This window comes from Hymenobacter tenuis, from assembly GCF_054780495.1.
Window position 1 is genome coordinate 741,234 of sequence record NZ_BAAGWF010000004.1, and the last position, 229,533, is coordinate 970,766.

The 229,533-nt window shown below is 55.8% G+C and carries 210 protein-coding genes, 5 tRNA genes, 1 other RNA gene, 3 pseudogenes and 1 riboswitch (1 of these 220 cut by a window edge); of the genes and pseudogenes, 156 read left to right on the forward strand and 63 right to left on the reverse strand.

Annotated elements, in window-relative coordinates:
- Positions 1-142: 142 nt before the first annotated feature.
- From ACYVGU_RS16685 to ACYVGU_RS16715, 7 genes are all read left to right on the forward strand, one after another.
- Complete coding sequence (locus ACYVGU_RS16685; protein ID WP_460622995.1) at positions 143-976, forward strand: phosphosulfolactate synthase; 834 nt, start codon at positions 143-145, stop codon at positions 974-976.
- A 52-nt stretch (positions 977-1,028) separates the two neighbouring features.
- Positions 1,029-1,985, forward strand: coding sequence for an alpha/beta hydrolase (locus tag ACYVGU_RS16690; protein ID WP_460622996.1), 957 nt, complete (start codon positions 1,029-1,031; stop codon positions 1,983-1,985).
- A gap of 90 nt (positions 1,986-2,075) precedes the next feature.
- Positions 2,076-3,419 carry a PQQ-dependent sugar dehydrogenase gene (locus ACYVGU_RS16695; protein ID WP_460622997.1) on the forward strand — a complete coding sequence of 448 codons (1,344 nt, stop codon included), beginning with the start codon at positions 2,076-2,078 and terminating at the stop codon, positions 3,417-3,419.
- 161 nt (positions 3,420-3,580) lie between these two features.
- Positions 3,581-4,492, forward strand: a complete 912-nt coding sequence (locus ACYVGU_RS16700) for a TraB/GumN family protein (RefSeq protein ID WP_460622998.1) — start codon at positions 3,581-3,583, stop codon at positions 4,490-4,492.
- Between the two features lie 184 nt (positions 4,493-4,676).
- Positions 4,677-5,336, forward strand: a complete 660-nt coding sequence (locus tag ACYVGU_RS16705; protein ID WP_460613773.1) for a spermidine synthase — start codon at positions 4,677-4,679, stop codon at positions 5,334-5,336.
- 83 nt (positions 5,337-5,419) lie between these two features.
- Entirely contained in the window at positions 5,420-6,076 is a 657-nt protein-coding gene (locus tag ACYVGU_RS16710; RefSeq protein WP_460622999.1) for an SNARE-associated domain-containing protein, read from the forward strand.
- Between the two features lie 92 nt (positions 6,077-6,168).
- A complete protein-coding gene (locus ACYVGU_RS16715) occupies positions 6,169-6,912 on the forward strand; it encodes a shikimate dehydrogenase family protein (protein WP_460623000.1) in 744 nt (247 codons plus the stop codon).
- Positions 6,913-6,994: 82 nt separating this feature from the next.
- Here the strand turns inward: ACYVGU_RS16715 and ACYVGU_RS16720 are convergent, their stop codons facing one another.
- The 4 genes from ACYVGU_RS16720 to ACYVGU_RS16735 all read right to left on the reverse strand — a co-directional run bounded on the left by ACYVGU_RS16720 (position 6,995) and on the right by ACYVGU_RS16735 (position 14,345).
- Positions 6,995-9,484, reverse strand: coding sequence for a TonB-dependent receptor (locus tag ACYVGU_RS16720; RefSeq protein WP_460623001.1), 2,490 nt, complete (start codon positions 9,482-9,484; stop codon positions 6,995-6,997).
- A 230-nt stretch (positions 9,485-9,714) separates the two neighbouring features.
- Positions 9,715-12,273: a TonB-dependent receptor gene (locus tag ACYVGU_RS16725; protein ID WP_460623002.1), complete on the reverse strand. Its 2,559-nt coding sequence runs from the start codon at positions 12,271-12,273 to the stop codon at positions 9,715-9,717.
- A gap of 234 nt (positions 12,274-12,507) precedes the next feature.
- Positions 12,508-13,359: an ABC transporter permease gene (locus ACYVGU_RS16730; RefSeq protein ID WP_460623003.1), complete on the reverse strand. Its 852-nt coding sequence runs from the start codon at positions 13,357-13,359 to the stop codon at positions 12,508-12,510.
- Between the two features lie 47 nt (positions 13,360-13,406).
- Positions 13,407-14,345: an ABC transporter ATP-binding protein gene (locus tag ACYVGU_RS16735; protein ID WP_460623004.1), complete on the reverse strand. Its 939-nt coding sequence runs from the start codon at positions 14,343-14,345 to the stop codon at positions 13,407-13,409.
- Between the two features lie 241 nt (positions 14,346-14,586).
- Here ACYVGU_RS16735 and ACYVGU_RS16740 point away from each other — a divergent pair, with 241 nt between their 5' ends.
- Both ACYVGU_RS16740 and ACYVGU_RS16745 read left to right on the forward strand, forming a co-directional pair.
- Positions 14,587-15,861: a sensor histidine kinase gene (locus tag ACYVGU_RS16740; protein WP_460623005.1), complete on the forward strand. Its 1,275-nt coding sequence runs from the start codon at positions 14,587-14,589 to the stop codon at positions 15,859-15,861.
- A 44-nt stretch (positions 15,862-15,905) separates the two neighbouring features.
- Entirely contained in the window at positions 15,906-16,649 is a 744-nt protein-coding gene (locus tag ACYVGU_RS16745; RefSeq protein WP_460623006.1) for a LytR/AlgR family response regulator transcription factor, read from the forward strand.
- Between the two features lie 87 nt (positions 16,650-16,736).
- Here ACYVGU_RS16745 and wrbA read toward each other — a convergent pair whose 3' ends face one another.
- Positions 16,737-17,348 (reverse strand): NAD(P)H:quinone oxidoreductase, encoded by a 612-nt coding sequence (gene wrbA / locus ACYVGU_RS16750; RefSeq protein ID WP_460623007.1) that lies wholly within the window; start codon positions 17,346-17,348, stop codon positions 16,737-16,739.
- A 500-nt stretch (positions 17,349-17,848) separates the two neighbouring features.
- Here wrbA and ACYVGU_RS16755 point away from each other — a divergent pair, with 500 nt between their 5' ends.
- The 5 genes from ACYVGU_RS16755 to uvrB all read left to right on the forward strand — a co-directional run bounded on the left by ACYVGU_RS16755 (position 17,849) and on the right by uvrB (position 23,103).
- The gene (locus ACYVGU_RS16755; RefSeq protein ID WP_460623008.1) at positions 17,849-18,475 is read left to right on the forward strand and encodes an RNA polymerase sigma factor; all 627 of its coding nucleotides are present in this window, start codon (positions 17,849-17,851) and stop codon (positions 18,473-18,475) included.
- Positions 18,456-20,081 (forward strand): hypothetical protein, encoded by a 1,626-nt coding sequence (locus tag ACYVGU_RS16760; RefSeq protein WP_460623009.1) that lies wholly within the window; start codon positions 18,456-18,458, stop codon positions 20,079-20,081. The genes ACYVGU_RS16755 and ACYVGU_RS16760 overlap by 20 nt, the downstream gene beginning before the upstream one ends.
- 26 nt (positions 20,082-20,107) lie before the next feature.
- Entirely contained in the window at positions 20,108-20,473 is a 366-nt protein-coding gene (locus ACYVGU_RS16765; RefSeq protein WP_460613785.1) for a DUF6970 domain-containing protein, read from the forward strand.
- Positions 20,474-20,522: 49 nt separating this feature from the next.
- Positions 20,523-20,939: a hypothetical protein gene (locus ACYVGU_RS16770; protein WP_460623010.1), complete on the forward strand. Its 417-nt coding sequence runs from the start codon at positions 20,523-20,525 to the stop codon at positions 20,937-20,939.
- 127 nt (positions 20,940-21,066) lie between these two features.
- Positions 21,067-23,103 carry an excinuclease ABC subunit UvrB gene (gene uvrB, locus ACYVGU_RS16775; protein ID WP_460613787.1) on the forward strand — a complete coding sequence of 679 codons (2,037 nt, stop codon included), beginning with the start codon at positions 21,067-21,069 and terminating at the stop codon, positions 23,101-23,103.
- Between the two features lie 119 nt (positions 23,104-23,222).
- Here the strand turns inward: uvrB and ACYVGU_RS16780 are convergent, their stop codons facing one another.
- Entirely contained in the window at positions 23,223-23,933 is a 711-nt protein-coding gene (locus ACYVGU_RS16780) for an HAD family hydrolase (protein ID WP_460623011.1), read from the reverse strand.
- A gap of 50 nt (positions 23,934-23,983) precedes the next feature.
- Between ACYVGU_RS16780 and ACYVGU_RS16785 the strand changes: the two genes are divergently transcribed.
- Positions 23,984-24,616 (forward strand): CatA-like O-acetyltransferase, encoded by a 633-nt coding sequence (locus tag ACYVGU_RS16785; RefSeq protein WP_460623012.1) that lies wholly within the window; start codon positions 23,984-23,986, stop codon positions 24,614-24,616.
- Positions 24,617-24,817: 201 nt separating this feature from the next.
- On the opposite strand, the gene ACYVGU_RS16790 is transcribed toward ACYVGU_RS16785, so the two are convergent.
- A tRNA-Gly gene (locus tag ACYVGU_RS16790) sits at positions 24,818-24,890 on the reverse strand.
- A 173-nt stretch (positions 24,891-25,063) separates the two neighbouring features.
- Here ACYVGU_RS16790 and ACYVGU_RS16795 point away from each other — a divergent pair.
- From ACYVGU_RS16795 to ACYVGU_RS16805, 3 genes are all read left to right on the forward strand, one after another.
- Positions 25,064-25,306 (forward strand): hypothetical protein, encoded by a 243-nt coding sequence (locus tag ACYVGU_RS16795; RefSeq protein WP_460613790.1) that lies wholly within the window; start codon positions 25,064-25,066, stop codon positions 25,304-25,306.
- A 44-nt stretch (positions 25,307-25,350) separates the two neighbouring features.
- Positions 25,351-25,890, forward strand: coding sequence for a GNAT family N-acetyltransferase (locus ACYVGU_RS16800; RefSeq protein WP_460623013.1), 540 nt, complete (start codon positions 25,351-25,353; stop codon positions 25,888-25,890).
- 198 nt (positions 25,891-26,088) lie between these two features.
- Positions 26,089-27,195, forward strand: coding sequence for a dienelactone hydrolase family protein (locus ACYVGU_RS16805; RefSeq protein WP_460623014.1), 1,107 nt, complete (start codon positions 26,089-26,091; stop codon positions 27,193-27,195).
- Positions 27,196-27,202: 7 nt separating this feature from the next.
- Here the strand turns inward: ACYVGU_RS16805 and ACYVGU_RS16810 are convergent, their stop codons facing one another.
- From ACYVGU_RS16810 to ACYVGU_RS16820, 3 genes are all read right to left on the reverse strand, one after another.
- On the reverse strand, positions 27,203-29,503 hold the full coding sequence (locus ACYVGU_RS16810) for a B12-binding domain-containing radical SAM protein (protein ID WP_460623015.1): 2,301 nt from the start codon (positions 29,501-29,503) through the stop codon (positions 27,203-27,205).
- Between the two features lie 185 nt (positions 29,504-29,688).
- Complete coding sequence (locus ACYVGU_RS16815; protein WP_460613794.1) at positions 29,689-30,261, reverse strand: AraC family transcriptional regulator; 573 nt, start codon at positions 30,259-30,261, stop codon at positions 29,689-29,691.
- Positions 30,258-30,611 (reverse strand): hypothetical protein, encoded by a 354-nt coding sequence (locus tag ACYVGU_RS16820; RefSeq protein ID WP_460623016.1) that lies wholly within the window; start codon positions 30,609-30,611, stop codon positions 30,258-30,260. Before ACYVGU_RS16820 ends, ACYVGU_RS16815 begins: the two co-directional genes overlap by 4 nt.
- Before the next feature lie 228 nt (positions 30,612-30,839).
- On the opposite strand from ACYVGU_RS16820, the gene ACYVGU_RS16825 reads away from it, so the two are divergent.
- A complete protein-coding gene (locus ACYVGU_RS16825) occupies positions 30,840-31,118 on the forward strand; it encodes a hypothetical protein (protein WP_460623017.1) in 279 nt (92 codons plus the stop codon).
- 94 nt (positions 31,119-31,212) lie between these two features.
- Here ACYVGU_RS16825 and ACYVGU_RS16830 read toward each other — a convergent pair whose 3' ends face one another.
- Complete coding sequence (locus ACYVGU_RS16830; RefSeq protein ID WP_460623018.1) at positions 31,213-32,295, reverse strand: DUF5074 domain-containing protein; 1,083 nt, start codon at positions 32,293-32,295, stop codon at positions 31,213-31,215.
- A 64-nt stretch (positions 32,296-32,359) separates the two neighbouring features.
- A complete protein-coding gene (locus tag ACYVGU_RS16835) occupies positions 32,360-34,324 on the reverse strand; it encodes a TonB-dependent receptor (RefSeq protein WP_460623019.1) in 1,965 nt (654 codons plus the stop codon).
- A gap of 175 nt (positions 34,325-34,499) precedes the next feature.
- Positions 34,500-34,720: riboswitch (cobalamin riboswitch) on the reverse strand.
- Between the two features lie 118 nt (positions 34,721-34,838).
- Between ACYVGU_RS16835 and ACYVGU_RS16840 the strand changes: the two genes are divergently transcribed.
- Positions 34,839-35,438, forward strand: a complete 600-nt coding sequence (locus ACYVGU_RS16840; protein WP_460623020.1) for a DNA-3-methyladenine glycosylase — start codon at positions 34,839-34,841, stop codon at positions 35,436-35,438.
- A 61-nt stretch (positions 35,439-35,499) separates the two neighbouring features.
- On the opposite strand, the gene ACYVGU_RS16845 is transcribed toward ACYVGU_RS16840, so the two are convergent.
- Positions 35,500-36,687, reverse strand: a complete 1,188-nt coding sequence (locus ACYVGU_RS16845; RefSeq protein ID WP_460623021.1) for a THUMP-like domain-containing protein — start codon at positions 36,685-36,687, stop codon at positions 35,500-35,502.
- Positions 36,688-36,912: 225 nt separating this feature from the next.
- Positions 36,913-37,458 carry a hypothetical protein gene (locus ACYVGU_RS16850; protein WP_460623022.1) on the reverse strand — a complete coding sequence of 182 codons (546 nt, stop codon included), beginning with the start codon at positions 37,456-37,458 and terminating at the stop codon, positions 36,913-36,915.
- A gap of 221 nt (positions 37,459-37,679) precedes the next feature.
- On the opposite strand from ACYVGU_RS16850, the gene ACYVGU_RS16855 reads away from it, so the two are divergent.
- Together ACYVGU_RS16855 and ahcY are read left to right on the forward strand one after the other, a co-directional pair.
- Positions 37,680-38,432 carry a DUF4397 domain-containing protein gene (locus ACYVGU_RS16855; protein WP_460613802.1) on the forward strand — a complete coding sequence of 251 codons (753 nt, stop codon included), beginning with the start codon at positions 37,680-37,682 and terminating at the stop codon, positions 38,430-38,432.
- A 154-nt stretch (positions 38,433-38,586) separates the two neighbouring features.
- Positions 38,587-39,906 carry an adenosylhomocysteinase gene (gene ahcY / locus ACYVGU_RS16860; protein WP_460623023.1) on the forward strand — a complete coding sequence of 440 codons (1,320 nt, stop codon included), beginning with the start codon at positions 38,587-38,589 and terminating at the stop codon, positions 39,904-39,906.
- Positions 39,907-39,978: 72 nt separating this feature from the next.
- On the opposite strand, the gene ACYVGU_RS16865 is transcribed toward ahcY, so the two are convergent.
- Both ACYVGU_RS16865 and ACYVGU_RS16870 read right to left on the reverse strand, forming a co-directional pair.
- Positions 39,979-40,851: an SDR family oxidoreductase gene (locus tag ACYVGU_RS16865; RefSeq protein ID WP_460623024.1), complete on the reverse strand. Its 873-nt coding sequence runs from the start codon at positions 40,849-40,851 to the stop codon at positions 39,979-39,981.
- 72 nt (positions 40,852-40,923) lie between these two features.
- Positions 40,924-41,715, reverse strand: coding sequence for a T9SS type A sorting domain-containing protein (locus ACYVGU_RS16870; protein WP_460623025.1), 792 nt, complete (start codon positions 41,713-41,715; stop codon positions 40,924-40,926).
- Between the two features lie 114 nt (positions 41,716-41,829).
- On the opposite strand from ACYVGU_RS16870, the gene ACYVGU_RS16875 reads away from it, so the two are divergent.
- The 7 genes from ACYVGU_RS16875 to nadD all read left to right on the forward strand — a co-directional run bounded on the left by ACYVGU_RS16875 (position 41,830) and on the right by nadD (position 47,175).
- Complete coding sequence (locus ACYVGU_RS16875) at positions 41,830-42,594, forward strand: glycosyltransferase family 2 protein (RefSeq protein ID WP_460623026.1); 765 nt, start codon at positions 41,830-41,832, stop codon at positions 42,592-42,594.
- On the forward strand, positions 42,591-43,631 hold the full coding sequence (locus ACYVGU_RS16880) for a glycosyltransferase family 9 protein (RefSeq protein ID WP_460623027.1): 1,041 nt from the start codon (positions 42,591-42,593) through the stop codon (positions 43,629-43,631). The genes ACYVGU_RS16875 and ACYVGU_RS16880 overlap by 4 nt, the downstream gene beginning before the upstream one ends.
- Positions 43,632-43,646: 15 nt before the next feature.
- Positions 43,647-44,978, forward strand: coding sequence for an O-antigen ligase family protein (locus tag ACYVGU_RS16885; RefSeq protein ID WP_460623028.1), 1,332 nt, complete (start codon positions 43,647-43,649; stop codon positions 44,976-44,978).
- 42 nt (positions 44,979-45,020) lie between these two features.
- Positions 45,021-45,668, forward strand: coding sequence for a sigma-70 family RNA polymerase sigma factor (locus ACYVGU_RS16890; RefSeq protein WP_460613809.1), 648 nt, complete (start codon positions 45,021-45,023; stop codon positions 45,666-45,668).
- Between the two features lie 92 nt (positions 45,669-45,760).
- Positions 45,761-45,979 carry a hypothetical protein gene (locus tag ACYVGU_RS16895; protein ID WP_460623029.1) on the forward strand — a complete coding sequence of 73 codons (219 nt, stop codon included), beginning with the start codon at positions 45,761-45,763 and terminating at the stop codon, positions 45,977-45,979.
- A 9-nt stretch (positions 45,980-45,988) separates the two neighbouring features.
- A complete protein-coding gene (gene gmk, locus ACYVGU_RS16900; protein ID WP_460613811.1) occupies positions 45,989-46,573 on the forward strand; it encodes a guanylate kinase in 585 nt (194 codons plus the stop codon).
- Positions 46,570-47,175: a nicotinate-nicotinamide nucleotide adenylyltransferase gene (gene nadD, locus ACYVGU_RS16905; protein WP_460623030.1), complete on the forward strand. Its 606-nt coding sequence runs from the start codon at positions 46,570-46,572 to the stop codon at positions 47,173-47,175. The genes gmk and nadD overlap by 4 nt, the downstream gene beginning before the upstream one ends.
- 115 nt (positions 47,176-47,290) lie before the next feature.
- Here nadD and frr read toward each other — a convergent pair whose 3' ends face one another.
- The 3 genes from frr to ACYVGU_RS16920 all read right to left on the reverse strand — a co-directional run bounded on the left by frr (position 47,291) and on the right by ACYVGU_RS16920 (position 49,338).
- On the reverse strand, positions 47,291-47,854 hold the full coding sequence (gene frr / locus ACYVGU_RS16910) for a ribosome-recycling factor (RefSeq protein ID WP_460613813.1): 564 nt from the start codon (positions 47,852-47,854) through the stop codon (positions 47,291-47,293).
- Between the two features lie 94 nt (positions 47,855-47,948).
- A complete protein-coding gene (pyrH, locus tag ACYVGU_RS16915; RefSeq protein WP_460613814.1) occupies positions 47,949-48,716 on the reverse strand; it encodes a uridine monophosphate kinase in 768 nt (255 codons plus the stop codon).
- Between the two features lie 112 nt (positions 48,717-48,828).
- Positions 48,829-49,338, reverse strand: a complete 510-nt coding sequence (locus tag ACYVGU_RS16920; protein WP_460623031.1) for an acyl-CoA carboxylase biotin carboxyl carrier protein subunit — start codon at positions 49,336-49,338, stop codon at positions 48,829-48,831.
- Positions 49,339-49,436: 98 nt separating this feature from the next.
- On the opposite strand from ACYVGU_RS16920, the gene ACYVGU_RS16925 reads away from it, so the two are divergent.
- The 51 genes and pseudogenes from ACYVGU_RS16925 (at position 49,437) to ACYVGU_RS17175 (ending at position 89,065) form a co-directional block, all read left to right on the forward strand.
- A complete protein-coding gene (locus ACYVGU_RS16925) occupies positions 49,437-52,031 on the forward strand; it encodes a M1 family aminopeptidase (RefSeq protein WP_460623032.1) in 2,595 nt (864 codons plus the stop codon).
- Positions 52,032-52,283: 252 nt separating this feature from the next.
- Positions 52,284-52,366: transfer RNA gene (locus ACYVGU_RS16930), tRNA-Tyr, on the forward strand.
- A gap of 72 nt (positions 52,367-52,438) precedes the next feature.
- A tRNA-Gly gene (locus tag ACYVGU_RS16935) sits at positions 52,439-52,511 on the forward strand.
- An 88-nt stretch (positions 52,512-52,599) separates the two neighbouring features.
- Positions 52,600-52,671 (forward strand) — tRNA-Thr (locus ACYVGU_RS16940).
- Positions 52,672-52,837: 166 nt separating this feature from the next.
- Positions 52,838-54,025, forward strand: coding sequence for an elongation factor Tu (tuf, locus tag ACYVGU_RS16945; protein WP_185888775.1), 1,188 nt, complete (start codon positions 52,838-52,840; stop codon positions 54,023-54,025).
- A 128-nt stretch (positions 54,026-54,153) separates the two neighbouring features.
- A tRNA-Trp gene (locus tag ACYVGU_RS16950) sits at positions 54,154-54,227 on the forward strand.
- A gap of 59 nt (positions 54,228-54,286) precedes the next feature.
- On the forward strand, positions 54,287-54,481 hold the full coding sequence (secE, locus tag ACYVGU_RS16955; protein ID WP_460613817.1) for a preprotein translocase subunit SecE: 195 nt from the start codon (positions 54,287-54,289) through the stop codon (positions 54,479-54,481).
- A gap of 21 nt (positions 54,482-54,502) precedes the next feature.
- Positions 54,503-55,069: a transcription termination/antitermination protein NusG gene (gene nusG, locus ACYVGU_RS16960; protein ID WP_460613818.1), complete on the forward strand. Its 567-nt coding sequence runs from the start codon at positions 54,503-54,505 to the stop codon at positions 55,067-55,069.
- 115 nt (positions 55,070-55,184) lie between these two features.
- A complete protein-coding gene (gene rplK / locus ACYVGU_RS16965; RefSeq protein ID WP_460613819.1) occupies positions 55,185-55,628 on the forward strand; it encodes a 50S ribosomal protein L11 in 444 nt (147 codons plus the stop codon).
- 20 nt (positions 55,629-55,648) lie between these two features.
- Positions 55,649-56,344 carry a 50S ribosomal protein L1 gene (rplA, locus tag ACYVGU_RS16970; RefSeq protein WP_460613820.1) on the forward strand — a complete coding sequence of 232 codons (696 nt, stop codon included), beginning with the start codon at positions 55,649-55,651 and terminating at the stop codon, positions 56,342-56,344.
- A 19-nt stretch (positions 56,345-56,363) separates the two neighbouring features.
- Positions 56,364-56,918 (forward strand): 50S ribosomal protein L10, encoded by a 555-nt coding sequence (gene rplJ, locus ACYVGU_RS16975; RefSeq protein WP_460623033.1) that lies wholly within the window; start codon positions 56,364-56,366, stop codon positions 56,916-56,918.
- Positions 56,919-56,981: 63 nt separating this feature from the next.
- The gene (rplL, locus tag ACYVGU_RS16980; protein WP_460613822.1) at positions 56,982-57,359 is read left to right on the forward strand and encodes a ribosomal protein bL12; all 378 of its coding nucleotides are present in this window, start codon (positions 56,982-56,984) and stop codon (positions 57,357-57,359) included.
- 287 nt (positions 57,360-57,646) lie between these two features.
- Positions 57,647-61,522 (forward strand): DNA-directed RNA polymerase subunit beta, encoded by a 3,876-nt coding sequence (rpoB, locus tag ACYVGU_RS16985; protein ID WP_460613823.1) that lies wholly within the window; start codon positions 57,647-57,649, stop codon positions 61,520-61,522.
- 340 nt (positions 61,523-61,862) lie between these two features.
- Positions 61,863-66,215: a DNA-directed RNA polymerase subunit beta' gene (rpoC, locus tag ACYVGU_RS16990; RefSeq protein WP_460623034.1), complete on the forward strand. Its 4,353-nt coding sequence runs from the start codon at positions 61,863-61,865 to the stop codon at positions 66,213-66,215.
- Between the two features lie 379 nt (positions 66,216-66,594).
- Positions 66,595-66,945, forward strand: coding sequence for a DUF3467 domain-containing protein (locus ACYVGU_RS16995; RefSeq protein WP_460623035.1), 351 nt, complete (start codon positions 66,595-66,597; stop codon positions 66,943-66,945).
- 335 nt (positions 66,946-67,280) lie between these two features.
- The gene (gene rpsL, locus ACYVGU_RS17000) at positions 67,281-67,709 is read left to right on the forward strand and encodes a 30S ribosomal protein S12 (RefSeq protein WP_190783495.1); all 429 of its coding nucleotides are present in this window, start codon (positions 67,281-67,283) and stop codon (positions 67,707-67,709) included.
- 85 nt (positions 67,710-67,794) lie between these two features.
- The gene (rpsG, locus tag ACYVGU_RS17005; RefSeq protein ID WP_264679966.1) at positions 67,795-68,262 is read left to right on the forward strand and encodes a 30S ribosomal protein S7; all 468 of its coding nucleotides are present in this window, start codon (positions 67,795-67,797) and stop codon (positions 68,260-68,262) included.
- Positions 68,263-68,368: 106 nt separating this feature from the next.
- Positions 68,369-70,513: an elongation factor G gene (gene fusA, locus ACYVGU_RS17010; protein WP_460623036.1), complete on the forward strand. Its 2,145-nt coding sequence runs from the start codon at positions 68,369-68,371 to the stop codon at positions 70,511-70,513.
- A gap of 21 nt (positions 70,514-70,534) precedes the next feature.
- Positions 70,535-70,840, forward strand: a complete 306-nt coding sequence (rpsJ, locus tag ACYVGU_RS17015; protein WP_022822123.1) for a 30S ribosomal protein S10 — start codon at positions 70,535-70,537, stop codon at positions 70,838-70,840.
- Positions 70,841-71,055: 215 nt separating this feature from the next.
- Positions 71,056-71,676 carry a large ribosomal subunit protein uL3 gene (rplC, locus tag ACYVGU_RS17020; protein ID WP_460613827.1) on the forward strand — a complete coding sequence of 207 codons (621 nt, stop codon included), beginning with the start codon at positions 71,056-71,058 and terminating at the stop codon, positions 71,674-71,676.
- 9 nt (positions 71,677-71,685) lie between these two features.
- On the forward strand, positions 71,686-72,324 hold the full coding sequence (gene rplD / locus ACYVGU_RS17025; RefSeq protein ID WP_460613828.1) for a 50S ribosomal protein L4: 639 nt from the start codon (positions 71,686-71,688) through the stop codon (positions 72,322-72,324).
- Positions 72,324-72,611, forward strand: a complete 288-nt coding sequence (gene rplW / locus ACYVGU_RS17030) for an uL23 family ribosomal protein (RefSeq protein ID WP_460613829.1) — start codon at positions 72,324-72,326, stop codon at positions 72,609-72,611. The genes rplD and rplW overlap by 1 nt, the downstream gene beginning before the upstream one ends.
- A 40-nt stretch (positions 72,612-72,651) precedes the next feature.
- Positions 72,652-73,479, forward strand: coding sequence for a large ribosomal subunit protein uL2 (gene rplB, locus ACYVGU_RS17035; protein ID WP_460613830.1), 828 nt, complete (start codon positions 72,652-72,654; stop codon positions 73,477-73,479).
- 3 nt (positions 73,480-73,482) lie between these two features.
- Positions 73,483-73,761, forward strand: coding sequence for a 30S ribosomal protein S19 (gene rpsS / locus ACYVGU_RS17040; RefSeq protein ID WP_110976712.1), 279 nt, complete (start codon positions 73,483-73,485; stop codon positions 73,759-73,761).
- A 2-nt stretch (positions 73,762-73,763) separates the two neighbouring features.
- Positions 73,764-74,099: pseudogene (gene rplV / locus ACYVGU_RS17045) on the forward strand (50S ribosomal protein L22); the annotation flags it as partial.
- 152 nt (positions 74,100-74,251) lie between these two features.
- Positions 74,252-75,121 (forward strand): small ribosomal subunit protein uS3, encoded by an 870-nt coding sequence (gene rpsC / locus ACYVGU_RS17050; protein ID WP_460623037.1) that lies wholly within the window; start codon positions 74,252-74,254, stop codon positions 75,119-75,121.
- A gap of 37 nt (positions 75,122-75,158) precedes the next feature.
- Positions 75,159-75,584, forward strand: a complete 426-nt coding sequence (gene rplP / locus ACYVGU_RS17055) for a 50S ribosomal protein L16 (RefSeq protein WP_125417668.1) — start codon at positions 75,159-75,161, stop codon at positions 75,582-75,584.
- Position 75,585: 1 nt separating this feature from the next.
- Positions 75,586-75,798: a large ribosomal subunit protein uL29 gene (rpmC, locus tag ACYVGU_RS17060; RefSeq protein ID WP_460613833.1), complete on the forward strand. Its 213-nt coding sequence runs from the start codon at positions 75,586-75,588 to the stop codon at positions 75,796-75,798.
- A gap of 2 nt (positions 75,799-75,800) precedes the next feature.
- A complete protein-coding gene (gene rpsQ / locus ACYVGU_RS17065; protein WP_088844269.1) occupies positions 75,801-76,091 on the forward strand; it encodes a 30S ribosomal protein S17 in 291 nt (96 codons plus the stop codon).
- A 1-nt stretch (position 76,092) separates the two neighbouring features.
- On the forward strand, positions 76,093-76,461 hold the full coding sequence (rplN, locus tag ACYVGU_RS17070) for a 50S ribosomal protein L14 (RefSeq protein ID WP_045688459.1): 369 nt from the start codon (positions 76,093-76,095) through the stop codon (positions 76,459-76,461).
- A 3-nt stretch (positions 76,462-76,464) separates the two neighbouring features.
- Positions 76,465-76,713 (forward strand): annotated as a pseudogene (rplX, locus tag ACYVGU_RS17075) (50S ribosomal protein L24); the annotation flags it as partial.
- Positions 76,714-76,742: 29 nt separating this feature from the next.
- On the forward strand, positions 76,743-77,303 hold the full coding sequence (rplE, locus tag ACYVGU_RS17080) for a large ribosomal subunit protein uL5 (protein ID WP_460613834.1): 561 nt from the start codon (positions 76,743-76,745) through the stop codon (positions 77,301-77,303).
- On the forward strand, positions 77,296-77,565 hold the full coding sequence (gene rpsN / locus ACYVGU_RS17085; protein ID WP_088462455.1) for a 30S ribosomal protein S14: 270 nt from the start codon (positions 77,296-77,298) through the stop codon (positions 77,563-77,565). Before rplE ends, rpsN begins: the two co-directional genes overlap by 8 nt.
- 194 nt (positions 77,566-77,759) lie before the next feature.
- Positions 77,760-78,158: a 30S ribosomal protein S8 gene (gene rpsH, locus ACYVGU_RS17090; protein WP_088844266.1), complete on the forward strand. Its 399-nt coding sequence runs from the start codon at positions 77,760-77,762 to the stop codon at positions 78,156-78,158.
- Between the two features lie 20 nt (positions 78,159-78,178).
- Positions 78,179-78,733, forward strand: coding sequence for a 50S ribosomal protein L6 (gene rplF, locus ACYVGU_RS17095; protein WP_460613835.1), 555 nt, complete (start codon positions 78,179-78,181; stop codon positions 78,731-78,733).
- A 9-nt stretch (positions 78,734-78,742) separates the two neighbouring features.
- Positions 78,743-79,093: a 50S ribosomal protein L18 gene (gene rplR / locus ACYVGU_RS17100; protein ID WP_044003239.1), complete on the forward strand. Its 351-nt coding sequence runs from the start codon at positions 78,743-78,745 to the stop codon at positions 79,091-79,093.
- 6 nt (positions 79,094-79,099) lie between these two features.
- Positions 79,100-79,708, forward strand: a complete 609-nt coding sequence (gene rpsE / locus ACYVGU_RS17105; RefSeq protein WP_460613836.1) for a 30S ribosomal protein S5 — start codon at positions 79,100-79,102, stop codon at positions 79,706-79,708.
- A 6-nt stretch (positions 79,709-79,714) separates the two neighbouring features.
- Positions 79,715-79,894, forward strand: a complete 180-nt coding sequence (gene rpmD / locus ACYVGU_RS17110; protein ID WP_460613837.1) for an uL30 family ribosomal protein — start codon at positions 79,715-79,717, stop codon at positions 79,892-79,894.
- A 13-nt stretch (positions 79,895-79,907) separates the two neighbouring features.
- On the forward strand, positions 79,908-80,351 hold the full coding sequence (rplO, locus tag ACYVGU_RS17115) for a large ribosomal subunit protein uL15 (RefSeq protein ID WP_460613838.1): 444 nt from the start codon (positions 79,908-79,910) through the stop codon (positions 80,349-80,351).
- A 12-nt stretch (positions 80,352-80,363) separates the two neighbouring features.
- Positions 80,364-81,677, forward strand: coding sequence for a preprotein translocase subunit SecY (secY, locus tag ACYVGU_RS17120; RefSeq protein ID WP_460613839.1), 1,314 nt, complete (start codon positions 80,364-80,366; stop codon positions 81,675-81,677).
- Position 81,678: 1 nt separating this feature from the next.
- A complete protein-coding gene (gene map / locus ACYVGU_RS17125; RefSeq protein ID WP_460623038.1) occupies positions 81,679-82,449 on the forward strand; it encodes a type I methionyl aminopeptidase in 771 nt (256 codons plus the stop codon).
- Positions 82,450-82,453: 4 nt separating this feature from the next.
- Positions 82,454-82,672, forward strand: coding sequence for a translation initiation factor IF-1 (gene infA, locus ACYVGU_RS17130; protein ID WP_022822146.1), 219 nt, complete (start codon positions 82,454-82,456; stop codon positions 82,670-82,672).
- A gap of 9 nt (positions 82,673-82,681) precedes the next feature.
- Positions 82,682-82,798 carry a 50S ribosomal protein L36 gene (gene rpmJ / locus ACYVGU_RS17135; protein WP_460613841.1) on the forward strand — a complete coding sequence of 39 codons (117 nt, stop codon included), beginning with the start codon at positions 82,682-82,684 and terminating at the stop codon, positions 82,796-82,798.
- Positions 82,799-82,911: 113 nt separating this feature from the next.
- Positions 82,912-83,289 (forward strand): 30S ribosomal protein S13, encoded by a 378-nt coding sequence (rpsM, locus tag ACYVGU_RS17140; protein ID WP_022822148.1) that lies wholly within the window; start codon positions 82,912-82,914, stop codon positions 83,287-83,289.
- 79 nt (positions 83,290-83,368) lie between these two features.
- Positions 83,369-83,761, forward strand: a complete 393-nt coding sequence (rpsK, locus tag ACYVGU_RS17145; protein WP_022822149.1) for a 30S ribosomal protein S11 — start codon at positions 83,369-83,371, stop codon at positions 83,759-83,761.
- Between the two features lie 128 nt (positions 83,762-83,889).
- On the forward strand, positions 83,890-84,495 hold the full coding sequence (rpsD, locus tag ACYVGU_RS17150) for a 30S ribosomal protein S4 (protein WP_460613842.1): 606 nt from the start codon (positions 83,890-83,892) through the stop codon (positions 84,493-84,495).
- A 148-nt stretch (positions 84,496-84,643) separates the two neighbouring features.
- Positions 84,644-85,633 carry a DNA-directed RNA polymerase subunit alpha gene (locus ACYVGU_RS17155; protein ID WP_460613843.1) on the forward strand — a complete coding sequence of 330 codons (990 nt, stop codon included), beginning with the start codon at positions 84,644-84,646 and terminating at the stop codon, positions 85,631-85,633.
- 213 nt (positions 85,634-85,846) lie between these two features.
- The gene (gene rplQ / locus ACYVGU_RS17160) at positions 85,847-86,422 is read left to right on the forward strand and encodes a bL17 family ribosomal protein (RefSeq protein WP_460623039.1); all 576 of its coding nucleotides are present in this window, start codon (positions 85,847-85,849) and stop codon (positions 86,420-86,422) included.
- 327 nt (positions 86,423-86,749) lie between these two features.
- Complete coding sequence (eno, locus tag ACYVGU_RS17165) at positions 86,750-88,021, forward strand: phosphopyruvate hydratase (RefSeq protein ID WP_460623040.1); 1,272 nt, start codon at positions 86,750-86,752, stop codon at positions 88,019-88,021.
- A 221-nt stretch (positions 88,022-88,242) separates the two neighbouring features.
- Positions 88,243-88,557 carry an FtsB family cell division protein gene (locus ACYVGU_RS17170; RefSeq protein ID WP_460613846.1) on the forward strand — a complete coding sequence of 105 codons (315 nt, stop codon included), beginning with the start codon at positions 88,243-88,245 and terminating at the stop codon, positions 88,555-88,557.
- Between the two features lie 109 nt (positions 88,558-88,666).
- Positions 88,667-89,065 (forward strand): hypothetical protein, encoded by a 399-nt coding sequence (locus ACYVGU_RS17175; protein ID WP_460623041.1) that lies wholly within the window; start codon positions 88,667-88,669, stop codon positions 89,063-89,065.
- A gap of 3 nt (positions 89,066-89,068) precedes the next feature.
- Here the strand turns inward: ACYVGU_RS17175 and ACYVGU_RS17180 are convergent, their stop codons facing one another.
- Positions 89,069-90,277 carry an anhydro-N-acetylmuramic acid kinase gene (locus ACYVGU_RS17180; protein WP_460623042.1) on the reverse strand — a complete coding sequence of 403 codons (1,209 nt, stop codon included), beginning with the start codon at positions 90,275-90,277 and terminating at the stop codon, positions 89,069-89,071.
- A gap of 253 nt (positions 90,278-90,530) precedes the next feature.
- Complete coding sequence (gene hscA, locus ACYVGU_RS17185; protein ID WP_460623043.1) at positions 90,531-92,390, reverse strand: Fe-S protein assembly chaperone HscA; 1,860 nt, start codon at positions 92,388-92,390, stop codon at positions 90,531-90,533.
- Positions 92,391-92,982: 592 nt separating this feature from the next.
- Here hscA and ACYVGU_RS17190 point away from each other — a divergent pair.
- The 6 genes from ACYVGU_RS17190 (at position 92,983) to ACYVGU_RS17215 (ending at position 97,356) form a co-directional block, all read left to right on the forward strand.
- The gene (locus ACYVGU_RS17190) at positions 92,983-93,789 is read left to right on the forward strand and encodes a murein L,D-transpeptidase catalytic domain family protein (RefSeq protein ID WP_460623044.1); all 807 of its coding nucleotides are present in this window, start codon (positions 92,983-92,985) and stop codon (positions 93,787-93,789) included.
- Positions 93,790-94,500: 711 nt separating this feature from the next.
- Entirely contained in the window at positions 94,501-94,872 is a 372-nt protein-coding gene (locus ACYVGU_RS17195) for a hypothetical protein (protein WP_460623045.1), read from the forward strand.
- A gap of 6 nt (positions 94,873-94,878) precedes the next feature.
- Entirely contained in the window at positions 94,879-95,475 is a 597-nt protein-coding gene (locus ACYVGU_RS17200) for a YceI family protein (protein ID WP_460613852.1), read from the forward strand.
- A 59-nt stretch (positions 95,476-95,534) separates the two neighbouring features.
- The gene (locus ACYVGU_RS17205; protein ID WP_460623046.1) at positions 95,535-96,455 is read left to right on the forward strand and encodes a DUF5777 family beta-barrel protein; all 921 of its coding nucleotides are present in this window, start codon (positions 95,535-95,537) and stop codon (positions 96,453-96,455) included.
- A gap of 63 nt (positions 96,456-96,518) precedes the next feature.
- Entirely contained in the window at positions 96,519-96,938 is a 420-nt protein-coding gene (locus ACYVGU_RS17210; protein WP_460623047.1) for a CHRD domain-containing protein, read from the forward strand.
- A 67-nt stretch (positions 96,939-97,005) separates the two neighbouring features.
- On the forward strand, positions 97,006-97,356 hold the full coding sequence (locus tag ACYVGU_RS17215; protein ID WP_460623048.1) for a heavy-metal-associated domain-containing protein: 351 nt from the start codon (positions 97,006-97,008) through the stop codon (positions 97,354-97,356).
- A gap of 67 nt (positions 97,357-97,423) precedes the next feature.
- Here ACYVGU_RS17215 and ACYVGU_RS17220 read toward each other — a convergent pair whose 3' ends face one another.
- Positions 97,424-99,784, reverse strand: coding sequence for an alpha-amylase family glycosyl hydrolase (locus ACYVGU_RS17220; protein ID WP_460623049.1), 2,361 nt, complete (start codon positions 99,782-99,784; stop codon positions 97,424-97,426).
- A 323-nt stretch (positions 99,785-100,107) separates the two neighbouring features.
- Between ACYVGU_RS17220 and ACYVGU_RS17225 the strand changes: the two genes are divergently transcribed.
- A complete protein-coding gene (locus ACYVGU_RS17225; protein WP_460623050.1) occupies positions 100,108-100,938 on the forward strand; it encodes a murein L,D-transpeptidase catalytic domain family protein in 831 nt (276 codons plus the stop codon).
- 135 nt (positions 100,939-101,073) lie between these two features.
- On the opposite strand, the gene ACYVGU_RS17230 is transcribed toward ACYVGU_RS17225, so the two are convergent.
- From ACYVGU_RS17230 to ACYVGU_RS17240, 3 genes are all read right to left on the reverse strand, one after another.
- Entirely contained in the window at positions 101,074-102,141 is a 1,068-nt protein-coding gene (locus ACYVGU_RS17230; protein WP_460623051.1) for an Ldh family oxidoreductase, read from the reverse strand.
- A gap of 54 nt (positions 102,142-102,195) precedes the next feature.
- Positions 102,196-103,155, reverse strand: a complete 960-nt coding sequence (locus tag ACYVGU_RS17235; protein ID WP_460623052.1) for a Ppx/GppA phosphatase family protein — start codon at positions 103,153-103,155, stop codon at positions 102,196-102,198.
- 75 nt (positions 103,156-103,230) lie between these two features.
- Complete coding sequence (locus tag ACYVGU_RS17240) at positions 103,231-104,115, reverse strand: class I SAM-dependent methyltransferase (RefSeq protein ID WP_460623053.1); 885 nt, start codon at positions 104,113-104,115, stop codon at positions 103,231-103,233.
- Between the two features lie 103 nt (positions 104,116-104,218).
- Here ACYVGU_RS17240 and ACYVGU_RS17245 point away from each other — a divergent pair, with 103 nt between their 5' ends.
- Entirely contained in the window at positions 104,219-104,701 is a 483-nt protein-coding gene (locus tag ACYVGU_RS17245; protein WP_460623054.1) for a DinB family protein, read from the forward strand.
- Between the two features lie 18 nt (positions 104,702-104,719).
- Positions 104,720-105,517: a diaminopimelate epimerase gene (gene dapF, locus ACYVGU_RS17250; RefSeq protein ID WP_460623055.1), complete on the forward strand. Its 798-nt coding sequence runs from the start codon at positions 104,720-104,722 to the stop codon at positions 105,515-105,517.
- Between the two features lie 114 nt (positions 105,518-105,631).
- On the opposite strand, the gene ACYVGU_RS17255 is transcribed toward dapF, so the two are convergent.
- Complete coding sequence (locus tag ACYVGU_RS17255) at positions 105,632-106,651, reverse strand: aldo/keto reductase (protein WP_460623056.1); 1,020 nt, start codon at positions 106,649-106,651, stop codon at positions 105,632-105,634.
- A 143-nt stretch (positions 106,652-106,794) separates the two neighbouring features.
- On the opposite strand from ACYVGU_RS17255, the gene ACYVGU_RS17260 reads away from it, so the two are divergent.
- From ACYVGU_RS17260 to amaB, 14 genes are all read left to right on the forward strand, one after another.
- Positions 106,795-107,310 carry a GNAT family N-acetyltransferase gene (locus ACYVGU_RS17260; RefSeq protein ID WP_460623057.1) on the forward strand — a complete coding sequence of 172 codons (516 nt, stop codon included), beginning with the start codon at positions 106,795-106,797 and terminating at the stop codon, positions 107,308-107,310.
- 169 nt (positions 107,311-107,479) lie between these two features.
- Positions 107,480-108,727 carry a glycosyltransferase family 1 protein gene (locus tag ACYVGU_RS17265; protein WP_460623058.1) on the forward strand — a complete coding sequence of 416 codons (1,248 nt, stop codon included), beginning with the start codon at positions 107,480-107,482 and terminating at the stop codon, positions 108,725-108,727.
- 154 nt (positions 108,728-108,881) lie between these two features.
- The gene (glf, locus tag ACYVGU_RS17270) at positions 108,882-110,069 is read left to right on the forward strand and encodes a UDP-galactopyranose/dTDP-fucopyranose mutase family protein (protein ID WP_460613866.1); all 1,188 of its coding nucleotides are present in this window, start codon (positions 108,882-108,884) and stop codon (positions 110,067-110,069) included.
- A 180-nt stretch (positions 110,070-110,249) separates the two neighbouring features.
- Positions 110,250-111,560: a glycoside hydrolase family 1 protein gene (locus ACYVGU_RS17275; protein ID WP_460623059.1), complete on the forward strand. Its 1,311-nt coding sequence runs from the start codon at positions 110,250-110,252 to the stop codon at positions 111,558-111,560.
- A gap of 6 nt (positions 111,561-111,566) precedes the next feature.
- Positions 111,567-112,469 (forward strand): SDR family oxidoreductase, encoded by a 903-nt coding sequence (locus ACYVGU_RS17280; protein WP_460613868.1) that lies wholly within the window; start codon positions 111,567-111,569, stop codon positions 112,467-112,469.
- A 468-nt stretch (positions 112,470-112,937) separates the two neighbouring features.
- A complete protein-coding gene (gene secA, locus ACYVGU_RS17285; RefSeq protein ID WP_460623060.1) occupies positions 112,938-116,345 on the forward strand; it encodes a preprotein translocase subunit SecA in 3,408 nt (1,135 codons plus the stop codon).
- A 113-nt stretch (positions 116,346-116,458) separates the two neighbouring features.
- Positions 116,459-117,136: a 2-deoxyribose-5-phosphate aldolase gene (gene deoC, locus ACYVGU_RS17290; protein WP_460623061.1), complete on the forward strand. Its 678-nt coding sequence runs from the start codon at positions 116,459-116,461 to the stop codon at positions 117,134-117,136.
- Positions 117,117-117,662: a sporulation protein gene (locus ACYVGU_RS17295; RefSeq protein WP_460623062.1), complete on the forward strand. Its 546-nt coding sequence runs from the start codon at positions 117,117-117,119 to the stop codon at positions 117,660-117,662. Before deoC ends, ACYVGU_RS17295 begins: the two co-directional genes overlap by 20 nt.
- Positions 117,663-117,664: 2 nt before the next feature.
- Positions 117,665-118,060: a hypothetical protein gene (locus tag ACYVGU_RS17300; RefSeq protein WP_460613872.1), complete on the forward strand. Its 396-nt coding sequence runs from the start codon at positions 117,665-117,667 to the stop codon at positions 118,058-118,060.
- 21 nt (positions 118,061-118,081) lie between these two features.
- Positions 118,082-119,281 (forward strand): M20 metallopeptidase family protein, encoded by a 1,200-nt coding sequence (locus tag ACYVGU_RS17305; protein WP_460623063.1) that lies wholly within the window; start codon positions 118,082-118,084, stop codon positions 119,279-119,281.
- Positions 119,282-119,317: 36 nt separating this feature from the next.
- Positions 119,318-120,133 (forward strand): hypothetical protein, encoded by an 816-nt coding sequence (locus ACYVGU_RS17310; protein WP_460623064.1) that lies wholly within the window; start codon positions 119,318-119,320, stop codon positions 120,131-120,133.
- Positions 120,134-120,368: 235 nt separating this feature from the next.
- Positions 120,369-120,812 (forward strand): Hsp20/alpha crystallin family protein, encoded by a 444-nt coding sequence (locus ACYVGU_RS17315; RefSeq protein WP_460623065.1) that lies wholly within the window; start codon positions 120,369-120,371, stop codon positions 120,810-120,812.
- 294 nt (positions 120,813-121,106) lie between these two features.
- A complete protein-coding gene (locus ACYVGU_RS17320) occupies positions 121,107-122,609 on the forward strand; it encodes a Do family serine endopeptidase (RefSeq protein ID WP_460623067.1) in 1,503 nt (500 codons plus the stop codon).
- Positions 122,610-122,836: 227 nt separating this feature from the next.
- On the forward strand, positions 122,837-124,435 hold the full coding sequence (amaB, locus tag ACYVGU_RS17325; protein WP_460623068.1) for an aldehyde dehydrogenase family protein: 1,599 nt from the start codon (positions 122,837-122,839) through the stop codon (positions 124,433-124,435).
- Between the two features lie 82 nt (positions 124,436-124,517).
- Here the strand turns inward: amaB and ACYVGU_RS17330 are convergent, their stop codons facing one another.
- Positions 124,518-125,051 carry a hypothetical protein gene (locus tag ACYVGU_RS17330; protein ID WP_460623069.1) on the reverse strand — a complete coding sequence of 178 codons (534 nt, stop codon included), beginning with the start codon at positions 125,049-125,051 and terminating at the stop codon, positions 124,518-124,520.
- Positions 125,052-125,366: 315 nt separating this feature from the next.
- Here ACYVGU_RS17330 and ACYVGU_RS17335 point away from each other — a divergent pair, with 315 nt between their 5' ends.
- The 5 genes from ACYVGU_RS17335 to ACYVGU_RS17355 all read left to right on the forward strand — a co-directional run bounded on the left by ACYVGU_RS17335 (position 125,367) and on the right by ACYVGU_RS17355 (position 129,298).
- Entirely contained in the window at positions 125,367-125,930 is a 564-nt protein-coding gene (locus tag ACYVGU_RS17335) for an RNA polymerase sigma factor (RefSeq protein ID WP_460613879.1), read from the forward strand.
- 133 nt (positions 125,931-126,063) lie between these two features.
- Positions 126,064-126,843 (forward strand): hypothetical protein, encoded by a 780-nt coding sequence (locus tag ACYVGU_RS17340; protein ID WP_460613880.1) that lies wholly within the window; start codon positions 126,064-126,066, stop codon positions 126,841-126,843.
- Positions 126,844-126,845: 2 nt separating this feature from the next.
- Positions 126,846-128,090: a hypothetical protein gene (locus tag ACYVGU_RS17345; RefSeq protein WP_460623070.1), complete on the forward strand. Its 1,245-nt coding sequence runs from the start codon at positions 126,846-126,848 to the stop codon at positions 128,088-128,090.
- 104 nt (positions 128,091-128,194) lie between these two features.
- On the forward strand, positions 128,195-128,734 hold the full coding sequence (locus ACYVGU_RS17350) for a PPC domain-containing DNA-binding protein (RefSeq protein WP_460623072.1): 540 nt from the start codon (positions 128,195-128,197) through the stop codon (positions 128,732-128,734).
- Between the two features lie 48 nt (positions 128,735-128,782).
- Complete coding sequence (locus ACYVGU_RS17355; protein ID WP_460623073.1) at positions 128,783-129,298, forward strand: PaaI family thioesterase; 516 nt, start codon at positions 128,783-128,785, stop codon at positions 129,296-129,298.
- A gap of 235 nt (positions 129,299-129,533) precedes the next feature.
- Here the strand turns inward: ACYVGU_RS17355 and ACYVGU_RS17360 are convergent, their stop codons facing one another.
- The 3 genes from ACYVGU_RS17360 to ACYVGU_RS17370 form a co-directional block, all read right to left on the reverse strand.
- Complete coding sequence (locus ACYVGU_RS17360) at positions 129,534-130,148, reverse strand: hypothetical protein (protein WP_460623074.1); 615 nt, start codon at positions 130,146-130,148, stop codon at positions 129,534-129,536.
- Positions 130,149-130,298: 150 nt separating this feature from the next.
- On the reverse strand, positions 130,299-131,861 hold the full coding sequence (locus ACYVGU_RS17365; protein ID WP_460623076.1) for a DNA integrity scanning protein DisA nucleotide-binding domain protein: 1,563 nt from the start codon (positions 131,859-131,861) through the stop codon (positions 130,299-130,301).
- Positions 131,862-132,145: 284 nt separating this feature from the next.
- Complete coding sequence (locus ACYVGU_RS17370) at positions 132,146-132,934, reverse strand: energy transducer TonB (RefSeq protein ID WP_460623078.1); 789 nt, start codon at positions 132,932-132,934, stop codon at positions 132,146-132,148.
- Positions 132,935-133,141: 207 nt separating this feature from the next.
- On the opposite strand from ACYVGU_RS17370, the gene ACYVGU_RS17375 reads away from it, so the two are divergent.
- The 4 genes from ACYVGU_RS17375 (at position 133,142) to ACYVGU_RS17390 (ending at position 139,990) form a co-directional block, all read left to right on the forward strand.
- The gene (locus tag ACYVGU_RS17375; protein ID WP_460623079.1) at positions 133,142-134,986 is read left to right on the forward strand and encodes a P-loop NTPase family protein; all 1,845 of its coding nucleotides are present in this window, start codon (positions 133,142-133,144) and stop codon (positions 134,984-134,986) included.
- Between the two features lie 156 nt (positions 134,987-135,142).
- On the forward strand, positions 135,143-136,111 hold the full coding sequence (locus tag ACYVGU_RS17380; RefSeq protein ID WP_460613891.1) for a bestrophin family protein: 969 nt from the start codon (positions 135,143-135,145) through the stop codon (positions 136,109-136,111).
- Between the two features lie 120 nt (positions 136,112-136,231).
- The gene (locus ACYVGU_RS17385) at positions 136,232-137,782 is read left to right on the forward strand and encodes an FAD-dependent oxidoreductase (protein ID WP_460623080.1); all 1,551 of its coding nucleotides are present in this window, start codon (positions 136,232-136,234) and stop codon (positions 137,780-137,782) included.
- 75 nt (positions 137,783-137,857) lie between these two features.
- Positions 137,858-139,990, forward strand: a complete 2,133-nt coding sequence (locus ACYVGU_RS17390) for an FUSC family membrane protein (protein WP_460623081.1) — start codon at positions 137,858-137,860, stop codon at positions 139,988-139,990.
- Between the two features lie 135 nt (positions 139,991-140,125).
- Here the strand turns inward: ACYVGU_RS17390 and ACYVGU_RS17395 are convergent, their stop codons facing one another.
- Together ACYVGU_RS17395 and ACYVGU_RS17400 are read right to left on the reverse strand one after the other, a co-directional pair.
- The gene (locus ACYVGU_RS17395; RefSeq protein ID WP_460623082.1) at positions 140,126-142,060 is read right to left on the reverse strand and encodes a sensor histidine kinase; all 1,935 of its coding nucleotides are present in this window, start codon (positions 142,058-142,060) and stop codon (positions 140,126-140,128) included.
- A 132-nt stretch (positions 142,061-142,192) separates the two neighbouring features.
- Entirely contained in the window at positions 142,193-144,247 is a 2,055-nt protein-coding gene (locus ACYVGU_RS17400) for an alpha/beta hydrolase family protein (RefSeq protein ID WP_460623083.1), read from the reverse strand.
- 157 nt (positions 144,248-144,404) lie between these two features.
- Between ACYVGU_RS17400 and ACYVGU_RS17405 the strand changes: the two genes are divergently transcribed.
- Both ACYVGU_RS17405 and ACYVGU_RS17410 read left to right on the forward strand, forming a co-directional pair.
- On the forward strand, positions 144,405-145,307 hold the full coding sequence (locus ACYVGU_RS17405) for a LysR substrate-binding domain-containing protein (RefSeq protein ID WP_460623084.1): 903 nt from the start codon (positions 144,405-144,407) through the stop codon (positions 145,305-145,307).
- 73 nt (positions 145,308-145,380) lie between these two features.
- On the forward strand, positions 145,381-146,430 hold the full coding sequence (locus tag ACYVGU_RS17410; protein WP_460623085.1) for a YeiH family protein: 1,050 nt from the start codon (positions 145,381-145,383) through the stop codon (positions 146,428-146,430).
- 89 nt (positions 146,431-146,519) lie between these two features.
- Here ACYVGU_RS17410 and ACYVGU_RS17415 read toward each other — a convergent pair whose 3' ends face one another.
- Positions 146,520-146,699, reverse strand: coding sequence for a hypothetical protein (locus ACYVGU_RS17415; RefSeq protein WP_460613898.1), 180 nt, complete (start codon positions 146,697-146,699; stop codon positions 146,520-146,522).
- A 147-nt stretch (positions 146,700-146,846) separates the two neighbouring features.
- Here ACYVGU_RS17415 and ACYVGU_RS17420 point away from each other — a divergent pair, with 147 nt between their 5' ends.
- The 5 genes from ACYVGU_RS17420 (at position 146,847) to ACYVGU_RS17440 (ending at position 151,393) form a co-directional block, all read left to right on the forward strand.
- Positions 146,847-147,092: a hypothetical protein gene (locus ACYVGU_RS17420; RefSeq protein ID WP_460613899.1), complete on the forward strand. Its 246-nt coding sequence runs from the start codon at positions 146,847-146,849 to the stop codon at positions 147,090-147,092.
- 44 nt (positions 147,093-147,136) lie between these two features.
- A complete protein-coding gene (locus ACYVGU_RS17425) occupies positions 147,137-147,862 on the forward strand; it encodes a hypothetical protein (protein ID WP_460623086.1) in 726 nt (241 codons plus the stop codon).
- Between the two features lie 33 nt (positions 147,863-147,895).
- Positions 147,896-149,221 (forward strand): SHOCT domain-containing protein, encoded by a 1,326-nt coding sequence (locus ACYVGU_RS17430; RefSeq protein ID WP_460623087.1) that lies wholly within the window; start codon positions 147,896-147,898, stop codon positions 149,219-149,221.
- 145 nt (positions 149,222-149,366) lie between these two features.
- Complete coding sequence (locus ACYVGU_RS17435; RefSeq protein WP_460623403.1) at positions 149,367-150,419, forward strand: DUF3089 domain-containing protein; 1,053 nt, start codon at positions 149,367-149,369, stop codon at positions 150,417-150,419.
- 110 nt (positions 150,420-150,529) lie between these two features.
- Positions 150,530-151,393, forward strand: a complete 864-nt coding sequence (locus tag ACYVGU_RS17440) for a Rossmann-fold NAD(P)-binding domain-containing protein (protein WP_460623089.1) — start codon at positions 150,530-150,532, stop codon at positions 151,391-151,393.
- A gap of 81 nt (positions 151,394-151,474) precedes the next feature.
- Here ACYVGU_RS17440 and ACYVGU_RS17445 read toward each other — a convergent pair whose 3' ends face one another.
- Positions 151,475-152,323 carry a M12 family metallopeptidase gene (locus ACYVGU_RS17445; protein ID WP_460613903.1) on the reverse strand — a complete coding sequence of 283 codons (849 nt, stop codon included), beginning with the start codon at positions 152,321-152,323 and terminating at the stop codon, positions 151,475-151,477.
- A gap of 150 nt (positions 152,324-152,473) precedes the next feature.
- Positions 152,474-152,773: a DUF3817 domain-containing protein gene (locus ACYVGU_RS17450; protein WP_460623090.1), complete on the reverse strand. Its 300-nt coding sequence runs from the start codon at positions 152,771-152,773 to the stop codon at positions 152,474-152,476.
- 247 nt (positions 152,774-153,020) lie between these two features.
- Here ACYVGU_RS17450 and ACYVGU_RS17455 point away from each other — a divergent pair, with 247 nt between their 5' ends.
- Entirely contained in the window at positions 153,021-154,511 is a 1,491-nt protein-coding gene (locus tag ACYVGU_RS17455) for a serine hydrolase (RefSeq protein WP_460623092.1), read from the forward strand.
- A 370-nt stretch (positions 154,512-154,881) separates the two neighbouring features.
- Here ACYVGU_RS17455 and ACYVGU_RS17460 read toward each other — a convergent pair whose 3' ends face one another.
- The 4 genes from ACYVGU_RS17460 to dnaX form a co-directional block, all read right to left on the reverse strand.
- Positions 154,882-155,979 carry an acyltransferase family protein gene (locus ACYVGU_RS17460; RefSeq protein WP_460623093.1) on the reverse strand — a complete coding sequence of 366 codons (1,098 nt, stop codon included), beginning with the start codon at positions 155,977-155,979 and terminating at the stop codon, positions 154,882-154,884.
- A 63-nt stretch (positions 155,980-156,042) separates the two neighbouring features.
- A complete protein-coding gene (gene icd, locus ACYVGU_RS17465) occupies positions 156,043-157,305 on the reverse strand; it encodes an isocitrate/isopropylmalate dehydrogenase family protein (RefSeq protein ID WP_460623094.1) in 1,263 nt (420 codons plus the stop codon).
- 200 nt (positions 157,306-157,505) lie between these two features.
- Positions 157,506-160,487, reverse strand: coding sequence for a M16 family metallopeptidase (locus ACYVGU_RS17470; RefSeq protein ID WP_460623096.1), 2,982 nt, complete (start codon positions 160,485-160,487; stop codon positions 157,506-157,508).
- A 377-nt stretch (positions 160,488-160,864) separates the two neighbouring features.
- Positions 160,865-163,030, reverse strand: a complete 2,166-nt coding sequence (gene dnaX / locus ACYVGU_RS17475) for a DNA polymerase III subunit gamma/tau (RefSeq protein ID WP_460623097.1) — start codon at positions 163,028-163,030, stop codon at positions 160,865-160,867.
- A 233-nt stretch (positions 163,031-163,263) separates the two neighbouring features.
- Here dnaX and ssrA point away from each other — a divergent pair.
- Positions 163,264-163,633, forward strand: a transfer-messenger RNA (tmRNA) gene (ssrA, locus tag ACYVGU_RS17480).
- A gap of 501 nt (positions 163,634-164,134) precedes the next feature.
- Here the strand turns inward: ssrA and ACYVGU_RS17485 are convergent.
- From ACYVGU_RS17485 to ACYVGU_RS17505, 5 genes are all read right to left on the reverse strand, one after another.
- Positions 164,135-164,482 (reverse strand): hypothetical protein, encoded by a 348-nt coding sequence (locus ACYVGU_RS17485; protein ID WP_460623098.1) that lies wholly within the window; start codon positions 164,480-164,482, stop codon positions 164,135-164,137.
- Between the two features lie 20 nt (positions 164,483-164,502).
- Positions 164,503-165,489 carry a UV DNA damage repair endonuclease UvsE gene (gene uvsE, locus ACYVGU_RS17490; protein WP_460623404.1) on the reverse strand — a complete coding sequence of 329 codons (987 nt, stop codon included), beginning with the start codon at positions 165,487-165,489 and terminating at the stop codon, positions 164,503-164,505.
- Between the two features lie 39 nt (positions 165,490-165,528).
- Positions 165,529-166,197, reverse strand: coding sequence for a carboxypeptidase-like regulatory domain-containing protein (locus ACYVGU_RS17495; RefSeq protein ID WP_460623099.1), 669 nt, complete (start codon positions 166,195-166,197; stop codon positions 165,529-165,531).
- Between the two features lie 175 nt (positions 166,198-166,372).
- A complete protein-coding gene (locus ACYVGU_RS17500) occupies positions 166,373-167,047 on the reverse strand; it encodes a hypothetical protein (protein WP_460623100.1) in 675 nt (224 codons plus the stop codon).
- A gap of 163 nt (positions 167,048-167,210) precedes the next feature.
- Positions 167,211-168,461 carry a metallophosphoesterase gene (locus ACYVGU_RS17505; protein WP_460623101.1) on the reverse strand — a complete coding sequence of 417 codons (1,251 nt, stop codon included), beginning with the start codon at positions 168,459-168,461 and terminating at the stop codon, positions 167,211-167,213.
- A 113-nt stretch (positions 168,462-168,574) separates the two neighbouring features.
- Between ACYVGU_RS17505 and radC the strand changes: the two genes are divergently transcribed.
- The 9 genes from radC (at position 168,575) to ACYVGU_RS17550 (ending at position 179,831) form a co-directional block, all read left to right on the forward strand.
- The gene (gene radC, locus ACYVGU_RS17510; RefSeq protein ID WP_460623102.1) at positions 168,575-169,351 is read left to right on the forward strand and encodes a JAB domain-containing protein; all 777 of its coding nucleotides are present in this window, start codon (positions 168,575-168,577) and stop codon (positions 169,349-169,351) included.
- Positions 169,352-169,633: 282 nt separating this feature from the next.
- The gene (locus ACYVGU_RS17515; RefSeq protein WP_460623103.1) at positions 169,634-170,275 is read left to right on the forward strand and encodes a DUF1684 domain-containing protein; all 642 of its coding nucleotides are present in this window, start codon (positions 169,634-169,636) and stop codon (positions 170,273-170,275) included.
- Between the two features lie 136 nt (positions 170,276-170,411).
- The gene (gene pheT, locus ACYVGU_RS17520; protein ID WP_460623104.1) at positions 170,412-172,847 is read left to right on the forward strand and encodes a phenylalanine--tRNA ligase subunit beta; all 2,436 of its coding nucleotides are present in this window, start codon (positions 170,412-170,414) and stop codon (positions 172,845-172,847) included.
- 29 nt (positions 172,848-172,876) lie between these two features.
- Positions 172,877-173,269 (forward strand): hypothetical protein, encoded by a 393-nt coding sequence (locus ACYVGU_RS17525; protein ID WP_460623105.1) that lies wholly within the window; start codon positions 172,877-172,879, stop codon positions 173,267-173,269.
- A gap of 84 nt (positions 173,270-173,353) precedes the next feature.
- Entirely contained in the window at positions 173,354-176,359 is a 3,006-nt protein-coding gene (locus tag ACYVGU_RS17530; protein ID WP_460623106.1) for a M16 family metallopeptidase, read from the forward strand.
- Between the two features lie 122 nt (positions 176,360-176,481).
- Positions 176,482-176,778, forward strand: coding sequence for a hypothetical protein (locus ACYVGU_RS17535; RefSeq protein ID WP_460613917.1), 297 nt, complete (start codon positions 176,482-176,484; stop codon positions 176,776-176,778).
- Positions 176,779-176,811: 33 nt separating this feature from the next.
- Positions 176,812-177,102, forward strand: coding sequence for a cell division protein ZapA (locus ACYVGU_RS17540; RefSeq protein ID WP_135529332.1), 291 nt, complete (start codon positions 176,812-176,814; stop codon positions 177,100-177,102).
- A gap of 135 nt (positions 177,103-177,237) precedes the next feature.
- A complete protein-coding gene (gene rny / locus ACYVGU_RS17545) occupies positions 177,238-178,935 on the forward strand; it encodes a ribonuclease Y (protein WP_460613918.1) in 1,698 nt (565 codons plus the stop codon).
- A gap of 329 nt (positions 178,936-179,264) precedes the next feature.
- Positions 179,265-179,831: a hypothetical protein gene (locus tag ACYVGU_RS17550; protein ID WP_460623107.1), complete on the forward strand. Its 567-nt coding sequence runs from the start codon at positions 179,265-179,267 to the stop codon at positions 179,829-179,831.
- An 8-nt stretch (positions 179,832-179,839) separates the two neighbouring features.
- On the opposite strand, the gene ACYVGU_RS17555 is transcribed toward ACYVGU_RS17550, so the two are convergent.
- Positions 179,840-181,237, reverse strand: coding sequence for a mercuric reductase (locus tag ACYVGU_RS17555; RefSeq protein WP_460623108.1), 1,398 nt, complete (start codon positions 181,235-181,237; stop codon positions 179,840-179,842).
- Positions 181,238-181,400: 163 nt separating this feature from the next.
- Between ACYVGU_RS17555 and ACYVGU_RS17560 the strand changes: the two genes are divergently transcribed.
- The 3 genes from ACYVGU_RS17560 (at position 181,401) to ACYVGU_RS17570 (ending at position 183,906) form a co-directional block, all read left to right on the forward strand.
- Positions 181,401-182,132, forward strand: coding sequence for an outer membrane beta-barrel protein (locus tag ACYVGU_RS17560; RefSeq protein ID WP_460623110.1), 732 nt, complete (start codon positions 181,401-181,403; stop codon positions 182,130-182,132).
- Between the two features lie 261 nt (positions 182,133-182,393).
- Positions 182,394-183,062 carry a hypothetical protein gene (locus ACYVGU_RS17565; protein ID WP_460623111.1) on the forward strand — a complete coding sequence of 223 codons (669 nt, stop codon included), beginning with the start codon at positions 182,394-182,396 and terminating at the stop codon, positions 183,060-183,062.
- A 79-nt stretch (positions 183,063-183,141) separates the two neighbouring features.
- Complete coding sequence (locus ACYVGU_RS17570) at positions 183,142-183,906, forward strand: hypothetical protein (RefSeq protein ID WP_460623112.1); 765 nt, start codon at positions 183,142-183,144, stop codon at positions 183,904-183,906.
- A 69-nt stretch (positions 183,907-183,975) separates the two neighbouring features.
- Here ACYVGU_RS17570 and sucD read toward each other — a convergent pair whose 3' ends face one another.
- The gene (gene sucD, locus ACYVGU_RS17575; RefSeq protein WP_460613924.1) at positions 183,976-184,857 is read right to left on the reverse strand and encodes a succinate--CoA ligase subunit alpha; all 882 of its coding nucleotides are present in this window, start codon (positions 184,855-184,857) and stop codon (positions 183,976-183,978) included.
- Between the two features lie 296 nt (positions 184,858-185,153).
- Between sucD and ACYVGU_RS17580 the strand changes: the two are divergent.
- Both ACYVGU_RS17580 and ACYVGU_RS17585 read left to right on the forward strand, forming a co-directional pair.
- Positions 185,154-186,128: pseudogene (locus ACYVGU_RS17580) on the forward strand (PLP-dependent cysteine synthase family protein); the annotation flags it as partial.
- A gap of 50 nt (positions 186,129-186,178) precedes the next feature.
- The gene (locus ACYVGU_RS17585) at positions 186,179-186,601 is read left to right on the forward strand and encodes a response regulator (RefSeq protein WP_460613925.1); all 423 of its coding nucleotides are present in this window, start codon (positions 186,179-186,181) and stop codon (positions 186,599-186,601) included.
- Positions 186,602-186,682: 81 nt separating this feature from the next.
- Here the strand turns inward: ACYVGU_RS17585 and ade are convergent, their stop codons facing one another.
- Positions 186,683-188,338, reverse strand: coding sequence for an adenine deaminase (ade, locus tag ACYVGU_RS17590; RefSeq protein WP_460623113.1), 1,656 nt, complete (start codon positions 188,336-188,338; stop codon positions 186,683-186,685).
- 84 nt (positions 188,339-188,422) lie between these two features.
- On the opposite strand from ade, the gene ACYVGU_RS17595 reads away from it, so the two are divergent.
- From ACYVGU_RS17595 to ACYVGU_RS17620, 6 genes are all read left to right on the forward strand, one after another.
- Positions 188,423-188,581, forward strand: a complete 159-nt coding sequence (locus ACYVGU_RS17595) for a hypothetical protein (protein WP_460613927.1) — start codon at positions 188,423-188,425, stop codon at positions 188,579-188,581.
- Between the two features lie 71 nt (positions 188,582-188,652).
- Complete coding sequence (locus ACYVGU_RS17600) at positions 188,653-189,045, forward strand: hypothetical protein (protein WP_460623114.1); 393 nt, start codon at positions 188,653-188,655, stop codon at positions 189,043-189,045.
- 41 nt (positions 189,046-189,086) lie between these two features.
- The gene (gene cmk, locus ACYVGU_RS17605; protein ID WP_460613929.1) at positions 189,087-189,803 is read left to right on the forward strand and encodes a (d)CMP kinase; all 717 of its coding nucleotides are present in this window, start codon (positions 189,087-189,089) and stop codon (positions 189,801-189,803) included.
- A 145-nt stretch (positions 189,804-189,948) separates the two neighbouring features.
- Positions 189,949-190,833: a 4-hydroxy-3-methylbut-2-enyl diphosphate reductase gene (locus ACYVGU_RS17610; RefSeq protein WP_460623115.1), complete on the forward strand. Its 885-nt coding sequence runs from the start codon at positions 189,949-189,951 to the stop codon at positions 190,831-190,833.
- 136 nt (positions 190,834-190,969) lie between these two features.
- On the forward strand, positions 190,970-191,524 hold the full coding sequence (locus ACYVGU_RS17615; RefSeq protein ID WP_460623116.1) for a DUF502 domain-containing protein: 555 nt from the start codon (positions 190,970-190,972) through the stop codon (positions 191,522-191,524).
- 88 nt (positions 191,525-191,612) lie between these two features.
- Positions 191,613-192,407, forward strand: a complete 795-nt coding sequence (locus tag ACYVGU_RS17620) for an alpha/beta fold hydrolase (protein ID WP_460623117.1) — start codon at positions 191,613-191,615, stop codon at positions 192,405-192,407.
- Here the strand turns inward: ACYVGU_RS17620 and ACYVGU_RS17625 are convergent.
- A complete protein-coding gene (locus ACYVGU_RS17625; RefSeq protein ID WP_460623118.1) occupies positions 192,393-192,965 on the reverse strand; it encodes an O-acetyl-ADP-ribose deacetylase in 573 nt (190 codons plus the stop codon). The two genes, ACYVGU_RS17620 and ACYVGU_RS17625, sit on opposite strands and share 15 nt — an antisense overlap.
- 243 nt (positions 192,966-193,208) lie before the next feature.
- Between ACYVGU_RS17625 and ACYVGU_RS17630 the strand changes: the two genes are divergently transcribed.
- From ACYVGU_RS17630 to ACYVGU_RS17655, 6 genes are all read left to right on the forward strand, one after another.
- The gene (locus tag ACYVGU_RS17630; protein ID WP_460623119.1) at positions 193,209-193,457 is read left to right on the forward strand and encodes a 2TM domain-containing protein; all 249 of its coding nucleotides are present in this window, start codon (positions 193,209-193,211) and stop codon (positions 193,455-193,457) included.
- A 57-nt stretch (positions 193,458-193,514) separates the two neighbouring features.
- Entirely contained in the window at positions 193,515-194,642 is a 1,128-nt protein-coding gene (locus tag ACYVGU_RS17635; protein ID WP_460623120.1) for a PQQ-dependent sugar dehydrogenase, read from the forward strand.
- Between the two features lie 118 nt (positions 194,643-194,760).
- Entirely contained in the window at positions 194,761-195,225 is a 465-nt protein-coding gene (locus tag ACYVGU_RS17640) for an ATP-dependent zinc protease family protein (protein ID WP_460613936.1), read from the forward strand.
- An 80-nt stretch (positions 195,226-195,305) separates the two neighbouring features.
- A complete protein-coding gene (gene rimK, locus ACYVGU_RS17645; protein ID WP_460623121.1) occupies positions 195,306-196,247 on the forward strand; it encodes a 30S ribosomal protein S6--L-glutamate ligase in 942 nt (313 codons plus the stop codon).
- Between the two features lie 364 nt (positions 196,248-196,611).
- On the forward strand, positions 196,612-197,697 hold the full coding sequence (locus ACYVGU_RS17650; protein WP_460613938.1) for a succinylglutamate desuccinylase/aspartoacylase family protein: 1,086 nt from the start codon (positions 196,612-196,614) through the stop codon (positions 197,695-197,697).
- Positions 197,698-197,820: 123 nt separating this feature from the next.
- A complete protein-coding gene (locus ACYVGU_RS17655; RefSeq protein ID WP_460623122.1) occupies positions 197,821-198,483 on the forward strand; it encodes an OmpH/Skp family outer membrane protein in 663 nt (220 codons plus the stop codon).
- A 677-nt stretch (positions 198,484-199,160) separates the two neighbouring features.
- Here the strand turns inward: ACYVGU_RS17655 and ACYVGU_RS17660 are convergent.
- The 4 genes from ACYVGU_RS17660 to ACYVGU_RS17675 all read right to left on the reverse strand — a co-directional run bounded on the left by ACYVGU_RS17660 (position 199,161) and on the right by ACYVGU_RS17675 (position 203,539).
- On the reverse strand, positions 199,161-199,727 hold the full coding sequence (locus ACYVGU_RS17660) for a hypothetical protein (RefSeq protein ID WP_460623124.1): 567 nt from the start codon (positions 199,725-199,727) through the stop codon (positions 199,161-199,163).
- Positions 199,728-199,787: 60 nt separating this feature from the next.
- Positions 199,788-200,456: a Rossmann-fold NAD(P)-binding domain-containing protein gene (locus ACYVGU_RS17665; protein WP_460623125.1), complete on the reverse strand. Its 669-nt coding sequence runs from the start codon at positions 200,454-200,456 to the stop codon at positions 199,788-199,790.
- 180 nt (positions 200,457-200,636) lie between these two features.
- The gene (locus tag ACYVGU_RS17670) at positions 200,637-201,473 is read right to left on the reverse strand and encodes a CvfB family protein (protein WP_460623126.1); all 837 of its coding nucleotides are present in this window, start codon (positions 201,471-201,473) and stop codon (positions 200,637-200,639) included.
- Positions 201,474-201,643: 170 nt separating this feature from the next.
- Complete coding sequence (locus ACYVGU_RS17675; RefSeq protein WP_460623127.1) at positions 201,644-203,539, reverse strand: BamA/TamA family outer membrane protein; 1,896 nt, start codon at positions 203,537-203,539, stop codon at positions 201,644-201,646.
- A 213-nt stretch (positions 203,540-203,752) separates the two neighbouring features.
- Here ACYVGU_RS17675 and ACYVGU_RS17680 point away from each other — a divergent pair, with 213 nt between their 5' ends.
- From ACYVGU_RS17680 to rfbD, 5 genes are all read left to right on the forward strand, one after another.
- A complete protein-coding gene (locus ACYVGU_RS17680; RefSeq protein WP_460623128.1) occupies positions 203,753-205,018 on the forward strand; it encodes a putative DNA modification/repair radical SAM protein in 1,266 nt (421 codons plus the stop codon).
- Between the two features lie 100 nt (positions 205,019-205,118).
- A complete protein-coding gene (locus ACYVGU_RS17685) occupies positions 205,119-205,304 on the forward strand; it encodes a hypothetical protein (protein WP_460623129.1) in 186 nt (61 codons plus the stop codon).
- A 51-nt stretch (positions 205,305-205,355) separates the two neighbouring features.
- A complete protein-coding gene (locus ACYVGU_RS17690) occupies positions 205,356-206,237 on the forward strand; it encodes an alpha/beta fold hydrolase (RefSeq protein ID WP_460623130.1) in 882 nt (293 codons plus the stop codon).
- A gap of 11 nt (positions 206,238-206,248) precedes the next feature.
- Positions 206,249-207,181, forward strand: a complete 933-nt coding sequence (locus tag ACYVGU_RS17695; protein ID WP_460623131.1) for a TIGR03915 family putative DNA repair protein — start codon at positions 206,249-206,251, stop codon at positions 207,179-207,181.
- Between the two features lie 112 nt (positions 207,182-207,293).
- Positions 207,294-208,151, forward strand: a complete 858-nt coding sequence (rfbD, locus tag ACYVGU_RS17700; RefSeq protein WP_460623132.1) for an SDR family oxidoreductase — start codon at positions 207,294-207,296, stop codon at positions 208,149-208,151.
- 794 nt (positions 208,152-208,945) lie between these two features.
- Here rfbD and ACYVGU_RS17705 read toward each other — a convergent pair.
- Positions 208,946-210,184, reverse strand: coding sequence for an MFS transporter (locus ACYVGU_RS17705; protein ID WP_460623133.1), 1,239 nt, complete (start codon positions 210,182-210,184; stop codon positions 208,946-208,948).
- Positions 210,185-210,365: 181 nt separating this feature from the next.
- A complete protein-coding gene (locus ACYVGU_RS17710) occupies positions 210,366-211,289 on the reverse strand; it encodes a helix-turn-helix transcriptional regulator (protein ID WP_460623134.1) in 924 nt (307 codons plus the stop codon).
- A gap of 273 nt (positions 211,290-211,562) precedes the next feature.
- Here ACYVGU_RS17710 and ACYVGU_RS17715 point away from each other — a divergent pair, with 273 nt between their 5' ends.
- The 3 genes from ACYVGU_RS17715 (at position 211,563) to ACYVGU_RS17725 (ending at position 216,760) form a co-directional block, all read left to right on the forward strand.
- Positions 211,563-213,089, forward strand: a complete 1,527-nt coding sequence (locus ACYVGU_RS17715) for an aldehyde dehydrogenase family protein (protein WP_460623135.1) — start codon at positions 211,563-211,565, stop codon at positions 213,087-213,089.
- 193 nt (positions 213,090-213,282) lie between these two features.
- Positions 213,283-216,108, forward strand: a complete 2,826-nt coding sequence (locus tag ACYVGU_RS17720; RefSeq protein WP_460623136.1) for an aminopeptidase P N-terminal domain-containing protein — start codon at positions 213,283-213,285, stop codon at positions 216,106-216,108.
- 238 nt (positions 216,109-216,346) lie between these two features.
- Entirely contained in the window at positions 216,347-216,760 is a 414-nt protein-coding gene (locus tag ACYVGU_RS17725) for a DUF779 domain-containing protein (RefSeq protein WP_460623138.1), read from the forward strand.
- Positions 216,761-216,858: 98 nt separating this feature from the next.
- Here ACYVGU_RS17725 and ACYVGU_RS17730 read toward each other — a convergent pair whose 3' ends face one another.
- Together ACYVGU_RS17730 and ACYVGU_RS17735 are read right to left on the reverse strand one after the other, a co-directional pair.
- Positions 216,859-217,323 carry a YybH family protein gene (locus tag ACYVGU_RS17730; protein WP_460623139.1) on the reverse strand — a complete coding sequence of 155 codons (465 nt, stop codon included), beginning with the start codon at positions 217,321-217,323 and terminating at the stop codon, positions 216,859-216,861.
- Between the two features lie 97 nt (positions 217,324-217,420).
- On the reverse strand, positions 217,421-217,945 hold the full coding sequence (locus tag ACYVGU_RS17735; protein WP_460613956.1) for a glycine zipper 2TM domain-containing protein: 525 nt from the start codon (positions 217,943-217,945) through the stop codon (positions 217,421-217,423).
- A gap of 199 nt (positions 217,946-218,144) precedes the next feature.
- On the opposite strand from ACYVGU_RS17735, the gene ACYVGU_RS17740 reads away from it, so the two are divergent.
- Positions 218,145-218,450 (forward strand): hypothetical protein, encoded by a 306-nt coding sequence (locus ACYVGU_RS17740; RefSeq protein ID WP_460623140.1) that lies wholly within the window; start codon positions 218,145-218,147, stop codon positions 218,448-218,450.
- Here the strand turns inward: ACYVGU_RS17740 and ACYVGU_RS17745 are convergent.
- The 7 genes from ACYVGU_RS17745 to ACYVGU_RS17775 all read right to left on the reverse strand — a co-directional run.
- A complete protein-coding gene (locus ACYVGU_RS17745) occupies positions 218,447-219,367 on the reverse strand; it encodes an alpha/beta hydrolase (RefSeq protein ID WP_460623141.1) in 921 nt (306 codons plus the stop codon). The genes ACYVGU_RS17740 and ACYVGU_RS17745 overlap by 4 nt on opposite strands.
- 99 nt (positions 219,368-219,466) lie before the next feature.
- Positions 219,467-222,694, reverse strand: a complete 3,228-nt coding sequence (locus ACYVGU_RS17750) for an efflux RND transporter permease subunit (RefSeq protein ID WP_460623142.1) — start codon at positions 222,692-222,694, stop codon at positions 219,467-219,469.
- A gap of 182 nt (positions 222,695-222,876) precedes the next feature.
- Positions 222,877-224,037 (reverse strand): efflux RND transporter periplasmic adaptor subunit, encoded by a 1,161-nt coding sequence (locus tag ACYVGU_RS17755; RefSeq protein WP_460623143.1) that lies wholly within the window; start codon positions 224,035-224,037, stop codon positions 222,877-222,879.
- A gap of 24 nt (positions 224,038-224,061) precedes the next feature.
- A complete protein-coding gene (locus ACYVGU_RS17760) occupies positions 224,062-225,414 on the reverse strand; it encodes a TolC family protein (RefSeq protein WP_460623144.1) in 1,353 nt (450 codons plus the stop codon).
- 348 nt (positions 225,415-225,762) lie between these two features.
- Positions 225,763-228,063 carry a penicillin-binding protein 1C gene (pbpC, locus tag ACYVGU_RS17765; RefSeq protein WP_460623145.1) on the reverse strand — a complete coding sequence of 767 codons (2,301 nt, stop codon included), beginning with the start codon at positions 228,061-228,063 and terminating at the stop codon, positions 225,763-225,765.
- A gap of 81 nt (positions 228,064-228,144) precedes the next feature.
- Positions 228,145-228,894, reverse strand: a complete 750-nt coding sequence (locus ACYVGU_RS17770; protein ID WP_460623146.1) for a protease inhibitor I42 family protein — start codon at positions 228,892-228,894, stop codon at positions 228,145-228,147.
- A gap of 632 nt (positions 228,895-229,526) precedes the next feature.
- A protein-coding gene (locus tag ACYVGU_RS17775; protein ID WP_460623148.1) for a hypothetical protein crosses the window boundary here: on the reverse strand, positions 229,527-229,533 show its 3' end. It continues 476 nt past the right edge of the window; the window shows 7 of its 483 coding nt (coding positions 477-483); its start codon lies beyond the right edge, outside the window — the gene reads right to left on this strand; it ends in the stop codon at positions 229,527-229,529.

Below are 229,533 nucleotides of genomic sequence, written 5' to 3' on the forward strand. Positions count from 1 at the left end.
CCGTAATGGGGCCCAGGCCCCAGTCCTTTTGTGAACGGTTACAGAATTCGGGCGTACTTTTGGCCCTAGTGTCGAGGCTATTTAGTTGTGGCGCCAGATACTAAATTCCTGTTGACCTTTACGTCCTTTAAGACCCTAGAGAATGAATTACAACCTGAATCAACTCCCCGAACGGACCGAAAAACCCCGCGAGCAAGGCTTTACCATGGTAATGGATAAAGGCCTCAGCGTGCGCGAAACAGAAGACTTTCTGGAAGTGGGAGCGGCCTACACGGACATTGTGAAGCTGGGCTGGGCGACGTCCTACGTGAACCCGAACCTGAAGCGCAAGCTGGCCGTGTATAAGGAGGCAGGTATTCCGGTGTACTTCGGCGGAACGTTGTTTGAGGCGTTTATTATTCGCAACCAGTTCGATGACTATCGTCGGTTGCTGGAAGAGTTCGGGATGGAATACGCCGAGGTGTCAGATGGCTCCATTGACCTGAACCACGACAAGAAACTGGAGTTTATTCGTACCCTTTCCAAGGATGTGAAGGTGCTGTCGGAGGTAGGCTCAAAGGATGCCGAGAAAATCATTCCGCCCTACAAGTGGATTTCGCAGATGAAAACGGAGCTGGAAGCCGGCGCCGTTAAAGTTATCGGTGAGGCTCGCGAGGCAGGTAATGTAGGCTTGTTCCGGAGCACCGGTGAGGTGCGCTCGGGCCTCGTAGAAGAGATTCTGACTCAGATTCCATTCGAGAAAATCATTTGGGAAGCGCCCCAGAAAGCGCAGCAAGTGTGGTTTATCAAGCTGCTGGGCGCCAACGTGAACCTGGGCAACATTGCGCCGAACGAAATCATCAGCCTCGAAACCATTCGGTTGGGCCTGCGCGGCGACACGTTCACGGATTTCCTGGACATGGACGCGGTTGACGAGATGTTCAAGCCGGAGCCCAAAGTATCGGGCAAGCCCGGTACCTCCATGCCCCGCGGCTAGAAGCTACTAGGTGCCCCTAACCATAAGACCGTCATGCTTCGACTACCGTAGCATGACGGTCTTTTTTAGTATTAACACTTACCACTTTGTGATGCTGTTACGGCTAGTGATTGTATGGTTTGCGCTGCTGAGCGCCCTAGGAACTCAGGCGCAGAAAACGCCGCGGGTGGAGCATTTGCCGGGCTTTCAGTCGAAGCTAGTGAAGTCGCGCAACGTAGACATCTGGCTGCCACCCGGCTACCCGAAGCCAGGCTACCGCTACCCCGTGCTGTACATGCACGATGGGCAAAACCTGTTTAACCCTAAAACTGCCTACGGCGGCACGGCCTGGGAAGTAGACAGTGCCCTTGTGCAACTGGCCGGGCGCGGAACTGTGCGGGAATGCATTGTGGTGGGTATCTGGAATACGGAGCTGCGGTTTCAGGAATACACGCCGGCCAAACCCTACTACCTCCTTCCCGAAGCGCAACGTGCCAAGCTGGCAACCGAACGAGCCGGCGCGCCGTTGTCGGACGCCTACCTGCAGTTTCTGGTGACGGAGCTCAAGCCCTACCTCGATCAGCACTACGCCACCAGCCGCAAGCGCACCGATACCTTTGTGGCCGGCTCCAGTATGGGTGGCTTGATTTCGCTGTACGCCGCGCTGAAATATCCCAAGGTGTTTGGTGGCGCGGCGTGCGTTTCCACGCATTGGCCCCTGAGCTTAAAGGAAAACTCGTCGGCTTTCACGGAGGCTATGCTGACTTACCTGGATAAAAACTTGCCGCAAGCGAATCGGCGGGCGCCTAAGCTATACTTCGACTATGGCACTACTACCCTTGATGCGTGGTATGAAGTGCACCAGCTGCGGGTAGATAGCTTGTTGCGAGCTAAAGGCTACTCCGCGCGAAACTGGATGACGCGCAAATACGAAGGCGCCGCCCACAACGAAGCTTCCTGGCAACAGCGGCTGCCCGTGCCCCTGGAGTTTTTGCTGGCCCCACCGTCCCGCAGCAAGCGTAAACTCTAGCCCAGAAGCCAACCTGAACAGCAGCAAAGCAGTAAGAGAAAAGCCCAGCCTTAGCCGGTTGTGCTTTTGTGGACTTCTATTCTTACTGTAATGAACCGAATTATTCCAGGCTCTGCATTGGCCCTTCTAGCGGGAGTTGTGGCCTCCTCGTGCAGCGGCCCTTCCAAGCAAGAAAAGGCCGAAGCGGCCGCCACGACTCCCGCCACTACGGTTGCTACGGAGGCTACCCCTGTGAACCTGCCCAAGCCCTATGCTACCGAATCGAAAACGAAACGCAGCAAAGTAATTGGCTGGCCCGCGGGCAAAATGCCTACGGCTCCGGCCGGCTTTGTGGTGACGAAATATGCTGATGGCTTTGAGAGTCCGCGCAATACATACGTGCTGCCCAACGGAGACGTGCTGGTAGCCGAGTCCAACACCATCCCGAACGACGCCAAGAAGAAAGTGGTGGCTGCGCTGGACCTGGATCCTTCCCGCTCCTTGCGGGCAACCAGTGCCAACCGCATTACCCTGCTGCGCGATGCTAACAAGGACGGCAAGCCGGAAACCCGCGAAACGTTTCTGGCTAACTTAAACCAGCCCTTCGGGATGCTGGTGCTGGATAAGTACTTCTACGTAGCCAACACCGACGGTGTGTGGCGCTACCCCTACCAATCAGGGCAAACCAAGATTACCAGTAAGGGCGAGAAAATCATGACTCTGCCCGCGGGCGGCTACAACAATCACTGGACGCGCAACTTGCTGGCTGGTCCCGATGGCAAGAAGATATATGTGTCGGTGGGCTCGGCATCAAACGTGGCGGAGCACGGCATGAAAGAAGAAGAGCGCCGGGCCAATGTGCTGGAAATCAACCCCGATGGTAGCGGTGAGAAAGTGTATGCCGCCGGCCTGCGCAACCCCGTGGGCCTCGATTGGGCGCCCGGCACGCAAACCTTGTGGGCCGCCGTAAATGAGCGCGACGAGCTTGGCGACGAACTCGTGCCGGATTACCTGACCAGTGTGAAGCCCGGTGCGTTCTATGGCTGGCCTTACTCGTATTTCGGGCAGAACGAAGACCCGCGCCGCAAAGGCGAACGGCCCGACTTGGTACAGAAAGCCGTAGTGCCGGAGGTGCCGCTGGGCCCGCACACTGCTTCGCTAGGTTTAGCGTTTTACAAAGGGCAGGCGTTTCCGGCGCAGTACCGTAGTGGCGCGTTCATTGGTCAGCACGGCTCCTGGAACCGCTCAGAGTTTTCGGGCTACAAGGTGGTGTACGTGCCCTTTGAAGGCGGTAAACCCAGCGGCCCGATGCAGGATTTCCTGACCGGCTTCATTGCCAATCCCGAAGAAAAAGAAGTGTACGGTCGGCCCGTAGGCGTTACGGTGCTTCCGGATGGTGCCCTGCTGATAGCCGATGATGCCGCCGATACACTCTGGCGCATAGCTGTGAAGTAGTTTACGGCCAGTTGATGCCTAGTACTCGGCCTCCTGCTGCATCTGCGGCGGGAGGCCGTTTTGGTAGCTGCCGCTTGTGGCTGTGGTTCTAAAATAGCCTGTACGCTACTACTAGCTGCTTTCGGGTGAGCAACCTGCTGGGAAACGGTTACCTTGCCTGTATGAAGATGCTACGCCAAACTGCCCTAGTGGCTGCCCTGCTGCTTGCCTCGCTTGTCAGCCAAGCCCAGAAAGTAAAAGTCAAGACCAAACCAGGCGACAAAACTACCGTGGCGGCTCCGGTGAATGCACTGCTGTGGGAAGTATCGGGGAAAGGCCTGGCGCAGCCTTCGTACCTGTACGGCACCATTCACCTCATTTGCCCCCAGGATTTGCAGCTGACGGAGCCGCTTAAGCAGGCCTTTGCCCGCACCAAGCAGGTAGTGATGGAGCTGGACATGGACAGCCCCACCATGATGCAGGAAATGCAAGCCGGCATGATGATGACCGACGGCCAGACCTTGGAAAAGCTTCTGCCCGCCGCCGACTACGCCCGCGTAGGCGACTATCTGAAAGCCAAAGCCGGTATTCCGATTGCGCAAATCGGGATGCTGAAGCCCTTTATTGTGAGCTCTCTGCTGTATCCGGCTATGCTGGGCTGTACGCCGGCCAGCTACGAAACCACCTTCGTCAAACTGGCTCAGGAGCAGCACAAGGAAGTAACCGGCCTCGAAACAGTGCAGGAGCAGCTCGGCTTCTTTGATAAGATTCCGTACGCGGTGCAAAGCAAAATGCTCACGGATATGGTGCTGAAAGAAGCCGAAGCCCAGCAGGAGTTTCAGCAGTTGCTAGCCCTCTACAAAGCGCAGAACGTGGAAGAGCTGCGCACCATGAGCAGCAAAAGCTCCTTTGGGTTTCAGGAATATGAGCAGATGCTGCTGGACAGCCGCAACCAGCAGTGGATTGCCCGCATGGAAAAGCAGGCTACCGCACAACCTACTTTTTTCGCCGTGGGCGCTGCTCACCTCGGCGGGCCACAAGGCGTACTAAACCTGCTGCGCCGGCAGGGCTACCAGGTGAAGCCGGTGCAATAGCACCCAGCACACGGGCGCCAACAGGCACCAACGCAACACACATACAAGCTAAAGCCGAAACGGTTGGGGCGCTCGAGTAGGGGTAGTACCTCCTTGGTCAGTACGCCAGCTGTTTCGGCTTTGGGCGGTGAGGGGGCCTAGCGAACGGCACGTGCTAAGGTCGTAGGCCGTATGTTTGTCGTTCATGAACAAGCTGCTGACGTCACTTCGGTATTGGTTGAGCTACGCTATGCCCCTGAAGCGGCAGGTGCCGTCGCGCTACAGTAACTCCCTGATGGTGCGCCTGCACCAGGGCCGCAAAACCCTCGATACGGAACTGGCTAACTACAGCTACGGCCCCCTGCAACAAGTGCTGCGCTACGGGCTTCGGTTCACAGATACTAAGCCCCATACACCGGTGCTCGTGCTGGGTATGGGCGGCGGCTCAGTGATTGAAACGCTGCGGCAGGAGCACCGGCATACTGGCCCTATCACGGCCATTGAGCTGGACCCGGCGGTGGTGGAGCTAGCGGCAGCTGAGTTTGGCATCCGGGAAGATGCGCAGCTGCACATCATCTGCACCGATGCCTTTGCGTGGCTACCTACGGCCCCAACAGCCGCTTACGGCCTGATTGTTATTGACCTGTTTATTGACCTTACGCTCCCGAAGGGGCTAGCAACACCTGAGTTCTGGCAGGAAATACGGCGTGTGCTACAGCCTGAAGGGGCCGTGCTCTTCAACACGTTGGTGCAGGCGCCCCTGTATATCAAGGAGCAGGAAGTCAGTCTGTACTTGCTGGAGCAGGGATTTGGGGTGAAAGAAGTGGAGGTGGAGTACAACCGCCTGCTGGTTGTGCGTGACTAGGGCCGAATTATCATCAAACCTACCTGCCAACCTAGAAGCTACAACGCAGAAACCCCTTTCTTTGTAGGCTCAACCCCCGCTCTATGGAAATTCTGAAGCATCTGCTTGACTTTATTCTGCACCTAGATAAGCACCTAGCTGAAATTATTCAGGATTATGGCGCCTGGACCTACGCCATTCTCTTCCTCATCATCTTCGTCGAGACGGGGGTAGTGGTGCTGCCCTTTCTGCCCGGCGACTCCCTTCTGTTCGCGGCGGGTTCCCTGGCGGCGCTGCCCGGCTCGCCACTCAATGTGTGGGTTATGATGGGCCTGCTGATTGTAGCCGCTGTGCTCGGCGATGCGCTCAACTATCACATTGGTGACTATCTGGGGCCGCGCGTATTCCGCGAAAACTCCCGGTTTCTGAAGCGTGAGCACCTAGAGCGCACCCAGGCGTTTTATCAGAAGCACGGCGCCAAAACCATCATTCTGGCCCGCTTCATTCCTATCATCCGTACGTTTGCGCCCTTTGTGGCGGGGGTAGGCACTATGAAGTACACCAAGTTTCTCTCCTATAATATTGTAGGTGCGGTGCTGTGGGTCGTGCTGCTCACGGGCGCCGGCTATTTCTTTGGTCAGATTCCGATTGTACAGAAAAACTTCTCCCTGGTAGTACTGGCCATTATTGTGCTGTCGGTGTTGCCGGCGGTATGGGAGTTTGTAAAAGCGCGCCAGAAGCCACGTCAGCCCGTAGCGTAACGGGTATTGTAACAAATTAAGAAAAGCCGCCTCCGCCCGTTTGGGTTGGGGCGGTTTTTTTCGTTGCTTTCCAGTGTAATTACTCGTGCGTTATGCCTGAATTCGGACTGCTTGGCCGCTCCCTGCGTCATTCCTTTTCTCAAACCTATTTTACCCAGAAATTTCACAATCTGGAGTTGCCTGATCATCGGTACGAACTGTTTGAGCTGACGACGCTTGACGAGCTACCGGCCCTGTTGGCCAGCCATCCGGAGCTACGTGGCCTCAACGTAACCATTCCGTACAAAGAGCAGATCTGGCCTTTTCTGGATGAAGTGGCTTCATCGGCGGCCAGGGTGGGTGCAGTGAATGTAGTGGAGTTTAAGGCCGATGGTCGCCTAGTAGGCCACAACACCGATTATTTGGGCTTCCGCGAATCGGTGCGCACGTTTCTGCCAGCAGGGGAGCTATCCACGGTTCGGGCATTGATACTAGGTAGTGGTGGTGCCTCCAAAGCCGTGGAGGTTGCCCTGCGCGAGCTAGGCGTGGGGTACTGGGTAGTGTCCAGGAATCCGCTTGGCTCAGGGCTCACGTACGAGGAGCTGACGCCACGCCTGTTGCAGGAACACCAGCTTATCATCAATACTACGCCCCTGGGTACCGTCCCGAATGTAGAAGAGTGCCCGCCCATCGATTACACGGCACTTACTGCCCAACATTACCTCTACGACCTCATCTATAACCCCAGCGAAACCGAATTTATGAAGCGCGGCGCGGCGGCCGGGGGCCAAACCAAAAATGGGTTTGAAATGCTCTGCCTTCAGGCTGAAGCCGCTTGGAAGATCTGGCAGGGGTAGAAGCACACAAGTCAAGCAAAGCACAAAGGCCCGGCTGAAGTGTTTCAGTCGGGCCTTTGTGCTTTGTGAGTTCCTAAGTTTGCTAGCCTCCAGTGGTGCTGCTACCCTGTTTGGAGTCGTCGTTGCGGATGGTGCGGCGCTGGCGCTGTCCGCTGCCATCTACCTTCCCGAAGCGGTAGTTGAAGGCTAGGCGCACGGAGCGCTGGTACTGATAGAAGCTGCTGGCACTGCTGAATTGCTCCGTAACGGTAGTGCTGCGGAACTCGCGGCCGGGCGAGAGAAAGTTGTTGGCCCCCAGCGTCAGGTCGGCTTTCTCTTTAAGTAGCATGCGCTTCATACTCAGGCCATAGTATATCCCGCCCGAGTAGCGCGTCTGGAGCTGTACGCCGCCCGTCCAGAAGCCACCGTAGCCTTGCAGCGTGTAGTTTTTAGCAAACTTCAACGACGAGTTCAAGTTCGTGAACATGGAAATGCGGCTGCTGGTACGGTTCAGGGCCACACTGTTCAGGCGCGTGTAGTCGGCGCTGATGTTGCTGCTGATGTTCCAGTCTTTGGTAGGCTTCAGCGAGCCGTAGAGGTTCAGGCCATAAGTTGAGTTAGTAGCCAGGTTGCCGAAGGTGGTTTCGGAGCGGGCCAGTTCCTCATTGTAGCGGTAAAACTGCTCAATAGAGTTGCCCGTGTGGCGAATGTACGTGGACACATTCAGAGAGCTTTTGTCGCCGTAGGTACCATAGCTTAGCTCATATGAGTCTGTTAGCTCGGGGCGCAGCTCCGGGTTGCCGTACTGAATGCTGTTGGGCGTAATCTGGTTGACGTAGGGGTTCAGGTAGTACACGTGCGGGCGCTGAATGCGGCGCGAGTAGCTGAAGCGCAGGGTTTGGCCGTCCTTCTTGAGCGTGCGGGTCGCGCTCAGGTTCGGCAGCACATTCAAGTAGTCGTTTTCAAAGCGGCTTTCCTCGCCCTGAAACTCGCCGGCAATGGCGGTTCGCTCCAGGCGCGTGCCTAGGCTAAACGAGTACTTCTTGCCTAGTGCAAAGTTGTAGGTGCCGTACGCGGCCAGCACGTTCTGACTGTAATCAAAGGCATTCGAGCGGCGTAGGCTGCGCGTGAAGTCGGCTTGCCTGGCCACTAGCATGGTATCCAGGGTATAGTTGCTGAGTACTTGGCGGCGGATGAGCTTGGCGCCCGTTTCCAGGGTGTTCTTTTCGCTGAGCGGGTGCGTGTAGTCGGTTTGAAGCGTGGTTTCCAGGTTGCGGGCCAGGTTGGCGCTTTGCTCGCGGTATTCCAGCGGGCCACCCAAAATATCGGCCGCGCCATATTGGTCGAGGCGGTAGTTCTGGTTATTACGGCTAACCGTATGCTGGGCTAGTACCGCCCATTCGCGGCGCGGCTGGGCTTCGCCAAACGTGCGGGTGTAGCCGGCGTTCAGGTCGTAGTTGCGGCTTTCACCACCCCGGTTAATGTCGCGCGCATACAGCGTATCCAGCTGCGGCTGCCCAAGGTACTGGTTAAACAAGCTTTGCGGTGAGCGGCTGCTATACAGGTTGCCGTTGCCGCTCAGCGTGAAGCCGTGCAACGGCGACGGGTCGTAGGTAAGCTCCATCTGGCCGTAGCCGCCCTCGCCAATGTTCTTGGACTCGGTGCGCTCCGTGAGCTGTCCGCTGGCGCCGCCCGCCAGAAAATCGGTGCGGGTGTTGTTGCTCTTGTACGGGTACACATTGTGGAATGCACTGAGCTTGGTGTTCACGCCAAACTTGCCGCGCCGCGCGTTCAGGCTGCCGTTCAGGCCCTGGTTCCGGTTGCCGGTGTTAGCGCCCAAGCTGCCGTTCACGCCCTGTAGGCTGCTTTTTTTCAGTACAATATTGATAACGCCACCGGAGCCCTCACCATCGTACTTCGCCGAAGGTGCCGTAACTACCTCAATGGCCTTGATCTGGTCGGCCGGAATCTGTTTGAGGGCCTCCGCCAGGTTGCCGGAAAGCAAGGCCGAGGGCTTGTTGTTAATGAGGATACGCACGTTGCTGGTCCCGCGCAGCTGCACATTGCCGTCGCCGTCGAGGTTAACCATGGGCGTTTTGCGCAGGATATCGGCGGCCGTACCGCCGGCGTTGGTCGCATCTTGGTCGGCATTGTATACCAAGCGGTCAGGCTTGGTTTCAATCACAGGCCGCTCGCCAGTTACCGTCACGCCCGCCAGGTTCTGGGCTGAGGCAGCCAGAGAAATCGTGCCCACATCCAGCGCCTGCTCCGTGAGCGTGACGGTCTGCACCTGGCTGGCGTAGCCTACAAAACTTACCTGCAACCGATAGGAGCCACTAGGCAGGTTCTTGAGTTCAAACCGACCTTGCTCATCACAGGTGCCACCCGTAATGGGGGTAGTGCCGGCGGCCGGTAGCAGCGCCACAGTAGCAAACTCTATGGGTTTTTGGGTGGCCGCATCCAGCACCCTTCCGGTAAGGCGGCCAGTGCCCTTTGCGGGGCTAGCAGGGCTAGTAGCAGTAGTGGGGGTTTGCGCCCGAACACCAGGCACGGCTAACACGGCCAGCAATAGCAGGGTAGCGTATTGTTTCATGTATAGAGAAAAAGAAAACGATAAAGCACTGGTAGCACGCAGGCCGAAGAACACCGCATAGAGTCCCGCCCGCAGTAATCGGTGGCAGAACGCATCAAAGCTACTTTGTATTTTCTCTACTGTCGTGATAATTCAACCGAATGCCGTAAAAATGAAAAGAGCCACAACGCACGGGTTATGGCTCTTTTGCGAAAGGGGGTTTTGGCTTGCGGTGGGCTAGTAAGTAGGGGCTATGGCTGGCCTTGGCCCTGACCGCCTTCACCCTGCTTGGCGTCGTCGTTGCGGATGCTGCGCTTGGGGCGCTGGGGCTGGGCCGTTACTTTACCGAAGCGGTAGTTGAAGGCCAAGCGCACGCCGCGCAGGTAGATGTAGTTGTTGCTGATCTGGCGGAACTGGTCGGTGTTCAGTTCGCTGCTCAGGTTGCGGGTGGCGCTCAGGAAGTTGTCGGCGTTCAAGGTCAGGTCGGCCTTATCCTTGAGCAGGTTTTTGCGCAGGCCTACCGAGTAGAACGTCCAGGCGGCTTGCTTGCCCTGCAGCTGCACGCGCGGCGAGTTAAGGCCGCCATAAAACTGCAGGCTCACACCCTTCTCAAATTTGTAGCCCGAGTTCAGGTTCATGCTGTACATCACGCCGTCGTTGCTCAGGCCCAGGGCCGGGCTTTTCAGCGACACGTAGTACACGTTCAGGTTGCCGCTTACATCCCACTTCGGCACTGGCTTTACTGAGCCAAACAGGCTTACGCCGTAAGTAGCGTTGCGCCCGATGTTCTGGAACGTCTGGGTATTTACACCCGTCGTCTCGTTTACTTCCCGCACCGCCTCAATGGCGTTGCCCGTGCGCCGCACATACCCCGACATGTTCAGGACCGAGCCTTTGATGAAGGTAGTGTAGTTCAGCTCGTAGCTGTCCGTCAGTTCAGGCTCTAGCTCCGGATTGCCCTGGCTCACGTTCAGGGAGTCGGAGGTGTTGCGGAAGGGGTTGAGGTAGAAGATCTGGGGGCGCTGAATGCGCTTTGAATACGCCAAGCGCAGCGTTTGGCCCGGTTTCTTGGGGTTCTGCGGCTGGAAGCTCATGCTCAGGTTAGGCAGAAAGTTGAGGTAGTCCTGCTGTACGCCCGATTTTTCATCTTCCTGCTGCTGGAAGTTTCCATTAATGCGGGTGTTTTCTATCCGTGCACCCAGCTTAAAGCTCACTTTCTTCGAGGCCGAAAACCCGTACGTGCTGTAGGCAGATACTACATCCTGGTTGTAGTCGAAGAGGTTGGAGCGGTTGGGGTTGTATACGGGGGGTAGCCCGTCAAACACGTCATAGTCGCTGCTCACGCGGCGCAGAATGGCTTTAGCGCCAGTTTCCAGCAGGGCCGTTTCCGAGAAGGGGTGGGCGTAGTCGGTTTGCAGCGTGGTTTCCAGGTTGCGGGCCAAGTTGTCGCTCTGCTCCTGGTAGGTAATGTCCTGGTCTTGCTCTGAGCGACCCAGGAACTGATCCAGCTCGTATTCCTGCACGTTGCGGTTGCGGGTGTGCTGGGCCAGCACGCTCCACTCGCGGCGCTTCTGCTCAAAGGTGCGGGTGTAGGAGCCGCTCAGGTCATAGCTCTGGGTCCGGAACTTGCGGTCGGTGTCGCGGGAGAACTGGTTGGCCTGCGGAAACAGCACATTGTTGAATTGCTGGTAGTCGCCTTTGTTGCGAAACAGGTTGCCCTGCACACTCAGCGTAAGGTTGTGGTACTGGGCTGGGTCATAATCAAGACCTAGGCGCCCGAAGCCGCCGCCGCCCAGCGTGTTGCCATCACCATCCTGCTCCAATTGCTTTACCTCGGTGCCACTAGGGTCCTTGAGGTAGCGAACCAGGTCGTTGCGGTTGGGACTGTAGAAGGCGAACCCGCTCACGGAGCTGGTCAGGCCTACTTTGCCTTTGCGGTAGTTCACGGAGGCGTTGCCGTTGGAGCTCCGTGTGCCCGCCGCTAGGCCCACCGAGCCGTTCAACCCTTCCAGGTTGTTCTTCTTCAGAATAATGTTGATGATGCCGCCCGTTCCTTCCGCATCGTACTTCGCAGAAGGGGTAGTAATTACCTCCACGCTCTTGATCTGGTCGGCCGGAATCTGCTTCATGGCATCGGCTACCGAGGAAGCCACAATGCCTGAGGGCTTGTTGTTGATGAGCACGCGCACGTTGCTGGTACCGCGCAGCTCCACATTGCCATCGGGGTCCACGTTTACGAGGGGCACTTTGCGCAGTACATCAGCAGCGGTACCGCCCGAGTTGGTCAGGTCCTTATCGGCGTTATACACAATGCGGTCGGGCTTGGTTTCCACCACATCCCGCTCGCCGGTTACCGTTACCTCACCTAGTTTCTGCGCGGTAGAGGCCAGCTGTACTGTAGGCACGGTAGTCAGGCCCGTTCCGATGGTGACGTTGCTGGTTTGGGTAGCGTAGCCAATAAAGCTGATTTGCACGCGGTACTCGCCGGCAGCTAGGCCTTTCAGCACGAAGCGGCCCCGCTCATCGCACACGCCACCATCTAGGGGTGTGTTGCCGCTTAGGGGCAACAGCGCTACGGTAGCGAACTCCACGGGCTTTTTGGTGGTGGCATCCAGTACGGTGCCTTCCAGCCGCCCGGCGCCTTTGGGTGCTTCGGGCAGCACGGGCCGGGCCGGAGCCGCACCAGCTCCGGCTGGCATTCCCGCTGGCCGCTGACCAGCCGCCGGTGCAGTGGCGGGCGGAGCCGTTTGGCCAAAAACCGGAGCCGAAAGCAGGCCCGTTAGCAGCAGAGGAAGGGTAACGTGTTTCATGAGAATAAAAATGGGTATCGATACAAAATGACGCCAGCCAGCCCAAAAAGAGGAATGAAAGTGGCTGAAGCGACAGAAACGAATGCTGAACTGTAGGGGAAAGGCTAGCTGGTTGCGCCTTGTTGGGTTAATGACCACAAAGCTCCGGCCGCGTTGTCAAGCTGAACTATATATTCAACCAACCCGATGATTTGAGCCGCCAACGCCTCCGGGCTCGCGCAGTTTCGGGGGAGGCTAGTTGGTGGCGTTGCGGCGGTAGAGGAGCACATAGCCCAGGAGCAGGACCCCGCCAAACCACGCCAGGCTGTACCATTCGTGCTTGGCTAGCTCATGCGCAACCTCCAGGCCGCCCAGCTTGGCCGCCTTCATGGCCATGGTAGTGGCCAGGGGCGAGGAGTATGGGATTTTATCCACGTGCTCCCAAGAAAGCAGGGCAATAGTAGCCACCACGGCGCCCATGCCTACCCCCACCGGCACCACAAACGAGCGCCAGTATAAGCTCACGATATACTGCACCGCCAGTAGGCCCAGCGTAGCCACAAAGGTCCGGACCAACATCCAGGAAACGGCCTCCAGAGGAAGCGAGTACGACTGGAAACCCAGCTTAGGCCGGAGCAAAATCAGCAAGCCGCCCGCGCCAAATAGTAAGGCCACAAACAGCACCAACGACACCGCATTCAGGGCCAGAATCAGGAGAAGCTTCGAGCCGAACACCGCCCTGCGGCCCACGGGCTGCGCGTACAGGTGTTTCCAGGCAGTAGCTTTCGTTTCAATGTTCACCACCAGGCTCGTGAGCAGCACCACAAATAAGGGCAGCAGTAGCGTACCCGCCGTTTGCCACGCCATCGAAATAAACTGCGGCCAGGGGTCGCCGCCCGCTTTCAGAATAACGTGGCCTTTGAAGAAGAAAATCAAAAACGTAATCAGGACCGGGAAGGCGCCGCTTAGCAGCGCTAGCCGTAGGGCAGCTGTTCGGCGCAGTTTTAGAGTATCGGCGCTGAGGCTACGGCTGAGCTGGGTGAAGGGGCTAGGTGCTGCGGGCAGCGTAGTAAAATCAGGCAGTGTAGTAGTCAGGGTAGGGTTCATAGCAACGGAAGGGCTAGGGATACAGCGGGAGAGAAAAGGATAGGGGGTTACTTCGCCAGTTCGGCTTTGGCCTCGGTGAGGTGCAGGAAAGTGTCTTCCAGGCTAGGTTGCTCTTGGCGCAGGCCATAGAGCGGCTGGCCAGCCGCTACAAGGGCCGCTGCCAACTCGGCCGTTTGCTCCCGCGAAAGCCAGTGCAGCCACAGTGTATGGGCGCTTACTACTGTGGCGTTGCCTAGTAACCGGGGCAGCAGGTTGCGGCAGGTTTCAGCGTTTTCGGTTTCCAGCACCAAGCGGCCCTTGCCGGTTTGCAGCTGCTGCAACTCCGTTAGGCTGCCCTGGAATACCAGCCGGCCCTCCTGAATGACGCCCACGTGGGTAGCTACTTTCTCGATTTCGTTGATGAGGTGGCTGCTGACCACAATGGTTTTGCCGTGCTCCTGCCGCAGGTGGCGCAGCAGCTCCCGCATTTCAATGATGCCATTGGGGTCGAGGCCGTTGGTGGGCTCATCCAGAATCAGCAAATCGGGGTCAGAGAGCAAGGCAATAGCCAGGCCCAGGCGCTGGCGCATACCTAGGGAGTATTCACGGGCCGGGCGGTGGGCATTATCAGTAAGCCCTACTAGGCGCAACACCTCGGCGGTGCGAGAAGCGGCTACTCCGCGCAGGCGGCGGGTGGCTTCCACGTTTTCGCGGCCCGTGAGGTGGTCATAGAGGGAGGGGTTTTCGATTAGCGCGCCTACCCGGTCAAGCAAGGCCACGCGGTGCCGGGCCAAATCATGCCCAAACAAATGCACCGAGCCACTTGCCGGCCTTAGCAGCCCTAGTAACAAGCGCATGGTAGTGCTTTTGCCGGCCCCGTTGGGCCCCAGAAAGCCGTAGATGCTGCCGGCCTCAACCCGCAGGTTTACATCGTGCAGGATAGGCCGGGAGCCAAAGCGGAAATCGAGGCTGCGGGTTTCAAGTAGCGGAGTAGTGTCAGGAAGCATAGTGTAGTGAATCAGTGTGGACGGCAGCAAACATAGCTGGCCTGGTATATCGGCCGGGCGCTATTCAACCAACCTCTACTGCGAACCCTGTAACAGCTTCTTTTCCTGGCTGAACCATGGTTTGGGAGCCGCTAAGGGCTTCATAGCGAGTTAGCCGCCTGCCAGCAGGCGTTGGTGGGGCAGGGGAGCGGGTTGATTGAAAAGAAAGGCCTAGCAGCAGCCGCAGGTTGTAGTTTTAAGCATGGAAGTATCGTCTGTTTCCGCTGCTGCTCCTCTGTCGAAAGAAGCAGCCGTGCCGCGCTCGGCTAGCTGGCGGGCGCGGCTGCGGCCCTTGTTGCGCCCTGCTAATTGGCCGGCCGCGCCAGAAGTCAGCCCCATCCCGCGCTGGGTTCATGCGCTACTGTGGCTGTGGCTGTTGGGGCTTGATGCGCTGAAGCTCAGTACCAACCTTGCCACGCTGGGGCACATGCCGGCCACCTCGGCGGAGTGGCAACCACTGCTTCCGCTGCTGGGCCGCTTGGCGCTGGAAGATATGTGCGGAGCACTGCTCTTTTACCTGACCTGGAGCTGGCTGATACCGCGCACGCTGGGCCGGGCCCGGGTGGCATACTACGTACTATTGGCAGCTATACTGGTGCTTCCGTATGCCGCCCTTATTGGCTGGATTACCACCCAAACGTTCCGCAAAACTCCGCAGATGGTTGCGGCTGCCAATGAGGCGAAGAAGAAAGCCATTGCCGCCGGCGCCGATCCCAAAAAAGCAAACAAGGAAATGCCGGAGCTTTGGATGCGCATTGTTAGCTCTGGTATTGTGGGCGTATTTATTGTAGGGAGCAGCTCGGCCCTGCGCGTTACCGGCGACTATATCCGGGGGCAGCGCAACCGCCGCGAAATGGAGCGCCAACAGCTACTCACGGAGCTGGCCATGCTCAAAACCCAAATCAACCCGCACTTCCTGTTCAACACGCTCAATAACATCTACTCTCTCACCAGCCGGAAGTCAGATAAAGCGCCAGAAGCCGTGCTGCGCCTAGCCGAAATCATGCGCTATCTGCTCTACGAAAGCAGCACCGATACCGTCCCGCTCAGTCGGGAGCTGGCCCACCTGCGCAGCTTCCTCGACCTGCAGCGCCTGCGCCTCTCTGCCTCTGCGCAGGATGCCATCCAATTTGATGTTTCGGGCACTTCCCCCGATTGCGCCCACCCCATTGCGCCGTTGTTATTGCTGCCGCTAGTAGAAAACGCCTTCAAGCACGGCGACCTCACGGCCCGACCGGTAGCGGTACACATCTCACTGGTGCTCTCGGAAGATGGGGAGTTGCGCTTTTCAGTGCTCAACCACGTGGCCCCTGCTGATGCCGAGCGCGAGTTGCCCCGCCAGCCGGGCGGTGTAGGACTCGTAAACCTCTCGCGGCGCCTGGAGCTGCTGTATCCGGGGCGCTACACGCTGCAGGTGCAAACTCCCCCCGGTCAGCACCTCGTGACGCTGGTTCTGGCACAGGAAGTTGTGGCCTGAGCTAAATATCGGCACCTTAGCCTATTCAAAAAGTAGCTATTCGTATGACCTGCGCTATTCTCGACGACGAACCCCTGGCCCTAGATTTACTAGCCGATTACTGCGCCCAAGTGCCTGGCCTAGAGTTGGTAGGCCAGTTTGATGACGCCCTCGTGGGCCTTGCTTTTTTACAGGATAACCCCGTGGACGTGGTCTTTCTTGATATTCATATGCCGCGGCTCACGGGGGTTCAACTCGCTCAATTGTTGCCTCAGCCCGGCCCGCGCGTCATCTTCACTACTGCCTACGACCAGTACGCCGTGCGTAGCTACGAGCTCAACGCCTCCGATTATTTGCTCAAGCCTATTGCCTTCGAGCGGTTTGTGCAGGCCGTTCAGAAAGTGCGTCAGCAGCTAAGCGCCTCGGTTGCTGCTACCCCCGCCGCCGCGCCACACCCCGCTGCCACCCTCGAAACGCACCCCACCGCGCCGGATGCCATGTTTGTGAAAAACGAGCATCGGCTGCAGCGCGTCGCGTTTGATGATATTCTCTACATCGAGGGCATGAAGGAGTACCTGATGATTTATACCACCACCGGCAAGGTGCTCACGTTGCAGTCGTTCCGGAGAGTAGAGGAAGTGCTGCCGCCCGACCGGTTTGCCCGCATTCATAAGTCGTACCTGGTGGCCCTGAGCCGGATTGAGCACGTGGAGCGCGGCAAAGTGCAGGTGGCCGGCCGCCTGCTGCCCATCGGCGACACTTACCGCGACTCATTTAATAGCCTGATTAAAGCTTACAACCTGCTCTAGGCACTGCTGGCTTATAAACCGTAACGGCCGCTCTCCCAGGGTTAACCCCAAGGAAAGCGGCCGTTACGGTTTATCTTCTGGTGCTACCTAGCGCGCCAGTTTGCTGGCAATTTCAGCGGTGTACTTGCCTTGGTGGCGGGCTCCTTCCAGCTCATTGGCGCTCGGCTGTCGCTCGCCCTGGCCGCCGGCCACGGTGCTGGCACCGTAGGGCGTGCCGCCGGTTACTTCCTCGTGGCCCATTTGGCCCTGCCACGCGTATGGCAGGCCCACAATCACGCAGCCGTGGTGCAGCAAGGCCGTGTGCAACGCCCGGATGGTTGTTTCCTGTCCGCCATGTTGCGTAGCCGTGCTCACGAAAGCACCCGCCGCCTTGCCGATCAACTTGCCCTGTGCCCACAATGCTCCCGTCGAGTCGAGGTAGGCCTGAATCTGGCCGCAGGCGTTGCCGTAGCGCGTTGGCGTTCCGATGATGATGGCGTCGTAGTCGGCCAGCTCCTCGGGGGTAGCCACCTGCACGTGCTCAAACGCTTTCTGGGCCTGAGTTGCGCCAATTTTATCGAGCAGGGCAGCAGGCAGCGTTTCCGGTACACGCTTTACCACCACTTCATTGCCAGCAACTTCGCGGGCGCCTTCAGCAATAGCCTCGGCCAATTTCCAGACGTGGCCATACGTGGAGTAAAACAGGACAATCGTTTTCATAAGCAGGAATTGAGTATGGTGAAAATGGGAAGCAAAGCGGGTAAACAGGCCTTAGGCCTCGGTTCAACCTCAACAGTGTATTCTGTTACGAACAATAGTTATGAGAGGGTAACAGAGAGGCGGCTTGTTAATCAATGTTAATACATGGGTTGGCTGGTGAAGGTTGTTGATTTGGTTATTTTTAAAAACTAAAATTCCTGCTTTGGCCCCATTTGTAGCGGTTACGAAAAAACACTAGCCCGTATGCAACCTTCAACCGCTTGGGCGGCCTCTTACCAGCACAACCTTCCTTTCCAGGGTGAAGGATTATTGACTTATTTCTATCCGACTTTGCAGCTTATGCAGCATTCTTACTTGCGCGGAACTCAGCCTCACAGGGGGCAAGCCGCTGGTGAGCACCTTAACGCCGGAACCTGCCAGGGCCGGAACTCTCAATGAGCGCCCTTTCGGCGGCATTGGCAGGAGGCGGGCTGCGCAGCCTGTTGCCAAGCGGTGCCACTATGGCCCGCTCCGAGTCCGTATCCCCGTCGTTAGCCGCTCCTGTGCGTACCCTGACCCCGCCTTCCCAGCTCTCTGATTTCGAGCTGATTGATGGCTGCCTCGCTGGTAGCCGCCTGATGCAGAAGTACCTGTACGAACGATTCGCGAGCCGCATGATGGCCGTGTGTCTGCGTTACGCCCAAACCACCTTTGAGGCCGAAGACGTGTTGCAGGAAGGATTTCTGACGGTATTTAAAAATCTGGCCAGCTTCCGCCGCGAGTGTCCGCTGGAATTCTGGATTCGCCGTATCATGGTCAACGCCGCCCTCCGCCAGCACCGCCGCAACGCGCCGCTGGTAGCCGTAAGCGACGGGGGCGAATACCCCGAAGACCTGGCCGGCGAAGAATTCACGCTTTCCAATTACAATTTCGAGGAGCTGCTGAACATGATTCAGGACCTCGCACCGCGCTACCGCATGGTGTTTAACCTTTTCGCCATTGAAGGCTACGGCCACAAGGAAATCGGCGAGATGTTGAACATTTCGGAGGGTACCAGCAAGTCGCAGTACTCTAGAGCACGGGCCATTTTGAAAAATAAAATCGAGCGTCTCGACGCCCACCGCACACATGGCAGCATCCGCTCCTAATAATACGCCCAACACTCCCGATCAGCGCCCCACCGGCGACCTGGAGCACCTGTTTCGGCAGAAATTTGCCGAGGCTGAGGTAACTCCGCGCGCCAGCTTCTGGGACCAGCTCGACCATGAGCTGGTGGTACAGCAGAACGAACAGGTAGTGCAGGAAAACGTGGTATTCCGCCGCCGCCTGGTGGTGCACCGCTGGGTAGCCGCGGCCTGTTTGCTGCTGGCCCTAGGCTTTGGCGGCTGGGCACTGCTCTGGCAAACCGGTCAAACCTTTGGCCCGGAGCTGGCAACTACCTCTCCAGCTACTTCTGCTGAAGGTGGTGCCAACGGAACTGCCCAACTACCGCAGGCGGGCGCTGTGGCCAGTGCTTCAGGTTCCGAAGGCTCCCGTGGTGCCGGCTCTGATTTCCTGGCTGCATATGACCAAGCCACCTCTGGCGCAACGGGCTCTGGTGCTACTTCCGATGCAGCGCTTGCTGATCGTTTCAATAACGCAGTGGCTAGTTCCGCTTCGCCTGCATCGTCGGGCGGGGTAGCGGGTTTGCTGGGCAGCCTCTACTCGGCTTCGGGTTCTGAGGCAGCTAGTAGCCGGAGCGCCGGTTCGTACTCCAATGGTCTGGCGGCCTTGTTCGCCAGCGGTTCGGGGTCAGGAACTGAAGGGTTCCAAGGCGGTTATGGCAGCGTGGAAACCCGCACCGCCCAGCTACGCCGCCTGCTAGGTAGCCTAGCCCGCCCCGATACGCTGAAACCTTCCTTGCTGGCCGCACCGCAGCTGGCCGCCGCTAGTAAAGAGTTGGCCGCTGTGGAGCCGGAGCGCAAAGAAACCCCAAAGCTGTGGCGTCGGCTGCGCCTGGGTGGTGGCTATGCAGTGGGTAGCTATAACCCGAACATCAATTTCTCGCACACCGATGGCCGCCTGGCCGCTGACCCCGTAACCAACGCCCTGCGTAATTATTACCAAGACGACGCCGAAAACGAATACCGCCGCAACCTGCGGGCCGGTGTCAGCCAGCGCGTCGCCCTGAAAGCTTCCTACGCCCTCAACGACCGGTGGACCTTGCTTTCCGGCGCTGAAGTAGCCGATCAGCGTGCCACTTCGGCCACCACCTATGGCTTTGTTGATGGGAAGCAGGTAGGCCGCGAAGCTGCTGACTTGTTTAGCCGCCCAGCGGTTGCTATGTCTTACTCGCCTCAGCCTCGTACCACTTCCTATCGGTATCGGACGGCTTCGGTGCCTGTAGAAGTGCGCTATGGCTCTACCAAACCGGGCGTAACGCTCTATGCCAAAGTAGGCGCGGCAGTAGGCTTGCTGCTGAACAGCCGCTCGGAGTTAGAAGGCTCACCAGAAGCTACCCGCACCTACACTCTGCGGTCTACTGAGTCGCCGTACCGGCACGTGCTGACCTCGGTGCGCGGTGGTGCCGGTGTGCGCTATCAGCCAGCGGCGGCAGCCTGGAACCTGGTAGTAGGCCCCGTAGCAGAAGCTGGCCTCACAACCCTCAATGCACACCCCAGCCAGCGCCCCATGAACCAGAGTCGGCCTTATAGCCTCAGCCTGGAAGCCAGCGTGGAGTTTGGCTCCGTGAAGCCCCAGCCAGTTGCTCAGTAGTACCGGCCTAGTGCCTTTTACCCTATATGAACCGCTTTTTTACCTACGCGTTGTTGTGGCTTCTGCCGTTGGCTGGGGCTACTTCCTGCTCTACCTCTCTGGAGGATGTAAACTTGGCTTGCCCTAGTAACTTCTCCGATACCCTTATTGAGCAGCTCAAGCAAAAGCCTAAGCAAACTCCGGCGGCGGAGGTAACCCAATACACTTACAAAGGCAAAACGGTATATCTGGTAACGGGGGGCAGCTCCACCAACTACAGCTACCTGTTTGATGCCTGTGGCAACGTGCTGTGCGCCGCCGCCGGTGGGGCCAGCAACTACGGCGACGGCCGCTGCACCGATTTTGCCACCGCGGCTACCAACCCGGTACTCATTTGGCGCGACCCGCGCTAGGCCTCAGGTCGGCACAAACCGTTTTGTTTTACTTTTTGCAGGAAAGACGATGAAAGCGCTTCTCTTTTGGTTGGCCTTAGGCAGCACGCTAGGCCTAGTACAATGCAAACACGAAGCGGCAGCTCCTGCTGATGGTGCCGTGCAGCTTCGGGCCACCGAGAGCAAAGCCGTGCGTGCCAGCGACAAAACCGTTGAGCTTACGCTGCTCAATATTTCTGATTCCCGTTGCCCAGCCAACACCGACTGTATCTGGCAGGGCCAGGCCAACGCTACAGTGGAGGTGCGCGGTTCACTAGGTGGTCGCCAAGCCGCAACCCTGTGTCTGGGCGCCTGCAAAAACGACTCAGCAGCCGTGGAAGTAGATGCCGTGCCGTATTGGGTGCATCTGGAATCTGTAGAGCCCTACCCTTCTGCCGCTAATCAGGCCGAGCCCAAAACTGCCACGTTCCGCCTTACACGCCGATAACCGAAGCATTCATCCAAGCTTACAAAAAACCTGTTCCTTGTCCGGACGGGTTTTTTTGGTTCCAAGAAACCTCCTCATCTGGAAATGAGTTATCATAGGCTACCCTTTCTGGCCTATATTCCCCTGCATGCACTACCAACTGACCTCAGAATTCAAACCAACCGGCGACCAGCCGCGGGCCATTGCCCAACTGGTAGAGGGCGTTAACAACGGCGAGCCGGCGCAGGTACTGCTTGGGGCCACGGGTACGGGCAAAACCTTCACGATGGCCAACGTTATTGCCCAAACTGGCAAGCCTGCCCTCGTACTCTGCCACAACAAAACCCTGGCGGCCCAGCTCTACGGTGAGTTCAAGCAGTTTTTCCCCAATAATGCCGTCGAGTACTACATCAGCTACTACGACTACTATCAGCCCGAAGCTTACATTGCCAGCACCGACGTCTTCATCGAGAAAGACCTGGCCATCAACCAGGAAATCGAGAAACTGCGTCTGCATACTACCTCCACGCTGCTCAGCGGCCGCCGCGATGTAATTGTCATTGCGTCGGTGTCGTGCATCTATGGTATTGGTAACCCCGAGGAGTTTGGTAAAAACGTGATTTACTTGGCCCCCGGCCTGCGGTACTCGCGCAACAACCTGCTCTATTCCTTTGTCCAGATTCTGTATTCGCGCACCGAGACGGAGTTTACGCGAGGCACGTTCCGGGTGAAGGGCGACACCGTGGATCTGTTTCCGGCCTACGCCGACCACGCCTACCGTATTTTCTTCTACGGCGACGAAATCGAGGCCATTCACAAGATTGACCCCGTGAGCGGCAAGAAGCTCGCCGATGAGAAATCCGTGACGCTCTACCCCGCGCAGTTGTTCGTAACCGGCAAGGATACGCTCAACCAAGCCATCAAGGAAATTCAGTTCGACATGGTGCAGCAGCACGCGTACTTCGAGAAAGAAGGGCGCGACTCCGAAGCCAAGCGCATTATGGAGCGCACCGAGTTCGACCTGGAAATGATTCGGGAGCTAGGCTACTGCTCTGGTATTGAGAACTACTCCCGCTATTTTGATGGCCGCCAGCCCGGCTCCCGGCCCTTCTGCCTGCTCGATTACTTCCCCGACGACTACCTCTTGGTAGTAGACGAAAGCCACGCCACCATGCCCCAGATCCGGGCCATGTGGGGCGGCGACCGAAGCCGTAAAACGGCGCTGGTAGAGTATGGCTTCCGGCTTCCCTCGGCCATGGACAACCGCCCGCTCACGTTTAATGAGTTTGAGGGCATGGTACGCCAGGCCGTGTTCGTGTCGGCTACGCCCGCCGATTATGAGTTGACGCAGGCGAATGGGGTAGTGGTGGAGCAGATTATTCGGCCCACGGGCCTCTTGGATCCTGAAATTGATATCCGCCCCAGCACCAACCAGATTGACGACCTGTTGGACGAGGTGGATAACCGCGTGAAAATGGGCGACCGGGTGCTGGTAACTACCCTTACTAAACGCATGGCCGAGGAACTCCAGAAATACATGGAGCGCCTGGGCATCAAGTCTAGCTACGTGCACTCCGATGTGAAAACGCTGGACCGCGTGGAGATTCTGCGCCAGTTGCGCCTCGGCGAAATTGATGTGCTGATTGGCGTAAACCTGCTGCGCGAAGGCCTTGACTTGCCGGAAGTAAGCTTGGTAGCCATTCTGGACGCCGATAAAGAAGGCTTCCTGCGCGACCAGCGCAGCCTGATCCAGACGATGGGCCGCGCCGCCCGAAACGACCGGGGCAAGGTAATTATGTACGCCGACCGCATTACGGGCTCCATGCAACGCGCTATTGACGAAACCAACCGCCGCCGCGCCACCCAGCTCGCCTACAACGAGGAGCACGGCATTACGCCCCGTACGGTTCGGAAGTCGCGGGAGGCCATCATGGAGCAAACGTCCCTGTCCGACTACCGCATTGTGGAAGCGCAGGCCTACATTGGCCCAGACTCGGACACGACGATGGCCATTGCAGCTGAGCCAGTGGTGTCCATGATGAGCAAGGTTGATCTGGAAAAGCTTATTAAGCAGACCGAAAAGCAAATGGAAGCCGCCGCCAAAGACCTCGACTTCCTGACCGCTGCCAAGCTCCGTGACGAACTGGCGGGCCTCAAGCAAGTGCTCAAAACCAAGCGCGACTAGCCCTCTACTAACCCCCAACCTATGCAACCGGCCCGGCTGAAGCTGTAACTAATAGCTTCAGCCGGGCCGGTTTTTGGTTCAAACGTACTAGCCCCCGCGCCAGCCCAAACCGGCTGGTATCAGGCGCCGGCTTGCTCGGCTATGTAAGCGGGCACTTCGGCTAGGGAGGAAAGCTGTTTGAATTCAACGCCTACCAGGTGTTCCGCCGCTACTTCTTCCATAATCCAGGTGGTGTAGTAGGGGATGTGCACCGCCTGGGCACCTAGTCGGGCTACCGGCAGTACATCTGATTTCAGCGAGTTGCCAATCATCAGAAACTCGGCGGGCGATACCTGGTAGCGGGTTAGGATGCGGCTGTACGTCGCCTCGTTCTTCTCGCTTACAATCTCCACATGGTCAAACAAGTCGCCCAGGCCGGAGCGAGCCAGCTTGCTTTCCTGGTCGAACAAGTCGCCTTTCGTAACCAGCATCAGTGGGTAGCCTTGCTGCTTAAGGGCACCTAGTACTTCCGGCGCTGCGGGCAACAACTCAATAGGAAAGTCGAGCAAGCGCTTGCCGTGGTCTAGTATCTGCTGAATCTCAGAACCCGTTACGGCACCATCGGTCAGCTGAATAACCGACTCAATCATCGACAGCATAAACGACTTGGCGCCGTAGCCAAACAGCCGCATATTTTGCTGTTGCACCTCATTAAAGCGGCTTCCTATTACACTAGGCTCGCCATAATGGGTAAGCAGTTCGTAGAGTCGCGCCTCCGCATAATCGAAGTGAGGCTGGTTCGGCCAGAGGGTGTCGTCGGCATCGAAAGCAATAAGGCGGGGAGCAGGCACTGCGCAGTAAGGTGAGGTTAGAAGCACAAAGTTATCGAACTTGCTTGCCTATGAAGCAGCAAATAGATCTGGCTACGTGGAGCCGGCGGGAGCATTTCGCCTTTTTCTCAACGTTTGAAGAGCCCTTATTTGGCATAGTGGCCGACGTAGATGCTACCCACGCGTACGCCCGGGCCAAGGCGTTGGGCGTATCTTTTTTTCAGCTGTACCTGCACTGTACCCTGCAGGCCGTGAATGCGGTAGAGGCATTCCGGTATCGGATCGAAGATGGACAGGTGTACTGCTATGATCAGGTGCACGTGTCCGCCACCCTCATGCGCCCTGATACCACGTTTGGGTTTTCCTTTATCCCCTATACAGCCTCTCTAACCGAATTCGGGGTAGGCCTAGCAGCCGAAATAGAAGCCGTTCGCCAAACGCCCGGCCTGCGCCTGAATGACACTACCGGCCGGCCCGATGTAGTGCATTTTTCAGCAGTGCCGTGGTTTTCCTTCACGGGCCTCACGCACGCCCGCTCGTTCCGGCATACGGACAGCATTCCCAAAATTTCCGTTGGCCGCGCTCAGCAGAAAGAAGGTAAGCTGATGCTCCCCATTGCCATCAATGCCCATCATGGCCTCGCCGATGGGTATCATGTTGGGCTGTTTCTGGAAGCGCTGCAGCAGGCCCTGGATGCGTCGTAGGAGGTTACCAACGTCATAAACATGACTGACTTGCAGATAAGGCAGTGGCCAGGTTTAGCAGTCGGTAGCTGAATCTGGTGCCTCTCACAAACTGGGCTTCCTGGCTTTTACCGGCCTAGGGCCTCTACTTGTATAAAACAGCGTGTATATCGCCCACAAAAAAGCCACTTACCTTTAGAGGCAAGTGGCTGATTTACAATGAGCGGGAAACGAGGCTCGAACTCGCGACCCTCAGCTTGGGAAGCTGATGCTCTACCAACTGAGCTACTCCCGCGTGGTAAAGCAAAAGTACGTGGGTAAAATCAATTTCCAAGAAAGCATTGGTTAAGGCAAGCCTGAGCAACCTGCGCGGTTTATCCTTGGACGATATTTTCACGTACGCCGGAGTACAGACGAATCTTTACAAAACGCGTAGCGTAGCTGCGCCGAACTATAGCACAGTTACGTATGTCGTGGCCTCTCCCACCCAAAACGCGCCGCTTAGTGGCCTGGATGTTTCTCACGGCTGGCTTTTTGCTGTTGCTGGGCCAGTTGCTGCGGTTGTGGGTGGTGTATCAGGAATATCAGCGGTTAGGAACCGAGGCAATAACATCTACTCAACTGGTTCTGAACCTGATGATGCTGGTAGGGGCGATGTTGCTGCTGCGTTACGGCTGGCGCGAACGGCGTGGCAATGACACCATAGACTAGGACCTGTACCTTTGTGGCTTCTTGCCGCCTTGGTTTTTGATTTTATGACTTCACCGCTCCGCATTCTGGTTGCCAAACGCAATAGCGCCACGGCCAACCAACTGGCCGAAATGGGCCGTCGTATGTTTCATGATACGTACGCCGTGCACAACCGTCCCGAGGATATGGCCGCTTATGAAGATGCCACCTTCAGCCCCGAAAAGCAGTTAGCTGAGCTACAAGATCCCAATACGGTCTTTCTGTTGGCGCAAATGGTGCAGGAAGTGGTGGGCTATGCCAAGTTGAAGCTGCACTCCACCCTAGGCCTCGACCCGGGTAAAACCCCCGAGGACCGCCTGGAAATCGAGCGCCTGTACGTGGATGAGGAGTGGATTGGAACCGGTTTGGGAGCCACACTCATGCGTCGCGCCATTGAAGAGGCGCGTCAGCAGGGAAGCCGGGCCATTGTGCTGGGCGTGTGGGAAAAGAATACGCGGGCGCTGGAGTTTTACCAGCGGTTCGGTTTCAAGCGCATTGGAGAGCAAAAATTTATGGTAGGCACCGATGAGCAGAACGATTTTATTCTGCGCAAAGGCCTGCATTAAGCGCAGCCGCTTTTTAGGGCAGTGAGCACGGTTTGAGCAGCAGCGAGGCCTAGCGCAATTGCCCACGCTTAGCTCAACTCCTTGAAGCGTTTGGCTCTTACTTGAAGGGTAGCAGGTTTGGAGCCGAAGCGGTAACGCGTCCTGAATTGCTGCCACTCCTGTACCTTTGGCACACGTATTCCTCTTAGCCTGTTGCGTTTGATACCAGTTCGGTCAGTTTGTGCGTCGTCGCTTAGAGTTGCCTGCGGAGCGTGGTTGCTGCTGGCCGCGGCGTGTTCTGCCGAGTCGGGCTCTGGTAAGCAGCCAACGGCTCCGCTGCCGGTGGGGCATTATGAGGGGCCGATCAGCTACCAAGGAACTGAATTGCGAGTTGCACTTGATTTGCGCACCAGCACTGAGGGCAATTTGCAGGCGGAAGTAAGCTTCCCGCAACTGCCCGGCCTGGAGTTCGACGCTATTCGTCCCCGCTACCGCGAGCCGCAACTGCTGCTGGAGCAGGAGCCTGGCCGCGCGAGTGGAGTTATGGTCCAGGCCGTGCGCGAAGGCGACTTTTTGCGGGGAGTGTTGAGCTGGAACGGGGTGCAGTCTGACTTCGTGTGGGTGCGCCGTGGCGAAGCACCCGCGCGTGGGTTTCGAGAACAGAAGTTTCCGCTTCGATACGCCGGCTATGACCAGACAAGTCGTTTGCTGGTGCCCGACGACACCTTGCTGCAGCATCCGGCCGTGGCATTAATGGCCTTTCGTAGCACCCAGGCTACCGCGCAGGCGCGAGCTACGTATCTAGCGCGGCGCGGCTTTGTTACCCTGCTGGTCATCACTCCTGAACCCCGGAGCGCCACCGACTCAACCATTTTCCAGGCTACTGTCGGGGCGTTGCAGGCCCTGCGGCGCCAGTCCAGCGTCGACTCCACGAAGGTTGGTTGCTGGGGTAGGGGTAGTGCCGCGCCTCAGGTTGCCAAAGCTGCGGCCCAAGCCCAACCGTTGGCGGCTTTTGTGGTACTGGAGGCCGCTCCGGCTGCCACTCGAGAGCAAGCCAGTGCGTATCAGCCGCTAAATAAGCAGCGCATTCCGGTGCTGGCCCTGTATGCTGGGCTCGATACAACGGTGCAGGTAAAAGAAAGTGCCCGCCGGATGCGCACTGCCCTGGGCCGCCGCAACAACAAACAAGTGCGTGAATATGCGCAAGCCACCGCTGACTTCACGCAGCCCGGCCGCACTGGCCCTGATGGGCAGTGGCAATGGCCTAAACCTGTCCCTGGTTACTGGGACGGAGTAATAGAGTGGCTCCAGGCGGTTACCCGATAAGTAAGGCCTAGAGCACCAGCAGGCCTTTTTCGCGCAGCTGCTGCCACCCCGCAGAAAGTAAAAACTGCTCCCACGGTTGGCTAGCCCCGGCGGGGTAAGAAACCGCCGCATCTTTCAGCAGCACTTTGGTGTCGTAGTCGTGGCTGAGGGTAGTGAGCAGTTCGTGCAGCCAGGGGCCTAGCACGCCGGGCACCTGAATTTCGAAATCCTCGGCCTGCTCATAGAAGGTTAGTACGGCCCGCTGCCCTTTCTTGCCCGACTCATACCGCAGCTCAGGGGCATTGCCCAGCCAGAACAGCCGGTTATTGGAGCGGGCGGCATCGGGCTTGGTGGGCTCTTGCAACGCCTGCTGAATCAGGTGGCGCGGCACTGTAGTTTTGGGCGTCCGGAAATCAAACCAGAAACTGAGCGGCTCCGTGAGGGCCACGCCGTGCAGGTAATTGTACAAGGCTTTTGCCAGCCCCGGGCCGAAAGCTTCGTGGTCGGTGCCGGTGGGGTCGTCGTGCCACAGGTCGTTCCAGGCAAACGGGCCAGGCTCCGGACCCACGGCCGCTACCTTGTATTTCGTGGGGTTTTTGCCTACTGGTGAGTGCGCAGTCATCGAGAAACGGTGCCAGTAGCCGCTTTGTACAATGTCGGCGGCAAACAGCTGCCGCACCACTTCCAACGAATCGATGGTTTCTAGGGCCGTTTGGGTGGGGAAGCCATACATGAGGTAAGCGTGCACCATAATACCGGCTTGCGTAAAACCATCCGTCACGCGGGCTACCTGCGCAATGGTTACGCCCTTTTCCATCATGGTCAGGAGTCGGTCGGAGGCCACTTCCAAGCCTCCGCTTACAGCAATACAGCCACTAGCTGCCAACAGGCGGCAAAGGTCGGGCGTGAAGGTCTTCTCAAAGCGGATATTGCCCCACCACGTGATATTCACCTGCCGCTTCAGCAGCTCAATGGCCAGGTCGCGCAGGGCTAGGGGCGGGGCGGCTTCGTCCACAAAGTGAAAGCCAGTCTGCCCAGTTTGCGCTACAATCTGCTCAATGCGGTCAACCAGCAGCGTGCTGGGCGCGGTTTCGTAGCGCGAGATGTAGTCGAGCGTTACGTCGCAGAAGGAGCAGCGCTTCCAGTAGCAGCCGTGTGCCACCGTGAGCTTGTTCCAGCGCCCGTCGCTCCAGAGGCGGTGCATGGGGTTCAGCACCTCAATTACAGAGAGGTACTCGCTCAGTGGCAAATCGGAATAATCGGGGGTGCCAACTTCGTGGTGCGGCACATCTGGATGCGGGTGGTTGATGTATTGTACCTCACCGGCCTCGTTGCGCAAAAAGGTGCGCTGAAATGCTAATTCCTTATATGCTACAAGCTCAGGCTGAGCTGGTCGAAGCATCTCTACCGCTTCGTTCCCACGCCAGGAGTTAGCCAGTGGTAGGGATGCATCGGCAAGCTCAGCATGACGGTCTTTCTCTTCGCTCAAGTGTTCCAGTAACCGCAGCCAAGGCCCTTCCCCATCGTCGAGAGTCAGAAAGTCGATGTAATCGAAGAAGCGCGGCTCTTTCAGCGTGCGCAATTCTGTGTTGGGGTAGCCGCCGCCCATCATCGTCTTGGTGGCGGGGCTGGTTTCCTTGATGCGGCCGGCGAGGCGCAATGCCCCATACAGGTTGCCCGGAAACGGAACCGTAAAGCCGGCTACATCGGGCTGCACGCGGGCTACTAGGTCATCAAGCAGCTCCAAGAGCATGCGGTCCAGCAGGTTGGGCGCAGTTTGCAGGGCCTCGTGTAAGGCATCAAACGTAGTAGCCGACATACCTAGCTTCTCAGCGTAGCGCGAGAAGCCGAACTGCGGGCCCACGGTTTCCTTAATCAGGTCGCCGAGGTCTTCGAGGTAGAGTGTGGCCAGATGGCGAGCCTGATCCGTAAGGCCCATGGTGCCGAAAGCCGTTTCTAGGTCGGCTACGTTGTCAAAGCGGCTGGCCTCAGGCAAAAAGCGCGAGTGGCAGATGCGCGGCGCCAGCGTATTGTCTTTGTTCTGCAGAAAGCGGATAACCGGCTCAATAGTGCTGAGGTAGCTCCGTTGGAGGCGTACCATGCGCCGGGCATTGTCGGAAAGGCTGTACGGGCCGGCTTCGATTTCCGAGAAAACCCGTCCTAGCCCTTCCTTCGAGAACAGCTTCAACACCAGTTCCAGGCCTAGGTCGGCCTGCGTAACGTGGTAGCCGCGCCCGCCCAAAAAGCCCTTCAAATAGGCCGTTGCGGGGTACGGCGTATTCAGCTGCGTAAGCGGCGGGGTAATGAGCAGAATGCGAAGAGTAGACACGGCAGCAACAACCACAGACTAGCGGCAAAGGTGCCGCAAAGATAACTCCGCAAACGGCGCTTTGCCTCAGGCTACTGTCTAGTGGCCAAGATCCGCAACCGGAACGGTGCCTACGTATAACAAAAAACGCCCTGATTCAGCCGTAGCTAAATCAGGGCGCTTGTATGTATGGGGTGTGCGTACGCTTAAGCCAGTTGGTCCATCGACAGACGCTTAGGCATCAGGTCGCGGCGGAATTCACTTACCGAGCGGCCGGTTACTTGGCGGAACTGGTTGCTTAGGTGCTGGCCTGAGCTGTAGCGCATGTGCTCGGCAATTTCGCTGAGCGTCATTTCATTGTAGCTCAGCATCTCCTTCACGCGCTCAATTTTCAGGCGGATCAGGTATTTCTCGATGGTGAGGTTGGCAGTGCGTGAGAATACCTTGCTCAGATGTGAGTAGGTAGCGGCAAACCGGTCGGTGAGGAAAGCCGAGGTAGTAAGCGGCATGCGGGCGGTGCGCAGGTGCTCCAGGTATTCTACCAGGGCGCCTTTGATTTGCTCCGTGAGCTGATCGGCGCGGCCCATGAGCACGTCAAAGCCTGCTTCACGCAGAATAGGAGCCACGGAGGCAGGGTCGACGGGAGTACTTTGGTCGAGCTGTGCTTGGCCCAACGTAACGTCGGTGGGGCGGTAGCCAGCCTGTTCGAGAAGACTGCGCACGGCATCAATGCAGCGTGGGCAAACCATGTTCTTGATGTGGAGGAGCGTCGTTTTCACGGATGTTGAGTTGAGTTCAGCCGCGTTGCGGTTCGCGTGGGTTTACGGGTTGTAGTTGGGGTAGAGGCGGGCTTTGAGCGTCGAACTGGTTTCGACGGCGTTTCGGCCCATTCTTTCCCAAACCAACTGACCGCCGCCCAGTTCACAAAAGGGACAACCCCTAGGAACGTTACGGCCAGTAGCCAGAAAAATACTAAAAAAGCGCCGAACAAACGGCTAAAGAAGTGGTCCTGAACACCAAACAGGTACGCCACCAGCATCAGAGCCAATAGAAAACTGATACCGGCCAGAATACCAGCTCGTCGCAACAGCGCTCGGATGACGTCAGGATGAACAAAGGGTCGGTTCATGGCAGCTGCGAAAAGTAGACAAATATACTTGCCCGATTTATTTCGGCAGCTTCCGTCGGCCGGAGCGAGGCAGGGGTCAGGGGTACCAATGTAACATGAGCGCGTAGTAGGGTTTGGTAGTGAGGTATGCTAGTAGAACGAGAAATCATCCTACGTAAAAACCAGGGGCGCGGTCAGCCGTAAAGCACAAAATAATGTTTCTTTTCACTGCTCTTGCTCCCTAGTAACATGAAAATCTTTGTTCTCCTGCGTGCCGTAGCTGTTGCGGCTGTTTTGGTTGGTTCACTCACGGCCTGCGACACCGGCGAAAAAGCTGGCGCTACCAACGTAGAGCGTGGCGACTATAAGTCAAAAGATCCGGCGGCTAACATGCCCAACAACACAATTGGCGGTGACTCAGCCACCTCCGGCCTGAACCGCAGTACCGACAACAGTCCGACCGGCCGGGAAGTTTATGAAGATGCGGCCAACCGCAAAGACAAAAACAACGATGGCATAGCCGACTAATGCGCGGCCTTACCCTATCTATACACAAAAAGCCGCCCCACATTGGGGCGGCTTTTTGTGTATAGATAGGGTAAGGTTTATTGCTTGCCTAGGCCTAGTAAAAGGCAAAACCGTTCGGGCCGATATTAACGGTAAAGGAATCAATGGCTGTACCGTTGGCGCGGTAGCGGATTACCTTGTCAGCAGCCGTGAAACTACCGATGCCACCGTAAATAGTGTTATCCTGCGGATCAACGCCCAAACCATAAAAGTTGCGCCGAATCAGGGGCTGTGTGGGCAGCGTGGCCTCATCAACGCCCAGCGAGTACACACCGCCCTGATACACGTAATAGAGCCGGTCTTTGGGCCCGTTGATGGCCAGGCGGCCCGGCGAGCTGAGGTTGGAGCTTACCTCGCGGGTAGTAGCCGTGAGTTGGCCGGGCACAATCTTCGAAAGACTGCCTTTGGTAGTGCGCGTGTAATCCACGGTGTAATCGGTGTTGTACACGGTTTGGCCGCCGTTCAGCACCCATACGTTGCCGTTGCGGTCCTGCACCAAGCTATTCGGCGAGTCGCCCACGGGTATCGTGCCTTCTACCTCGTCGGTGGTGGTATTGATGACCGTGACGGTGTTGGCGCCGCTGTTGGTTACGTATAGGCGGTTGCCAGCTACCAATAGCCGCTCGGGTTGCGCGCCTACGGCAATGCTTTTGGTAACGCGGTTAGTTTTGAGGTCGATAACCGATACCTGGCCGGCTGGCACATCGTAGGATACAGTTTCCGTTACATAGCCTTTGTCGGCGGAAGAGGCCTCGAAATAGCGGGGCAGTTTCAGGCCTTCAATGGTGGCGGATTTGAAGTTGGGTAGCGACACCACTTCTAGCTTATTGCTATTGTTAACCACAATATAGGCCGTGCTGCCCTTTATGCTGATGCTCTGGGCCACGTCGCCGAGGTTGCGCTTGTTGGCAGCACTAAAGGCCGACTTATACAGCAGGCTGCCGCTGGTTTTGCCGAACACGCTTACCTCGGCATTGGCTTTCTGAAAGTTGCCTTCGTTTACAATCAGCACGCTATTAGTAGGCACCTCAACTGCTTCCGGATCAGAATCGGAGCCGCAGGAAGCTAGGCTAAGTACCAAAGCCGGAGCCCATAGCAGGTGAAGGGAGCGAGCAGAAAGGGCGGAAAAGGGTGTCATACGAAAAAGAATAAGGAAAAATGGTTGGGGATGTTGCTAAAAATCTGGTTGTTACAAACTGGCCTCAGCGCCACAGTAGCCGCAAACTCAGGGCCCCCGAGCGGGGCGGCATGGCGCGGTTCTGGTAGCTCTGGTAGTCTTGGTTGGTGAGGTTGTAGCCCTGCGCCAGCACGAGCAGCTTCCAGTTGGGCTGTAGCACCAGCGTGCGGCCCACAGCGGCATTCAGCAGCAGATAAGAAGGCATGAACTCCGTGGCCGAGGCATCAGTAAACCGCTTGCCCGTGAAGGTGAGGGTAGTGCTGAGCTGCCACTGGTGCCACTGGTGGTCGGTGCTGAAAGCAGCCGTATGCATCGGTACAAAGGGCAGCTGCCGGCCGGTTGGGTCGGCATCATCAGGAGTGCCTTTGGTTTTGCGCGAGCTGGTGAAGCCGTAGGAAGCGCGGGCCGTGAGATGATAAGTGTTCGGCTGCCATTCCAGCTGGGTGCTGGCTTCCAGACCCTGGGCGCGCACCTGCCGCAGGTTGCGTGGCGACCAATACGAAACGCCCGGCGTCCATTGTACCCAGTTATCTACTAGCTGGTGGTAGCCGGTTAGCTCGGTTTGCAGCCGCAGGTGCGCCGGTGCTAGGGTTAGCACGTGCACCAAGCCGCCTTCGTAGCCCAGCCCTTGTTCAGGTAGCAGGTTGGGGTTGCCGCCGGGGCGCCAGTATCGCTCGTTGAGGGTAGGGGCACGGTAGCTGCGCGAGGCGTTGCCCTTCAGGCTAATGGCGTGGCTAGTGGTTTGCAGCGCCAGCCACTCGGCACCCAGCGTGGGCGTAAGCGGTGGCTGGCGGCCGGGCAGCACGGCCTGCCGCAGGTTCAATGACAGTTGTACCCTAGGCCGCGGGTCGTAGCGCAGCAGCGCGAAGCCGGAAAAGCGGTTTTCAGTGCGCGGGGCAGTACCATAACCATCAACTTGCGCTGCAAAATGTTGGGCCTCGGCTCCGGCCCGCACCGAGGCATTGGGCGCCAGACGCCACGTGTGCTCGGCCTGCGCCTGAGTAGTGCGCACCCTCGATTCGCTGAGGCCGCTCACATCGTCGCGGTAATTGATAATGTCTTCAAACCACGCCACGCGCCCGGCCCACTCATGCGTAGTGCCTACGCGCCGATACCCAGCCAGCAGGCGGCGGCTCTGGTCGCGTTCCTGGGCGTGGGTGTTATTGGTGCCGATGCCGGGCTGAATCTGGCGGTCGGCGTCCGTGAGCCACACGGCTGCTGTCAGTTCGCCGCGTTGCCCCAGCCGCAGGGCTAGGTCTTGGGTGAAGCTAAACTGCCGGAAGGCCGCGTTTTCCTGCCGGCGCCGAACGCGCCCGATGGCTTCAGTAGTGAAGTACGGAAAGTTGTTCTCGGCCTCCCGATACAGCAGGCTGGTACGCAGGGCCAGCTTCTGGTTGCTGAAACCAGCCTCTACGGTGCCAGCGCGCAGTCCAAAGCTGCCCAGGTCGCTTTGCACGCTTCCGTGCCAGCCCGCGCCCCAGCGCACCGGCGCTGAAAGCAGTAGCGTGCCCCCAATGGCGCCGCTGCCGTACGTGGCACTAGCCGGGCCAGGCTGAATATCGACTCGGGTGGTGGCGCTGGCCGGAAAAAGGGCTAGGTCCGCTTCGCCTAAAGAGGGTAAGTTGATGTTGAAGCCATTCCAGAGCACCGCCGTATGGCGCGCCGAGGTGCCGCGCATGGTGATGGAAGCCAGTTGGCCGGGGCCGTAGTTGCGGAGGTAAAGCGCTGTGCGCGCGCTCAGCACATCGGCCAGCGTACCGGTTTGGTAGGTGGCAAGAGCTAGTGAATCGAGGGCGATGCGGCGGCTGCCCACGGCAAACCGCTCGGGCCGGATGCCGGCCACCCGCACCGTGGGCAACTGCTGGATGCGCGCCGAATCTGCCGGTGCCACCGATTGGGCCACGCTGGGCACCGTGCAGGCTACTAGGCCTGCACTTAGCGCTAACCGGCAACTCTGCTTTTTCAGCAGAAGCCACTTGTTGAAATGCATCTTCCGAACCAAATTTTCGCAATCGAAAAATTCAGTTCAAAACTTCAGGGCAGGCTACCACGCATTGCTATGCGGCTAGCCCTTCCTCGAAGCCGAGGCCGAAAACAGATAGGTGCTCTGCGGCGCCGAAACGCCACTACTGTATTCATTCTCCGCCCTTCCTCCGCAGGCGCTGAACATGGGAAATGCAAAGGCAGGTCTCCTGGCTTGCTTCAGATGCGTCGCCTTCCCATTTCTCGGGCCTTCCTAAGAAAGCTTTCACAGAAACAGTGGCTTGGTGTGACGCACCAACTCATGAAGCGTACAGTTGCGGGGACAGCTCCGGATTTAAACCGAATTCCCTTTTCAGCCTCGCCCCACAATTAGGGTCTGGCCACCTTTACAGCCGCAAAGATAGAAAATGTACGGAAGCTTTAGCGCCTGGCTTGCGTAGAAGGTTTGCCCCGCGTGCCGGCCTAGGCGCCGCCAGGCGATGCGCGCTGGGTTAAACTGTACCTTATTTCTACCGCTGCTCTTGAAACTTCCCCTGGCCTTTTACCGGCGTCCTGATCCGGTTGTCATCGCCCAAGAACTGCTGGGCAAGCACCTGTTCACCCGTATCAACGGCGTCCTGACGGGTGGCCGCATCGTCGAGACGGAGGCGTATGCTCACCTCAACGACCAAGCATGCCATTCGCACCTAGGGCGCTACACTGCTCGAACCCGCATCATGTACGAGCCCGGCGGCGTGGCCTATACCTACCTGATTTATGGGCGCTACACGCTGTTCAACCTTATTACGAATGAGGAAGGAAAAGCCGACGCCGTCCTGATTCGGGGGCTGGAACCGCTGGATGGAATTCCGGAAATGCTGCTGCGCCGCGACATGTCCTCCGTAAAGCGCAACCTGACCGGCGGCCCTGGCTTACTCACGCAAGCACTTGGTATCACTACCGCCCATTACGGCACCGATCTGACGGGTGATACTATCTGGCTGGAGGACGTTGGAGAGGAAGTAAACGGAGCGGAAATAGTAGCGTCTCCGCGCGTGGGCATTGACTACGCCGGCGCCGATGCCGCACTGCCCTGGCGTTTCCGCTTGAAAGGCAACCCCTGGACTAGCCCCGCCAAATAGCCAAACCGCCCCCGCCTGAGCAGAACTGTTCAGGCGGGGGCGGTTATATTGGATGCTATGGTTACAGCTTCTCGCAGACCAGCACCATCAGCTTGCCTTCCAGATTGGTGGTAGCAAACAGATACAGGTCGCCGCCTTCTCTAATGCCGGTGCGGTGCCGGAACTCAGCTACGGTATCAGGGAAATTGCGCGTCGTGACGTGGGCCCGTACATCAGGTCCCAGGTAGGTGCGCAACGCCTGGCCATCGTATTTCTCTACCCCTTTGATTCGGAAAATGCGGCCCGGAAACTCGGGGCGCAGGGTATCGGAGGTGTACAGATGACTGTGCTGGTGCAGTTTCAGCAACTCAAAAGCCGTTCCGATGCTTTTAAAGGCCCCGGCTTTCAATACGGCTACATTTGGCTCATAGAGGAACTGTTGCGGCTCGGCGTAGCGCGCAATGGCTCGCGCCTCCCGCGCTCGGTTCAGCCGAAACTCCTGCTGCTTGCCCGTGCGCAGTAAATTCACCGTGAAGCGCTCCGGATCTACGGCTGGTTCCGCGGTAAGCTCATACAACACCTCCTTGCACTCATTATCGACTGACACTACCCACAGACGGCGCACGTGGCGCAACTCCTGAATGGCCAGTTCAATGTCAAGCATAGGCGAAGTTTTCAGTAGTACGCGCTGGCTTTTTTGCAGCAGCAGCGGCATGATGCGCAGCACGTCGGGCTCACAATCCTGCAACCGAAATATTTTCTTGGCGGCTGTGTCCCGGCGTGCGGGGTCGAGGTATAGCCAATCGAAGGTGTCCGGCGTATTGCGCAAAAAGTGCGTAGCATCCTCGTTGTGGCACTGCACGTTTTCAATGCCTAGTTGCGCCAAGTTGTAGCGCACTACATCCGTAAGCGCTGCATTGCGCTCCACATAATGCACCTCGGACACGGTAGCAGCAAAATATGCCGAGTCAACCCCGAAGCCACCGGTCAGGTCTGCTAGCCTTTCTCCCTGCACCAAAGAGGCTTTAAACGCGGCAGTTCGGGCAGAGGAAGCCTGCTCTACGGATAGCGTGGGCGGAAAAACGAGGTCTGGGTTATCGGCCCAGGTAGGGAGTTTGGCGCGAGCTTTTTGGCGGGCCTGGATTTGGCGAACCAAGTCCGGAATGGGCAGGCCGGGGTAGCGGCGGGCTTGCAAAGCAAGTTGGGCTGGGTCGTCGTGCAGGTGCTCGGCAACGTATTGCCGGGCTGCTGTCGGCAGCGGGTATTCCATGTAGGTTTCCTACGAAAGTACGTCGGGGTCGGACGTGAACCAGGCCCCGGGCAAAGCAAAAGGGAGCGCCAAACGTAAGCAGAAACGCGCGAGGTTTCCCTTGCGCCAGCTTACTTGGTAGCCATCAGATAAAAAAAGTATTCCGGACCGAGCCAGAAACCACGCTGCCACAACTGGCAAACGAAGCGTTCTAGGCTCGGCCCGGAATAAAAAAAGCAAGAGGTATTACCGCAGGCTCCAGCTCAAAGCCAGCATTGGCTTGCCGGTGCGGCTAGCAGCCAGCCCCACCGAAGTAGGTCGGAGCTGCAGCGCGCCATGCCGGGCCGCCGGAGCACCTGCGTTGTACGATTCCACCGCCCGCTGAAAATGCGAGTTGGTATTGCGCGAAATAAAGATGTTGCTTAATAGGCTAGCCAGTGCTACGCCAGCCGCCACCTGCTGGGTGTTGTTGAAGTACTGCTGCTTTTCATCCAGCGACAACACCTGCTGGCTGTACAGGCCCACGGCACTCACAAACGTAAGGCGCTCAGCCAGAAACAGCCATTTTTGGCGGCGGTAACGGTTTAGGTTATCCAACGCCTCCTGATTACCGGCCAGATAAGGGCGCAAACGCTGCCCAAAGAAGCCCGCGTTACGGTAATCCGCATCTGTGGTGCCGTATCCTGTCGTGAAAAAGAAGTTTTTCTGCACCCCATTTAGGCCGCGCTCCTTGTCCTCGGGGCTTAGGCGAATAACGGTAGGAGCCAATTGCGCCTTGCTCGTCAGCGACAAGCCAAGAACGCAGGAAGCAACAAGCGCAGAACGACGTAAAACGCCTAAATGAGGGGATGAAAGCAATTGGGGCATGAAGACAAATTTACAGCACAAATACTCAGGTCACTAAGCGCCCCGGCGAGAAAAAAGTGCAATTCGTCGAGGAAAAGTTTTAGTTGTCATCCAACAAAATCAGGAGTGCCTTCGTTCTGACGGGCAATTCACCAATTTTCATGCATATGAAAACCCTGAACTCCTTCCTGCGCCCAGCTGCTTTGCTCACCCTTCTGCCTGCTGCACTCGCTTTTTCCTCCTGCTCCGATGACAACGATAACGAGGCTGCCCCGGATCAGAGCAGTGTATTGATTTCGCATGCGGCGGCCTCTGTCAACACGCAGGTAACAGCCTTGGTTGATGACAAGCAGGTAGGGCAGCTGAACTATGGTCAGAGCAGCCCTTACCTGAAGGTAAACTCTGGTGCCCCCACGCTGAAGATTAATAACGGCACTCAGACAGCCACTCAGCAAGCCCTAACTCTTTCTAAAGACCAGAATTACTCGGTTTTTGTATACTCGCCCACCGCTAGTATTGGTAGTGCAGCGCTGTTGCCCGTGACAGATGACTTGTCAGTGCCCGCTGCTAACCAAGCAAAAATTCGTTTGGTGCACTTAGCTGTAGGTGCTCCCTCCCCTGTCAGACTGAGCGTGCCTTCTCCGGTGCCCGGTGGTGCTTACACCGATCTGACCCCGGATGTAGCATTTGCCGCCGCCTCTGGTTTTGTGGTGGTGAACGCCGGTCCTCTTAACCTGAGTGTAACATCTACTGGCACTCTACGGACCCAGGTATTAGCAGTAGGTGATGGAACTGGCACCGGTACAGGTACAAAAACCTTTGAAGCCGGTAAGATATACACGGTTGTAGTACGTGGCATTGCTGGCGCAGGAGTTCCTGCTGCTCAACAGGCTCAAGCTGTTATCATCCAAAACAACTAGGTAGCACTGTTGCTTTAACCTTCCGGAAAGCCTACCTTCATCAGAGGGTAGGCTTTTCTGCTTAATGCGCTGACTATCAGCGACGGCAGAAAAACAGCAACAAATTGAGTACCTTTGTGGTTGAAAAGCGACAACGCATCCAGCTATCTACATCATGGTTGATACCAAGACTACGGCTTACGCTCCGTACAAAGTAAAAGACATGTCTCTGGCCGAATGGGGCCGGAAAGAAATCCGTCTGGCCGAAGCAGAAATGCCCGGTTTGATGGCTCTTCGTGAGGAATACGGCGCCAGCCAGCCCCTAAAAGGTGCGCGCATTGCCGGTTGCCTGCACATGACCATTCAAACCGCTGTCCTCATCGAAACGCTGATTGCGCTGGGTGCTGACGTTACGTGGTCGTCGTGCAACATCTTCTCTACCCAGGACCATGCGGCGGCTGCTATTGCGGCGGCGGGCATCCCAGTGTATGCTTGGAAGGGCATGAACGAGGAAGAATTCAACTGGTGCATCGAGCAAACTCTGTGGTTTGGCGAGGAGCGTCAGCCTCTGAACATGATTCTCGATGACGGCGGCGACCTGACCAACATGGTGCTTAACCAGTTTCCTGAGCTGGCCAGCGGCATCAAAGGTCTATCGGAAGAAACTACCACGGGCGTACTGCGCCTGCTGGACCGTGTTAAGAACGGCACGCTTCCTATGCCAGCCTTCAACGTAAACGACTCGGTTACCAAATCGAAGTTCGATAACAAGTACGGTTGCAAAGAGTCGGCGGTAGACGCCATTCGCCGCGCTACCGACGTGATGATGGCCGGTAAAATTGCTGTAGTAGCTGGTTACGGCGACGTAGGAAAAGGCACTGCCGCTTCCCTGCGTGGTGCTGGTGCCCGCGTTATCGTAACGGAAATTGACCCCATCTGCGCTCTGCAGGCTGCCATGGACGGCTACGCGGTGAAGAAGATGGAGAATGCCATAAAAGAAGCCGACATCGTGGTAACTGCCACCGGTAACTGCGACATCATTACGGAAGCTTCGTTCCGGGCCCTCAAGGACAAAGCCATTGTCTGCAATATCGGTCACTTCGACGATGAAATTGACATGGCATGGCTCAACAAAAACTACGGCCACACCAAAGACACGGTAAAGCCACAGGTTGATATCTACAACATCGATGGTAAAGAGGTAATTATCCTTGCCGAAGGCCGCTTGGTAAACCTAGGTTGCGCTACCGGTCACCCGTCGTTTGTAATGTCGAACTCGTTCACGAACCAGACGCTGGCGCAGCTGGAACTGTGGCAGAACGCTGATCAGTACGAAAACAAAGTGTACACCCTGCCCAAGCACCTCGATGAGAAGGTAGCCCGCCTGCACCTCGCCAAAATTGGTGTGGAACTGGACGAACTGAAGCCGAAGCAAGCTGAGTACATCAACGTACCAGTAGAAGGCCCCTTCAAGTCGGACCTGTACCGTTACTAAGCCGTTTCTACCTAGCGAATAAAAGAAAACCCGCCCGGCACTACGCCGGGCGGGTTTTTTGTTTGTAGGGGGCTAGTCCTGAAAGAAATTGCGCTGCACCATCCGTTCTGTTTCCAGCCACAGTTGGAGCGTGTTCTGAGGCGTATTGAAAGCATGTTTTACAGGCTCGGCTTTCTTTTTGGCGAAGAAGCCGCCACTGACTTGTCCGGCCGCTGGGTTTGTGGCCAAATACAGGGTAGTCTCGGCTCCTTTCTCGGTTGAAATCATGAATGGGCGCAGCAACTTGGTGCCCTTCGCTAGCCAACCTTTAGCATTGTCGCCGAAGTTGCTGGCGATAACGCCCGGGTGCAAGCTGTTCGTGACGACGTTGGTAATGCCTCGCTCGCGCAGCTGGCGGGCTAGCTCCTGCGTGAACAGGATATTGTAAAGCTTTGTGTTGCCATATTGTTGCAAGGGGCTGTAGCCTTGGTCTTGGTTTAGATTATCGAGCCGCGGTTTGGCTAGCTTATAGCCCATGGACGCTACATTGATGATGCGTGCCGCCGGGCTTTGCTGCAGCCGCTCAAAAAGCAATGCGGTAAGTAAAAATGGTCCGAGGTGGTTGGTGGCCAGCGTCATTTCAAAGCCATCGTTGGATAGCTGCCGGGGCTGGCCAAACAAGAGGCCGGCGTTATTCACCAATACATCGAGGTGCTGATACCGCCGATTAAACTCAGCTCCGGCCCGGCGCACCTGCTCCAAGTCCGATAAATCGCAGAGCAGCACATCTACCCGGTGCCCTAGGCCAACCGCTTCCTGAATCTGCTGCCGGGTACTGGCGGCTTTGTCGGCGTTGCGGGCTAGCAGCACCACATGAAACCCCTGCCGACTAAGTTCCTGGGCCGTTACTTTTCCAATTCCGGAAGTGGCACCCGTAACAAGGGCAATTGGTGGGGCTGAGGTCATGTGCTGTTGAGTTAGATGCTGGGTGACTATACGCAAGGGCTAGAGTTCGGATGCCGCTTTTGTTATGGAAGCTCAGTGCTCTACCACTAACCGTGAGGTATACGCTTGGCGCCTGTTATCACCAGATACACTACGCACTAGGTATGTTCCAGCCTTTAACTCCCGGACTGACAACGAGAGCTGAGGGGCGCTGGTACGCCAAGTATTGAGTTGCTTTCCGTTGCTGTCATACAGAAACACAGTGTAAACAGATCCTTCAGGCAACGTAAGCGTGGTGGTAGTGCTGGCCGGATTAGGGAAAAGGGCGGGCTGAATAGCCGACGCAGCTACCGCTGGCTGGTCTCTTACGGGCAAAATCCTGTAAACCGGTACACTGTCTAACTCGGCCACGTAAAAGCTGTGGAGGACAGCTTTATCAAACCGTAGCCGGATGCTGTCGCCAGCTACATTTTGATACCGAACTAGGTCGTTGAAGTGCTCCTGCTTCACTAGCTGGGTCAAGTCGATCATCTGTTTGTAGCCGGTGTTCAAGCCCCGCACCTGGCCGCGCTTTATCTGCATACCATACACCCAGCAGCCGGTGGTACGGAGGCGCTCCATTACGTAATAAAGCTGCTTGTACCTCCATACGGGCGCGAAAAGGAGCGTATCGCCGAGTGGTTCTGCTGTAATAAGGCTGCGGCCGCTGGTAGGGTCGAAGCGTACGTGCAGCGTCAAAGTGTCGTGCTTCCCGACTAGGGTAGGAACTGAGCCCAAGTGCCGCGCTAGGTTTATGGGATGATGAATCGCAAATTCATCAAAGCGGGCCGCCGGATCTGAGCAGGCAGCCAAAAGCCCGAGCAGTAGCCATAATAGATAGCGCATAGCAGAAAGGATGTCAAGAAAATACTACCCCTAATACTAGCGCAAGGCCAAACGTCACCCTTCACAGCCTGACGAAATGATGGGCCCAACAAAACTCCGATATTTGCCGGCGCTATGCCCGCTATTCTGCTGTCCGTCGTCATCATTACTTTCAACGAAGAAGCCAACATTGCCCGCTGCCTGGAAGCCGTGCGTGAAGTAGCCGATGACGTGGTGGTGGTAGACAGCTTTTCCACCGACCGGACCGTGGAAATCTGCCGCGGGCTGGGTGCTAGGGTGGTGCAACAGGCCTTTGCGGGCTACGTTGAACAGAAGAACTTCGCTACCTCCCAGGCGCGCTTCAACCATGTGTTGCAACTTGACGCCGACGAAGTGCTGACGGATGAGCTGCGCCAGAGCATATTGGCTGCCAAGCAGAACTGGCAGGGCGCGGGCTACACGCTGGCTCGCCTCACCAACTACTGCGGCGCCTGGGTGCGCCACGGCGGCTGGTACCCCGACCGCAAGCTCCGCCTCTACGACCGACGCTTAGGAAGTTGGGAAGGCCTGCTGCTGCATGAGCGCTATGAGCTGCAACCGGGCCAGCCGGCGCCTCTTCCCTTGGGCGGTGATGCCCTGCATTTCTCCTATGACTCCATTGCGCAGCACGTAAGCCAACTCAACCGCTTCACCAGCATTGCGGCCGATGAGCTGTGGCTACGCGGCAAACGCCGGGTTTCGCTGTTTCATTTGCTGCTAAAGCCCTGGTGGAAGTTTGTGCACGGCTACTTTTTTCGATTGGGCTTTCTGGATGGCTTTGCGGGTCTGAGCATCGCGCTGATTTCGGCTTGGGGCGTGTTTTTAAAATTCGCCAAGCTGAAAACCAAAGCCCACGCATGAGAACCTTCCTTATCAGCCGCACTGATGCCATCGGCGACGTAGTCCTGACGTTGCCGGTAGCCGGCCGCCTGAAGCTGCTGTTTCCGGGGTGCCGGGTTGTTTTACTAGGCCGGACGTACACGCAAGCCGTTGCGGAGGCCTGCCCGTGGGTGGATGCTTTCCTGAATTACGATGACCTGCTGAAGTTGCCCGCCCCGGAGCAGCTAGTAACTCTGCGGCAGCAGCAGGCGGAAGCCATTTTGCACGTTTTTCCCAACAAGCATCTGGCCCGGTTGGCGCGGCAGGCCGGTATTCCGCTTCGGATTGGCACGCGCAACCGGTGGTTTCATTGGCTGACCTGCAACCGGCTGGTGGCTTTAAGTCGCAAAAACTCGCCGCTGCACGAAGCTCAGCTGAACGCAGCATTGCTCCAGCCGCTGGGCCAAGCGGAAGTACTAGGCCTAGCGGAAGCCGCAACCCTAGTGAAGCTTCAGCCAACGGTTAAGCTACCAGAACACCTGCAGCGCGTATTGGCTGCCCGGAAGCCTGAGCAACTCAACGTAATCCTGCATCCACGCAGCCGGGGAAGTGCCCGCGAATGGGGGTTGGCACATTTCGGTACCCTAGCCCGCCTGTTACACCAAACTGGCCACCGCGTCTTCGTGACGGGAACAGCCGCGGAAGGAGAGGAGCTGCGCGAGTGGCTCCAGGAACACCAGCCGTTTCTCGCCGCTGACCTTACAGGTCAACTTAGTTTGCCGCAGCTCTTGGCCTTTATTTATGCTTCCGATGGGCTGGTAGCCGGCAGTACCGGGCCATTGCACTTGGCTGCGGCGCTGGGCCGGCATGCGCTGGGCCTGTATCCGCCCATCCGGCCCATGCACCCCGGGCGGTGGGCGCCGCTGGGCAGCCATGCGGAATACCTTGTTTTCGACCGCCCCAATTGCCAGGAGTGTCGTGCTCAGCCTCAGGCGTGTACCTGCATAAAAGCACTGGAGCCAGTAGAGGCGCTGGCTCGCATCCGGCAGTGGCAGCCATTGCCATCTGCGGGTTTCTGACCTACTTGCTCCCGAATGGGCCTTTTTCCTGCTGACATTTCCTTCTTTTCTGCACGCACCTTTCAGGAGCTGTGGCGCTCCGGTCGGCTCTCCCAGTACCTACTGCTGTTGGCTTGTCTAGCGGGGGTAGCGGGCCTGCTGGCTTCGCGTGCCCTAATAGCCTTGAGCCCGGTAGTAGGGGTAGTGGCAGTACTAGCAAACCCCGGTTTGCGCCGTGAGCTACCCCGCTGGATCCGGCTGCGCACCATGTGGGCACCGTTGGCCCTGTACGCGTTGCTACTCATCAGTGGACTGTATACCCAGGAATGGGACGTTTGGCGGCATCAGCTGTTTCGGCAGTTGCCATGGGTGGGTGTGCCACTGGTTTTTGGAATAGCCGTGCCATTGCGCGCCGCTCAGCGCTTTTGGGTAGGGTTTGTGTTTGTAGGAGGGCTAGCGCTAATAGGGCTGGCTACCTTAGGCCAATACCTTCTGAACCCCGCTGCGGCCAACGAAGCCTTTGGCATAGGGCAAAGTATGGGCTCCGTAACCAAAATCTTCCATATCCACTTTGGGCTGATGCTGGCCCTAGGCGCCGTTTTCGGGATGGTACTGCGGCAGGAAAAGCAAGCAAGCCGCTTCTTACGTGTTATGTTGCTGCTCGCGTCCGGCATCTGTGCGCTTACCTTGCACGTGCTGGCGTATCGCACCGGGCTGTTTGTGCTCTATGGTATGCTCCTGCTTGATGCCTTGCTGGCCCTAATAGTGCGGCGGCGGTTTTGGTTGGGGCTGGGCCTGCTGCTTTCCTTGGTGCTGGTTCCTTGGGCGGCGTACCACTCGTTAGAGTCAGTGCGGCAGCGCTTAGAGGCTACCCACTACGATTTAGAGCAGTTTGAGCGAGACCATGATATCAACCAGTTTTCCTTATCCAAGCGCCTAGCTGCGTGGCAAACCGCAACCGTAGTGGCCCAGCAGCACCCATGGCTGGGAGTAGGTCCCGCCGATGCTAGCCGCGCCATGATGGAGCAATATGCTTGGCGGAGCTACGGGCTAGAGCCCAAAAACCGGGTGATGATTCATAACCAGTACCTTCACCAGTGGGTAGCCAGCGGAATAGTAGGGCTGGTGCTTTGGCTCTTAGTACTCTTTGGGCCGCTGGCGCAACCCGCCCAATGGCGAAATGCGTACGTGTATAGGTTCCTGCTAATACAGGCACTGGCCATGACCGTTGATTCGTTGCTGGAATTGCAAACGAGCTTCAACTTATTCGTTTTCCTCTACGGATTCCTGGTTGTGGCTACCGAACGACAGGCGGCGGCTAATAAAACCTTCCTTCCTGCGGATGGTATAACTCCTACATTTGTCTAACGGCAGTATTTTTTCAATATTCAGCCGCAATTCTTACCGTCCATGAGCGACTCTCCCGAACGGGTTCCGAAACTGAGCAAAGAAGAGAAAGATCGGCGTTTTCAGGCCGAACTCATGCCTGTGCTCGATTCCCTGTACAACTTTGCCTTCCGCCTCACGCTTGATGAAGATGATGCAAATGACCTCGTACAGGAAACTTATCTGAAAGCATATCGCTTCTTTGAGTACTTCGAGCAAGGAACAAACGCCAAAGCGTGGCTGTTTCGCATCCTAAAAAATTCGTTCATCAACGATTTTCGCAAAAAAAGTAAGCAACCCGCCAAAGTTGACTACAGCGAAATCGAAGGATACTACAACTCAGAAGACGTGGAGTCCGACGGCGACGCCGGCAGCACTTCTTCTGACATGCGGCAGCAGTCCGTGCGCGACCTCATCGGCGACGAAGTGGCCAGCGCTCTGAACTCGCTACCCGTGGATTTTCGCACGGTCATTATCCTCTGCGACCTGGAAGGGTTCACGTACGAGGAAATGGCAAAAGTGCTGGACATCCCGATCGGAACGGTGCGCTCCCGCTTGCACCGGGCACGCAACTTTCTCAAGGACAAGCTAGATCGATATGCGAAGTCCATGGGCTACGGCTCTGAGAACGACAGTGACGACGAAGACTTTACGACCGACGAAAACGAATAATATCCTCCTGTCAGGCCCCCATTATGGAAACCACTTCTACAAAGCAAACCAACCAGAGCGCGGTGTCTACAACCGGCCCCGACTGTGAACGCGTGAATACTATTCTTGACCAAATTATCGTCGGGCAGGAGCCCACGGCCGAGGATGAGGATTACTTCATCCATCATGCCGAAGACTGCTCTCCTTGCTTTGATAGCATCGATAAGCAGCAAATCTTCATCGACTTTCTGACCCAGCATGTAGGTCGGAAAGGCGCGCCATCTTCTCTGTCAAACGCAATTCTTGCGAAAGTTCAGGCAGAAATGGCCTAATTTTGCCCAATGCAGGGTAAAATCATCGCCTTTTCGGCTCCTTCCGGCGCCGGCAAGACAACTATCGTCCACCGGCTGCTGGAGCGGATTCCGGAGCTAAGCTTTTCTATTTCAGCGTGTACGCGTGATAAACGCGGCCGTACTGAAGCCAACGGTAAGGATTACTACTTTATCTCCGTACAGGAGTTTCAGGAGAAAATCCGCCGCGACGACTTCGTGGAATGGGAAGAGGTGTATGAAGGTGCCTTTTATGGCACGCTGAAATCTGAAGTGGAGCGGATCTGGGACCATGGGCAGCATGCTGTGCTGGACGTGGACGTGAAAGGTGGCCTCAGCATCAAGGAGTTTTACAAAGACCGTGCCCTAGCGGTATTCGTGAAGCCCCCGTCGCTGGAAATCCTGGAGCAGCGTTTGCGCAACCGCGCTACCGACTCTGACGCCAGCATTTCGGCCCGGCTTTACAAAGCCAACTTCGAGCTGACCTTTGAGGACCGCTTCGACGTGACCATCGTGAACGATGATCTGGAGCGAGCCATTGATGAAGCGGAGCGCCTAGTGCGCGCGTTTCTGATAACTGAACCTGCCATTCTGTGAGCAGCTCTGCTTCCGCCTCTGTGGGCCGGAAAGTAGGGCTGCTTTTTGGTTCGTTCAACCCTATTCACACCGGGCACCTGATATTGGCGCACTTCATGGCTACCCACACCGATTTAGATGAGGTGTGGCTGGTAGTGTCGCCCCAGAGCCCGTTTAAAGTGGGGCAGGAGCTGCTGGCCGAAGAGGCCCGCCTGCAGTTGGTGCAGCTGGCTATTGCCGACAACGACCGGCTGCGTGCCCTTGATGTGGAGTTTGCCATGCCCAAGCCCAGTTACACCGTCGATACGTTGGACGAGCTGCGCCGCCGCTACCCTTCCTATCGGTTTGTACTGCTCATGGGTGAAGACAACCTGCCCGGCTTACCGCGTTGGAAACAAGCCGACCGACTACTGGCCGAAAACGAAGTGTATGTGTACCCTCGGCCCGGAGTAGATGCTACGGAGGTGAAAACTCACCCCGGCGTGCGGGTAGTAGATGCGCCGCTGCTAGACATTTCCGCCACATTTGTGCGCGACTGTGTTCGAGCTGGCAAGTCTATCCGCTACCTTGTTCCGGGGCCAGTAGAGAGAAAAATTTTGGAAGCTAACTACTGGCAGGAATAGATGGGCTTGCCTCGTGTAGAGACCTAGCCATAAAAAAAGAAGCCGCGCTCATCATTCTGATGGGCGCGGCTTCTTTTTTTACTAGGGTCTTATAAGCAAGTAACCCTAATCGAAATCAGATGGTCATGATTTCAGCTTCTTTCTTGCTGAGCAGATCATCCACGCGGGTGATGAAGGTATCGGTGAACTTCTGCACCTTGGCTTCCGCGTCTTTAATAGCATCCTCAGCTGCACCTTCTTTCAGGAGCTTCCGCAACGATTCGTTGACATCTTTCCGGATGCCGCGAATGCGCACTTTTCCGTTCTCCGATTCGGATTTGGCTTGCTTTACTAGGTCGCGGCGGCGCTCCTCCGTCATGGGCGGAATGTTCAGGCGCACGCCCTCGGCATCTGACTGTGGGTTCAGGCCTAGGTCGCTGTTCTTAATGGCCTTGGCAATTTCGCTGATCATGTTCTTCTCCCAGGGCTTGATGAACAGCGTCCGGGCATCTGGAGCAGCTACGTTGGCAACCTGCGCCACGGGCGTAGGCGTGCCATAATAATCTACGCGCAAAGAGTCGAGCATGGCAGGGGTAGCCTTGCCGGCGCGGATGCGGGCAAACTCTTGGCCGGTGTGCTGCAGGGCCTTGCCCATAGACTCTTCTGCCTCGTCCAGGTAGAACTTAATTTCCTCGTCCACTTCTGAAAGGTTAAGTGTTGAAAAGTTGAGAATCGAGTAGGGTTGCCAGCTGGCTAGGGCCTAGTAAAGGCGAGCCTCAGCCGCTGACAGCAGGTTAAACTTGTTCGTTGGAGTTTTGCTTTGCCGTCGTATTAAACGCGGCATCACGGGAGCCGTGCATGCTCACGAGGGTTCCGATGCTTTCACCGGCTAGCAAACGGAGCAGGTTGCCTTCCTTGTTCATATCGAACACAATAATAGGAAGGTTATTCTCCTTGCAAAGCGTGAAGGCGGTCATGTCCATCACGTTCAGGTTTTTCGCCATTACCTCATCAAAGGTAATTTCGGGGAAGCGCACCGCACTAGGGTCTTTCTCGGGGTCAGCCGTGTAAATGCCATCTACGCGGGTTCCTTTCAGCACCACATCGGCCTCAATCTCAATAGCCCGCAAAGAAGCCGCTGAGTCGGTGGTGAAATACGGTGAGCCAATGCCCGCCCCGAAAATTACCACGCGGCCTTTTTCCAGGTGACGCACCGCCCGACGGCGGATGTACGGCTCACAAACTCGCTGAATTGTCACACCGGAAAGTAGGCGCGTTGGGATGCCCAGTTTCTCAAGGGCACTCTGCAGCGCCATGGAGTTGATGACCGTGGCCAGCATGCCCATGTAGTCGCCCTGAACCCGGTCAAGGCCAAATGCCTCGGCCTGTACGCCTCGGAAGATATTGCCGCCCCCAATTACAACGGCTACCTGCGTGCCCGTGGCAGCCGCAGCCTTAATTTCTTCAGCATACTGCATGAGCCGTTCGGCGTCGATGCCGTACTGTTGCTGGCCCATCAGGGCCTCGCCGCTCAGCTTCAGCAGGATTCGGTTGTACTTCAAAACGAAAGAGGTTAAGCGTGGAACGCGAGTGTACGTGGTGAGGCCGCAAGCGGCTACCCGACAGGAGGAGGGGGTAGTAACTTACGGCCCAGATAAATAGAAGTAAGGGAGGTTAACTGAAATGAACCAGCACCTGCCCCTTGGTAACGTTGTCGCGCAGATTGACTTTTATAGCCGCTACTGTGCCCTCGCCGGGCGCCTTCAGAATGTTTTCCATTTTCATGGCCTCCAGCACCAGCAGCGGGTCGCCCTTTTGCACGGTCTGGCCCGGTACTACCCTAATGTCAACGATAAGGCCTGGCATAGGTGCCTTCAGCTCATTCACCTTGCTGCTGGCGGCAGTGCTCATGCCCAGCTTGTCCAGCAAAATATCAAAGCGGTCTTTTGCCTGTAACTCCAGCTGTTTTCCGTTCAGCTTCAGAACCAGTGTTTTCGCTGCGTAGTCGGCTGAAATGAGCTCAGCGCTATACGAACGTCCCTGATAGAGAAGATGGTAGCGCCCATTCCCCAGGGAGGTCAGGTCCCATTCAAAGGGCTGCCCATTAAGGGTGATGGGGCCATTGGCGTGGTAGTCAACCTCCCAAAGTTGGTCGGGAGCAGCATCAGTGCGTACCTGTAGCATGCGAATAGAGCGGGGGTGGGGCGGAAAAGGGCTTAAAGATAGGCCAATTCTGAAATAAATTCGGAACTTGACCCTCCAATACCCTAGTGCCTTCCCGCATGAAATACCCCGTCCTCGGTACCCTTGCCGTGGTGCTGATGTGTCAGTTTGCCTCGTTTGCTCAGGTAAGTAAGTCCGGTTCGCCGACTCCTACCGCGAGCCGGCCGGTCCGTAAGAAAGCGCCTGCTACTCCCGCTGAGCCTACAGCTACGGCGGTGCAGCAGCCTGTGCCCAATTGGCTGCCGCCCACCAATCCGGAGCAGCCGAGCGCCACTATGCTGCACGACCTGAAGGATACCAAGCTGGATGTTCGCTTTGATTGGGCGAAGCAATGGCTGCTGGGAACGGCGGTGCTCACGTTGCATCCACACTTCTATCCGCAAAACCAGCTGGTACTGGATGCGAAAGGGTTTGATGTGAAAAGCGTGGAGCTGATGAATGGCTCGCGCAAAGGCAAGGACTTGAAGTACAGCTACGACAAAAAGAAGCTGACTATCACGCTCGACCGTCAGTATACCCGTACCGAGCAGTTTCAGGTGCGGATTCAGTACGTTGCCAAGCCCAATGAGCTGCCCAAAGGAGGCAGTGAGGCTATCGTCAGTGATAAAGGGTTATACTTCATAAACCCCCTAGGCACTGAAAAAGACAAACCCCGCCAGCTCTGGACCCAGGGAGAAACGGAGGGTAGCTCTTGCTGGTTTCCTACCATCGATCGGCCCAACCAGCGGATGACCCAGGAAATCAGCCTCACGGTTGATAGCAACTTCAAAACCTTGTCTAACGGGCTGTTGGTGTCGTCTCGGCGTAACTCTGATGGTACCCGCACTGATGTGTGGAAGCAGACCTTGGCGCATGCACCCTACCTGGCCATGATGGCCGTAGGCGAATTCGCAGTAGTTTCGGATACGTGGCGTGGCAAACCCGTGGAATATTACGTTGATCCGCCTTTCCAATACACCGCCAAGCAAGTATTCGGCAATACCCCGGAAATGCTGGACTTCTTTTCCAAGAAGCTGGGCGTAGAGTATCCATGGGAAAAATACGCGCAGGTAGCCGTACATGACTTTGTGTCGGGGGCCATGGAAAACACCACTGCCTCCACGTTTCAGCAGCAGCTAGTGCAATTCAGTGCCCGCGAGCTGCCCGATATGTCGTACGAGCCGGAGTCGGTAATTGCGCACGAGCTGTTTCACCAGTGGTTCGGCGACTACGTAACCACAGAATCGTGGGCGAATTTGCCCTTGAACGAATCATTTGCCGACTATTCTGAACTGCTGTGGGCCGAGTATAAGTATGGTGCCGATGCCGCTGCTTTAGTGCAGCAAACCAAGCTGCGCAATTACTTGGAAGAAGCGCAAATGAAGCGGGAACCACTTATTCGCTACCGCTATGCTGATCATGAGGACATGTTTGATCGGCATTCTTACGACAAAGGTGGCCGAGTGCTTCACATGTTGCGCAAGCAGGTCGGTGACGAGGCGTTCTTTGCTTCTTTAAATCGGTATCTGACCCAGAATAAGTTTACGGCTTCTGAAATAGCCAAGCTTCGCATGGCATTCGAAGAAACCACTGGCGAGGACCTGATGTGGTTTTTTGACCAGTGGTTTATGCAGCGCGGCCACCCGGAGCTACGCGTAACCCACAGCTACGAAAATAGTCAGGTTGTATTACGGGTCCAGCAAGTACAGGATACCTTGTATCAGCCGGTGTTCCGGTTGCCCGTAACGGTGGCTACTTGGAACTCCAACCAGCCCACCGAGCATCGTATCCTCATCACCAAAGCCGATCAGACCTTCCGGCTTCCAGTAAATCAGCGGCCTAGTCTCGTTAAGTTCGACAACGACGGCGTGCTGCTAGCCCAGATTGATGAAGCGCAAAGTCAGGAAGAGCTGCAATATCAGCTCAGCCATGCTAAAGGCTACCTACAGAAGTACGAAGCTATCCAGGGCCTGCGCACCAAAACAGCCGACTTAATGGTAAGCTCCATGTTTCGCAATGCCTTGAACGATCCTTTTTGGGCCGTGCGCGTAGCCGCGCTAGATGGCTTGCGCCGTTACCGTGGAGCCGAGGGCACTGCCGTCCGCAAAGACCTGCAACGCGTGGCCTTGAACGAGAAAAAAGGGGTAGTGCGCGCTACGGCCATCAGTGCCCTATCGTCTTTCGCCAACGAAGACTTCAGCGACGTGTATAATACGGCTCTTAAAGACAGTTCCTATCTAGTAGTAGGAGCGGCCATTGAGGCATTGGCAAAAGCCCCTACAGCCAGCACTCGTACCCAGGTAGGAGCCCTACAGAATACCAAGAATCCGGCATTGCTAACAGCTTTATCGAATTACTACGGAATCAATGGCACCCTTGATGATTACCAGTGGTTTCTGCGACGGAGCCAAGATGCACCAGCAGATGTATTGTACGTGTTGCTCGAAAACTTCGGAACCCTGATGAAGCGTATTCCGCCGATAGAGCGGGAAAAAGGCATTCAGCAGCTAGAGTCACTAGCCCGAAACCATCCGCAGATGTACGTTCGCCTAGGTGCCTACAAAGGCCTACATGAGCTCATCGCCAGTATGCCTGCTATCAAAACAACCCTGCAGGATATTCGAAATAAGGAAAAGGACGACAACCTGAAGTCCATGTACAGCCTGATCCAATAACTTTTTTAATTTTTTTCGGGTTTTCGCAACTTCGCCAGTTCGGTCGTTTCAAGTAGGTAGTCAGGTGGTTAAGGGATGCTAGAAGGGTAGTAAAGGCTAGAAGCGAAGAAAAAACTTGAAACGTTTTTCGTCGATAGCTTGACTTGCATCTGAAACCCTCTAATTTTGCAGCTCCAATCAACACCGCAGCCGCTTCGGTAAGCGAATTGAGAAGGGAAGATCTTTACATGATCGATGTAGAGAAAAACAACTGGGGGGGTTCCAGAGCGGCCAAATGGGACAGACTGTAACTCTGTTAGCGTAAGCTTTCGAAGGTTCGAATCCTTCTCCCCCCACAGTAGTAAACAAGCAGCTTAGTGAAACAGCATCTGCGCGGGTTGCTTCACTGTCTTGTTGGTTTGCCTTATGCGGGAGTAGCTCAGTTGGTAGAGCGGCAGCCTTCCAAGCTGCAGGTCGCGGGTTCGAACCTCGTCTCCCGCTCGGTGCCTAGGTCGGCAGCGAGAAATAGAATACCGGCCTTTACTGGCATATGTTCTCCGCCTGTTGTACCTTTGCCAAAACAAAATCAGCCGTTTTAGCTCAGTGGTAGAGCACTTCCTTGGTAAGGAAGAGGTCATGGGTTCAAATCCCATAAATGGCTCAGAATTACGAGTACCAACGGGGCAGCGCGACTGCACCGTTTGGCTCTGTCAGCAAGTAAAGCGACGTGCAGTCCCGACTAAGCGGAGCTGTGTTTCGCTTTCTTACTGTATAGACTAGTCGCGTTTCCCCCTCATTACCTCAAAATTCCTCTTAATCTCTTTACAATGGCTAAAGAAAATTTTGACCGGTCCAAGCCGCACGTAAACATCGGCACGATTGGTCACGTGGACCACGGCAAAACCACCCTGACTGCTGCTATCACTATGGTGTTGGCTAACAAGGGTCTGGCTGCCAAGCGCGACTTCTCTTCGATCGACAATGCTCCCGAAGAAAAAGAGCGTGGTATCACGATCAACACGTCGCACGTTGAGTACGCTACCGAAAACCGTCACTATGCTCACGTTGACTGCCCCGGTCACGCTGACTATGTGAAGAACATGGTTACTGGTGCTGCTCAGATGGACGGCGCTATCCTCGTGGTAGCCGCTACCGACGGCCCAATGCCCCAGACTCGTGAGCACATCCTGCTCGCTCGTCAGGTAGGTGTACCTCAGTTGGTAGTGTTCATGAACAAAGTGGACATGGTGGACGATCCCGAGCTGCTCGAGCTTGTAGAGATGGAAATCCGCGAACTGCTGTCGTTTTATGACTTCGACGGCGACAACATTCCAGTTATTCAGGGTTCTGCTCTGGGTGGCCTGAACGGCGACGCTGCTTGGGTTCCCAAGATCGAAGAGCTGATGGCTGCTGTTGATAGCTACATTCCAATTCCTGCTCGTCTGACCGACCTGCCCTTCCTGATGCCAGTAGAGGACGTGTTCTCTATCACGGGTCGTGGAACGGTTGCTACCGGCCGTATCGAGCGTGGTATCATCAACTCGGGTGAGCAAGTAGAAATCCTCGGTATGGGTGCTGAAAACCTCAAGTCGACCGTAACTGGCGTTGAGATGTTCCGCAAGATCCTTGACCGTGGTGAAGCTGGCGACAACGTTGGTCTGCTGCTCCGTGGTATTGAGAAAGAAGCCATCCGTCGTGGTATGGTTATCTGCAAGCCAGGTTCCGTTAAGCCTCACACTAAGTTCAAGGCTGAAGTGTACGTACTGTCGAAAGAGGAAGGTGGTCGTCACACTCCGTTCTTCAACAACTACCGTCCTCAGTTCTATTTCCGCACCACCGACGTTACCGGCATCATCTCGCTGGGCGAGGGTGTAGAAATGGTAATGCCTGGTGACAACGTAACTATCTCGGTTGAGCTGATCAACTCGGTGGCTATGGAAAAAGGCTTGCGTTTCGCTATCCGCGAAGGTGGCCGTACGGTAGGTGCTGGTCAGGTAACTGAAATCACCGAGTAGTTTCCAGCTGGAAATTGATAAAATAAGACAATCCGCCTCTGAAAATTTCGGGGGCGGATTTGTTTTGTTTAAAGAGTTCCATACATTTGCAGTCCCAATCCAGCACCTTGACTGGACAGGACGCATACACGGGCGTAGTTCAAGGGTAGAATAGAGGTCTCCAAAACCTTTGATGGGAGTTCGAATCTCTCCGCCCGTGCCACTAAGTACTACGGCTGCTTCGGCAGCCGTAGTTTTAAACACCAAACTGGTGCCACCATCATGAGCAAGCTAACAAACTACTTCCGGGAGACTTCCGAAGAGATGCGCTACAAAGTGACGTGGCCCTCGTTGGAAGAGCTGCAGAAAAGCGCTGGTCTAGTACTGATCGGCTCGTTATTGTTTGCCGCAGTAGTTGGTTTGATGGACGTGGCTTTCAGTAAAAGCCTAGAAGTATTTTACAACTCGTTCCGTTAATCGGTAGAACACACGACGACAATGGGCGAATTGAAATGGTACGTAGTCCGCTCGGTTAGCGGGCAAGAAAAGAAAGCCAAGACTTACTTGGAAACAGAGATTGGCCGCCATGGTCTTTCCGAGCTGGTGCCTCAGGTGCTGATTCCAGTAGAGAAGGTATTCGAAATGCGTAACGGCAAAAAGCGTGTACGCGAACGGAACCTTTACCCTGGCTATATCATCATTCATGCTGACCTAACCCACGGTGAGGTTGATCATATTATCACTAGCACGCCTGGTGTAATTGGTTTTCTGAGTGATAAAGAAGGCAAAGCGTCCAACCAAAATACCAAACCAGTTCCGTTGCATATTTCGGAGGTTAACCGCATCCTAGGGATTGTGGATGAAGCCGAAGAGCAGACTGCAACACTGGAGACTCCTTTTGTAGTAAATGAGTTGGTGAAAATAGTAGATGGCGGCTTTGCGGGTATGTCGGGTACGGTATCTGAAGTATTCGAAGAGCGCAAAAAACTGAATGTTATTGTGAAGATTTTCGGCCGTAGCACTCCTATGGAGCTAAGCTATACTCAGGTTGAAAAGGAATCATAATAAGCTATAAAACGTCACCGGTTATCCGCTCCGGACCGGTGGTGCTTCCACTAGGAGCAATAAAAAACTGAGGAAGCTGCGTGTTACGACACAGTATCCGAAGCCTTTCAAACCAATGGCCAAAGAAATTAGAGGTTATCTGAAGCTTCAGATAAAGGGAGGCGCCGCGAACCCCGCGCCGCCGGTTGGACCTGCACTTGGTAGCAAAGGCCTTAACATCATGGAGTTTTGCAAGCAGTTTAATGCTCGCACCCAGGATAAGGCCGGCCAAGTTTGTCCTGTACTGATCACCATGTACACTGACAAGTCGTTTGACTTCGTGGTGAAGACCCCTCCGGTACCGGTATTGCTTCTGGATGCTGCAAAGCTCCAGGGCGGTTCGAAAGAGCCAAACCGGAACAAAGTAGGGTCGGTATCATGGGACCAGGTGCGCACCATCGCCGAAACGAAAATGCCTGACCTCAATGCCTTCAAGGTAGAGTCGGCAATGCGTCAGGTGGCTGGTACGGCTCGCAGCATGGGCATCACCATCTCGGGTACTTCTCCCTTTGCTGAATAATCTAACAACGGAGAAGACACATGGCAAAGATTAGCAAAAAGCGCAAGGAAGCCCTTGCCAAGCATGACCTCACCGAAGTTCGGAATCTGGTTGACGCTGCCAAAGTGGTAAAGGATATTACCTATACCAAGTTTGACGCTTCAGTAGACATCGACGTTCGTTTGGGTGTTGACCCCCGTAAAGCTGACCAGATGGTACGTGGCGTAGCCACACTACCCCATGGTACCGGCAAAACCGTTCGTGTTCTGGCTCTAGTTACCGCCGACAAAGAAGCTGAAGCTACTGCAGCTGGTGCTGATTATGTTGGTCTAGACGACTATATCGCCAAAATCGAAAAGGGCTGGACCGACATCGACGTTATCATCACCATGCCATCTGTAATGGCTAAGGTTGGTCGTCTAGGTCGCGTACTAGGTCCCCGCGGTCTGATGCCAAACCCAAAATCGGGTACGGTTACTACCGACGTAGCAAAGGCTGTACAGGAAGTGAAGGCTGGTAAAATCGACTTCAAAGTTGACAAAACCGGTATCATTCACTGCTCGGTTGGCAAAGTGTCGTTCGATGATCAGAAGCTTGCTGAAAATGCCATTGAAGTAATCCAGACGCTGCTGCGTTTGAAGCCTTCTTCGGCCAAAGGCACTTACATCAAGAGCATCACGCTGTCGAGCACGATGTCGCCTGCTGTTCCGGTTGACACCACCGTAACTTCCGCATAATTTAAATCAACACGACGATATGATCCGGGAAGAAAAACAAGCCCTCGTCGACGAGTTGAGCGAGAAGTTTCAATCGCACAACGCGTTCTACATTGCCGATGCTTCGGGAATGTCGGTGGCGAAAATCAACGAATTCCGTCGCCTGTGCTTCAACCGCGGCATGGAGTTCAAGGTGTACAAGAACACGTTCATCCGTAAGGCCCTCGACACTCTAGGTGGCGATACTTCGGAAATGGACGCGGCTCTGGTAGGCCAGTCGGGTATCCTGTTCTCGAAAGAGTCGGGTAATGCTCCTGCTAAGTTGCTGCAAGACTTCTACAAGTCGCAGAACTATGGCAAGAACGTAGAGCCCCGTCCGGCGCTGAAGGGTGCTTATGTAGATGCTGGCATTTACATCGGTGCAAATCAGCTCAGCAGCCTCAGCACTCTGAAAGGCAAAAACGAGCTTATCGGTGACGTTATCGGTCTGCTTCAGTCGCCTGCTAAGAATGTTATCTCTGCTCTGTCGAGCGGCGGCAACAAGCTAGCTGGTATCCTCAAAACGCTTTCCGAAAAAGAAGAGGTTGCAGGCTAACCGCTGCTCATCTTTTTCACCTTCAATTTCCTTTAACAACCCCCTTTTTAACAATCTACAGAAATGGCAGATTTGAAAGCATTCGCCGAGCAGCTCGTTAGCCTGACGGTAAAAGAAGTAAACGAACTGGCTACTATCCTGAAAGACGAGTATGGCATTGAGCCTGCTGCTGCTGCTCCGGTAATGATGGCTGGCGGTGGCGCTGCTGCTGCTGAAGCTCCTGAGGAGAAAACCACGTTCGACGTGATCCTGAAGGCTGCTGGTGGTCAGAAACTGGCTGTTGTGAAACTGGTGAAAGACCTGACCGGTCTTGGCCTGAAAGAAGCCAAAGAACTGGTTGACGGTGCTCCTAAGGCCCTGAAAGAAGGTGTAGCCAAGGATGAAGCTGAGTCGCTGAAGAAGCAACTGGAAGAAGCCGGCGCTGAAGTAGAAGTTAAGTAATTTCTGCTGCTTGCTCTTAAAACCAGCAAATAAGGAGAGGCCTGGCAACTAAGCCAGGTCTTTTCCTGTTTGTAGGCAACAAACTAGTCGGAAGTTCGTTTGCACGCCGCTTTGCGGCTTTTCGTGCCTACGGACGCCAGAGCGCAAGGTTCTGCTTTGCGCTTTCGTGCGCCAAATACTTCCAAAATCTTTCAAGGCAATAGCGCTGCTGCTGCCCTGATGTGGATTCTCTCAGTATCCATTTCCTAACCCCACATACATTGGCTACACCGAAAGCACAGACAGGCTTGCAAAAACTGCAGGCGGCTGACGAGCGGATCAACTTCGCCAAGATTAAAAAGGTTATTGAGTACCCGGATTTCCTGGACGTGCAGGTTCGCTCGTTTATGGATTTCTTCCAGTTGGAAACGGCTGCCGAGAACCGTGCCGATGAGGGGCTCTTCAAAGTATTCGCCGAGAACTTTCCAATTTCGGACTCGCGTGAAAACTTTGTTTTGACCTTTATCGACTACCACGTTGACCCGCCGAAGTATTCAGTTGATGAGTGCATTGACCGTGGTCTAACGTACTCGGTGCCCCTGAAGGCCAAGCTGCGCTTGGTATGTAACGATACGGATAACGAGGATTTCGAGACGATTGAACAGGAAGTTTTCCTTGGAAACATCCCGTACATGACCGAAAAAGGCTCGTTCGTGATTAACGGAGCTGAGCGTGTTATCGTTTCGCAGCTGCACCGTTCGCCCGGCGTGTTCTTTGCTCAGAGCAAGCACACCAACGGTACGAAGCTGTATTCTGCCCGTATTATTCCGTTCAAAGGCTCGTGGATTGAATTTGCCACGGACGTGAACAACGTGATGTATGCGTACATCGACCGTAAGAAGAAATTCCCGGTTACTACGCTGCTTCGCGCTATCGGTTATGGTACCGACAAAGACATTCTCGATCTGTTCGGTTTGTCGGAGGAAGTAAAGGCCGACAAGAAAAACCTTAAGAAAGCAGTAGGTCGTAAATTGGCTGCTCGGGTGCTCCGCACTTGGACGGAGGACTTCGTGGATGAGGATACCGGTGAAGTGGTATCTATTGACCGCAACGAAGTTCTGTTGGAGCGCGACTCTACCATCGAGGAAGAGGATATCGACGTAATCCTGAATGCTGGGGCTAAGTCGGTGATTCTGCACCGCGAAAATGTAAACATTGCGGACTACGCAATTATTTACAATACGCTGCAGAAGGATAATTCTAACTCGGAAAAAGAAGCCGTGGAGCAAATTTATCGTCAGCTCCGTAACACGGAAGCTCCCGATGAAGAAACTGCCCGCGACATCATCCAAAAGCTATTCTTCTCGGACAAGCGCTACGACCTCGGTGACGTAGGCCGCTACCGTATCAATAAGAAGCTGGGTATCGACACGAACTGGGACGCCCGCGTGCTGACCAATGAGGACATTGTTCTCATCGTGAAATACCTGATCGGTCTGATCAACTCGAAGGCTATTGTCGATGACATTGACCACTTGAGCAATCGTCGGGTTCGTACGGTAGGGGAGCAGCTATACGCCCAGTTTGGCGTAGGTCTGGCCCGTATGGCGCGTACAATCAAGGAGCGCATGAACGTGCGCGACAACGAGGACTTCAAGCCAGTTGACCTGATCAATGCCCGTACCCTGTCGAGCGTTATTAACTCGTTCTTCGGTACCAACCAGCTGTCTCAGTTCATGGACCAGACTAACCCACTGGCTGAGGTGACGCACAAGCGTCGCGTATCGGCACTGGGGCCAGGAGGTCTGTCTCGGGAGCGTGCTGGTTTCGAAGTACGTGACGTTCACTACACGCACTATGGCCGTCTATGCACCATCGAAACGCCGGAAGGGCCAAACATTGGTCTGATTTCGTCGCTTTGTGTGCACGCCCGGGTTAACTCAATGGGCTTCATTGAGACTCCTTACCGTACAGTTGAGAACGGCAAGGTAGATACAACGGAACACGTAAAATACCTGACAGCTGAGGAAGAAGATACGCACCACATCGCGCAGGCCAACGCCCGCATCGATGAGGAAGGTAACTTCATCAACGACCTAGTAAAAGGTCGTTTCGAAGGCGACTTCCCGGTAGTAGGACCAACGGAGTACAGCTACATGGACGTAGCCCCGAACCAGATTGTGTCGGTGGCTGCTTCGCTGATTCCGTTCCTAGAGCACGACGATGCTAACCGTGCCTTGATGGGTTCGAACATGCAACGTCAGGCCGTTCCGCTGCTGAAAGCTGAGGCTCCTATTGTAGGCACTGGTCTGGAAGGTCGTGTGGCGTCTGACTCCCGCACTCTTGTAGTAGCAGAAGGCAACGGTGTAATTGACTACGTAGATGCTAACCGCATCGTGGTGAAATACGACTTGACGGAAGATGACATCCTAGTAAGCTTCGATGCTGAAAAGATTTCCTACGACCTCATCAAGTTCCGCCGTACCAACCAGGATACCTGCATTAACCTGACGCCGCTGGTGAAAACTGGTGAGCGGGTATCGAAAGGTCAGGTGTTGTGCGAAGGTTACGGTACGAACAAAGGTGAACTTGCCCTAGGTCGTAACATGCAAGTAGCGTTCATGCCATGGCAGGGCTACAACTTCGAGGATGCTATTGTAATCTCGGAGAAGGTAGTACGCGACGACATCTTCACCTCGATTCACATTGAGGAATTTGAGCTGGAAGTGCGCGAGACCAAGCGTGGTGAAGAAGAGCTGACTTCGGAAATTCCGAACGTGAGCGAAGAAGCAGTGCGTAACCTCGACGACAACGGTATCATCCGCCTAGGTGCTGAAGTTCGCGAAGGCGATATTCTGATTGGTAAGATCACGCCGAAAGGCGAAACTGATCCGACACCGGAAGAGAAACTGCTCCGCGCCATCTTCGGTGACAAAGCCGGCGACGTGAAGGATGCCTCTCTTAAGGCGCCACCTTCTTTGAACGGTGTAGTTATTGGCACCAAGCTGTTCTCCCGTCCTAAGAAAGACAAAAACCTACGGGCCAAGTCGAAGAAGGAAGTAGAAGAGTTGAAGGATGCTTATGCCAAAGAACTTCGCGGTATCAAAGCCGTGATGGTTGACAAGCTGGTGCAACTGCTGGAAGGCAAAACCTCCCAAGGCGTGAAGCACAAGTTCGGCGACGAAATCCTGTCTAAGGGTGTGAAATTCGGGAAGAAGAACATCACGGAAGCGTTGTTCCCCGATAAGAACCCTTACAAGGACGAGAGCAACTACGCCGTGCCGGAAGAGGTGAACATGTTCAAAGACCTTATTCTGGAGAACTGGACTGCTGATGCGAAAGTGAACGGTATGCTCTTGGACCTAGTGAAAAACTACGCCAAGCGCCGCAATACCATCACGGCCCGCTTCAAGCGCGACCGGTTTACGCTGGAGGTAGGTGATGAATTACCTGCTGGTATCGTACAGCTGGCCAAAGTATACATCGCCAAGAAGCGTAAGCTGAAGGTGGGTGATAAAATGGCAGGTCGTCACGGTAACAAAGGGGTAGTAGCCCGCATCGTGCGCGATGAGGACATGCCTTTCCTGCCCGACGGTACGCCTATGGACATCGTGCTGAACCCGCTTGGTGTACCAAGCCGGATGAACATCGGTCAGATCTACGAAACCGTACTCGGCTGGGCCGGCCTCAAGCTGGGCCGTACCTATGCTACCCCAATTTTTGACGGTGCTACCGAAGAGGAAGTATCGAAGGAACTGACGGAAGCTGGTCTGCCTACATTCGGTCGTGCCTATCTGCACGATGGTCTGACTGGTCAGCGTTTCGACCAGCCAGTAACCGTTGGTGTGATTTACATGCTGAAGCTGGGTCACTTAGTTGATGACAAGATGCACGCCCGTTCTATCGGACCGTACTCGCTCATCACCCAGCAGCCGCTTGGTGGTAAAGCCCAATTTGGTGGTCAGCGCTTCGGCGAAATGGAAGTGTGGGCTCTAGAGGCCTTCGGTGCTTCCAACGTCCTCCAGGAGATCCTGACGGTGAAGTCGGATGACGTGGTAGGCCGTGCTAAAGCGTACGAGGCCATTGTGAAAGGCGACGTATTGCCCAAGCCAAATATCCCCGAGTCATTCAACGTACTCATCCACGAGTTGCGCGGTCTGGCCTTGGAAATCACGCTTGACTAACTATTGAAGGGTAGTAGCCTGCGTTCCGGTGCGGTCTACTACCCCTTCAACGTGTTTAAAGCCCGCGGTTCGGGGAACCGATAACAACCGCTGCCGGCGTCGTTCCGAGATATGGTCAGAACGACAATAACCCCAGTAGTAGTTGGCCGCAAAAGGTTCGTGTTTGCCCAAAGACGAACTGTTACCCCATCAGACCTAGTAAAACCTGCTGCACGACGTACCTATCCGATCTGCAGAGCACTTTTGCCAGAGTCGAACTGTTACAACTACTCGTGCTACTCTTAAGAGCAGCCGAGCAACGGTAACAGCCCACAAAGCCAACAGCTAATAGCTTCCACACATGGCGTTTGCAAAAAACAAAAAACTGGTACAGGACTTCTCGAAAGTCACTATCTCGCTGGCCTCGCCCGAATCCATCCTGGAGCGGTCGAACGGTGAAGTAGTAAAGCCCGAGACGATCAACTACCGGACGTACAAGCCCGAAATGGGTGGCTTGTTCTGCGAGCGGATTTTCGGTCCGGTAAAGGACTGGGAATGCCACTGCGGTAAATACAAGCGCATCCGCTACAAAGGCATTATCTGCGACCGTTGCGGCGTAGAGGTGACCGAGAAGAAAGTACGTCGGGAGCGGATGGGCCACATCGAACTGGTGGTGCCCGTAGCGCACATTTGGTACTTTAAGTCCTTGCCCAACAAAATTGGCTATTTGCTAGGCTTGCCTACCAAGAAGCTTGATCAGATTATTTACTACGAGCGCTACGTTGTAGTGCAGCCGGGTGTGCTGGCCGAAGAAGGCGTACAGCAGCTTGACTTCCTCACCGAAGACGAGTACCTCGACATCATCGACAAACTCCCCCGGGAGAACCAGATGTTGCCAAACGAGGACCCCAATAAATTCATTGCTCGCATGGGGGCTGATGCGTTGCAACTCCTATTGGAGCGCACCAACCTTGATGAGCTCTCATATTCGTTGCGTGACTCTGCCGCGCACGAAACCTCGCAGCAGCGTAAGGCCGAAGCCCTGAAGCGTCTGCGCGTAGTGGAAGCTTTCCGCGACGCCGCAACCCGCGTGGAGAACAAGCCTGAGTGGATGGTAATCCGCATGGTGCCGGTTATTCCACCAGAACTGCGTCCTCTCGTTCCGCTGGATGGTGGCCGTTTCGCTACTTCTGACTTGAACGACCTGTATCGTCGTGTTATCATCCGTAACAACCGCCTCAAGCGCCTAATCGAAATCAAGGCTCCTGAAGTGATTCTGCGGAACGAGAAGCGCATGCTGCAGGAAGCAGTCGATTCGCTCTTCGATAACTCACGTAAGGTGAACGCCGTGCGTGCTGAAGGTAACCGTGCCCTGAAGTCGCTGTCTGATATGCTGAAAGGCAAGCAGGGCCGCTTCCGTCAGAACCTGCTCGGTAAGCGTGTCGACTACTCTGGCCGTTCGGTTATTGTGGTTGGCCCCGAGCTGAAGCTGCACGAGTGCGGTCTGCCCAAGAACATGGCAGCTGAGCTGTTCAAACCGTTTATCATCCGTAAGCTCATCGAGCGCGGTATTGTGAAGACGGTTAAATCAGCGAAGAAAATCGTTGACCGTAAGGACGCTGTAGTTTGGGACATCCTGGAGAACGTGCTGAAAGGCCACCCAGTGCTCCTGAACCGTGCTCCTACCTTGCACCGGTTGGGTATCCAGGCGTTCCAGCCGCGCCTCATTGAGGGTAAAGCTATCCAGCTGCACCCACTGGTGTGTACGGCCTTCAACGCTGACTTTGACGGTGACCAAATGGCTGTGCACGTTCCGCTTGGACCTGCTGCTATTCTGGAAGCCTCTATGCTCATGCTGGCGTCCCACAACATCCTGAACCCTGCCAACGGCGCGCCCATCGCGGTACCATCGCAGGACATGGTTCTGGGTCTGTACTACGTAACGAAAGGAAAGCGCAGCACGGAAGACGAGCAGATCCAAGGTGAAGGCCGTATGTTCTACTCCGATGAGGAGGTAGTAATTGCGCTCAACGAAGGTCAGCTGTCGAAGCACGCCTATATTAAGGTGCGCACGCAGGTTCGCGACGAGGACGATAACCTCGTAACGAAGATCATCGAGACAGTTGCTGGCCGCGTACTGTTCAACCAGCTTGTTCCGGTTGAAGTAGGCTTCGTGGATGAGCTGCTGACGAAGAAAAAGCTGCAGCAGATCATTTCGATGGTGTTCAAGCGTACGGGCATGGCTCGTACGGCACAGTTCCTCGACGACATCAAGACGCTGGGTTTCCAGTCGGCTTACAAAGGTGGTCTGTCGATGGGTCTGGGCGACATCCAGATTCCGAAAGAGAAAGACGCTCTCATCGCGCAGGCTCAGGCCGACGTGAAAGCCGTTACTCAGAACTACCAGATGGGTCTGATTACCGACAACGAGCGTTATAACCAGGTTATCGATATCTGGACCCGCATCAACAACCAAATCACTGAAACCCTCATGGGTCGCCTCGAAAAGGAGAACCAGGGCTTCAACTCGATTTACATGATGATGCACTCCGGTGCTCGTGGCTCGCGTGAGCAGATTCGTCAGCTCGGCGGTATGCGGGGTCTGATGGCTAAGCCACAGAAGTCGCTGCAGGGTTCGGTTGGTGAGATTATTGAAAACCCGATTCTGTCTAACTTCAAAGAAGGCCTGGACGTAATCGAGTACTTCATCTCTACCCACGGTGCCCGTAAGGGTCTGGCCGATACCGCTCTGAAGACGGCTGATGCCGGCTACCTGACGCGTCGTCTGGTGGACGTATCGCAGGACGTTATTGTAAACGAAAACGACTGTGGTACTCTACGTGGCATCGAAACCTTCGCGTTGAAAGACAACGAGGACGTAGTAGAGCCGCTGGCTGAGCGTATCCTGGGTCGTGTAGCAGTACACGATATCATCGATCCGCTGACCGACGAAGTGATTCTGACGGCTGGTGACGAAATCACCGAAGAAATTACGCGTCGTATTGACAACACTAGCATCGAGTCGGTAGAAATCCGTTCGGTACTAACCTGTGAGTCGAAGCGTGGTATCTGCGCCCGTTGCTACGGCCGTAACCTGTCGTCGGGCCGCATGGTCCAGAGAGGTGAGGCAGTTGGTGTAATTGCTGCTCAGTCAATTGGTGAACCCGGTACTCAGCTTACCCTGCGTACGTTCCACGTAGGTGGTACGGCTTCTAACATTGCAGTAGAAGCAAGCATCAAGGCGAAGTTTGCTGGTGTAATCGAATTCGAAGATATCCGCACCGTGGAAACCGCTGGCCCTGATGGCGAGCAGGTAAAAGTGGTGATGGGTCGCTCGGGCGAAGTTAGGATCGTGGAGAAAGGCACCGGCAAGGTGTTTATCTCAAACCACGTTCCATACGGCTCGTTCCTGCTGGTTAACGAAGGCCAGGAGGTAGAGAAAGGCGACGAACTGAACAACTGGGACCCTTACAACGCTGTTATTCTGGCCGAGTTCGATGGTACCATTCAATACGACGCCATTACCGAAGGCATCACCTACCGCGAGGAATCGGACGAACAGACCGGTCACCGCGAGAAAGTGATTATAGAATCGAAAGCCAAGGATCAGAACCCGGCTATCATCGTTCGTCCGGGCAAGAAGGGTGATCTGGAAGGCCACAAGGCCTACAGCATCCCGGTAGGCTCGCACTTGAACGTAGAGAACGGCGAGAAAATCAAGGCTGGTCAGATTCTGGCCAAGATTCCGCGTGCCGTGGGCAAAACCCGCGACATTACCGGTGGTCTGCCCCGCGTTACGGAGCTCTTCGAAGCGCGTAACCCATCGAACCCGGCCGTTGTGTCGGAAATCGACGGTGTAGTAACCTATGGTACCGTGAAGCGTGGTAACCGTGAAATCTTCGTGGAGTCGAAAGACGGCATCAAGAAGAAATACATGGTGCCGCTGTCCAAGCACATTCTTGTGCAGGACAACGACTTCATCCGGGCTGGTTCGCCGCTTTCCGATGGTGCCATCACGCCATCCGACATCCTGAGCATTCAGGGTCCGGGTGCTGTGCAGGAGTATCTCGTAAATGAGATTCAGGAAGTGTACCGCTTGCAGGGTGTGAAAATCAACGATAAGCACATTGAGGTGGTAGTTCGCCAGATGATGCAGAAAGTGGTTATCCTTGATGCCGGCGACACTACCTTCCTGGAGCACCAGGTAATCGACAAGATTATCTTCATGGAAGAAAACGATACCATCATCGACATGAAGGTGGTAACGAATGCGGGTGACTCGACGGTTCTGAAGCCCGGCCAGATTGTAACGGCTCGCCGCTTGCGCGACGAGAACAGCAGCCTGCGTCGCCGCGACCTGCAACTAGTAGAAGTGCGTGAAGCTCAGCCCGCCGTATCACGGCCGACGCTGCAAGGCATCACGCAGGCCTCGCTGGGTACGCAGTCGTTCATCTCGGCCGCTTCCTTCCAGGAAACGACCAAGGTGCTGTCGGAAGCTGCCATCCGTGGCAAGGCCGACGAACTGCTAGGTCTGAAGGAGAACGTAATCGTTGGTCACCTGATTCCGGCCGGTACCGGTCTGCGCGAGTACACGCGTCAGATTGTAGGCTCGAAGGAGGAAATGGAAGCGCAACAAGCTGCCAAGGCCGACGACGTAGTAGCTCCCGCCAAACGCCCTGCCCGCGCCTCACGTCGCGAGTCAGTTTCGGAGTAAGCGTAAGCTAGTGTGATTAAGAAAAGCCGACCGGGGAAACCTGGTCGGCTTTTTCGTTTTCAAGAAGTGGGGAAGGCTGCGGTTACTAGGGTTCCTGCCGTCATAAACCCCTTCGCGTCCGCGGATACTGGTGTCTTCAATGGTTAAGGAGGGTTGGACGACTTTCACGACCTAGTAGCTTCGAAGTGCGTTTCGCTCTAGGTGTTCCGTATATATTTGCGCGCTTCGGGAGCCGTTGCCAGTTTACTAGGATAAAAAAATGAGCAAACCGTAGTTGACTAGCTGGCTGCTTTGCCGTATTTGCCTGCAAATGTACCCGCAGGCACTAGCGGCCGGCCGTTGTGTAAGCCACCCTGAAACCACTCCTTAGATTCGTAAAATGAGCCAGCCAATTCAACCAGACACCGACGCTACCCCTCTGCAGCCACAAGACCCGAATGCTATCAACATCGAGCTATCGGAAGAAATTGCCGAGGGCGAATACGCCAACCTCGCTATGATTGCGCACAGCAGCAGCGAGTTTGTAGTCGACTTTATCCGGCTGATGCCAGGCTTGCCCAAAGCCAAGGTAAAGGCTCGGATAATCCTTACGCCTGAGCATGCCAAGCGCCTGCAGGCCGCCTTGGCCGAAAACATTGAGCGGTATGAGCAGGCCAACGGTGCTATCAAGCAGCAGAACGACTCGCCGATGTACCCGATGGGCTTTGGCGGTAAAGTAGGAGAGGCGTAGATCTACAAATAATACTATCACAGGAAAGGCTTTTATCGAGAAGATAGAAGCCTTTCCTGTTTTATGTGCAATTATTACCCGTCACACTTATTACAAACTGGTGTAGGCGCTTGCTACTAGGGTAGGAGAGGAGGCGAACTGCTGTGATGCAAGCTAGCTGAAGCGTAGTGCTAGGGTGAAATATGGCTCAAACCCCTACCAAAAGCAGTTTGAACATGGGTTGCAGCTTCTCTAAAATTAACTATTTCAACCTGTTTGCTATTTCCGGCCAACTTTTATACCTTTGCAAGCCTAATTTTTTGGGAGAGAACCCTCCTTGACAAAACATTCCGTAGATGCCTACCATCAACCAGTTAGTACGAAAAGGCCGCGAGAAGCTGACGACGAAGTCGAAGTCGCCGGCTCTTGACTCGTGCCCGCAGCGCCGTGGCGTTTGCACCCGTGTGTACACCACCACGCCTAAGAAGCCGAACTCGGCTATGCGTAAAGTTGCCCGTGTGCGCCTCACCAACGGCAAAGAAGTTAACGCCTACATCCCTGGTGAAGGCCACAACCTGCAGGAGCACAGCATCGTGCTGATCCGTGGTGGCCGTGTGAAAGACCTTCCCGGTGTACGTTACCACATCATCCGTGGTGCTCTTGACACCGCCGGTGTAAATGGCCGTCTGCAGCGCCGCTCAAAGTATGGCGCTAAGCGTCCGAAGCCGGGTCAAGTTGCCGCAGCAGGCAAAGGTGGCAAACCCGCACCCGGTAAGAAAAAGTAATTGAATACGAGTAAGGTAGCGCCCAGTGCAGGATAGCACATGGTTCTTATCCCGCTGCTCGCTACCGCCACTCATTTCTACACCCATGAGAAAGTCAAAACCAAAAAAGCGCATCCTCCTGCCCGATCCTAAGTACAAGGAGACGCTAGTAACCCGTTTCGTCAACTACATGATGTACGACGGGAAGAAAAACCTAGCCTACACCATTTTCTACGATGCCTGCGAGCTTGTTGAGCAGCGCACCAAGGAAAGCGGCCTGGAGATGTGGCGCAAAGCCCTCAACAACGTAATGCCGACTGTAGAAGTGAAGAGCCGCCGCGTAGGTGGTGCTACCTTCCAGGTGCCTACTGAGGTTCGTCCTGATCGTCGTATTGCTGTTGGCTCGAAATGGCTGATTCAATATGCTCGTCGTCGTGGTGAGAAAACCATGAAGGACAAGCTGGCTGGCGAAATCATTGCTGCCGCCAAAGGTGAAGGTGCTGCCGTTAAGAAAAAGGACGACACGCACCGGATGGCAGAAGCCAACAAGGCCTTCTCGCACTTCCGCTTCTAACAAGACCTAGCAGAGAGTATAGAAGTTGTTCCTCTTGGGAATGAGAAAATAATTTTTCGCGTTCAGAGAGCTCAACTGCAATAATCTCTACGTCATAACAAAAGCAATGGCTGTTAATAAAGACCTGCAATACCTCCGGAACATCGGGATTATGGCGCACATCGACGCCGGTAAGACCACGACTTCGGAGCGCATTCTCTACTACACCGGTAAAACCCATAAAATCGGGGAAGTGCACGAAGGTGCTGCCACGATGGACTGGATGGAGCAGGAGCAGGAGCGTGGTATCACCATCACGTCTGCTGCTACTACTACCTTCTGGAATTACCCTACCGATGCAAACGGTGATCCGACTTCGGAGACCAAGCAATATAAAATCAACCTAATCGATACTCCCGGCCACGTAGACTTCACCGTAGAGGTGGAGCGCTCCTTGCGTGTTCTGGACGGTGCCGTTGCTCTGTTCTGCGCCGTTTCGGGTGTTGAGCCGCAGTCGGAAACCGTATGGCGTCAGGCTGACAAATACAAAGTGCCGCGTATCTGCTTCGTCAACAAGATGGACCGTGCTGGCGCTGACTTCTTCAAGGCCGTAGCCGAGATTAAGGACAAATTGGGTGCAAACCCAGTGCCTCTGCAAATCCCGATCGGGGCTGAAGAAACCTTCAAAGGTGTTGTCGATCTGCTGACCGGCAAGGCTATCGTATGGGATGATGCTACCCAAGGCAAGTCGTACCACGAAATCCCGGTTCCCGAGGATCTGGTGGACACTGTAGCCGAGTGGCGTCAGAAGCTCATCGAGAGCGTTGCTGAGTATGATGACCGTCTGTTGGAGAAGTTCTTCGAAGATCCCGAAAGCATCACCCGCGATGAAATGATGGTTGTTATCCGCCAAGCGGTTATCGACATGAAGTTCTCGCCCGTAATGTGCGGATCGGCCTTCAAAAACAAAGGTGTTCAGTCGATGCTGGATGGCGTAATGGCCTACCTGCCTTCGCCCCTGGACATGCCTGCCATCGTGGGTACTAACCCCGACACGGGCGAGGAACTTGAGCGTCACCCAGACAATGACGAGCCCTTCACGGCTCTGGCATTCAAAATTGCTACTGACCCGTTCGTGGGCCGTCTGTGCTTCTTCCGCTGCTACAGCGGCGTGCTGGACGCTGGTTCGTACGTGTTCAACAACCGCACCGGCAAGAAGGAGCGTATCTCGCGTTTGATGCAGATGCACTCTAACAAGCAGAACCCAATTGATAAGATCCAGGCGGGTGATATTGCTGCAGGTGTTGGTTTCAAAGACATTAAGACCGGTGATACGCTGACCGACGAAAAGTCGCGCATCGTACTCGAGTCTATGTCGTTCCCTGAGCCTGTTATCGGTTACGCTATTGAGCCCAAAACTCAGGCTGACGTTGATAAGATGGGTATGGCTATTGCCAAACTCGTGGAAGAAGATCCTACCCTCGTAGTACAGACTGACCCCGAGACTGGCCAGACCGTACTGAAAGGTATGGGCGAGCTTCACCTTGAAATCATCATCGACCGTATGCGTCGTGAGTTCAAAGTGGAAATCAACCAGGGCGCGCCAATGGTGGCCTATAAGGAGATTCTGACCAAAACCGTTGAGCACCGCGAAACTTATAAGAAGCAGACTGGTGGTCGTGGTAAGTTCGGTGACATCGTGTTCGAACTCGGCCCGAAACTGACCGATCCGGAGAAGCCAGGTCTGGAGTTTGTAAACGATATCACCGGTGGTGTTATCCCACGCGAATTCATCGCACCAGTTCAGAAAGGTTTCGAAGAAGCCATGAAGAACGGTCCGCTGGCAGGCTTCCCAATCGAAGGCATGCGCGTACGTCTGTACTACGGTTCTTATCACGATGTTGACTCGGATGCTCTGTCGTTCGAACTCGCAGCACGTGGTGGTTTCCGGGAAGCAGGAAAGCAGGCTGGTCCGAAACTGCTCGAGCCTATCATGGCGGTAGAAGTAGTTTCTCCTGATGAATACACCGGCTCGGTAACGGGTGACTTGAACCGTCGTCGGGGTATCATGAAAGGCATGGACACGAAAGGTGGCGCAAACGTGATTAAGGCTGACGTTCCGCTGTCGGAGCTGTTCGGTTACGTAACCACGCTGCGTACTATCTCGTCGGGTCGTGCTTCAGCTTCGCTGACTTTCTCGCACTACGATCAGGTGCCTAACAACCTTGCTGAAGCCATCATCGCTAAGCAAAAGGGTAACGCCATTCGCTAATACCGCTTTCATTCAAAAGACATGAACCAGAAAATTCGCATCAAACTCAAATCCTACGACCACAACTTGGTGGACAAATCGTCGGAGAAGATTGTGAAGGCGGTGAAGGCTACGGGTGCTATCGTAAGCGGCCCTATCCCATTGCCAACAGACAAGGAGAAGTTCACTGTACTACGTTCACCCCACGTGAACAAGAAGTCGCGTGAGCAGTTCCAGCTCTGCACTTACAAGCGCCTCGTTGATATCTACTCCACTTCGTCGAAGACTGTAGATGCTCTGATGAAGCTTGAACTGCCCAGCGGTGTTGACGTTGAAATCAAAGTCTGAGGACTGATTTCTAAGATTTAAGTAAGAAAACGCCCCATTAGTTCTTCGGAGCTAATGGGGCGTTTTCTTTGCTGTCGAGGGGCTAACTATATGATCCTGAAAATATTTCAGGGCGGGGTTAGATTATCACATAACAATTTCCTAGCTTTGCACTCCATTTCCGAAAACGCCACTTGGGCGTTTTCGAGTGTGTCTTTTTCTAAAACCCCAATCGAATGCCTGGCATCATCGGTAAAAAAATCGGTATGACAAGCCTCTTCACTCCGGACGGGAAGAACATTCCCTGCACGCTCATTGAGGCGGGTCCGTGCGTAGTGACGCAGGTTAAGACCATCGAAACGGACGGCTATACCGCCATCCAGCTCGGTTACGGCGAGAAGAAAGCAAAGAACACCACCAAAGCATTGGCTGGTCACTTCGCTAAAGCCGGAACCACCCCCAAGAAAAAACTCGTTGAGTTCCGCACCGACGAGGCAGCCAATTATACTGCTGGTAGCGAAATCAACACTACTCTCTTCGAGGAAGGTGAATTCGTTGACGTAGTAGGTACCTCAAAAGGTAAAGGTTTCCAGGGCGTAGTAAAGCGTTACAACTTTGCTGGTGTTGGTGGCCAGACGCACGGTCAGCATAACCGTGGTCGTCACCCCGGTTCTATTGGTGCTTGCTCGTGGCCTTCACGCGTATTCAAAGGAATGCGCATGGGTGGCCGTATGGGTAACGACCGTGTGAAAGTGCAGAACCTGAAGGTGATGCGCATTGTAGCCGACAAAAACCTCATCGTGGTGAGCGGCTCGATTCCCGGTGCCAAGAACTCTTTCGTGGTCCTGGAAAAATAAGCTAGCAACATGGAACTGTCAGTAATCAACATCAAAGGCGAAGACACCGGCCGCAAGGTTACTCTGTCTGACGCCATCTTCGGCCTAGAGCCGAATGAGCACGTGATGTATCTCGACGTGAAGCAGTACTTGGCCAACCAGCGCCAGGGTACGCACAAGTCGAAACAGCGTAACGAAGTACACGGCACTACCAAGAAGCTGAAGAAGCAGAAAGGTACCGGTGGTGCCCGTGCAGGTAGCATGAAGTCAGGTGTATTCGTAGGTGGTGGCCGTATTTTCGGTCCTCAGCCTCGCGACTACGGCTTCAAGCTGAACAAAAAAACAAAGCGTCTTGCTCGTCTGTCAGCCCTCTCGGTGCTGGCTAAAGATGGCAAAGTATCAGTAGTGGAAAACATTACTCTTACTTCAGCTAAGACCAAAGACTTCGCCGCTATCCTAGCTGGTTTGAAGCTGAACAACGGCAAGAAAACCCTGCTAGTAACTGGCTCGGTTGACAAAAACGTGGTTCTGTCGGCTCGCAACATCCAGAAAGTGAGCGTAGCTACCCCGGTAGCTCTGAATACCCACGATCTGCTGAACACCGACACCCTGTTGCTGTCAGAAGATGGGTTGAGCGCTCTGGAACAACTCTATACCACTGCTGAGTAATGAGCATCCTGAAGAAACCCATCGTAACTGAAAAGGCTACGGGTCTGAACGAGAAAAGCCAATATGCTTTCGAAGTGGCTATCGACGCCAACAAGGTTCAGATCAAGAAAGAGATTGAGCAAATGTACGGAGTGACGGTAACGGGCATCAGCACGATCCGCACCATCGGCAAAGTGAAATCTAAGTTCACGAAGGGCGGCGCCGTTTCTGGCCGTCGTGCCCATGGCAAAAAAGCCATCGTGACCGTGAAAGAAGGCGATATCATCGACTTCTACAGCGGCCTGTAAGCCTACTTTCCCGCCAAGAGATTTTTCCTAAGCAAGAGTAATGGCACTCAAAAAACTAAGACCAACATCACCGGGTCAGCGCTTCCGCATCGCCCCGGCCTTCGACGAGATTACTGCGTCGACGCCGGAGAAGTCGCTGTTGGCACCCCTGAAAAACTCCGGTGGCCGTAACAACTCGGGCAAGATGTCTAACCGCTACATCGGTGGTGGACACAAAGCCAAATACCGTATCATCGACTTCAAGCGTGACAAGGCTACTGTGCCTGCTACGGTGAAGACGATTGAGTACGATCCTAACCGCACCGCTCGTATTGCTTTGCTGCAGTATGCTGATGGTGAGAAACGCTACATCATTGCTCCAGCTGGTCTGACCGTAGGAGCTAGTGTGGTGTCGGGTTCGGGCGTAGCTCCGGAAGTAGGCAATGCCCTGCCCCTGCGTGAGATTCCGCTAGGTACCATCGTACACAATATCGAGCTGATGCCCGGTAATGGTGCTGCTATGGCCCGCTCAGCTGGTACTTATGCTCAGCTGGTAGCCCGCGAGGACAAATACGCCACCTTGAAATTGCCCTCCGGCGAAATGCGTATGGTACTTGTTACCTGCATGGCTACGGTTGGTACCGTTTCGAATGGCGACCACATGAATGTCCGCCTTGGTAAGGCTGGCCGTAACCGCTGGTTGGGTCGTCGTCCACGCGTTCGTGGTGTGGCTATGAACCCTGTCGATCACCCCATGGGTGGTGGTGAAGGTAAATCGTCGGGTGGTCACCCACGTAGCCGTAATGGTATCTTCTCGAAGGGCCAGAAAACGCGCAACAAGAATAAGTATTCCGAGAACCTGATCGTAAGCCGCAAAGGCAAGAAGTAAGCAATGGCACGTTCACTAAAAAAAGGGCCGTACATTGACTTCCGGCTCGAGAAGAAAGTATCGGCAATGGACGAATCCGGCAAAAAGTCGGTGGTGAAGACTTGGTCTCGCCGCTCGATGATTTCGCCCGATTTCGTTGGCCACACCTTCGCTGTTCACAACGGCAATAAGTTCATCCCGGTGTATGTAACGGAGAATATGGTAGGACACAAGCTCGGTGAGTTTGCCCCAACCCGTAACTTCCGCGGCCATATCGCCAAGAAAGATAAAGGCAAGCGCTAATCATGGAAGCAGTAGCTAAACTCCGGAACGTGCCTACCTCGCCGCGCAAAATGCGCTTGGTAGCCAACCTGGTACGCGGTCAGAAAGTGACCCGTGCGCTAGGCCTGCTGAAATTTGAGGCCAACTCGGGCGCCCCCAAAATCGAGAAACTGCTCTTGTCGGCTTTAGCCAACTGGCAGCAGAAGAACGAGGATGAGCGTATCGAGGATGCTAACCTCTATATCAAAGAGATTTTCGTGGATGAAGGTCGTATGCTGAAGCGTTTGCGCCCCGCCCCTCAGGGTCGTGGCCACCGTATCCGCAAGCGTAGCAACCACGTGACGCTGATTATCGACTCAAAAGTGGAGCCGCTAGGTAGCAAAGCTGCCGCTAAGCAAGCTGCTGAGACGAAAGGTACTGAAGCGAATGCTGAAGCTAAGCCTAAGACTACACGTCGCAGCTCGGCTAAGAAATCCACTGAAACCACGGCAGAAGCCACCGCATAAGCACTATGGGACAGAAAGTAAATCCGGTTGGCTTCCGTCTGGGCGTCATCAAAGGATGGGACTCGAACTGGTACGGTGGCAAGGACTTTGCCGACAAACTGGTTGAGGACGAAAAAATCCGCAAATACATCATGGCTCGTATCCCGAAAGGGGGTATCAGCCGCATTGTAATCGAGCGCACTCTGAAGCGTGTCACCATCACTATCAACACGGCTCGCCCGGGTGTAGTAATCGGTAAAGGCGGTGCTGAAGTTGATAAGATCAAGGACGAACTGAAGCAGATCACTGGCAAAGACGTTCAGATCAACATCTTTGAGATCAAGCGTCCTGAACTTGATGCCAAGCTAGTAGGCGAAAGCATTGCTCAGCAGCTCCAGGCTCGTATCTCTTTCCGCCGTGCCATGAAAATGGCAATTCAGGCTGCTATCCGTGTTGGTGCTGAAGGCATCAAGATTCAGTGCGGTGGTCGTTTGGGTGGTGCTGAGATTGCTCGCTCCGAGCAGTATAAAGAAGGCCGTACGCCCCTGCATACACTGCGCGCTGACATAGATTATGCTTTGTCAGAAGCACAGACTGTGTATGGTAAAATTGGTATCAAGGTATGGGTGATGCGTGGTGAAGTATTCGGCAAGCCGGATCTTTCTCCTAATCAGCAGCCCGCCGGTGGTCAGGGTGGCGACAGCCGCAACGACCGTGGCCCACGCGGTGAGCGTGGTGACCGTGGTGGTGACCGTGGCCCACGTCGCGACCGTAATGAACGCGGCGGTGAAGGCCGTGGTGGTGACAACCGCGGTGGTCAAGGTGGTGGACAGCGTCGCGGTGGCGGCGGTGCTCCGAACCGTGGCGGCCAAGGCGGTGGAGCACCCCGTCGCTAGCCTTTTTCTTTTCTCTCGATTAAATTCAAGATAACTCATGTTACAACCGAAAAGGACCAAGTATCGCAAGATGCAAAAGGGTCGCGTGCATGGCCTAGCCCATCGCGGCAGCTCCATTGACTTCGGTTCGTTCGCTATCAAGTCGCTGGAACAGGCATGGATTACGGCTCGCCAAATTGAGGCAGCTCGTATCGCCATGACCCGCGCCATGAAACGCGAAGGTCAAGTATGGATTCGCATCTTCCCAGATAAGCCTATCACTAAGAAGCCCGCTGAAGTGCGGATGGGTAAGGGTAAAGGTTCACCCGAGTATTGGGTAGCCTGTGTTAAGCCTGGCACCATCATGTTTGAGTCAGACGGTGTTTCACTAGAAGTGGCGCAGGAGTCGCTGCGTCTGGCCGCGCAGAAATTGCCGGTTCGGACTTCATTTGTTGTTCGTCGCGACTACGTAGAAAGCAAGTAAGATGAAGAACGCAGATATCCGTGCCCTCTCTATTGAGGACCTCAAAAATCAAATTAAGACGGAGCAAACCAATGGTCAGACGATGCGCTTCGCGCACGCCATTTCACCTTTGGAAAACCCGATTCGTCTGAAGCAAGCCCGCAAAAATGTCGCCCGTCTGCTGACCGAGTTGAAGCGTCGCGAGAACGAGCAGGCTACTAACACTGCTAACTAACGATGGCAAGCAACGAAGAACAGCAGGCAACAACCGCAACTGAGCGGAACCTGCGCAAAGAAATCATCGGGCGCGTTTCCTCCTCCAAGATGGACAAATCCATCACGGTAGTAGTGGAAAGCAAAATGAAGCACCCGATCTACGGTAAGTTCGTTACCAAGTCGACCAAATTTATGGCTCACGACGAAAATAACGAATGCGGTGAAGGTGATACGGTTCGTATCATGTCAACCCGTCCGTTGAGCAAAAACAAACGCTGGAGACTGGTAGAAATCGTAGAACGCGCCAAATAAGATGATACAGCAAGAATCCCGTCTGACCGTCGCTGATAACAGTGGCGCCAAAGAAGTTCTCTGCATTCGTGTCCTCGGTGGCACGGGCAAGAAATATGCTAGCGTAGGCGACAAAATTGTTGTTGCAATTAAGTCGGCTATTCCCTCCGGCAACGCCAAAAAAGGCGCTGTATCAAAGGCAGTAGTAGTTCGTACGAAAAAGGAAATTCGTCGTAAAGACGGTTCTTATATTCGTTTCGATGACAACGCTGCTGTACTGCTCAACAATAACGATGAGCCCCGCGGTACCCGCATCTTTGGCCCCGTGGCCCGCGAATTGCGTGAAAAGCAGTTCATGAAGATCGTTTCGCTGGCTCCTGAAGTTCTCTAAGCAATGGCAACGAAAACGAAAGCAACGCCCGCGAAACTGCACGTGAAAACTGGTGACACCGTTTTGGTGATTGCCGGCGACGAGAAAGGCAAAACCGGTACTATCAAGTCGGTGAACCGCTCCACTCAGCGTGTTATCGTGGAAGGCCTGAACCTGGCAACTAAGCACAACAAACCAAGTGCAAAGAACCCACAGGGCGGCATCACCAAGATCGAGGCACCGATTCACGTGAGCAACGTGAAGCGTGTTGAATCGGCCAACGCCTAATCAGCTCTACGACTATGGCACGACTGAAAGAAAAATATAATAAAGAAGTAGTACCTGCGCTCCAGGAGAAATTCCAATTTAAGAGCATCATGCAGGTACCACGCATCACTAAGATCTGCATCAACCGTGGCATCGGATCAGCAGTAGCTGATAAGAAGCTAGTTGACAATGGCGTAGATGAGCTGACGACCATCACTGGTCAGAAAGCAGTTGCTACCATTGCCAAACGTTCGGTGTCGAACTTCAAACTGCGTGAAGGCATGCCTATCGGTGCTCGCGTTACCCTACGCGGCAATCAGATGTACGAGTTCCTCGACCGTCTGCTGACCATCGCTCTGCCCCGCGTTCGTGACTTCAAAGGCATCAATGATAAAGGCTTCGATGGCCGCGGGAACTATACCCTCGGTGTCAAGGAGCAAATTATCTTCCCTGAGATTTCGATTGATAAAATCAAATCGATTTCCGGTATGGATATTACCTTCGTAACGACTGCTGAAAACGACGAACAGAGCTACGAGCTGCTGCGCGCTTTCGGGATGCCGTTCGCTAACGCCAAGAAACAGAACAATGGCTAAGGAATCAATGAAAGCACGGGAGCGGAAGCGTATTGCTACCGTAGCCCGTTACGCCGAGAAGCGCAAGGCTCTGAAAGAGGCTGGCGACTACGAAGGTCTGGACAAGCTGCCCCGCAATGCTTCGCCAGTGCGTCTGCACAACCGCGACAAAATTGACGGCCGCCCTCGTGGATACATGCGTAAGTTCGGTATTAGCCGGGTACGTTTCCGCGAAATGGCACTCGCCGGTAAAATTCCTGGTGTAACCAAGTCAAGCTGGTAATACCACGAATTGCTTTACATAGCCAGCTAGTAAAGTAATGATATTTGGCAGGTTGCCGAAAGAAACCATTGGCCGAGCCTAAATAAGCCGAGCCGAGTAGTCTTAACCGAAAATTTCGTCGCCTCTTTCCGTGGCGGCGAAATTTTCATATCTTTGCGGCTCCCTAAAAAAGGGCGCTTCATTTTTACATCCGAATGAACACAGATCCAATTGCCGACTACCTTACCCGGGTGCGCAATGCCATTAAGGCAAACCACCGGGTAGTAGAAATCCCGGCCAGCAACATCAAAAAGGAAATCACGAAAGTGCTCTACAAGAAGGGCTACATTCAGAGCTACCGTTTTGATGACTCTGCGGTACAGGGCACGATCAAAATCGCGCTGAAGTACAACCCGGCTACCAAGCAGCCTGCTATCACAAAGCTGGAGCGTGTAAGCACTCCAGGTCTGCGTAAGTACGCTCACGTAGAAAACCTGCCTCGCGTATTGAGCGGCCTAGGTGTTGCGATTCTGTCGACGTCGAAGGGCGTGATGACGGAGAAAGAGGCGAAAGCCGAGAACGTGGGCGGCGAAGTGCTGTGCTACGTCTACTAATCTGAAAGGAAAACGAGACTATGTCACGCATTGGTAAACTGCCCATCAGCCTGCCCGCCAACGTGCAGGTTGAAGTGAGCAACGAAAACACGGTAACCGTGAAGGGCCCCAAAGGCACTTTGGTGGTTCCAGTTGACCGCGACATCACGATAGCTACCGAAGATGGTCAGCTAGTAGTGTCACGCCCAACCGAGCAGAAGCGCCATAAGGCTATGCACGGCCTTTATCGTTCGCTGCTAAACAACGCAGTAAGTGGTGTTAGCAACGGGTTGGAGCAGAAGCTGGAGCTAGTAGGTGTTGGTTACAAAGCTTCTATGGCTGGTACTACCCTAGAACTGTCGTTGGGTTATTCACACAATATTTTCTTGGCTCTGCCGAAGGAAGTAACCGCCACGGCTGTAACTGAGAAAGGTAAAAACCCAATCGTTACTTTAACCAGCATTGATAAGCAACTGCTGGGCCAAGTGGCTGCTAAAATCCGCTCGTTGCGTAAAGTTGAGCCTTACAAAGGCAAAGGCGTGCGCTTCGTGGGTGAGCAGATTCGTCGTAAGGCTGGTAAAACAGCTTCGAAATAATAACACACCATGGCTTTCGATAAAGCAACTAGAAGAAAACGGATCCAGCGCATCATCCGCACTAAGGTGGCTGGCACGTCCGAGCGTCCGCGTTTGTCGGTCTTCCGCAGCAATACGGGTATTTATGCCCAGATTATTGATGACACGACTGGTCACACGCTGGCGTCTGCTTCCTCGAAGCACGTTTCGGTGGAAGGGGGCAACGGAGTCGCCCTCGCTGCCGCAGTCGGCAAAGAACTTGCTGCCCGTGCTACAGGAAAAGGAATTTCGAAAGTGGTATTTGACCGTTCCGGTTACCTCTACCACGGCCGCGTAAAATCATTGGCAGAAGGAGCCCGCGAAGGCGGCCTCAATTTCTAAATCATCATGGCAGAATTTAACAACGGCCCTCGTGGTGGTAGCGGCGATAACCGTGGCGGTGGCAATGACCGTCGTGGTGGTGGCAATGACCGTCGCGGGAATGACCGCAACAACGATCAGTCCCGTACTGGTGACTCTGATCTAAAAGAAAAGGTGGTTGCCATTAACCGTGTAGCTAAAGTAGTAAAAGGCGGTCGTCGCTTCAGCTTCTCTGCTATCGTGGTTGTCGGTGACGGCAACGGTACTGTTGGCTATGGCCTAGGCAAAGCCAACGAAGTAACCGATGCCATTGCTAAAGGCATTGACGACGCTAAGAAAAACCTGGTGAAGGTTCCGCTGTACAAACACACGGTTCCTCATATCATGGAAGGTAAGTACTCTGGTGGTTTTGTGTTGGTTCAACCAGCTGCTGCTGGTACGGGTGTAATCGCAGGTGGCGCTATGCGCGCTGTTTTCGAAAGCGCTGGTATCAAGGATGTACTAGCTAAGTCGAAGGGTTCGTCAAACCCGCATAACGTGGTAAAAGCGACCTTCGATGCTCTGCTGAAAATGCGTGACCCCATGCAAATCGCTCAGCAGCGCGGCATCACCCTCTCCCAAGTTTTTAACGGCTAAGAGCAGATGGCGCAGATCCAAATTAAACTCGTAAAGAGCGTTATTGACCGCCCCGAGCGTCAGAAGCGCACTGTAAAGGCCTTGGGCCTCGGTAAGATCGGTAGCTCTAAGGCAGTGGAAAACACTCCTCAGGTAGCTGGCATGATCCACGCCGTGAAGCACCTGTTGGAAGTAACCGAACTCTAGGAATCTCCCGAAAATGAATCTCAGCAATCTACAACCTGCCGTTGGCTCGACACGCAATCAGAAGCGTATTGGCCGTGGTACCGGTTCCGGCCGTGGCGGCACGTCGACGCGCGGTCACAAAGGTGCCAAGTCCCGTTCGGGTTACTCCAAAAAATCAGGCTTTGAAGGTGGCCAAATGCCTCTTCAGCGCCGGGTACCAAAGTTCGGTTTCAAGAATATCAACCGTGTTGAGTACAAAGCCGTCAATCTTGACGTGTTGGCTTCTCTCGCGGAAGGTGGCATCACTACATTGGATGCTGCTTTCTTTGTGACTGCTGGCTTAGCTTCGAAAAACGCTAAGATTAAAGTGCTGGGCCGTGGTGAAATCACCCAAGCCCTAGAAGTGCATGCTCATGCTTTCTCCAAATCTGCTGTTGAAGCTATTGAGAAAGCAGGTGGCAAAGCTGTGACGCTGTAAGCCTGACTGGCAATGAACAAGTTAATCACCACGATTAAGAACATCTTTGCGATTGAAGATCTGCGTATGCGGATCTTCAATACGCTTTTTTTCATTGCCATCTACCGGCTGGGTTCTTACGTGGTGCTCCCTGGCGTCGACCCAACGAAGTTGACTGAAGGCGCAACCGGAGTTTTAGGTATCCTAGATACCTTGCTTGGTGGTGCTTTTAGCCATGCGTCAATCTTCGCCTTGGGCATCATGCCTTATATATCGGCGTCCATTGTGTTGCAACTGCTCACAATTGCGGTTCCTTACTTTCAGAAACTTCAGAAAGAAGGTGAGTCCGGCCGTAAGAAGATCAACCAGTATACCCGCTTACTAACTATCCCTATTGTTGCTTTACAGTCTGTTGGCTTTATAGCAACGATAAACGCGGATGCGATTCTAAACCCAGGAGTTTTCTTTACTGTCTCCACTGCCATAATTGTAACAGCTGGTACGCTGTTTTGCATGTGGCTTGGCGAAAAGATAACTGATAAAGGCGTTGGCAACGGTATTTCCATGATCATTATGATCGGGATTGTATCACGGCTTCCTGGTGCTCTGATAGGTGAAGCGACTGCGCGGACAATGCGCGGCTCACTCATTTTCCTTATTGAGCTTGTAGTACTGTTCTTGGTAGTAATGGCGGTTATCATCCTGACTCAGGCTGTACGTCAGATACCAGTACAGTACGCCAAACAGGTAGGAGGGGCAGCTAGCCTTAGCTCCCAGCGTCAGTATATCCCGATGAAGGTGAATGCGGCTGGCGTTATGCCAATCATATTTGCCCAATCGTTGATGTTCGTTCCTGCCATTGCAGCTTCTGCTTGGAATAAGAACAGCGACGCTGCTACGCTTATCAGCACATGGTTTCAACCTAACCATTGGGTTTATAACGTTGTCTTTGGCTTGTTGATTATCATCTTCACTTACTTCTATACAGCTATCAGCGTTAATCCTAATCAGATTGCTGATGATCTGAAGCGCAGTGGTGGATTTGTTCCCGGTGTAAAACCAGGTCGTGATACATCAGAGTATATCGATGAAGTGCTGACCCGGATCACGCTGCCTGGAGCTGTGGCTTTGGCTGTAATTGCAATATTGCCTGCACTCGCCAAAGTAGCTGGAGTGACTAGCAACTTTGCTCAGTTTTATGGTGGCACTTCCCTTATCATCATGGTTGGGGTAGTACTTGACACTATGAACCAAATCAAGAGCTATCTTCTCATGCGTCATTATGATGGTATGATGAAGACGGGCAAAGTACGGGGCCGGTCTCAGAACATTGCCCTCGCTTCGTAAGATGATTTTTTACAAGACAGAGGAAGAAATCGAGTTCATGCGAGCAAGCGCGAAAGTGCTGGCTCAGGCTCATGGAGAAGTTGCGAGCATGATTCGCGAAGGAATTACGACGCGAGAGCTGGATCAGCGCGCTGAAGAATTCATTCGGGACCACGGTGGGCATCCTTCTTTCAAAGGGTACAATGGGTTCGAATATAGCCTTTGCATTTCTCCCAACTCAGTAGTAGTACATGGTTTTCCAAGCGACTATTCGCTGAAAAGTGGTGACGTTGTCTCGATTGACTGTGGAGTGCTGCTCAATGGGTATCACGCGGACAGTGCTTACACTTACCCAGTAGGGGAGGTTGCACCGGAAGTAATCAAGTTGCTAGAGGAAACCAAGAAGTCATTGTATCTCGGAATCGAGCAGGCGGTGGCTGGTAACCGGATGGGCGATGTAAGCTTTGCAATCCAGAACCATGTTGAAAAGCAAGGTTATGGGGTTGTACGGGAACTAGTCGGTCATGGCATTGGCAAGAAACTGCATGAACGGCCTGAAGTACCTAACTACGGTAAACGTGGTGCAGGTTTAAAGCTACAGACCGGGCTAGTACTTGCCATTGAACCAATGGTAAATCTGGGTACGAAGAGTGTAATCCAAGAAAAGGATGGTTGGACTATCCGAACCAAGGATTTAAAGCCTTCGGCGCATTTTGAGCATACCGTAGTCGTTCGCAAAGACAAGGCGGAAATACTTACCTCCTTCGAATACATAGAAAAAGCCTTACAGTAGCCTTATGGCCAAACAAACTTCCATTGAGCAGGATGGTGTTATCCTGGAAGCCTTATCCAATGCCATGTTCCGCGTGGAGCTGGAGAACGGTCACCAGTTGATTGCCCACATTTCGGGTAAGATGCGGATGCACTATATCAAGATTCTGCCGGGAGATAAGGTAAAACTCGAAATGTCGCCCTACGATTTGTCGAAGGGCCGAATTGTGTACCGTTACAAATAATCCGACGACATGAAAGTCAAAACCTCGGTTAAGAAGCGTAGCGCTGACTGCAAGTTGGTTCGCCGCAATGGCAAGCTCTACGTGATCAACAAAAAGAACCCGCGCTATAAGCAGCGTCAAGGGTAGTCAACTGGAAGTTGGGGACTTAGGGTCTTCAGGACTTGGTTTTTGAAGGAAAACTGTCCTAGCTCAAACCAGGTCCCCAAGACCCTAACTCGCCAAAAACCCAAACTCAACACATGGCTCGTATTGCAGGGGTAGATATCCCAGACAACAAGCGCGGTGAAATCGCGCTGACCTACATTTTCGGCATTGGCCGTCCTTCTGCCCAGCAGATCCTCACCAAAGCAGGCGTTGACCTGAATAAGAAGGTGAAAGATTGGACTGAAGCGGAGGCTGGTGAAATTCGTGGCGTAATTGCCGCCGAGTTCAAGACCGAAGGTGTGCTGCGCTCAGAAGTGCAGCTGAACATTAAGCGCCTCATGGACATCGGTTGCTACCGGGGTCTGCGTCACCGCAAAGGTCTGCCAGTTCGTGGTCAGCGTACCAAGAACAACTCGCGTACCCGCAAGGGCAAGCGTAAGACCGTTGCTGGCAAGAAAAAGGCTACTAAATAATCTGTAGCGGGAATCGAAGCCCGACTTCCAGTGTTGGAGGCGGGCTTCAACACCTTCCGCAGTTTTTCGCGATAACCAAATGGCACAAAAAAGAAAAGACAAAGCCAAGAAGCGCGTTGTCGTTGTAGAGCCAGTAGGCCAGGTACACATCAAGGCCTCGTTCAACAACATCATCATCTCCATCACCAACAACAATGGCCAAGTAATTTCTTGGGCATCGGCTGGTAAGATGGGCTTCCGGGGTTCTAAAAAGAACACCCCCTACGCAGCTCAGATGGCTGCTACGGACTGCGGCAAAGTAGCTCATGACCTGGGCATGCGCAAAGCTGAAGTATTCGTAAAGGGTCCGGGCGCTGGGCGTGAATCCGCTATCCGTACGCTGGGTAACGTGGGTATTGAGGTTACGACCATTAAGGACGTGACGCCGCTGCCCCACAATGGCTGCCGTCCTCCCAAACGTCGTCGCGTTTGATTTAGCGAACGGGCTCGCTTAGCGGGCCACCGGTGTCGGGTTCCGATTGCGCCTTACTACTATAGAAAGGTGTGCCTCCGGAAGCCGACACACGCGGTTCAACCCCTTCAAAACTCAATAACCCCGAAATGGCACGTTATACTGGTCCTAAAACCAAGATTGCCCGTCGCTTCAATGAGCCGATTTTCGGCCCAAGCAAGGCACTCACCAAGAAAGCATACCCCCCCGGCCAGCACGGTCGTGGTCGTCGTAAGAAGCAAAGCGAGTACGCAGTCCAGTTGATGGAGAAGCAGAAAGTAAAGTACATGTACGGCGTACTTGAGAAGCAATTCGAGAACCTGTTCCACAAAGCTGCTACTCTGCCCGGCATCACCGGTGACAACTTGCTGGCTTTGCTGGAGTCGCGTCTGGACAACACGGTATACCGTTTAGGCATTGCTCCTACGCGTCGTGCCGCTCGTCAGCTCGTTCTGCACAAGCACATCACCGTGAATGGTGAAGTTGTAAACATTGCTTCCTACAAGCTGCGTGCCGGCGATGTAGTGGCCGTTCGCGAAAAATCTAAGTCTCTGGAAGCTATCGTTACGAGCCTGAGCGCTCGCAACGCCCGTGCTTTCTCGTGGCTGGAGTGGGATGGCAAAGAAATGGTGGGCAAATTTATTAGCGCTCCCTCGCGTGATCTGATTCCGGAGAAAATCACGGAACAGCTCATCGTCGAGTTGTACTCGAAGTAATCATTGGAACGGCCCGGCAGTCTGGGCCGTTTCTCTGCTTCGACATTTTTTCCTTGTTATAACTGGAACTGGGTAGCAGGTGGTAAGAAATTAGGCTAGATTGGCCGCATTCTTACTACCTGCTCTCACTACTTCAAACGCCCCACTTATGTCAATCTTAGCTTTTCAAATGCCGGAGAAGGTTGTGATGGAGAAATCCGACGACTTCTACGGAACGTTTGAATTTAAACCGCTGGAGAAAGGCTACGGCGTCACGATCGGCAACGCTCTGCGCCGCATCCTGCTGTCGTCGCTGGAGGGCTATGCCATCACGTCGGTTCGCACCAACAGCGTACTGCACGAGTTCATGACCATTGAAGGGGTGATTGAGGACATGTCCGAAATCATTCTGAACCTAAAGCAGGTTCGCTTCAAGAAAGTGAGCGACGCCATCGAGGACAAAATCACGGTGCGCGTTAAAGGTCAGGACACGTTCTCGGCTGGTGAAATCAACAAGTTTACCAACGGTTTCCAGGTTCTGAATCCAGACTTGGTTATCTGCAACGTGGATCCCAACGTTGAGTTGGAGTTTGAATTCACAATTCAGAAAGGCCGTGGCTATGTTCCCGCTGAGGAAAACAAGCCTGCTGACCAGGTTTTTGGTCAGATTGCCATCGATGCCATCTTCACGCCTATCAAGAACGTGAAGTATAGCATTGAAAACACCCGTGTAGAGCAGAAGACCGACTATGAGAAGCTCCTTATCGAGATTCACACCGACGGCTCTATTCATCCGGAGGATGCGCTGAAAGGTGCTGCCAATATTCTGATTCAACACTTCATGCTGTTCTCTGACAGCACCATGACCTTCGAAACGGCGAAAGCTGAGGAAGAAGAGACCGTGGACGAAGAAACGCTGCACATGCGCAAAGTCCTGAAGACGCCACTGGCGGATATGGACCTGAGCGTACGTGCTTATAACTGCCTGAAGGCTGCCGATATCAAAACGCTGGGTGACCTAGTGCAACTTGACATGGCGGACATGATGAAGTTCCGCAACTTCGGTAAGAAGTCGCTGACTGAGCTGGAAAACCTCGTAGAGGAAAAAGGCTTGACCTTCGGAATGGACCTAGGCAAGTATAAGCTCGACGAAGAATAGGCTGTTGCCTGAAAAGGGGCTGAAGAGAATTGCTGTTCTAAACAGTTTCTTTTCAGCCCCTTTTTCATGTCCGCATATTCCGTACCTTTGCACTCCAATTTCACACTTTTATAAACCAGTGAGCCCTAAGGGACGACGGTTCTAATGTGAAAGCAACCTCGCGTTTGCTTTCCGCCGTGGTCGTTGTTCGCAAGCCCACACTTTTTTCATTTTATGCGTCACGGTAAGACCATCAACCACCTCGGCCGCACGGCCTCGCACCGCAATGCCATGCTTTCGAACATGGCGTCGTCGTTGATCTTGCACAAGCGGATCACTACCACGGTTGCTAAAGCCAAAGCTCTACGCAAGTTTGTAGAGCCCCTGCTGACCAAGTCGAAGAACGACACGACGCACTCGCGTCGCCTTGTTTTCTCGGTACTGGAAAGCAAAGATGCTCTGAAAGAGCTGTTCGGCGCGGTGTCGGCTAAAATTGCTACCCGTCCAGGTGGTTACACCCGCATCATCAAGCTGAGCGATGTGCGTTTGGGTGACAACGCAGAGATGTGTGTTATCGAGCTGGTTGACTTCAACGAAACTCTGCTCGAAGCTAAGAACGCTAGCGAGGCAAAGGCTACCACTACGCGTCGTTCGCGCGGCAAGAAGAAGGCTGATGCTCCGGTTGGTGCTGCTGTAGCTCCTGCTGCTGTTGTAGAAACGGCTGCTCCTGAGGACACCGCAACTACTACGGTGAAAGAAGGCGAAAGCCGCGACGAAGCTAAAGCTGCCGACGAGGAATCTGCTTCGTAATCTGAGCCAGTAAATTGTAAAAAGGGATGCACTGCAAAGTGCATCCCTTTTTTGTGTCTGCGCTTTTTGACCTGTAAGTAGCGCATCAGTGATGCCGCCCTGGTAAATGTCGTAGTAGAAGCTAGCATCATCTGAAGATCCCTGCATAGCTCCGCTGTTAGTAAGTATAGCTGGTGGGGCAGAGGGTTGAATGCGAGATACAGCCTAGTCTTTTGCAGCGGCCCAAATTATGGGGGCTGAAACGTCGGGGCTAATTTTTACCTTGCGGCGCAATACCTACTAGGGCATTGTCTGACACAGATCTTCATTTCATTCAACCCATTTCTTATGAGCATTATCACCGAAATTCACGCTCGCCAGATTTTTGATTCGCGCGGCAATCCAACCATTGAGGTGGACGTGACCACCGAAAGCGGAACTGTAGGCCGTGCCGCCGTGCCTTCTGGCGCTAGCACCGGCAAACACGAAGCTGTGGAGCTACGCGACGAAGACAACTCGAAGTACATGGGCAAAGGCGTGCTGAAAGCGGTGGAAAACGTGAACAGCAAGATTGCCGAAGAGCTGATTGGCTTCTCGGTGTTTGAGCAAGGCCTGCTCGACAAAATCATGCTGGAGCTGGACGGCACCCCGAACAAAGCCAACCTGGGTGCTAATGCCATTCTGGGGGCTTCGCTGGCTATTGCCCGCGCCGCTGCCGCCGAGGTAGGTATGCCGCTGTACCGCTACGTAGGTGGCGTAAATGCTACCACGCTGCCTGTGCCGATGATGAACATCCTGAACGGCGGCTCGCACGCGGATAACAGCATCGACTTCCAGGAGTTCATGATTATGCCGGTGGGTGCTTCTTCCTTTTCGGAGGCGCTACGCTGGGGTACTGAAATCTTCCATCACCTGAAAAATGTGCTCAAGAAGCAGGGTTTCAGCACCAACGTTGGCGATGAAGGCGGTTTCGCACCAAACATCAAATCCAACGAAGACGCTATTAAGATTGTACTGCAAGCCATTGAAACGGCTGGCTACAAGCCCGGCGACGACGTGATGATTGCCATGGATGCGGCCGCTTCGGAATTCTATTCCGATGGTCACTACCACTTCAAAAAGAGCACCGGCGACAAGCTAACATCTTCGGAAATGGTGTCGTACTGGACCGACTGGACCAAGAAGTACCCTATCATCAGCATTGAAGATGGCATGGACGAAGACGACTGGAGCGGCTGGAAGGCCCTCACCGACAGCATCGGCTCTACTACCCAGCTGGTAGGCGACGACCTGTTTGTGACCAACGTAAACCGTCTGCAGCGCGGTATTGATGAGAAGATTGCCAACTCCATTCTGATCAAGGTGAATCAGATTGGAACGCTCTCCGAAACCATCGACGCCATCAATCTGGGCCGCCGCAATGGCTACAAGAGCATCATGTCGCACCGCTCAGGCGAGACGGAGGACAACACCATTGCTGACCTAGCAGTGGCCTTGAACACCGGCCAGATCAAAACGGGCTCGGCTTCGCGCTCCGACCGGATGTCGAAGTACAATCAGTTGCTCCGTATTGAAGAGGAGCTAGGCGAAATTGCCTACTTCCCCGGTCGCAACATGTAATTCACGGATGTAACCGGATTTCCCGGTTTACATGAATACACTTTGAAACGGCACCGTTGCCTTTGGGCGGCGGTGCCGTTTTTGGGTTCAGGCCATACAGACGTCTAGTATTACCGGCTTCTGGCAGCCACCACCTGGGTGGTGGTTTGGCCTGAATGTTTGATATTTGTTGAGATGATACCTAAGTCAGGTTCATTCGCAAACCCTCAGTACAACTCTCCATGCGCATCGGTGAATTATTCGGGCGGGTGCCGCGCTTTCTGCGCAGCTTCTATTTCCTGGCAGGCCTCAGCTTTCTGGTTTGGATGTTCTTGTTCGATGCCAACGACCTGATGAAGCAGTACGACATGTACGCCAAGTGGCAGGAGCTGCAAAACGACAAGGAGTATTACCTGCGCGAAATTGACAAAGTGAAGAAAGACCGCGCCGAGCTGCTTAGCAGCCCTGAATTGCTGGAGAAATTTGCCCGCGAAAAGTACATCATGAAGCGCCCCGGCGAAGACGTATTCGTGCTGATACCGCAGGAGAAGGAGTAAGCGTATGCGCCCTGAGCCGTATGCGCCCTGAGCTTGTGGCGTGGTAGTTGCCCACAGTTTCCCGATGAGTTTACTGCGCAAAACATGTTGCTTACTTGGGCTTAGCGCCTTGTTGTTATTGCTGCCGCAACTGGCCCGCCCGGCACAGGTGCAACCCTCACAGGTGCAGGTGGCCCGGCGCTTTCTGCTGGCCGTGGTGCAAGGGGAGTGGGACGCCGCCTACGCGTGGCTAGCCCCTGATGTGCAGCAAACCCTCACGCCTAAGCAATTTAAAGCGGCTGCCCAGCCCATGCGGGAGCAAGCTCGCCGTTACGGGGCCTTCATCGACTTATACAAGCTAGGCTACCGCTTGCGCGGCACTGCTACGCCCGAGCCATTTGTGGCATTCTCCTTTAAAGCTGATACGCTTCAGAAGCCTCCACATTTCCAGCTCGACGTAACGTTTCGCGACTCCACAGCCCGGCAAGTGCAGGGCTTTAGCTTGGTGCCGCTGGTAGGAAGCAAGTAGAAGCTAGCCGGGCAGAGAAATCTTGCCCATCGTTACGGCCGGTACTCGCTGCCGCCCAGTTCCTATACTAATGGGCTGGCCTGCTATGGCTTCGTTGGCCAGCAATGCAAACAGAATAGCCTCTTTGGCGTCGGGCAGAACGCCTAGGGCAGCTGTGGTAGCAAATCGGCAGCCGGGCAGATGGCGTTGCAACGCCGCGTGTAACGTGGGATTATGCGCGCCGCCACCACTCATATATACAGCCAGGGTCGGACTAGGCCCGAACGCCAGCGCAACCGCCCGAGCCACTCCCAGAGCACTTAGCTCCGTAAGGGTAGCTAGTAAATCTTCGATGCCTAGTGTGGTAGTAGCGGTTTGTTGCTGGGCCTGGCGCAGGTAAGCCGCTCCGAACAATTCCGGGCCTGTAGTTTTGGGCAATGGAGCCGTGAAAAACGAGTGCTCTAGTAGCGCAGCAAGCAAGCCTTCATGTACCGCGCCAGCAGCGGCTAAGCGGCCATCTTCATCGTAGGCCAACTCTGGGAAGTGAGCGCGCACTGTGGCATCAAGCAGCGTATTGCCAGGGCCGGTATCGGTGCTGAAGGCAGTGCTGGAATCCTGGGTAGTACGGGGTAAGTATGTGAAGTTGGCAATGCCGCCCAGGTTCAGCAGCAGCCGCTCTTCATTGGGGCTGCTGAGCAGCAGGTAGTCGCCGTAGGCAGCTAACGGGGCGCCTTCTCCGCCGGCAGCAATATGCTTCTGCCGAAAGTCGCTGAGCGTGATAACGCCGGTCCGGACGGCTATGTGGTCGCCGTCGCCGAGCTGTAGGGTAGCATTCAGGGGGAAATCGGGCCGCTGATGTTGGTGCTGAGGCGCATGGTATACCGTTTGGCCGTGGCTAGCTATCAGATCCACTTCTGCCGCTGGAATCTGCCACTGCTGCAAGCACTCCAGTATCATATCAGCGTGCAGCTGGCCTAGCCACGCGTGAAGCAGCGTAAGATATTCTAGACTTACCTGCTCTCGTGCAAACACCTCCCGAATGCGCCGGCGTACGTCGTCGGAATAAGGTACCGTAATGAATTGCTCCAGCTCAAGCCGGGTGCCTGTACCACTGCCGTGTAGGCGGCACAGCGCCACATCTAGCCCATCAAGAGAGGTCCCGGACATCAGGCCAATGATGCGGCGGCTAGGTTGCTGGGCAAGTTGACAGAGACGGGCAAGCGACGAATTCATACAGTTCTTTTATACCCTTTACTACCTCAAATGGAACTCTCAAACCAAACTGAAGGCAGCTTGTACCTTTTATTGCCGGTAGCTAGGCAGTAGGTGGTTGGGTGAGAGGAAGAAACGCACTTAGGGCAGCTTTTTTTATGTAGTTCCTTTGGGTGTTGCTAGGTTACAAAGAAAGCAAAAGCCCCGCTGGCAGCAGCGGGGCTTCATAGAAGACAACACAGTAGCCTGGCTCCATTACCAGACAGGCTTCTAATTACACGATTTTCTTACCAGCCATAGCCTGACTGATGGAAATGTTCATCACACGTTCTGCGAAAGGCCGCGTGAGTTCTTCCAGCTCGTCTACGGCTTTCAGGATGTGGTCTTTTTCCTGGGTAGTGAGTGCCTGTTTCAGAGTTGCTACACCGACCTGCGTTTGGCTGATTTCCTCTTCTGTGAGGTGTTGTCCGTTTTTCGCCACAAAACGCTCCACTTGATACAGCATCTGCTCGGCCACGGTGCGGGCTTCAATCACCATGCGGGCCGCAATATCCTCGCGGGCGTGGGTCATGGAGTCCATCAGCATTTGCTCTACCTGCTCATCGGTAAGGCCATACTGAGGCTTTATCTCCACGGCTTGCCTCGTATTGGAGCGCAGTTCAATGGCTTCTACTTTCAGAATTCCGTCGGCGTTCAGGATGAAGTTCACGTCTACTTTGGGCAAACCGGCGGGCATGGCCGGAATACCTTTCAGGTCGAACTCGGCCAGCTTGCGGTTTTCTTTTACTAGGTCTCGCTCGCCCTGATACACCGAAATTTTGAGATTCACCTGGCCATCAACGGAGGTAGTGTACTGCCGTCCCGCCTTGGTCGGGATTTTGGAGTTACGCGGAATAATTGGGTCCATCAGTCCTCCCAAGGTTTCGATGCCTAGCGTGAGCGGCGTAACATCCAGCAGCAGCACGTCGCGGCGGTTACCAGCCAGAATGTCGGCCTGAATGGCGGCCCCTAGCGCTACCACCTCATCAGGATTCAGCGAGCTGTTGGCGGGCTGCTGGAAAAACTCCGCCACCGAATCGTACACCAACGGTACGCGGGTGGAGCCACCTACCAGCAGCACGGCATCGAGGTCCTGCGGCGTAAGCTTGGCATCAGCCAACGCCAGGCGGCAGGAGTCAATGGTGCGCTCTACCAGCGGCTGCACCAGCTCATTGAACTTGGTTTTGGTGAGTGGTAGGCGCGTATCACCGAATTCGGCCTCAAATGCTTCGTTGTTACTGAGGTGGCGCTTGGCTTGCTCGGCTAACAGGCGCAACTGTTGCTGCGCCGAACCATTATGGAACAGTACTGTCGCCAGCTGGTACTCACTGGTCCAGTAATCGGAAATGGCGCGGTCCAAGTCATCGCCGCCCAGGTACGTGTCGCCGTTGGTGCTCAGGACCTCAAAAATGCCCTGGTGCAGGTGCAGAATGCTAATATCGAAGGTGCCGCCGCCCAGGTCGTACACGGCCACGGTTTTCTCCTCTTCCGGCGAAAGGCCAATGCCGTAAGCCAGCGCCGCCGCCGTGGGTTCGTTTACAATGCGCAGCACTTCCAGCCCGGCCAGCCGGCCGGCGTCGCGGGTGGCTTGGCGCTGGGAGTCGTTGAAGTACGCTGGCACCGTAATAACAGCCTTGTTTACGGGCGTCTTGAGGGCGTGCTCGGCGCGGGCACGCAGCTCCTTCAGGATTTCAGCCGAAAGCTCAATGGGCGAGTAGAATTTGTCGCCGACCCGGATTTTTACCAGCCCTTCGGAGTTGTCATCAATCACCTTATAGCCCAAGGCTTCGGCGTGCTGGCCTAGGTCTTGATACGATTTGCCCAGCAGGCGCTTCACCGAGTAAATCGTGTTTTGCGGATCAGTAAGCAGATATTCCTTAGCCTCATTGCCTACCAACGGCGCGTCGCCGGAGGGCGGAAAGTACACCACAGAAGGCACAATGGTGCCCCGGCCCTGGTCATTGATAGCAAGGGGCTGGCGGCCGTCTGGATGGATGTAGGCTACTAGGGAGTTGGTAGTGCCCAAGTCAATCCCGACAATAATTTCTTCTTGTTGAATACTCCCGGTGGAGAGGTTGATTGCAACTTTGGCCATAAGCAGAAAGGCACGCCAGAGCGCGCCGAAGAAGTGCGAAAACGTAAGCGTTGGCTTCTATAACCAGCCCGCTAGCTGAAAGGCACAAAAGTACGGAACAAAACTGCGGAAAGCAGGCAAACCTGACTAGGCTCCGCAATGGGCCAAACCGGTTGCGTATAAGATTATGCTCAGTACAAACCGCGCGCTAACCTCACTGCGTAGCTAGTGTTCTTATCCTGGGTGGGCTTTGGCCTGCCAGCAGGGGTAGTATTCTGTTAGCTAGTGAGTAACGCATGCGCAACGTACTGAGCAAACTCACTACTGCAAGACTGGCGGTTTCCCATGACGCGCCAGCCTGTGACGGTGGGTAGATAGTCGGGCCCTGGGTGAGTCCGGCTATCTTTTCAGCGCAGGCAGCGCTGCTGTTTCCGCTGCTAGGTTGATTTTATCGGCCAACAGATCAGCCAACACTTGTATCGGGAAGCTGAAATGCGGACTTTCGGGCCGAATCGTGTTGTGTGCTATGCCCATACCGCTACCCCTGTCATCCAGTAGTTATTGTCTTGGTTCGTTGCGACGGCTAGCACGGTTGGCCGTGTTGCCTGGCCTAGTGGGAGTGTTTACCGCGTGTCAGTCCTCCATCGGCGAAACTACCGTGGCAGGCAGCCGGCCCGGGCAATACAGCGCCGTGGCGTTGCCTGCTGCCACTAACGCCGCACCCGCTGCAGAACTGCCCGACTCCTTGCGCCTGACGCCGGTGTCGCCGCTGGCCGGGTTGCCCGATTCTGTGCACCTAGCCGTGCAGGCGTTGCACACTCGCCTCGGAGAAGCTGCCGCTGGCTTACGCCTGGAGGTGCTGGAGCGGGCCTGCGTGGGGTACCTGAACTTGCGGAAGACGGGCAAAGTAAGCCAGCCGGGTATTCTGGCCGTGGTGGATATGGATTTGCCCTCCACCCATAAGCGTTTCTGGGTGCTGGATTTGCGTGCGGGCCAGGTACTGCAGCACAGCCATGTGGCGCACGGGCGCGGCTCGGGAAAGCTACGCGCCCGGCGCTTTTCCAACGTTATGAAATCAGCGTGCACTTCCCTTGGCTTTTACCGCACGCAGGATACGTATCAAGGCAGCCATGGCCTTTCGCGCAGGCTGCGTGGCCTCGACCCCGGCCTGAATGATAATGCGCAGCGGCGCTACGTGGTGCTGCATGCTGCCGACTATGTAAGCCAGGGGTACCTGCAGCGCAACGGCCAGCTCGGGTACAGCCGGGGCTGTCCGGCGCTACCCCCCGATCAGTACCGAGCCATCATCCGGACGGTAGGGGAGGGCGCCTGTCTGTACCTGAGCGGACCCGGACTGGAATCAAAATGGCTCGATGGTGCGGTTGCCGCTACTCGGCTCCAGACGCATGGATGGCAGTAAGCTGTAGTGCGCCATTCCGGGTTTGGGCATGAGCAGAGCCTAGCGCCCGCTTGGTTGTACCATTTGAATGGGCGGTGTGAAAATATTTATTTTATAAAATGAAAAAAATATCAGAAACGCCCAAAATCGCTTGTAAATGATAGGCGTAATCAGCTGACTAGGTTACTATTACGTATGAGTGAACAAGTTATATTTAAATTTATTAAAGAAATAAGAATAGTGCAAAATTAGCCTCATTGAACGAGGTAAAATTATACTTCAACGGGCAATTTGTATAGTTCACCTAATAGCCAGGGAAATATTAGGGCGGCCACCGGACTGCAGTTAGTTTTGAGGCTCATTATGGGAATATTTAGTACCAGAATGAATCCCAAGAATATGCTGTCGTTGCCTGTATATCCAACCAGGTAGTAAATAGTGCAAAGGGCTAACCTTTTCACTAACAGGCATGTATTGCGGTTGCCGAGGGTAATAAGTGCCCATAGGGCAGTATGTCAGCGGATAACAAGCTAAAAATATTTTTCCCGATCTGAAACATAGTTCGTCGTGTCTGGTATTGTATGTAGCAACATCTTTCTGGTGCGGCTTACCACTCACAATTGAATTATTCATAGACCCACTCAGCGAGGGGGCTGCTATGCTTGCCGTGTCCTTCGGGTACAAGGGAAGTAGGTGCGTCCATATGCTGTTCCACCCTAGTTCTATTTGCTCATGGTAAAACGTTGTACTCTTTATGGTGCGTTACTTAGCCTGTTGCTTAGTAGTTGCGCCTATGACAATGCCGATGAAATAGGTTCGCCGCGGGTTGTGTGCACTACTCCCGCAGTAGTTTCCTATAGCGTATCTATTTCTCCGTTGCTGGACCGCAACTGCCGCAGCTGCCACAACCCGGTACTGCTGACGGGTGGAGTGAACCTAGAGGATTTCTCGGTTATCCAGAAGTACGTTCGCTCGGGCCAGCTAATGGGCAACGTAAAGCACCTGCCCGGTTACAACCCCATGCCTGATGGTGGCAACAAGCTCTCAGACTGCGACATTGACTTGCTGCAGAAATGGGTAGACGCCGGTGCACCTAACAATTAACGGACAATGCGAAGCCTGAATTTTCGTGCGCGCATTGCCTTGTGTGGGCTCCTGCTACTGATCGGTGATATTACCATCGGGCTGGCTCAAGCCAAATACACCACCCAGAAGGGAAACGTCAGCTTCTTTTCCACCAGCATCATCGAGGATATTGAGGCCCGCACTGAGCAAGCCGCGGCCATCATTGATTTGCAAACCCAACAGCTGGCGTTCAGCGTGCCCATCAAGTCGTTTCAGTTTAAGCGCACCCTCATGCAGGAGCACTTCAACGAGAACTACATGGAGTCGGAGCGCTTTCCCAAATCCACGTTTCGGGGGAAGGTGCTGAATTTCGATGCCGACGCGTTGGCCCGCGGCGAGTCGCAGCGGGTTTCCGTGGAAGGCGACCTTACCATTCATGGCGTAACCAAGCACCTGACCGTTACGGGCGCCCTAGAGCAGCAGAAAGGTGTGTTGCTGGTAAACGCCTATTTCAGTGTAGCGCCGGCCGATTATGGCATTGAGATTCCGCTGTTGGTGCGCGAAAACATTGCTAAAGTAGTCGGCATCAAGGTCACGCTCAGTTGCGAGCCGGTTGGCCAGCTTACCATTCACAAGCCTTAGTATCCAGCAAACGGCACCGGAGTACCGGTGTGCCGCCTTTAGCTGACTTTCCCTTTTTTATGTCAACAACATTTACTCCCTTCTCGAGCCGATTGGCTTTGTTGCTGGGTGTGCTACTAGCCTTCTGGGCCACGCCAACCCTTGCTCAGGATGATTTGCTGGGTGAGCTCGACAACCAGGCGCCTCCGACAACTCCTTCCCTGGTAGAGGCTACGTTTAAAAGCACCCGTCTGATAAATGGGCACACCGTCCAGACGCCCGGGCAAGGCACTATGGTGTTCCTGATTTCCCACCGCTTTGGTACGCTTAACAGCGGCGCCTACAACTTTTTCGGGCTTGATCAAGCTAGCATCCGCCTAGGGCTGGAATACGCCCTAACCGATCAGCTGGAAATCGGGATAGGCCGCAGCTCCCTGGAAAAAACGCTCGACGGCTTCGTGAAATACCGGGCCCTGCGCCAGAGCACCGGTCCGAAGGCCATGCCCGTAAGCGTAACGCTATTTGCCAGCTCGGCCGTGAATACGCTCCGCAGCGACGACCCGGCCATGAATTTTACGCGCCGCCTGTCGCTCTCTTACCAGGCCCTGATAGCCCGTAAGTTCAGCCCTGATCTTTCCCTGCAGCTCATGCCGACGCTGATTCACCGGAACTCGGTGGAAGCCACCACTGAGCCGAATGATGTGTACGCAGTAGGAATTGGCGGGCGCCAGAAGCTAACCAAGCGCACCTCCCTGAACGCAGAATATTACTACATGCTGCCCAGCACCAGACCCACCGGCGTCCGCAATGCGTTGGCAGTAGGGGTGGATATTGAAACGGGCGGGCACATCTTTCAGCTGCACGTAACCAACTCCCAGGGCATGATTGAAAAGTTCTTCGTGGCCAATACCCGCGGCAATTTCTTTAAAGGCGACATCTACTTCGGCTTTAACGTGAACCGCAACTTCACTATCCGGCCGAAAGAGGGATTCCGCAAATAGCCATTTCCATTATTGTTTTTTCATTTCGTTTCATTGATGAACGCAAAATCTACCCTTCTCTTTTTGTCCTTGCTTGGTTCCGCCGCTTTTTCGGCGTGCAAAGACGATGACACCACGGCCGCGCCAGCTTCTAATGTAGTGCAGCTCAAGGCTACCATTAATGGCCAGCAGCAGGTAGCGCCTACGCCTTCTACCGCCACCGGTACCATGTCGGGCTCTTATGACAAGACCACGCGCGTACTTACCTACACCGTTACTTACACCGGCCTGACTCCGTTGGCGGGCCATATTCATCAGGCAGCGCCCGGTGTAAATGGAGGCGTTATTGTGCCCTTCAGCAGCGTAGCCACCTCGCCTATCACCGGCACGGCTACTCTGTCGGTGGCTGATGGTGCCAAGCTGCTAGCTGGCGAAACCTATGTAAACCTGCACACGCAGGCCTACACCAGCGGCGAAATTCGCGGCAACATCACGGTACAATAACTGCTGATACGTGGGCGCGCTAGCTAAGTCTCGAAGTTCAAGCGTTAGGCTAACTCGTCTGTAGGCAGTGAAACTGAAACGATTGGGGCAAATAGCCTTGCTACTGCTCGGCATGCTAGTAGCCTGGGCTGGCTGGAATAAGCTTCGCTTCGGCAACGATGCGCGCGCCGTGCAGATGCTGCAGCTGCAAGTAGCAGGCCTACAAGATCCGGTGCAGGCCGCCACCGTGCAGAAACAGCTTAGCGGTTTGCCAGGGGTAGCAGCCTGCGTTATCGATGGTAAAACCCAGGTGGCTACGGTGCATTTTCACAAGGAAGACATTACCGCTGAGGAAATTGAACGGGTACTTTCCGTAGGAGGCGTGTTTAAAGTAACGCGTCCGGCCCCGGCGCCCGGCATAGCACCAGGCCACGACTAGGCCTCACAACAGTATAAAGCCCTGTCAGATATCTGACAGGGCTTTTTTATTAACAAATGCTAAGCGGTTACTTCACTACTACCTTCCGGCTGAGGCCCAACTCCGGCACCTGCAGCTGATAGATGCCGGCTGGCAGCGCGCGGCCCACCGTGAGGCGGCGCTCCGTAGAGCCCGGGTACAGGCGCACTGGCTGCTGGTGCACCAAGCGGCCCGTCAGGTCCAGTAGGCGCATCGTGGCCGTGAGGTCCTGCGGCGACTGAAGCACTACATCAATGCGGTCGGAGTTGGTTGGGTTCGGGTATACCGTTAGGTCCGCCCCAGCCATAGCAGGCTGCATCGTGGCCAGCACGGTGTTTTCGCGCATGGCCGTGGTCGATATCACGGTTGGGGCCGTGTAGGTGGCTTTGATGAAGGCTCGCTGCGCCGGGTTGGTGCTCACGGCGTTTTTGGCGCGCAGCGTAATCCAGCCGTCGGCGGTGGGAGTGTAGGTACCCGTGAGGTTGCCGGTGCCCGTTTTGCTGGTCAGGATGGTGCCCGTGCTGCTTACCAGCTCCACGGCCAGGCTGCGGGTGGCATCCGTAGGGAAGAGGGTGTAGGTGACGGCTTTGCCCGCGGCCACGTAAATCCGGCCCGCCGTGCGATACGCCGTAGAGGAAGCCGGTAGTTGCCCGCCCTGCTTCAACGATGACGCGTGCGAGTCGCCGAGGTCATCGGCCAGCTCCCATTCCTGGGTGGTGGCCATGGCGGCGCGGTTGTAGTTGGTCCCGATGCCGGTAGGTGCCCACACCGAGTAGCCGCGACGGCCGCTGGTAGCGGTGCCGTTGCAGGGAGGCGTATTGATGCTCACCGTCTGGGAGCTGCTGACGGTTACGGTGGCCGTGCCGTTGGCGCCCGAGTAGTCTTTCAGCACCGTGCCGGGGGCAAAATCACAGGAAACCGTGTTGTTCTGCCACACCGAGAAGTTGTCGTTGATGCCGATGATGGCCTTGGCGCCGCGCTCAATCACTAGGTGGTCGGCGGCCTGATACCGCACTTTGTAGGCTCCATCCTTAAAGCGCAGGTTCTGGTGGCACCAAATCAGGTTATTGATATCATCGCGCAGCGGCAGGTCGGTGGTGCTAGTGGGCTGGTGCGAAAACCGTTTGCTGGTGTTGCCTACGTTGAAGAGGTCTTCAAAGAAAATCTGGGGCGAGCCATCCATAGCCATAGCTGCCGCATAGGTAGCTGACAAGCGCGGATCGAAGGGGTCAATATGAGGGGCTAGCTCCGAGCCGGTATTCCAGCCGGTGTAGTTGCCGTTGGCATCGGTAGTAGGCCGGAAGGTGTCGTGGTTGTTCACAAACGGTACGGTGCGATGCACATACTGTCCGTTAATCAGAAAAACTCTGGACCCCTGCTGATAGCCAGGCAATGAGCCGAGGTCGAAGTTGCCGCCGCCGCTTACGATGCTGTAGAGGCCATTTCGCAATGAAAAGTCGAAGGTGCCGGCCCGGTTTTGCACGTTGCTTACCCAGCCGTCCATCTGGCCCGCGGAGCCTACCCATTCGCCCACGGCATACATGGTAGCACCTCCGGAAGCCCAGCCCGCGTTACTTTGTAGGTTATAGAGGAAATCTTCGCTGGCAGCATCCGGGAAGTGCTTTACGGCATCCATTCGCACGCCATCAAAACCCACCTGCTTCTTGTACCAAATCAGCCAGTTGCGCACGTTGGTGCGCATATAGTCGGCGGTTTGGGTAGGGTTGAAGGTGGCATTAGAGCTCTGGCCATACGCGCCGTTGTAATAGCTCACATCGGGCCCAAAGTACACGGCGTTCCAGTCGCCGGAGGTGGAGTTGTTGCCGGGGTTGGGGTTGAAGTTCTGCCAGTTCTTCGGAAAGCGGCCGTTGCGGGCCAGGTAGTTGGCGGCATCTTCCGTGGTAGCGGGCTTGGAGTAGCTTACGTAGCGGAAGTTCTTGTATTTGCTGGTCGAGTAATCTTCCCAGGCGGCGGGGTCCTGGCCACCGGCTCCGGTTTGCGAGCCGGCGCCGTCGTTGTGGTTCAGCACAATATCTTGCACTACCTCAATGCCGTTGGCGTGCAGCACAGCCACGGCCCGCAACAGCTCATCTTTAGTGCCGAGGCGGGTAGCGACAAAGCCTTTCTGGTATTTGTCGCCTAGGTCGTAGTTATCGAAGGGCGAGTAGCCATTGCCCTGGTTGCCGTTTTTGATGCTTGGCGGCAGCCACACTGCATCGATGCCCATGGCCTTCAGGCGAGGAGCCAGCTGAGCAATGTAGTTGGCCCAGCCATTAGGGTAATTGCTGTTCCAGTAATCCCACCAGTAGCCTTGCAGAACTACTTTTTGGGCGTTGGCGGATTGCCCTCCCAGCGCCAACAGGGCGGCGGCCAGGATGAGCTTGCGCATCCAGGATGTACAAATGTGCATAAAAGAAAAGTGGGAATTGGTTGGGGAAGAAAAGAGCGGCGAGTTGCCGGAAAAGGCAGCTATCAAGAAAATATGGGGATTCAAGATAACTAAGAAAATTGCAATACTCTTGAGCGAGTACAAGATTTGTTTTCGAGCTCCAGAACGCGTAACTTATTTTTCATGGAGCCGGAATGAATCAATTAGCCTTGCGCTATGTTTCAAAACCTGAACAATGAAGCTATGCCGAGGCATCTGTACTGAAGCCGAACGCGTATAGACTTTATATAATAGGTTTCCTGCTTGGCAGGAAGCTTTTTCGAAAACGAAAAGAACCTGTGTCGATGGAAAATCAGAGTGTAGTTAGCCGCCAGCGTCTCAAGCGCCGCGCCCGTCGGATGGCCCGGCGTGTGTTGCCGTTTGTAGCCTCCCTGTTTTTGGCTACCCCCCTGGCTGCCCCCGTGACCAAATCAAAGGCCGCTACCACAGGTTCGGAACTAAACCTGCCGTCACCGGCCGTGATGAAAGCTGTGCTGTTCGACCAGCGTCTGCAGGGCTTGTACCGCGACCTAGGCCTAGAGCAGCAGGGCTTGCGCTACGAAGTGTTTGAGAAAGCCATGACCGGCTATCTCAACCTAGAAAACGAAAACAAGCTCGGCGATAAGCAACTGCTCACGGTAGTAGATTTCAGCCTGCCCTCCACGCAAAAGCGCCTGTGGGTGCTGGATCTGGCCGCTAAGCAAGTGAAGTTTCACACGCTGGTGGCCCACGGTCATAACTCCGGCGAAAACATGGCCACGAACTTCTCTAATGAGAATGAGTCGAACATGAGTAGCCTGGGGTTCTATGTGACGCAAGGCGAGTACACTGGCAAGCACGGCCGCTCGCTTAAGCTCAAAGGCGTAGATGAAGGCTACAACACCAATGCGTTGTCGCGGGCGGTCGTGATGCACGGCGCCGACTACGTGAGTGAGGATTTTATTCGTCAGTATGGCCGGTTGGGCCGTAGCCTTGGCTGCCCCGCGTTGCCGATGGCTGAGAAAGATGCCATCATTGGAGCCGTGGAAGGCAAAACCTGCCTTTTCCTCAACGGTCCCGATGAAAACTACTCTTCTAAATACCTCAACGAAGATGTAGCCATGAGCAAGCTGCTCAATGATACTCAGATGATTTAAGCGGCTTTAAGGCTAGTCTATAGAAAAAGCCCACCCGGTATCACCGGGTGGGCTTTTTGTTGTTTTGGGTTTGAGCTTCCGCACTAGGTAGCAAATGCTTTCAAACCCCGTAGTATCTTTTCGAAGCTGGCAGGGCTAGAGCTTCACGCCGAACTTGGCGCCTACGGTTTCCAGATCTTGTATCACGGGCTCTAGGAGGGGAATACCACCTAGCAACCGGTGTTCGGCCATGGCTCGCTCCGGGTCGCCAGGGATAAGAACGTGCTTGCCCTCCATGGCCTGAGCAGTGCGGAAGGTGGTAATCCAGTTATCCATGTGTGCTTTAAACTCGGCGGCCGGACGGAACGCATCCACGCGCATAGCGCCGAAAAAGTGACCTAGTCCGGCACCCACTGGGTTGGCTGATGGTTGTAAAAACGCCACGAACGGTGGCACCCACGGCCCATAATTGGCACCACTCAGCACCGCCGAGAAAATATCCACCACAGCGCCTAGGCCATATCCTTTGTGCGAACCAGTGGCGCCGCCAAGTGGCAGCAGAGCCCCGCCATTTTTCACGGCGTTGGCATCCGTTGAGCCTGAGCCATCGGCGTTCTGTGCCCAGCCGTCCGGGATGGGTAGGTTTTTACGCTGGGCTATTTCGAGCTTGCCGTTGGCCGCGGTGGTAGTGGCCATATCCAGCACGAAATCGGGCTGGTCGCCGGCGGGCACAGCTACCGCGATAGGGTTAGTGCCCAGCAGCCGCTCCAGCGAATACGTGGGCGCTACCAGCGGCGAGGCGTTGGTCATGGCCACCCCAATCATGTCGTGGGCCAGGGCCTTCATGGCATGATACCCGGCAATACCAAAGTGGTTGGAGTTCTTTACTGAGACCCAGCCCGTACCCACCTGCCGCGCTTTCTCCATGGCTACTTCCATGGCCTTGGGGCCTACTACCAGGCCTAGGCCACCGTCACCATCTACCACGGCCGTACTCGGTGTTTCGTACGTGACGCCTACCCTCGGCGTGGCATTAATGCGTCCGGCTTCCCACAACCGAATGTAGCCAATGAGCCGAGCCACGCCGTGGGAGTCCACTCCTCGCAAGTCAGCCGAAAGCAGAGTTTCTGTAGCGAGGGTAGCATCTTCATCAGAGCAGCCAATGCGTTTGAAAACGCTTTCCGTGAAAGTGAAGAGTTGAGTATAGGGAAAGACAGTGGACATTATGGGCGGAGCTTAGGCAAAGTCAGGACGTGAGGCAGAGGCGGCTTGGTGGGTTTACTGACCTAGTAACTCAGCCAGTAAACCTTCTTTGAGGGCATAGGCTGAAGCCTGCATAGTGGTAAGGCCGTAGGTGGTCAGTACAAAATCAATTAGCACGCAGGCTACTACAATCATATCGGCGCGCAGTGGTGTCATGCCGGGCAGCGCTAGGCGTCCGGCATGGTCGAGGGCCAGGAACTGCTCGTAGCTTAGTCGGAAGCTTTCCAGCGGAATAGCGGTGGCCGGGGCAGGCTTGCCTACCAGTTCGGGGTGGCCCGTGCGGGCTGCTTGCAAGTCGCAGAGCGTATCGAAGGTGCCGCTGGCGCCTACCAGGGCCACCGGGCTCCACTGGCGTACGGCCGCCGTGAGCGGCGCCAATACCTCCGCCAGGTATGCTTGCTGGGCTTGCACGGCGAGAGGGGGTAGGGGGTCGGCCGTGAAAAACTTATCGAGTAGCCGCTGGGCACCAATCTCGAAGCTTTGTTTCCAGAAAATGGTGCTTTCGTCGGCAATGATGAACTCCACCGAGCCGCCACCAATGTCCATCAGCAAATGCGGCACCGTACCCAGCGGCACGGCCTCCCGAACGCCTTTGGCAATGAGCTCGGCTTCCCGGTCGCCAGGAATTACCTCTACTTGAATGCCAGTCTGCTCGAAAATGTCTTTTACCAGTTCGGGGCCGTTCTGGGCCACGCGCACGGCGCTAGTAGCGGTAGCGCGCACTTCCGTCACCTCGTGCAGCTCTATTTCCTCCTTAAAGCCAGCCAGCGTGTGCAGGGCCCGGGCGTAGGCTTCGGGCGCAATGTGGCCGGCGCTGATGCCGCCCTCGCCTAGCTTCACGCCTACTTTGGTGCGCAGCAACGTTACGGGCTCCTGATGGCGGGGCTCAGGCAGCTCCACAATCAGCAGGTGAAACGTATTGGTGCCCATGTCAATGAGGGCCAAGCGACGATGACGAGAAAGCGGATGCGACATACAGCAGGTAATATGGTTAGGCTGCGCCTAGGTGCAGCTTAACCGTAAAGTGTCATGACAGGAAGGGTGCCCCGCTTACGTAGCAAACCGGCAGAACGTACCGAGCGGTAGCTTGCGCGCGGCGGCGTCGTGCAGATAAATTTCCCCGATTTCGCGGTTCTGGCGCGCATCCGGGAATATTTCGTGCACCAAGTTTTCCAGAATGAGGGCTGAGAAGCCCAAGGAGTACAGGTTAATCAGGAAAAAGTGGTCCTGCGGATCGAGAAGCTCCTTGCAGAGCTTGAGCATTTCGTTCAGCTCATCTTCCAGCTGCCATTTTTCGCCGTTCGGGCCGCGGCCATAGGCCGGCGGATCGAGGATGAGGCCCTGGTACTTACTGCCGCGCTTTACCTCGCGGCGCACGTACTTCATGGCATCTTCTACTAGCCACCGCACCCCATCGAGGCCGGAAGCTTCCATGTTCTCACGAGCCCAGAAGTTCACCTGCTTTACCGAATCAAGGTGCGTGACGTCGGCGCCAGCCGCGCGGGCTGCTAGGGTAGCCGCCCCGGTGTAGGCAAACAGGTTGAGCACGCGCGGCTGAGTGGCGCGGCGCTTGCGGGTTTGCTCATAAATGAACTGCCAATTGGGGTCCTGCTCCGGAAACAGCCCTACGTGCTTAAACGACGACATGCCCAGGCGGAACCGCAGCTTCAGTCCATCGGGCCGCTCGTAGCCAATAACCCACTGCTCCGGCGTGCCGGGCTTTATTTTCCACTGGCCGCGCTCCTGGCTGCCTTTCTCGCGGGTAAACGTGGCGTTGGCGCGCTGCCACTCCGCGGCGGAAAGGTGCGGATCCCAGATAGCCTGGGGTTCGGGGCGGGCCAGAATGTGTTTGCCGAAGCGCTCCAGCTTCTCAAAGTTGCCGGCGTCGATCAGCTCGTAGTCGGCCCAGGGGCTGGTGGTGAGGAACGTGTACATAGAACTACCTTTAAGCTACCCGCAGGGGCAGGCAGGCAAAGGTACGGGATGGCACAGTTCCGGCTGGTATTGTATATTCCATCTTGGAACGAAGCGAGGCGAAATGAAAGAGACAGAGCGCATTACTGATCAGCTACAGCGGGCATTTTGGGGTGAGGCATGGTCGGGCCCCTCAGTACAGCAGGTACTGGCGGGTGTTTCGGCTGCACAGGCAGCGGCGCATCCATTGCCCGGCATTCATAGCATTGGAGAGCTAGTGCGCCACCTGACTACTTGGGCCAACACGGTTGCACACCGCATCGAACGGCTGGAACTAACCCCGCCAACAACTGACGACTGGCCTGCATTTCGGAGCGAGCCTAGTGAAACCGCCTGGCAGCAAGCCCGGCAGGAGCTTCAGCAGGCACATGAGCGGTTGCTGGCCGCGGCGGCAACAGTAGCGGAGGGGGCGCTGGATACAGTGCTCCACGAAATGCCCGCCCGCCCCGATGGCGCGGCAGATTCTGTGTACGTGCTGCTGCATGGCACCGCGCAGCATTATCTTTACCACGCCGGCCAGATTGCCTTGCTGCGTAAACTTGTCTGACTTTTGATTGCCCTTCCTATGATGCTCTCTTTCTTTAAATACCAAGGCACCGGCAACGACTTCGTGATGGTAGATGACCGCGCCACGCAGTTCGATGAAAACAACCATCAGCTGGTGCGCTTTCTCTGCGACCGGCGCCGCGGTATTGGGGCCGATGGCCTGATTCTGCTGCGCCCGCACGGTCAGTACGATTTCGAGATGGTATACTTTAACGCCGATGGCTACCTCGGTTCTATGTGCGGCAACGGTGGCCGCTGCACGGTGGCGTTTGCCAAGCAGCTCGGCGTAATTGAGGATGCCACTCACTTTCTGGCCGCTGATGGTCCGCACGAAGGCCGCGTGGATGCCGACGGTACGGTGCACCTGCGCATGCAGGATGTAATTGGTCAGCAGGAGGTAGATGAATACGGCATCTTCCTCGATACCGGCTCGCCGCATTTGGTGCGGTTTCAGCCACCCAGCACCCTAGCCGAGCTGAACGTGTTTACCGAAGGGCGCTCTATTCGTTACAATGAACGGTTTCGGGAGAAGGGCACCAACATCAACTTTGTGGAAGCGCCGGCCGTGCCGGGCCAACCGTGGCAGGTGCGCACCTATGAGCGCGGCGTGGAAGACGAAACCCTGAGCTGCGGTACGGGCGTAACGGCCGTGGCGCTGGCGGCTTCGCGGCGTGGTGCCACCAGCCCCGTGCACCTGCGCACCCCCGGCGGCGACCTGCATGTGGCCTTCGATGCTAAGCCCGATGGCTCCTTCACCAACGTGTTTCTGAGTGGCCCTGCCACCCGCGTATTTCAAGGCAGCATAGAGGTTAGCTAGGGCCAGTGCTAGCGGCGGTTTGCGCATTACAACACCCTAGTAAACCCACAGTGCCCTGGCCAGAACAACGTGTTTTGGCCAGGGCACTGTGGGTTTACTAGGGTGCCATAAGGGTTAAACTTGCCGGTCGCCTTTGGTAAAGTCCAGCATCCAGTTGGGGTACTCCGGGGCTAGCTTGCTTACCTCGTCCAACTGCTGCAGTTCCTCTGGGCTCAAGCGCACATCAACGGCCTGCAGGTTGTCGTCCAGCTGTTCCATTCTTTTGGCCCCGATGATGACACTGGTGACTACCGGCTGGTGTAGTAGCCAGGCCAGGGCCAGTTGCGCCACGGTAGCGCCTTTCGCCTCGGCCATGGGGCGCAGCACATCCAGCACCGCAAATGCCTTTTCTTTATCAACGGGCGGAAAGTCGAAGCCCGTACGGCGGGCGCCTTCTTCGCTCTGGTTTTCGCGGGTGAATTTGCCGCTCAAAAAACCACCGGCCAGCGGGCTCCACACCATCAGGCCCACTTTCTGATCCTGCAGCAGCGGCACCAGTTCCCGCTCCAGGTCGCGGCCTGCTACGGTGTAGTAGGCCTGCAGCGAAACGTACTTTTCCACGTGGTTGTAGGTGGAGTAACTCAGGGCTTTCATCAATTGCCAAGCCGCCACGTTGCTGGCGCCAATGTAGCGCACCTTGCCGCTGCGCACTAGGTCGTCGAGGGCGCGCAAGGTCTCTTCCAAGGGCGTGAGCGGGTCGTAGCTGTGGGTTTGATAAAGGTCGATGTAGTCGGTTTTCAGGCGGCGCAGGCTGTCTTCTACTTGCTGATAAATGTGCTTGCGCGTGAGGCCGGCATCGTTGGGGCCTTCGCCCATTTTACCGCGCACCTTAGTAGCCAGCACCAACTCGTGCCGCGACACGCCCAGGTTGTGAATGGACTGGCCGGTCAACTCTTCCGAAAGCCCTTCAGAGTACACATTAGCGGTGTCAATGAAATTAATGCCCGCCTCTATGGAGCGCTTCATTAGCTCATCTACGGCGGCTTGGCCCAGGTTGCCGATGGCCGCCGCCCAGCCTTTGCCGCCAAACGTCATCGTGCCCAAACACAATTCCGATACTTTCAGGCCCGTATTGCCTAGCAGATTATATTTCATAGCTGAAAACCAGTAAAGTGGAATCTAGCTAAACTGCTCTTCACCCTGAAGGTTGGCGCATAATTGTGGGGTAGCAGCCTTGGCGGTTTGCGTTTGGCGGCAGGGTAGTAGGTTTGCCTACCCGAATTTCACGTACTAGCCCTATGCTTCGCTCCGACCTGATTTTTCTGCGCCCCCTGGAAGCCGACGACCTCGAGTTTCTGTATGCGCTGGAAAACGACCCTAGCGTGTGGGGGGTGTCGGACACGCTCACGCCGGTTTCGCGCCACGTGTTGCGCCAGTACCTGGATAGCGCCGCTGCTGACTTTTTTGAGGTGCGCCAACTGAGGTTGGTTGTGTGTGAGGCCGCCACGCAGAAGGCTGTCGGGACGGTAGATGTATTTGGGTTTGAGCCGCTGCACCAACGGGCCGGCGTAGGCATTACTATTCTGCAGCCTCACCGCCGGCAGGGGTATGCGCAGGCAGCCCTAGAGTTATTACTTGCGTATGCTAGGCAAGTATTGCAGCTGCACCAATTGCACTGTACCATTAGCGTTAGCAATGTGGCCAGTGTGGCCCTGTTTGCCGCTGCTGGGTTCACGAGGGTAGGCATACGGCGAGAGTGGCTGCGCACTGCGCAGGGCTGGCAAGATGCCTTGGAAATGCAGTGCATTCTGTAGCCTAAGCGCCATTTTTGGCCACCTTAGAGTGTAGGGAGAGAGGTAAAGCAAACTCATCCATACCCTTTTTTAGAGCTAACCGTACTAGTGTAAGACGGCCGCCGACAGTGGTGATTTCTGTATCGGGGTTGGATGGTCGTCTGCTGATGAACGTAATACTCTTTACTCTATGTCGCTGACTCCACCAGCGGAGCCGCCAGTGCGCGCCTCCCACACTACTTCCACTACCACATCCGCTGATTCTGCTCTATCCTTACCTCACCGTCTGCCTGATGTAGTGTGCTTTGCGCATTTGCATTGGGATTTTGTATGGCAGCGCCCGCAGCACCTAATGTCGCGGTTTGCGCAGCAGGGCCGGGTGTTTTACGTAGAAGACGCCTTCTACCACCCCGATGACCTGATTGAGCCGCACTTGGAAGTAAAGGAGCGGCAGCACGGCCTGAAAGTGCTTGTGGTGCATCTGCCCGCCCGCCTACGTGGCCCCGAGCAGGAGGAAGCCGCCGACCAAATCCAATTTGAGGTGCTTGCTCAGCACTTTCGCGAACAAGGAATTGAAAATTTTATTGCGTGGTACTATACGCCCATGGCATTGGGTAAATCACGCAACTTCCAGCCCGCCCTCACCATCTACGACTGCATGGATGAGCTGGCTGCCTTTAAATTCGCTCCGCCCGCGCTCCGTGAGCGGGAACAGGAGTTATTCCGGAAAGCCGACTACGTTTTCACAGGTGGGCACACGCTTTACGAAGCCAAGCGCGAGCAACACGCTGATGCCCACCCGTTCCCAAGCAGCATCGATAAAGCGCACTTTGGCCAGGCCCGCCAGCACATGCCCGAGCCCGCCGACCAAGCAGGTATTGCCCATCCCCGCATAGGATTTTTTGGGGTAGTGGATGAACGCCTAGATATTGAGTTGTTGCGCCAGCTGGCCGATGCCCACCCCGAGTGGCAGTTCGTTATCATTGGGCCGGTGGTGAAAATTGACCCTGCGCTTTTGCCTCGTCAGCAAAACATTCACTACCTCGGCAGCAAAGACTATCAGGAACTACCTTCTTACTTACGCGGTTGGGATGTAGCAACGTTGCTTTTTGCTGATAACGAGAGCACTAAATTCATTTCGCCCACTAAAACGCCAGAGTATCTGGCCGCCGGCCGCCCGGTAGTGAGCACGCCCATCCGCGACGTAGTGCGCCCATATGGCGAGTTGGACCTGGTGCAGATTGCTGCCACTGCCGATGATTTCGGGCAGGCCATTGCCAAAGCCCTTACGCAGCACCAGGATGCTGACTGGCGCCAGCGCACCGACGACTACCTCGCTACCATCAGCTGGGACCAAACCTGGCAGCAAATGGTGGACCTCATGCAGAAAAAGCTCTCTGCTACCTCAGCCGCTGCGGCTGAGCAGGGTACGCTGTAGCAACAACATTACGCTAGCTTATCTCTAACAGAAAGGTTCAGGCATTGGGGCTGAAAGGCCACCAGCACTCCCGCTCAGCGCTTACTACTACCTCCTACCGCCTACCCACCTGCCTGACATTCTTTTCCTTTCTCCCCTAAAAGACCGCTTAGCTATGTTCGATTATCTCATCGTCGGAGCCGGATTTGCCGGCAGTGTATTGGCCGAGCGGCTCGCTACGCGCTCCAATAAAAAAGTACTCATTGTAGATAAGCGCAGCCACATTGCCGGCAATGCTTATGATCATTACAATGAGGATGGCATCCTGATCCACAAATACGGTCCCCATATTTTCCACACCAACTCCAAAGACGTATTCGAATACCTCTCCAACTTTACGGATTGGCGCCCTTATGAGCACCGCGTACTAGCCTCTGTAGATGGCCAACTGGTACCGATGCCCATTAACCTCGATACCATCAATAAGCTGTACGGCCTCTCGCTCAATAGCTTTGAGGTAGAGCAGTTCTTTGAGTCAGTAGCGGAGCAAGTGCCGGTTATCAAAACCTCCGAGGATGTAGTCGTAAGCAAGGTAGGCCGGGAGCTATATGAGAAGTTCTTCCGCAACTACACGCGCAAGCAGTGGGGCATGGACCCCTCAGAACTTGATAAATCGGTGACCAGCCGCGTGCCTACCCGCACCAACCGCGACGACCGGTATTTCACGGATACCTACCAAGCCATGCCGCTGCACGGCTACACCCGGATGTTTGAGCGCATGCTCGACCACCCGAACATCAAGGTGATGCTTAATACCGACTACCATGACATCGTGGATTTCATTCCGTTCAAGGAAATGATTTTCACGGGCCCGGTAGATGAGTACTTCGACTTCAAGTATGGCAAGCTTCCTTACCGCTCCCTGGAGTTTAAGCACGAGACGTTGAACGTTGAAAACTACCTAGCGGCTCCGGTGGTAAACTACCCCAACGACAACCTGTACACGCGCATTACGGAGTTCAAGGCTCTAACCGGCCAGAAGCATCCCAAAACGTCCATCGTGTATGAGTATCCAAAGGCCGAAGGCGACCCGTACTACCCCGTACCACGCCTCGAAAACGCCGACTTGTATAACAAGTACAAGAAGCTGGCCGACGAGACCCCGAACGTGCACTTTGTAGGCCGACTGGCTACATACAAGTACTACAACATGGACCAGGTAGTAGCCCAGGCCCTGACGCTGTACAAGAAACTCACGGAGAAAACGGAAGAAGCTCAGAAACCCGCAAAGCCCGCAATAACCGGCTCTGCTGCCATTCTGGACAAGCTCGTACCCCGCGACCCAGCCAAGGGCAAGCCATAACCGGCCCTTAGAATTACATCGGCTAAGCCACTGGATGTACTGTCATCTGCTTCCCGACAAAAGCCTTACGCAGGCCCGCGTCGGAAAGCAGATGACAGCCCCGTTCTGGGGCGTTGTAATCTCAACACTGCGTAGCAAATCTAATCTGAAGCTGCGCAGTGTCACTTTACCTTTCAAGCTATGCAAGATGAGGACGTAGAAGTATGGGGCGGCATAGAATGTACCATCCGACGAGTAGGAAACGAATACTTCGATCAGCTCGCAAGCAGTGGGCACCGTACCCGAATCGAGGACTTGGACTTATTTGCTGACCTAGGAATCCGGAAATTGCGCTACCCCATTTTGTGGGAGCAAGTGGCGCCTAAAAGCCTTGACCGCCCGGACTGGACCTGGACCGATGAGCGCATGGCTCGGCTGCGAGAGTTGGGCATTGACCCCATCGTAACGCTGCTGCACCACGGCAGTGGTCCGCACTACACGGCGTTGCACCGGAAAAACTTTGTAGCGGGCATCGCCCGTTTTGCCCGGATGGTGGCCGAGCGCTATCCTTGGGTACAGTATTATACCCCCATTAATGAGCCGCTTACTACGGCTCGATTTAGTGGTTTGTACGGCCTCTGGTATCCGCACGCGTTTGATGACCGAACGTTTGTGCGCATTCAGCTCAACCACATAAAAGGGGTGAAGCAGGCGATGCAGGCCATTCGAGAAGTGAATCCGGCCGCACAGTTGGTGCAAACGGAAGACCTAGGGAAAACGCACTGCACCCCCGGGCTTGCTGATCAAGCTGAGTTTGAGAACAACCGCCGTTGGCTGACTTATGACTTGCTCTGCGGCCGCCTCCATGAGCAGCATCCCTTGTGGACCTATCTACGCGCCAATGGTGCCTCCAGAGCCGAGCTGTTGGAGTTAGCCCATGCTTCCACACCTCCCGACATTCTGGGTATAAATCACTACATCACTAGTGAGCGGTTTCTGGATGAAAACCACCAGTATTTCCCGGCCCACCACCTGCGCCAAAGTCAAGCTCGCACCCACTATGCCGATGTAGAGGCCGTACGCATACAGGCGGTGCAAATGACAGGCCTGCATGGCTTGCTCACGGAAGCTTGGGAGCGGTATCACTTGCCCATGGCCATAACCGAGGTGCACCTAGGGTGCACCCGCGAAGAACAAATGCGCTGGGTGCAGTATGCTTGGGATACGGCTCAGCAGCTTAAGCACGACGGCGCAGACATGCGCGCCATCACCATCTGGTCGTTGCTAGGTGCTTATGACTGGAATACCCTGCTCACGCAAGAAGCGGGCTTCTACGAAAGCGGCGTTTTCGATGTACGTAGTGGCAATCCGCGCCCAACGGCCCTGTTTCATATGGTTCGAAAGCTCGCCACGGAAGGGTATTACGATCATCCGGTGCTTCACTCCAAAGGCTGGTGGGAGCGAGATGATAGGTTTCTGTATCATCACCATGGCCCCACTTATAACAGCTAATACGCTATGCAACAACATCAATACACTACCCCCGAGCCACTGCTTATTGCCGGCGCCAACGGCACACTAGGGCGAGCTTTTCAACGCATTTGTGCCAGCCGGGGCATTGCCGCAATTGCCCTAGGACGTACCGAGCTAAATATCTCGGATCCGCTTTCTGTTGAAACGGTATTAGCCCGGTACCAGCCGTGGGCCGTAGTGAATACGGCCGGTTTTGTGCGGGTTGATGAAGCAGAACAAAATTTTCATCAATGCTACCAAGAAAATACCACAGGTCCTGCTGTGTTAGCCTCCGCCTGCGCCCACCGAGGTATTCAGTTTCTCACGTTTTCCTCTGATTTGGTGTTTGATGGTACCAAAGCAGAGGCGTACGTGGAAAGCGACCAGCCTTCTCCGCTTAACGTGTATGGCAACAGTAAGCGCCTAGCAGAGCGATATGTACAGGCCCAAATGCCGGAAGCACTGATAATTCGGACAAGTGCTTTTTTCAGTCCTTGGGATGAGTATAATTTCGTGTATGATGCACTCCGGGCGGGCCATCATAAGCAGGCCTTCTACGCCGCCGATGATGTATTGATTTCGCCCACGTATGTGCCTGACCTCGTGAATGTATCCCTGGATCTGCTCATCGACCAGGAGAAAGGCGTGTGGCATTTGGCCAATCAAGGGGCCTATACGTGGGCTAGTCTGGCGCGGCAAGCGGCGGACATAGCCGGATTAGATACCTCGTTTGTAGTTCCGCGTCCCATGCAGGCGTTTGGCTTGGCCGCGCCACGTCCTGCCTACAGCGTGCTAGCCAGCAACCAAGGAAACTTGATGCCGAGCTCTGAAGAGCGACTACAGCAATGCGTAGGCGAAATGCTAACGACCATTCAAGCTACGGAGGAAGCTATGGCCGTGGCATCCTGACAATACTCTATCACTAGCTCTATTTTTCCATCAAACCCTGCCGCCTCACGAGGTAGCAGGGTTTGATGGTGTAAGGAGGGTAGTATACCACGGGTGTAGATTAGGCTGGTTCATGCTGAGTATTTTAGCAGGCAAGCCGCGCATACAAACACCAGAGGGCTAGTATTGCTTGCTGAACTTTCCGGATACTATTGCGCATTTCAGTTTAATGAAAGTAGGAGGCTAGGGAGGTTGGAGGCACCTTAGTGGCTAGTAAAATGATGAGTTCGTTGTAACTGTAGAACTCGGCTTACGACTGCATCAGCTTGTCAAATTATTAGTCTGGGGGCAATAGGCCGAAGTATTTGGGCTTGGTGTTTTTGCGGAAAAACCCGCCAGATTGTCTGTTGATTATGATATGGGGCGGTTTTGGATAGAAATCCTGTAAATTTGGGATGCGCCCCGGCGTTTCAATTAAGTAAAACCAGCATGTTTGATTTTCTAGGGAAAACCGTCGCCAAAATTTTCGGCTCTAAATCGGAGCGGGATTTGAAGGAGATTGTTCCGTACGTGGCGCTCATAAACGCCGAATATGCCAAACTGGCACAACTCAGCGACGATGAGCTGCGCGCCCGCACTGATGAGGTCCGGGCCCGGATCGATGCGTACCTGAAATCTATCGACGACCAGATTGCTGCCCTGCACCAGCGCGTCAACGAGGATGCTACCCTGGATGCCGTGCAGAAGGAGCAGCTGTTCGACCAGATCGACACGCTGGAAAAGAGGCGCAACAAGGAACTAGAAGTTGTGCTGATGGAAGTGCTGCCCATCGCGTTTGCCATCACCAAAGAAACTGCTCGCCGCTATACCCAAAACGGGCAGCTCGTAGTTACTGCCACCGACTACGACCGGCAGTATGCCCAGCGCAAACCCAACGTGCGCATCGAGGGCGACAAAGCCATCTGGAGCAACAAGTGGCTGGCCGCCGGGGCCGAAATTACCTGGGACATGATTCACTACGACGTGCAGCTGATTGGCGGCGTAGTATTGCACCAGGGCAAAATTGCCGAAATGGCTACGGGTGAGGGTAAAACGCTGGTATCAACCCTGCCGGCCTTCCTGAATGCGCTGGCTCGCCGCGGAGTTCACTTGGTAACCGTAAACGACTACCTAGCCAAGCGCGACTCTGAGTGGAATGCGCCGCTGTTCGAGTTCCATAAAATCACGGTCGACTGCATCGATAAGCACCAGCCGAACACGGATGCGCGTCGGCAGGCCTACCTGGCCGATATTACCTACGGCACCAACAACGAGTTTGGCTTCGATTACCTGCGCGACAACATGGCGCGCGACCCCGAGGAGCTAGTGCAGCGCAAGCACCACTACGCCATGGTCGACGAAGTGGACTCCGTTCTGATTGACGACGCCCGGACGCCACTTATCATCTCGGGCCCTGTGCCACGCGGCGATGTGCACGAGTTCTATATCCTGAAGCCCCGCATCCAGATGCTGGTGGACGCGCAGAAGAAGCAGGTGCAGCAGTACCTCGTCGATGCCCGTCGCCTGATTAAAGAAGGTAAGGATGGCCCCAAAGAAGGGGAGGGTGGCTTGGCTTTGTTCCGTGCTTACCGTGGTCTTCCCAAGAGCAAGCCCCTCATCAAATTCCTGTCGGAGACTGGAATGCGGGCTATTCTGCAAAAAACCGAGAACCACTACCTGCAGGACAACCAGCGCCAGATGCCCCAGGCCGATATGCCGCTGTTCTTCACTATTGACGAGAAGAACAACCAAATCGAGCTGACGGAAAAAGGCATTGACCTGATTACCGGCCAGGGCGAAGACCACAGCTTCTTCATCATGCCCGACATCGGGACGGAGCTGGCCAACATTGAGAAAGACCCTAGTCTCTCCGGTGAGGAAAAGCTCCACACCAAGGAGAAGCTCATGGACGACTTCCAGACGAAGTCGGAGCGCATCCACACCATCAACCAGTTGCTGAAAGCATACACGCTGTTCGAAAAGGATGACCAGTACATCCTCACCGACGATGGCAAGGTGAAGATTGTGGATGAGCAAACCGGCCGCGTAATGGAAGGCCGCCGCTACTCCGATGGCCTGCACCAGGCCATTGAAGCCAAGGAAAACGTGCGTGTAGAAGACGCGACGCAGACCTACGCTACTGTAACACTGCAGAACTACTTCCGCATGTACCACAAGCTGGGCGGCATGACGGGTACGGCTGAAACCGAAGCCGGCGAGTTCTGGGAAATCTACAAGCTCGACGTGGTGGTAGTGCCCACTAACCGCGGTATTGCCCGCAAAGACGAGCACGACAAAGTATTCAAAACCGTTCGCGAGAAGTACAACGCCGTAGCCGAGGAAATCCAGACCCTGGTACAAGCTGGCCGCCCTGTGCTGGTAGGTACTACCTCCGTTGAAATTTCGGAGCTGGTTAGCCGCATGCTAAAGCTGCGCGGTATTCCGCATCAGGTGCTCAACGCCAAGCAAAACCAGCGCGAAGCTGAAATTGTAGCAGGCGCGGGCTACCCCGGCACCGTAACCATTGCTACCAACATGGCCGGCCGTGGTACTGACATTAAGCTCAAGGAGACGTCGAAGGCTTCTGGTGGCCTAGCCATTATTGGCACCGAGCGCCACGAGTCCCGCCGCGTAGACCGCCAGCTGCGTGGTCGGGCCGGCCGCCAGGGCGACCCAGGTTCTTCGCAGTTCTTTGTGAGCCTCGAGGACAACCTGATGCGCTTGTTCGGCTCCGACCGGATTGCCAAACTCATGGACCGTATGGGCCTGGAGGAAGGTGAAGTAATTCAGCACTCCATGATTACCTCGTCTATTGAGCGTGCGCAGAAGAAAGTAGAAGAAAACAACTTCGGCATTCGGAAGCGCCTGTTGGAGTACGACGACGTGATGAACGCCCAGCGCGAAGTGGTGTACAAGCGCCGCCGCAATGCCCTGCACGGCGAGCGTCTGGAGCTGGACATCTGGAACATGATCTACGACGTCTGCGAAGCCATTGTGGTAGGCCACAAAACCTCTAACGACTTCGAAGACTTCAAGCTGGCCATTATTCGCGTGTTCGGCTACGATACGCACCTCACGGCTCAGGATCTGAGCGGCATGCAGGCCGGGCAGCTAACCCAGAAACTCTACGACGAAGCCCTTGGCTATTACCACAGCAAAAACGACTTCATCGCCGGTAACTCGATGCCGCTGATTAACGATTTGTTGAGCCAGAACGCACCGTACGAGAACATTGCCATTCCGTTCACCGATGGCCGCAAGCAGATTCAGGCTATTGCCAACCTGCGCCGCGCCCAAGCTAGCGGAGGCCACGAAATAATTCGGGGCATGGAGAAGGTGGTGGTACTCTCGGTTATCGATGAGGCCTGGACCAAGCACCTGCGCGCCATGGACGACCTGAAGCAGGTAGTGCAGAACGCCGTGTACGAGCAAAAAGACCCGCTGTTGGTGTACAAGTTCGAGTCGTTTGAACTGTTCCAGCAGATGATTGGCAAGGTAAACGAGGACACCATCCAGTTCCTGTTCCGTGCTGATGTGCCGATGCAGGCTGGTCAGGATGGCTACGACGAGCCCGAGTACTTCACCGAAGACGAGCTACCCGTAGCGCCGCCTCAGCCTAAGCTGAAAGCCGAGAAAGAAATTTCGTCGGTATCGTTGGGTGCTGGTCCCGAGGACCTGGAGCAAGATGGCGCTCAGCCGCAGGTGCTGGAAAAGCAGCAGCCGGCCAAGTCGCAGAAAGTGGCTAACCGCAACGAAAAGGTAAGCGTGCAGTACATGGACGGCCGCATTGTGCGGGACGTCAAGTTCAAGTCAGTGGAAGACGACCTGCTGAATGACCGCGCTGTGCTGATCGACTAACGAAGAGAAGCTTACCAGACGGGCCGCGTTTCCAGAGAGGAAGCGCGGCCCGTTTGTTGTAGCATGGTTGCCGTACACGTGCTACCGTTCCTGTCCGTTACCTTTGCTTACTTATGTCGCAGAAGATTGCCGCCACCATCGACCATACGCTGCTGAAGCCGGATGCTACCCCGGATCAGATTGCACAGCTTTGCCGAGAAGCCGCCGCCAACCAGTTTGCCAGTGTGTGCGTGCCACCGTGCTACGTGCGCTTTGCCGCCGAGCAGCTCCAGGGTTCCGGCGTTCCCGTGTGCACCGTTATTGGGTTTCCCTTGGGATATGCCCTAGCAAAAGTAAAGTTCTTTGAAGCACATCAGGCCTTGTCGGATGGGGCTACGGAGCTGGACATGGTCATCAATGTAGGTGCTCTGAAAGCTGGCCGGCTGGATGAGGTAGAGGAAGAAATTGGGCAGCTGGCGGAGCTTTGCCACCTGCGCGGGGCACTTCTCAAAGTCATTATCGAAACCGGGTTGCTCACCGAAGAGGAGATAGTAACGGCTTGCCGCCTGTGTGAGGAAGCCGGCGCCGACTTTGTTAAAACCTCCACGGGCTTTGCCAACCGGGGTGCTTCCGTTGCCGATATCATGCTGATGCGCCGTTCTTTGCCCGGAGGCATCCGGATTAAAGCCTCGGGAGGTATTCGCACCCGTACGGCCGCTTTGGCCCTTATTGCCGCCGGTGCCGACCGGATTGGCTCGTCTAATAGTCTGGCCTTGCTCGAAGCCGATTCTCATGAAACACCTGCTACGTAACGTGTTGCTGCTGTCTGTTCTGTTTTCCCTCGGAGCTTGTGCTTCATCCAGTCCGGGGGCGCCCACAACCTCCAAACCCGACACGGCGCAACGGGCCGCTACGGCACCACCCGTCGAGGATTTAAGCAAGTACCGGCCCGTTTTTACTGCGCCCAAAGCGCCCGTAGTAGCGCCTGCTACCCCCGCTAGGGCCGTAAACCCCACCAACCACGTGAACCCTCAGGTAGAGCAGCGCCTTCGCGACCAAGCATACACCAACCAAAACGTGAAGTATGCGCAGGGCTACCGTATTCTGGCGTACGTGGGGCTAGAGAAAGATCAGGCTATGGCCGTGCGCCGGGCCATCATTAGCCGCTACCCCGAAGAAACTGATTACCTGGCCTACAAGCAGCCTATTTTCCGGCTTCGCATCGGCGACTACCTTACCCGCCTTGAAGCCGAGCAGGCACTGCTGCGCATTCGGGCGCTGGCACCCAAAGCGGAGCTGGAGTCTATGCAAGTAGTCATCAACAAAACTGCCTACTAGCTGTGCCTATCGTTCGGGAGCTGCATTGGGATGAGCTGGACTTTCTGCAAGGATTGGAGGTAGTGCCCACCGAAAACAACAACGGCGGCATCCATTTCAGCGTGGACCGCCAAGGGTTGCGCTTGCTCGTGACGTTGTGGCCTCAGGCGGGGGTAGTAGATGTTACGCTGCTGCAGGTAACATCGAAGGCCATTTTGCTTGATTTTACGGTGGCGGTGCGCGGCCGCATTCGCTACAACAACGATAAGCGGGGCGAATACCTGGAGTTTCCGGACAGTGTGCTGGTAAGTCGGATTTCTTTTTCGACGGAGCAGGATGAAGCTGCCTTCAGCCCTAATACCTTTGGCCGACCCATGCTCCTAACCGTGCGTCCGCACCTGAGCGTTTTGTTTGAATAGCCTCGCTTTACCGTTTTGGATATGCAGCATCTGATTTCGCGCATCAAAACCTTGGCCGCCGCCGCCGCCACCGATACCGTAGCACTGCGTGAGCACCTGCACGCCCACCCGGAGCTTTCGTTTAAAGAGCATAACACGGTGGCTTTCGTTACGGAGCAGCTCCAGAAGCTCGGCTTAAAAACCCAGCCCATTGCCGGCACGGGGGTAGTAGCCCTCATTGAAGGGCGAAACCCCGGCTCCCGCACTGTAGCCCTGCGCGCGGATATGGATGCTTTGCCCATTACGGAGCAAAACGAGGTGCCTTACAAATCAACGAACCCGGGCGTGATGCACGCTTGCGGGCACGATGTGCACACGTCTTCTTTACTAGGGGTAGCGCGCATCTTAACCCAGCTTACCGATGAGTTTGAGGGGAGCGTAAAGCTCATGTTTCAGCCCGGTGAAGAGCTCCTGCCCGGTGGTGCTTCCCTCATGATTCAGGAAGGCGTACTGGAAAACCCTAAACCCGCCAGCGTACTAGGGCAGCATGTATTTCCAAGGCTACCCGCTGGAAAAATTGGGTTGCGCGCGGGCCGCTATATGGCCAGCACCGATGAGCTATACCTTACTGTACGCGGCAAAGGAGGCCACGGCGCCATGCCCGAGCAGAACCTGGACCCCGTTTTGGTAGCGGCTCACATCATTGTGGCCGCCCAGCAGATTGTTAGCCGCCGGGCTAACCCAAAACTGCCTTCGGTGCTATCATTCGGGAAGGTAATTGCGCAGGGCGCTACCAACGTTATTCCAAATGAGGTGTACATCGAAGGCACATTCCGCACCCTGAATGAAGAGTGGCGCAACGAAGCGCATGAGCACCTGCGTCGGCTGTGCGAAGGGCTGGCGGAAAGCATGGGTGCCACCTGTGAACTGGAAATTCGGCGCGGCTACCCCTATCTGGAGAATGAACCGGCGCTTACTGCGCGCACCGAGCAGGCAGCCGTAGAGTACCTGGGCCGCGAAAACGTAGTGGAGCTCGACCAGTGGATGGCCGCCGAGGACTTTGCGTACTTCAGCCAGGCTACCAGTGCGTGCTTTTACCGGCTCGGCACGGCCGCTGACGATGGTAGCAACCGCTACACCTCATCCGTACACACGCCTACCTTTGATATCGATACCAAAGCCCTGGAAACCGGCCCCGGCCTAATGGCTTGGTTGGCACTACGCGAACTGGCCGAAAAGTAAGCTTCATCCTGTATCCTATAGTGTAGCTCTATCTCTATGCGAATTCTACCAGTACTACTAGCCGCCCTGGCGCTGCTCACCTCTGCTTCAGCTAAAGCCCAACGCCGGGCTACCGGCAACTTGGGGCTGCTACCGGAGGTGCAGGCCGAAGTTGCCTTGTCAGGTGATGATTACGTGCTACTGGCCCTGCGCGCACCCATCCAGACCGGAACATTCCGGGGTACCCAACTGGACCAGGTAGGTGTACGGGTGGGGTATGAAAGTTTCTGGAGTGACCAATGGAGCTGGGGAGCGGAGCTAAGGGCGGATAGTTATGATACCTACCGCAGCTCCGATGCTACGGATATACAGGTAGATATTCGCCCGCAGGTGTTCCTGCGGCATTGGGCTACGCTCGGCAGCGTTAACTTTCGGCAGCGCCTGGGCCTAGAGTATTGGATACCCGGCGAAACCGGACCCCAGAGCCGGGCCTTGGCCAACTTGCGGTTGGATGTAGACAAGGTGTTTGCCCTCAATGAAAGGGTAGCGTTGCGCCCGCGCATTTCCGTGGAGCCCCAGGCTTATCTGCGTTTTCAGCGCGATGAAGACGAACTCAAGGAGCGGGTTATTGATTTCAGCTCCTTGCGTGGTGAAGTTGGCGTGCGTCTTTCGCCACGCATCGACTTCACGCCGTGGTTTGCCTGGCAAAGCAACTATTACTTCTCTCTGACCCAAACCGACAGCAACGGTACGATTACCATTCCGGGAGGAAAAGGCCGTTATACGCAGCCCATCCTGGGCCTCGACTTGCGCATGACCCTAGGCGGCAATGCCCAAAACGCTGACCGCCGACAATTGCCTACCCAGCACTAGGCTCTTTTGTAAGACAAAGTGGCAGCAACAGGAGGTGCTCATAAAGTGTCTTTAAATGAAATTTAGGCGGTTTAACAGGTTTTTGTACCTAGTGTTGCGTGAGGGCAAATTTCATTAAGTGACATTACGTCATAATAAAGGGGCTAGTAGGCAGTTGGTATAGATTTTATAGAGATACATGTGTCCGGATGGACATAGCATTTGACCGTAACTCTAACAACAACTTATACTTACCATGGCAACTCTGCTTTATAACAACCAGCCTGCCTTACGTCCTGCCCGCGCCATTAGCTCCGTACTAAACGAGATGCTGCGCGAAACTCTTCCTTCCCAAACGGCTCCTTCAGCTAGCTTCATTCCGCAGGCTGATATTGTAGAGTCAGAGCAAGGGTTTGAGATTCATCTGATGCTGCCCGGCGTAGCGAAGGAGAACGTTAAGATTGATTTCCAGGAAGGTAAGCTCACTATTTCCGGCGAACGGAAAGCGCCAGAGCCTGCTGAAAATGGTCCTAAATTCCGGCGGGTAGAGTCGGGCTACGGTTCGTTCACCCGCTCCTTCCGCCTCCCCGACACAGTTGAGGTAACGGCCATTGAGGCGCAGCTTCAAGATGGTGTGCTGCAACTGACGCTTCCCTTTGACAGCAAAAAGGTCACGAAGCACCAAATTGAGATTCGCTAAGCACTGATCTTCAAGAAAAAGGCACCTATGTTGGTGCCTTTTTCTTGGCTAGTGTGTTATAGAAAAAGAAGGGCGGAAACGGGCAGGTAGCGTTTGGCTAAGATAAATAATCTACCAACGGGCCATTTTCTTCCCTGAACAGCCATGCAACCGGACACCATCCCTAGGGTATCTAGCGTTAGCAAGTCATCAAAACAGTAATACCGCAGTTGAAGTAAGCCACCAGTTCATGGTTCGCTCACAATTCTGTTGTATTTTCAAACTGACATCATTCATCTCACCTTTTCATTACCCATGCAAGCAAAACAAATGATGCTCGGCCTGCTCGGTTCCGCTATTCTGGGCGGGGGCGTGGCCGTGGGTGGGTACAAGCTGCTGGAACCCGAGCGCTCTTCTGCGCCGCAGACCGTAGCTGCCGACCCCAACGTTCGCTACACCAGTGAGCTGCGCAGCAGCACGTACGCGGTGCCCGAAGGCCTGAATTTTACGGCCGCGGCGGCTTCCGTCACTCCGGCAGTAGTACACGTCATGACCGAGTATGCGCCCAAAGCCAGCCAGAACGATATGTCGCGCATGGATCCTTTCCTGCGGCAGTTCTTCGGCGAGGATCTGGATCAGTACCAGGGCCGTCGGCAGGGGCCCCAGCAGGGTTCCGGCTCCGGCGTAATCATTGCTGCAAATGGCTATATCGTCACGAACAACCACGTGATTGACAAGGCCGATAAGATTGAGGTGGTGATGGACGATAAGCGCAAGTTTGCCGCCGAGCTAGTGGGTACTGACCCCACCACCGACCTAGCCCTGCTTAAAGTAAAAGCCGACAACCTGCCTTTCATCCGGTACGGCAACTCCGATAACGTGAAGGTAGGGGAGTGGGTATTGGCTGTGGGCAACCCGTTCAACCTCAACTCCACCGTAACGGCGGGTATTATTTCCGCGAAAGGCCGCAACATCAACATCCTGCGCCGCGAAGACGGCATGGGCGTTGAGTCGTTCCTGCAGACGGATGCCGTAGTGAACCCCGGTAACTCGGGTGGTGCACTGGTAAACCTAAACGGCGACCTGATTGGTATCAACTCCGCCATTGCTTCCCAGACGGGCTCCTTTGTAGGCTACTCGTTTGCCGTGCCTAGCTCCATTGTAAGCAAGGTTATTGACGACCTGCTGAAGTACAAAGTAGTGCAGCGGGCTCTGCTAGGGGTACAAATCCGGGAGGTAGATGCCCAGCTGGCTTCTGAGAAAAAGCTGAGCTCCCTGAACGGGGTGTACGTGATGGGTGCCGGCAAAAACAGCTCGGCCGCTGATGCGGGCCTGCAGGAAGGCGACATCATCACGGAAATCAATGGCGTGAAAGTGAATACCTCCTCGCAGCTGCAGGAGCAGGTAGCCCGCTTCCGCCCCGGCGACAAAATCAAGGTAACCTACCTACGCGACTCGAAAGAACGTACGGCCACGGCTACACTGCGCAACTCCACCGGTACCACCGATATTATTCGGGAGGAAGTGGCTTCTACGCTGAAGTATGAAGGTGCTACGCTGGTTCCGGTAACGCGCCAGGAGCAAAACAAGCTCGGCATTGAGGGTGGTGCTAAAATCAACGGCATCAAAGGATCCAACTTCCGCGAAACCGGTATTGCCGACGGGTTCATTATCACCCGCATCGATAAAAACCGCGTGACCAAGCCCCAGGATGTGCAGCGCTACCTCGAAGCCGCTAAGGCAACGGATGGCGCCCTAGTAGAAGGCGTTTACCCCGATGGCCGCAAAGCGTACTACCCCATTGGTCAGGCCCAATAAGCTTGCCCTAGGTAGTGTTTTGAAAGAAACCCTTCGCCGTCTGGCGAAGGGTTTTTTATTTCCTGATGGGGTTTAAAGCCGAAGCAGGCCTAGTACGATGCCGGACGCAGGTAACTCGGGCGAAGCAGGAGGGATATACGCTGAGAGGTAGGGGCTTTTTGCTAGTTTTGCTTTCATCAGCAGTACCCCGCTTTCGCAATTTCCACCCAACTCATATTTCCTTTCCCATGAAACAAGCCCTCGAAGAAGCTGCCGCTACCGGCACCGATGTGCAGGAGCATGATCACCACGGTATTCGGCAGGTGTTGCAGGAGCTCGGCCTTGAAGCGCATAGCCCAGCCTGGAGTACCGGCCTGCACTGGGGCGGCGCCTCCAACGGGAATTCGCGCGCTATTCACTCGCCTACTGATGGCCGCCTGATTGGTTCTGTAGCCTTTGCAACCCTCGATGATTACGACCAGGTAGTAAAGAAAGCCGAGGAAGCCTTCAAAACTTGGCGCCTGATGCCTGCTCCCAAGCGCGGCGAAATTGTACGCCAGATTGGCAACAAGCTGCGCCAGTTTAAGGAGCCATTGGGCAAGTTGGTAAGCTACGAGATGGGCAAAATCCTGCAAGAAGGCCTCGGCGAAGTGCAGGAAATGATTGACATCTGCGACTTTGCCGTGGGTCTTTCGCGCCAACTCACGGGCTACACCATGCACTCCGAGCGGCCCGCGCACCGCATGTATGAGCAGTACCACCCCCTAGGAGTAGTCGGCATTATTTCGGCCTTCAACTTCCCGGTTGCGGTATGGAGCTGGAACGCCATGCTGGCTGCCGTGTGCGGTGATGTCAGCATCTGGAAGCCTTCCGAAAAAACGCCCCTAGTAGCCGTGGCCGTGCAGCACATTCTGAAAGAAGTGCTGGAGGAAAACAACATTCCCGAGGGCGTCTTCAGCCTGATTGTGGGTGATGCCGAAATTGGCGCCGCTATGGCTGCCGATACGCGCGTACCGTTGGTATCCGCCACGGGCAGCACCCGCATGGGCAAAAAGGTAGGCGAGGTAGTAGGTGGCCGCCTGGGCCGGGCCTTGCTGGAGCTGGGCGGTAACAACGCCATCATCCTGACAGAGCACGCTGACCTGGACATGGCCATGCGTGCCGTGGTGTTTGGCGCCGTAGGTACCGCCGGACAGCGCTGCACCACCACGCGCCGCCTCATTATCCACGACAGCATTTTCGAGGATGTAAAAGCGCGTCTGCTTAAAATCTACCCAAACCTGCCCATCGGCCACCCCTTACAGGATGGCAACCTGGTAGGCCCCCTGATTGACAAGGCAGCTGTGGAGTCGTTCAGCAAAGCCCTGGAAGCCGTGCAGGCCGAAGGCGGCACGCTGCTCATCGGCGGCGAAGTGCTGGAAGGCGAGGGCTACGAAACGGGCACCTACGTGAAGCCGGCACTAGTAGAAGCCCGCAACGAGTACCACACCGTGCAGGAAGAAACCTTTGCGCCCATCTTGTACCTGATTAAGTACAGCGGTGGGGTAGAGGATGCCATTGCGGTGCAGAACGGCGTACGGCAGGGCCTTTCGTCCAGCATCTTCTCCCTGAACATGCGCGAGACAGAAACCTACCTCAGCCACGCCGGCTCCGACTGTGGCATTGCCAACGTAAACATTGGCACGAGCGGCGCCGAAATCGGTGGTGCTTTTGGCGGTGAAAAGGAAACCGGCGGCGGGCGTGAGTCTGGCTCCGACGCGTGGCGCATCTACATGCGTCGTCAGACGAATACCATCAACTACTCTGACCAGTTGCCGCTAGCCCAGGGCATCAAGTTTGATGTGTAAAGTGGACTAGGCCCAGCATCTGATGATACAAAAAAAGCCCGACTGGTTTTCTAGTCGGGCTTTTTGTTTGTAGTCCTATGCACTACAAGGCAATCTGAATATCGCCGTGCCCTTTCAAATACAAGGTGGCCGGAGAGGTGCTGAACAGGATATAGTACATCCGATAAGTAGTACTAGGCGCGAACTTGTTCGCTGGAAATTCAAACGAAAACAAAGCATCAGCAACGCTAAATGGGCCATATTCTAGCCTATGCACCACTTTATAATTTTTATCGACGAAAACTATCTGCCACATAGCCCCAAATGGAATCCCATAAAACCCGAAACCGCCGCCGCGCTTCAGGGTGGTTGGGTTAGGAAAGAAGCCACGCGTCTGGATACCACGGGGAGAAGGTGCTTCTAAATCGACCGGAACCGTGAATAGCTTCTGTTCTTGTTTGGTCCAGGTCGCGTCGGCAGTCCAGTCAGTAGTATCTATGGCGCCGTAAATTTTGTTGCTGCCGTCGCGTTGCGTGATACCATCGTCAGGACCGAAGTCAATGGTAGGTTCAGCTTCCTTTTTACTGCAGGCAGCTACACTAGCTAAGATGCTCAGACAGAGGATAAGTTTTTTCATTACTAACCAGCAAAGATTACACGGTAAATAGCAAGATGTAAATAAACAGGTTGCGAGGTATAAAGCAGTATTGATCGACACAAATCCAACCGCTAAGCCTATTGGCTAATAAAGTGGCAATACAACCTAGTACTACTTAGACGCTTTGAGCAAATGAACAATCCCCGATTATTGGGTGTCTTGTAAACTAAGTGCAACCTCGCTCCGCCGGCCCTGTCTTTCATCTGATTACCAGAAAGCACTCGCCGTTTTTCGCCCGGAAAGTTGGATATTTACGATTCACCTGTTTCCGAACACCCGCCAACCCTGCACCCTATGGAGGCATTCGCGTATACCGACATTAACGCCCCGCTAGTTGAGCGGTGCCGGCTGGGCGACCGGCGTGCCCAGGCCGAAATCTACAAGCGCTACTCCAAAGCCATGTTCAACGCCTCGTTGCGCATCACCGGCGACTATGCCGAGGCCGAGGATGTATTGCAGGAGTCGTTTCTGAGTGCTTTCCGCGAGCTGCATAGTTACAAAGGCGATTCGTCCTTCGGATCTTGGCTGAAGCGTATCGTCATCAACAAAAGCATTAATTGCCTGCGCAACCGACGCCTGCAACTGGTGCCACTAGGCGAACAGCACGACAGTGCCGCGTCCGACGCCGACGACTTTGGTCCCGATATGCAGGAAATGGGCTGGCGTGCCGATGTGGTGCGCCGCTGCGTGCAGGAGTTACCGGATGGTTACCGGGTGGTCCTCTCGCTGTACCTGCTGGAAGGCTACGACCACGCCGAAATTGCCGGTATACTTAACATCACTGAATCTACTTCGAAGTCACAGTACAGCCGGGCCCGTAAAAAGCTTTTGGAGCTAGCCCGCCAGCACGGTTTGTAAGCATCTGTTGACCTGATTTTACCTTCGACCTCACTTTCCGTTGCCCTTTCACGCGGTGGCCGCTGCCGGCCCGCCCCATTTCCTGACCAGCCTGCTGCCGCCCCGGGATGCAACGTGCCCTTTACCACCTGACATGAACGAGAAGAAAACCGGACTGGAAGCCTTTGTTGAGCGCCACCGCGCCGACTTCGATGCCTTTGAGCCGCGCCCCGATTTGTGGGATGCTATTGAACTCGACCTGGCAGCTTCGGCTACCACTGAGGACGAGGCGGCACCCCTACGCGTACTACCCCTGTACGAATCTGAAACCGCTCCGACTACTCAAACCGTAGTTACTGCTGCGGCAGCTACCCCCGATATGGCGGCTATTCGCTCGGCGCGCCCGTATGGGGTAGCAGCGGCGGTAGCAGCTCTACTGATGGTTGGCGGCTGGTTTTGGCAGAACCACTCTGACGCAACCCGCTGGACCCGCACCGGTCAATCAGCCGTAGTGCGGACGGTGAGCCCAACTGCTGCCCCCGACCATAGCTTGTATACTGGCCCCAGCCTCACAGCAACGCCGGCTACAGCTGGCCCCGAGCAGCGCCTGGCCAGCACCGTGCAACGCATGGAGTCATATTACGCAACGCAAATTGCCGAGCGTCAGCAGGAACTACGCGAACTGGATAAAGCAACGCCGGCCGCTGCACCAACTGCCGATTGGCAACAGGAGCTGACTAACTTGGACTCCACCTACCAACAGTTGCGCAGTGAGCTTTACCGTAACCCCGAGCCTAGTGTGGTGCTGGAAGCTATGGACCGCAACCTGCAAATCCGGCTTGACCTGCTGAATCAGCAGCTTCGCACCCGCGAACAAGTTCGTGACTACCATACCCAACCCTTTATAGTGGCCGACAGCCGCCAGACTCCCTAACCATGCGCCACCTCTCGCTTTCCATCGGTCGATTGGGGCGCCTGCTCCCGCTGGCCGGGTTGCTGAGCGTGGCTGGCATCACGGGCCGGGCGCAGGCCCCCGTTGCAGTGGAGCCCACTGTGCTGCATTACTGCCAGCCGGCCGTAGCGCCGCTAGCCCATCAGGAGCAAGGCAACCCCGCCGATGCCCGGCATGGAAGCACTGCGCAAGGTCCGCAGGATGAAGCACAGCCTGCTCCGGCAGTTGAGAAGGTTCGCAAAATCAGCCGCACATTTCCCGCTAGCGCTACCAAGCTCTATACCCTGGACACGCGCTACGGCCGGGTGCAGGTAAACGTCTGGAATCGGGCTGAAATCCGCACCGATGTAGATATTATTACGCGCGCCGATACGGAGGAGAAAGCCCAGCAGCTCCAGGATATGATTCAGGTGCAGGTGCAAGACAAGGATGCAACCACCGGTGGTATTGTGGCCCGCTCTACGTTTGGTGCCATGCCGCGGGAGTGCTGGAGTCGTACCAAGCTCTATGAGGTAAATTACACGGTGTGGGTGCCCAAGAACACGCCCTTAGCGCTGCACAATACCTTCGGTGAAATTAGCCTGACGGGCGACCTGACGGGCGCCACAGAGTTAGCCATTGAGTATGGCCACCTGCGCACGGCGCGCCTGGAGGGCCCTCGGAATTCGGTAAAAGTCACTAATGCCCAGTGCGCCGTACCGTATGCCCGGCGGGCTACCATTGAGGCATCTTACTCCAAGCTGCGCCTCACGGAAGCTGGTACAGTAGAGATGCGCAACAACTACTCCGACATTGATATTGGCTCGGTAGAAGACCTAACCGTGCATAGCAAGTACGGTGACGTGGTGCTGGGCACCGTCCGCAACCTGCGAGGGTATTCCGGCTACTCCCGCTTTAGTATCGATAAGCTCAGCCATCAGCTGGATATGAAGCTGCAGTATTGCCCCAACTTTGAAGTTCGGAACACGGGCAAAAACTTCCAGAACATCAACGTGGAAGGCGGCTACAGCACCATTCTACTCAATTTTCCCGATGGCGCCGGTTTTAACTTCGATGTGAATACCGACCATGGCAAGCTGCTCGTGGATAAGCGCTTGGTGAAGGTAGATTCAGAGGCTAATAGTCCGTCGTCTAGTGATATGCAGGGCAGCTTTGGGGTTGCCCCCACCCGCAACCCTAGTAACGTGAATATCAAGGTTCGGTACGGCAACGTGAGCTTTAACCGGTAGATAAGTTACTAGGCCTACACTGGCGTTAAAGTTACCTCAAGGGTAGAAAGCGAATCAGGCGCCTGATTCGCTTTCTACCCTTTTGTCTGGCTACCTTGCCCCCAATGCGTATACTTCTTCTCGCGTTTCTGCTGGGCCTTGGTGCCACCACAGTAGCGGCGCAAACTGTTTCGGGTTCTATGCAACGGCCTTCTGCTCCGGTTTCTTCTATGCGCACCTATGCCCTGCGGCTACGGCCCGGCCAAGACCTCCGGAAGGAGCTGCTGGCCTTCACCACCCAGCACAACATGAAGGCAGCGGCAGTGGTAACCTGCGTCGGAAGCCTGACCACCACAACGCTGCGCCTAGCTAACCAAGAAGGTTCAACCGTTTATCAGGGGCACTTCGAGATTGTATCGTTGGTGGGCACTTTGTCCGTAAATGGCAGCCACTTGCACCTGTCCGTTTCAGATTCTACGGGCCGCACCATCGGCGGGCACCTGCTCGCTGGCAACGTGGTATACACCACCGTGGAGCTGGTGATTGGCGAGCTGCCTGAGCTGGACTTTCGCCGCGAAACTGACCCCACGTTCGGCTATAAAGAGCTGACGGTGTATCCGGCTGAAAAGCCTAAGCCAGCCTCTCGTTCCCGGAAAAGACCCTAACTTGATAAGCTACCAGGCTTTGTTTCATCCTTCTTTTTTTGCCGCATCATGGAGGCCAACACCAGTATATCCGCTGCCCCCAACACTGCTCGCATGGAGAAATTCCGGCGCGACATCAGCAACCCCCTGAAGCTGCGGCTGTTCATGCTTTGTCGGCTCCCGATGGCGTACTTGGCGGGGTTGCGGGTGGCTGAGCTGACGGCGGAGCGTGCTACCGTGACGGTAGGGTATAAATACCTTACCCAGAATCCGTTTCGGAGCATCTATTTTGCCTGCCTGAGTATGGCCGCTGAAATGGCCAGCGGCCTGCTAGCCATGATGCACGTGCAAAGTGGTTCCCCGGTTTCCATGCTGGTGGTGGGGCTAGAAGCCCAATTCACCAAAAAAGCCGTGGGGCTCATCTGCTTCACTAGCGAAGATGGCGCCGCCATTGGGCAGGCCATAGCCGAAAGCCGTGCTACCGGCGAAGGCCGTACCGTGGTGTGTACCAGCACGGGCCATGACCAGGCTGGCGACGTAGTGGCCACGTTCCGCATTACATGGTCTTTCCGGGCCAAGAAGTAGGGAGAGGAGTTACAGCGAAATGTCCTGTCATAAGCTGGCGTTGCGGGGTATCAGGCTGCCTCCTTTTCCAGTGAAGCTCTTTTCATTACCGCTGGATTAGGTAAAATGTAGAACCTGCATGACGAGCCTCAGCACCTACTAGGTACCGTTTTACTTTAAACCACAATACAGTATGTAACCCCTTGGCCTGACACGCGCTTCATGCCAAGCCGTGAGTAAAATGCTTGCGCAGTAGCTACTTCAGTGAATAACTGATGAGCTCCAGACGCCGCTGCAGTTTGTCGGAGTCGCGGAAGAAAGTGTCCCACCGTACTAGCCCTATGGAGGGTACAATCCAATCTTCGCGCTTCTGAATTTGAGCAGTTGTTTGGCCAGGGTAGGTGAACTGATACTCCACTTTGAAGAGGTTGCCCACAAAGTTCTTCTTGGAAGCCGGCACAGGCTGCGGAATACTGCCCGAGAGAGTATATACCCATAAATCATAGGCCGGGTACTTATAGCCGTAGCCTATGCCGCCCATGGTGCTGCCCGGGTACACTAGCAGGCTTTGTTTTCCGGCTACGTTATAATACGCATAGCCTTGCGCCGTATTCTGGACAATGCTACGGTCATTGAGGATATACCAGGTGCTTTTGTTGATGAGTGTATCCCGCAGTACGCTGCGGGTATAGGTGGCCGTAGAGTCGTAGATAAGGCCGTCGCCATCGTACTGATACACCCGGTAAGTCCACTCGTTGCCAACCCGCAATGGGATAATGTTTTCTACAGGCTGGGGCTCCTGTTCTTTCTGGCAGGAAAACAGCCCTACTACACATAGCCCGCCGGCCAGGATACTGTTTACTTTATTCATTCTGATATATAGATAAAAGTTGCCAAGCAGAGCGCACACTGCCCCGCCGGCGTTGCAAGCTACTGCTAAAACTTGCGTGCCTAGGCATAAAAAAGCGGGTACTGCACTAGTAATGAACCAGAGCAGTACCCGTTTAATGCCAGGTGCCGGCTACTCTTCCCGCAGGCTTTCTTTGGTAATAACGTCTACTAGCCCGTCTTCACTTACCACAATGGCCAGACACGCATACGGCGAGCTTTCCACGTACCGGATGGCGGAGTTGAAGCGGGCCCCGCGTGTGCTGGTGCCGTGCCCCGAGGCCTTGCCATCCAGAATAACCCCAATGGAATAGCAGTAGCCCTCGGGATCGAGGAGTACGGCGCCATCTATGGCCGTCACGAGGCGGGTGATAAGAGGCGTTAGGGGCACGGGCTCAATGAGCGTGCATTGCAGCTTCAGGCGGTCGGCTTCGGCCAATGCTTCGGTGGTAATGACCAAGAGCGTGCCGTGCTTTTGGCGGCTGGCTTCTACCACTACATCCCAGAGGCGCTCCACCTTGGCGGGGTCCGTGAGCTGGAAAGTATGTTTCAGGTCGCGGCGGAAGCGGGCGCGGTGCAGGCGTGTGCGGGGCAGGCTGGGCATGCCGTAGTGAGCCCGCATCAGTACCTGCCCGCCGTGGTGAAACTCCCAGGCGTAGTGGTTTACGAAGTTGATGACGAACAAATCTTCGCGGCTAGCATCGTAGTGGCCAACCTGCCGGCCCAAGGCGTACACGTTTTCTCCGTCGGCCAGCAGGCTTACATCGGCAGTAGCCATTTCGAGTAGCTTGCGTACGGCCCGGTAATCGGTGAGGGGCGTGGGGCAGGTGAGCGCAAATACCTCCGTCAGGTTAGGGTGTCCGCGCCGGGCCAGCAGCAATTTTCCTACCCCTTCGGCGCCTTCATACCGCAACGAGGAAATGGTATTGCAGGTAGTAAACAGCTTGGCTTTGGCCGGATTGGTGCCCAGGTCCTGCGCGGGCGTATCCATAAAGAGCTTGCCGGCAGAGCGGATAATCTCGTCGGTTTCGCGCGGGCGTACCAGCAGGCCGGAGCCGGGTTCTGGTTCCGTCAATGACTTCAGGCACTCCTCATGGAACCGAATGACGGCCGCCATCAGTAGGGAGTGCGAAAGGAGCCGCCCATCGGTGTAGTAACGGTTTTTTTCGAGGGTAGGGTAGGCCTTCATGGCCTTGCGGTTGAGGCGCAATACGGGCACCACTGAATGCTGATTGATGGCTACCGGCGCGCCCGCAAAATACACGTAGCGCCCGCCTGACATCACCTCGTCCAGCACTTCCTGCACCGCCTGCCGAAGTCCAATGGCAGCTTGCTTCCGCTGAATCATCTCTTCGCTCATCAGCTCCCGATCTGGGGAGTTCCAGGGGTGCAGGTACTGGTAGTAGCGGCCACGGGCCTGAGCCTCAGCAAAGGCTGTGGTGTCGAGGCCGCAATCAATGGGCTCTAGGCAGGTAGGTACTACTTCGTCCTCGGCGTCAGGGTTATTGGCGAGGGCCAAGAGCAGCACATACGCATCCAAGTCTTCATCGAGAGCCTCAAAAATGCCATTCGCTACTGTTTGGGCCGCCTGTCGGAAGCGCGCTTGGTAGGGCCAGATGGGGTAGCTGGCAGGCAAGGGCAACGGAGTACCAAAAGCGACGGGCGGGGCAGAAACAAGCGGCAGGGGCGAAAGCATGAGGAAGGAGCAAGAACAGACCGGAACAACAGCCAGACCTGAGCTCGGCAGCCTGGATATCCAGGCAGACGTAAATGAGGGAAAAGTATTTTAAAAAGGAGATGCTGGTTTCCCCAGCGGTTGCAAGAATCCAAGCGGGTAGCCTGATTTTTTATCCGAAGAAACAGGCCAGCAAATGCACAAGGATGAGGTAGCTACTATAACCGCGCCGCCGCAAAAAGGCTTTTGCGAACAGGCCAGAAATTTACTACCCCGTGCCCCGGCTGCAACCCAAGCATTACCTGTTACAGGCTAAACACGACCGGCAGTACCATCTTCTGCCGCATTGGCTCGCCCTTGTAAGTAGCGGGCTGCCACTTCGGCGCGGCCTTAATCAGCCGGATGGCTTCTTCATCGAGGCCGGAGCCTAGCCGTTTGATTGGCTTGATATCGGAGAGGGTACCATCTTTCTGGATGATAAATTCCATCATCACGCGGCCTTCCACTTTGCGCTGGCGAGCCAGAGCGGGGTAGCGTTGGTTTTTCTGAATCCACTCGAAAAAGGCCTCGGTGCCACCCACCGGGCGGGCGGGCTGATCGGGGGCTACTACCTGGGTAGTGGGGCTAGCAGAGTTGGCAGGAGCAGCCGCGCCGGTAGCGCCACTTCCTGCATCAGCCGGAATCTGGAAGCTGATGGGCACCGTGATGCGCTGGCGTACCACGCCGCCGCGGTGCTGGGCCGGAGTCCAGCGGGGGCCAGCTTTTATCAAACGAATAGCCTCCGCGTCGAGGAGCGGATTAACGGGCTGCGCCACGGCTACGTTGGAAATCGAGCCGGTTTTTTCCACTACAAACGTAACCGACACGGTGCCTTGCACCCCGGCCTGCAGCGCCTCAGTAGGGTACTGCTGCTTGTCGCCGAGATACTGAGCGTAGGCCTCCATGCCGCCTAGGGGCACGGCAGGCTTTTCTACGGCATCATAAATCTCGCTGGCGGCCGGCGCTTTGGGGTACTTGAGTTTTTTCTGGGCGAAGGATGGGGCGGCAGAAAAGAGTAAACCGGCCAGTAAAAGCACGCGAAACGAATGTGGCATAGAAATTAAACCGAATGAGAGGATAACACACTGGCGCAAGAACCGCACCAGCACCGAGCAGAGTTTCAGCTGCGCTACTAAAATAGAGTATTTCGCTAGGGTTGCTGATGCACTAAAGCCTGCTACATAGTTCTGCTCGGTGGGCGGCTGCCTTCCGGGCTTGCGGTTCCGCGCCGTACCTTCGCGGCTTCACCTGTTGCTGTTGCCGTGCCCACCTCTCCCGAGTTTCGTTTGTTTTCCGTCGCGCCGGCGGAGTTATTTCAGGATGCCATTGCGCGGCACACCGAGCGCGAAAACTACTTCGCCAGCCGGCATCGGTTGGTGTCGTTGGTGAGGGTAGCGCTGTTTCTGGCGGCTGGCGTGTGGGCATGGCTGCTGTTTAGCAACGGCAACGTGGGAGCCGGCGTTGGAGTGGTAGTGGGCACATATCTGGCGTTTATTGGGCTGGTGCGCTGGCACACGCAGGTGGGGTATGAGCGCGAGCATCACCGCCTGCTAAAGCAGCTAAACCACGACGAACTGGCGCGCCTACAGGGGCAACTGCGCGGCTTCGACCCCGGCCGCCGCTACCTAGATGCCCAGCACCCCTACGTCGCTGACCTAGATGTATTCGGCGACCATTCCCTGTTCCAGCTGCTAAACCGCAGCACGTCCCGCTTAGGCCAGGATTGGCTGGCCGGCTGGCTGCTAGCCCCCGCCACACCCGCAACCGTGCGTGAACGGCAGGAGGCTACGGCCGAGTTAGCGCCCGATATAGCCTGGCAGCAAGAATGGCAGGCCCGCGCCCGCCACTACCCCCGCCAGGAATCGGACCCCAGAGAGTTTGCCGCGTGGCTGCGCGAACCAGATTTTTTTGCCTCCCGAGCTTGGCTCTTGCCCTTGTTGGTGCTGCTCCCGGTGCTGGCAGTTGGTGCCGTTGTGGCCGCCCTGAATGGCTACGGCACGCTGCCACTGCTGGCGTTATTGCTTACCGCTGCCCTCAACGCCCGCTTCGCCACCATCCGGCTGCAATACTACGAGCACGTCACCATCATGCGCGATGCGCTGCGGGCCGCGCAGGACCAACTCGCCCTGTTTGAAGCCGGAAATTGGCAAAGTCCTGCCCTACGCCGGTTGCACCGCGTGCTGCATGATACGGGTGGTACGGCCGCAGCCAAGTTACTAGGTCGCTTATCGGCCGTATCCGGCTGGTTTTCGGCGCGGCAAAACCCGGCGGTGGCGGGCGTACTGAATGCGTTGCTGCTCTGGGATTTGTGGGGCATGTGGCAGCTGGAGCGCTGGAAACGCCGCCTGCACCACGGGCTGGAGCCGCTGCTGGAGGCCGCGGCCGAGTTGGATGCGCTGGTGAGCCTAGCCGCTTTCCGGGCCGCCAACCCCAGCTTTGCGGAGCCTGCCGTAACGGCCGCTGCCCTCACGGTAACGGCCGAGCAATTGGGCCATCCATTACTGTTTGCTGAAACCGGCGTGCGCAACGACTTCCATATGGCTGGGTCTGGCCAAACGGTGGTAGTCACGGGCTCCAACATGGCGGGCAAAAGCACGTTTCTGCGCACCGTGGGCCTGAATCTGGTGCTGGCGCAGGCCGGCGCGGTAGTGCCCGCCGCTACATTTGAGTGCGGCCCGGCGCAGGTGTACACGGCCATGCGTACCAACGATAACTTGGCCGAAAGCACTTCCTCCTTCTATGCCGAGCTGAAGCGCTTGCGCCTGCTACTCGACCTAACAGCTCCGGGCAGCGAAGCCAGGGGCCTACCCGTATTCTATCTGTTAGATGAAATTTTGAAGGGTACCAACTCCGAGGACCGCCACCGCGGAGCCCGGGCGCTGGTACACCAGCTGCACCAGCGGCCCGCCAGCGGCCTTATCAGTACCCACGATCTGGAGCTAGCTGCTTTGGAAGAGGAACTGCCTGAGCACGTACGCAATGTGAGCTTCAACTCGTTTCTCAACCCCGACGGTACGCTGCACTTTGATTACCACCTGACCCCGGGTGTGTGCCGCTCCTTCAACGCCAGCCAACTGATGCGCCTGATGGGTATAGTGCTGGACTAGCTAGGTAAATGATCTGGAATGTAACTCGGCTGTAAAGGGGCTTTGTTGCGTAAGGGCAGAGAAGACGTAAGGCCATTAACGTGGTTTAATCTGAGGTTAATGGCCGAATTCTATCTTGCCGTTTACCATATTCTCTGGTCTCTTAACGCTTAGCTTGTGTACATCCGCGAAAATCTCCGCCTGCATATTATCTGGAAACTTGGCTGGAAATCCATCGTGATTTTCACTGTGTATAGCCTGCTGGTATGCATCGTGTACGGGCCTCTGAATTTCCATTCGGTAGCAATTCCGTGGCAACCGGCGGCTACGCTGGGTACGGCGGTGGCTTTTTATATAGGCTTTAAAAATAACGGCTCCTATGACCGGTTCTGGGAGGGGCGGCAGCTGTGGGGTGGCATCGTGAACAGCAGCCGCACGGCCGCCGTCCAGATTCTAGAGTTTATTACCTCCGTGGTGGATGCGCCCGGCATTGATGCGCCCGCCGCTACCGCCGAGGAGCTGACCGACCGCCACCGCCGCCTGGTGTACCGCCAAATTGCGTGGTGCAACGCCTTGCGCATTCATTTGCGGCGCCAGCCTGAGCAGTGGGATGCCGCCGTAGCGCCTTTCCTAGATGAAGAAGAATCGGAGCGGCTGCGGCAAACGGCCAACCCGGCGGCTCAAATCCTGCGACAACAGGCCGCCGCCCTCCGGATGTTGCGGGAGGAGCGAGGCCTGCTCAACGATTTCCAGCACGTGACCATGATGAACACCATTGAGGTGCTCTACAACCTGCAGGGTGGCTGCGAGCGAATCAAGAACACGCCTTTTCCGCGTCAGTACGCCTTTTTTAGCATGCTGTTCGTGTACCTGTTCACGGCCGTTATGCCCCTAGGGCTGGTAACGGAATTTGCCAAAATGGGCCCCAACCACATCTGGCTTACGGTGCCCTTTTCCGTGCTGGTGTCGTGGGTGTTTTCCACCATCGAAACGGTGGGACACAACAGCGAAAACCCCTTCGAAAACAACATGAACGATGTGCCCATGACGGCCATCTGCCGCTCCATTGAAATAGACCTGCGCCAGATGCTAGGCGAAACGGAAGTGCCCAACAAGCTGGAGCCAATAGAGGACATTCTGTACTAGGTGCCCGCTAGGCTGAAACCGTACCCAAACTGGTTTCAGCCTCAAGCTCGACCTTAACCCCAGCTGAGCAGGAGGCGTACGTCAGAGGACTTCTATCCTGAACCTTGACCAACTGCCGTTATGCCCCAGCCCAACCCTACCCAAACGTCCGGTGCTACTACTTCCTCGTGGTTTTCCACGGCGGCCCCACTGCCCTCCTTCCAAGCCTTGCGCGAAAATCTGACGGCCGATGTGGTGGTAGTAGGGGGCGGCATTTCTGGCCTTACCACCGCTTATTTGCTGGGCCTAGAGGGCAAACACGTAGTGTTGCTGGAAGATGGCGAGCTGGCCAGCGGCGAATCGGGGCGTACCACGGCCCACCTGAGCTTCGCACTGGATGATCGGTATTCGACCCTGGAACAGCTCTTTGGCCAGGAGGGCGCGCGCCTAGCTGCCGAAAGCCATCAAACCGCCGTCGACCGCATCGAGCAAATTGTCAAGAAGGAAAATATTGACTGCGACTTTACTCGTCTGCCTGGCTACCTGTTTTTGCCCCAGAGCGGCACACCCAAGGAGCTAGACGAGGAGCTGGAAGCCGCGCACCGGGCTGGCCTCAAGAATGTAAAACGCCTCCCCGATGCCGGCGCCCAAGGGTTCCAGACCGGTGAGTGCCTTGTTTTTCCAAACCAAGGCCAGTTTCACATTCTAAAGTACCTAGCAGGTTTGGTACGCGCTATTGAAGAGCAAGGCGGCCAAATTTTCACGAAAACCCACGTGGAGGAGGTTCACGGCGGCAAGGAGGCTAGGGTGGTCACTTCAGGAGGCAAAGAGGTGCGCGCGCAAGCGGTGGTAGTAGCCACTAACACGCCCTTCAATGACCGAGTAGTGATGCACACCAAGCAGGGCCCGTACCGCACCTACGTGGTAGGTGCCCGCGTCCCGAAAGGCTCGATAACCAAAGCGCTGTACTGGGATACTGCCGACCCCTATCACTACATCCGACTGCAGGAGGTAGAAAACGCCGACTATGACCTACTGATTGTGGGCGGCGAAGACCACAAAACCGGACAGGAAGACGACCCCGCAGACCGCCTGCGCTGTCTGGAGTTTTGGATAGAAGCACACTTCCCCACAGCCGGTAAAATCGACTTTCGCTGGTCGGGACAGGTGATGGAACCCAATGACGGGCTCGGCTACGCGGGCCGCAACCCGCTGGATGCAGAGAATATCTACATCATCACCGGCGACTCGGGCCACGGTATGACCCACGGTACGCTCGGCCCCATCATCATCACCGACCTGATTCTGGGCCGCGAAAATCCTTGGGCCAAGCTGTATGACCCAGGCCGGGTAACGCTGAAACCGGAATCAGTGAAGGAGTTCGTGCGCGAAAACGTAAACGTAGCCGCTGAGTACACCGACCTGCTCACGGGAGGCGATGTGAGCACCGAGGCTGATATTGCACCAGGTACCGGAGCCGTACTGCGCCGTGGCATCACGAAAGTGGCTGTGTACCGAGACACCAAAGGCAAAACCCACGAATGCTCGGCCATTTGCCCCCACCTGGGCTGCGTGGTGCACTGGAACGGCCTGGAAAAAAGCTGGGACTGCCCGTGCCATGGCTCGCGCTTCAATGCGTTGGGCAAGCTTATGAATGGCCCCGCAAATTCCGATTTGGCGCCGGTTGACTAGCTGGACTGTTGTACCTTTCCCTCCCGAACCGGGCCTCGTGCGTATAAGCCGGGTCTTACTTTCGGCGCGGCTATCATGAACGAACGGGTACGTTCCTTTCAGTACTTCTTTTCCAGCCAGGAATTTTCCGATGGTCTGCGGACCACACTTTCCATTCTGCTGCCCGGCCTGGTGTTAGGCAGCGTAGGCGACCTAGTAACGGGCCTAACGGTATCGTTGGGCGCGGTGTGCGTTAGCCTGACCGATGCGCCGGGCCCGATGGTGCACAAGCGCAACGGCATGCTGGCAGCCACGGCGCTTATCGGAATAATGGCCCTCATTACCGGTTTTCTGCACCCGTATCAGTGGTTGCTGGGCGCAGAGGTGGTAGTAGCCAGCTTTGTGTTTACCATGCTGCTGGTGTATGGCAACCGGGCCGGCGGGGTAGGTACGGCTGGGCTACTGGTTATTATCCTGATGCTGGAGCGACCTTTGGCACCAGCGGAGGTGCTCCCGTACGCGGCCCTAATTGTAGCGGGCGGCTTCTGGTATTTGTGCGTTACGGTGCTGTTTGATCGGTTGCGGCCGTACCGCCCGGCCCAGCAAGCCCTCGGCGACTGTATCCGTACCATTGCCGACTTTCTGCGCCTTAAGGCCGAGTTCTACCGCACGGGCACCAACCTGGAGCAGGATTACCGGCAGCTACTAGCCAAGCAGGTTTCGGTAAATGAAAAGCAGGATGCCGTGCGCGAGCTGCTGTTCAAAACCCGGCAACTCATGAGCGAATCGACCGGCACGGGCCGACGGCTGGTGCTCACGTTTGTAGATGTAGTAGACCTCTACGAGCAGATTACCATTACCTACCACGATTACAGTGCCCTGCATCAGCGGTTTGAGGGCACCGGTATTCTGGATGTAATTGCCCGGGAAATTGAGCAGTGCGCCGCCGAGCTGGAAAATATCGGCTTTGCCATTCAGGCCAACCACGGCTACACCTCCGGCCGCGACCTGATGGCCGGCCTCGAAAACCTCAAGCTCCGGATTGACGCCCTCGAGGACCCTAGCAAACCCGGCTACACGCTCATGCTCAAAAAGATTCTGGTAAACCTGCGCAACCTCACGCAGCGCCTCCAGGATGTACGGGCTTACTTCGATACGACGGCTAAGGCGCCCATTGGCCGAGAGCTGGAGTTCGGGCGGTTCGTGGCGCACCAACGCTTCGACCTCAAGCAGCTCCGCGACCACCTGACGCCGCAGTCGAGCATTTTTCGGCATTCCGCGCGCATGTTTGTGGCCTGCCTTATTGGGTTCCTGATAACGCAGGTGCTGCCTGGTACTCATAGCTATTGGGTACTCATGACCATCACCTACATGCTCAAGCCCGCTTTCAGCCTCACCAAAGAGCGCAACGTGCAGCGCGTACTAGGTACTCTGATGGGCGGAGCCCTCGGCGCCGCTATGCTCTGGCTGATTTCTGACCATATGGTACTGCTGGCCTTGCTGGTGGTATGCATGCTAGTTTCCTTCAGCTTTGCGCGCATCAACTACCTAGTAACCGTCACGTTCATGACGCCCTTTATCCTGATTCTGTTTAGTTTCTTGGGGCTGGGCTATGTGCAGGTGGTAGAAGAACGGGTGTTTGATACGGTGCTGGGCTGCTTTATTGCCTTCTCAACGGGCTATCTGCTGTTTCCGAACTGGGAGTCGGGGCAGTTGCACGACCACCTGAAGGCCGTACTGCGCGCCAACCTGCACTACCTCCGCACGTTGCAGGAAGCGCTCAGCGGCTCGGCCGTGGCCGTGCTGGATTACAAGCTGGCCCGGAAAGATGTGTATGTAAGTTCTGCCAACCTGAGTGCGGCCTTTCAGCGCATGATGTCGGAGCCGCGCGCCAAGCAGCACCGGCCCACCGAGGTGCACGAGTTTGTGGTGCTCAATCACATCTTGTCTTCCAATGTGGCCTCCATTACCTCCGCGGTGCTAGCCGGCGATATGCGCCCCTCACTGCCCGCTGCCGGCCAAAAAGCTCTGCGCCAGGCCCAGCAAGCCCTGCACCGTAGCCTTCGCCGCCTCGATCCGCAGCAGCCGGAGGCGCCCGCTAGCCCGGAGGCTCCGGCCGCTTCCGCCGCCGCTGCGCCCCCCACTGATCCGCTGCTGAATGAGCAGCTGGAGTTTATCCAGAAAGTCAGCAGTGATATAGGCAAAGTCACGGAAGCCGTGCTGAAGTAAGCGCCTAGGGTGCCGCACACGGTAAACCCTCACAAGAGGTTGCCCTGCCAAGAGCCAAGCCCACTCATACTCAGGCTGGCGTTTTGCTGAAAGTTGCTCAGCTCAACCTAGGCCCTTGAAGTATATGAGCTGCTATCAGCAGGGTAGTAGCACCTCAATGCAAGAGCCCTGTTGGGAGCTGCGGATAGAAAGTTGGCCGTGCAAGTAGTTCACGCGTGCCTGCACACCCCGCAGTCCGATACCAGCATACGGCTTATCCTGTTCGAAGCCCCGGCCGTTGTCTTCTACGGTTATGCTCAGGGCGGTTGGCTGGCGTTGCAGCTGCACCGTAACGGTATTGGCGCGGGCGTGGCGCACGGCATTGTTGAGCAGCTCGGCGGCAATGCGGTAAGCCGCTTTCTGAATCTGAAGGGGTAGCTCATCCAGGCCATCATCACAGTGGACCTCCACCATGGGGTTGCCGTAGAGGTTGAGCAGTTCGCCTAAGGCAGCTACAGAATCAGCCAGGCTGTCTTGTCCTTGCTCGGCAGGTAGCAGGGCGTGACTGTAGGTGCGTACCTCGTCACGCAGGTGTCGGAGCAGCAGCTCGGCTTGTTTGCCCGCATTGGCCGCTTCGGGGGAGGTGGCCAGTGCCTGCCGAACCGCCGGACCCTGCCAGGCCAGATGCAGCGCGGCCAAGTTCGGGCCCAGTGCATCGTGTAGCTCCCGGGCCAGCTGCTCGCGTTCTTCTTCTTGGGCCGCAATGAGCAGGGCGCTGTGCTCGTTGCGCTGCCGCAGCTCCCGAATACGTAAGTCGGCGTTTTGCTTGAGTGTGTGCCGAAAGCGGCCCGTGAGCAGGGCACTCAGCACCAGCAACTCCAGAAACAGGCCCCACGCCAGCGGATTAGGATAGATGGGGTTGAAGCTGCTCAACCCCACGTGGTTGCTCCAGAAAATGGCAAAGCCACTGGAAAAGAAAAAGAATGTGAGCATGTAATACGCCGCCAGTTGGCCCCACCGCCGCGTACGCACCACAATCAGCAGAGTAGCCCAGCTATAGCCGAACAGAGCCAGCAGTACCAGCTCGCGGGTGGTATTCAATACCTGTAACACCTCCGGGCTGTTGCGCACGGCCCACGGAAACAGGCTGGCATACAGCACAACAAAAAGCACCGCTACCCGCGCCAACCAACGGCCACTCCAATACAAGCGGGGCCAGCCGCCGCGCAGCCGCAAGAACAACTGCATAATATGGATGCCCGCCGCTGCTGCCAGCACCATAAAGTTGAATTGGCCTACCGTCCAGATCAGCCGGTACAAGCTGGTGGGCAGTAGCATGGCATCCAGGCCATCTTCCATCATCAAAAACAACAATACGCACGCCACATACGCCACGTACCAGATATAAATTTGGTCGTGGAGGAAGGCGAAAAGCACGAGCGCAAAGAGGGCGCTGCCTAAGTAAAAACCCAGCATCCAGACCCAATGCCGCTCAAAGGGGAAGTTCATTTCCCAGGCCAAGAAGTGCTCGGCCGTCTCGATGTAAGTAGGCAGGTAGAGGGCACCAGCGTGCAGATCGATGCGCAGGTACAGGGTTGCCGTCTCGTGAGGGGCTAGGGTAAAGGGGAAGCTCAGGGAACGAGCGGGAACTGGCCGCTCCGAGGCCGGAACCCAGGAACTGGAGGCGGCCACCTTCTTAAAGGTGGTTTCGCCCTGGCGGCGGCAATACAGCGCGGCGCTATCAGTGAAGTTGAAAATGCTCCAGAAGTAGCGCAGGCGCTGGGCCTCGGTGTTGCGCACCGTTAGCCGCATCCAAACACGCTCATGCAACAGCCCTAGGTTAAGGGTTTTGTGCCAGGGCCCGGGCTTAAATTTGCCCGCCCGCCATTGCGCTTCTACCTGGTTGGGGTCGGGTGGTACACTGAACGGCTCGGTGTAATAGCGGTAGGCTTCAGAAATATGCGGCCCTTTCGGGTCTTTCAGCAGAAGCGTGTCGCGGAGGAGCTTGCCCGGCTCAGGTGCAGCATAGGTGCTTACGCACCCTGTCAACCACCAGCCCAGAAGGAAGGTAAAGCTAAAACGTAACCACATACACTAGGGGTAGGAAGAGCTGCTGCTGTGGTAAATAAATACAAATTCATCAGGTTAAAAAATAAAACGGGACACTACCGCTGAGGAAGCTCAGCGGTAGTGTCCCGTTTAAAATTCAAGAACTGCTATTGTCTATTTAGCGGCCTGAACCTCAGGCTTGAGGGTGCGGCCCAGCCACTCAAAAAACACGCGGTTCCAGAGCACCGAGTTTTGGGGTTTGCTGATCCAGTGGCCTTCATTGGGAAAGTACAGAAACCGGCTAGGTATGCCTCGGAGCTGAGCCGTACCGAATGCCTCCATGCCCTGGCCCTCCGGCACCCGGAAATCCTTACCGCCATGTATCACGAGCAGCGGCGTGTCCCAGTTTTTGGCGAACTGTTGGGGGTTGAAATCGGTGTATGATTTATGTAGCGGCGTTTCCCAGGGGGCGCCGCCAATGTCCTGCTTGGCAAAGAACATTTCCTCGGTGCTAGGGTACCAGCTGGTGAGGTTGTAGAGGCCACAATGGGCAATGAAAGTTTTGAAGCGGCCTTCGTGCTTGCCGGCGAGGTAGTACACCGAGTAGCCGCCATACGAAGCACCTACGCAGCCCAGGCGCGCCTTGTCAACGTACGGCTCCTGGCTGACGGCATCAATAGCTGAGAGATAGTCCTGGATGGCTTGGCCGCCCCAGTCGCCGGAGATGCTGTTGTTCCATTCAGTGCCGAAGCCGGGCAGGCCACGGCGGTTGGGGGCCACCACAATGTAGCCATGAGCCGCCATCAGCTGGAAATTCCAGCGGTACGAGAAGCTTTGCGTAATGGGGCTTTGCGGGCCGCCCTGGCAGTACAGTAGGGCTGGGTACTTTTTGCTCGGGTCGAAATCGGGCGGATAGATAACGTACACCTGCATCTGCTTGCCGTCGGTGGTTTTCACCCAGCGGGCTTCGGTTTTGCTGGTTTTAATGCCGGCCAGCTCCTGCTGGTTGATGGTAGTAAGTGGCGTTTCGCGGCCACTTTTCAGGTCTACGCGCACCAGGTCGGCGGGCAGGGCCTGGGTGGTTTTATTCACGATGGCCACGTCGTTGCCGGTCAGCTCAAAGGAGTTGTAGTTGAAGGCACCTTTGGTTAGCTGCTTTACTTTGCCGCCTTTGCTAGCCACCGAAAACAGCTGCTCGGTACCTTCCAGGGGGCTCACGAAAAAGATGGTTTTGCCATCGGGGCTCCAGCGAATGTTGGCGGCCGTCTGCTCCGAGCCTTTCGTGATGTCTTCGCGCTTCTTGGTTTTGAAATCATACACCACAATCCCGTTGCGGTCCGACTCAAAACCGGGGGTAGCCATGCTCAGCCACGCCACTTTAGTGCCATCGGGCGAGAAGACGGGCTCGGTGTCGTAGCCGCCCATGCCTTCGCTCAGGTTCAGGGTTTTACCCTCCCGAATGTCGTAGAGGTAGATGTCGGAGTTGGTGCTTTCGGCCTCGGCCTTGCCCGTGAGCTTACGCGAGGTGTAGGCCAGCCGGTAGCCATCGGGCGAGAAGGTTAGCTGCTCAGAGCCCCCTAGGGGCTGCAGCGGCGAGTCGAATTTCTCACCGGCCATTACATCTTTGCCGTAGCCGGTTGGCCGGCCATCAGTGCCTAGGGGCTGGAAGAACACGTGCGAGGCTTTGTAGTCGTCCCAGGCGTTCCAGTGGCGGTAGTTCAGGTCATCAATGATTTTGGCATCGGCCTTGGGCAAATCCGGGAACATCTCCTGTACCGTCTGGCCCGTTTTCACGTCCTGGGTGTAGAGGATAAAGTTGCCTTTGGGCGCGTATTTAAGGTTGGCCAAGCCTTCTTCCTTGAACTCGCTGAGCTTCTGCTTGCCCGAGCCATCGGGGTTGATGACGTACAGTTGGTCGGAGCCGCCTTCACCGGAAATAAACGTGAGCTTGCCGTCAGGGCGCCAGTTCAATGTGTTTTCAGAATCAGGCGTATTGGTCAGTTGCTTGGCTGCGCCGCCGGCCACGGGTACCACCCAAATGTCGGAGTTGCCTTTGTTTTCACTGAGGTTGTAGCGCGTGACGGTGTAGGCCACCGTTTTGCGGTCCGGCGACACCTGCATTTCGCCCAGGCGGCCCAGTTTCCAGAGCAGCTCAGGGGTGTATACGGTTGGTTGGGCGGCGGCACCTAGGGGCAGGAAGGCCAGTACCGTCAGAAAATAGTTTTTCATGTGGGCTGAAGTAAGGGGAAAGCAAGGTAGGCAGAAGCGGCCGGTCGTGAAATGCGGCCTGCGTCAAGCCAAGCCGAACGCCATGCTCAGCATGGCAGGGAAGGGTAGCGGTTTCTGCGCCCTTTTCCGGTGCTATTCTGCCGCGTACCTTGCGCCCATGCCCGATTTTCGTTTGCGCGTTTTCCAGTCGGTGGCCCGGCACCTGAGCTTTACCAAGGCAGCACAGGAGCTCTATATCTCGCAGCCAGCCATTACCAAGCACATTCGGGAGCTAGAGCGCGCCTACGGGCAGCGCCTGTTTGAACGCCGCGGCAACCGCGTGAGCCTGACCGAGGCCGGTACCTTGCTGCTGGCCCACGCCGATGCGGTAGCCCAGCTGCACGAACAACTCACGGAGCAGCTGCACAACCTGCACAGCGAAGCCGCCGGCCGCCTTCGGCTCGGGGCCAGCACCACGCTAACTCAATATGTACTGCCTGGCATTTTGCCCGGTTTTCAGAAACGCTACCCCCAGGTAGAGCTGACGCTACTCAACGGCAACTCCGAGCAAATTGCGGAGGCCATTTTGCACGGCCAGCTCGACCTAGGCTTTGTGGAAGGCCGCTCTAAAAGCCGCGACCTGCACTACGAGCCACTGCTGGCCGATGAGCTAGTAGCCGTGCGCCGGGCCACCCCAGGCGGCCCACCTGCGCAGCCCATGTCGCTTCCGGAAGCCATAGCGCACCCGCTGGTATTGCGGGAGCGGGGCTCAGGCACCTTAGAAGTGCTGGAGTTTGGCCTGCGCGAGCAGAAAATCAAGCTCACCGACCTGCAAGTGGCGTTCTATTTCGACAACACCGAAGCCATTAAATCTTACCTCGAGGCGGCGCCCGAAGCCCTGGGGTTTGTGTCGCGCAGGGCCCTAGCACGGGAACTAGAAGCGGGCCTGCTGGAAATTGTGCCTATTGAGGGCCTGGAGCTGCCGCGCAACTTCGAGGCGCTGTGGGTTCAGGGGCAGCCATTGCCTAGGGCCGCCGAGCGGTTTCTGCGGTATGCCCAGCTTCAGTATAACCTAAAGTAATTGCCTATAACCTTTTAAGATTATCGATAGGGGAAGGGCTGCCGTACTTTTGAACAAGTATTGCCGCCCACCCATGAAGTCCACCCACCCCCCCGTTCCAGCCTCAGCCTTTGTTGATGCGCCGGAGCCGCACCCTCAGGCTGCCAGCCTTCACCCAGCTCCAGCCACACTATCCCCCACCGCGCCGCCAACCACCCGCCCCATGTGGCTGCCGCCGACAGTGTTTGCGGTGTTCCTGGTGTTTTGCCTTACACCCTGGGCGTCGCCGCCGGTGGCGCTGGCACTAGGCCTCGTATTGGCGCAAACCGTTGGGAATCCGTTCCTGAGTTACACGCGTCGGTTCACGGCCAAGCTGTTGCAGTACTCGGTTATCGGGCTGGGCTTTGGTATGAATGCGCACGCGGCCGTGCAAGCCGGGCGCGAAGGGTTGCTGTTCACAGTAGTTTCCATCGTTGGAACGCTCGCACTGGGTTATTTCGCGGGCAGATGGCTCAAGCTCGGTCGGCCCGTAACCCACCTCATTGCCTGTGGCACAGCTATCTGTGGCGGAAGCGCCATTGCCGCGGTAGGACCTGTGCTGCGGGCTAAGGAAGAAGAAATGTCGATGGCGCTCGGCACCGTGTTTGTGCTGAATGCCATAGCTCTGTTTCTATTTCCGCTAATTGGGCACGCGCTCAGCATGAGCCAAACGCAATTTGGCCTGTGGTGCGCCATTGCCATTCACGATACGTCCTCAGTAGTAGGCGCCGCCGCCGCATATGGCGCCCAGGCGCTCGAAGTAGCTACCACCGTTAAGCTGGCCCGCGCCCTCTGGATTATTCCGGTGGCCCTGGGCACGGCATGGGCCTTTCGGCAGCCAGATGTGAAGGTGAAAATTCCCTACTTCATCTTGGGGTTCGTTGCCGCTATGCTGCTCAATACCTATATGCCCGCTACTCATGTGGTGGCGCCCTACCTGGTGCAGCTGGCCAAGCTAGGGCTTACGGTCACACTATTTTTCATTGGTGCCGGGCTTTCCCTAAAGGCCATCAGAGCCGTGGGGCCGAAGCCCTTCACGCTCGGGGTACTATTGTGGGTGGTCATTTCTAGCGCCTCGCTATACGTTATTCTGAAGCTGGTATAGGCTAACTTCCGATTCCTTACTACACACACAAAGCCCCGGCTTCTGCTTCAGAAACCGGGGCTTTGTGTGTGTAGTAAGGCTAGTGCTGGTTACGATTTCTTACGGCCGGAGCCGCTCTTCTTGCCGCCACCGTCTTGCTTGTTCACGGTAGCCCAGGCGCGCTTCTCGGCTTCTTCTTCCGATACGCCGCGCTTCTCGTAGCTTTCTTCAATGTGTTCGGCCTGCCGCTTTTGCTTGTCGGTGTAGGCTGATTTATCTCCTTGTGGCATGATGGTAAATGACTTAAGGATACAACAAGCTACCCGAGGGTAGACGAAAAATGTACGCGGCCACTCCGCCGAAGTTATGTTGAGCTTTGCAGGTGTGGTTGGGGCAGGCTGCCTATCTTCGCGAGTTCAATCTTTCGCTCCTCCCGTATGCGTCAGCTCGCCATTATACCGCACCCCGATGCGAAAATCACGCTGTTCAGCTGGAACGGCAAATACCTGATTAAGCTCGAAAAAGGTCCCTTTGAGCAAACCTACAAGGTAAGCGAGCTGGACCTGACCGGCGAAGAAGACATCCATCTGCTCCTTGACGACGAGTTTGTACAGGCCGCCGTGCGCCGGTTTGCCGGTATGCAACAAGATTTGCAGGCCTCCTTCGACCGGCATGGTATCTGAGTAGCTGCCAACCAGCATATTTCACCTCTAACGTATCTATTGCCATGAACCGGCTCACTATACTCTTGCTTGCCGTAGCAGCCCTGTTGCTGCCTACGCTGGCTAAGGCCCAACTCTACGACACCCGCACCAGCAGTGTCAACTACGAGAAACGCGAGCGGGATGCCCTGAAAGTGCAAGTAGAAGGCACCGCCCAATGGACGCGCGACTACTGGCAGTCGTGGCTGAAGGACACCTACAACATCCGGATGAAAGGCGACGGCACCTTTGGCGTAGGCAAGAAGGACGTGCTGACGGCCAAGCAAGTGCCCATGTCCAGCGTCACGGGGAAGCTCATCGACCTGTATTCTACGGTCACGGCACCCTCTGATACTGTGGCGGAGCTCTCGGTGTGGGCTGCCATGGGTCCCGATTCGTTTTTGTCGGCTGCTGGCACGGCATCTGAGTTCAGCTCGCTACGCAACATTGTGCAGAGCTTTGCCGCCGCCGCCCGCACCAAAGCCTACCGCGAGCAGATTGCCGAAGCCGAAAAGCAACTGAGCGCCGCTGAGAAAGAAAAAGATAAGCTGGAAAAGGAGCGCGTAACGCTGGCCAACACCACCAAGTCTAATCTGGAGAAGATTGAGCAGCTGAAAAAGCAGAACGAGGAGAACAAGCTGAAGTCGGCAGCCGATTCGGTGAAGCTCCTCGACAACGCAAAGCTCACTGAATTGCGTAAAGCGCAATTGGAGCGTCGCCGCGCCCGCCTCACCAATCTCGACCGGAAGTAAGCTATTCCCACCGCCTGCGGGCGGTTCTCTCCCATGGACAAAGACCCCTCTCCCCTCGATACCCTGCGCCAGCTGAAAGAGTGGCTGGATGCCGGCACCATTACGCCCCAGGAGTTTGAAACCCTGAAAAAAAAGCTCCTCTTCAGCGAGGCAGCGGCTGCACCCACGCCAGCACCGCCGCCCGCGCCGGTTGCCCCCATCTCGCCGCCAACGCCGCCCGCGCCAGAAGCCCCCAGCCCGCCGCCTGCGGCTACACCGCTGATTCCGCCGGCTATAGCAGGGCTGGAAGGCAGCATCCCGATGACGTATATAGAGCCTAACCCCGCACCGCCCGTTGTGCCGCCGGTTACGCCTGCATCGCCCGTTATACCGCCTGCACCAGCGCCTGCCACTAAGGTAGGGCCGGTAGAAGACCCCATGCTGCCACCCGTGACAACCTCACGGCCTCTTACGGCGCCGTATGTGGCCGAGCCGCCCACCCCACCATCTAATACGCCGGGCCTGTCGCACCCGCTGGAGGCCGGTCGGCCCCGCACCTCGCCCTCGCGCGATGATGAGTTTATAGCACCACCTACCACTGCCCCAATACGAGAGGTAGTAGAAGACGAACCGTACGTGGCCCCTACTAAAAGTCCGCTCAGCACCATCCTGATTATCGGTGGTATTCTGGCCTTGCTAGGGCTAGTAGCCTACCTAATGCTCGGCGACCGGGAATCGGAGCGGCTGACCAGCACTAGCGTAACGGCCGCCGACTCTCTGGCTACCCGTCCCGAGGAAGGCCCCCAATCGGAGCAAATTGAGCTAGCTCCAGCCGCCGCACCCGAAACCATCCGGGTTGCTCCAGTTCTGCCTCCTAGCACTACCACTCGCCCCGATTCAGCCTCGCAACCCGTAACTACACCGGCCCCGGCTGCTACCACGGAGCCCGCCACACCAGCGGCCCCTTCGCCCGCTGACGAAAGTGCCGCCCAGGCCCGGATTGAGGGTGTGCTCAAAAACTACTACGCCGATTTGCAGGCGGCTCCTTTCTCTGCGGCTTCTTACTTTGCCCCACAGGTAGAGCGCTTTTACTTGCAGCAGAACACCACGCCAGCGGCTATCAATGCGGAGCTGGAGAAGTCGCACTTCCCGGAGTTTCTGGAAGGCCAAACCGCTATTGAGCCGGGCAGCCTCAAGGTGAGCCCACCCGTAAACGACGGCTCGCGGGTGGCCACCTTTATTGAGAAAAGCAGCGCCCTGCGCCAGTCCATGCAGAAGCGCCAGCAGACAACTGCTCAGGTGCGCGTCCGTTTCGATAAAAACTTTAAAATTGTGTACCTGCGCCAGGAGCGACTCCTGGAAAATACCTTCACGGAGTAGGTAGCCCTGGGTTTCGGTTGCACCGAGGCCTAGGCGCTGGTACTGATGGGGTTCCTGCGTATTTTTGTACGACCAACGCGCGCTACCGGCAACCTGGAGCGCGCGTTGGTGTTTATTGAGCTCCCCGATTTTCTCAGTTCCTGTGATGCATATCCGCGTAATCAGTGCCTTCGCGCTGCTAGCAACCTTATGGCCACTAAGCTCCTGCCTCAACGTTATCAAGCCCGGCAAGGAATATACCCGCTACCCCACGCCCGAGGCGCCCGACTACCGGATGGAAGACAACTGGGCCGCGTTGCCTGACCGCCGCGACTCTGCTGATGCTGTGCCGCGCAACACGCTCCTGCGTGACCAACAGCGCGACGCCCCGGCCGACGTGTTTTACGTGCACCCCACCACCTATTACGGCCGCAAGCAGTGGAATGCCAGCCTCACAGACGCGCGCGTCAACCACTTCACTGACGTCAGTGTCATCCGGAAGCAAGCCTCGGCGTTTAACAATACGGCGCGCATCTATGCTCCGCGCTACCGGCAGGCTACCTTATTTTCATTTTTCGATGAGAAGACCGACAACGGCAAGGAAGCGCTGGAGCTAGCGTACCAGGACGTGAAAACCGCTTTCCGCTACTACCTCGATACCTACAACCACGGGCGGCCCATCATCATTGCCAGTCACAGCCAGGGAACGTACCATACCACCCGGTTGCTGCGTGAGTTCTTCGATAATGACCCCAAACTGCGCCGCCAGCTGGTGGCAGCCTACCTCATTGGGTTTAAGGTGAAGGCCGAAGAATATAAGGTGCTGCGGCCCTGCGAAGACTCTACCCAAACCGGCTGCTACGTAGGCTGGAATACCGTGGAATGGGGCAATGAGTATCCGCCTTTTGCGGGCGGCGTGGCCGTAAACCCGCTTACCTGGACGCGCGACACCGCTACGGCGCCGGCTCGGCTGAACCTTGGTGGCGTTCCTTATGGCTTCAACTCCGTAGATAAGCGCGTGGTAGATGCTAAAGTGCACGATGGCTTGCTCTGGATTCATCCTACGGAGCGCAGTGGCTACCCACGCTTCCTGCTGCCCGGCCGGCCGGAGCTGCGCCACTCCTTTCATATTGCCGATTACGCCCTGTTTTATTACAACATTCGGCAGAATGCCGAAGCTCGGGTGCGCTCGTATCGGATGCTGATGAGCGGCCAATAGGCTGGTAGCCAAGGTGAAATAGGGCGGGAGTGAGGCGCTTTTCGTTAGGCTCAGCCATAACCCTAGGGTAGTACGTTCGTTGCTATAGGCTCCGACTATTCTTACTACCTATGGAAAACAAGCCAACTACCCTGCCCCCGCAAGAGCAAGAGCAACAGCCGGGCATTGAACAAGAAATGACCCCGCAACCGGAGTACATCCGGCCCGGCTACAAGGGCAGCGACAAGCTGCAAGGCAAAGTAGCCCTCATTACGGGCGGCGACTCCGGCATCGGCCGCTCAGTGGCCGTGCACTTTGCCCGCGAAGGTGCCGATGTAGCCTTCACCTATCTGCCCGAGGAAGAGGAAGACGCCTACAAAACCCGCCAGCTGGTAGAAGCTGAAGGTCGCCGCTGCCTTACCCTCGCCGGCGATTTGCGCGACCGAGACTTCTGCCAGTCCATTGTAGAGCAGACGGTGCAGGAGTTGGGCGGCCTGAACATCCTAGTAAATAATGCGGCCCAGCAGTTCGTAAGTAAAGACATTACGGAAGTAGATGACCAGCAGTGGGAAGACACGTTTCAGGTAAACTTCTTCTCGTTTGTACGCGTGACGCGCGCGGCGCTGGAGCACCTGAAGGAAGGCGACTCCATCATCAATACGTCCTCCATCAACGCCTACCGTGGTAATCAACAGCTGGTAGACTACACCTCCACGAAAGGCGCCATTACGGCCTACACCCGCTCCATTGCCCAGCAACTGGCCGAAAAGAAAATCAGGGTGAACTCCGTGGCGCCCGGCCCCATCTGGACGCCGCTCATCCCGGCCTCCTTCCCACCCGATAAAGTAGCCTCCTTCGGTAAAGACACTACCATGAAGCGCCCCGGCCAGCCCTCCGAAGTCGGTCCGTGCTACGTGTTTCTGGCTTCCGACGATGCCTCGTACATCACGGGCCAAGCCTTGCACCCCAATGGTGGCGAAATCTTGAATACCTGATTATTAACTACCCGAAAAAGTAAAAGGGGCACCCAATATTGGGTGCCCCTTTTTATTGCCAGGCTTGCGCCATGAAGCAACCTAGTACATCGCGTCGATGCCTACTTTGTCGCCGCTGGAAAGGGCTGTGCGCTGGATGTTGAAGGTAGAGCCGTCCTTTTTCACGATGGTTGGCTGGCCATTCGAGGAGAACGAGAACGAGCCGTACATCATGATAGAGCCGAAATCAAGGACACCGTAATCAGTGCCGCTGTAGCCCGAGGTAGAGTACTTGGCGAAGTTATTCTCGTAACCCGCCTGGATGTTCTGGGTCAGAATGGTTACGTAGTTGTCGCGGTCGTTGCGGGTTTGCTCATGAAACAGACCTAGGGCATGCCCAATTTCGTGAATGGTATTGCCCGTAGAGCAGCCCGACGCCAGGTTGATGTACTGGCGGCCGCCAATCATACCAATGTTAGAAGAGCAGCCTGAGCCTACCCGGAATGTCACGTAGTTCGACTGGGTAGTGCGCTTTACAAAGCGAATGGCCGTGTTGGTCTGCCAGTGCGCAATGGCATCGGTTACGCGGGTTTGGCTAGGTAGCGCGGCATCAATAGTATAGTACACCACGGCCGAAGGCCAGCGGCCCGTGTTGCGGCCGGCGCTTTCGGGGCGGGCTTCCTGCGCCAGCTTCACCTGCTCAGCCGTCAGGATAATATCGCCTTCATAAATGTTTTCGCCATTAATAGCGCGATACTCCACGGATTGGCCACCGAGGAAGCCAGCGCGGCTCTCACCGGTTTGGCCAGGGTAAGCTTCTTCTACCTGGGCTTGCTTGGTAGCTGAAATCGACTGGCTAGGGGCCGACTCCTGCTCCTTGCTGCAGCTGAACATGGAAAAAGTGCCAATTGCTGCCAGCAAGGCAAGACGGGATAATTGGGGTTTGTGCATGCGTAAGAGGGTTTTGGTTGTGGTAGGATGAGGAACGTGCTGAGAAAAGAAATATTCTCTGCCTTAAGTAACAAACTTTTGGCGTCACTACCACCACATCCTCTGCAAAAGCCCTAGCTCCCCTTCCGCTTCAAACCTCCCTGCGTACCCTTATTCGCGAAACAGCCGCTTGTCGGCCCAGAAAGTCCCAAACGGCACCACCGACACCACCAGCGCCAGCAGCGCCTTCCGCCACGACCAACTGTGCTCAATGGCTACCTGAAGTACCAGCAGTACATAGAGTACAAACAGCACGCCGTGCGCCATGCCTACTATGCGTACTGCCTCAGGCTGGCCCGCCAGGTATTTCAATGGCATGGCAATGCCCAACAGCACCAGAAAGGAAATACCCTCCAAAAAACCCACCGCCCGCAAGCGGCCAAATGACGTTCGCAGCAAAGAAGAAAGCATATAGCAGTACCAGATGAAGCTGCAAGATACGCCAGCATCTTTTCCTAACCCTACTAAGGAGGGCAACTCCAACGCCTTACTACCGGCGGTTTGCTGGTTGTAGCTCCCGAATAAGCTGGAGGTGTAGCCCAAGCGAAAGTATATTTAAATATGCGGGCAACTGTATATACGCTCTGTACATCTCTCTCCTCACAAGGCCGCCACGCAGGTGCCAGGCAAAGACTAGATGTACTAAGATATCTTACGTATGAAAGCGCAACGCACCATCACAAGAGGGAGTACTTTCTGGCTACTACTCTTGCTGCTCCTGAGCAGTTTTTCGGTGGCCCAGGCCACTACCTCTCCCGACAGCCTCGACCGGTTCGTGCAAGCCAAAATGAAGCAACTCCGGATTCCGGGGCTGCAGCTAGCCGTAATCCGGCAGGGAAAAATTGTGAAGCTGGAGCACTACGGCCTAGCTAACCTGCAAGACTCGATTCCGGTAATGGCCCACACGCGGTTTACCATCAACTCCATCACGAAAGCCTTTGTAGGCGTAGCAGTTATGCAGCTGGTGGAGGAAGGTAAGCTCGACCTGACCGCACCCGTGTCGCGTTATCTGCCGGGGCTACCTGCTGCCTGGCAACCAGTAACCGTACGGCAACTGCTCACGCACACGTCGGGCCTGCCTGAGGTCATGAACGATGATGACATGGTGACGGAGGCCAATGCCAGCGCGGCTTGGGCTCAGGTGCAAACCAAGCCCATGAGCTTCCAGCCCGGTGAGAAATTCGCCTATAACCAAACCAACTACGTGCTGCTAGGCCAAATCATCGACAAGCTCAGCGGACAGCCCTTCGCGCAGTTTATCCAGGAGCGCCAGCTCAACGTGGTCGGGATGCCACGTACTGGGTTTGGCGATGCGCACAATGTAATACCACACGCCGCGCGGGGCTATACCTTTTACCACATGGTAGATGGGCAGATGGGCCGCTCCAAGCAGCTCCGAAATGTGTTTGAGATGTTTCCGCCGTTTCTGCGCACGGCAGCCGGCCTCAACTCTACCGCCGAGGAGCTAGCCCGTTGGGTACTAGCCCTGCAGCAAGGGCAGCTGCTGAAAACCAGCAGTCTCGCTACCCTCTGGACGCCCGGCAACCTCAACAACGGCACGCAGCGCGGCTTTAGCGGCTTTCTGAACGGCTACGCGCTGGGGTGGCCCACTATTTCCAGGGCTGAGCACCCGGCCGTGGCGCCGGTAGGAGGGGGCCGCAATGCTTTGTTCGTGTATCCCAAAGATGAGCTGGCAATCGTCGTGCTGACCAATTTGCAAGGCGCCAACCCCGATAACTTCGTGGACGAAATAGCCAGCCACTACCTGCCCGACATGCGCGCCATTACGGGGTTTGGCCTGCCACCCACCATCCGGACGCTGCACAACGAGCTGCGTAAGCGCGGCTTTGCGCAGGCCAGTGCCCTAGTAAAACAGCAAAAGAAAAAGAACCCCCAGTACCAGCTTCCCGAACAGGAGGTAAACGCCTGGGGCTACTACCTCCTCAAGCAAGCCAAACCCCAGGACGCCCTGGAAGTGTTCAAGCTGAACGTGAGCCTGTACCCCGAAAGCGCCAACACCTACGACAGCCTCGCAGAAACCTACGCTGAGCTAGGCAACAAGGAGCAAGCCACCAAACACTACAAACGCTCCCTTGCCCTAAACCCCAAAAATACCGCCGCCGCTGAGTATCTGAAGGTGCGGGAGTAGTGGGGGAGATTTGTTAGAAATGAAACAGGGCACCCATTGGATGCCCTGTTTTGTGATAAGTAAAACTTCACGTCACCCATACTGCGGCAACTATGGTCGTTCGACTATCCTACTGATCCAATCATGTATCTCTTCATGTACCCTTGCCTATCAATGCACCCAACAGCCCATTCGAACTTTGGTCATCGCTCCAATTATGTCTTCTAAAAAGGCTAAAACTTGACTGTTAACGTAACTGGGACTTTATGTAGAGGGTGATGAGTACATTATTTATTTTTGTAATCATGGGTGAGCGTGCGAAAAAGTACAATGCTGGCAACTTTTATATTCTACCAAGTACGTTGTTTACACAGTGTTGTATTACCATCGCCTAAATTTTACTGTTCGAGCTTTTTACTACAGCATATTTATCTTTAATTAATATAAATTTCTTTTCATAAAATTCGTATGATAAATAAGATAAAAAAATTGTTAAAATAGGAACTCCGACATAAATTAATGAATATTTTAAATTGTTATGTAATGAAAAAGTATTTAATAAACGAGAATATAAAAAAATAATTAAAGGATGAATTACGTATATACCATACGATATTTTTCCTAAAAAATTAAATATAAAATTATCTAAATTTATAAGTGTTTTTTCGTTGCTGCAAACATTTATTATTATTACTACTGTTATTGTGCTGATCAGTTCTGGGTCAACAATACTTGCGACATGGTACTTGTTAAAGGCAAGTAGTAATATTACTGTCCATGCTAAAAATTGAATAGGTATAGATTTTATAATATGAAGAACTTTCTCATTATTGTTGAAATATATTACCCCTCCCAACCCACCTATTGCCATGCAGTCAAAGCGGTTAACCTGAATTGCTAAATATAATACTTGTATTCCATATTTGTATTCAATAAATCTAAAAAATAATCTAATAGTGAAATATAATAATATAAAAATTGTAATAGTTTTCTGAGGTGTATATTTTGATTTTTTAATAAGAAAGGGCCAAAACAAGTAAAATTGTTCCTCAACGGCAATAGACCAAAAGTGGCCTATGTATTCTATGCCTGTGCCAAGTATTTGTGGGATATTAGCAAGTAATATTAAGTAGTACGGTAATAAAACTATTGTTTTTGAATTAATTAATTGAAAAATATATGCTGTTATTAAAAATATAATTAAATATAAGAAATATAAAGGCCATATTCTTAGTGCGCGTCTAAAATAGAATTTTTTTATGTTTATTTGGCTATTTTGTTTTTCAAGTAATAGTAAAAATGTGATCAAGAAACCACTAAGAGAAAAAAACATTGTAACACCGTGCCCAGCAAGGTCAAGACTTGGGGAAGAGGGTAGATTGAAGTTGCCAAGACCAATATTAATGTGGGAGAATACAACTGCTAAAGCCGCAATAGCTCTAATTCCGTTTAAGCCCGGTAAGTGAACTCCTTTAGATTGATTTTTCACAAAAAAGCCGTGATTATTTGATGCACTAGATAAGGTTCTCTCGTGCCTTAACTGTATGTAAAATTACATCCGGCTGATAATTTCATAGCCGAATTCGCTGCATTTCAGCAGGGTGGCGCCTTCCATCAGGCGCTCGAAGTCGTAGGTAACGCGCTTCGAGGCAATGGCGGCTTCCAGGCCTTTGTAGATCAGGTCGGCGGCTTCCTGCCAGCCGAGGTGCTCCAGCATCAGGGCACCCGACAGGATTACTGAACCGGGGTTCACCTTATCGAGGCCAGCGTATTTAGGTGCGGTGCCGTGGGTAGCTTCGAAGATGGCGTGGCCGGTTACGTAGTTGATGTTGGCGCCGGGCGCAATACCGATACCACCCACAATAGCAGCCAACGCATCGGAGATATAGTCGCCGTTCAGGTTCAGGGTAGCTACCACCGAGTAGTCGGCGGGGCGGAGCAGAATCTGCTGCAGGAAAGCATCAGCAATGCTGTCCTTAATCAGAATTTTGCCACCATCCAGCGCTGCTTTCTGCTGAGCGTCGGCTACTTCTTGGCCCTGCTTGGCTAGCACTTTGTCGTACTGGGCCCAGGTGTACACTTTGTCGCCAAACTCACGCTCCGCTAACTCATAGCCCCAGGTTTTGAAGGCACCCTCCGTGAACTTCATAATGTTGCCTTTGTGCACGATGGTCACGGAAGGCTTGTTGTGCGAAATAGCGTACTCAATGGCCGCACGAACCAAGCGCTCCGTACCCTCTTTCGAGACAGGCTTGATGCCGAACGAAGACGTTTCGGGGAAGCGGATTTTTTTCACGCCCATCTCATCCTGCAGGAATTCCAGCATTTTCTGGGCCTGAGGCGTGCCGTTCATGTACTCGATGCCGGCGTAGATATCCTCGGTGTTTTCGCGGAAGATCACCATGTCGGTCAGCTCAGGGTGCTTCACCGGGGAGGGTACTCCCTCAAACCACCGTACTGGGCGTACGCAAGCGTATAGGTCGAGCTCCTGGCGCAGGGCCACGTTCAGGGAGCGGATACCACCGCCCACGGGCGTAGTCAGAGGGCCTTTGATGCCCACGAGGTAGTCGCGGAAGGCATCCAGGGTTTCGTTTGGCAGCCAGTTATTGGTTTGCTTGAAGGATTTCTCACCAGCCAACACTTCTTTCCACACCAGCTTGCGCGAGCCGCCGTAGGCTTTCTCTACTGCCGCGTCGAACACGCGGACGGAAGCCGCCCAAATATCCGGACCCGTGCCGTCGCCTTCAATGAAAGGGATGATGGGTTGATCGGGCACATTCAGCTTGCCGTTCTTGATGGTGATTTTCTCTGCCATTTTTGAAAAGGTACTTAGGTACTGTAGGGTTTTTGGTAGTGGTGGCCTTGTTCTAGTCTCCTGCCTAGTGAAGCAGGAGGGCTGGAGGCTGACTTTTCGCAGTAGTGGCCGTGCTGTGGCCGGTTTGCGGCTCTGCTTGGGCTAGTAAAACGAAACGCCAGAACCCTGTATCCAAAGAAGCAGGGCTAGGGGCCGGGGCGTTAATAGCCGAAAATTTCTTTCAGCGTGAGTTGCTGGACCTGGCCGTACTTGGCTAGCTCCTTGAAGTTGAGGCGGTCTTTGGAGCCAATAACCAGAATCGTTTGGGGCTGGCCTTTCACGCGGGCCTGCTGAAACTTCTGCAAATCCTGGAAGCTCATGTTGGGCGTCTGCTCGTACACGTCGCGGCGTACATCGTAATCGAGGCCGAGGCGCTTGGCGCGCTCGTAGCTGAACAGGATATCGGACTTGGTGATGCGCTCCGTGGCAATGCTGTTGCGGATGGCGTCTTTGGCAATCTGCAGGTTGGCTTCGGCGGCGGGCATGTCGTTGAGCAGCATGTTCATGCCCGCCATGGCCTCGGGCAGCTTGTCGCTCTGGGTGCCAATGTAGCTGAGGTTGTAAGAGCTGCGCCCTACCTTATCAGCCGAGGCAAACCGCGACGAAGCCGAGTACGCTAGGGCCTTCGACTCGCGCAACTCCTGGAACACAATACTGCCCATGCTGCCGCCAAAGTACTCGTTGTAGAGGCTGGTGGTCGGCAGCAAACCTTTGTCGAACACGGGTCCTTTGCTCAGGAACAGGATTTCCGCCTGCACCATGTTGTAATCCACCCAGTACACCTTGCGGTCCGTGAGGGGCTGCTCGGCAAAGTCTTTGTTGGCCGGTACGGGCGTGAGCTTGGCGGGAACTTGGTGCAGCGTATTTAAGGTAGAAGCCAGAGCGTCCGTTGCTCGCGGCCCATAATACAGCACGCGGTGCTCGTAGGTCGGAAGCTTTTGGATAAGATCCGTGAGCTGCTCGGGCTTCAGGGCCTTCAGTTCTTTCTCGCTGAGCTGGCTGGTGAACGGGTTTTTCTGGCCGTACTTGGCGTAGTTTAATAGGGCCTGATTCAGGATAACCCCCTTGTTGAGCTTGGCATCCTGGCGCGCTTTCAGCACACCCGCTACCATGTTCTTAAGAGCAGTTGCGTCGGGCTTCGGAGCTTTCAGCAGGCTTTCAAACAGAGCAAGGGCGGGCTCAAAGTTGCTGTCGAGCCCCGATAGGCTCACAAAGGTGCGGTCCTGGCCACTCTGCACCGAGAAGGAGCAGCCGAGCTTGTAGAACTCCTGCTGCAGCTGCGCGGCGTTGTATTTGCCAGTGCCCAGGTATTGGAGGTAGTCGGTGGCCAGGCCCAGTTTGGGGTCGTTGTTCGTGCCCAAATCGAGCACGTAGTACAGGTTGAAGAGATTGTTCTCGGAGTTGTGGGTGTAAAACACCGGCAGGCCCGAGGCCAGCTTCGTCTCCTGAATGTCCTTCTTGTAGTCGAGGAACACGGGCTGCAGGTCCGGCGAAGTCATGCCTGTTACCTGCTTGTAGAAGTCGGAGGCCACCTCCCGGTTCACCGGCACGGGCGTAATGGCGGGTTTCACCACTTTCACCGTGTTGGGGTCTTTGCCGGTGCGCTTGTACACCAGGGCGTAGTTGTTGCCGTAGTACTCGTTGGCCACGCGCATTACGTCCTGCTTGGTGATGGCCGCGAAGGTGTCGAACTGGCGGAGGTAGTCTTTCCAGTCTTGGCGAGCTACGAAAGCCGCCACAAAGGCGCCGGCGCGGGCTTCGTTGCTCTCGTAGCTTTTGGTGCGCTGCAGCTGCTCGTTGTTGATGATAGCCGGAATCAGCCAATCAGGGAAGTCGCCCTTCTTTACCTTGTCCAGCTCGGCCAGCAACAAGTCGCGTACTTGCTCCAGCTTTTGGCCCTGGCGAGGGGTAGCGTAGAGCACGTGCGTAGAGTAGTCGTTGTTGATGTCCGTGAATGAGGCAGCGCTCAGTACGGTCTGCTTCTGGTTCAGATCCAGGTCGATGAGGCCGGCCTGCCCGTTGCTCAGGATCTTATCAATCATGCGCAGCACCAGCGTGTTTGGCTCACCGGTGGTAATGCCTTTGAAGCGGAAGCCCAGCATTACGTTCTCGGCATCGGGGCCCAGCACTTGCTTTACAATGGGCGCCGTAATGGGCGCTTCCTGGGCTACCGTAAAGCCGGGCACGGGCTTACGTTGCAGCTTGCCAAAGTACTGGTCGATGATGCGGATGGTCTGGTCGTAGTCCAGGTCGCCGCTCAGGCACAAGGCCACGTTGTTGGGCACGTAGTACTGCCCGAAATACTTCTTGATTTCCGTGATGGACGGATTCTGCAGGTGCTCGATGGTCCCGATGGTGGTCTGGGTGCCGTATTCGTGCTTCTGAAACAGGCTGGCGTTCAGGGCTTCAAACTCCTTGCGGAAATCGGAGTCGAGGCCGCGGTTTTTCTCCTCGTACACTGCTTCCAGCTCCGTGTGGAACAGGCGCGGCACCATTTCCTGCATGCGCTCGGCCTGAATGGCGGCCCACTTTTCGAGCTGGTTGCTAGGTATATCTTCCTGATAAACCGTCTGCTCTACGGAGGTGTAAGCGTTGGAGCCCTTCGCCCCAATGGCACCCATCACCTTGTCGTACTCGTTAGCCACGGCGTACTTGGCCGCTACCCCCGAAATGGAGTCAATCTGGTGGTACGTGCGCTTGCGGGCGGCGGGGTCGTTGCGCTGGCTGCGATACTGTTCGTAGAGGGCTTCAATCTTATCGAGCTCTACTTTCTCGGCGGCCCAGTTTTGCGTGCCTAGCTTCGAAGTGCCCTTGAACACCATGTGCTCTAGGTAGTGCGCTAGGCCAGTGGCGGTGCTGGGGTCATTTTTGGAGCCCGCTCGCACAGCCAGGTAGGTCTGGATGCGGGGGGCGTCGTCGTAGTCAGAAAGGTAAACGGTCAGGCCGTTGTCGAGGGTGTAAACGCGCGCCTTAAGCGGGTCGCCTTCCACCGTTTGGTACTTGTATTCTTTCTGCTGAGCGGCCGGAGCGGTAGCCGCCGGGGTGGCGGAAGTGGTGGTAGTAGCGGCCGGCTTGCTTGTCTGGCACTGGGTAAGCCCGAGCGTAGCCAGCGCCGGAATGAGAAACAGCAGGGGTTTTTTCACAAGCAAATCGACGCGGAAAGCGAATCAGGAAGGAACAAGGAATCAAAGATAGGCGGCCCCTCCGGGAATAAAAAGCCTGATAGAAGCCCCACGCCTTCGAAGTGCGAAAATTTGTGTATGAGAATCACCGGTTTACAGTCCGCAAACGTCCCAAGGCTGAGGCAGTAAGGACGAGCTTCATCGCCTGCTGGCTGCAGCGTTTCATCGGGCTTGGTAGAACTTCATTTGCCAGGACAACCTAGCAATCAGCGCAAAGCAGAAAAGAGGAATCTGGCTAGCTCACCGGAGCTACTGCCAGATTCCTCTTGTTAAGGGAAAATCACTACCCCAGAAAACCAGCGCAACCTGCTTGTAAGCGCTGTAACGGCCTAGTGGGTTTAAAAGTCGGCGTCGAGGCCCAGGCGCTGCTTCATGGCCGTGAGCATCGGGTACTTCTCCATCAGGTACTCCATCTTATCATTGGAGGTGTACAGCTTGCGGCCGGTTTCTACGCGCTCCACTACCTCGGCCTGTACGTTCAGGCGGGGGTAGCCGGTGCGGCGGCGCAATTCGCCCAGAAACTCAGCCCGGAACTCGTTGAACTGGTCTTCCTGCACGGGGTTATCTACGCGCAGCATAATCAGGTGCTGCTCGTTGGCCTGAATGGGCCGCTTCAACAAGCTATAATGCATCATGCTGATGGCTTTGCGCTCCTCGGTCAGCTCCGACCACACCCGCTGCAATACCTCATCGTTGATGGTGGGCAAGCCCGTCACGGGGCCACTCGGCTCGGCTTCAACGGCTGCTTTACCGGCTGCCTGCTGCTGCTCCAGTTGGGCCTTCATGGCACTAAGGCTACCTAGTCCGGGTAGTTTGGTGCCCAATCCCATGGGCTTGCCGCTGGGCATTCCGGGGCGAGGTGGGGGTAGGGGAGCCGCCGTCACCGGAATCTGGCCGGGCTCGTGGCCGGCTACACTGGGCTTCCCGATTTCCACATGCGGCACGGTGTCGCGCAGCTTATGGGTGGTGGGCACCTCCGTAGCGGCTTTGTCCTCAATGCTGGGGGTAGCGTGCATTTCCTCCACGCCATTGTTTACCGGCACAATCGGCTCGGGGTCGGCGGGGGCATGGGCCAAAGGAGCAGAAGCCGCCGTAGCCACTGGCACAACAACTGGCTCACTAGCCCTCGTGGCAGCTGAAACGGGTGCGGCTTGAGTTGGGGCGCTAGCCGCTGGCTGATTCGCCTCCGGAGTGATGGCGGCCGGGGCTACGCTACTTTTTTTTTTCGCCTCGCCGTTTTCTGACGATGCTTTCGGGGCGCTGGCGGTAGCGGCCGGGCCGGTTCCCATGTCGCGGGCAAACTGCACGGCGCCGTTGAGGTAAGCCAGCTTCATGAGCATCAGCTCCACATGGAGGCGCTGATTTTTGGCTTGCTTAAACTCCCGGTCGCACTGGCTTACCAGGTTCAGGGCCGAAAGCAGAAAGGCCAACGGCGCCGCCTGGGCCTGCTGCACGTAGCGGCTCCGGATGTTTTCTGATACTTCCAGCAGCTGCACCGTCACGGGGTCTTTGCACACAAGCAAGCCGCGCAGGTGCTCAGCCGCACCTACCACAAAGTTGTGCAGGTCAAAGCCGTTCTGTACTACCTCTTCCAGCAAGAGCAATGTGCCCGACAGGTTTTCGGTCAGCAGCGCCTCCACCAGCCGGAAGTAGTACTCGTAATCCAGAATGTGTAGGTTCTGAACCACGTCTTTGTAGCGCAGGTCGTGGCCCGAGAAGGTCACCATCTGGTCGAACATGCTCAGCGCGTCGCGCAGGCCGCCATCGGCTTTTTGAGCCAACAGGTGCAGGGCATCGTCTTCGGCCTGAATCTGCTCTTGCGTGGCCACGTAGCGCAAATGCCCCCGGATGTCATCCACCCGAATCCGGTTGAAATCGAAGATCTGGCAGCGCGAGAGAATGGTGGGGATGATCTTGTGGCGCTCGGTGGTAGCCAGAATAAAAATGGCGTAGCCCGGCGGCTCTTCCAGCGTTTTGAGGAAGGCATTGAAGGCCGCATTCGAGAGCATGTGCACCTCGTCGATGATGTACACCTTGAAGCGGCCTTGCTGCGGCGCGTAGCGCACCTGCTCTACCAGGCTCCGAATGTCTTCGACCGAGTTATTAGAGGCCGCATCCAGCTCGTGCACGTTAAACGAGGCGTTTTCCTGAAACGCGCGGCACGACGAGCACTTCCCGCAGGCTTCCAGCTCAAACGGCGTGTTGTCGGGATCCGAGGCAGTTTGCAGCGCGTCGGGCACAATGTCGGGCTGGGTTTTCAGCAGCTCCGAAACTGGCCGGCCCTTGCGTACGTGCTCTTCTACAAACTCGCAGTTGATGGTTTTGGCCAGAATGCGGGCGCAGGTGGTTTTGCCCACCCCACGCGGACCGCAGAACAGAAACGCCTGGGCCAAGTGCTGGCTAACAATGGCGTTCTGCAACGTAGTAGTAACGTGCTGCTGCCCAACTACACTGCGAAATGTAGCGGGCCGATACTTGCGGGCTGAAACAACGAAATTCTCCATACGACTAGCCACAAAGATACCCTGAAAAGCTGGGCTTTGGAAGGGTATATGCACCTAGGAAAACCGAGAAATAAGAACTGCTTGCTGGCGCGAAGCGCCGAACTAGGCATAGGTTATATTCTATGTGGTCAGTACACAAAACGGGAACAATTTTGCCTCCCAGCAACGTTTTCTCCCTGATGTGCGTACATTCGCACCCCGCTATTCGTGGCGGAAATCGTTCTTTCTAAATTGGGGCTGACCGGAATTGACAGCTTGTGCATGTCGCGAGTAAGCGTGTCGGGAGTTGGATGAATCTCCCGTTAAAAAGTCGTCCAAACAACAACCGGCGAGTATAGCTACGCCATGGCTGCTTAGTCTAGGTACTAAGTAATGTCATCGTCCCGCATCCGTCTTCCTCTTCACGGGTGAGTTCGGGGCGTCGTAAGTATTAGGATAGTCTTGGGGGCGCTGCGACTCCAAGGCGAAACTCAAGCAGATAAGGACAAACCAAGGGCCTGATGTGCGCCTGGAATGTCTCGAAAATTTAAGCATAGATACACACGTAGAAAGCTCGACGCCTTCCTTGTCTGGACCAGGGTTCGACTCCCTGCAGCTCCACCTTAAAACCCTGCTCACTTACTGTGGGCAGGGTTTTTTATTTTTCAGCGTGTATAGCGTTTTGAGCGAAGGACTTAGCTTGTACTGCCACTAGGGTGTTTGGGCGCGCAAAGCCTCTGAAACACTCTAATCTTTCACTTTACCGAATGCTGTGTTTGGTATTATTTCAAGTATAGTTAATACCTAGTATACTTTTGTCGACTCCGTGATAAGATTGGTCGATAAGTGCTATGATTCTTCCGGGGCCTAGTGTATGTTTGGTCATCTGTTCTGCCAAACCACTGTCTACCTTGGAAAAAACCTCTACTCAGAATACGCTGGCATCTCATGAGAAGGGTGCTATGTATGTAACTGCCGGTCTGGTGTTAGCCTTGCTGCCCCTCATTTACGCCGCCTTTATCTAACACATACTTCGCCAGCCTATACGCTTGGCGCAAAAGAACATAGAAAAGCCTACCGGCCTTTGGGCGGGTAGGCTTTTTCCTTGATAGGCAGGTCGTACGCTTACGGTTGCGCTTCCAGCTTGCTTCCGGCTTTCAACAGCGTATCTGATAAGGTCTGCAGGCCTGCGCGCACCTCTTCGGAGGCGTTACGGGCGGCTTCGGCAGTTTGGGCACCTAGCATACTCAAGGAGCGACCAATGGCTTGGCCATCTAAGCCAGCGGAGCCCACAGTCAGCAACGACTGCAGATTGCCCAGTTCCCGGCCGATGTCCTGCAGGCCAGGCTCTCCGCTTTGCAACAGCTGTTGTTGCCAGTCTTCGGTAGTGTCCATGGCCGTGCTGATGGGCAGGCCGGTAATGCCGTTGCTTAAGGCTTGGGTAGTGGCGTTCAGAAGGTCAGATGAAGTCATAAGAAGAAAAATAGAATGAGTTATACCTCGGCGGTAGTGGCAATACGGCCTAGGTTGCGCAAAATGCCGCAAGCACGGCCGGCGCTGGCTTCTTTGTCTTTGATTTCGAGCATGATGTCCACGTCTAGGTCGCCTAGCTCCGTCAGGAAGTTGTGGAACAAATCTTCTTCTAGAGATGCCGTGTGCTTACCGCGCCGTTCGCCGGGTGCCTGCGAGCTGTAGTCCATCAGCATCACGCCGTCGCGGGTGGGGTGCCAGGTAGCGGCAGCCATGCGCAGTGCTTCAGCCATGGGCTCGCCGTGGTTCAGGCACTCATGGTGGAAATTATCAAACAGAATAGGAATGCCCACGGCCGCATGTACCCGCAGGCAATCCTGCAGGCTAAACAGCCGGTCATCGTTTTCAATTACCAGGCGCGCTTTCACGGCTTCGGGCAAGGTATGGTAGGTAGCAATAAAGCGGGAAATGGCTAGCTCCCGGTCGTTGTACAAGCCACCCACATGAATCTGAAGCTTGTGCGTGCTATCCAGCTGCATCAAATCCAGCATCGAGCCCTGATATACTAGCTCCTGAATGCTGCGCTCCACAATACCGGCATCGGGCGAGTTGAGCACCACAAACTGATCGGGGTGGAACGATACCCGCATGTTGTGGGCCTTGATGTAGTCGCCGATGGCCTTAAACTCCGAGGCAAAGCGCGTTTGCCAGGGAAAGGTGTTGATAGCATGAGAGCCAAACGGCACAATGCCCGAGCCGATGCGGAAAAACAGCAGGTGCTGCGCCACATTATACACCAGAATGCGCTGCAAGCAACTGAGGTTGTTGGCTACGGCCAATTCTACTCGTTCATCGGAGTATGAAGCCAGCCGGAAGGTGCTGGTAGAAGTGCAGTCTAACGACTCATTAACGCAAGGATAGCCTATTCTCATACTTCGGCTTACGTAAGAAAACGGGAAAAGGCGAAGCGCCAGGTTTGCCGTGTGGTGGGGCCTAGGCCTTGCAAACAGTTAAACCCGGCGCTCCATCTTTCCTGACGGCGAACTTTGTTACTCTTCGTAGCCGCGGTTGTCCTTGAAGTTGGTGTTGTACTTGCGCCGGGCCTGTTGGGCTTTTTTGGCCGCTTCCTCGGCCTGAATTTCCTCCATTTTGCGGCGCTCCTTGCCGGCCCTCGAAAACTGTTCGTAAATCAGGCTGACGGGGCTGGCCAGGGTAGGAACGGGCGCTTTGGGCGCGGCCGAATCGACGGGGAACATGGGCTTGGGCGCGGGCGGACGCTTTACGGCGCTGGTGGGCGCGGTACTAGGCCGCTTGATGTTGCGAAGTGCTTTGTTGATGGTAGCACGGTCGGGGCGGCCTTCCGTTACGCGTACCTCGCCAAGCAGCACGGTGTCTTGCTGCAACTTAATGTGCACAATAAGCTGCGACAAGCCCGAGCCACCCAGCGGCAACCGCACCGCCTTGAAGCCAACGGCTCGGAAAAGCAGCGTGTCGGTGCTGTTTGCAGAAATGCTGAACTCGCCTTCTTGGTCAGCCATGATGCCCAGCTTGGTGCGCTGCACTACCACCGAAGCACCCGGAATGGGCTTTTTGGTGCTGGCGTCCGATACGCTGCCGGTCACGCGTATCTGGGCGGCGGCGCCTAGGGTGCCCAGCAGCAACAGCAGTAAAAGGGCAAGCCCGCGACGCAGCATCAAGAAATTAGAACGAAAGGGCATTATCACTAGGCAAACTAATGCACGAAGGTCAAAGGAAATCAAAGGAAACCGATTAAAAGCTCCCATTCATCGACCAACAAACGACGGACAGTAAGGCAGAGAGACGAAAAGAGCCCGCACCGTTGCAGGTGCGGGCTCTTGGTAACGCAAAAAAGGCGCCCGAAATTCGGGGAGCTTATTTGATAACGGTTTTGTCGCCGTCTTCGGGCTTCACTTTCATGGTAGCGTCGTCGGCGTCCACTTTGGCTTTGTTGCCTTCCGAGTCTTTCATTTTGATGTCGCCATCGGCTTTCACCTTCAGCTTGCTGCCGTCTTCGGCCTTCACTTTGCTGGTTCCCATGCCGCTGCCTGAAGCATCAGTGCTGGCCGATGAGCTCATGTCGGTAGTGGCCATGTTGGTATCATCGTCCATGTAGCGGTCGTCCATGTACTCCACGCGGCTTGACTCGTACGCAGAGTACTGGGTAGGGTCGGCCAGCACGGTCTTCATTTCCAGGTCGGCGTTATTGTACACCTCGCGCATAGCGGCGGCGCGGCCAGTGGTATCAGCAGCGTACTTTTCCTGCAGCTCGCCTAGGCGCTGGCCACGGGTTACATACACCGTGCGCACTTTGGTACGGGTAGCTTCGTCGAACTTCATTTTAGCGGCCATATCAGCCGCAATGCGGTCGGCACGGCGCTCAATGGCATCCGTTGAGTACGAAGTAGTTGTGGTGGTTGTAGTAGTTGTAGTGCTGGTGCCGTTGGCTGCCGTGGTGGTTGCGGTGTCCGTTTCGGCGGTTTTATTTTCAGAGCACGAAGCCATAGTGAAGGCAGCGGCTACGGAGAGAAGAAGCAGGGTCTTTTTCATGATGGAGAGAAACGTGAGAGGGGGAGAGAGAAGAGAGTCGGAAAATTCCGATGGCCCCTATACGGTAGGGCTGCGCAGAGGTTTTCGGCCTGAAAAAGCGTGAAAACAAAAAGCCGCCACGATACCTCGTAGCGGCTTCAGGCAAGCTATAAATGGCCGAGTACTAGGCCCGGCGCAGCTCAAAAACGGTGATTTCGGGCAGGAAGCCTACTCGACCATGATACCCGATAAAGCCTAGGCCCGCATTTACATACAAGTACTGCTTGCCGCGCTGGTACAGGCCCGCCCACTGCTTGTAGGCATACTGCACTGGGCTCCATTTCAGGAAGGGCAGGTTCACGCCAAACTGCATGCCGTGGGTGTGGCCCGAAAGCGTCAGGTCGATGTCCTCGAACTGGTGCACCTGCTCATCCCAGTGCGAGGGGTCATGCGAGAGCAGAATCTTGAACGAGGCGCTAGGGTCGGCGGCGGCGTGCGCTTTATCGAGCTTGCCGTACTGTGCAAAGCCGCGGGCTCCCCAGTTTTGCACCCCCAGTACACTTATTTTTTCGCCGTTGCGCTCAATGGTACGGGCCTCATCCAGCAGCAGGTTCCAGCCAATTTTGGCGTGATGCTGCTTGAGCCGAGCCAGGTTAGCTGCCTTGGCTTGGGCACCGCCCTGCTCTTCCCAGTTCACGTAATCGGAGTAATCGTGGTTACCGAGAATGGAGTAGATAGGCAGCTTAGACTGGATGCCGGCCAGCGTATCAATGTGCTCCTCTACCTCGTGGGCAAAGTTGTTCACTAGGTCGCCGGTCATGAACACGAGGTCGGCTTCCTGCTTGTTAATTAGGGCAACGGCTCGTTGCAACGGCTCTTTTGATTGAAAAGAACCCGTGTGCAAATCCGAAATCTGGAGCAGCTTAAAGCCATCGAACGAGGCCGGCAGGTTGGGGAACCGCAGCGTTACGCGCTTCACGGTGTAGTCGGTGCCGCCCTTCAGCATGCCCCAAATAAGGGCCGTAAACGGAATAGCGCCGGCTACTAGGGCTAGTTTGCTCAGAAACTCGCTGCGGGAAATGGCCGAGCCACCCGCACTAGCCTCTTTCGGGCCCGAAACCGCCTGCACGGCCCAGCGGCCTACGCGCACTACATCTTCTAGCAGCAGCGGAATAACCACCACAATTTTGGCCGCCACCATGGCCAGCAGCACCCCGCCCAGGTACGATTTAAAGGACGCATGCTCGCGGCGGTTGCTCATGGCCCAGATGCCCAGGCCCCAGATCAGAACCGTCAGGACCCAATACAATGCCGTGGTGAGGCGGCGCGAGCCAGGGGAGGCGTGTTGCACCATGGTGCGCACCGCTTGGAAACCATACCACTCGCCGGCAATTACCAGCGCAAAAAAGATAAACGGAAGAGTTGCTCTTGACATAGGTGAAAGGCAAACCTGCACAGAAAGGATTAGTTCGGGGCCGGGTGCTACTGCAGCAGACGGCGTTGCGCGGTTTTTGCTTTAAATTCCGGGCTGTACAACAACGGTGCCCTATGCAAGAGTTTGACAATCTGTCGGAAAATCTACCAGAACATCTATCGGAACCTGCTACCCCCGCGCTAGGCCCCTTGCGCTACGAAACCCCTACGGCCTTCGGAATAAAAAGCTGGGCCGAAGAAGACCGGCCGCGGGAAAAGCTGTTGCAGAAAGGCCGCGCCGCCCTGTCTGATGCCGAACTGATGGCTATTCTGCTAGGCTCGGGCACGGCCAAACTCTCGGCCGTAGACGTGGCCAAACTGGTGCTGAATGCCGCCAACAACGACCTGAACGTCCTAGCCCGCTTCTCAGTGAAGGAACTGATGCGCCAAAAAGGCATTGGCGAGGCCAAAGCCATTACCATCGTGGCGGCCTTGGAGCTGGGCCGCCGGCGCAAGGAAGCCGATGCGCCGGCCCGCCCGACCATTACCAACTCCCACGACATCTACCGCATCATGCGCCCCCACTTGCAGGATTTGCCGCACGAGGAATTTTGGGTAGTGCTCCTGAACCGGGCCAACGTGGTGATGCGCACTGTGAGCATCAGCCGTGGCGGTGTGGCCGGCACCGTTGCCGACCCGAAGTTGATTTTCAAGGAGGCCTTGGAGCAGTTGGCATCATCTGTCATTTTGGTGCACAACCACCCGAGCGGCAACCGCAACCCTAGCGCCGCCGACATTGCTCTCACCCGCAAGCTCAAAGAAGCCGGCCAGTTTCTGGATTTACCCATTCTCGACCACATGATTTATACGGATGCCGGCTACTACAGCTTCGCCGATGAAGGCATGCTGTAAGCCACTTCTTGAAAATGAACGTCATGCTGAGCGCAGCCGAAGCATCTCTACCACTTCGGCTGGATAGGCCTAGGCCAGTTAATTAGCCAGAGGTAGAGATGCTTCGACTCCGCTCAGCATGACGGTCTTATTTGCTAGGGTAACTTACTAGCCCAACATCAGCACGCAAGCTGCTTCGGCAAGCTCAGCATGATGTTCTAGTGTAGTAAAAAGCACTAACTATGCTCTAGCCAGTAAGTAAATGACCTGCGCGAAGCCGGGGCGCTGCCGTACCTTTGCCGCATGCGAATCAATCCGAAACTTTTCATTGCCCTGGGCCTGCTGCTCGTGTTTGGCTACTTTTTGCAGGATATTGTACTGGGTAGCAATCAGTTTGCAGCCGGTATTTACAAAGCCCGCAAGGAAAAAAACGACTCGTTTCGTCGCGCTAAAAACTCGCCCCTGACCTCGGAGCAGCGTGAGGAGTTCGACAGCCTGCGCTACTTCGTGCCCGAAAAGGACTACCTAGTAAATGCTAAGCTAGAGCGCTTCGCCAAGCCCGAAACCATCCGGATTCCGCTCACCGATGGCAAAGCCGACGCCTACTTGCGCTGGGGAAAAGCTTCGTTTGAGGTGAATGATGTGCCCCTGCAGCTAGTGGTACTGCTGAAAGTAGATGAGAAGGACGGCAAGCTGTTCATTCCGTTCACCGACAAAACCAACGGCTTCACTACCTACGGCGGCGGCCGCTACCTCGATGTGGCCGTACCTGCCGAAGACGAAGACGAACTCACCCTCGACTTCAACCAGGCTTATAACCCCTTCTGCGCGTACGGCGCGGGCTTTGCCTGCCCCGTGCCGCCCGCGGAAAATCGGCTGGCCGTAGAAATCAGGGCCGGTGAAATGGCTTTCCCCGAAATCGACCACACGGGCCACAAGCACTAGGCTCTCTTAACATCGCAACCCACCGGCCCGAAGCCTAAAACAGGCGTTTTCGGCGCCCGCCCGAATCCGTACCTTTGTGCTGCTTTCTGGCTCCTAGGGGCTCAGAACCCGGCAACCGATAACTGGCATCTGACTCATGAAAATATCCCTCGACTGGCTCCGCACGCTTATTCCTACCGACAAACCCGCCGAGGAAATCGGGCAGCTGCTCACCGGCTCCGGGCTGGAGGTAGAAGGCATTGAGGAGCTGGAAAGTGTACCGGGTGGCTTGCGCGGCCTCGTACTGGGCACGGTGCTCACCTGCGAAAAGCATCCCGACGCCGATAAGCTCAGCTTAACTACTGTGGACGTAGGCGATGAAACGCCCCGCCAGATTGTGTGCGGCGCGGCCAACGTGCGCGCCGGCCTGAAAGTGGTGGTGGCGCTGGAAGGCGCCATGCTGTACCCCGCGCAGGGTGAGCCGTTCAAAATCAAGAAGTCCAAAATTCGCGGTGAGGCCTCTGAGGGCATGATTTGCGCCGAGGATGAAATTGGCTTAGGCACTTCGCACGCCGGCATTATGGAGCTGGACACCGACCTGCCCAACGGCACGCCCGCCGCCGACTACTTCGGCCTGGGTTCTGACTCCGTATTCGAAATTGGCCTGACGCCAAACCGCGCCGATGCCGCTTCGCATTACGGCGTGGCTCGCGAGCTGCGCGCCCTGTTGCGCCAGCCCTGCCACCTACCCGATATCAGCAAGTTCCATGCTCCTACCGAGGCGGCCCAGAACATCCGGGTTACGCTGGAAGATGCTACGGCTGCACCGCGCTACGCGGGCCTGCTGCTGGAAAATGTGCAGGTAGGCCCGTCGCCGGAGTGGCTGCAGCGCCGCCTGCGTAGCATCGGTCTGTCGCCGATTAACAACGTAGTCGATATCACCAACTTCGTGCTGCACGAGCTGGGTCAGCCCCTGCACGCCTTCGATGCCGACCAGATTACGGGTAACCACATCCGGGTAAAGCGCGCTGAAGCGGGCGAGCGGTTTATCACTCTCGATGGCCTAGAGCGTACCCTGCGCTCCGAAGACCTGGTAATTGCCGATGCCAACGGAGCCCCCATGGCACTAGCCGGCGTATTCGGCGGCAAGACCTCGGGTGTATCGGACGCAACGACGCGCGTGTTTCTGGAAAGCGCCTACTTCAGCCCCGCCGCAGTGCGCAAAACCGGCCAGACGCACCAGCTCAAGACCGATGCGTCGTTCCGCTTTGAGCGCGGCACTGATCCGCACATGGTGCCTATTGCCCTGAAGCGCGCCGCCCTGTTGCTGCAAGAAGTGGCCGGTGCTACGGTGGCAGCACCCGTGGTAGATGAGTATCCAACCCACATCAGCCACACGCCAGTGCGCCTGCGGTTGCCGCGCGTAGAGAAGCTAGTAGGCCAGTTCATTGCGCCCGAGCGGATTCGTCAGATCCTCACCGACCTCGATATTCTCATTTCGGAAGAGCTGACGGATGATGCTGGCCACGCCGAGTGGATTTTGTCGGTGCCGCCGCATAAGGTAGATGTTACCCGCGAGGCCGATATCATCGAAGAGATTCTGCGCATTTATGGCTACAACCACGTGGCCTTGCGTCCGCATAACTCGGCCAGCTACCTCGCCAAATTTCCAAACCCCGACCCCGAAGTAATCCGCCAGAACACGGCGCGTCTGCTCAGCGGCCAGGGCTTCTCGGAAATCATTACCAACTCCATCACCAATTCTCTGTACTTTGAGAAGGAGGGCGAAACGAACGAAGCGCTGGTGCGCCTGCTCAACTTCAATAGCGCCGAGCTGAACGTGTTGCGGCCCACGCTGCTGCACAGCGGCCTAGAAGTGGTGCGCCATAACGTAAACCGCCGCCAGCGCGACCTGAAGCTGTATGAGTTCGGCAAGACCTACCGCCAACTCGGCAACGGCCAGTATGAGGAGCACAACAAGCTTGTGATTTACCTGACCGGCAACACTTCCGCCGAAACCTGGCAGCAGAAGTCGGACAAAGCCACGTACCACCAGTTGGCGGGTGCCGTGCAGCAAGTACTGGCTTCGCTTGGGTTCCCGGCGCCTACCTCGCAGCCGGTACAGCACCCTTATCTGGCCGGTGGCCTCACGTTGCTCGCCCAAAACCAGCCGGTAGCGCAGTTGGGTGCCGTGTCGGGGGTAGTGCTGAAGAAGATGGACGTGTCGCAGCCTGTGTGGTACGCCGAGCTGGACTGGGATTGGCTGATGCGCAAGTACAAGAACAGCTTGGTAGCCCGCGAGCTGCCCAAGTTTCCGGAAGTGCGCCGCGACCTGAGCCTGGTGGTCAATAAAACCGTCACCTTCGACCAACTCCAGCAGATTGCCCGTCGCACCGAAAAGAAGCTGCTGCAGCAGGTGAATGTGTTTGATGTGTACGAAGGCGAAAACCTGGGTTCCGACAAAAAGTCGTACTCGGTAAGCTTCCTGCTCCAGGACCCTACCCAAACCCTAACCGACCAGGCCATTGACGGCGTGATGCAGCGCCTGATTCAGCAGTTCGAGCAGCACGCCGGGGCGGTCATTCGGCGGTAGCTGCTGCTAGTATTCTCTATGTTTATAAAATGAACAAAGAGATATGGCGGTCTTGGTGGTTGAGTTCAATTGCTGAACTGACCAACCTCGATTTGCAAGTAACGATGTGGTTGGATGAGCATAATGTCAATCCTCACTGGGGGTATGTCGAATTTATGTGCTGTTACTTCGACGACGTCCTTGGAGGAAAAGATTATGAAGGTTTTCTAAAAGATAAATGGATTTCTGGAGTCGAATACAAGTGCATCAAACAGTGGCATGAGGCACTTAAGGAGCACAGAGCACCTAATGGTGATGATTACGATGAGGCCAATATTTTAAATGATCCTAACTGGCGAGCAATTGTTGCAGTAGGAATGACATCTAAAGCGCAATTAGCCAGCTTATTGTCAATGTCTGAAAGATCTATTTTACTAGGTTAATATTAAGTCAATAGAAACCAGTTTATTTACCCGTCATCTGCTAGCAGATGGCGGGTATTTTTTTGGTCTAATTCGTTAGTGTTTATGTATTCACGATACTTCCTGGGCTTGTTGGGCCTAGTGCTGACGGCCGCGCCGGCTATAGCGCAGCAAAAACCGGCCAAGGCTACGGCCGCCAAAACGGCCACTGCGGCAACCGCTTCCGGCACCAAGCTGGTGGAAAAAGTAACCCGCAAAGGCTCGGAGCTGGTTATTCCTTACGAGAAATATGTGCTGCCCAACGGTCTCACACTCCTGGTCCACGAAGATCATTCGGACCCCTTGGTGCACGTAGATGTAACCTACCACGTAGGTTCAGCCCGCGAGCAGGTGGGTAAGTCGGGCTTTGCCCACTTCTTTGAGCACATGATGTTCCAGGGCTCCGATAACGTGGGCGACGAACAGCACTTTAAGCTGGTAACGGCCGCGGGCGGCAACCTGAACGGCACCACCAACCAAGACCGCACGAATTACTTTGAAACCGTACCTAGTAACCAGCTGGAAACCGCGCTGTGGCTGGAAGCCGACCGCATGGGCTTTCTGCTTGATGCCGTAACCCAGCAAAAATTCGAGGTGCAGCGCTCCACCGTGAAAAACGAGCGAGGCCAGAACGTGGACAACCGGCCCTACGGCCGCGCCTACGAGATAGTGGCAAGGACCATGTTTCCGTATGGGCATCCGTATTCCTGGTCGGTGATTGGCTCACTCGAAGACCTGGACCGCTCCAATGTAGACGACCTGAAGAACTTCTTCCTGCGCTGGTACGGCCCCAACAATGCTACCCTTACCATTGCCGGCGACGTACAGCCAGCGCAAGCCGTGCGGCTGGCCGAAAAATATTTTGGGACGATAAACCGCGGTCCGGCTGTGCGCAACATGAAGCTGCCGGCTCCGGTACTAGGTCAGAATCGGTACGTAAGCTACGAGGACAACATCACCCAGCCCATGCTGATGCTGTCAATGCCGACCATTCCGGTCTATCATCAGGATGAGGCCGCCCTGGATGCCGTAGCCGACCTGCTGGGCGGCGACAAGAACAGCTTGCTGTATAAAAACCTAGTCAAAAATCAGTTGTCGCCGGACGCGTATAGCTACCAGAGCAACTCAGAGCTGGCCGGCGAATTTGTTATTGGCGTCATGGCGTTTGAAGGCCAGCGGCTGGATAGCGCCGAAGCCCGGGTGCGCCGTACCCTAGCTGAGTTTGAACGTAAAGGCATTGCCCCCGCTGATCTGGAGCGCTACAAAGCTCAGGCCGAAGTCAACCTGATCAACAGCCTCAGCAGCGTAGGCTACAAAGCCAGCCGGTTGGCGCAGTATCAGACCCTAGGCGGCAACGCCAACCTGCTGCCACAGCAACTGCAGCGCCTGCGCGCCCTCACGCCCGCCACGGTGCAGGCCGCTTACGATAAATACCTGCGCGGCAAGCCCGCCGTGATACTAAGCGTAGTGCCCAAAGGCAAACCCGAGCTGGTAGCCCACGCCAATAACTTCACGGTAGATAAAGCCAGCTACAAAGCCCCAGCCGATGAATACGCCGGCCTCAAATACATCAAAGCCAAGGATAGTTTCGACCGCAGCAAGCAGCCTAAGGCCGGTGCCAACCCCGTGCTGAAAGTGCCCGCGTACTGGCAAAAGGAAATGCCCAACGGCCTGCGCGTCATCGGAACCCGCAACGACGAAGTGCCTACCGTCACGATGCTGCTCACTATTCAGGGTGGCCAGCGCCTGCTGCAAAGCCGCCCCGATAAAGTGGGCTTAGTCGAAATGACGGCCAAAATGGTGAGTGAAGGCTCGCAGAAGTACACCACCGAAGAGCTAGAGGCAAAGCTGAAAGCGTTGGGTAGCAGCATGTACATCTCCGCCGGCGACGACGACATCAAGGTGTATGTGCAAAGCCTGACGAAGAACTTGGACCCCACGCTGGCCCTAGTAGAGGAGCGCCTCCTGCACCCCCGCTTTGACTCCGCCGACTTCGAGCGCCTGAAAAAGCAGCAGTTAGCTATGGTGAACGACTTCCAGAGCCAAGCCCGCGTAACCGCCGACCTCGTGTTTAATGGCTTGGCGTACGGGCCCGGTAACGTAACCGGGGTAGCCGTGGCCGGCACGCCAGCCAGCATTGCCAGCATCACGCTCGATGACGTAAAGCAATTCTACCAGCAAAGCTTCGCACCGAATGTCAGCTTCCTGACGTTGGTAGGAGACGTAACCGAGCAACAAGTACTACCTAAGCTGGGCTTCCTGCAGGCGTGGCAGCGCCACGAGGTGCCCGCGCTGGTAGCGGCGCCCTCCGCCCCGCAACCCGACAAAACCAAACTCTACTTTGTAGCCAAGGAAAACGCACCCCAGTCAGAAATCCGGATTGGCTACCTGACGGCTTTGCCTTACGATGCTACCGGCGACTATTACCGCGCTACGCTGGCCAACTACCTGCTTGGCGGCGCCTTCAACTCGCGCATCAACCTGAACCTGCGCGAAGACAAAGGCTACACTTATGGCGCCTTCACCGACTTCACCAGCACCCGCTATGCCGCGCCTTTCACGGCCCAAGCTGGCGTGCGCGCCGATGCTACTGCGGCCTCCGTGCGCGAGATGATGAAGGAGCTCACCAACTACCGCGAAGGCATTTCGGCCGATGAGCTACAGTTTCTGCAAGCCTCAGTGGGGCAGAGCGAAGCGCTTAAGTATGAAACCGGACAGCAAAAAGCCCAGTTCCTGAGCCGCATGCTGGAGTATAACCTCAAGCCTGATTTTATTGATCAGCAGTCGGCCATACTACGCCAGCTCACGGCCGCTGACGTGCAAGCTGCCGCCCAGAAAAACCTGCCCGTCGACAAGATGTACATTGTGGTTGTCGGCGACCGGAAATACTTGCCGGAGCTGCAACAGCTAGGGTATGAAGTAGTAGAAACCAGCTTCGCCAATAACATCGTCTCTACAGGAGCAGCGGCGGCACCTAGCGTGGCTGCTCCGGCTGAGCTGCCGGCAGGCAAGCTCAAAGTAGAAGACACCACGGGCCGCAAGGTGAAAGTGAAGCGCAAAGCCGGAAAGTAAACGGCCCGCTTGATACCTGAATCTCCCCGCGTCTGGCTTTTCCGTTCGGGAACAGCTAGGCGTGAGGAGTGTGTTTGTGCGGTGGAGGTTTGCTACCTTCACCAAAAATATTCTCTCTGCCTATGGCATCTACTCAGCAGCTTGCGCAACTCGACCGCATGGAACGACAGGTGACCACCTTAGTGGCTGCCTATCAGCAGTTGCGTGAGGAGCTTGCCGATGCGCAGACGACCATTCAGCAGCTGCGGGCCGATGTACGCGACCGGGAGCGCCAGTTGAAGGATTTCCAGAATCAGGAGAATATCACTAAACTTGTCAATACCATAGCCGGAGAACCGGCCAATGTCAACGAGCTGAAACTTCGCCTCAACGAATACATCCGAGAAATAGATAAGTGTCTTGCCTATTTGAGGGAGTAACCACCACCTAACCCCACCACCTACTGGCTACTGATGTCCGATCTGTCCATCAAAATCCGCGTTGCTGACCGGGACTACCCTATGCGGGTAAGCCCCCAGGATGAGGAGCGCCTGCGCATGGCAGGCCGGTTGCTAAACGAGCGGCTGAAGGAATTTCGTGAACAGTATGGCATTCAGGACAAGCAGGACTTGCTGGCCATGATTGCGTTATCAACAATGGCTGACCGCCTGAAGGTCAGCAAGGAAAAGGACGGGACCGACGCGGCCCTCACCGAGCGCCTCGCGCGCCTGGATGAGCTGCTGTCGGGAGTGGTGCTGGTCTAGCTAGTTACGCGGCTAGCAGCAGCGCGAAGCGTAAGCCCGAGCAGGGTGGGGTAATCGGCCCCGCTTACTGCGCGGGCATTGGTGTTTCTACGGAGCTGTGGGTTTCTTCCTTCCTTTAACCCCCCCTTATAGCTCATGTCCGAACCTCTCTATATTGTTCTTGCTGCTGTGCTAGCCCTTGTGGTTGGCGTAGTGCTCGGACGCCTGCTGGCCGGTAAGGCCCGGCAGGATCATGAAGCCGACGCGAAAGCCCGGGCCCAGCAGATTCTGGCCGAGGCGGAAGCCCAGGCGACCCGTACCCGCGACGAGCGGATTCAGCAGTCGAAAGATAAATTCCGCACCCTTAAGCAGGAGTTTGAGCAGGAAAGCCGCCGCCAGAAGCAAGCCCTGGAGCAAGAACTCACCGAGCGCCGCGCCACGGTAGTGGAGCAGGAGCAAAGCATCAAGCAGCTCACCCTCACTACTCAAAAGCAGCTGGAGCAAATTCAGCGCAAAGAGAAAGACCTGGAAGCTACTCGCGAGCGGATTGAAACCCAGGCGCAGCAGCAGCGCGAGAAACTGGAAGCTCAAGAGGAAAAGCGCCGCACTACCCTCGAAAACCAATTGGCTAAACTGGAACAGCGCGAGCAGGAAGTAGAAACCGAGCTGGAAGAAGGCCGCCAGGAGTTAAGCGAGAAGCTGCAGCTAGTAACCTCGCAGCTGGAAAGCATTTCGGGCCTCACAGCCGCTGAAGCCCGTGAGCAACTGGTGGAGTCGCTGAAAAACGAAGCCCAGATTCAGGCCTCTTCTTACATCAAAGATGTGGTAGCCCAGGCCAAGCTCACGGCTACCAAAGACGCCAAGAAAGTGGTGCTGGAAACTATTCAGCGCACTGCTGCCGAACATGCCATTGAGAACTGCGTGTCGGTGTTCAACATCGAATCGGACGATGTGAAAGGCAAGATTATCGGCCGTGAGGGTCGTAACATTCGGGCACTGGAAGCCGCTACGGGTGTGGAAATCATTGTGGATGATACCCCGGAAGCCATCATTATTTCGGGCTTCGACCCGGTTCGTCGGGAGGTAGCTCGCCTAAGCCTGCACTTGCTGGTGAAGGATGGCCGGATTCACCCGGCTCGCATCGAGGAGATTGTGGCTAAAACCCGCAAGAACATCGACGAGGAAATCGTGGAAATCGGGGAGAAAACTATCATCGACCTAGGTATTCACGGCTTGCACCCCGAGCTGATTAAGATGGTAGGCCGGATGCGTTTCCGCTCTAGCTACGGCCAGAACTTGCTCCAGCACTCCCGTGAAGTAGCCAACCTTTGCGCCACCATGGCCGCAGAGCTAGGCCTGAACGTGAAGCACGCCAAGCGTGCTGGTCTGTTGCACGACATTGGAAAAGTAAGCACCGAGGAGCCCGAACTGCCCCACGCCATCTTGGGCATGGAAATGGCCAAGAAGTACAAGGAGCATCCCGACGTAGTGAACGCCATTGGCGCTCACCACGACGAAATGGAAATGACGGCCATGATTTCGCCGCTGGTGCAGGCTTGCGACGCTATTTCCGGCTCGCGCCCCGGTGCCCGCCGCGAGATGATGGAAAGCTACATCAAGCGCTTGAAGCAGCTAGAAGAAACGGCCAACGGTTTTAAAGGCGTGAATCAGTGCTTTGCCATTCAGGCCGGCCGCGAGCTGCGCGTAATGGTAGACGCCGAAAACGTAACTGACGAACGCGCCGCCGAGCTGAGCTACGAAATTTCGCAGAAAATCGAGAAAGAAATGCAGTACCCCGGCCAGATCAAAATCACGGTTATCCGGGAGATGCGGGCGGTGGCTTACGCCAAGTAAGCACCTAGTAACCGACGTACAGAGCCCGCCGCAACATCTGTTGCGGCGGGCTTTTTTTGTGGAGTGTGCAACGTTTACTCAGCCGCTATACTCTACTCACTAGGCCCAGAAATAAGTGAAAGCTATACCCTATTGCTATGCCAAAAAATATACGCTTTCAACGCAGCTTATTGGTTCTGTTGGCTTGGTCAATGGGGAGTTGCTCGGTGTATGCACCTTTGCAGCCCGCCGCTCCTATAGTACGCCAAAAGGGAGAGGCAGAGGTAGTTGGTAGCGTATATGGGAATGGTCGTTTGGAGGCCTCAGCGAGCTATTCCCCGATCAAGCATGTGGTACTACGGGCGGCAGGGGGGTTGCGTGCGGGTGGCGGCGACTCCACCTATTTCCGAAACCGTCAGATGGAGTTTGGGGCAGGCACGTATTGGTACCTGAAAGAGCAATGGTTAGTAGGCGGCATGGTGGGGTACGGCGTTGGCCGGAGCAACCGGCGGTTCACCCGCGACGGATTTGAGTCGCTGTTTCTAACTCCCTCAGTAACCTATGATTACGCGGCACGCTATTGTAAGCTGTTTGCCGACGCATACATCGCCAACGACGCGGATAGAGTAACCTACGGCGGTGCGTTTCGGTTGTCGCAGGTGCGTTTTACTTCGCTTACCGATAAAGGCCTATCTATACCATTACGGCGCATGACTCGCGTAGAGCCACTGCTGTTTATGCGCTTTAGCGGCAGAAATAGCGCACGTTGGTTGCAGCTGCAACTGGCCACTAGCGTGTCGTTTTCGCCGGATGAAAGAAAGAATGGTTCTAGTGACATCCGCATTCGGGATACAAAAGAAGGACGGTTGTACACCTCTTTGGGGCTAGTCATTTATCCTCACCTATTTAAAGAGTAGGCCCAGTACTACGCCTTTTCCAGCTTCGCAAACAAGTTATTAAGCGCTTCAGCCCAGGTCGGGTGGGCAAATACGGTGTTCTGCAAATCGTCGCAGGTGAGGCCTCCCGCCATGGCCAGCTGTATCATCGACATGATTTCTCCTCCTTGCTCGCAGAAGACGGTAGCTCCGATGATGTGGCTGCGGCCATCAACCAGCACTTTCATGAAGCCTGTGGTGTGCCCGGTTTCTTGCGAGCGACCAACGTACTTCACGGGCATAGTGGCTACGCGATAGTCAAGCTTTTGCTCCTGAGCCTGTTTCTCAGAAAGACCAATGCGGCCGAGCTGGGGCTGAGTAAATACCACATAGGGTAGAGGTCGGGCTTTGGCCGAGCGGCGCTTGCGGTGCAGGAGGTTGTCGCGGACTACGCGGTAGTCGTCGTAGCTAAGGTGGGTGAACTGAGGACCCGGGTGCACATCGCCTAGGGCATACACGCCGCGCACGTTGGTTTGCAGCCGCTCGTTCACCAGGATATAGCCCTTCTCATCGGTTTGGATGCCAGCCGCTTTTAGCCCCAGGTCATCGGTGTTGGCTTCCCGGCCCACGGCTACCAGCAAGTGAGAGCCATGGATTCGCCGTTCGCCGGTGGGGGTGGAGGCTGTAAGTGTATACAGGCCATCGGGGTTACGGGAGACCAGCCGTACTTCGGCCTCCAGCACAAATTCGATTCCATCAGCTTCTAGCTGCCCGCGCATGGCCTCACATACGTCATCATCTTCGCGCTCCAGCAGGTTATGAGAGGCATCAATAACCGTTACGCGGGACCCAAAGCGGCGAAACATCTGGCTGAACTCTAGGCCAATATAGCCACCGCCCAGAATGATCAGATGTTCGGGGAGCTCCTTTACATCCAGCATTTCCAGGTTAGTAAGAAAGCCGCTCTCCACTAACCCTTCAATGGGCGGCACGGCGGCTCTGGTGCCCGTATTAATAAAAACAAGCGGCGCGGTAAGTTCCTGCTGCTCGCCGCTGGCCAAGGCTACGCGAAGGGTGCGTGGGCCAGTAAAGGTGGCGTGGCCGTGCAGGACGGTAATGCCCGGGTGCTCCTGCGTCAGGTTTTTGCGCACGCCTTCGCGCTTGGCTTCAATAATGGCGTTTTTGCGCGCTACAATGGCCCGCAAATCTGCTTTGGGCTGACTGGCCCGCACGCCGTAGTCGGCGGCACTGCTGATTTGTTGCATTCGTTCAGCAGAGGCCAGCATGGCTTTCACGGGCGAGCAGCCGTAATTGATGCAAGAGCCACCTAGCAGGTATTTCTCAATTATTGCTACCTTTTTTCCGGCATCAGCCAAGGCCGTTGCCAAAGGTGAGCCAGCTTGGCCGGAGCCGATAATGAGCGCGTCGAAGCGGGTAGTAGAAGCCATACAGGTACAGTGCCGAAGAAGCGGCCGAAGCCCGGCCGTAGTGCCTATACGAAGCTTGGCTCTAAACTACTGATGTGGCGCTTTTACCAACAGGTTTTGCCCAGCTTACACAACGAAAGTCAACTTCCTGCGTTCTGCCCAACCAGCCACCATTCTGCTGCCGATGCCGCTCTTTTTCCGTTGTTGCCTAGTCGTGTTGTTGCCGTTGCTGGCCAGCTGCACGTCGTTGTATTTTCCGCCGCCGCCCCAAGTACCTCTGCTCACCCAGAAAGGCGAGTTCAGCGCGAGCCTGCACACCAATTTCAGCCAGAATACGGCGCTGCAGGGCGCTTATGCTATTTCCGACCACTTGGGCGTAATGGGTTCGGCCTCCTCATTGAGCACCAATAAAAAGCGGCGGGCCGAAAACCACGATTTTGGCGAGGTGGGCCTGGGCTACTACACCCGCCTGGCCGACCGGAGGGTGTTGGAAATCTATGGCGGCTACGGCTTGGGCAAAACCAAGCGCGTGGAGCGCACCCCCGACGAGGGCATTACCCGCACCCTGGAAGGCAACCTGACCAAGTACTTCGTGCAGGTAAACTACACCTCCAAAGACCGCAAAAGCTTTCACGTACTAGGCCGCGACTGGCCCGTAAGCTATGGCACGGCCTTGCGAGCCAGCTACATGCAACTGGATAACTTCCGCATTGATGGGCTGGGCAGCACGCCCGAGGACAACGTTTTTCTAGAGCCCATTACTTACACCCGCGTTACGCTGGTCGGGCCCGTCGATTTTCAGGTAATCAGCGGCAGTAATTTTGGCCTGCGGCAGCGCAAGTTTCTGAAAGCAGCCAACTCCGTATTTCAGTTTGGGCTAGTAGTGAACCTAGGCGGGCAGAGCGGAGACAAATAGCGCTTCATGCTCGATGAAAAGTCTGATTCCGGGCCGGGGTTTAAGCACTTCAGGCGCCTAGTAACCGGATATAGCGTAGTAGCAGAGTGGCAGAACCAGGCGCTGTAAAGTCAGTATAAGAACTATGTTGGTTTGGGGGCCGGCAGGAAAGAAAGCTACTTGAAGCACTCCTTTCCCGGCCGCTGCATGAAACTACTGTTATCCTGCCTTACTACGCTTGCCCTAGCGGGTTGCTGTGTGTATTTGCCCATGCAGCCAACTATGCCGCTTCTCGAAGAAAAGGGGCAGCTGGAAATAGCCGCAAATATCCAGCTTACCGGTCGTATGGAGGCCACCGCAGCGTATTCGCCGCTGGAGCACGTGCTGGTTACCGGAGCCGGCACTGTTGGGTTTAAGTGGGCAAATGAACAGGACGGCTATGTCCGTACCCGGCAAGGCGAGGTGGGGTTGGGCGGCTACTGGAACCTAGGGGAAGCGTGGCTACTGACCGCAACTACTGGCGTTGGGTCCGCCACCTCGCACGTAAAAAGCTGCTGGTGGGGCTGTGATGACGAGTTTAAGGGAGACTACCGCAAGCTCTATGGGCAGCTCGGTATTGCGCACTTCGGGCTCCTTAACACCCTAGGGGTTACCTACCGCCTGGCCTCGGTGCAGTTTACTAATCTTTTGGCTGATGGAGAACCAGTTCCTGGTCTGCAAACCATGCGGCATGAGCTGGCCGTTCAGCAGCGCAGAAGCCTGTACGGTTCCTCCCAGTGGTTTGTGCAGTCGGTGGGAGGTGTTTCGCTGAGTAATATTTCTGATAGCAACGACGGCTTGCAGATGAAGTCTGATCAGTATTTCACGGTTGGGCGGCCGGCCGTCTTCTGCAGCTTGGGTCTTGTGTGGCAGCCTCCGCTCAAACGCGCTGCCGTGCGGGTGCGCAACTAACTCACTATATCTAAATCTAAGGCAATTTACTAGGTGCCACAGGCGCCCAAAACCTTATTAACAGGTATTAAACAACTATATGAAACAGTATCTGGTGCTTTGTGGGGCTTGCCTTTCCGGCTGTGCGGTTTACGTGCCCACCGTGCCTAGTACGCCTCTGCTCCGAGAGAAAGGGGAAGTGGAAATTACGGCCGCTGTTCGCAGTCTTTCCAGCTTTGAAGCTGGCGCTGCCTGGTCGCCGGCCCGGCGCCTGCTGGTGGCCGGAGAAGGGGCTGCCCAGACAAGAGAGACCAGCGTAACCAGCAACAACAGTACGGCTACCTACCGCAGTACGCATCGGCAGGTCGGGCTAGGGCTGGGAACATACAGGCTGCTCGGCCGAGACCAATCCGTGTATCTCGCGGCATTGGGCGGCGTTGGGGTTGCGAAAGCTAAGGTGTATGACCAAGATATTGAGCGCTTTGCGCTCATCATTCCAATTCCTGGTCCGCAGGTACAATACCAGGCCACGTATCTGCGCTACTACGGGCAACTCTATGCAGCCCGGCAGCTGCCAAAGGTTAGCTACGGGCTTTCTGTCCGGAGTACGCTAGTGAATTATATCAAGCTGCTGCGCGACGATACGGCTATTGAGCCCGCAAACAGATTTTTTCTGGAGCCGACGGGTTTTGTACGGGTCGGAGGAGGGCCACTCCAGGCAATGGCCACGCTTGGTGTTTCACTGCCCGGCCGTGCTGCCTCCGGAAACCCCGACCGCCAGCAGGTGGCGCCAGTCAGCTCCTTAATTAGCTTTGGGGTAGTGTTGCGGCCTCATTTGCTACAGCCAGCTGTTGCGAAGAAATAAGATTAGGCACGCCACAAAAAAGCCCCGACTTGCGCCGGGGCTTTTTTGTATGGTTCTGCTGGTTTGAGCTTACTTGTTGCCTAGTACGCGCAGCATCGTGTCGCCGATTTCAGCAGGCGAGTCTACTACGTGGATACCACACTCGCGCATGATGGCCATTTTAGCAGCCGCCGTGTCGTCGGCGCCACCTACAATGGCACCAGCGTGGCCCATGCGGCGGCCGGGAGGTGCGGTTTGGCCAGCAATGAAGCCTACTACGGGCTTTTTGTTGCCGGTTTCTTTAATCCAGCGAGCAGCTTCGGCTTCCATGCCACCGCCAATTTCACCAATCATCACGATACCCTCGGTCTCGGGGTCGTTCATGAGTAGCTCTACGGCTTCTTTGGTGGTAGTACCAATAATGGGGTCGCCGCCAATGCCGATAGCCGTGGTTTGGCCCAAGCCTGCTTTGGTTAGCTGATCAACAGCTTCGTAGGTCAGGGTACCCGACTTCGAAACGATGCCTACACGGCCTTTGGTGAAGATAAAGCCGGGCATAATGCCCACTTTGCACTCACCGGCAGTCATTACGCCGGGGCAGTTAGGCCCAATCATGCGCAGACCTTCGCGGCCTTTCAGATACTCCTTCACCGCAATCATGTCCTTGGTCGGGATGCCTTCGGTGATAGTTACAATGACTTTGATGCCAGCGTCGGCGGCTTCCATAATGGCGTCGGCAGCAAATGCCGGCGGCACAAAGATGATGCTGGTATCGGCGCCGGCCTGCTCTACGGCTTCCGCTACGGTGTTGAACACGGGACGGTCGAGGTGCTGCGTGCCGCCTTTGCCGGGCGTTACGCCACCCACCACGTTGGTGCCGTACTCAATCATCTGTTGAGCGTGGAATGAGCCTTCGGAGCCGGTGAAGCCCTGCACAATCACTTTGGAATCCTTGTTTACCAGAACACTCATAGAAGTGGGGTTAGAGGAAGATGCGGGTTTGGGGTGGGGTACTGCTCGTCGACTACCGTCGACGGTGCGCAAAAGTAGGCTTTTTTGGGTGTCGGGCGAAGTGCCGGGCCGGGAAAGATGCCGCGGCTGCCGTTTCACATAAGACAGTCCGCTGTGTGCTGCCCTCAATAGCTTCCAGAATGCCTATTGGGGCAGCCCGAAGCTCGGCTGTGCAACTAGGCACCGGTATACACCAAGCCGCCGACCTGAAATTCGTACCTTTGTGGCCTCTCTCCAATACCACCTACCTCTCACCCATGTATTTGAATAACATCGTTGAGGCTATCGGCAATACGCCGCTCGTAAAGCTCAACAAAGTCACGGATGGCATTAAAGGCACTGTGCTGGCCAAAGTGGAATATTTTAACCCCGGCAACTCCGTGAAGGACCGTATGGCCCTGAAAATGGTGGAGGATGCTGAGAAAGCGGGCCTGCTGAAGCCAGGTGGAACTATCATTGAGGGCACTTCCGGCAACACCGGCATGGGCCTGGCGCTGGCCGCCATTGCGAAGGGCTACAAGTGCATCTTCACGATGAGCGACAAGCAAAGCAAGGAAAAGCAGGATATTCTGAGGGCAGTGGGAGCGGAGGTAATTGTGTGCCCTACTAATGTAGCGCCCGATGATCCGCGCAGCTACTACTCGGTGGCCCGCAAGCTCAATGCCGAAATTCCGAACTCCATCTACCCCAACCAGTACGATAACCCTTCCAACTCTCAGGCGCACTACGAAACCACCGGCCCCGAGCTGTGGGCCCAGACGGAAGGCAAAATCACGCATTACGCGGCGGGCGTAGGCACGGGCGGCACCATTTGCGGCACGGCCAAATACCTCAAAGAGCAGAACCCCAACCTGGTAACCGTTGGTTTGGACACCTATGGCTCCGTGTTTAAAAAGTACAAGGAGACCGGTATTTTCGATGAAAACGAAATCTATGCTTACAAAACGGAAGGCATCGGGGAAGATATTCTGCCCAAGAATGTTAACTTTGATTTGATTGACCTGTTCATCAAAGTAACTGACAAGGATGCGGCTTTGATGACGCGCCGGTTGGCCAAAGAAGAGGGCTTGTTCGTGGGTTGGTCGTGCGGATCGGCTGTGTACGGCGCTCTGGAATATGCCAAGGAGCATCTGAAGGAAGAGGATACCATGGTCATTATCCTACCCGACCACGGCACTCGCTACCTCGGAAAAATCTATAACGATGAGTGGATGCGGGAGCAGGGCTGGCTCTAGGCCCAGGTTTTCTCCTCTACTCTTTTCACTTAAAGAATATCGATACCATGTCAAAGAAGTTGCGCAACGTGGTGCTGGTGGACGACAACGAAACCACTAGCTTCCTGAATAATCGTCTGCTCAGCCGCCTCGACGTGGCCGAGCAGGTACAAACCTTTTCTAAAGCGGAGCAGGCTTACCAGCAGTTCTGGGGCGGCCCCAATGGCGAGCCGGCGAAGGAAGAAGTTCCGGACCTCGTGTTCGTGGACTTGAAAATGCCCGGTATGGATGGTTTCGAGTTCCTGAAGCTGTTCAGCTCCTTGCCCGAATCGGTACGCGAAAAAACGGTAATGGCCGTCCTGACTACCTCGATGCACGCCGCCGATACGGCCCGTGTAGCGCAGTATGAAGGTGTTGAATACCTAGCCAAACCGCTTACCGAAGAGAAAATGCAGAAGCTGCTGCAAAAGCGCTTTGTATCGGTTGAATAGGTTTTTGAACCTAGTAACCCTTTCATAAAAACGCCCCGTGCTGCCGAGCACGGGGCGTTTTGCTTTCAGGCGAAGAACAGATTACACAACGGCCTCCACAAACCGGAATGCCTCCCCATCAAACAAGCCTTTGTCGCTGAGCTTGAGGCTAGGAATTACAAGAAGCGCCATAAACGAGAGCGTCATGAAGGGGGCCTGCAGCGGCGAGCCCAGTTGCTTGGCCAAGGCATCAACAGCGGCATATGCTTCGGCCACGTGGTACCCATCCTGGTCCGACATGAGGCCCGCTACGGGCAGTGGCAGCACCAGTTCCTCACCTTCAGGCGACACCACCGCCAGGCCGCCACGGGCTTCAATAACTAGGTTTACGGCCCGGGCAAGGCTAGCGTCGTCGCAGCCGACGGCCGTGATGTTGTGCGAGTCATGGCCTACGCTGCTGGCCAGCGCGCCGCGCTTCAGGCCAAAGCCTTTGATAAAGGCTACTGCTGGCGGGGCGCTGTGGTAGCGGTTCACCACCGTAAGCTTCAGCACATCCTCAGCCAAATTTGGTACTACCAACCCATTTTCTACAAGGGCTGGTACATCGTGCCGGGCCGTGATAAGCTGGCCGTCAAAGCACTCAATCACCCGAACGGTAGCAGCTTGCTGGGGCGCGGGCAACTGAAAATCCTGGGCCTGCACCGGGTTGGTATCAAAGTTATTGACAACGGTAACGGCTACGGCCGGAATGCGCGTTTGGCCATTTTCGGCTACTAACTCCCCGTTCAGGTAGGTTTGGCGGACGGCGAAATCTACTAGGTCGTCTACCACGATAAAGTCGGCGGCGTCGCCTTCGCGCAGCAGGCCTACGGGTAATTTGTAGTGCTCCACAGGGTTGCGGCAGGCTACGCGCAGTACCTTCAGCACATCTTGGCCGCGGGCTACGGCGCGCTGCACGAGTTGATTGATGTGGCCCAACACCAGCGTATCGGGGTGCTTGTCGTCGGAGCAGAACATCAGGTGCTCATAGTGCTCTGGCAGCAAATCAATCAGGGCCTCGAAGTTGCGGGCCGCCGAGCCTTCCCGAATCAGGATTTTCATGCCTACTGCCAGCTTGTCGAGGGCTTCTTCGGCTGTAAAGCACTCATGGTCGGTGCTGATGCCGGCGGCCGCGTACTGGCGGGCATCATCGGCGCGCAGGCCGGGGGCGTGCCCGTCCACGGGGCGGCCGTACTGCTGAGCCAGCCGGATTTTTTCCATCACCAGCTCGTCGCGGTGCAGCACGCCCGGCCAGTTCATCATTTCGGCGAGGTAGCCAATTTCCGGATGCTCCTGAAACAGCAGCTCAATATCGTGGGCTGTTATTTCGGCCCCGGCTGTTTCAAAGGGGGTAGCGGGCACGCACGAGGGAGCACCAAAGCAAAATTTGAACGGCACCTGTTGCCCGTTCTGGAGCATATACTTCACGCCGGCCACACCCAGCACGTTGCCAATTTCGTGCGGGTCGGAAACGGTAGCTAGGGTGCCGTGCACCACGGCCAGGCGGGCAAACTCTGAGGGCACAAGCAAGGAACTCTCCACGTGCACATGGGCATCCACGAAGCCGGGCAGCGCGTAAGGCAGCGCCGGGTCGGGGGCGGTAGCGCCGGTTGGTTCAATTTGGCGGATACGGCCATTGGCTACGTGCAGGGTGGCCGGTGTTATAGTGTTCTGAAACAGGTTGATAACGTTGGCCTGAAGCTGGAATTCGGCAGACATAGGGCAGGAGGGAGGCGCAGTGAAAAGAAAAGCCGGAGGGCGGCTAACGGGTAAAGAACCGTATATTTGCCGAAAATCCGCGCCGTGAGAAAGATTGTGACTTTGCTGCTGGCTACCCTTATCGGGAGCACGGGCCTAGTGGCCACGGGCTGCGCCACCCGCAGCCCCCAGCAGAAAAAAACCGCCTCTTACAAGCGCAAGGCCACGATGGGGAAAGTGCCCTGCCCCTGCGACAGTCATTAACCTGACGCGCCGCACCCCCGTCACGTATCATCAGAAGCTTCTCTATTGCCTCCGTTCAGCCTTGCCCCTCTATGCCCGATTCTAATCCGCTAGCCTCGCTTGTTGCCGCTGCCGAAGCCGTGCGCCAACAGCTGCAAGTCAACCACTTTGATGCCGCCGCTGTGCAGCGCCTCGCTGATTTTATTGAGGAGCAGCGGCCTACCGTGAAAGAAGCCGACCGCCAGGGCGTTATTACGGCGCTAGGGTGCTTTCTGGGCCAATGCCTAGTAGAAACCTACGGCGGTACCTGGGCCAAAGGGCCCGATGGTGCCACTGGCGTGGGCATCAACGATACCAATTTTTTCAATCCGTTTTACCGCGTAAGCGAGCAACTGACCAAGGGCCTGGCCCAGTCGGTGGCCACGTTTTTCGCGGGTGTACCTGAGCGCCTGGCTGCCAAGCCAAGCCGTAAATCCTGGATTTAGTGAGTCCTTTTACTTCGCTTGAGCCTAGCCCAACTCCTGCCATGAGAAAAATCGTCATTGCCATCGACGGCTACTCTTCCTGTGGCAAAAGCACCACGGCCAAGGCCGTAGCCGCTGAGCTAGGCTACGCCTACATCGATACCGGTGCCATGTACCGCGGTGTTACGCTGTATTTACTGGAGCACGGTATCAGCTTCGACGATTTGCCTCGCATTGAGCAGGCACTCAGTGAAATGCATATCACCTTCAAGCGCAACCGCAAAACCGGCCGCAACGAGCTGTGCCTTGATGGCGTGATTCGAGAAGATGAAATCCGGCAGATGCGTATTTCCAATTCCGTGAGCGAGGTATCGGTTATTCCGGCTGTGCGCCACGCCATGGTTAGCCAGCAGCAGCGGATGGGCCGCAAGCGCGGGGTAGTGATGGACGGCCGCGACATTGGCACCACCGTTTTCCCGGATGCGGAAGTGAAAATATTTATGACCGCCGACGTGCTCACGCGGGCCTTGCGCCGCCAAGAGGAGCTAGCGCTCAAGGAAGAGCACGTGCCCGTAGAAGACATTGTAGAAAACCTACGCAAGCGCGACCACCTCGACTCAACGCGCGCCGAAAGCCCCTTGCGCCGCGCTTCTGATGCCGTGTTGCTCGACACCACCCACATGATGATTGACGAGCAGGTAGACTTTGTGCTGGAACGCGTTTCCGCCTCCTTGTTTTCTTTGGCAGCTGCGGGCTGGACAGGAAGCGTACCGAAATAAACTACCTGCTGTTTTGGCAAGTAAAAGTGCGGCAGAATTGTTGTAGTTATAGCAGCTTACAAATTCGTAGCCTGCAGAGTAGGCGCCGGTTGCGCCGCTGAGGATAGGTAGTACTCTTACAGTGGCGTGCCAAAATATAGAGCCCATGAACGTCATCATCGATAAAAATTCTGGCTATTGCTTCGGCGTTGAGTTTGCCATTCAAATGGCCGAAGACGAGCTGGGGCAACAGGAAACCTTGTATTGCCTCGGCGATATTGTGCACAACCGCATGGAGGTAGAACGCCTGCATGGCCTGGGGCTGCGCATTATTGACCGCGACCAGCTAGAAGACCTGCACGATGCCAAAGTACTCATCAGGGCACACGGCGAGCCGCCGGAAACCTATGAGTTGGCCCTGCGCAACAACATTGAGCTGATTGACGCCTCCTGCCCCGTAGTGCTCAAGCTGCAGAACCGCGTAAAGCATGCCTTCGATGCCACTACCCGCCAGAATGGGCAGGTAGTCATTTACGGGCAGCCCGGCCACGCCGAGGTAATTGGCCTGACGGGCCAGACGCGCAACCAGGCCATCATCGTGATGACGGAGCAGGACCTAGATCAGGTAGACTTTTCGCGCCCCGTGACGTTGTTCAGCCAGACCACCAAAAGCACTGCGGGCTTCTACCACATGAAAGAGGTGATAGAGGAGCGCATTAAGTTGGCTGGGGGCTCCTTGGAGGCATTTGATGCCAATGACAGCATCTGCCGGCAGGTAAGCAACCGGGAGCCGGCGCTAACCAAGTTTGCCCAGCAGCACGATGTAGTGGTATTTGTGAGCGGCCGCAAAAGCTCCAATGGTAAAGCTCTGTTTTCGGTAGTCAATAAGTTTAACCCACGCAGCTACTTCGTTGAGAACGAGCAGGAGCTGCAGGAGGAGTGGTTTGAGGGCGCCGAGTCAGTAGGTATCTGTGGCGCTACCAGCACGCCCATGTGGCTGATGCAGCGCGTGAAAGACCGCATTGAGGACGTGGCCGAGCCCGTAGCATAACCTAGCACTAGCCCTGCTGCCGGCCTAAACTGGCGGCCAGCAAATGCACAACCCAGACCGAGTACCTGCGAAGCCGCGCTTCCGGGTACTCGTTTTTGTGTCGGCTCCGGTAACTTGCGGGCCAACTTCTCTGCCCATGCGTCGCATTATTAATTATTTTCTGAACGGGTTTCTCATTGTCGCGCCGGTCGGCCTCACGGTTTATATCCTGTATGCGCTGCTGCACTGGCTCAACGACCTATTTGCGGGCCTGAGCTTTGATATTCCTGGGCTGGGGTTGCTGGTGGCCATCGGCTTTATTACGCTGGTGGGCTTTGTAGCGAAGTCGTTTCTGGTGCGGCCGTTTCTCATTATCATGGAGCGGTTGCTGCACCGCACGCCCCTGGTAAGTATCATCTACTCCAGCCTGAAAGACCTGTTTGATGCCTTCGTGGGCGATAATCAGAAGTTCAACCGCCCGGTGCTAGTGCGCCTGAGCGCTGCGGAGCAAACCTATAAGATGGGGTTCGTGACTCAGGCTACCATGAGCGGCCTGCACCGTGACGACCTGCTGGCCGTGTACTTTCCGCACTCCTATAACTTCTCGGGCGAGCTGGTGCTGGTGCCGGTCCAGAATATCACGTACCTCGATTTGCCCAGCAGTGAGGTTATGAAATTTATTGTGTCGGGTGGGGTTTCGCGCCTAGGGTAGGGTAGCGGCCAAAGTGCGGTAGCACCTGTGAAAACAGCACCCAGCGCGAATTCTCCGTAGTAGGGTTGCCGCCTTTACCGCTACGCTCATGAAAACCCAGTTGCACTTTCAGAAATATGGAACGGGGCCGCGGGTAGTGCTGGCGTTTCATGGCTACGGGCAAAGTGAGGGCCACTGGCGCACGTTCGTGCAGGCCCTGGGCCCCGAGGTGACGGTGTATGCCTTCGACCTGTTTTACCACGGGCGCAGCAAGCTAGCCAAAACCGATGCACCTCTTTCCAAGCATCGGCTAAGAGCGTTGCTGGGCGAGTTTCTGGAAGCGCATAGCATTCATGAGTTCAGCTTGCTGGCCTTTAGCATGGGCGCTAAGTTCGCCCTCACGGCGGTTGAGCAGTTTCCGGACCTGGTAAAGCAGGTGTGGCTATTGGCTCCTGATGGCTTGCAGCGGCAGTTTTGGTACACCATGGCTACGTACCCGCCCTGGATGCGCGGCGTGCTGGGCCGGGCCGTACTGCGCCCCCAACGCATCTTGCGCTTCCTCGATACCCTGCATGAGCGCCGGCTGCTCGATGCTAACCTGATCCGGTTTGCGCAATGGCAACTCGATAGCCGTGAAAAACGGCTGCGCGTGTACCGCAGTTGGGTGGGCTTCCGCAACCTGACCTTTGATCTGAAAAAGCTGGCGTTGGTTCTGAACCGGCGCCCAATACCCGTTACCTTTTTCCTGGGTCGCCACGACCGAGTGATTCCGCATGCGGGCTTGCAGCGCTTCATCACGTCTTTGCAACAGGCGCACACCGTGCTGCTGGAAACCGGCCACGCCGGCCTGATTTACGATGTGGCAGCCTACCTACGCCGCCACCCCAAGCTACGGTTGGCCTAGCGCTTGCTCCAAAAGTCGGTAGCTTTCTTCGTCGAAGGCCACAAATACAACCTCCTGCGGCAGCTCATGCTCCTGTAAAAACTGCCGCACCTGCCGCACGGCGATGGTCGTGGCTTCGGCTTTGGGGTAACTATATATTCCGGTGCTGATTCCCGGAAAGGCTATACTATGTAGCTTATGGTCAGCTGCTATGTGCAAGCTGTTGCGGTAGCAATCGGCTAATAGCTCTGGCTCGTGTTTGTGCCCTCCGTTCCAGACGGGGCCTACAGTATGAATGACGTGCCGCGCTGGCAGCCGCCCGCCGGTAGTGAGTACGGCTTTGCCCGTAGCCAGGCCGCTGCCATAGTGGCTGGCCCGCAGCGTACGGCAAGCATCCAGAATCTCGGGGCCGCCGGCGCGGTGAATAGCCCCATCAACGCCCCCGCCCCCGAGCAGGCTGGAGTTGGCCGCATTCACGATGGCATCGGTATCAAGATGAATGATGTTGCCGCGGTAAAGCAAGATGCGGTCAAAACGCTGCGCTTCGGTGCGCCAAGAAGAAACAGAAGGAGAGGCCATACAGACAGGGATATGGAACATGCCGGTTGGCATAACGAAGTGACCTAGGGCGCCGTTGCGGCCGAAGGTAGCAGAAAGTTGTAAGCGGTTGAGTCTGCTTTTCCGACGGTTCAGCCTAGTGTTTATACCGTTTGGGTATATATGAATTTGTGTATGCTAATGAACTGTATATGTTTGGCTATCCATCAACCGCAACCCTACTCAACCATGGAAACCTCGCAGCGTGACCCTCAACTATGGCGGATGGCAAAACAGCGTGCCAAATTCAAATCACACCTGTTTACCTACGTTACCGTAAATGCCCTGCTCTGGACGATATGGCTACTGACCGGACGCCCAGGTACGCCGCTCCCCTGGCCCGTGTGGTCAACCGTGTTCTGGGGCATAGGCGTGGCTGTTCAAGGGTTTGGCACGTACGGCAGCCTAGGCCGGACGCAACTCTCGGAGCGGGAGTATGAGCGCCTAGTGCGGCAGCGCGCCGACCGGGTTTAGACCAGGCCCGGGGCTAGTAGCTGCAACCTTCCGGCGGCGCTCTGGGTTAGTGGCAGTATGAAAACCCGCTACTTTCTTCCGCTGCTCGCGCTGGCTCCGCTGGCCCTAGCTGCCTCTATGCCCGAAACCCCGGCCGCTGTGGCCCCGGATGCAAACCTGAGCAAAATAAAGCTGCCGGCTGGTTTCACCATCAGCTACTTCGCCAAGGGTGTGAAAAGTGCCCGGGAGCTGGCTGTGGGGCCTGATGGCACTGTGTACGTGGGCACCAAAGACGACAAAGTGTTTGCCCTGCCCGACCGCAACAAAGACGGCCGCGCCGATGAGGTAGTGACCGTAGCTACGGGCCTGAATGCGCCCAACGGGGTAGCCGTGCGCAACGGCGCGCTGTACGTAGGCGAAATCAACCGCATCATTCGCTACGACAACATTGCCACTAAGCTCAAGCAGAAGCCCAAGCCGGTTGTGATTGGTACGCTGCCTAGCAAAGAGTGGCACGGCTACCGCTACATTGCCTTTGGGCCCGATGGTAAACTGTATGTGCCCGTGGGTGCGCCCTGCAACAGCTGTCTGCCCGAAGAGCCCATCTTCGCCACCATCAACCGCATGAATGCCGACGGTACGGGCCTCGAAACCTTTGCCTATGGCGTGCGCAATACGGTAGGCTTCGACTGGAGCCCCCAGGACAAAGCCATGTGGTTTACCGACAACGGCCGCGACCAACTCGGCGACAACCTGCCGGCTGATGAGTTAAACCGCGCTGCCGGCCCAGGCCAGCACTTTGGCTTTCCGTACTTTTTCGCCGGCGATGTGCCTGATCCGGAGTTCAGCAAAGGCAAGTCGGCCGATACATATGTGAAGCCGGCCCGCAAGCTGGGGCCGCACGTTGCGGCGCTGGGTATGAAGTTTTATACCGGCAAGCAGTTCCCGGCCCAGTACCGCAACCAGATTTTTATTCCGGAACACGGCTCCTGGAACCGCAGCAACAAAATTGGGTACCGCATCAGCCTCGTGCGCCTCGATGCTACCGGCAAGCAGGCCAAGAGCTACGAAACCTTTGCGGAAGGCTGGCTGCAAGGCAAAACGCCCTGGGGCCGCCCTGTGTGCCTGCTCGTGTTGCCCGATGGCTCTCTACTGGTTTCCGACGACCAGAACGATGCCGTGTACCGCATCAGCTACAAAGGCTAGCTACTGAAAACCTGAAAAGAACGTCATGCAGGGGCTTTGGCCGGCATGACGTTCTTTTATTTTGGCGTTTCCTGAGTTACCGGGTCGTCTTACCATGTCACCTGCTATCTTGCCAGCCATGAAAACACAGCGCGTGCCCAAGCGAATGGTCGGTCGGCGGGAACTGGTAGATTTTCCGGATTTTCAGCTCTGGGGGGTAGAGGCCAAGGTAGATACCGGGGCCTATACCGCCGCTATTCACTGCTCCAATATTCACGTGGAAACCTTTGCCGACGGGCGGCAACGGCTGCACGTGCAGCTTCTGGATCCGTCGCACCCAAACTTCGATGGCTCGCCTATGCAGTTTGATGAGTTTGGCCTGCGCGATATCAAGAGCTCCAATGGCGAAGTGCAAGAGCGCTACGTGATTCGGGCCGCCATTCGGTTGTTCGGCGAAGATTTTATCACCGAATTTTCGTTGTCTGACCGCTCCGACATGAAATATCCCGTACTGATAGGCCGGGTTTTGCTGCGCGAGGCGCGGTTGGTGGTAGATGTAGCGCGGCGCAACCTCTCGTACAAAAACCAGCCTACTACTCGCTAGCCCCGTCGGGCTTGCCAACCGTGTCGCCTATCTTTGTGGCAGGCTTCTGCTCTTTATCTCTCATACGTACCCTGCATCCGATGAAACTGGCGATTCTATCGCGCGAGCCGAAGCTATATTCTACCAAGCGACTTGTAGAAGCTGCCGAGCAGCGTGGCCACGAGGCCGTGGTACTAGACCATTTGCATTGCAATCTGGTGCTGGAGAAAGGTCAGCCTGGCATTATTTACCAAGGCCAGCGCCTGGAAGGCTTCGATGCCATTATCCCGCGTATTGGCGCTTCCGTTACGTTTTATGGCTGCGCTGTGGTGCGTCAGTTTGAAATGATGAAGGTGCGCACGGCCGTGGAAAGCCAGGCCATTGTGCGCAGCCGCGACAAGCTCCGCTCCATGCAAATTCTGGCGCGGGCCGGGGTGGGTATGCCCAAAACCGCCTTCACCAACTACTCCGATGAAGTAGCCGAAATGATTCAGCAGGTAGGCGGCGCCCCCGTTATCATCAAGCTGCTGGAGGGCACGCAGGGCCTGGGTGTGGTGCTGGCGGAGTCGGCGAAGGCGGCCCAATCGGTTATTGAAGCGTTTCATAATCTGAAGGCTCGCATTATTGTGCAGGAATTCATTGCTGAAAGCAAAGGTGCCGATTTGCGGGCCTTTGTGGTAAATGGTGAGGTAGTAGGCGCCATGAAGCGCCAGGGCAAGGAAGGCGAGTTTCGCTCGAACCTGCACCGCGGCGGCTCTGGTACCCTAGTAAAGCTTACCCGCGCCGAGAAAGCCGCTGCCTTGCTGGCCACCAAAGCCCTCGGCCTCGGTATTGCCGGCGTAGATATGCTTCAGAGCAAGCGCGGCCCGCTGGTGCTGGAAGTAAACTCCTCGCCGGGACTGGAAGGCATTGAAAAATCGACGGGCCTCAACATTGCCGGCAAAATCATTGAGTACACTGAGCAGTTGTCGCATAAGAAAAAGCCCAAAAAGACCACCAAAGCTGCTGCCCCCGGCGGCATGCCCGATACCCAAGCTGATTAAGTAGAGCCCTGAGCTACTGTTCTGTACTACGGCCCACTTGCCAATTGGCAAGTGGGCCGTAGTGCATTTACTACCCCTCAAACCCAGGCAAACCTTTATGGGCTTTCGCCCATAACGGCCAGAATGTGCCGGGCATTCTCTATCTTCCGCAGTGTCGGGCAAGAGTGGGCGCAGGGCATCTGACGTTTTCAGGGCAGGGACAGCAACGAGAAGCACGGATGGAAACCAGGAAGCCGGGCGTACGCTTTAGCCCGTAACGAAGGCTAGTACCCCGCGCCGGGTATAACTACTGGTGGTTGGGCAGCGTTCTGTACTTATTTCACCTGGCTGGCGGCGGTTGCTGCCGGTCTCACTGCCTTGCTCTGTGTCTGAACTCCCGCCGCCTGCTGCGCCTGATGAAAGTCTGTGTTTAAACGGCCTGACCATTGCGCCGGGCCAGCAGGTGCTCACGCGGCTCGTGATTTCGCGGCTTCCTTCCGGCACCGTTATCGACATCCCCGTATACGTATTTCGGGCCCTGGAACCTGGCCCCACGGTGCTGCTGATGGCTGGCCTGCACGGCGACGAAGTAAATGGCATTGAAATTATCCGGCGCATGATCCGGCGCAAAATGCTACACCCTACGCGAGGCACCATCATTGCCATTCCTATTCTCAATATTTACGGGTTTCTGAACTTCTCGCGTGAGGTGCCCGACGGCAAAGACGTAAACCGCTCGTTTCCGGGCAACCCGCGCGGCTCGTTGGCCAGCCGCGTAGCTGCGCGCTTCATGCGCGAAATCATGCCTCTCATTGATTACGGCATTGATTTTCATACGGGAGGAGCAGCCCGGGCCAACATCTCCCAAATCCGGTGCCTGCTGCACCAAGATGCCATGACCGATGCCATGGCCGAAGCATTTGCTGCCCCCTTTACGCTGCACGCGGGCCTGCGCGCCGGCTCGCTGCGCGAAACCGCTATGCAGCAAGAGCGGCGCATTATTGTGTATGAAACCGGCGAGTCGTTGCGGCTGGATGAAGCGGGTATTGACCTGGGTATTGCGGGTACGTTTCGGGTGCTGCACTTTTTGGGGATGGTGCCGGAGGCCGAGCCCGCGCCGCAGGAGTCGGTGGTGTGTATGCGCTCTACCTGGTTGCGCGCCAAGTATGCTGGCCTGTTTCGCAGTTTGGTGCACCTAGGGCAATACATTGAAAAGGGCCAGGTGTTCGGGACCGTAGCCGATCCGTACGGCGAAAACTCCGTGCGGCTGGAGTCGCCGGTAGCAGGCTATATCATTGGCCTCAACCATATGCCTGTAGTAAACCAAGGTGATGCCCTTGTGCACGTAGGCCGCACCGATTTCAACCCCAGTCGGGCCGACTTGGCAGTGCCCTTCGATGAAAAGCCCATGGGCCCGATTGATACGGAAACGGAGGAAGATGAAGAAGCAGGCGAAGAAGAACTGATGTAGCACAAGTTGCCAGTGCCTGGCACGGAGCGCAGGCAAAGGAAAGGCAACTATCCTTAGGGCGCGCACTGGCAGTTTTTACGTTTCTTTGCCAGGCCATCTGCGGCTCTCTTCCTGATTTACCCAATGAAAAACTCTCTTCAGCTAGTCATTAATATCGTATTGGGCCTGGCCGTAGCGGTGCTGTTCTATCTGCACTTTGCCAGCAAACCTACCGTAACCGCCAAAAAGCCAGTGGCTACCGTGCAAACTCCTGACTCAACTGCCACTGCAGCGGTTGAAGCGGAAGAGGAGCCTAGCAAGCCAGTAGCTGCTGTAGCCGATACCAACAAAGTAGCCTACGTAGAGTCAGGGAAACTGCTGGATGGCTACCAGGGCATGAAGGATGCCCGCAAGAATTTCGAAGCCAAAGCCCGCCGCTGGGAAACGCAAAACCAGACGCTGGTGCAAGGCTTCCAGACGGCCGTGCAGCAGTACCAGCAAAAAGCCGAAGGCATGACCCAGGAGCAGCGCGCTACCACCGAGCAGCAACTGCAGGCCCGCCAGATGAAGGTGGCCCAGGAGCAGGAAAAGCTGCAGCGCCAGGCTCAGGAAGAGGAAATGAAGATGACCCAGCAAGTACTGGAGCGCATTAATAAGCAAATTGAGAAATACGGCAAAGACAACGGCTACCGCCTGATTCTAATTGCAGCGCCTAGTGGCACCATTGCCTACGGCCGCAAAGACCTCGACATTACCAACACGGTGCTCAAGCGCCTCAACGACGAATACCGGAACAGCAAAAAGTAACCAGCCTTACGCTACCGAAGTAGCAAAGCGCCGGCTTTTCCTTCAGGGAAAAGCCGGCGCTTTGCGTTATAACTCGCGCGCTAGCATGCCGTTAAACCTTGCAGTTCTGCTGTAGTCTAACAGAAACACGGCCCTCATTTAGGGCCCCTCTATCTGCTTGCTATGAAAATGCTTTTGAAGTGTCCGGTTCTGTTTCTGGTGGCCTTTTTGGCTTTGTCAGCTTCTCTGTCTAGTTGCGTTACGAGCGCGCAGCCGGCGGTGGTGGTAGGTCCGCCTCCGGGGCCTTACTATGGGTATCCGCCGCCTCGCCCGCTTTACCGCCCATACTATCGGGGGTATCGGCGGCCCTACTACCGGCCCTATTATAGGCCGCGCCCAGCCAGGGTAGTGGTGGTAGAGCCGCGCCGCCGCGATGTGGTAGTGCCTGCTCCGCGCCCTTATGGCCGAATGCGGCCGGGTGGCATTTGGTAGGTTTGACCTCATGTGTCGCCTAGTACCCACAAGCTCCATTTGTAGTCCGGGTGGGTTTAGATGCTTAAAGGGGCTAGTAGATTTCAGATCAAACAGATAGAGCGCAAGTGGGAACATAGCGCTGCCACTCGTTTCTGAAAGCTAAAAGCCAGGTTTCACATTAAGTGAGACCGGGCTTTTGGCTTTCAAGTAGCTAGTAGTTTTTACTAGAAGGCGAAGCGCAGGCTGAAAGCGGCATCGTTATAGAAGCCGGTGTAGCCATCAAACACCTCGAAAAAGGGCTTGTAATCGACGCCAACGGTGAAGGGCAGGTCGGCCATTTTGTACTCCAGACCCAGAATCAGGTCGGCGCCGGCTACGATGTAGTTTTTGTCGTCGTAGTAGTAGCTGGAGTAGTAATACTTGTCTTTACCCCGGCGGAAACGCCCATCGGTGAAGTAGTAGCGGCCTTGGTAAGAGCCAACATGAGCGCCGGCGCCGTAGTAAAACTGCAAGCCTTTAAAGTCAGAAACGGGCAGGTGTTTTTCCAGCAGCAAGGTCAGGCGTCCGCCGCGGGCCGCATACTCGCGGGTAAGCAGGCCTTCCACGGCCACGTTGTTCTTGCCGCTCAGGAAGTGCTTGACCGTCAGGCCCGATGACCAGCCGCCGCCGCGCAGGCCAATAGCCGTTTGGTAGCCGGCACCACCGCCGCCTTTCTTTTTACTCTGAGCTTGGACCCCTTCACTACCAGCCAACAACCCAAGGGTTATCAAGCCAAAAACCAGACACTTCATGCGGAAAAGGAAGAATGTAAAACGTATGCTTCCGGCAAAAGTACAACTTGCCTTCGATAATTACAGCCTCTCGCGGCCTTCCTTTTCTATGGTACTTGATAGGTGAACGTGCAGGCCGCTCTCATCGGTAGCAGCGGCGCGCAGCATGGCCCGCGCCACTGTGGCTGCCTCAATGGCCCGGTAATGGCGCAGCGGGCCTAGTAGCGCGGGCTTTACCAAGCTCAGCAGCACACCAGCTACCTGCTCGCCTGCGCGCTTTTCGGGGCGGTTGCCAAGCAGCAGAGAAGGCCGAAAGAAATGGATGGCCCGAAACGGCGCCTGCCGTACCGCCTCTTCCATCTCGCCCTTCACGCGGTTGTAGTAGAAGCCCGAGGAGGCCTTAGCGCCCATAGCCGAAACCACCAGCAGCTGCGCCGCAAAATTAGCCGCCGTCAGGGCCGCCAGCTTTACTACATACAGGAAATCGACGGCGTAAAATGCTTCTTTGGAGCCGGCTTGGCGCAGCGTAGTGCCTAGGCAGCAAAACACGTCATCGGCAATAAGCTGCAGCCGGTGCTCTTCCAGCTGCTCAAACCTAACGATGCGCTGCTCCAGCTTAGGGTGTACCATCGGCAAAGGGCGCCGGCCCACTGCTATAACGCGGTTGTAGCGTTCGGAAGCTAGCAGCAGGGGCAGCAGCTGGCTGCCTACCAGGCCACTTGCGCCGGCAATGAGGGCGGTTTTTTGCATTGGGAAGTGAAAAGCAGGAACGTACTAGGCAAAGCTGGCTGCACGGCCTCGCTACGAAGGCTACACATGTACAGCAGCCATCGAGTAGATGCCAACATGCTTCTGTCCGTTGCCTGTAAGCACAGAAAGCATCTTGCTTGAAGGCCTGTGGCCCCTAGGCACCTTTCTGCGCCAAACCGGTTACTTGGCCGGCTCTACCAAGTGTGTGTGCTCAGGCTCCAGGCGTACGAGGCCTTGCTTATACAAGGTGCCTAGCGCTTTCTTGAACACCTTTTTGCTCATGCCCAGGCGGCGGTAAATGTCGTCTGGCTCGCTTTTATCGCCGAGGGGTAGGGTTCCGCCGGCTTTGTGTAGGGCTTCCAGCAGCGTTTCAGAAGCAGCCACGGCTTCGTCGTAGCCTTGGCGCTGCAGGCTTAGGTCGAGCTTGCCATCGGGGCGCACCTGCCGCACGTAGCCAGTGTGCACATCGCCAAGGCGCAGGGGCTTAAACACTTCATTATGGTAAAGCAACCCCTGGTGGGTACCGTCCACAATTACTTTGTAACCCATGTCGGTTTCTTCGGCCACAAACAGCTCGGCCGTGTCGCCTTCTTTGCCGGGGTAGGGCTGGTCGCTGAGAAACCACTCCCACTTGGCCGAGGCCACAATGCGGTCAGAAGTTTCATCGAGGTACACAAACACGGTGGAGCGGTCGCCGGGGCGGAGCGAGCGGCGCAGGTTGCGGTAGGGCAGGAGCAGGTCTTTCTCCAAACCCCAATCGAGAAAGGCGCCGGTAGGCGTTACGTCGCGCACGGTAAGCGCGGCAAACTGGCCTACCCGTACGTAGGGCTCTAGGTTGGTGGCAATCAGGCGGTCTTCGGAGTCGCGGTACACAAACACGCGCACCGTGTCGCCAACGTGGGTGCCGGCCGGAATATACTTGCGCGGCAGCAGCAGGTCGCCGTCGTCGGAAGTCAGATACATGCCGAAGTCTACCTCGCGGGCTACCTCCAGTTCGTTGAAATCACCTAGTTGCATACGCTTGCCGATTGTTGTTGCGGACCCGGCTGCGAAGAGCGCAGCACATGGTTGGTAGGCAAAGGTACGTGCCGGGCAAGTTGCAGGGTTATTCTCGGCGCAAACTCTCAGGTACTAGCCCTTCCTGGCTTCTAAAGATGTGCGGTTTGATCAGCGAGACGAGCTAGTGCTTACTGATAGACCAGCACGCTGGGCTGGGCAAAGCTAAAGTCGCTGAAGTCGTAGTAGGGCCGGGAGTTTTCGAAAATACGGATGCCGTTGGGCGCGCTCATGCCGCGGGGGTAAAAGCCAAACGAAATCTGAAAGGTGCGCAGGGCCGCGTATTCGTTGCGGAAACGCAAGCCCAGCCCAAAACCCGTGTACGGCGCCTCAAAGAAGGGGAGTGGCCGATTAGGAGTGCGTGCGTTCAGCCAAGCCACATCGGCAAAGGCAATGCCGGCCATCCGAAAGCCCAGAAAGGAAACCGGGGTGAACAGGGTGGCTTCGTAGTTGAAGGTTACGCGGCTGGTGCCGGCTAGCAGCCCGTCGGGCCGGAATCCGCGCAGGCCTCGCTCGCCGGCAATGCTCAGAAGTTGCTCGCCGGGCCGGCGGTTAAGCCCGATGCTGCTGCGCTGCCAGAAAAAATGGCGCCACTGGTAGTTGCCCGTGTGGTACAACCGCGTGAAGTACAGCACCTCGCCGGCAATCAGGCCCTGTTGCCAGTCGTTGCCACGGTTCCGCACAAAGGTGCCCACTTCGCCGTTCAGATACAGGTAGCCCCGCTGCGGATGGTAGCCAGCATACGCCAACCGGAAGCTATAGTAGCGGCGGTTACGGGCCTCATTAAACTCATAGCCGCTGGTAAGGCTCACCAGCGTGCCGGTCGGGATGTCCTCGGTGCGGCCAAAGCCAAACAGATACTTGTCTTTATAGTAGCGCCGCACACTGTAGCCGAAAGTGCCCAGCAGCAGGTTGGCCGTCAGGTCTTCGGGGTAGGCCTTCTGCTCATATGAGGTCCGGATAACGCGGCCCGAAACGATAAAGCGGCCCGGGTTTTCGTAGCCCAGGTCGTAGCTTTTCATGCGCAGGGCCCGGCCGGCCCACACATCCATAATGTTGAAGCGCTGTGGGGTGAATACAAACGGCTTTTCCTCCGTGCCTTCCCCATCGGTGGTGATGATGCGGTTGAAGTAGCTGTAGTTTACGGCGCCGGCGTAGCGTGTATTAATGGAAAAGAAGTCGCGGGCGAAGCCGAGGCTGGCTTCCTCGTTGCGCGTGCCGTTGAGGTAGCGCGCTTGCCCGTACACGAAGTTGCGAAACGGAACCAGGTAGCTGCCCTCGTAGCGCCAGGGCTTGGTGCCGGGCCCATCGTCGCTGCGGCCGTACTCGTAGCGGTTCCGGAACTGGTGGCCCAGCCCTAGGAAGTTCACGTCGCGCACGCCAATAACGCCGGCTCCCACATCCCGAAGCTGAAACGTGCCACTGAGGCTAAATACATCCTTGGTTATTACCTGCACATCCACGCTGTCGGCGGTGCTGGTGCGTTCATTCACGAACACGCGGGCATCCAGCAACTCGCTGGTTTGGCGCAGCAAACGTTCTGATTCGGCCAGATCCTGCGGCTCCAGCTCTTCGCCTTCCCGAAACAGCAGCACCTGCCGCACCCGCGCCTTGGAGGTTTTGATGTGGAATGTATTGCCGGTTTTCTCCAGAATGTTGCGCGGAATCCGGGTGGAGTCTGAGATGCTGAAGCCGAAAGCATCCAGCGTCCGGATATCAATCTTGCGGATTACTTTGTAGTTGTGTCGGTCGAATTGCCTATCGAGCAGCGTAACATCTAGGCCAATGCGGTCTTCGCTGCGCTCAGTAAAGTTGAATAGCGCCGAAACGGCCTTACCGGCAATGGTTTTGCGCTTGGCATAGGCCTTCAAGCCATTCAGCATCCGCTCTTGGTCAAAGCGCCGGCGCAGCGAGTCCGGAGCAGTTTTGGAGACGCGGGTGGTATCGGGTGGGGTAGTTTGGGACCGGGCGGGTACAGCAAGGCCGAACCCTAGCATCACTACCCCAAGCCACACTACATACTTCATATTTCAGGCAAAACCAGCCTTGGCAAGATACAGCGCAAATGCATTTCGCGCCGGTTTAAGTTGGGCTTGTGCCTAGTAAACTAGGCTCCAGGCTTTACTAACGATACTTCAGATAAAAGTCGGTGTTAAGGGAACAATTCCAAAAAAATTAGCCTTTCAATCTATTGCGTATTTACGCATAAGCTTCTATTTTTAAGCCCAGATACGGCCCCGATGAACGAGCGAATCCAGGAAAAGCTAAATATATTGGCAGATGCCGCGAAGTACGATGTTTCGTGCTCCAGCAGCGGTGGTAAGCGTAAAAATGAAAACCGTGGCTTGGGCAACGCCGAGGGCATGGGCATCTGCCATAGCTATACTGAGGATGGCCGTTGCGTGAGCCTTCTGAAGATCTTGCTCACCAATCATTGCATCTTCGACTGTGCCTATTGCGTGTCGCGCCGCTCCAACGATGTAAAGCGCGCCGCATTCACCGTGGATGAAGTAGTGGACCTGACCATGAACTTCTACCGCCGGAACTACATCGAAGGGCTGTTTTTGAGCTCTGGTATCTTCTCCTCGCCCGACTACACGATGGAGCGTTTGGTGCGCATCATCAAGAAGCTGCGCACCGAGCACAAGTTCAATGGTTACATCCATGTGAAAGCCATTCCGGGTGCTTCGGAGGAGCTAATTCAGGAAGCCGGCCTGTATGCCGATCGCCTGAGCGTGAACATTGAGCTGCCCTCTGAAATGAGCTTGCAAAACCTCGCGCCGGAAAAGAACTACGAGGAAATCCTGACGCCGATGGCTCAGATTCGGGACGGCATTCAGCAGAATAAAGAGGAGAAGGCGCTGTTCAAGAAAGTGCCGCAGTTTGCCACAGCCGGCCAGAGCACACAGCTTATTGTGGGCGCCTCCGCCGAAAACGACCTGCAGATTATCAGCCTCACTGACTCGCTCTATAAAGGCTATGGCTTAAAGCGCGTGTACTACTCCGGCTATATTCCGGTAACCGACGACGCCCGCCTGCCGCAGGTAACGCAGCCACCGCTTATTCGGGAGCACCGCCTCTACCAGACGGACTGGCTGATGCGTTTTTACGGGTTTGAGGCCGACGAAATTCTGGACCCCGCGCACCCATTCCTCGATCTGGAAATTGACCCTAAGCTAGCCTGGGCGCTGCGCAACCGCCATGCCTTCCCGGTTGATGTGGACACCGCTGACTACGAGATGATACTGCGCATTCCGGGCGTGGGAGCACGCTCAGCTAAGCGTATTGTGGCTGCCCGCCGTTTCTCGCCCATCACGCTCGACCACCTGCACAAGTTTGGGGTAGTGCTCAAGCGCGCTAAATTCTTCCTTACCTGCCGCGGCCAAGCTCTAGAAAAGCGCGACTATGATGAGCAGACCATCCGGCGCCAGATCCTGTTTGGGGCTGGCTCGGTACGGTCGGCGCTGGTTACGCAGCAGCTCGATTTGTTTGCCCAGGCATCCTGAGTTGTTGTTAAGGTGGTTGGTTTTTAGTGCGTTGACAGAAGTGCTTACCTGATTTTTTGCCCAAACTGCTTAAACACCCCATCTATAACTTCTCCCTGACATGACTATTTCACATCGCGCCCCTGCCGACGCGTCGGCTGCTGCCAACTCTTCGAAACCCGTGAAAGTGGCCCGGATGGCGTGCTGCTGCAAGCTCTCGGAGTTGCTGCCCATTGTGCAGCAACTGCACCGCGAAGCCGCCACCACAAGAGTTGCCCGTGCCACTTCACGCTCCGAGGCAGCCTAGTACAAGGGCTTCGCTGCAACCTCAGCGCGCCTAGCGGGGTAGTAGTGCTCTATGGCCTACGAACTTGATTTCCAACACGTCCAAACCAACGGCATTACGCTGCATGTGGCGCAATGTGGGCCCTCGGATGGTCCGTTGGTGTTGCTGTTGCACGGCTTTCCGGAGTTTTGGTACGGCTGGCGGCACCAGATAGAAGTACTGGCAGCAGCCGGGTTTCGAGTGTGGGCTCCTGATCAGCGGGGCTATAATTTCAGCGACAAGCCCACGCGCATTGCCGACTATCAGATGAGCAAGCTGGGGGCCGACATTCTCGGTTTGATGGACGCGGCCGGCCACCAGAAGGCGGCCGTTGTTGGCCACGACTGGGGCGCGGCCGTAACCTGGTGGCTGGCCGCTAACCACCCTGAGCGGCTAACCCGTGCCGTGGTGCTGAATGTACCACATCCGGCAGTACTAGGCCAGGCGTTGCGTCGAACCCCGCGGCAGCTACTGAAAAGCTGGTACATCTTCTTTTTTCAGTTGCCATGGCTTCCGGAAAAGATGTTCCGCCGACGCCAGTACCGTTTTGGGCGGGGCGCGTTGCGCGGCACTAGTCGAAAAGGCACCTTCACTACCGCCGATTTGCAGCATTATGTGCAGGCCTGGAGCCAGCCCGGCGCACTTACCGGCATGATTAACTGGTACCGAGCCGCCGTGCGCACGCCCCGTAAAACAGGGCAAGTAGGGAAAATTACGCTGCCGCTACGCATTCTGTGGGGCCGTAAAGATGCCTTTTTGGAGCCGGAGCTGGCTCAGCAGAGCCTGGAGTACTGCACCCAAGCCGAGCTTACGTACTTTGATGAAGCCACGCATTGGCTGCATCAGGAAGAGCCCGAACGCGTAAATCAACTATTGCTGGAGTTTCTAGGTCCGGCCTCCATCACAACTTCCTGAAAAGCCACACTATGAGTCGTTCCTTAGGCCCCCTTACCCGCCAAGGGGTTGCTTTACCCGGGAAGGGTAGTGCGATTCAGCCCCGCGTGGCAGCACCTGCCCTTACGAACCCTCCTCTGGACTATGCCTACGATGGCTCGTTCGAGGGCTTGCTGTCGGTGCTATTTCAGGTGTATACCCGTAAGGCCGCGCCGAACAGCATTCAACCTTTGGGAGCTGTGCAAGGAGGCTTGTTCGCCCAGCCCGTGCAGATTGATACCGACGAAGCTGCGGCGGCCCGCGTGTGGGAAGGGCTGCTGCGCTACATGGATGCTGAGGCGCGCACCCGCTTGTTCCACACCTTTCTGAGTGAACAGCCAGATCGGGAGCTATTGATTTTCCGCTACGCTGACCTGGCCATGCGCGCCGGCCGCGACATTTCGGAGAACTTCGCCGATGACAATGTGCGCCGCGTGGCCAGCATTGCCCAGCAGATGTACCGCGAAAAGCATCGCATGGAAGCATTCGTCCGTTTCGAGAAAACCTCCGACGGCCTGTTCCATGCTACCATCGACCCAGATTTCGATGTGCTGCCGCTCATTGCCCCGCACTTTACCAAGCGCTACGCCGACCAGCGCTGGCTTATATTTGACCAGCGCCGCCGGTATGGCCTCTACTACGACCTAGTGCGCACCGACATTGTGCAGTTTGAAACCAGCGCTCCGCAGCGCAATACGTCTATTTCTGCTACCGTGCTCGATGAGCGGGAGCCGCTGTTTAAGCTGCTGTGGCAATCGTACTTCGACCACGTGAACATTCCGGAGCGCAAAAACATGAAGCTGCACCGCCGCCACATGCCGCTGCGTTACTGGCGCTACCTCAGCGAAAAACAACCGCGCGAACAGCGTTTTGAACCCATCAAGAACAAGCGGCCGGTGCAGGAAGGTGGCCCGAAGCTGGATTGAAAAAGCTAATTTGCAGCGTTCTGGCTTCGTATATGGCAAGCTAGATGTATAGCACTACTAGGTAGCCCAAGCCCACGAACCGGCTTTTGGGCCTCACAACGCAGCATATTTCATGGGTAACGTACTTGTATTTGGAGCCTCCGGGCAATTGGGCCAGTGCCTGCAACACGTTTCGAAAGAGCGTAACCTGACCAACTTGGTTTTTCTGCCCGAAGCGCAGGCCAACATACTCAACGTAGAGGCGCTGCAAGCTGTTTTTGCGGAATACAAGCCGACCTATATCATTAATTGCGCCGCCTATACGGCCGTGGATAAAGCCGAGGATGAGGTAGAAATTGCCCGTAAGGTAAACCGCGACGGTGCTGCCAATTTAGCCCGGTTGTGCAGCGAGCATGGCACCATACTCATCCATATTTCCACCGATTTTGTATTTGCGGGAACCGGCAACACGCCGCTTGTGGAAACCGACGAAGCCGAACCTATCAGCGTGTATGGCCTCACGAAACTGGAAGGCGAGCAGGTAATTCCGGAGCACACCAGCCAGTATTTCATCCTACGCACTAGCTGGCTCTACTCGGAGTACGCGGGCAACTTCGTGAAGACTATGCTCAAATATGGCCGCGAGCGGGAAGAAATGAAAGTGATTTGGGACCAGGTGGGCACGCCTACCTATGCCATCGACCTGGCCGGCTGCATCCTAACCATTATCGAAACTGATAGCCAAGAGTACGGCATCTACCACTACAGCAACGAAGGCATCACGTCTTGGTACGACTTCGCGGTAGCCATCTTCGAGCTAGGCAATGTGTCGGTACGCACCCTGCCCATTCGCACCGCCGAGTACCCCACCAAAGCCACCCGTCCGGCTTACTCCGTGATGGATAAAAGCAAAGCTAAAACCCAGCTAGGCGTGGCCATTCCGTACTGGCGCGACAGTCTGAAAGTGTGTATCGGGCGGTTGGAGGAATAAGCAGACCTAGTAAACCGGATTCTATTCAAGCTACAATTGTGCATCTGCTGCGAAGCAGGTGGGCAGTTGTAGCTTGGTTATTTATAGGCATTACTTAACATAGTATTTACTTCTAAGACGACTCTATCTCTTCTTCTTTTATTACACTATATCAGGATGCTGAAATGGTTCGTTCTGCTCCTCCTAGCGGTTTCTTGTACGGAGAAGCCACCCGTCCAGTATACTGCTATCCTGGATAATGGGATTGTGCGAGAGAATCTGATGGCATACATCCAGCGCAATCCCATTGATTCAACGAAACTGTATTACCTAGAAGTGACTCAGCAGGGCGACAGCACGGAAGTGGAAATGACTTCCCTAATAGATCTGGAATCCATGCAGTACCTACAGCCCTGTGACCTGATGCAGCTCGGTGATCATCTCGTGTTAGTGGTCGCCAGTGCCTGTGCTCGACTCCCGCCCTTGGACCTACCGGCGCTTGCCAAGCAGCATGGGCTACCACGTAGTGTAAATAGGGTAACGCTGCATATCGAACCGAATGGCGATACTGTCGAATTTCATAAGGCAGTTTTGTACTGTCCACCTACGCTTAAGATTAAGCTGCATCACGACCAAGTGGTACGAGTCCTATAGCATTATTCAAGGCATACTGAGATGACCTACTTCAAATTCCTGCTTTCTTGGAAAAGTTGCTTGACGTAATGTTTGTTATAACGCCAGTCTTCAAGAATTAACACTTTGAGTTCACGTGTAGGGTAGTACTTCATCAGTGCTTTTATCACCCAGCAAAGCCGCTAGAGCTCTACTTTACTACCCTCAGTTCGGCCGTAAAACCGATTTACTAAGTACGCAGCGACGACAAACCCCAAGCCCACGCCGCACACGCCCAGCCACTGAAAGTGAGTCCAGGCGATACCGCCTAGGAAGGAACCTAAGGAGGCACCGATAAAGCAGGTAGTCATGTACACGGTGTTGAGGCGGCTGCGGGCTTCGGGGCGTAGCGAGAAGATGCGGGTCTGGTTGGAAATGTGTGTCATCTGCTGGCCCACGTCCAGAATCACTACCCCCACAATGAGCCCCAACAGGTAGTAGCCGCCAAACGCCAGTAGCACATAGGCCCCCAGAAACATCACAATACCCAGGTTCAGGGCGTAGTCAGCGCCTTTGTGGTCAGCCGATTTACCGGCGAAGGAAGCCGCAAAAGCTCCACTAGCCCCAATCAGCCCGAAAAGCCCCGCTACTTCACTGCCATAGTGATACGCGTCGCTTTCCAGGAAAAATACTAGCGTAGTCCAGAAGGCACTGAAACCGGCAAACATGCAGGCACCCACCAACGCTGAGCGGCGGAGCACGGGCAGTTCGCGCGTGAGCGTACCAAGTGACTTCAGCAACCCAGCGTAGCTGCCCACAAAGTGCGGCTGATTGCGGGGCAGCATGCGGGCCAGAATGCCAGTGAGCAGCACCATGATGGCCGCGCCTACCCAAAACATAGTGCGCCACCCAAACTGTGCGCCCACGTACCCACTGATGGTGCGGGAAAGCAAAATCCCGATCAGCAAACCGCTCATTACCTTGCCTACTACGCGGCCACGCTGCTCGTCGCTGGCCAACGAAGCGGCCATGGGAATCAGCAATTGCGGCACCGAGGAGAAGATACCAATGAGCAGACTAGCCCCGGCCAGCAGCGCAAACGAAGGCGCAAAGGCGGCTCCGGCCATACACACGGCCGCGCACAACAGCATCATTAGAATTAGACTTTTCCGTTCGCGCTTGTCGCCTAGGGGTACCACGAACAGCAAGCCTAGCGTGTAGCCAATTTGGGTGATAGTAGCCACTAAGCTCACGCGGCTTTCCCTCAGGCCGAAACTGCGCCCGATTTCGGCTAGCAGCGGCTGGTTGTAATAAATATTGGCCACCACCAGGCCGCAGGTAATGGCCATCAGCCACACCAGGGCCGGCGCCAAGGGTAGGGGAGGAGTAGGACGAGCGTCCTCTATCACGGGCTGAACATCAGCCGCTACTGCTTCGGTCATGAGGCGAAATAAGGGGCTGCGACAGGACAGCCAGTTGGTTAGGCCTCAGGTAACCGTGTTTTGAGGGAGAAGGTTGTGGTACCTACTGCAAAGGTGTAGTGGTTTGCGCCCAAACGGACCCTAGGAACATCATCCCCGCCGCACTCAACAGGATGAATGAAAGATGCAGATATGCCGCAGCTTAGCCCGCTACGTACTGCTTTTTGTAGAGCCCCGGCGTAATGCCTTCGTACTGCTTGAAGAGCTTTTGAAAGTAGGCCGTATTGTTGAACCCAGCTCGGAAGCACACATCGGCCACAGTAGTAACCGGATTGCGCAGCAGGCGTTTGGCCTCCGCTAGCCGCTCCTGAATGATGTACTCCACGGGCGTAAGGCCCAGCTCGCGCTTAAATACCCGGAAGAAGGTAGCCTTGCTCATGCAGGCTAGCTCACTGAGCTTCTCTACCGTAATCTGCTCCGTGAGGTGCTGCTTGATGTACTGCACCACCGCGGCAAAGCGGTGCGAGGCCGCGTGCAGGTTGTAGTTGTGGAAAAGCAGCTGGCGGGCCTGCGTTTGCATCAGGCGCACGAGCATTTCCTGAATAGTGAAGTTGGCCAGCACATCCTTTACCCGGCCCGTGTCGCGGGAAAGCTGCACGAGGCGCTCCAGCGTGCTGGTAAGCTCGGGCGTATTCTGGAAGTGAGCATAGGTATTCGTGTCTAGGTGCCAGGGTAGTTGGACTTCGGCGCGGGGGTAGTCTTCGTTCAGCAAATCCACGGTATGGCGGATGGTATCGGTCGGGATGGCCACGGCCAGGCACTGGGTGGGGTGGGCTTCATCCGCCTCCGGGAAATCAATTACCATCGTCTCGTTCTCACCCACAATCACCGATTCGCCGGGCAGGTACTCGAAAGCCGGGCGGTTAGACAGGTGCATTACCTTTTTGCCCCGCAGCATGGTAGTCAGCACCACGTGGCCCATACTCAGGGGCACCTGATGCGCCTGGCGGTGGGTTTCGAACACGTTCAGCTCAAACCCTTCCAAGGAGTACACGGTGCGGTTTTCTACCAGCGTAGTAAGCTGCTCAGTGGGGCGCAGGGCAATAGGAGCGGGCAAATGCGACATAAGGCGGAACGAGTTAGAAAAAACGCTAGGCAAAGAAGAAGCCCGAAGTACCTAATGAAAATACAAAAGCTAAGGCGGCGGCCATACAACTGGCTCTCAAGTAAGCCCATCTGCTAGCAAAACCCATACGTGCGAAAACAGGTTTACTGTTGAGGTGAGTGAGTGGTTACAACTTGCGACGATAGGCCGCTTTTGTGAGAGAATAATACAGCTATTTCGCCGCAATAGAAAGCTAGCTTGGGGTATCTGAATTCCACCAAAATCTCACCTCGAATGGAAACCCTTGAAAAACCCACCACACTCGTTGATCGGCCCAAATTCAAATCCCATTACGATAACTTCATTGGCGGCAAATGGGTGGCTCCGGTAAAAGGCCAGTACTTCGATAACCCGTCGCCTATTGATGGCAAAGCTTTCACCAAAGTTGCGCGCAGCACCAAAGAAGATATTGAGCTAGCTCTTGATGCAGCTCACGAGGCATTTAAATCGTGGAGCAAGGCCTCGGCCGCCACGCGCAGTAATGTGCTCCTCAAAATTGCCGACATCATGGAGGCCAATCTGGCCCATTTGGCAGCCGTAGAAACCGTAGAGAACGGCAAAGCCATCCGGGAAACCATGGCCGCCGACCTGCCCCTGTGTATCGACCACTTCCGGTACTTTGCAGGCGTAATTCGGGCCGAGGAAGGATCCGCTACGGAGTTAAATGAAACTACCTTGTCGCTCGTAATTCAGGAGCCGCTAGGAGTAGTGGGCCAAATTATCCCCTGGAACTTCCCGCTCTTGATGGCCACCTGGAAGCTGGCACCCGCGCTGGCCGCTGGTTGCTGCGTGGTGATGAAGCCCGCCGAGCAAACGCCCGCCAGTATTATGGTGCTCATGGAGCTGCTTCAGGACGTAATACCCGCCGGTGTGGTGAACGTGGTGAACGGCTTTGGGCTGGAAGCCGGCAAGCCGCTGGCCAGCAACAAGCGTGTGCAGAAAGTATCGTTCACGGGCGAAACCACTACGGGCCGCCTCATCTTGCAATACGCCGCCGAAAATATCATTCCCGTGACCATGGAGCTGGGCGGCAAGTCGCCGAACATCTTCTGCAAATCGGTGATGGACCACGACGACGATTTCCTGGATAAGTGCCTGGAAGGAGCCGCCATGTTTGCCCTCAATCAGGGCGAAATCTGCACCTGCCCATCGCGCCTACTTATTCACGAGGACATCTACGATGAGTTTATGCCGCGCCTGATTGAGCGCGTGAAGGCCATCAAGCTGGGTCACCCCCTGGATATGGAAACCATGATGGGCGCCCAAGCCAGCAACGACCAGTATGAGAAAATCCTGAGCTACCTGGAAATTGGCAAAGCCGAAGGAGCAGAGGTGCTAACCGGCGGCGAGGCGCACGCCCACGACCACGAGGACCTCACCGAAGGCTACTACATCAAGCCCACCATCTTCCGGGGACACAACAAAATGCGGATTTTCCAGGAGGAAATCTTTGGCCCAGTGCTGTCCGTGACGACCTTCAAAAACAACGAGGAAGCCATTGAAATGGCCAACGACACGCTGTATGGCCTGGGTGCCGGCCTCTGGAGCCGCGACGCGCACGAGCTGTACCAAATGCCCCGCGCTATTCAGGCCGGCCGCGTGTGGGTGAACTGCTACCACGATTATCCTGCTGGTGCACCCTTCGGTGGCTACAAAGCTTCCGGTTTTGGCCGCGAAAACCACAAGATGATGCTTTCGCACTACCGCCAGACCAAGAACATGCTGATTTCCTACAGCCAGCAGAAACTCGGTTTCTTCTAGGTCAGTGCCAATGAGCCGTAAGTGCAACTGAAAAGTAGTCGGCCCCTGTAAATACAGCTTCCTGTCGCGTTATTGCAACGTGGCAGGGAGCTGTTTGCGTTGCCAGATCCAGGACCTTTCTAGGCCAGGTTTGCTGCATTCCGCCGGAATCGGCAGTAGATTTGGCCGTAGTATTAGGTATTACTTTCTGCCGATGTCCTTTACAGCTGTAGCTACCCATAATCGTCAGCGCTTCGTCGATGCATTACTTCCCGGCTCCCTGGCGCTTATTACGGCTCCCGAAATGCCGGCACTTCACACTGAAAGCCTAACCCGGTTTCGGATAGTTTCGGATAGTTATTGGCTGACAGGCCTGGTGGCTCCGCAGAGCAGTCTTCTGCTTTTTCCTGATCATCCTGAGGAGGCTTTGCGCGAGGTCCTGTTTATGCAAAAACCAGAAAAGCAGGATGCGGGGCCGGGCCTTACGCCCGAAGAAGTTGTCGCTTGCACCGGCATTGCTACCGTGCGCTGGCATACTGAGCTGGAAAGCGTCTTCGGTGAGCTGGCACCTCTAGCGAAGCATATTTATCTGAACATTCAGGAAGGTGTTCGGCCAGAAAACGCCGATATGGTGCAGCACGGCCCCTTTGTGTGGTGGTGCCTACGCACGTTCCCGCTGCATAGCTACCAGCGGGCCACCCCCGTGCTGGCGCAGTTGCGCCAACTGCAGAGCCCGGCGGAACTGGCGCTGCTGCGTACGGCCGCCCATTTCTCGGAGGCTGGGTTTCAGCGGATACTGGCCTACCTGTATCCTGGCGTAACTGCACGGCAGATTCAGGCTGAGCTCCTGCATGAATACCTGCAGCACGATGGCGCCGACTGGACCGGCGAAACCCGTCTGGTAGCGGCCGGAGCCGATGGCCCCCTCCGGTACCGGACTGCCCATGAGAAAAGCCAGCCCGGCGACCTAGTGCAGCTAATTACTGCGGCCTCTTATCAGCAGTATTACGCGGCCTTTACCCGCACACTGCCCATTAGCGGGCAGTTTACACCACGTCAGCAGGACGTATACGCCGCCGTGCTGCACGTTTACCAAAGCCTGCGCCTGTATATCCGCGCCGGCCAGACCCCGCACGAAATACAGGCCTACAGCAACGGTCTGCTTATCCAGGAGCTACTGACCTTGGGGCTATTTACCCTGCAGGAGCTAGACCAAGAGGGCGATGCCAGCTATTTGCAGCAGTATAGCCTCTTTCATTTGGTACCGGCTATGGAAACCGAAAGCGGTGATGCCCACAACCGGTACTCCGGACTGCCTGCCGGAGCCGTTATGCGCTGTGAGCTCGGGATTCGTGTGCCGGCCGAAAGCCTGGACCTACGCATCGGCAGCACATTGGTAATTGGCGAGGGCCCGGTTGAGGATTTGACTGCTGTCATTCCAGTGGAGCCCGAGGAGTGGGAGGCGCTGCTGAGTGGCCTAGAACAGCCTTCAGGCGAAGCAGTGGGCGCGTCTTCGGACGCTTCTATGGGGGCAGTTGCCGCAACCGTGCCAACCAACCCGCCTAGGCCAGCAACCAAAAGGGTAGCCCATAGGCCTCGAGCAAAGTTCTGGCAATATGCGCATTGGCTGCTGCTGCTGCCGTTGCTGCTGGATTTGGGGTATTCTTATGTGCAGCACCTGAACCTTCCGCACGATGGGGATATGGTATTCCTTCTAACACCTCGCTTAGGGTATCAGAAGGTATTAGATAATCCGTTGGCCTTACCGGTTTTACTGAAAGGGGAACGTTATGCTAATCCTAACCGGTATTTCGCGCACCAGGCCATGTTTACCTACATGCGCAATATGCCGCTCCTGCTGCAAAGCGGAGTAAATGCTATTTATAGTGTGTACATGGCCACCGCTATTGCCAAGCTTTTTTTTCAGGCACTTCTTCTTGTTTTACTGGCCTACTATGCTAGCGAGAGAATAGGGGCTAAAAGCAAATATTTCTTGATTGCTGCGCTCCTGGTTACTCCGTTTTTTCAAACAGCCGGCTACCATGCACAAATAGGAATTATTGACCGCTCAATAACATACACCTTCTTCTATGCTTTTCCTTTAGGAATATTCCTGCTTTACTTTCTGCCGATATACCGACAGTTATTCTCAAGGGATAAAAAGCCTATAACCAAAACATGGCATATACTATTGCCTTGCCTTGCTATTGTTCTGGCATTAAATGGGCCGCTGATACCGGCGGTAGCAGGCTTAATGAGCGCAGGCGTAGTTATATATTGTATACGGCATTATTTAAAATCAAGGCCTTATATCACGCTGGGGCAGCAGATACAGCTGGCCTACGGCGCCTTGCCCAAAGGAGTATTCTTTCAGCTGGTTTTCCTGGCGTTATGTTGTGCGTATTCTCTGTATATCGGTACGTTTAATGCCGAAAACGTAGATACGTTTACGCTAAGTGAGCTATATAGTAAGCTGTTTGATGGATTGTGGTATGAGTTAGGGCAGCAGGCCGGGTTTCCTGTGCTGCTGTTATCGGTACTTATTAATTTAAGTATTCTCAACCGCTTGCCAAAGGATGAAGGGCAGCAAAAAATGATAACGGCTATTAAGTGGTTGCTGGTGCTGTCGGTTATTTATATTGCCCTGCTTCCGTTTGGTGGTTACCGTGCTTACCGAGAATTTCTCATTCGGCGAGACACCATAATGCCCGTAACCTTGGCGCTGGTATATTTATTTAGCACCTCCGCGTTGTACCTGCTCTTCAATAAAAGGTATAATTACCGCGGTGTGTATTTATTAGGGGTAATAGGTATAATTGCTTTTTACTCCCTCAACGATTTATCTAATTTGAGAGAGGATAACCGCGAAGTAGCCGCGCAGCGCATTATTGCCAGTTCGCCAGATAAAATCGTGCATTTGGAGGATGATTGCCCTATAATGAACTGGGGCACTATCACCGATTACAATCATTCGGTGGAGCAAGCCAAAATGATGAAGTTCTGGAATATAACGAAAGAGGAAAAGCTCTTCTATCATTAAACAAACGCCAGCAGCATACCTCCCCGATAGCCGAGAAAAAATAAGTTAATTTCCTGAATGTGTTTAACTTGCTTATGTTCCATAGATGGCTGACCGGAGCCAGATGAGCGGTAAGAGGGCCGGGTAGTGCCGTTGCCGTTTAGGGAGTGGCCTAGGCCAGAGAGTCGCTTCGCGCAGCCATCGACAACCGCTCAAAGTAGTGGCCTAGGCCACCTTGCTCACATTATGTTGCCCACTTATGTCTTCTGAACTAACCCCCCGCGTCCTGATAACGTCTGCTGCTGAAGCAACTATTGATGTGCTCCGCGACGAGCACGGCCCGCTTATGTTCCACCAAAGTGGCGGCTGCTGCGACGGCTCTTCGCCCATGTGCTTTCAGGCGGGTGAGTTCCGGGTAGGAGCCAGCGACGTGTGGCTAGGGCAGATTCACGGGTGTCATTTCTTTATGAGCGCCTCGCAGTTTGAGTATTGGAAGCACACACAGCTCACCGTAGATGTCACGAAAGGACGGGGGGCGAGCTTTTCGCTGGAAATCCCCCTAGGCGTTCGGTTTCTGATTCGGTCGCGCTTGTTTACGGAAGAAGAATCGGAGAACATGAGCCCGGTATATGATGGCGAAGAGTATCTGCAGTATACCAGTGTTGCGCCGTAGCAAGCAGCCGGATTCTACGCATAAGCCAAAAAAGCCCCGACAAGTAGTTGTCGGGGCTTTTGATTGTAGAAGGGGCTAGGGAGCCTAAGGCCGCGGAATTAGTTTTTAACTTTTACCGGCAGGCCTTCAAGCTGCACGTAGCTGAGCTTCCAAGAGTTGTTTTTCTGTTTTTTCCAGAGCAGAATGAAGTTGCCTTCGCCTTCGCCGTGGGGCTGGCCAGGCGCCTCGGGCAGCACATCCGTTGAGAAAGTGCCGGCCTCGTAGGCTATGTTTTCGCCGGTGCCGTTGCTGGTGGCGTAGGTTTTCAGGTCTGAGATGGTACCCATGGTGGAGCGTACCCACTTGTCAGCTACCTCTGATTTGCCATTAAACCGCGACTCGCCTTGGGCATACTGCACGTCGTCGGCCAGCAGCGTGTCGAGGGCAGCAGTGTTTTTAGCATTCCAGGCACCAATAAACTGCTGGTTGAGGCTTTGCACATTTACGGCTTCGGCATCGGTTTTGGGGCCAGAGCAAGAGGCCAGCAGGGCGCCTCCGAGCAGGAGGCCAAGAAAGGATTTCATGGAAACAAGGTTTTGGTAAGAGAGCAGAACGAGTTGTAAAGTAACACAAAGCCCAGGTACTATGACCTGGGCTTTGTGCAAATCTAGAAAGGACGTATTACCAGCTCTTACGACGCACTTCCGAAGAAGGATAAGCGGCATCACGCTGGCCAAACGAAGGGTTCGGCAGGTAGGCTGAGTTCATGGCGAAGGCAGCAGGAGCAGCGCCGGGAGCGCCAAAGCTGTTCATCATAGCGGGAGCAGCAGGAGCAGCGGCGGCGGCAGCCAAAGCAGCTTGGTTGTTGGCGCGGGCTTTCGCCTCACCACGAGCAATACCTGAGCGGTAAGCGGCAGCACGGTTCGCCTCGGCGCGGCGGGCAGCCGCTACCCGAGCCGCTTCGGCGCGGCGCTTGTTATCAGCGGTTCGGCCGATGGAGTAACCTAGGCCAGCCCCCGCAGCGCCACCCACGGCACCACCTACTACGCGGTTTTTCTTATTGATAAGAGCACCAGCGGCAGCACCACCGAGGCCACCAATCACGGCACCTTTAGCGCTGGAGCTAATCTTACGATCTTGAGCAAAGCTATTGGCAAATGAAGCAAAGAACATTACCAGGGCGAGAAGCAAACTTACCTTTTTCATGTTGAAAGAAGTTTAGTGATTAGCGAGCCGGTAATCAGCGGCTCTGAGAAGTGTTTTACAAGCACCATGCCAATACGGGCAGATCTGGCCTCAGGTTTACCTCAACAGTAGAGCTAGTCAGGCCGTAAAGCCACACGTTGCCCTAGGGTCGAAATCAGCCTTAAACGGCTTTACGCGCGTGTTTTGCGTACAGCAAGCTATGAAAGAAAAATTATTATTCCGGGTTGATAAAATTTTTCCGTTACCCGGTTTAGGCCTGCTCTTGTTGCCCCAGATTACGGCTCCTGAGCTACATCAACTTGACTTGTACACGGCCTTGAAGCTCCACTTGCACTACCCCTCCGGGCACACCCAAACTGTAATAGCGAGTGTAGAAGAAATTACGCGGGATGAAGCTGGTGTCATCCGGGGCCTGCTGCTCACGCAGGAAAGCTCATTGCAGGTACCACTAGGCACGGAAGTATGGTGGGCAGGCACCATTGCTGAGTGGGATGAACTAGTTTAACGCAGCCAGCCGCCGGCATCAAGCCAATTGTGCAGCCGGTCGGTCCAGTTGTCTTTGGTGGTGGGGTTGTTCATTCCGAAGCCGTGGCCGCCTTTAGGATACAAGTGCATTTCTACGGATACCTTGTGCTGTAAGCATGCCTGATAAAATACCAAGCTGTTTTGCACAGGCACCACCGTATCGTCGGCCGCATGCATCAGAAAAGTGGGGGGCGTTTGCGCTGAAACCTGCCGCTCAGCAGAATAGTGTAGTATCTGGGCAGCGGTGGGAGCGGCTCCCAGCAGCGCCGTACGTGAGCCCGCGTGCGTTAGGGAGTCGGCGAAACTGATAACCGGATACAGCAGCACCAGAAAATCGGGCCGTACAGAGGTCTGGTCCTTCGGGTCGCCGACGGGCTTAGTGAAGAGCGTGCCAGCGGTTGCTGCTAGGTGCCCGCCCGCTGAAAACCCCATCAAACCTATGTGCGCCGGCTTAATACCAAACTCAGTAGCCCGCTGCCGCACCACCCGGATAGCCTGTTGAGCATCGAGCAGCGGCGCAAGGGCCTTATCGGTTTGGCTTTCATTGCTGGGCAACCGATACTTGAGCACAAACGCCGTAATGCCCATTTCAGTGAGCCGCTTGGCTACATCATACCCTTCGTGGTCCATGGCCAGCAGGCCGTAGCCGCCACCCGGGCAGATAATGACCGCCGTACCGTTGGCTTTTTCCTTCGGTGCCCGATATACCGTGAGCGTAGGCAGCACCACCTTGGATATGCGGATTTTGCCGTTCTCGTTGTCTACCTTTTCCTGCACCTTACTAGGTCTGGAATTGGGCGCAACCCCGGCGTACAACGGAATTACGGAGGTAGTTTGGGCCAAAGCATTCATTGCCACAATCAAACAAAAAAGGGTGAGCAGTAGAGGTTTGCGCATGGTGGGAGGGTAGTGGAAATCAGCATACTCTAAACAAAACAGACCGTCATGCTACGGTAACGGCAGCATGACGGTCTATGGGTTCAGAAATCTCGTTTCTTACGCCGGGCTAGGAGCCGGATGCGTGCCTTCGCCAGCAGGTTTATCGGGGGTGGGGCCGCCGTGCTCTTCATCGGGCTGGTAGTTGGCTTCCAGCTCCGCCAGCTTTTCTTTGCCATAGGCAAAGCGCGTGATAAGCACGTACAGCACGGGCACGATGAAGATAGCCAGCACGGTTGCCGAAATCATACCCCCTAGTACCGTCCAGCCAATGGTCTGGCGGCTTTGGGCACCGGCGCCGGAGGCAAATACCAGCGGCAACACGCCCAAAATAAAGGCCAACGACGTCATGATAATGGGGCGCAAACGCAGGCGCACCGCCTCCAGCGTGGCTTCTACCAGCGGCATGCCCTTATCAACCCGTTCCTTCGCGAATTCGATAATAAGAATGGCGTTTTTGGCCGACAAACCAATCAGGGTAATCAGGCCAATCTGGGCATAGACGTTGTTGGTGAGCTTGGGTAGGAATGTGAGGGCCAGAATAGCACCAAATGCACCCAGCGGTACGGCCAGCAGCACCGAGAAGGGCACTGACCAGCTTTCATACAGCGCCGCCAAAAACAGAAACACAAACGCCAACGACAGCCCAAAAATGTACACCGTCTGGCCACCCGCCAGAAGTTCTTCCCGCGTCAGGCCCGAAAACTCGAAGCCGTAGCCAGCCGGGAGGTTTTGCGCGGCCGTTTCCTGCAAGGCCTTGATGGCGTCGCCGGAAGAGTAGCCCGGCGCCGCATTGCCGTTGATTTCGGCCGAACGGAACAGGTTGTAATGCGAAATCAGGGGGGCGCTTTCCGAGCGTTGGTAGCTCGTAACCGTGCTTAAGGGCACCATGCCGCCCGTAGAGTTGCGCACGTAATACTGCCCCAAGTTGCTGATGTCGCCGCGGTACATGGAGTCGGCCTGCGTTACTACGCGGAAGTTGCGGCCGTACACCGTAAAGTCGTTCACGTACGACGAGCCCAGGTAGGTACGCAGCGCCGTACCAATGTCAGCAATAGATACGCCGAGCTTTTTGGCTTTCTCTCTATCAATAGTAAGCTGATAGCCGGGCGTGTTAGCGGTGAAGAACGAGAAGGGGGCCGCAATTTCGGGCCGCTTGCGCAACGCGCCCAGAAAGTTTTGCAGGTTGGCGTCGAAGTTCTTGATGTCGCCGCCGGCCTCGCGCTCCTGGAACACAAAGCTAAAGCCTCCGGAGTTACCCAGGCCCGGAATAGCCGGCGGAGAAATTACCACAATGTTTGCTTCGCGCAGTCGGCTCAGGCGTTGCTGCACAGTAGCAATTAGGCTTTGCAGCTGTAGTTCCTTTTCCTTGCGGTCGTCCCAGGGCTCCAGCTGACAGAACACGGTGCCGCTGTTCGACTTAGACGAGAAGTTTACCACGTTCAACCCGCCTAGGCCCGCGTAGTGCTTGATGCCTTTAATCTGGCCTAGCTCTTTCATCACCTCTTTCAGGGTGCTTACCGTACGCTCCGTCGACGACGCCTCGGGCAGGGTAAACGTCACGAACAGGCGGCCCTCATCCTCGGTGGGTATAAACCCAGAAGCCTTATTCTTAAACAACAGCCCCGTGCCTGCCACAATGCACACCAGAAGTATAACTACCAGACGGGAGTGCTTAATACCGCTCTGTACGCCGCGGCCATACTTGCTCGTCACCTTATCAAACCAGGTGTTGAACTTGTAAAACAGGCGGTCGAGGCCCGTGGAGTTTTCGTCCCGCTTGTGGGGCTTGAGCAGCAGTACGCACAACGCGGGCGTAAGCGAAAGTGCTACGAAGGCCGAGATAATCACGGAAATGGCGATGGTAATAGCGAACTGCTGATACAAACGGCCCGTGATGCCCGGAATAAAGCCTACCGGCACGAACACCGCAGCCAGAATAAGCGCAATAGCAATTACCGGAGCCGAGATTTCGCGCATAGCGGCCAGCGTGGCTTCCAAGGGGCTCAGGCCTCGCTCGTTCATGTTGTGCTCCACAGCTTCCACTACCACAATGGCGTCATCCACCACAATACCAATGGCCAGCACAAAGCCAAACATAGTGAGGGTGTTGATAGTGAAGCCCAACGGGATAAACATGATGAAGGTGCCGATAATAGACACCGGAATGGCCAGCACCGGAATAAGGGTGGAGCGCCAGCTTTGCAGAAACAGGTACACCACAATGGTTACCAGCACCAGGGCTTCAATTAGGGTGTGCAGTACCTCATTGATAGAGACCTTTACGACTGTAGCCGACTCGAAAGGGACTATGTAGTCAAGGTCAGTAGGAAACTGCTTTTTTAGCTGATTCATGGTGGTCAGCACGTTCTCGTAGGTTTCCAAGGCGTTGGCGCCGGGAGCCTGATACACGAGCAGGTAAGCGGCGCGTTTGCCATCCACGAAGGAGTTGCTGGCATAGTTAAACTTGCCTAGCTCCAAGCGGGCTACGTCTTTCAGATAGACCACTGCCCCGTCCTCTGGGCGCGTCCGGACGATGATGTTGCCGAACTCTTCGGTATTTACCAAGCGGCCCTTCACAAATACAATGTACTCGAACGTCTGGCCGGTTTGGGCCGGCGGGGCACCAATGGAGCCGGCCGCAATCTGGGCGTTCTGCTCCTGGATAGCGGCCGTTACTTCCTGAGCTGTTACGCCCAGCTGGGCTAGTTTATCGGGCTTAAGCCAGACGCGCATCGAGAAGTCATCGGCGCGGCTCACAATGTCGCCTACCCCTTTGGTACGGAGCAAAGCGTCCTTTACAAATACGTTGGCGTAGTTATCCAGGAAGGTGGTGTTGTGCGAGCCTTTGGGTGCGTACATGGCCACCAGCATCAGAATACTAGGGTTCCGTTTGCGCACAACCAAGCCCAGGCGCTGTACTTCCTGAGGCAGCGTGGGCTGGGCAATGCCCACCCGGTTCTGCACATCCAGCGCGGCAATGTTGATGTCGGTGCCTACTTCAAAGTTCACCGTCATGCTCATCTGCCCATTGCTGGTGCTATTGCTCTGCAGATAAGTCATGCCGGGGGTGCCGTTTACTTGCACTTCCACAGGGGTAGCCACGGTTTGCTCCACCGTTTGGGCATCGGCGCCGGTATAGGTGCCGCTCACCGATACGGTAGGCGGCGTAATCTCCGGATACTGGCCTACGGGCAAGTTCAGGATAGCCAGCAGTCCCACCATCACAATCACCAGGGAGGTGACAATGGCCGTGACGGGGCGCCGGATAAAGGTTTCTGCAATCATAACGGGGCGTTTACTAGGCTACTGCTAGAACTATGCTCCCCTCCTCAGCTGAGGAGGGGTTGGGGGTGGTTGAAGAATCGTTGAACAGCAACTAGCTATAGTCACCGTTCTAGGCCAGTCAACCACCCCCAACCCCTCCTCAGCTGAGGAGGGGAGCTAGTTGCTGGCTCTAGTTTCTAAGCTTACTTGGCGCCGCCAGCGGCGGGAGCACTGCCGCCCGCTTGTGCCTGCGCGGGCGTACCCACCTGAATCTGGCCGCCGTCGCGGAGGCGCTGGAGGCCTTCGGTTACTACCTTGTCGCCTTCCTTAATGCCGTTCATCACTACAATCTGGTCGCGGAGGCGTGGGCCTAGCTCCACTTTGCGCTGATAGGCCTTGCTGCTGTCGCCGGCAATAAACACGAAGTTCTCTCCCATCTGCTCCACAATAGCCTTGTAGGGCACCACAATGCGGCGGCCCGACTGGCGGTTAAGCACACTTAGCACAGTGCTCATGCCATCCTTCAGCTTGCGGTCAGGGTTCGTGAACTGCACCCGAATCTGGACGGTACCAGTTTGCTGGTTTACGCCTCTATCAATGGCTAGTATTTTGCCGGGCTGCGTGTAGCGCGAGCCATCGGGGAGCACTAGGCGGAAGGTAGAGTCGTCTTTGCCGCCGGCCTGGCGCTGCAAGTCGGCAAAGCGGCTGAGGTCCGATTCCGTAATCACGAAATCAACACCCATGGGGTCTTCGCCGCTAATGGTGTTGAGCAGCGTGGAGCCGGGGCTCACCTGCGACCCGAGGCGCACCTGCGAAATGCCGATGCGGCCCGTGAAAGGCGCTTTAATCAAAGAATAATCGAGGTCGGTGCGGGCCGCGGCTACGTTGGCTTGCGCTACAGACACCTGCGCCTGCGCTGTAGCGTAGGCCGTGGAGGCATTGTCCACAATCTGCTTGGCAATGGCGTCCTGCTGGGCTAGGCGCTGGTAGCGGTCGAGGTTGACTTTCGCGTTTTGAACCGTAGCACGGGTGCTGGCCAGGCCCGCCAGCGCCTGCTGGTAGGCTGCCTGGTATTTGCGGCGGTCGATTTCGTAGAGCGTTTTGCCCTTCTGCACCACGTCGCCTTCCTTAAAGAAGATCTGGGTGATAAAGCCGGCTACCTGGCTGCGCAGCTCCACATTGTTGATGGCCACCACGGTAGCCGGATACTCATCGTAGTAGACCGCGTCGGAGGTCTGGGCCGTAACCAAGGTTACGGGCGTAGCTGGTGGCGGGCCAGCGGCTTTTTCGTCTTCTTTTTTGCCGCAGCTCGCAAAGGCCAGCAGGCTGGCAGCGTACGTTAGGGCAATAAGCGTCTTGTTCATATACATTCGGGAAGCAGCGGAAGGCTAGTAGGAGGTAGGCAGGTTGCCCTGGGCGCGCAGCAAATCCACTTTGCTGCTCAACACCTGAAACAGAGCACTGTAGTAATTAAGCTGGGCGGTACGCAGGGTGGTTTGCGCCACAATCACATCGAGGTAGGTTTTGATACCCTCCCGGTATTGCAGGTTCACCACCGAGTACACCTCCCTCGACAAATCGAGGTTGCGTTGCCCAATTCTGTAGTCGGCGTAGTAGCTCTTATAGCTGGCTAGGGCCTGCTCAAACTCGGTGTTGATGCGGTTGCGGGCCAGTAGAATATCTTGGTCGATGCGCTGATCGGTCAGCCGCTCGCGGCGCAAGTTCTGGAGGCGTCGGCCACCCGTGAACAGGGGCAGGCTCAACTGCAAACCAGCATAAGAACTGGGGAAACGCTGGCTGTACAGGTCGCCGAAGTTATTGTTCTGGAAAACTGAGTTGTAGTTGCCAAAGGCTGAAAGCGAAGGCAGGAAGCCCCAGCGGTAATAACTGATCTGGGCCGCCTGCAGGGCTTTTTGGGTTTGCAGCTGCTGCACCTCAATGCGGTTGGCGGGGTCGAGGGCTATGGTCGTGTCCAGTACAGCGTCGCGCATGAGCTGCACCGTGTCGTATTGCAGGGCAAGCGGCTGCGTGCCGGCTACGCCCATCAGTTCCTTGAGGTAAGCCGATTTAGCCTTCACTGCTTCCAGGGCTTGCTTGCGCGCCACCACGGAGTTGTTCAGCAGAATCTCCGCTTGTTTGTAGTCAGTTTTATCAACAATACCCGCGTCGTAGCGGGCCTTGGCATCTTTGAGGCTGCGCTGAAGTCGCACAATGTCCTCGCTGAGCACCTCCAGCTGGCGCTGCGAAAGCAGCACATCGTAGAAGGCTTTGCTTACATCCGACACCACATCAATGCGGACGCTGGCCGTGTTCTGCTGGAAAAGCTGCCGGGAAGGCCGTGCGCTCCGGGTGGCCAGCTGCACATCATTATTGTAAATGGTTTGAGTAGCTGCTAGGCCTATGGTAGAGGTGTTTTTGAGGCCCACCTGGCGGGGCACGTTTACGCCGTCCGCATTCGGAAATACGATGAAGGGCAGCTGGAAATAGTGCTGGCCGGTGGCGTTGAGGCCTAGCTGGGGCAGCCAGCCAGCCTTCCCAATGCGGATGTCGGCGTCGTTGGTTTCCTCATCAATGCGCGCTTGGCGCAGCACGGGCTGGTTCTGCAAGGCGTATTGCAGGCACTGCTCCAGGGTAAGCTGACTGGCAGGGGGCGCAGGGGCCGTAGGTTGGGCCTGCGCCCAGACAGGGGCAAGCAGCAAAAGGCCGAATAGCAGCCGGAGCGCCCGTTTCATGTGTTTCATATCCTAATAAAAAGCAGCTACCGAATTTCGTAGCTAAAACATTGCTGGCTACCATCTGCACCAGCCACCACTCCAGACACTAGGCGCAAGGACACGGCCCACGGTCTGGGCGCTGCCTGTGCCTAGTAATTTTCAGTTGAAAAAATGACCTGACTCTTGGCAGTCAGTGGGGTATACGTTCAAGAATATCGGCTCCCGAATTAGATTCGACCTTAGATTACAAGGCAGGTTAACCAAGCTGTAAGCAAAAGGTTGTGTTGCTCAGCAAAAAGATTCTCGCTGCCGCGGGTTCGCGTGGGCAGGGGGCCTAGTAAAGTAGGTAGTTCGCTAATAGTGCTGGTTTAGAGCTTATTCCAGCTCAGTTACCGTCACGAGTACATCAGTATTGCGGCCGTGGTCGTCGGCGCATGAAATCTTGAGCGGGCCTGGGCTGGGCTGGAAAAAGATTCGCTCGGCAGCGGCAGCCGTCTGCAGAAACTGGTCGTTGACGTACCAGTATACCTGTCGCACTTCGCTGTCGGTGGTGCAGCTGAGCAAAAGCTGCTGCTTTTCGTGGCGGTTGAGCACGTACTCGGTATTGGCAGTAGGCGAGGTGATGCTGGGCGCCCGCTCTGCACCGCCGCGCACTAGCTGGCACTGCGGATTGTGCACCGGCAGCCGTCGGTACGGAATGCCTTGCGCTTCTTTAAAGGCCGCTACTTCGGGCAGTAAATTGGGGTATAGCTCCCGCCGAAACCCCGCGGCCGGCGCGCAGGCCCGGCAGTACGTAAAGCTCCCATCAGCCGACACCAGCACTTCTCGCACGTGTTGGCACCGCTGCCCCGAGGATACACTAGGCAAGAAATAGTCGATAACCTGATTCGGGCAGTTTTCGCCGGGTACTAGGCCACTCTCCGCGCACACCAATCGAAAATCCAGCGCAGATGGGGGCGCATACCAGTCGTTCGGCGAGTTGTAGGCGAGAGCATTGAACAAGTCGAAGAGCAAGGGGGTGGCTACCTCTGAGCCCGTAAGCGCTGGGCTGCCTTGGCCGCTGAAGTTACCCACCCACACGCCAATGGTGTATTGTTTGTTGTAGCCTATGCTCCAAGCGTCGCGGCGGCCGTAGCTGGTGCCGGTTTTCCACGCAATTTTGGGTAACCGCATGCTACTGGCGGCGTTTATGGGCAAATCAGGCCTAGTAAGCTGGGCCAGGATATCAGTGGTCAGAAACGCAGCGCCTTCAGAAATAAGAGGCTTAGTAGGTGTGCTTTTCTGCGTTGATGTGAGGTGAAGGCTGCCATACAGGCCGCCGTTAGCCAGGGTCACATACAGGTTGGTCAGTTCTTCGAGGCTAGCGCCGCAGCCACCCAAAATGCTGCTTAAGCCCAGCTGGGTGCGGTTGCGCGTTATGCTCTGGAAGCCAGCCTCGCGCAACTTATCCGTGAAGGTGGGCACGCCAAGTTGGTTGAGCACGCGCACGGCCGGAATGTTGAGCGAGTAGGCCAGGGCTCGCTCCAGCGTCACTTCCCCATTGCAGTGTTTATCAAAGTTCTCGGGGCGGTAGCCCTGGAAGTTGGTTGGCACATCGGGCAGCAGTTGCTTGGGCGTTACGAGGCCTCGGTCCATGGCCAAAGCATACAGAAACGGCTTGAGTGTGCTGCCCGGCGAGCGGACGGCCAGTACCCCATCATTCTGTCCTTGGTTTCCGAAGTCGCGAAAATCAGCGGAGCCTACGTAGGCCTCAACCTGCCGCGTACGGTTATTCACGACCAATACGGCCGCCTGCGTGATGCCTAGCTCGTAGAGGCGCCGCACGTAATTACGCGTCAGGTCTTCTGCCTTGGCTTGTTTGCTGCGCTCCAGACTACTCCGGATGATAGCCTGCCGTGAAAACTGCCGCACCAACCGCCGCGACAGGTGCGGGGCCAATGCCGGCGCCGCGTGGCGCTGCACGTCTAATGGCTCCAGCAGTGCATCTTCCACATCCTGCTTCGGAAACAATCCAGCTTCTGCAAACCGGCGCAGCCAGCGGTTCCGCTCCTGTAATACGGCCGCGTTGTTCTTCCCTAATATCAAGCCCCGAGGCCGGTTTGGGATGATGGCCAGCGTAACGGTTTGGGCCAGCGAGAGGTAGTCGGGAGTTTGCTGGAAGTAGAGCAGCGCCGCTGATTTTACGCCTTCTACGTTGCCGCCGTAGGGCACCAGGTTCAGGTAAAGCTGCAGAATCTCGTCTTTGCTATAGTGCAGCTCTAGCTGCGTAGCGCGCAGCATCTCCAGCAGCTTGTTACGGAAGGTGCGCTCTTTGGGCTCCAGCAGCCTGGCCACCTGCATGGTAATGGTGCTGGCTCCGGTGGTGCGGCCTTTCCCAAACAAGTTGCGCCCGGCTGCCTGCACCAGTGCCACCGGGTTCACCCCCAAGTGCCACCGAAACCACCGGTCTTCCTTCTCGATAATAGCCTTGCGCAGCACCGGGGTAATTTCGCGCAGCTCGGTTTTCATCCGCCACTTTTGGGTGGGGTTGAGGTAGGCGTGCAGCACCGAGCCATCGGCGGCCAGCACAATGGGCGAGTAGTGCGGCGCGGGCGGGAGGGGAAACGCTAAGTCCAGTACTAGGCCTAAGGCCAGCACCAACCCCACAACGGCAAAAACTTTAGCAGCGCGATTCATGCACCCATCAAGCAACCTGCCGGCCATTCGTAGCGGGCAGCAAAGGCGGCAAGATAGGAAAGCACCAACTACGGCGCCGCTTTATTTAGGTGGCTCGGGCACTTCTACCTGCAACTCGAAGTCGCGCTTTGGTGGGGCGGTGTTATCGGCCGCATTGCGGTACAAAAAGCGCAGCGTTGTCTGGCCCGGGTTCAGGGCCTGAAACTGAAACGTTACGTCTTCAGGTGTGCCGGCCTTCGCCTTTTTCTTCGGCTTCTTGCTGGGCTGCTCAGCGGCCGGGGTAATCAGCTTAACTACAGTATCCGAAATGGGCATTACTTCCCAGGTGTACTGCGAGCCGGCCGTGTTATCCAGCCGAATGTCCAGCTGGTCGCCTTTGTTCACTTTCACGCGGCTGTGGTTGCCATACTCCGTGATATTCACGTTTTTAGCTACCCCGGGCTTATCAATGGTAACAAACACATGGAAAAAGCCGCCCAACTGGGCATAGCCCGTTCCAGGCTGCGCCGATACCAGCGCCAAGTCAATACCTCCGGTACCAATAGCCTGAAAGTGAATTTCAAACGTGGCAGGAGCGCCCGGTACGCCACTATTAACGCCCGGAAGCACATTCGTAAACGTAGGCGTCAGCTGGCCCGGGTACGACTGGGTGAGGCGCCACCCAAAGCGTGGTGAGATGGTAGGCAGTTGTACCACTAGCTGGTCGCCAATGGTCAACTGTACTTGCTTGCCGTTGTCATTGGCATTCACCGTCACGATGTCGGCTTGGGCAGAAAACGGACCTAGTAAAGCACTGCTCAGTAGTAGGGCGGCAAGCCAAAAGCTGCGCAAATTGCGTGCGCAAAAGGCAGGAGTAGAACACAATAGCTTCATCACGAGGGTATAACAGTAAGGTGTAACAACAACACAGCCGGCAGCTTGTGCGTGCCGGCTGTATGGATAAAACTGTACGAAGGAAGCGCGGAAAAGCTGCAGTTGAGTTGTCAAGGCTGAATTATCTTAAAGCTTACCACGTAGCTGCTGTCGAAGTAAAGGGTTAGCACGCTAGGGCTAGAGCCTGTCCATCCTCCAGGTTCAATACCTAGTTCATATATCCATTCATTTGTCAGATGACCGACATCTGGGTGTCCAAGTAAGGCAATAGCCTGTGGCTTCGTGATTCTATAGAGTCTATTAGAAGTAAGCAAATCAGCTACTATTTCATATCGGGTGTCTGGTGACACGGCCCATCGTGTTGTAGTGAATTCTCGGGCCGGATAGTAGCCATGAGCGCCCAACCCACTTGCAAAGCATATCAGACATAGAAGCAAAGAGGTTACTATGATAACCGTTCGCTTGAGCCCGCTAGAGCGCAAGCGTTTAGTCCAAAATAAGTTGGCCGCTAGAACCCCTGCCACAACCGACAGAAGTAGCCATAAACTATAGAAAATTAGCACAGGCACAAGGTTGTGGCAGCAACTATATTAGTTT

Coding starts and splice junctions, on each gene's coding strand:
- ACYVGU_RS16685 (WP_460622995.1), top strand. CDS start 143: ATGAATTACAACCTGAATCAACTCCCCGAACGGACCGAAAAACCCCGC.
- ACYVGU_RS16690 (WP_460622996.1), top strand. CDS start 1,029: ATGACGGTCTTTTTTAGTATTAACACTTACCACTTTGTGATGCTGTTA.
- ACYVGU_RS16695 (WP_460622997.1), top strand. CDS start 2,076: ATGAACCGAATTATTCCAGGCTCTGCATTGGCCCTTCTAGCGGGAGTT.
- ACYVGU_RS16700 (WP_460622998.1), top strand. CDS start 3,581: ATGAAGATGCTACGCCAAACTGCCCTAGTGGCTGCCCTGCTGCTTGCC.
- ACYVGU_RS16705 (WP_460613773.1), top strand. CDS start 4,677: ATGAACAAGCTGCTGACGTCACTTCGGTATTGGTTGAGCTACGCTATG.
- ACYVGU_RS16710 (WP_460622999.1), top strand. CDS start 5,420: ATGGAAATTCTGAAGCATCTGCTTGACTTTATTCTGCACCTAGATAAG.
- ACYVGU_RS16715 (WP_460623000.1), top strand. CDS start 6,169: ATGCCTGAATTCGGACTGCTTGGCCGCTCCCTGCGTCATTCCTTTTCT.
- ACYVGU_RS16720 (WP_460623001.1), bottom strand. CDS start 9,484: ATGAAACAATACGCTACCCTGCTATTGCTGGCCGTGTTAGCCGTGCCT.
- ACYVGU_RS16725 (WP_460623002.1), bottom strand. CDS start 12,273: ATGAAACACGTTACCCTTCCTCTGCTGCTAACGGGCCTGCTTTCGGCT.
- ACYVGU_RS16730 (WP_460623003.1), bottom strand. CDS start 13,359: ATGAACCCTACCCTGACTACTACACTGCCTGATTTTACTACGCTGCCC.
- ACYVGU_RS16735 (WP_460623004.1), bottom strand. CDS start 14,345: ATGCTTCCTGACACTACTCCGCTACTTGAAACCCGCAGCCTCGATTTC.
- ACYVGU_RS16740 (WP_460623005.1), top strand. CDS start 14,587: ATGGAAGTATCGTCTGTTTCCGCTGCTGCTCCTCTGTCGAAAGAAGCA.
- ACYVGU_RS16745 (WP_460623006.1), top strand. CDS start 15,906: ATGACCTGCGCTATTCTCGACGACGAACCCCTGGCCCTAGATTTACTA.
- wrbA (WP_460623007.1), bottom strand. CDS start 17,348: ATGAAAACGATTGTCCTGTTTTACTCCACGTATGGCCACGTCTGGAAA.
- ACYVGU_RS16755 (WP_460623008.1), top strand. CDS start 17,849: ATGGCCCGCTCCGAGTCCGTATCCCCGTCGTTAGCCGCTCCTGTGCGT.
- ACYVGU_RS16760 (WP_460623009.1), top strand. CDS start 18,456: ATGGCAGCATCCGCTCCTAATAATACGCCCAACACTCCCGATCAGCGC.
- ACYVGU_RS16765 (WP_460613785.1), top strand. CDS start 20,108: ATGAACCGCTTTTTTACCTACGCGTTGTTGTGGCTTCTGCCGTTGGCT.
- ACYVGU_RS16770 (WP_460623010.1), top strand. CDS start 20,523: ATGAAAGCGCTTCTCTTTTGGTTGGCCTTAGGCAGCACGCTAGGCCTA.
- uvrB (WP_460613787.1), top strand. CDS start 21,067: ATGCACTACCAACTGACCTCAGAATTCAAACCAACCGGCGACCAGCCG.
- ACYVGU_RS16785 (WP_460623012.1), top strand. CDS start 23,984: ATGAAGCAGCAAATAGATCTGGCTACGTGGAGCCGGCGGGAGCATTTC.
- ACYVGU_RS16795 (WP_460613790.1), top strand. CDS start 25,064: ATGTCGTGGCCTCTCCCACCCAAAACGCGCCGCTTAGTGGCCTGGATG.
- ACYVGU_RS16800 (WP_460623013.1), top strand. CDS start 25,351: ATGACTTCACCGCTCCGCATTCTGGTTGCCAAACGCAATAGCGCCACG.
- ACYVGU_RS16820 (WP_460623016.1), bottom strand. CDS start 30,611: ATGAACCGACCCTTTGTTCATCCTGACGTCATCCGAGCGCTGTTGCGA.
- ACYVGU_RS16825 (WP_460623017.1), top strand. CDS start 30,840: ATGAAAATCTTTGTTCTCCTGCGTGCCGTAGCTGTTGCGGCTGTTTTG.
- ACYVGU_RS16830 (WP_460623018.1), bottom strand. CDS start 32,295: ATGACACCCTTTTCCGCCCTTTCTGCTCGCTCCCTTCACCTGCTATGG.
- ACYVGU_RS16835 (WP_460623019.1), bottom strand. CDS start 34,324: ATGCATTTCAACAAGTGGCTTCTGCTGAAAAAGCAGAGTTGCCGGTTA.
- ACYVGU_RS16845 (WP_460623021.1), bottom strand. CDS start 36,687: ATGGAATACCCGCTGCCGACAGCAGCCCGGCAATACGTTGCCGAGCAC.
- ACYVGU_RS16855 (WP_460613802.1), top strand. CDS start 37,680: ATGAAAACCCTGAACTCCTTCCTGCGCCCAGCTGCTTTGCTCACCCTT.
- ahcY (WP_460623023.1), top strand. CDS start 38,587: ATGGTTGATACCAAGACTACGGCTTACGCTCCGTACAAAGTAAAAGAC.
- ACYVGU_RS16865 (WP_460623024.1), bottom strand. CDS start 40,851: ATGACCTCAGCCCCACCAATTGCCCTTGTTACGGGTGCCACTTCCGGA.
- ACYVGU_RS16870 (WP_460623025.1), bottom strand. CDS start 41,715: ATGCGCTATCTATTATGGCTACTGCTCGGGCTTTTGGCTGCCTGCTCA.
- ACYVGU_RS16875 (WP_460623026.1), top strand. CDS start 41,830: ATGCCCGCTATTCTGCTGTCCGTCGTCATCATTACTTTCAACGAAGAA.
- ACYVGU_RS16880 (WP_460623027.1), top strand. CDS start 42,591: ATGAGAACCTTCCTTATCAGCCGCACTGATGCCATCGGCGACGTAGTC.
- ACYVGU_RS16885 (WP_460623028.1), top strand. CDS start 43,647: ATGGGCCTTTTTCCTGCTGACATTTCCTTCTTTTCTGCACGCACCTTT.
- ACYVGU_RS16890 (WP_460613809.1), top strand. CDS start 45,021: ATGAGCGACTCTCCCGAACGGGTTCCGAAACTGAGCAAAGAAGAGAAA.
- gmk (WP_460613811.1), top strand. CDS start 45,989: ATGCAGGGTAAAATCATCGCCTTTTCGGCTCCTTCCGGCGCCGGCAAG.
- ACYVGU_RS16920 (WP_460623031.1), bottom strand. CDS start 49,338: ATGCTACAGGTACGCACTGATGCTGCTCCCGACCAACTTTGGGAGGTT.
- ACYVGU_RS16925 (WP_460623032.1), top strand. CDS start 49,437: ATGAAATACCCCGTCCTCGGTACCCTTGCCGTGGTGCTGATGTGTCAG.
- tuf (WP_185888775.1), top strand. CDS start 52,838: ATGGCTAAAGAAAATTTTGACCGGTCCAAGCCGCACGTAAACATCGGC.
- secE (WP_460613817.1), top strand. CDS start 54,287: ATGAGCAAGCTAACAAACTACTTCCGGGAGACTTCCGAAGAGATGCGC.
- nusG (WP_460613818.1), top strand. CDS start 54,503: ATGGGCGAATTGAAATGGTACGTAGTCCGCTCGGTTAGCGGGCAAGAA.
- rplK (WP_460613819.1), top strand. CDS start 55,185: ATGGCCAAAGAAATTAGAGGTTATCTGAAGCTTCAGATAAAGGGAGGC.
- rplA (WP_460613820.1), top strand. CDS start 55,649: ATGGCAAAGATTAGCAAAAAGCGCAAGGAAGCCCTTGCCAAGCATGAC.
- rplJ (WP_460623033.1), top strand. CDS start 56,364: ATGATCCGGGAAGAAAAACAAGCCCTCGTCGACGAGTTGAGCGAGAAG.
- rplL (WP_460613822.1), top strand. CDS start 56,982: ATGGCAGATTTGAAAGCATTCGCCGAGCAGCTCGTTAGCCTGACGGTA.
- rpoC (WP_460623034.1), top strand. CDS start 61,863: ATGGCGTTTGCAAAAAACAAAAAACTGGTACAGGACTTCTCGAAAGTC.
- ACYVGU_RS16995 (WP_460623035.1), top strand. CDS start 66,595: ATGAGCCAGCCAATTCAACCAGACACCGACGCTACCCCTCTGCAGCCA.
- rpsL (WP_190783495.1), top strand. CDS start 67,281: ATGCCTACCATCAACCAGTTAGTACGAAAAGGCCGCGAGAAGCTGACG.
- rpsG (WP_264679966.1), top strand. CDS start 67,795: ATGAGAAAGTCAAAACCAAAAAAGCGCATCCTCCTGCCCGATCCTAAG.
- fusA (WP_460623036.1), top strand. CDS start 68,369: ATGGCTGTTAATAAAGACCTGCAATACCTCCGGAACATCGGGATTATG.
- rpsJ (WP_022822123.1), top strand. CDS start 70,535: ATGAACCAGAAAATTCGCATCAAACTCAAATCCTACGACCACAACTTG.
- rplC (WP_460613827.1), top strand. CDS start 71,056: ATGCCTGGCATCATCGGTAAAAAAATCGGTATGACAAGCCTCTTCACT.
- rplD (WP_460613828.1), top strand. CDS start 71,686: ATGGAACTGTCAGTAATCAACATCAAAGGCGAAGACACCGGCCGCAAG.
- rplW (WP_460613829.1), top strand. CDS start 72,324: ATGAGCATCCTGAAGAAACCCATCGTAACTGAAAAGGCTACGGGTCTG.
- rplB (WP_460613830.1), top strand. CDS start 72,652: ATGGCACTCAAAAAACTAAGACCAACATCACCGGGTCAGCGCTTCCGC.
- rpsS (WP_110976712.1), top strand. CDS start 73,483: ATGGCACGTTCACTAAAAAAAGGGCCGTACATTGACTTCCGGCTCGAG.
- rpsC (WP_460623037.1), top strand. CDS start 74,252: ATGGGACAGAAAGTAAATCCGGTTGGCTTCCGTCTGGGCGTCATCAAA.
- rplP (WP_125417668.1), top strand. CDS start 75,159: ATGTTACAACCGAAAAGGACCAAGTATCGCAAGATGCAAAAGGGTCGC.
- rpmC (WP_460613833.1), top strand. CDS start 75,586: ATGAAGAACGCAGATATCCGTGCCCTCTCTATTGAGGACCTCAAAAAT.
- rpsQ (WP_088844269.1), top strand. CDS start 75,801: ATGGCAAGCAACGAAGAACAGCAGGCAACAACCGCAACTGAGCGGAAC.
- rplN (WP_045688459.1), top strand. CDS start 76,093: ATGATACAGCAAGAATCCCGTCTGACCGTCGCTGATAACAGTGGCGCC.
- rplE (WP_460613834.1), top strand. CDS start 76,743: ATGGCACGACTGAAAGAAAAATATAATAAAGAAGTAGTACCTGCGCTC.
- rpsN (WP_088462455.1), top strand. CDS start 77,296: ATGGCTAAGGAATCAATGAAAGCACGGGAGCGGAAGCGTATTGCTACC.
- rpsH (WP_088844266.1), top strand. CDS start 77,760: ATGAACACAGATCCAATTGCCGACTACCTTACCCGGGTGCGCAATGCC.
- rplF (WP_460613835.1), top strand. CDS start 78,179: ATGTCACGCATTGGTAAACTGCCCATCAGCCTGCCCGCCAACGTGCAG.
- rplR (WP_044003239.1), top strand. CDS start 78,743: ATGGCTTTCGATAAAGCAACTAGAAGAAAACGGATCCAGCGCATCATC.
- rpsE (WP_460613836.1), top strand. CDS start 79,100: ATGGCAGAATTTAACAACGGCCCTCGTGGTGGTAGCGGCGATAACCGT.
- rpmD (WP_460613837.1), top strand. CDS start 79,715: ATGGCGCAGATCCAAATTAAACTCGTAAAGAGCGTTATTGACCGCCCC.
- rplO (WP_460613838.1), top strand. CDS start 79,908: ATGAATCTCAGCAATCTACAACCTGCCGTTGGCTCGACACGCAATCAG.
- secY (WP_460613839.1), top strand. CDS start 80,364: ATGAACAAGTTAATCACCACGATTAAGAACATCTTTGCGATTGAAGAT.
- map (WP_460623038.1), top strand. CDS start 81,679: ATGATTTTTTACAAGACAGAGGAAGAAATCGAGTTCATGCGAGCAAGC.
- infA (WP_022822146.1), top strand. CDS start 82,454: ATGGCCAAACAAACTTCCATTGAGCAGGATGGTGTTATCCTGGAAGCC.
- rpmJ (WP_460613841.1), top strand. CDS start 82,682: ATGAAAGTCAAAACCTCGGTTAAGAAGCGTAGCGCTGACTGCAAGTTG.
- rpsM (WP_022822148.1), top strand. CDS start 82,912: ATGGCTCGTATTGCAGGGGTAGATATCCCAGACAACAAGCGCGGTGAA.
- rpsK (WP_022822149.1), top strand. CDS start 83,369: ATGGCACAAAAAAGAAAAGACAAAGCCAAGAAGCGCGTTGTCGTTGTA.
- rpsD (WP_460613842.1), top strand. CDS start 83,890: ATGGCACGTTATACTGGTCCTAAAACCAAGATTGCCCGTCGCTTCAAT.
- ACYVGU_RS17155 (WP_460613843.1), top strand. CDS start 84,644: ATGTCAATCTTAGCTTTTCAAATGCCGGAGAAGGTTGTGATGGAGAAA.
- rplQ (WP_460623039.1), top strand. CDS start 85,847: ATGCGTCACGGTAAGACCATCAACCACCTCGGCCGCACGGCCTCGCAC.
- eno (WP_460623040.1), top strand. CDS start 86,750: ATGAGCATTATCACCGAAATTCACGCTCGCCAGATTTTTGATTCGCGC.
- ACYVGU_RS17170 (WP_460613846.1), top strand. CDS start 88,243: ATGCGCATCGGTGAATTATTCGGGCGGGTGCCGCGCTTTCTGCGCAGC.
- ACYVGU_RS17180 (WP_460623042.1), bottom strand. CDS start 90,277: ATGAATTCGTCGCTTGCCCGTCTCTGTCAACTTGCCCAGCAACCTAGC.
- hscA (WP_460623043.1), bottom strand. CDS start 92,390: ATGGCCAAAGTTGCAATCAACCTCTCCACCGGGAGTATTCAACAAGAA.
- ACYVGU_RS17195 (WP_460623045.1), top strand. CDS start 94,501: ATGGTAAAACGTTGTACTCTTTATGGTGCGTTACTTAGCCTGTTGCTT.
- ACYVGU_RS17200 (WP_460613852.1), top strand. CDS start 94,879: ATGCGAAGCCTGAATTTTCGTGCGCGCATTGCCTTGTGTGGGCTCCTG.
- ACYVGU_RS17205 (WP_460623046.1), top strand. CDS start 95,535: ATGTCAACAACATTTACTCCCTTCTCGAGCCGATTGGCTTTGTTGCTG.
- ACYVGU_RS17220 (WP_460623049.1), bottom strand. CDS start 99,784: ATGCACATTTGTACATCCTGGATGCGCAAGCTCATCCTGGCCGCCGCC.
- ACYVGU_RS17225 (WP_460623050.1), top strand. CDS start 100,108: ATGGAAAATCAGAGTGTAGTTAGCCGCCAGCGTCTCAAGCGCCGCGCC.
- ACYVGU_RS17230 (WP_460623051.1), bottom strand. CDS start 102,141: ATGTCCACTGTCTTTCCCTATACTCAACTCTTCACTTTCACGGAAAGC.
- ACYVGU_RS17235 (WP_460623052.1), bottom strand. CDS start 103,155: ATGTCGCATCCGCTTTCTCGTCATCGTCGCTTGGCCCTCATTGACATG.
- ACYVGU_RS17240 (WP_460623053.1), bottom strand. CDS start 104,115: ATGTACACGTTCCTCACCACCAGCCCCTGGGCCGACTACGAGCTGATC.
- ACYVGU_RS17245 (WP_460623054.1), top strand. CDS start 104,219: ATGAAAGAGACAGAGCGCATTACTGATCAGCTACAGCGGGCATTTTGG.
- dapF (WP_460623055.1), top strand. CDS start 104,720: ATGATGCTCTCTTTCTTTAAATACCAAGGCACCGGCAACGACTTCGTG.
- ACYVGU_RS17255 (WP_460623056.1), bottom strand. CDS start 106,651: ATGAAATATAATCTGCTAGGCAATACGGGCCTGAAAGTATCGGAATTG.
- ACYVGU_RS17260 (WP_460623057.1), top strand. CDS start 106,795: ATGCTTCGCTCCGACCTGATTTTTCTGCGCCCCCTGGAAGCCGACGAC.
- ACYVGU_RS17265 (WP_460623058.1), top strand. CDS start 107,480: ATGTCGCTGACTCCACCAGCGGAGCCGCCAGTGCGCGCCTCCCACACT.
- glf (WP_460613866.1), top strand. CDS start 108,882: ATGTTCGATTATCTCATCGTCGGAGCCGGATTTGCCGGCAGTGTATTG.
- ACYVGU_RS17275 (WP_460623059.1), top strand. CDS start 110,250: ATGCAAGATGAGGACGTAGAAGTATGGGGCGGCATAGAATGTACCATC.
- ACYVGU_RS17280 (WP_460613868.1), top strand. CDS start 111,567: ATGCAACAACATCAATACACTACCCCCGAGCCACTGCTTATTGCCGGC.
- secA (WP_460623060.1), top strand. CDS start 112,938: ATGTTTGATTTTCTAGGGAAAACCGTCGCCAAAATTTTCGGCTCTAAA.
- deoC (WP_460623061.1), top strand. CDS start 116,459: ATGTCGCAGAAGATTGCCGCCACCATCGACCATACGCTGCTGAAGCCG.
- ACYVGU_RS17295 (WP_460623062.1), top strand. CDS start 117,117: ATGAAACACCTGCTACGTAACGTGTTGCTGCTGTCTGTTCTGTTTTCC.
- ACYVGU_RS17305 (WP_460623063.1), top strand. CDS start 118,082: ATGCAGCATCTGATTTCGCGCATCAAAACCTTGGCCGCCGCCGCCGCC.
- ACYVGU_RS17310 (WP_460623064.1), top strand. CDS start 119,318: ATGCGAATTCTACCAGTACTACTAGCCGCCCTGGCGCTGCTCACCTCT.
- ACYVGU_RS17315 (WP_460623065.1), top strand. CDS start 120,369: ATGGCAACTCTGCTTTATAACAACCAGCCTGCCTTACGTCCTGCCCGC.
- ACYVGU_RS17320 (WP_460623067.1), top strand. CDS start 121,107: ATGCAAGCAAAACAAATGATGCTCGGCCTGCTCGGTTCCGCTATTCTG.
- amaB (WP_460623068.1), top strand. CDS start 122,837: ATGAAACAAGCCCTCGAAGAAGCTGCCGCTACCGGCACCGATGTGCAG.
- ACYVGU_RS17330 (WP_460623069.1), bottom strand. CDS start 125,051: ATGAAAAAACTTATCCTCTGTCTGAGCATCTTAGCTAGTGTAGCTGCC.
- ACYVGU_RS17335 (WP_460613879.1), top strand. CDS start 125,367: ATGGAGGCATTCGCGTATACCGACATTAACGCCCCGCTAGTTGAGCGG.
- ACYVGU_RS17340 (WP_460613880.1), top strand. CDS start 126,064: ATGAACGAGAAGAAAACCGGACTGGAAGCCTTTGTTGAGCGCCACCGC.
- ACYVGU_RS17345 (WP_460623070.1), top strand. CDS start 126,846: ATGCGCCACCTCTCGCTTTCCATCGGTCGATTGGGGCGCCTGCTCCCG.
- ACYVGU_RS17350 (WP_460623072.1), top strand. CDS start 128,195: ATGCGTATACTTCTTCTCGCGTTTCTGCTGGGCCTTGGTGCCACCACA.
- ACYVGU_RS17355 (WP_460623073.1), top strand. CDS start 128,783: ATGGAGGCCAACACCAGTATATCCGCTGCCCCCAACACTGCTCGCATG.
- ACYVGU_RS17360 (WP_460623074.1), bottom strand. CDS start 130,148: ATGAATAAAGTAAACAGTATCCTGGCCGGCGGGCTATGTGTAGTAGGG.
- ACYVGU_RS17365 (WP_460623076.1), bottom strand. CDS start 131,861: ATGCTTTCGCCCCTGCCGCTTGTTTCTGCCCCGCCCGTCGCTTTTGGT.
- ACYVGU_RS17370 (WP_460623078.1), bottom strand. CDS start 132,934: ATGCCACATTCGTTTCGCGTGCTTTTACTGGCCGGTTTACTCTTTTCT.
- ACYVGU_RS17385 (WP_460623080.1), top strand. CDS start 136,232: ATGCCCCAGCCCAACCCTACCCAAACGTCCGGTGCTACTACTTCCTCG.
- ACYVGU_RS17390 (WP_460623081.1), top strand. CDS start 137,858: ATGAACGAACGGGTACGTTCCTTTCAGTACTTCTTTTCCAGCCAGGAA.
- ACYVGU_RS17395 (WP_460623082.1), bottom strand. CDS start 142,060: ATGTGGTTACGTTTTAGCTTTACCTTCCTTCTGGGCTGGTGGTTGACA.
- ACYVGU_RS17400 (WP_460623083.1), bottom strand. CDS start 144,247: ATGAAAAACTATTTTCTGACGGTACTGGCCTTCCTGCCCCTAGGTGCC.
- ACYVGU_RS17405 (WP_460623084.1), top strand. CDS start 144,405: ATGCCCGATTTTCGTTTGCGCGTTTTCCAGTCGGTGGCCCGGCACCTG.
- ACYVGU_RS17410 (WP_460623085.1), top strand. CDS start 145,381: ATGAAGTCCACCCACCCCCCCGTTCCAGCCTCAGCCTTTGTTGATGCG.
- ACYVGU_RS17415 (WP_460613898.1), bottom strand. CDS start 146,699: ATGCCACAAGGAGATAAATCAGCCTACACCGACAAGCAAAAGCGGCAG.
- ACYVGU_RS17420 (WP_460613899.1), top strand. CDS start 146,847: ATGCGTCAGCTCGCCATTATACCGCACCCCGATGCGAAAATCACGCTG.
- ACYVGU_RS17425 (WP_460623086.1), top strand. CDS start 147,137: ATGAACCGGCTCACTATACTCTTGCTTGCCGTAGCAGCCCTGTTGCTG.
- ACYVGU_RS17430 (WP_460623087.1), top strand. CDS start 147,896: ATGGACAAAGACCCCTCTCCCCTCGATACCCTGCGCCAGCTGAAAGAG.
- ACYVGU_RS17435 (WP_460623403.1), top strand. CDS start 149,367: ATGCATATCCGCGTAATCAGTGCCTTCGCGCTGCTAGCAACCTTATGG.
- ACYVGU_RS17440 (WP_460623089.1), top strand. CDS start 150,530: ATGGAAAACAAGCCAACTACCCTGCCCCCGCAAGAGCAAGAGCAACAG.
- ACYVGU_RS17445 (WP_460613903.1), bottom strand. CDS start 152,323: ATGCACAAACCCCAATTATCCCGTCTTGCCTTGCTGGCAGCAATTGGC.
- ACYVGU_RS17450 (WP_460623090.1), bottom strand. CDS start 152,773: ATGCTTTCTTCTTTGCTGCGAACGTCATTTGGCCGCTTGCGGGCGGTG.
- ACYVGU_RS17455 (WP_460623092.1), top strand. CDS start 153,021: ATGAAAGCGCAACGCACCATCACAAGAGGGAGTACTTTCTGGCTACTA.
- icd (WP_460623094.1), bottom strand. CDS start 157,305: ATGGCAGAGAAAATCACCATCAAGAACGGCAAGCTGAATGTGCCCGAT.
- dnaX (WP_460623097.1), bottom strand. CDS start 163,030: ATGGAGAATTTCGTTGTTTCAGCCCGCAAGTATCGGCCCGCTACATTT.
- ACYVGU_RS17485 (WP_460623098.1), bottom strand. CDS start 164,482: ATGACTTCATCTGACCTTCTGAACGCCACTACCCAAGCCTTAAGCAAC.
- ACYVGU_RS17495 (WP_460623099.1), bottom strand. CDS start 166,197: ATGCCCTTTCGTTCTAATTTCTTGATGCTGCGTCGCGGGCTTGCCCTT.
- ACYVGU_RS17500 (WP_460623100.1), bottom strand. CDS start 167,047: ATGAAAAAGACCCTGCTTCTTCTCTCCGTAGCCGCTGCCTTCACTATG.
- ACYVGU_RS17505 (WP_460623101.1), bottom strand. CDS start 168,461: ATGTCAAGAGCAACTCTTCCGTTTATCTTTTTTGCGCTGGTAATTGCC.
- radC (WP_460623102.1), top strand. CDS start 168,575: ATGCAAGAGTTTGACAATCTGTCGGAAAATCTACCAGAACATCTATCG.
- ACYVGU_RS17515 (WP_460623103.1), top strand. CDS start 169,634: ATGCGAATCAATCCGAAACTTTTCATTGCCCTGGGCCTGCTGCTCGTG.
- pheT (WP_460623104.1), top strand. CDS start 170,412: ATGAAAATATCCCTCGACTGGCTCCGCACGCTTATTCCTACCGACAAA.
- ACYVGU_RS17525 (WP_460623105.1), top strand. CDS start 172,877: ATGAACAAAGAGATATGGCGGTCTTGGTGGTTGAGTTCAATTGCTGAA.
- ACYVGU_RS17530 (WP_460623106.1), top strand. CDS start 173,354: ATGTATTCACGATACTTCCTGGGCTTGTTGGGCCTAGTGCTGACGGCC.
- ACYVGU_RS17535 (WP_460613917.1), top strand. CDS start 176,482: ATGGCATCTACTCAGCAGCTTGCGCAACTCGACCGCATGGAACGACAG.
- ACYVGU_RS17540 (WP_135529332.1), top strand. CDS start 176,812: ATGTCCGATCTGTCCATCAAAATCCGCGTTGCTGACCGGGACTACCCT.
- rny (WP_460613918.1), top strand. CDS start 177,238: ATGTCCGAACCTCTCTATATTGTTCTTGCTGCTGTGCTAGCCCTTGTG.
- ACYVGU_RS17555 (WP_460623108.1), bottom strand. CDS start 181,237: ATGGCTTCTACTACCCGCTTCGACGCGCTCATTATCGGCTCCGGCCAA.
- ACYVGU_RS17560 (WP_460623110.1), top strand. CDS start 181,401: ATGCCGCTCTTTTTCCGTTGTTGCCTAGTCGTGTTGTTGCCGTTGCTG.
- ACYVGU_RS17565 (WP_460623111.1), top strand. CDS start 182,394: ATGCCGCTTCTCGAAGAAAAGGGGCAGCTGGAAATAGCCGCAAATATC.
- ACYVGU_RS17570 (WP_460623112.1), top strand. CDS start 183,142: ATGAAACAGTATCTGGTGCTTTGTGGGGCTTGCCTTTCCGGCTGTGCG.
- sucD (WP_460613924.1), bottom strand. CDS start 184,857: ATGAGTGTTCTGGTAAACAAGGATTCCAAAGTGATTGTGCAGGGCTTC.
- ACYVGU_RS17585 (WP_460613925.1), top strand. CDS start 186,179: ATGTCAAAGAAGTTGCGCAACGTGGTGCTGGTGGACGACAACGAAACC.
- ade (WP_460623113.1), bottom strand. CDS start 188,338: ATGTCTGCCGAATTCCAGCTTCAGGCCAACGTTATCAACCTGTTTCAG.
- ACYVGU_RS17600 (WP_460623114.1), top strand. CDS start 188,653: ATGCCCGATTCTAATCCGCTAGCCTCGCTTGTTGCCGCTGCCGAAGCC.
- cmk (WP_460613929.1), top strand. CDS start 189,087: ATGAGAAAAATCGTCATTGCCATCGACGGCTACTCTTCCTGTGGCAAA.
- ACYVGU_RS17610 (WP_460623115.1), top strand. CDS start 189,949: ATGAACGTCATCATCGATAAAAATTCTGGCTATTGCTTCGGCGTTGAG.
- ACYVGU_RS17615 (WP_460623116.1), top strand. CDS start 190,970: ATGCGTCGCATTATTAATTATTTTCTGAACGGGTTTCTCATTGTCGCG.
- ACYVGU_RS17620 (WP_460623117.1), top strand. CDS start 191,613: ATGAAAACCCAGTTGCACTTTCAGAAATATGGAACGGGGCCGCGGGTA.
- ACYVGU_RS17625 (WP_460623118.1), bottom strand. CDS start 192,965: ATGGCCTCTCCTTCTGTTTCTTCTTGGCGCACCGAAGCGCAGCGTTTT.
- ACYVGU_RS17630 (WP_460623119.1), top strand. CDS start 193,209: ATGGCAAAACAGCGTGCCAAATTCAAATCACACCTGTTTACCTACGTT.
- ACYVGU_RS17635 (WP_460623120.1), top strand. CDS start 193,515: ATGAAAACCCGCTACTTTCTTCCGCTGCTCGCGCTGGCTCCGCTGGCC.
- ACYVGU_RS17640 (WP_460613936.1), top strand. CDS start 194,761: ATGAAAACACAGCGCGTGCCCAAGCGAATGGTCGGTCGGCGGGAACTG.
- rimK (WP_460623121.1), top strand. CDS start 195,306: ATGAAACTGGCGATTCTATCGCGCGAGCCGAAGCTATATTCTACCAAG.
- ACYVGU_RS17655 (WP_460623122.1), top strand. CDS start 197,821: ATGAAAAACTCTCTTCAGCTAGTCATTAATATCGTATTGGGCCTGGCC.
- ACYVGU_RS17660 (WP_460623124.1), bottom strand. CDS start 199,727: ATGAAGTGTCTGGTTTTTGGCTTGATAACCCTTGGGTTGTTGGCTGGT.
- ACYVGU_RS17665 (WP_460623125.1), bottom strand. CDS start 200,456: ATGCAAAAAACCGCCCTCATTGCCGGCGCAAGTGGCCTGGTAGGCAGC.
- ACYVGU_RS17670 (WP_460623126.1), bottom strand. CDS start 201,473: ATGCAACTAGGTGATTTCAACGAACTGGAGGTAGCCCGCGAGGTAGAC.
- ACYVGU_RS17675 (WP_460623127.1), bottom strand. CDS start 203,539: ATGAAGTATGTAGTGTGGCTTGGGGTAGTGATGCTAGGGTTCGGCCTT.
- ACYVGU_RS17680 (WP_460623128.1), top strand. CDS start 203,753: ATGAACGAGCGAATCCAGGAAAAGCTAAATATATTGGCAGATGCCGCG.
- ACYVGU_RS17685 (WP_460623129.1), top strand. CDS start 205,119: ATGACTATTTCACATCGCGCCCCTGCCGACGCGTCGGCTGCTGCCAAC.
- ACYVGU_RS17690 (WP_460623130.1), top strand. CDS start 205,356: ATGGCCTACGAACTTGATTTCCAACACGTCCAAACCAACGGCATTACG.
- ACYVGU_RS17695 (WP_460623131.1), top strand. CDS start 206,249: ATGAGTCGTTCCTTAGGCCCCCTTACCCGCCAAGGGGTTGCTTTACCC.
- rfbD (WP_460623132.1), top strand. CDS start 207,294: ATGGGTAACGTACTTGTATTTGGAGCCTCCGGGCAATTGGGCCAGTGC.
- ACYVGU_RS17705 (WP_460623133.1), bottom strand. CDS start 210,184: ATGACCGAAGCAGTAGCGGCTGATGTTCAGCCCGTGATAGAGGACGCT.
- ACYVGU_RS17710 (WP_460623134.1), bottom strand. CDS start 211,289: ATGTCGCATTTGCCCGCTCCTATTGCCCTGCGCCCCACTGAGCAGCTT.
- ACYVGU_RS17715 (WP_460623135.1), top strand. CDS start 211,563: ATGGAAACCCTTGAAAAACCCACCACACTCGTTGATCGGCCCAAATTC.
- ACYVGU_RS17720 (WP_460623136.1), top strand. CDS start 213,283: ATGTCCTTTACAGCTGTAGCTACCCATAATCGTCAGCGCTTCGTCGAT.
- ACYVGU_RS17725 (WP_460623138.1), top strand. CDS start 216,347: ATGTCTTCTGAACTAACCCCCCGCGTCCTGATAACGTCTGCTGCTGAA.
- ACYVGU_RS17730 (WP_460623139.1), bottom strand. CDS start 217,323: ATGAAATCCTTTCTTGGCCTCCTGCTCGGAGGCGCCCTGCTGGCCTCT.
- ACYVGU_RS17735 (WP_460613956.1), bottom strand. CDS start 217,945: ATGAAAAAGGTAAGTTTGCTTCTCGCCCTGGTAATGTTCTTTGCTTCA.
- ACYVGU_RS17740 (WP_460623140.1), top strand. CDS start 218,145: ATGAAAGAAAAATTATTATTCCGGGTTGATAAAATTTTTCCGTTACCC.
- ACYVGU_RS17745 (WP_460623141.1), bottom strand. CDS start 219,367: ATGCGCAAACCTCTACTGCTCACCCTTTTTTGTTTGATTGTGGCAATG.
- ACYVGU_RS17750 (WP_460623142.1), bottom strand. CDS start 222,694: ATGATTGCAGAAACCTTTATCCGGCGCCCCGTCACGGCCATTGTCACC.
- ACYVGU_RS17755 (WP_460623143.1), bottom strand. CDS start 224,037: ATGAACAAGACGCTTATTGCCCTAACGTACGCTGCCAGCCTGCTGGCC.
- ACYVGU_RS17760 (WP_460623144.1), bottom strand. CDS start 225,414: ATGAAACACATGAAACGGGCGCTCCGGCTGCTATTCGGCCTTTTGCTG.
- pbpC (WP_460623145.1), bottom strand. CDS start 228,063: ATGAATCGCGCTGCTAAAGTTTTTGCCGTTGTGGGGTTGGTGCTGGCC.